Raw genomic sequence first — 224,678 nt, forward strand, 5'->3', positions numbered from 1 at the left:
AGGCGCAGAGGCGCAGAGGCGCAGAGGCGCAGAGGCGCAGAGGCGCAGAGGCGCAGAGGCGCAGAGGCGCAGAGGCGCAGAGGCGTGGTGGATCGCAGAGTTGGTGCTGTGAAAAGGGGTCGCGCCAAGACGCCAAGGCGCCAAGTCGCCAAGAGGGGGGGGTGTTGCGAGGTGGCTGTGTCTTACGCCCGGCCCGTTGAACGCGACGTGGCTGAGGAAGGCCGCTTCGCGGGATTGAACTGACATCTTCGCGTCTTCGCGTTAGAATATTTCACGCGGAGGCGCGGACGGCTGTCCGGGTTCAGTCCGTCGGAGTTTCCCAGACGAACACCTCCTCGAGCGGCTTGCCGAACACCTGGGCAATGCGGAAGGCGGTTTCGAGGCTCGGTGAATATTTGCCCTGCTCGATGGCGGCGATGGTCTGGCGGGTGACGCCGACGCGCTCGCCGAGATCGGCCTGGGTCATCTCTCCGGCCAAGAAGCGCAAGGTGCGGATGGTGTTGGTGAAGGGGAGGGCGGTCATCGCTCAGCCCCGCCGGTAGAGCCAGAGCTGGCTGCCGATGCGCACCAGTTCGGCCAGCACGACGACGGCCAGCAGGCTGTGGAGGATGGTCGCGGCGGAATAGCCGTAGAAGATCGCGCCGATGCACAGCCAGACGCCGATGACGATGGGGTAATAAGCGAGATGGGTGCCGCGCCAGTGGATGATGCGGTCGCGCTCGTCACCCTTCTGGTGCGCCTCGCGCGGGTTGATGATGGCGATGATGCCGATCAGTACCGACATGGCGAGGATGATGCCGATGGTCACGCCGGTCAGCAGCCCGCCGCTCGCCGCGATATTGCCCGGCCCGCGCGGCAGGGCGGTGTGCAGTTGGAGGAAGTACCAGCCGAAGGCGGCGAGGATGACGACGAGCGCCACCCAATGGGTCTTTTCGCGGAAGGACATTGCGGGCTCCATGTTTGCTTTATGCGACTCCATGTAAAAGATTCATAACACGAAGTCAATCGGTGTCGACACCGGCCGAGCTGGCGGTTGCTGCGGCGCGGAGATTGGCTACAAGCCCGGCATGTCCACCACCTTCACCATCGATACCTCCACCAGCCGGGCAAACCCGACGCCCGCCCCGATGAAGCGGCTGACCGTGCCGGCGATCCAGCGGCGCAAGGCGGATGGCGTTACCGCCGAGCCGCTGGTGATGCTGACCGCCTACACCGTGCGCATGGCGCAGCTGCTCGATCCGCAGTGCGACATGCTGCTGGTCGGCGATTCGCTGGGGCAGGTGATCTATGGCCTGCCGTCGACCGTGCCGGTCAGCCTGGAGATGATGTGCGCGCATGGCGCGGCGGTGGTGCGGGGGAGCTGGCACAGCGTCGTCATCGTCGACATGCCGTTCGGCAGCTATGAGGCGAGCCCGGAAAAGGCGTTCGAGAGCGCGGCGCGGATCCTGAAGGAGACGGGCTGCGCAGCGGTGAAGCTGGAGGGGGGCGAGGCGATGGCGCCGACCATCCGCTTCCTCACCCAGCGCGGCATCCCGGTGATGGCGCATATCGGCCTGACCCCGCAGGCGGTGAATGCACTGGGCGGCTATGGCGCGCGCGGGCGCAGCGCGGCGGAGGAAGCGAAGATACTGGCCGATGCGCGCGCAGTGGCGGATGCCGGGGCGTTCGCGATGGTGGCCGAAGGCGTGCTCGAGCCGATCGCGATTGCGATCACCGAGGCGGTGGCGTGCCCGGTGATCGGCATCGGCGCCTCTGCGCGGTGCGACGGGCAGGTGCTGGTGACCGAGGATATGCTGGGCCTGTTCGAGCGGGTGCCGCGCTTCGTGAAGCGCTATGCCGACATGGCCGGGTTCGTGACGGCGGCGGTGACCGACTATGCGGCGCAAGTCAGGGACCGTTCATTCCCGACCGGCGATCAGACCTATCAGCCGAAGGTTTAGGACGGAACGGAAGAACCGGGTTCGAGAGTTTGTCATTCCCGCGAAAGCGGGAATCCAGGGGCGGAACGTCGCGATGCTCTTTGCTGCTCCTGGATCCCCGCTTTCGCGGGGATGACAGGTGCATGGTAGGCAGAGCGAGTGGCACGGGCGAAATGCTTGGCCTTTGCAGGGCTTGCGGCTAAGGAACCGGCCTTGCCCGGCGCGCGGCCGGGTGCGGCAGAGAAAGAAGGACAGACTATGGCGTTGCCGCCCGGCAATCCCGATACATTCGTGCAGGAAGTCGATGACGCGGTTCGCGCCGACCGGCTGCAGGAATTTGGCCGCCGCTTCGGCACGCCGCTGATCGCACTGCTGGTCATCGGCCTGCTGACGTTCGCCGGCTGGCTGTACTGGAATACGCACCGCGATTCTTCCGCAGGCGCGCTGGGGACGACGCTGAACGGCGCAATCGACAGCCTGGCGCAGGGCCGGCCCAAGGCCGCAACCAGCGCCGCCGAGCCGCTCGCCAAGGGGGATAATGCCACCTATCGCGCGCTGGCGCTGATGGTGCAGGGCAATGCCGCGCTGTCGCAGGGCGATATGCAGGGCGCGTCGGCCAAGTTCGCGACCGTCGCCGCCGATGCCGCCATCGACCAGTCGCTGCGCGATGCGGCGCTGCTGCGCCAGATGCTCGCGGATTACGACCGGATCCAGCCGGCGACGCTGATCGCGCGGTTGCGGCACATCGTGGCGCAGCCCGACAGCCCCGCCTTTGCCAGCGCGGCCGAACTGACCGCGCTCGCCGAACTGAAGCGCGGCAATGACGCGGCGGCGGGTGCGCTGTTCAAGCGCATTGCCGACAGCGACAATGCGCCCGAAAGTCTGAAATCGCGCGCGGTGCAGATGGCGGGCATGCTCGGCGTCGATGCCGTGCCCGATGCCGATAACCGACCGGCCGCCCGTGCGCCGGCGAGAAACGAGGAGTGAGGATGCGGTCTTCAACCATGCGTGCCGCGCTGATGCTGGCAGGCGCCGCCGTCGCGCTTTCGGGCTGCAGCGTGCTGAGGGGCAATGGCCCGGCGACGACCCCGACGGTCGGCAATCGCACGCCGATCCTGGGCGCCGGGACCGCGCTTGAGGTCGATCCCGCGATTGCCGGGCTCGAAGTCATCCTGCCGCCGGCTGTCCCCAATGCCGACTGGAACCAGCCGGGCGGCAATGCCGCCAAGTCGCTGGGCCATGTCTCGCTGGGTGCGACGCTGACGCAGGCGTGGACCGCGCAGATCGACGGCGGCAGCAACCGGGCACGACTGGCGTCCGCGCCGGTGGTGGCATCGGGCACGCTCTATGCCATCGACGTCGAGGCGACGGTGCATGCCTTCGATGCCGCGACGGGGGCACGGCGCTGGTCGGTCAAGATCGGCGATACCGAGCGCGATGGCCAGAGCGCGCGCTTCGGTGGCGGCGTCAGCGCCGACGGGACGATGGTCTATGCCGCGTCCGGCCTTGGCGATGTCGCCGCGCTCGATGCCGCGACCGGCGCGGTGCGCTGGACCGCGCGCCCCTCCGGCCCGCTGCGCGGCGCGCCGACGCTCGCCTTCGGCAGCGTGTTCGTGATGGGCCAGGACAACCAGTTGTTCGCGCTGCGCGCCAGCGATGGCGTGGTGCAGTGGCAGGTCGCAGGATCGGTCGCCCCGGGCAGCGTGTTCGGCGTGGCCGCGCCCTCGGCGGGCCTCGGCACCATCGTCGCCGGCTATTCGAGCGGCGAGCTCAACGCCTATCGCTACGAGAATGGCCGCCCCTTGTGGGAAGACGCGCTGGCGCGCACCAGCATCACCATGTCGGTCTCCACCCTGTCCGACATCGACGCCGACCCGGTGATCGACCGGGGCCGCGTGTTCGCCATCGGCCAGGGCGGGCGCATGGCCGCCTATGAGCTGACCAGCGGCTCGCGCCTGTGGGAACTGAGCATGGCCGGCATCGCCACGCCGTGGGTGGCTGGCGAGTGGGTGTTCGTGGTTTCCGACGATGCCCGGCTGTTCTGCATCGCCCGCGCAACCGGCAAGATCCGCTGGATCGGCCAGTTGCCGCGCTGGCGCGACGAGGAGGACCGAAAGGGCGCGATCCGCTGGACCGGCCCGGTGCTGGCTGGCGGCCGGCTGATCCTGGTCAGCACCGACGGGCGGATGGCGGAAGTCGAGCCGGGCAGCGGCGCGGTGCGCTCGCTGTCGGCGCTCAACGCCGGAACCCGCCTGCCGCCGCTGGTCGCCAACGGCATGCTCTATGTGCTGGACGAAACCGGCCGCATCACGGCCTGGCGCTGAGCGGCATGGCGCGGTGCTGACATGAAACGACCCGGCCTCCCCACGGTGGTCATCGTCGGGCGGCCGAATGTCGGCAAATCGACGCTGTTCAACCGGCTGATCGGCAAGAAGCTGGCGCTGGTCGACGACACGCCCGGCGTGACGCGCGACCGCCGCGAGGGCGAGGCGCACCTGATCGGCATGGATTTCCGCGTGATCGACACCGCGGGGTTCGAGGAAGATGCGGCGGTGACGCTGCCCGGGCGGATGCGCGCGCAGACCGAAGCCGGGCTGGCCATGGCCGATGTCGCGCTGTTCCTGATCGACGCGCGGGCGGGCGTGACCCCGGTCGACGAGGAGATCGCCCGCTGGCTGCGCGACAGCGATACCCCGATCATCGTCGCCGCCAACAAGGCGGAGGGCAAGGTGGGCGCCGCGGGCGTTTCCGATGCCTATCGCCTGGGGTTGGGCGAACCCTTCGGCCTTTCCGCCGAGCATGGCGAAGGGATTGTCGACCTGTTCGACGCGCTGCGCCCCTATCTCGAGCCGGCCGGGGAAGATCCGGCGGATGCGGGCGCGGATGATGCAGACGAGGCCGAAGCGATCGCCGCGATCGAGGCCGATGCCGAGGGGCAGGCCGAACTCGACCCGGCGGCGCCGCTCAAGCTGGCCATCGTCGGCCGGCCGAATGCGGGCAAATCGACGCTGATCAACCGCATCCTCGACGAGGACCGGCTGATCACCGGCCCGGAAGCAGGGATCACGCGGGACTCGATCTCGATAGACTGGATGTGGACCGCGCCCGACGGCAGCCAGCGGCCGGTGCGGCTGATCGACACCGCGGGCCTGCGCAAGCGCGCCAAGATCCAGGACAAGCTGGAGAAACTCTCCGCCGCCGACACGCTGCACTCGATCGCCTTTGCCGAGGTGGTGGTGCTGCTGCTCGATGCCACGCTGGGGCTGGAGGCGCAGGATCTGCGCATCGCCGACCGGGTGGTCGACGAAGGGCGGGCGCTGATCATCGCGCTCAACAAATGGGATGTCGCAGAGCAGGGCAGCAGCCTGTACCAGGGCGTGCGCGCCGCGCTCGACGAAGGGCTGGCGCAGGTCAAGGGCGTGCCGCTGCTGACGGTGTCTGCAGAGACCGGGCGCGGCATCGACCAGCTGCTGGGCGTTGCCTTCGATCTGAGGGCGCAATGGTCCCGCCGGGTCGCGACGGGCGAACTCAACCGCTGGTTCGAGCGCGCCATCGAGGCCAACCCGCCGCCCGCGCACAAGGGGCAGCGGATCAAGCTGCGCTACATCACCCAGGCGCGGCTGCGCCCGCCGAGCTTTGTCGCCTTCGGCAGCCGGGTCGACATGCTGCCCGAAAGCTATCGCCGCTATCTGATCAACGGCCTGCGCCGCGAGCTGGGCTTTGGCGGGGTGCCGGTGCGCCTGACGCTGCGGGCGTCTAAAAATCCCTATGGCGAGGCCGCACGCAAATCGGCGCATACGCCGGAGCGGCGCGCCGTCTCGCGCGGGCCGGGTGGCGGCAAGCCTGGTGGCGCCAAGCCGGCCAGGCCCAAGCCTGCGGCCGTCAAGCCGGTCGGCGAGCGCGGGCGCAGGTCGGCCAAAAGCGCCAATCCGGCGCGAACCGGCCGGGCAAAGCCGCCACAACGGCCGCAACGATAACCTGCCCTTTACATTTGCGGGTTTAATCCAGCATCAGGAACACCGCTGGACCAGGCGGGCCATGTGTACGAGTGAGACCCATGCCCAACATGTCACTACCTTTGGTAGACTGGACCAGCTTCAGTCGCACGCGATCCCAGCTTGGCGGATCGTTCATCCGCATCCTCGGCTATTTCGTCGAGGATGGCATGAAATCGGTCGAGGCAATCGAAAATGCGATGCGGGCCAATGATGCCGCCCGCATGGTGCTGCCCGCGCACACGCTGAAAACCGAAGCACGCCAGTTCGGCGGCGAGCGGCTGGGCCAACTGGCCGAAGACATCGAAATGCACGCCCGCCACTGCGTCGAAACCCGCGAAACGCCGGATGATTATCTCGACCGCGTGGTCAAGCTGCGCCCGCTGTTCCAGGAAATGCTGGCAGCGATCGAAGCCGAGGCCAACCCGCTGGTGCAGCGCAAGCCGCAGGGGTTCGGGCGGCGGGTGGCGTAGCGGGGCGGGGGCCCTAAAGGTCGTCCTCATCACTTGCGCGTTCAACCGACGCCGCACCGCCGAGCCCGTCATATCGTCGCTGCGCCAACCACTGCAGCCGCTTTGCTTGGGTTAGCAATACGCGGCGCAAGCCACCCTGAACCTTTCGCTCTGCGATAACTTGGGCGAGACGTGAAATTATCAATGCTCGCCGTGCATTTCGGAAGTCAGGATGCGACCGGATTGCATAGACCTCTGGCGACACAATACTGCTCCGGATTGAAGGAGGTAGCACTTTAATTTCGCTGCCACTGGGTGGATCTTTTTCATTCAGCACAGCGCCAAACTGGCTTCTTGCGATAGCTCGATCGTGAACAGCTCGTTCCAGGGCATTCAAGTGATCGACTGCATCTTGCCAAGCTTTCCAGCGTTCGCCGACACGCTCGCGTGGCTTTGCAACGTCCTGCAACCCGGGCAAAGGCCAGACTTCAATTTCATATACTTCAAACGGATCAAGTACAGACATTGCAACCGCATCGGTGCGCTGATTTGTCAAATGTCGGCGTACCCGTGTACGGATCAATTCGTTGGTCTGTCCTACATATATTGGTTCGCCATCATAATCGAAAAAGGCATAAACGCCCCATTTGTAGTTCCCCAGCTTCCTTGGTTGGCCCTGCTTGTCAGGGAATTCGCTATCTAGAAACCGAGCGAGATTGCGCCGCAAATCCTCGGTTTCAAACGGCGGGACGTTGATGGAATCGGGTGTATTGTCGGCCATGGGCGATAAGTATCAGGCCCAGCTTTGCCCCGCTACATATCCTTCTGCGATCATATCCAAACCTAGCAATGGTTCCAGCAATTGAGATGCCAAGTGCCGTACCACGGGTACTGCCACTCCATCGCCAGTAAGGTGGTAGGCTTCATTATAGTTGCGCGGTAGCCGGTAATCGTCAGGCAAACCCATCAGCCGAGCGGTTTCCCGTGCAGATAGCAATCGTGAACGGACGACATCACCGTCTATTACCATGATTGTCTGACGGCTCGACCCACCTCCCGGTGTTCTAAGGCAACCGGCGATATCGTCGAACCGCACCTCTGCCCGCTGCATCTTTTGCCCGGTCGCATTTTGTCGAGTACGGCGGTACACACCGCCGACCATCCTGCGCTTTGCCCGCTTGGCTGATGCAACTTTAGCCAAGTTGAGAGGCGTCATCATGCTAAGCAGTCGAGAGGTTTCAACTGCAGTATGCCAGTTTAAGTCGCTCGGCTCGTCCTCGATGATGTCTGCAAAGGTGGAATTGCGGCGCGGAGGCGTCGGAAGATTCCACCAGAGCCAATTGTTACGTTTGTCGGCATCAAGACTCGCAACAGCGGAGCGCAAGCGGCGGGTGTGAAAGGGTTCGACTGGGCCAGGTGCCAAGAGATTTGAGTTGATCTTCGTATCGGAGCGAACGCCGATTATGAACAGGCGGGGCCGGGACTGCGGAACGAAAAGCGCAGCGTCTACAACTAGTGCGCCGATACGGTAACTTGAAGCAGTCAGCGCGTTACAGATAGCCTGAAAATCTCTGCCTCCGTGCGAGGTAAGCGTACCGCACACATTTTCCAAGGCTATCAGACGAGGTGCCCGATCTTCGGCAATCAAGCCTTCGATCACTCGCCAAAACGGGAAAAATGTTCCCGATCTGCTACCCTGTAGGCCAGCGCCGCTGCCCGCAAGTGACAAGTCTTGGCAAGGAAACGACCCCCAAACCAAATCGGCGCGACCGGGCAGATCAATGGATCGGACCAAATTGACGTCACCGATCTTGAGCTCTCCACCCGTTCCCCAATTCGCTTGGTAGGAAAGGCCCTTCTTCCCGTCAAAGTCGTTTGCAAAGAGACACTTCCAACCGTCACCCAAGCCTGCTCGCGCCATTCCTCCGCCCGCAAAAAATTCGTAGAAACTAGGCTGGCTTTGCATGATGTCATCCTTGGTTAGCTGACGCCTTACACGCGCAGTTGGGTTAAGTCCTCTATAGGCTTCCCTTAGCTGTTGTTCCCCATTAGTTCTAGCCAAATCCACGCCAGTCCGGACATATCTCCTCAGCCATTGCCCGTGCTGATAAATGTGCCCATCTTCTGCACCATGCCCGATACATCCACCATCGCCGCCATCTTGTGGGCCGTCATTCTTGGCGGGGCGGGGGGGGCTGTTGACGGAGATCGGGGCCTGGTATCGCGGGTTGAAGAAGCCGAGCTGGCAGCCGCCGGACTGGCTGTTCGGCCCCGCCTGGACGCTGATCCTGGGACTGGCGGCGTGGGCGGCGGTGCTGGCGTGGGACGGGGCGCAGGATGCGGCCGGGCGCTGGACGATCGTCATCCTGTATGCGGCGAACTTCCTGTTCCATTTCGCCTGGTCGCCCTTGTTCTTCAAGCTCAAGCGCCCCGACTGGGCGCTGATCGAGGTGCCGCTGCTGTGGGCGTCGGTGCTGGCGCTGTGCGTTGCCTTGCGCGAATATTCGGTGCTGGCGAGCTGGCTGATCGTGCCCTATCTGGCGTGGGTCAGCTTTGCGGCGGTGCTGAACTGGCAGATCGTTCGGTTGAACAGGCCGTTCGGGGCGAGGGCAGCGTAGATTGATGCGTCATTGCGAGCGAAGCGTGGCAATCCAGTGCAGCGCCGTGCCGCGCTGGATTGGTTGGCCTGACGGCCGCCTTCGGCACCGCTGCGCTCGCAATGACGGAATTTGAGCGTAGGTGGTGGCGTCGCCCATCGCCTTGCCGCGCCTGCCCCTCCACCATCCTTCGGATGGTCCCCCTCCCCGTGCCGGGGAGGACCTCTGTCAGCCTACTTCGGGCTTGGCGTTGGGGTCGCTCTGCGACTGGATGTAGTTCTGCAGGCCCATCAGCTTGATGAGATCCATCTGCCGTTCCAGCCAGTCGACATGCTCTTCCTCGCTTTCGAGGATGTCGGTGAACAGGCGGCGGCTGATGAAATCGGACACGGTCTCGCAATAGGCGATCGCCTCCTTGAGCATCGGCAGCGCGTCATGTTCGAGCGCAAGGTCGGCGGCGAGGATTTCCTCGACCGTCTCCCCCACGCGCAGGCGGCCGAGCATCTGGAAATTGGGGAGGCCGCCCAGGAACAGGATGCGGTCGGCGAGCCGGTCGGCATGCTTCATCTCGTCGATCGATTCATGCCGCTCATATTCGGCGAGCTTGCTGACGCCCCAGTTGGCCAGCATGCGATAGTGCAGCCAATATTGGTTGATCGCGGTCAGCTCGTTCTTCAGCGCTTCGTTGAGGAAATCGATGACCTTGGCGTCGCCCTGCATGATGATCGTCACTCCTTGCGCCCCTCTTCATTCCCGCGAAGTCGGGAATGACGCAGGGGAAACCCACGGGGGTTTTACGCAACGGCACATCGCAACACAACCGGAAAAGTCCAGCTTTTCTGCGGGTTACAGCGATTCTATTGCGTGGCGTTTGCAGGTCGGCAATTGCGAATGCGAGTCAGGCCGCCTGGCGTTCCTCGTTCACCAGGGTGCGGGCGGCGGGGACGCACTGGCCGCACTTGGGCTTGCGGCCCAGCGCCTTGTACGCCGAGAGCGGGCAGGTTGCGCCCTGACGCACCGCATTGCGGACATCGGCTTCTCTCAGGGCATTGCAGACGCACAGGATCATGGGTGCCACCTCTCGAGTCGAGAGATAGCGCGAGTGAGACTTGTTCGCAATAGCGATGTGCGCGCGGCGCGCTATTTGCGCATCGCTTGCAATTGCATGCGCGACAGGCTGCGCCACAACCATTCGAGCGGGCCATAGCGATAGCTGTCGAGCCAGGGCTTCGACCACAGCAGCATGATGATCCAGATGGCGACCACCGGGCCATAGACCTCGATTCGCGACCAGTAGCCGAACTGGCCGAGACCCCAGCCGTAGAAGAGCGCGGTCATCAGCAGCGAGGTGCCGAGATAGTTGGTGAAGGCGGCGCGGCCGACCGCGGCGACGCGGGCAATGAAGGCGGACGTGGCGAAACGCTGTGCCAGCCCCATGAACAGACAGGCGTAGCCGACGCTCATCGCGAAATCGAAGGGCACGGACAGCCAGAAGGTCGATTCCAGCAGCACCGCGGCATCGAGACCGGACCGGAACTGCCACCACAGCAGGGCCAGATTGGCGACGATGCCGAGGCCGAGGCACCAGTTGCGCCAGCGGTCGAGCCGGGCGAGTTCCCATGTGCCGCGCAGCAGGCCGGACTTGAACATGATCATGCCGATCAGCATCAGCGCGATGGTTTCCGGGCCGTAGAGCAGCACGCCGACGAACGGTTCGGCGCCATCCTCTGCGAACTTGCCGGCTACGATGGTATTGAAATCGCTGCGGTAGAGCTCAGCCTGTTCGACCGACTCAGGGCTTTGATATGCAAAGCTGGCGGTGAGCTTGGTCATCGGCTCGGCCAGCGCTTCCTTGAGCGGCGGAGGGGCCCAGTCCTGACGGGCGAGCGCCAGCACGCCGAATTGCGCGCTGCTGAGCAGCATGGCCAGAATGAAGAAGCCGACCGCCCAGCGGCGCAGCGCTTTGATCGACAGGTTGCGGAAGGCGTAGAGCAGCATTCCGCACATGGCGTAGAGGAACAGGATGTCGCCGAACCAGATCAGGTAGAAATGGAGGAGGCCGAAGATGGCGAGCACGATCATCCGGCCATAATGGCTCTGTGCCGGGCTGCGCCCCGTGGCTGCCGCCGACTGGATGACCAGCAGGGTCGAGGCGCCGAACATCATCGAGAACAGGCCGCGCATCTTCGAATCGAAGACGACATAGTTGAACGCCCAGATCAGCAGGTCGGCACCGGTATCGCCGCCCCAGGCACGCGGGGTGATATAGGCGTTTTCGGGCATGGCGAAGGCGACGATGTTCATCGCGAGGATGCCCATCACCGCAAATCCGCGGGTGACGTCGAGTCCGGCGATGCGCTCCGGCGCAGCGGGCGGTGGCGGTGCCACGTCGGCGTCGTGAAAACTGGTCACCGTAGCCATGCGCCGAATTCCCCCTCATGCGCTGTATTGGCGGGATAATGCACAGGTTGGCGGCGATGTCCAACGATGTTGTTGCAGCGCAACAGCTATGTCGGTGTCAGCCCGCCTTGGGCCGCAGCGCGACGACGAGGCCGATGATCGCCATCAGCGAGCCGGCGATGGCGAGCCCCGACCAGACATAGCCTTCGAACAGGGTGGACAGGGCCATGGCGATGACCGGGATCAGCACGCTCGACCAGGCGGCGGGGCCGGCCCCGACCTTGCGGATGATGCCGAAATAGAGCGGGAAGCACAGCACGCTGCCGAACAGGCCGAGGTAGAGCACGCCGAGCCAGTAGCCGGGGCGCCAGTCGAACACCGGCGCGCCGACGGTGGCCGCCGCAAAGATCGCATCGCCGATCGCACCCCACAGCATCGCCCAGGCGATCAGCACGAAAATCGACTGGCTTTTGGCCAGCGGCGTCGCCTGCATGACATTGGCAGCGGAGGCCGAAAGCACGCCCGCGAGGGTGAGGGCCGCGCCGACCGCGACCATCGAGATGTCGCCATGCACCGAGCGCGCCTCATGCCCCAGTAGCAGCAGCACGCCGATCATGGCGATGCTGCCGCCGGCGACGAAGCGCCGCTCGACCGGGGTCTTGAGGAAGATGCGCGACAGCAGCGTGTTGGGGACGATGAGCAGGGCGAAGATCACCGCGACCACGCCCGACGTGAGATAATGTTCGGCGCGGTAGACGAAGTTGAAGTTCATCATGAACTGCGCGACGCCGATGATCGCGGCGAAGAGTTGCGTCTTGCCATCGAGCCACAGGCGTTCCCGCCGCACGATGCACAGCAGGAACATGGCGATGGCGGCGACGGCAAAGCGGTAGGTGACCGACCAGCTCGGCGGCACGGTGCCGAGCTGATCGCGGATCACCAGCCAGGTTGAGCCCCAGATCAGCGTCACGATGACAAAGGGAATCAGCACCCGCGGGGTGAGCAGGGTCGGCGGGGCGTCGCTCATAGCGCGGCAATCGCCTCGGCGAGCGGGCGCACATCGTCTGCGCCATGGTGCCAGCTGGTGACGATGCGGGCCGCGCCGTCGCCCCAGTCGTAGAAATCGAAGCCTTTTGCCCTCAGCGCCGCGGCTTCCGCGGGCGACAGGCGCAGGAACAGCTCATTGGCTTCGACCGGGTACAGCAGCCGCTCGCCCGCGCCCGCCGCGATCAGCGCGGCTGCCGCATTGGCGGCGCGCGCATTGGCGAGCCACAGATCATCGGCCAGCATCGCGTGGAGCTGGGCGGCGAGATAGCGGCCCTTCGACTGGAGGTGACCGCTGCGCTTGCGCAATTGCTGCATGCCTTGCGGTAGCGCACCGAAGAACAGCAGGGCTTCCGCATTCATGCCGCCGTTCTTGATGCAGCCGAACGACAGCGCGTCGACCCCGGCGCGCCAGGTCACATCCGCCGGCGCGCAGCCGACATGCGCCACCGCATTGGCAAGGCGCGCGCCGTCCATGTGCAGCTTGAGGCCATGTCGGCGTGCCGCCTCTCCGACCACGCCGACCTCGTCCGGGCGCCAGGCAAGGCCATATTCGGAAGCGTTGGTGATGCTGATGGCGGCGGGCTGGACCTGATGCACATCCTTGCGGATGGTTGCCATCCGCGCGTCGATGGTCGCTGCATCGATCTTCGCGCCCGCGCCGGGCAGCAGGATCAGCTTGGCGCCGCCGGTGAACATGGCGGGCGCGCCGCATTCATCGACCTCGATATGCGCTTCCTCATGGCACAATATTGCCTGCCATGGCGCCACGAAGGCGGCGAGCGCGATGCTGTTGGCCGCGGTGCCGGTCGGCAGCCACAGCACCGAGCAGTGCGTTTCGAACAGGTCCGAAAAGGCGGCGTCGAGCGCCTGCGACAGCGCGTCGCCATCATAGGCGGTATCGACATGGTTGGCGGCAGCAATCGCCTCCATCACCGCAGGATGCACCGGGGCGGCATTGTCCGAGAAGAAGCGGGCGGTCGTCATGGCGGCGCCATGCGCCCGCGATGCCCGCTTGTCGAGACGGACGGGACGATTGCGTTTCATCGAATTTTGCAATCAGGCATGCCGGATAAATCGATTTGTGCAGCGCAGCATCCCTTCCTATCTGCATCCTGCAAGTTCCACATAATCCACCAAAAAAGGACTCTCCCATGGCAATCATCGGTAGCAAGCTGCAGCCGTTCAGCGTGCAGGCTTTCCACAATGGCACCTTCCTCGAGGTGACCGAGGCCGACGTGCTCGGCAAGTGGGCGATCTTCTTCTTCTATCCGGCCGACTTCACCTTCGTCTGCCCGACCGAGCTGGAAGACATGGCCAACCATTATGCCGAATTCCAGGCGCTGGGCGCCGAAGTGTTCGGCGTTTCGACCGACACCCACTTCAGCCACAAGGCCTGGCATTCGAGCTCGCCGGCGATCGGCAAGATCGCCTTCCCGCTGCTGGGCGACCCGGCCGGTGTCGTCACCAACAATTTCGGCGTGATGCGCGAAGGCGTCGGCCTGGCTGACCGCGCCACCTTCTTGGTCGATCCGGACGGCGTGGTGCAGTTCGTCGAAATCACCTGCGAAGGCGTCGGCCGCAACGCGGCCGAGCTGCTGCGCAAGGTGAAGGCGGCGAAATATGTTCGCGAAAACCCCGGCCAGGTCTGCCCGGCCAAGTGGGAAGAGGGCGCGGAAACGCTCGCCCCGTCGCTGGAACTGGTCGGCAAGATCTGACGATCGGCTGGCTCCCCCCCGCGCGATCCCCTGGATCGCGCGGGGACGTTTTTCCCATCGCGCACCGCCGCCGTCCTGCGCCTTGCGCAGCGTCTGAAGGCGCGCGTCTCCCTGCTTCAGGATGATCCCCATGCTCGACGCCACGCTCAAGCAGCAGCTTTCGACCTATCTCGGCCATGTCCGCCAGCCGGTGGAGTTGGTTCCGGCGCTCGATGGCGGCGCGAAATCGGCCGATCTGCTGGGCCTGCTCGAGGAAATCGCGACGCTGTCCGACAAGGTCAGCGTGGTGCGCGAAGAGGCGCCGGAAGGCACGCGCCGCCCCAGCTTCACCATCCGCCGTGCCGGCAGCGATGTCGCGGTCAGCTTTGCGGGCATCCCGCTCGGCCATGAGTTCACCTCGCTGGTGCTGGCGCTGCTGCAGGTCGGCGGGCATCCGCCCAAGGTCAGCGAGGAACTGCTCGATCAGGTGCGCGGGCTTGACGGCGATTTCGTCTTCGAAAGCTATTTCTCTCTGTCCTGCCAGAATTGCCCCGATGTGGTGCAGGCGCTCAACCTGATGAGCATCGTCAACCCGCGCATCCGCCACACCGCCATCGACGGCGCGCTGTTCCAAGCCGAGGTATCGGGCCGCGAGATCATGGCGGTGCCGTCGGTGTTCCTGAACGGCGAGCCGTTCGCGCAGGGGCGGATGGAGCTGGAGCAGATCATCGCCCGGCTCGATACCGGTGCCGAGGCGCGCGCCGCCGAGGCGATCAAGGCCAAGGCGCCGTTCGAGGTGCTGGTGGTTGGCGGCGGGCCCGCCGGGGCGGCAGCGGCCATCTATGCCGCGCGCAAGGGCATCCGCACCGGGCTCGCTGCCGAGCGGTTCGGCGGGCAGGTGCTCGACACGCTGGGCATCGAAAATTTCATCTCGGTCCAGCACACCGAGGGGCCGAAGCTGGTCACCCAGCTCGAAGCGCATGTGCGCGACTATGACGTCGACATCATGAACCTGCAGCGCGCCGAAAAGCTGATCCCGTCCGCGCGGCCCGGCGGCCTGCACGAGGTGGTGCTGGCCAATGGTGCAAGCCTGAAGGCGCGGACCATCATCCTTTCCACCGGCGCGCGCTGGCGGCAGATGGGCGTTCCGGGCGAGGAACAGTATCGCAACAAGGGCGTCGCCTATTGCCCGCACTGCGACGGGCCGCTGTTCAAGGGCAAGCGGGTCGCGGTGATCGGTGGCGGCAATTCGGGGGTCGAGGCGGCGATCGATCTGGCCGGTATCGTCGCGCATGTCACGCTGATCGAATATGACAGCCAGCTGCGCGCCGACGCGGTGCTGCAGCGCAAGCTGGCCAGCCTGCCCAATGTCGAGATCATCACCAGCGCGGCGACCACCGAGGTCAAGGGCGATGGCGCGCGGGTTACCGCACTGACCTATGAGGATCGCCGCACGGGCAAGCCGCGCGAGATCGCGCTCGAGGGCATTTTCGTGCAGATCGGCCTGGTGCCGAACAGCGAATGGCTGAAGGATGTCATCGCGCTTTCCCCGCGCGGCGAGATCGAGGTGGACGCCCGCGGCGCGACATCGCAGCCGGGCATCTTCGCCGCCGGGGACGTGACGACCACGCCCTACAAGCAGATCGTCATCGCCATGGGCGAAGGCTCCAAGGCGGCGCTATCGGCGTTCGACCATCTGATCCGGCTGGCGCCGGCGGAGGATGTGGCCGAGGCGGCTTAGTTGGCGGGCTTCGTCTGATCGTTTGTCGTCATTGCGAGCGTAGCGAAGCAATCCAGGGCCGGCGTTAACCGCACTGGATTGGTTGGCCTGCGGCCGCCTTCGGCCCCGCTGCGCTCGCAATGACGATATTCAGTCCGGTAGGCTGGGCCTAGCGATCCCGCTTGGCCAGCAGCCGCAACCGCAGCGCGTTCAGGCGGATGAAGCCGGCGGCGTCCTTCTGGTCATAGGCACCGGCATCGTCCTCGAACGTCACATGCCGTTCGGAATAGAGGCTGTTGGGCGACTTGCGGCCGACGACGCTGGCGAGACCCTTGTAGAGCTTGAGGCGGACGGTGCCGCTGACCTTGGCCTGGCTGTGGTCGATGGCGGCCTGCAGCATCTCGCGCTCGGGGCTGAACCAGAAGCCGTTGTAGATCAATTCGGCATATTTGGGCATCAGCTCGTCCTTGAGATGCGCCGCGCCGCGATCCAGCGTGATGCTCTCTATGCCGCGATGCGCGCGGGCATAGATTTCGCCGCCCGGCGTCTCGTACATGCCGCGCGACTTCATGCCGACGAAGCGGTTCTCGACCAGATCGAGCCGGCCGATGCCATGGGTGCGGCCAAGCTCGTTGAGTGCGGCGAGCAGCGTGGCCGGGGACATCGCCTCGCCGTTCAGCGCGACGCCATCGCCCTTTTCGAAATCGATGGTGATATATTCGGGGCTATCCGGCGCGTCCTCGGGATCGACGGTACGCGAATAGACATAGTCCGGGGTTTCGTCCCACGGATTTTCCAGCACCTTGCCTTCGGACGAGGTGTGGAGGAGGTTGGCGTCGGTGCTGAACGGGCTTTCGCCGCGCTTGTCCTTGGGGACCGGGATCTGGTGCGCTTCGGCCCAGGCGATCAGCGCGGTGCGGCTGGTCAGATCCCATTCGCGCCACGGCGCGATCACCTTGAGGTCGGGTGCCAGCGCGGCGACGCCGAGTTCGAAGCGGACCTGGTCATTGCCCTTGCCGGTCGCGCCATGCGCCACGGCATCGGCGCCGGTTTCGCGCGCGATTTCGACGAGACGCTTGGCGATCAGCGGGCGGGCGATGCTGGTGCCGAGCAGATAGTCGCCCTCGTAGCGGGCATTGGCGCGCATCATCGGGAAGACGAAGTCGCGCACGAACTCCTCGCGTAGATCGTCGATGAAGATATGCCGATCGGGGATGCCGATCATCCGCGCCTTGGCCCGCGCCGGTTCCAGCTCCTCGCCCTGGCCGAGATCGGCGGTGAAGGTGACGACCTCGCACGCATAGGTGGTCTGCAGCCACTTGAGGATGACGCTGGTGTCGAGCCCGCCCGAATAGGCGAGGACAACGCGCTTGATGGTATCGGACACCCGGGCTTCTCCTGATTGGCGGTCAGCGGGCGCTTTAGTCGGATGGACGGTTTGTGCAAGCGGTGCGCAACGATGTGCCCGCACAGGTGCCCGGATGGCTGCGCAACATCGGGCAAGACAGTCGTTGCGGCTCGGCCATAGGCTGGGTCGTTTCCTTCTTCCCCCCCCCCCCCCGAACGCATTGAGGTGCAGGCCATGACCGAGCTTATCGAGCCTTCGACCGACGCGGATGCCCACGACTTCGGCTGGCGGCCGTTGCGGATCGTGCGGATCGAGCATGAGAGCTGCGTCATCCGGTCCTTCCATCTCGAGCCGGTCGACGGCGGGGCCTTGGCGGTTGCGGATGCCGGGCAGCATCTGCCGATCAGGCTTTCCATTGCGGGTGAGGCCGCACCGGTGCTGCGCACCTATACGCTGTCGAATGCGCCCAATGACCGGGCATACCGGATCAGCGTGCGGCGGCTGGGGCTGGCGTCGAGCCATCTGCATGCGATCATGCGCGTTGGCGACGTGCTGTACGCCAAGCCGCCGGCCGGCAGTTTCGTGGTGGACGCAGCGGCGCGGCATCGCGCGGTGATGGTGGCCGCCGGGGTAGGGATCACGCCACTGCTGGCCATGCTTTCGCATCTCGTCGCCGGCGAGGAGGCTGGCCACGTGATGCGGCCAGTGACGTTCTTTTACGCCGCCCACTCGGTCGAGGAGCGCGCGTTCGATGCCGAACTGGCGGATCTTCAGGCCCGCGCCGGTGACAAGCTGACTTTGGTCCGGTTGCTCAGCCAGACCGGCGGCGCGGAGCTGGGCAAGGATTATGAGGAGGCCGGCTTCATGCAGGCGGCCGTGTTCCATCGCCATCTCGGCTTCGAGCGGCACGATTTCTATATGTGCGGGCCGCCGCCGTTCATGCAGGCGGTCTATTCGACATTGCGCGAGGCGGGCGTCGCCGACCAGCATATCCATGCCGAGGCATTCGGCCCCGCATCACTGGTGCGCACCGGCGATACGCCCGAATGCACCGGGCCGGCAAAATTTCCATCCTCCGCTTCGGAACGGGTCCGCTTCGCGCCGTCCGATATCGATGCCGTGTGGAATCCGGGCGACGGCAGCCTGCTCGAACTCGCCGAGGCAGCGGGGCTGACCCCCGAATATGGGTGCAGGGTCGGGGCTTGCGGCGCCTGCAAGTCGCGCCTGATCTCGGGCGAAGTGGCCTATATCCGTCAGACATCGGCGGCGCATGGCGAGAATGAGGTGCTGATCTGCAGCGCGGTACCTGCCGAGCGGGGCGGTGGCGGCGCACCGGTGGTCATCGCGCTCAACCAGCCGGGCTAGAGGCTGTTCCGGTGGTAGCACCCTAATCGTCGCCCCGCACGTGATGCGGGGCCGGGCTGTTTTGGCAACCGCGCCAGAGAAAGCCTTGCCCCGTGTCGAGCACGGGGCGACGAGGGATTGCGGCCTCACGCGCCAGCGCCTGTGCTGGCGCCGGCTCAGCTTTCGCCGCGCAACCGCGTTTCGTTGGCTGCCATATAGTCGCGCGTGATCGGCAAGGCGTCGCGCCGCCGGGTCATCTGGATCTGCACATTCATATGCCCGTCGTGGCGGAAGGCATTGGCGGCCGAGGCGAGGTAGAACATCCACATCCGCCAGAAGCGGGCATCGTACAGCGCCTCGATCTCGGCGCGCTTGGCAAGGCAGCGGTCGTACCAATGCTGCAGCGTGTGGGCATAGTGCAGCCGCAGCACCTCGATATCGGTGATCCACAGCCAGCTTTGCTCGATATGCGGCACGATTTCCGAGGTGGCCGGGGCATAACCGCCGGGGAAGATATATTTGGCGGTCCAGGGATCGGTAACGCCGGGCCCGTCGGCGCGGGCGATGGTGTGGAGCAGGGCGACGCCATCGGCTTGCAGCAGCGCATGCACCTGTTCGAAGAAGGCGCGATAGTGCGGCCGGCCGACATGTTCGAACATGCCGACCGAAACGATGCGATCGAAGCGGCCATCGGCCGGCGTGAGCGCGCGATAATCGATCAGCTCGAAGCGCACCTTGTCGGCCAGGCCTTCGCGGGCGGCGCGGGCGCGGGCGTAGGCGAGCTGTTCTTCCGACAGGGTGATGCCGGTGACGTCCGCGCCGCAATGCCGGGCAAGGTAGAGCGAGAGCCCGCCCCACCCGCAGCCGATGTCGAGCACGCGCATGCCCGGGGCGATGGCGAGCTTGGCGGCGATATGCGCCAGCTTGTCCAGTTGCGCCTGTTCGAGGCTGTTGGCGGGGTCGGTGAAATAGGCGCAGCTATATTGCCGCTCGGGATCGAGGAAGAGATCGTAGAGGCGGTCGTCGAGGTCGTAGTGGTGCGCCACATTCTTCTTCGAGCGCAGGCCGTCGTTGAGCTGCTGGAAGCGCGACACCAGCCGCTGCGCCTTCCACAGGGCGACGCGGGTGGGATTGTCACGGTCCCAGCGGGCATTGTGGGCGATGAGCGCGAGCAGCGCCATGATGTCGTCATTGGCGACGGTCAGGCTGCCATCCATGAACGCCTCTCCCGCGCCGAGCGCCGGATTGCGGCCGATGGCCCATGCCGCCCGGCGGCTGTGGATGGTGACGGCAAGAGGCGCCGAATGGGTGTCGCCATAGCGTCGCGCCTGGCCATCCGGCCCGGTGACCAGCAGCGCGCCATCCTTGATGAGTTTTGTCAGCAGGCGGGAGAGAAGGAGCATGGGCTGGGCGGACTTCCTTTTCGGGGCAATCGAATGGTAGGTTCTGGCGCAGATTGAGCGGGCTTGTCGCCATCGGGAGCGGTCCGGTGGAACGAAATCCGCAATCTTCTGCAAGGGGAGCAACAATGGCCCGGTCAGACAATAGCACAAAGCCCACGGAAGTTTCCGTCGACACGTTCCTGGCTGCAATTTCCGACGCACGGCGGCGCGAGGAGGCGGAACAGATCGACGCGATGTTGCGCCGGGTGACGGGCGAGGCGCCGCAGATGTGGGGGCCGAGCATCGTCGGCTACGGCAGCTACCATTATCGCTACGACAGCGGGCGCGAGGGCGACATGTGCCGCATCGGCTTCAGCCCGCGCAAGGCGCAGCATGTGCTCTATCTGCTGGGCAGTTTCGATGACCATCAGGCCGAAGCCGATGCACTGTTCGCCAGCCTGGGCAAATATTCGACCGGCAAGGCCTGTCTCTACGTCAAGAAGCTGGCCGACGTGGACATGGCCGTGCTGGAGCGGCTGGCGACGATCAATTGGGGTGTCATGAACGCACGCTATCCGGCATGATGCACCTGGCAATCAAGGGAATCGGACAATGAGCGAATTCGCAGGCAAGCGGGTTTTGGTTCTGGGCGGCAGCCGGGGCATCGGCGCGTCGATGGTCAGGCATTTTGCGTCGGCGGGCGCGACCGTGGCCTTTACCTATGCCGGATCGAAGGATGCGGCCGAGGCGCTGGCGGCCGAAACCGGGGCGTCGGCGCACAAGGCCGACAGCGCGGTGCGCGAGGAGACCGTGGCGGCGGTGCGCGATGCAGGCGCGCTCGACATCCTGATCGTCAACGCCGGGGTGGCGATCATGGGCGATCCGCTCAAGCTCGAGGCGGATGCGGTCGACCGGCTGATCGATATCAACGTGCGTTCGCCCTATCATGCCGCAGTCGAAGCCGGGCGGCAGATGAACGACAATGGCCGCATCGTCATCATCGGATCGGTCAACGGCGATCGGGTGCCGGGTCCGGGCTTTACCGCCTATGCGCTGTCGAAATCGGCGATGCAGGGTCTGGCGCGCGGGCTGGCGCGCGATTTCGGCGGGCGCGGCATCACCGTCAACACCATCCAGCCGGGGCCGGTCGATACCGACATGAACCCCGCCGATGGGCCTTTCTCCGGCATGCTGCTGTCGCTGATGGCGGTCAAACGCTATGCCCATGCTGACGAGATCGCCGCGCTGGCGCTGTTCCTGTGCGGCAAGGATGCGGCGCTGATCACCGGCACGACGCATACCATCGACGGCGGGCTGGGGATTTAAGGGGGGAGACGCAGGCACCTCTCCCGCTCGCGGGAGAGGATAGACTTGGCTTGGCGGCTTGCCGCCTGGCAAATCGCGGAAAGGGGGCGGGAAGAGGCTTTGCTCTGTGCCGCCCCCCTCTCCAAGGTCCGGTAGGCAGCAAGCTGCCAACCTCCCCTATCCTCTCCCTCAAGGGGAGAGGTTCCCGGCGGCCTTGCCTCGTTGCAATTGCAACGGCATGACGCGGCACGATAACTGCCACGGAGAGTCCCCCCATGAAATCGCTCGCCCCCCTGTACGCCGCCTCGGCGCTGACCATCACGCTGATGGGTGCGACTGCTGCATCTGCCGACGAAGGCATGTGGACCTTCGACAATTTCCCTGCCGAAGCGATGCGGAGCGCGCATGGCTGGGCGCCCGATCAGGCATGGCTCGACCATGTCCGCCAGTCGTCGGTGCGCATCAACGGCTGTTCGGCGAGCTTTGTTTCGGGCAACGGCCTGATCCTGACCAACCATCACTGCATCGACGCCTGCCTGCAGCAGCTTTCTACCGCCGACGACGATCTGGTCGCCAAGGGTTTTGTCGCCGACCGGCGCGAGGCCGAGCGGCAGTGCCCGGGGCAGCAGGCCGAGGTGGTCGAGAAGATCGAGGATGTGACCGCGCGCGTTGCCGGAGCGATCGGCTCCGCCACGGGCGAAGCGCTGGTGCGCGCCCGCGACGCGGAGATTGCCGCGATCGAGGCCGCCGGCTGCACCGACCCGGCCAAATATCGCTGCCAGGTGGTGACGCTTTATGGCGGCGGCCAGTACAAGCTCTACACCTATCGCCGCTACAGCGACGTGCGCATGGTGTGGGCGCCCGAGGCGCAGGCGGCGCAGTTCGGCGGCGATCCCGACAATTTCAACTTCCCGCGCTATTCGCTCGATGCCAGCTTCCTGCGCGCCTATGAGGATGGGCGGCCGGTGGAAACGCCGCATCATCTGCGCTGGAACCCGCGTGCGCCGGAGGCGGGTGAGATCGTGATGGTCTCCGGAAATCCGGGATCGACCGCGCGCGGGCTGACCGAGACGCAGCGCGCGTTCGTGCGCGAAGTGGCGCTGCCGACGACGCTGATCCTGGGCTCCGAGTTTCGCGGCCGGCTGATCGCGGCAATGGAGGCGGGCGACGCCGAGATCCGGCGGCAGGGAGAGGGCGCGCTGGGCGGCATCGAGAACAGCTTCAAGGCGCAATCGGGCCAGTTCCGTTCGTTGAACGACGCCGAGTTCCGGGCGATGCTGGCGCGGCAGGAGGCCGATCTGCGCAGCCGCAGCGCCGGCAATGCCGCGATCGGCGATCCGTGGGCAGAGATTGCCGCAGCGGATGCGGCCTATCGCCCGCTTTATCTCGACTACCGTTTCCTCGAAGCGCAGGCCGGGCAGGGCAGTCAGTTGTTCCGCTGGGCGCGGACGCTGGTGCGCGCCGCGGCCGAGCGCGACAAGCCGGCGGCGGAGCGGCTGCCGGGGTTCAGCGACGCCAATCTGGCGCGCACCGCGCAGAGCCTGTTCCAGCCGGTGCCGACCTACAACTGGCTGGAGGAACTGCGCCTGTCCTTCTGGCTGGAGAAGACCCGCGAATATCTGACCGTCGACAGCCCCGACGTGCGCGCGCTGCTGGGCCGCGAAGCACCCGAAGCGCTGGCGGCGCGGCTGGTGGAAGGCTCGCGGCTCGCCGATCCGGCGGTGCGCCGGGCGCTGTGGGAAGGCGGATCGGCGGCGATTGCCGCATCGGACGACCCGCTGATCATGTTCGTGCGCGAGACCGACGCGCGGGCGCGGGCGGTGCGGGCCCGGGTCGAGGCCGTGTATGAAGGCCCGGTGACGGCGGCGCAGACCCGGCTCGCGGCAGCGCGTTTCGCGGCCTATGGCGACAGCGCCTACCCCGACGCGACCTTCACGCTGCGCCTGTCCTACGGTACGGTGCAGGGGTGGAACGAGCGTGGCGCAGAAGTGCCCTATCGCACGCTGATCGGCGGCACCTTCGACCGCGCCACCGGGGCGCCACCGTTCCACCTTGCGCCCGCCTTTGCCGCCAACCGCGCGGCTATCGACGGGACGCTGACCTATGACTTTGTTTCGACCAACGACATCATCGGCGGCAATTCCGGCTCACCGGTCATCGCCCGCGACGGCAGCGTGCTGGGCGCGGCTTTCGACGGCAACATCCACAGCCTTGGCGGCAATTTCGGCTACGATGGGCGGATGAACCGGACGGTGACGGTGTCGACGCAGGCGATCCAGGAGGCGCTGACGGATATCTATCCGGCGCCGGCGCTGGTGGCGGAGTTGAATCGGGGGCGGTGAACATACCCTCTCCCGTAAACGGGAGAGGGAGAGACGCCGAAGGCGGCGAGGGTGAGGGCCTAGACGCCTTTACCCCACCGCCACGTGCCTCTTCCTCTCCCATCGACGAGTGAAAAGTCAGAATGGCTTTTTCACTTCTGCCAATATTGTCGCCAACACATCCTTCGTCCGCGCCAACACATCCGTGTTCCAGAAACGAATGACCCTATAGCCCGACTTTTCCAGAAAGGCGGTGCGGGTGGCATCGACCACTTCATCATGTTGGCTGCCGTCCACCTCAACGATCAGCCGCTGTTCCACACATAGAGAATCAACAACATATGGGCCGATGGGCACTTGGCGGCGGAACTTCAGATTGCTGAATCGTCTGCCCCTGACATGCGCCCACAGCCGGGCCTCGGCTTCGGTCATATTTTGGCGCAGCGCCGCGGTATGGGGCGATTTGGATCGGTTGATCGGGCCTCTGTGCTGATTGGTCATGCCTGGCCCTCACCCTGGTCGCTGCGCGACCTGTCCCTCTCCCGTTTACGGGAGAGGGTTATCCCCCCGCCTCATACCGCTCGCGATAGGCCTTCCTCAGGCCGACGCGGTCGAGCTTGCCGGTGCCGAGGACCGGCAGCGCGTCGGGCGCTTCCCAGATTTTTGCCGGCACCTTAAACGCCGCGAGCCGTTCGCCGAGGAAGGCGCGCAGCGTTTCTTCGCTCACCGCCTCGCCCGGCTTGTAGTGGACGACGGCGCCGACGATTTCGCCGAAGCGTTCGTCAGGCAGGCCGAACACCGAGCATTCGGCGACGGCGGTGTGGCCGTAGATGGCGCTTTCGACCTCCGGACAGCTGATATTCTCTCCGCCGCGGATGATGATGTCCTTCTTGCGATCGACGATGAACAGATAGCCGTCCTCGTCGAGATAGCCGAGATCGCCGGTGCGGAAGCGGCCGTCCTTGGTGAAGGCGGCCTCGGTCGCTTCGCGGTTGTGCCAATAGCCTTCGAAATTGGCGACGCTGCGGATCGAGACTTCGCCGATCTGCCCCTGCGGCAGCGGGTTGCCGGCATCGTCGATGATGGCGAGATCGACCAGCGGGGCGCTGGCCGGGCCGGTCGAATCGGGCTTGGCGAGATAATTGTCGTTGATGTTGCCGCAGCCGATGCCGTTGGTTTCCGTGAGGCCATAGCCGAGCAGCGGCTGGCCGCCGCCCATGCCCTTGGACAACCGGTCGACATGATCGCGCGGGCGCGGGGCGCCGCCGGCGGCGAAGCTCTTGCAGCTGGTCAGGTCATATTTGTCGCGGTTGGGGTGGATCAGCATCTCGTAGCTCATCAGCGGCACGCCGACGAAATAGGTGATCTTCTCCTTTTCGATGAGGCGCATCGCCTCCTCGGCATCCCACTTGGGCATCATCACCAGCTTGCGGCCGATGGCGAAGCTTTGCAGCATCACCGGCACTTCGCCGGTGACGTGGAACAGCGGCACGTTGAGCAGCGTCGACGCCTGGCCTTCGGGCGCGTTGCCGGCCTGGGTCAGCACATGCACGATGGTCGCGGTCTGCACGATATAGTTGAACGTGCCCTGGGTGACGGCGCGGTGGGTGGAATAGGCACCCTTCGACTGGCCGGTCGATCCGCTGGTGAACAGGATGGTGGCGACATCGTCCCCCACCACCATTGGTAGCTGGGTCGCGTCGCTGCCGCCCTTGTGGGTCAGCGGGGCGATGGCTTCGGCAATCGGCCGGGCGATGTCGAGGATGACGATTTCCGCGCCATGATCGATCCCGGTGGCTTCGAGCCGGCCGGCGCGCTGCGCATCGGCTAGGACGAAGCGGCAGCCGGCGTCCCTGATGCCGGCGGCAAGTTCCGGACCCTGCCACCAGCCGTTGAGCAGGGTGGCGACGCCGCCGGCCATCAGCACGCCCATGTAGGTGACGATCCATGCCGGCGCGTTGCGCATGGCGATGCCGACGCGATCGCCCTTGGCAAGGCCATAGCCATCGACCAGCGCGCGGGCGACATCGGTGGCACGTGCGTAGGTTTCCCTGAAGCTCAGCCGCTCATCGCCGTCGACGAGGAAATCGAGGTCACCGTGCAGGTTGCAGAAATAGGCGAAATAGAAGGGCAGGCTGGGCGGCGCGTTGGCGATGATCGGCAGGCTCTGGCCATATTTCTCGACGGTACCGAGCTGGAACATCTTGCCTTCGCCGATTACGGCGTCGAGGCCCTCGGCAATCAGCTGGTCCAGTGCAGATGGCATATCGAATCTCTCCCTTTTGCTTTCGCTCGCGCGTTGGCAACGATATGGGGAGAAAAATCCCGAGGGGAAAGACCTTGATCCTGTCCATGCTGGCCGAGGCCGCAACCTACACCAATTTCAACGATCTGGGGCTGGTCAACGCGGTGCATATCCCGCTGCCCTTCACCGACTGGCAGTTGCCGCTGCGTTTCTACAGCCTCGCCTACATCATCGGCATCTTTGCCGGCTACTGGCTGGTCAAGAAGATGCTGCGCCAGCCGGGCGCGCCGATGGCCGAGCGGCATGTCGACGATCTGCTGTTCTGGGCGATGCTGGGCGTCATCCTTGGCGGGCGGCTGGGCTATGTGCTGTTCTACAATCTGGAACAGTATGTGGCCGATCCGGTGGCGATCGTCCGGCTGTGGGACGGCGGCATGAGCTTCCATGGCGGCGTGATCGGCGTGACGCTGGCGATCTGGTACATCGCACGGCGCAACGGCCTGAGCTTCCTGCGTGTGTGCGACTATGTAGCCTGCGTGGTGCCGATCGGCATGCTGCTCGGGCGGCTTGCCAATTTCGTCAACGGCGAGCTGTGGGGCCGGGTGATCGCAAGCGATGTACCCTGGGCGATGATCTTTCCGGCGAGCGGGACGCTCGATCCGCGCCACCCGAGCCAGCTGTATCAGGCGGGGCTGGAGGGGCTGGCGATGCTGGTGCTGATGAGCTGGCTGTTCTGGCGCACCAAGGCGCGGTACAATCCGGGCATGCTGGTCGGCATCTTTGCGGCAGGCATGGGGCTGGCCCGCTTCATCAACGAGTTTTTCCGCGAGCCGGACTCGCAACTGCTGTGGCTCGCCGAGCAGACAGGATTGTCGATGGGCCAGTGGCTGACGATTCCGATGATCGTGCTCGGGCTGTGGCTGGCCTGGTCGGCGAAGGGCCGGCGCCAGCGGGTGGAGCCGATTGCGGGCGCGGACAGCGTGGCTTGAGCGGGGTCGGGTGACCTTTTCAATGCATTCATCTCACAAGGTCATTCCCGCGAAAGCGGGAATCCAGGAGCGACACAGCGCACTGCTCGATGACGCCACTGGATTCCCGCTTTCGCGGGAATGACATTCGGTGGTTGTGGTGACGAAGTCCGCAGCAGCCGAACGGCTGGAGAGACTGATCGCACAGGGCGGATCGGTGCCGGTCAGCCTGCTGATGGCCTATGCCAACCAGCATTATTACGCGACGCGCGACCCGCTCGGCACCGACGGCGATTTCACCACTGCGCCGGAAATCAGCCAGATGTTCGGCGAGATGATCGGCCTGTGGTGCGCGGACCTGTGGATGCGTGCCGGCCAGCCGACGGTGGCCTATGCCGAACTGGGGCCGGGGCGCGGATCGCTCGCCGCCGATGCGCTGCGCTCGATGGCGCAGTTCGGCCTCGTGCCCGCGGTCCATTTTGTCGAGACCAGCCCGGTCCTGCGCGACGTGCAGGCCGCCGCGGTGCCGGGCGCGACCTTTCATGCCGACGTCTCGACCCTGCCGGGCGATGTGCCGCTGCTGGTGATCGCCAATGAATTTTTCGACGCGCTGCCGATCCGCCAGTTGGTGAAGACGGCCGAGGGCTGGCGCGAACGGGTGGTGACCCTGGTCGACGGCATGTTCACGCCGGCCGCGGGCCGGGTGCCGATGGATGCGGCGGTGCCGCCCGACATGCGCTCTGCCGGGGTCGGCGCGATCGTCGAGGCCAGTCCGGCGAGCGTCGCCATCGCGCGCGATCTGGCACAGACGCTGGCACGGCAGGGCGGGGCGATGCTGGTGGTCGATTATGGCTATGCGGTGGCCGCACCCGGCGACACGCTGCAGGCGGTGGAGCGGCACCGTTTTGCCGATGCCTTCGATGGCGTGGGCGAGCGCGACATAACCGCGCATGTCGATTTCGGCGCGCTGGCGATAGTCGGGGAGAGCGAGGGGCTGATCGTATCGGGGCCGGTTGGCCAAGGCGACTTTTTGCAGCGACTGGGCATCACCGCGCGCGCGCAATCGCTGGCGGCGCGCAATCCGGCGCGCAGCGTCGACGTCCAGGAGGCGCTGCGACGGCTGACGCATCCGGACCAGATGGGCAAGCTGTTCAAGGTGCTGGCGATGCGGCATGACGCGTGGCCGCAAGGGGAGGGCTTCGGGTGAGGCAGTCGACGGGAGACATAATGCTTGAAACGCCGACGGTGGCCGACGCGGCTGCCCTGTCCGCCTGCGCGCAGCAGATTTTCTGCGATACCTTTGCCCATATGAATTACCCGCCCGACGATCTGGCGGCGTTTCTCGAGACGGCGATGGGGCCGGCGGCCTATGCGCGGCAGATTGCCGATGCCGCCTATGCGCTGCGGATCGTGCGCGATGCGGGCGGCGTGATACGGGGTTTCGTCAAGGGCGGCCCCAACGACTTGCCAGTGCCCGACGGCGACCCCGAGCCGGCGAAGACGTGGGAATTGCATCAGCTCTATCTGGACAAGGCGGTGCAAGGCAGCGGCGTTGCCGATGCCATGATGGATTTCGTCTTCGCCGAAGCGCGGGCGCGCGGGGCGGAGGCGCTCTATCTTTCGGTCTGGGTCGGCAATGAACGGGCCAAGCGCTTCTATGCGCGGCAAGGCTTTGTCGAGGTGGGGAAGAATCCGTTTCATGTGGGAACGGTGGTGGATGACGACCGGGTGTGGCGGAAATGGTTGTGATGGCTGATTTCAGCGCCGTCATTGCGAGCGAAGCGAAGCAATCCAGTGTCGGCGTTTACCGCCCTGGATTGCTTCGCTTCGCTCGCAATGACGAGGAGAGAGGCGAGAGGTGACTGAACCTCTCCCCCTCTGGCACAGCGGCTTGCTCGACGGCTCGCCGCATGGTTTCGCCGGGCGGCGGGGCGGCGTCTCTACCGGTGCCTTCGCCAGCCTCAACACCGGCCATGGTTCGGGCGAAGACGCGGATGTGATCGCCGCCAACCGGCGGCGTGCCGCCGATGCGGTGCTGCCGGGGGCCGGGCTGGCGAGTGTCTATCAAGTGCACGGCCGCACCTGCGTGACGGTGCGCGAGGTGGTGGCGTTCGAGGAGCGGCCGCAGGCGGATGCGATGGTGACCGACGTGCCCGGCCTGCTGCTGGGCATCCTCACCGCGGATTGCGTGCCGGTGCTGTTTGCCGATCGCGCGGCGGGCGTGGTCGGCGCGGCCCATGCCGGGTGGAAGGGCGCGCTGGCCGGGGTGACCGACGCGTGCGTGGAGGCGATGGTGGCGCTGGGCGCCGATGTCTCGCGCATCGCCGCCGCCGTCGGGCCGTGCATCGCCCGGGCGAGTTACGAGGTGGACGAGCGGCTGCTGCGCGCCTTTGTCGAGGCCGACGCCGAGAATGAGCGCTTCTTCATCGACGGCCGGCCGGGCCACTGGCAATTCGACCTGGAAGCCTATGTGGCGATGCGGCTGGCGTCAGCGGGGGTGGCGCGGGTCGAGCTGCTTGGGCTCGACACCTATGCCAACGAGGCCGATTTCTTCAGCTTCCGCCGCGCGACCCACCGGGGCGAGCCGAGCTACGGGCGGCAGATAAGTATGATCGGGGTGGCAGGATGACCGCGCAGGAGGTCCTCCCCGGAACGGGGAGGGGGACCAGCAAAGCTGGGGGAGGGGCGGTGGTCGCAAGGGGCGGCAGCCGGAAATGCTGCGGTTGCCCCTCCACCATCCTGCGGATGGTCCCCCTCCCCTTGCAGGGGAGGACCTTGGCATGACCGCCCAACGCATCGGCCTTGTCGCCGGCATCATTGTCTTCATCGGCATGCTGCTGCTGCCCGCGCCTGGCGGCATGGAAGCCGCCGCATGGCGGATGGCGGCGCTGACCGTGCTGATGGCGATATGGTGGATGACCGAAGCGCTGCCGCTGACCGTGACCGCGCTGCTGCCGTTTCTGGTGGTGCCGATGTTCGGGATCATGAGCGCTGCAAACATCGCCAAGGAATATTATTCGCCGATCCTGTTCCTGATATTGGGCGGTGCCTTCCTCGCGCTCGCCATCGAGCGGGTCGGGCTGCACCGGCGGCTGGCGCTGGCGCTGCTGGCGCGATCCGGCGACACCGCCTGGGGCCTGCTGTTCGCCTTCATGGCGTCGACGGCGATCCTGTCGATGTTCATTTCCAACACCTCCACCGCGCTGATCATGGTGCCGATCGCCATCGCGGTGCTGGCCGCGGTGCGTACGCCGGAGGGCGAGACCGGGGGAATGGCGGGGGCGCTGATGATGGGCATCGCCTTTGCCGCGTCGATCGGTGGCCTCGGCACCATCGTCGGATCGCCGACCAATGCCATCGCCGTCGGCCTGATCGAGAAGGCGGTCGATGTCGAAATCGGCTTTGCGCTGTGGGCGGCCTATGGCGTGCCGATGGTGGTGCTGGGCACCCTGCTGGCGTTCATCATCCTGATCCGCGTGCAGAAGCTGGCCAAGACCGGGTTCGATGTGCCGAGCGCGCGTGTCGCCTTCGGCGAGGCGGGGGCGTGGAGCACGGCGGAGAAGCGGGTGGTGCCGATCTTCGGCCTGGTGTTCCTGGCGTGGGTGGCGCAGCCCTGGCTCGAGCCGCTGTTTCCGGCCGGGGCGCTGACCGACGGCACCATCGCGGTGGCCGGATCGCTGCTGCTGTTCCTGGTGCCCGACGGCACCGGGCGGGTGCTGCTGACCTGGAAGGAGGCGGACCGGGCGCCGTGGGGCGTGATCATGATGTTCGGCGGCGGGCTGGCGCTGGCGGCGGGGATCACCGAGAGCGGGCTGGCGGCATGGCTGGGCGAGGCGCTGGAGCCGCTGCGCGGCGTGCACCCCATCCTCATCGCGCTGGCGCTGTGCGCGCTGGTGGTGCTGATCACCGAATTCGCCTCCAACGTCGCCACCGCGAGCGGGGTGATGCCGGTGGTCGCCGCATTGATCGCCGCGACCGGCGTCGATCCGCTGCTGCTCGCCATGCCCGCTGCGCTGGCGGCAAGCTGGGGCTTCATGCTGCCGTCGGGGACGGGGCCGAACGCGATTGCCTGGGCGAGCGGGCACATCGCGCTGCCGCGGATGCTGAAGGCGGGGCTTGCGCTGGACGTGATCGGCATACCGCTGATCGTGGGTGTGGCGTGGGCGGTTTCTCTGACGGCGTGAGACGGTTTCAATTGTAACCGGATTGGGCTAGGATTTTCCTATTCCGTCATTGCGAGCGAAGCGCGGCAATCCAGGACGGCGCTGCGCGACTCTGGATTGCTTCGCTTCGCTCGCAATGACGAGCAAAAACTGCGGAGAAAATCTTACATGACCGACGCCACGCTTCCCCCCGCCACCCCGCGCCGCAAGCCCAAGCCGTCGGTCGAAACGCTGGGCAACCGCAAGCTTTCGCCGTCGACGCTGATGATGGGCTTCGGCTTCGATCCGGTGCTGTCGGAAGGATCGCTGAAGCCGCCGATCTTCCTGACCTCCACCTTCGCCTTCGAAAGCGCCGAGGCGGGCAAGCGGCATTTCGAGGGGATTACCGGCAAGCGCCCGGGCGGGGCGGATGGCCTCGTCTATTCGCGCTTCAACGGGCCCAATCAGGAAATCCTCGAGGATCGCCTGGCGGTATGGGATGAGGCGGAGGATGCGCTGGTGTTTTCGAGCGGCATGTCCGCCATCGCCACGCTGTTCCTGGCGCATGTCGGCGCGGGCGACGTCATCGTCCATTCGGGGCCGCTTTATGCCGCTACCGAAACGATGATCGCGCGCATCTTCGCGCGCTTCGGCATCACCTATCTCGACTTCCCGGCAGAGGTATCGCGCGCCGAGATGGATGCGATCCTGGGTGCGGCCAAGGCGCAGGCGGCGGCGAGCGGCGGCCGGGTGGCGATGGTCTATCTGGAAAGCCCGGCCAACCCGACCAACGCGCTGGTCGATGTCGAGGCGATGCGCGCCGCGGTCGATGCGGCGTTCGAAGCGGACGCGCGCCCGCCGATCGCCATCGACAACACCTTCCTCGGCCCCTTGTGGTCCAAGCCGTTGCTGCATGGTGCGGACATGGCGGTCTACAGCCTGACCAAATATGTCGGCGGGCACAGCGATCTGGTGGCGGGCGGCGTGCTCGGCGCCAAGCGCTGGCTCGACCCGGTGCGCAGCATGCGCAACACCATCGGCACCATCTGCGACCCCAACACCGCCTGGATGCTGATGCGCAGCCTGGAGACGCTGGAACTGCGCATGGACCGCGCGGGGCAGAATGCGGCGGTGGTGTGCGATTTCCTGCGCAGCCACCCCAAGGTCGAAGGGCTCGGCTATCTCGGGTTCCTGCCGGAAGGGGCGCAGAAGGATATTTTCGAGCGGCACTGCAGCGGGGCGGGCTCCACCTTCTCGCTGTTCATCAAGGGCGGCGAGGCGGAGGCCTTCCGCTTCCTCGATGCCTTGCGCATCGCCAAGCTGGCGGTCAGCCTGGGCGGCACCGAGACGCTGGCGAGCGCGCCTGCCGCCATGACGCATCTTTCCGTGCCCGACGAGCGCAAGAAGGCGATGGGCATCACCCCCAATCTGGTGCGCATTTCGATCGGCATCGAACATCCCGACGATCTGATCGCCGATTTCGCGCAGGCGCTCGACGCGGTGTGAGGCGCAAGCCACGATAACCGCAGCTATCTGGCAAAACCGCTTGCGGCACGAAACTTTCCTGCCCACTGTTGCGTTCGATGGTTATGGCGGCGGAATATTCGTTCGAGGGGGATGGCGAGGCCGCCATTTTGATGCTGCGCGGGCGTTTTACGCTCGCGCGCATCGGTGCCGTGCATGACGAACTGCAGGCGGCGGTGGCGGAGCGGCAGCGGCTGTCCGCCATCGACCTGTCCAACATCGAACGCATCGATACGGTCGGCGCCTGGCTGGTCAGCCGCCTGGCCGCTGCAAGCGGTGCGCGGATCGACGGCGCCAGCCCGGAGGCGGTGACGCTGATGGAGGCGGTGCAGCGTGCCGACCAGCCGGTGCAGATGCGGCCCGACATATCCTCCCCGTTCGTGCGCTTTGCCGAGCAGGTCGGGGCGGCGGTCGGCATCATCGTGCGCGAGTTCCTGCAACTGGTCGCCTTCTTCGGAGAGGCGCTGATCTCTGCGGGGCGGCTGCTTGCCCATCCGCGCCGGATCCGCTGGCGCGCCATCGTCCGCGGGTTCGAGACGGTCGGCGTCAACGCGCTGGTGATCATCGGCCTGATGCTGTTCCTCGTCGGCATCGTCATTGCACAGCAGGGGGCGGTGCAGCTCGAGCAGTTCGGGCTGGAGGTGTTCACGATCAACCTGGTCGGGCGCGCCTCGGTCCGCGAACTGGGGCTGCTGATGGCGGCGATCATGGTCGCGGGCCGTTCGGGGTCGGCGTTCGCGGCACAGATCGGGACGATGAAGCTGACCGAAGAGGTCGACGCGATGCGCACCATCGGCGTTTCTCCGACCGACGCGCTGACCCTGCCGCGCGTGTTCGCCACGCTGCTGATGATGCCGCTGCTGGGCTTCTATGCCTCGATCTGGGCGATCATCGGCGGCGGTCTCTATTGCTGGGTGGGGCTGGGCATTCCGCCGCTGACCTATGTGCAGTTGCTGCAGACCATCATTCCGATGACCGATTTCTACGCGATGCTGATCAAGGCACCGGTGTTCGGCATCATCATCGCCATCACCGGCTGCTACCATGGCATGCAGGTCAAGGCGAATGCGGAGGAAGTGGGGCTGCGGACCACGGCGGCGGTGGTGCAGGGCATCTTCCTGGTGATCGTGCTCGACGCCTTCTTCGCGGTGTTCTTTTCCTCGCTGGGCTGGAACTGATGGCCGAATTTTCGATCCTGCCCGAGGCCGAACCCGAAGAGGTGGTGCCGCTCGACGAATGGGACGACGAGCTTGCCATCCGCGTGCGCGGGCTGACCAACCGCTTCGGCGAGCAGACGGTCCACGAGGGGCTCGACCTCGACGTGCGGCGCGGCGAGATACTGGGCGTGGTCGGCGGGTCGGGCACCGGCAAATCGGTGCTGATGCGCTCGATCATCGGCCTGCAGACGCCGAGCGAGGGCGAGATCTGGGTGTTCGGGCAGCCGGCGCTGGGCCTGACCGATGCCGGCGCGTTGCGTGATGTGCGTCGGCGCTGGGGCGTGCTGTTCCAGGGCGGCGCGCTGTTTTCGACACTGACCGTGGCCGAAAATGTGCAGGTGCCGATCAAGGAATATTACCCAGCCTATTCGCAGACGGTGCTGGACCAGATCGCCGCCTACAAGGTGGTGCTGGCGGGTCTGCCCGCCAATGCGGGGCCGAAATATCCGGCCGAGCTTTCCGGCGGGATGATCAAGCGTGCGGCCCTGGCGCGGGCGCTGGCGCTCGATCCGGCGCTGCTGTTCCTCGACGAGCCGACCGCCGGACTGGACCCGATCAGTGCGGCGGCATTCGACGCGCTGATCCGGGAACTTGCCGATACGCTGGGGCTGACCGTGCTGCTGATCACCCATGACCTCGATACGCTGCACAGCGTGTGCGACCGGGTGGCGGTGCTCGCCGACAAGAAGGTGATTGCCATCGGCACCATCGAGGAGCTGGTGGCGACCGATCATCCGTGGATCCACGAATATTTCAGCGGCCCGCGCGGGCGCACCGCCTCTGCCGCCAACATCAACACCGAGCGACCCAAATCCAGCCTGACCGCGGCCAGCGCCGCGCAGCGATCCGGAGACTGAAGCGATGGAGACCCGTTCCAATAACCTGCTGGTCGGCACCATCACCCTGCTGCTGATGTTCGCGCTGGCGGGCTTTACCGTCTGGCTGGCCGGTGCCGGCAGCCGTGACCGGGTGGAGTATGACATTTTCTTCAAACAGTCGGTGCAGGGGCTCGACCGTGGATCGACCGTGCAATTTTCCGGCGTGCCGGCCGGGCAGGTCAAGGAAATCGCGCTGTGGCAGCCCGATCCGCAGTTCGTGCGGGTGCGGATCGAGGTCGACCGGGACATCCCGATCCTGCAAGGGACGACCGCGTCGATCGGCGGGGTGGGCTTTACCGGCGTGTCGCAGATCAGCCTCGACGGGGCGATCAAGGGGCAGCCGCCGATCACCGATCTTGGACCGGCAGGCCGGCCGGTGATCCCCACCAAGCTGGCGGGCTTTGGCGAACTGCTCAACAATGCGCCGCAACTGCTCGAGCGGCTGTCGACGCTGACCGAGCGGCTGACCGAACTGGCCGATGACCGCAATCAGGAAAGCCTCGCCAACATCCTCGACAATGTCGAATCGCTGACGGGGACGCTTGCCCGCAACGGCCCGCAGATCGAGCAGGCGCTCGCCGAGGCGCGGGTCGCGGTGCAGCAGGCGGGCACGGCGGCGGAGGAAGTCGGCCGGCTGGCGGCGACCACCAACGGGTTGCTCGACGAGCAGGGCCGGCCGCTGATCGCCGACCTGCGCCGCGCGGTATCCTCGGCCGAGCGGTCGATCGTGACGCTGGAAGGCGCGATCAACGATGCGCGGCCAGGGCTGCAATCGTTCAGCAGCCGGACCATACCGGAAGCGAATGCGCTGATCCGCGATCTCAGGCGCAGCGCCACAACGCTGTCCAACGTGGCCGACCGGCTCGATACACAGGGCGCAGGGGCGGTGCTGGGCACCAGCCTGCCCGATTATGAAGAAAAGTGAGGAGGTGACGATGTCCCCCAGAAGCATGTTCGTCGCGCCGCTGGCAGCGCTGTTGCTCACCGGTTGCATCAGCTTTGGCGGCAAGGTACCGCCGTCGCTGCTCAACCTGACCGCCGAGACCGCCCCGGCCGCGAACAGCGCGCGCAGCGGCAGCGCGCAGACCGCGCTGACCATCGTCATCCCGTCGGTACCGCAGAAACTGCGCACGCCGCGGGTACCGGTCGAGACCGGCGGAACGCAGATCGCCTATCTCAAGGACGCGCAGTGGGTCGAGCCGCCGGCGCGCCTGTTCCAGCGGCTGCTGACCGAGACGCTGTCGGCGGGTGGCCAGCGGCTGGTTCTGACCGAGACCGAGCTGATCACCGGCCCGGGCGAGCTGTTGAGCGGCGACCTGCTCAATTTCGGCGTCAATGCGGACTCGGGCCAGGCGGTGGTCACCTATCAGGCGATCCGGCTGACCAACGATGGATCGACCATCTCCCAGCGCCGGTTCGAGGCGCGAGAGGCGGTGGGCGACCTGACCCCGGCCAACGCCGGTGCGGCGCTCAATCGCGCGGCCAACCGGGTGGCGGGCGAGGTTGCGCAGTGGATGGCGCCGTAATCGGAAAAATTGCCGTAGTCCTGAGCTTGTCGATGGGCGCCTCTCGCGTTCACGAAGCGCCCTTCGACAAGCTCAGGGCTACGGATAAGTCGGTTGTTGGGGAGAAGGACAATGACGCTCGAAGGCAAGATCGCGTGGATCACCGGCGCATCGTCGGGCATCGGGCGGGCCATTGCACTGGCGCTGGCCAAGCAGGGCGTGCGCCTGATCCTTTCCGGTCGTCGCCGCGAGGCGCTGGAGGAGACGGCAGCGGCGACGGGTGCGGTGTGCATGATCCTGCCGTTCGACACCACCGATCTGGCGGCGCTGCCCGATATCGTCGCGCAGGCGGCGGGTTGGCATGGGCGCATCGACATATTGGTCAACAACGCCGGGATCAGCCAGCGCAGTCTGGCGGTCGATACCGACACATCGGTCTATGACGCGGTGATCGGCGCCGATCTGCTCGCGCCGATCCACCTGACCCAGCACTGCCTGCCGCACCTGATTGCCCACAAGGAAGGCCAGATCGTCGCCATCTCGTCGGTGGCGGGCCGTGCCGGGGTGCCGCTGCGCACCGCCTATTGCGCGGCCAAGCATGGCCTGATCGGCTATATGGACGCGTTGCGCGCAGAGGCCGAGATTGCGCATGGGCTGAAGGTGCTGAACGTGCTGCCCGGCTCGGTCGCGACCGACGTGGCGCGCAACGCGCTGACCGCGCAGGGCGACAAGCAGGGGCACAGCGACCCGCAGATCGACAATGGCATCCCGCCGGAAGACTGCGCGGCAGAAATTGTCGCGGCCATGTTGGCGGGCACGCGCGAGCTGATCGTCGCGCGCGGGATGGAGATGGATCTGGCGCGGCTGCGTCAGTCGGACGGCGATGCGCTGTTCGCCATCACCGCCAAGCTGGGAGCACGGCTGGCGGGGGTGGAGGAATAGACATCGTCATTGCGAGCGCAGCGAAGCAATCCAGGGGCGCCGCTTCACCGCGCTGGATTGCTTCGCTGTGCTCGCAATGACGATCAGAGCTTAGCCTCCACCGCCGCGATCAACGCGGGCACGCCCATGTCGCTGCGCATCTCCTCAGGCCCCAGCAGCAGCGCCAGCTCGTCCTCGTCGCGTCGCAGGATCGCGGGCAGCGGCAGGTGCACCAGCGCCGGGAAGGCGCGGGCAAAATCCTGGCGGTGGTAGAATTCGGCGGCGAAGGGCTGCGCCTTCAGCCAGTCGCGCCACGCGCCGCGCATCGATACCGCGCCGTAGGTGATGGCGCACAGATCGCATGGATAGGTTGCGGGCCGGACCAGCTTGTGCACCGCATCCTTCAGCGCGGCAAACAGCCCCTCGTCGGCGTTATAGACGATGACCAGCGCGTCGGGCGGTGCCCTCATCTGCCGACGGCTGGCGCGGCACGTTCCAGCGCGCGGTGGATCGCCGCGGGCTTGCGGCTGGCGGCATTGCGCCAGCGCGGTGCATCCTCGAGATTGGTGGGCGTGCCGTCGGGGCGGAGTATGAGGACGGTGGGGGTGCCCTCGATATCGCCAAGCCCGAACCGGTGCGCGATCGCGATGGAACGCTCCGAGCGGCTGAAGGGAATGTCGACGAAGACGATCTCGTAACGACGGGCAAGCATCGTGGCAGTCCGCGGTCGCTCCATCGCCGCCACCAAAGCGTTGCTGTCATGACACCAGCTACCACCGAACACGATGAGCACATGCTTGCCGCTCTGCCGCGCGGCATCGAGTGCGGCTTCGACATCGGCGGTTGCGTCCCGCGTTGCATCGAACGGAGAAGGGGATTCTGTCTGAATCGTGATCGGCGGCGGCGAGACCACTGGCGTTATCACCACAGGTTGCCCCTGCATCATCAGCGCCAGCAGCGACAATCCGACCGTCATTTGCGCAATCCTCCGCCCGATCCATCCACCGCGATCGCCTGTCCCGAGACATAGGGATTGGCATCGCTGACCAGCCACGCCACTACCGCCGCGACATCGTCGGGCGTCGGCACCCGGCCGAAGGGGAAGCGGGCGTCGAGCTCGTGGATGTCGGCGACGCCGGTCACCGCGCGCGCCAGCCGCTCGCCCATGTCGCTGACCGTCAGGCTGGGCTTGACGATGTTGACGCGCACGCCGTTGGGCATCTCCTCCTTGGCCATGGTCAGCGCCAGCGCTTCGCTCGCTGCCTTGCCCATGGTGTAGGGCGCGCCATTGGCAGCGTGGCTGTCGGTCGCGACCGAGGAAATGACGACGATGTCCGACCGCGCGCGCCTGCGCAGGTGGGGCAGGGCATAATGGCTCATATAATGGGGGCCAAGCGCGTGGACCGCCAGCACCCGCTGCAGTTCGGCGGGGTCGGTGTCGGCGACGCTGCGGCCCGACGAGGCAATGCCGGCGTTGTTGACGAGGATGTCGAACCCGCCGAAATCGCGCGCCACCGCCGCCACCATCGCCTCGCACTGCTCGGCCTCCCCGATCGAGGCGGCGTAGATCTCTGCCCGCCGCCCGAGCGCGCGCACCGCCGCCGCCGTCTCCAGCGCGGCATCCTCGTCGCGGCGATAGTTGATGGCGATGTCGGCGCCGGCACGGGCCAAGGCCAGCGCAATGCCCCGCCCGATCCCGCGCGAGCCCCCGGTGACGAGCGCGATGCGCCCGGAAAGATCGATACTGCTCATGTCCCGGTTAGAGCGCGGGGGCACGCACCTGTCAAAGGCTATGGTGGGGCCACATGTCCGGTAGCCATTATTCCCGGGACGAGGCGGTTATCGTATCGTCGCGCAGGAACCAGCCCGTATAGACCCGGCGTGGCCCGCCTGTGGTCACGGCTGTCACGCGATGTTCGAGGTTCGGCCTGACCGCGAAAATCAGGGTCGAGCCGGGCAAGAGGTGATGACAAGTCAGAATTGGCTTGGTTGTGCCCTTGGGGCGCATTTCGAATACGCCGCCTTCATACGGATTTTCCGACAGATTGATGACAATGCCGAGGATGCGCCCTTTGTTGGTCAGATCGTCATGCCATTCCAGCCCGTCGTCCGTATCGGGGCTGGCCTGATTGATCGATCCGACGACACCGCGCAGCGGCGGGCAGCCGGTTGCCTGCTCAAGCCAGCGGCGGAGCATAGAGCGGTCGAGCATCAGCGCGAATGCGGCACCGATGCTGCCATCGTCAGCAAACTGGCGCAGACCGACATGGCCATTGTCCCTAAGGTCGAATCCGCTCGATGCAGCGCGCTTCATCAACTGTTCGAGCAGCAGGGGCGAGAGCACGCCCTCGAACAGCAGCGCAGGTATCGTGCGAAACGGCTCAACATAGGACGCCGCGTCCGCAACTATGTTGGTAGCGCTGATGTCGATGTAAAACGGTTTCGATGCTGTGAGGCGGGGCGGTGACGAAACTGACATACCCGAAGCTTTGCACAAATTCACTGCGAAAGCATCAGTCCAGGCATCTGCATTTTTCCGATTGCGTGCGATGTTCTTGCTATCGCTCCATGCAGAGGCTGGGGCAACCCCGCACAATGCCGTACGTGTCGCGCGGTCCAGCAGCGGCTTCAACTGTTCGATGAATGGCGCACCTAGGAGGAGAAAGTTCGAAACTCCTCTTCGATACGCTAGCGCAGTGGAACCACGCTTTAAGCCAAACATCAATCGCCGGAATCCTGCCAGCCGCCAATAGCAATCACGCTGTTGGCGATGATGATTCATCATCGAATGGCGGCACGGTTCCGCTCGATCCGAACGTGGTCGGAATCGATCTTTCGGCGCGGCGTCCACAGCGTCCAACATATCGCGGACCGAAGAAGCGTAATGCGGATGATGATGGAATGGAGGTCGGCCATGGGTAGCCGTCGTCCACCTCCCTTCTCGCTTCGTCTTACATTCGAAGAACGCGCGAAGATCGAAGCCGATGCCGCTGGCATGTCACTCGGCGGCTATATCCGCTCGTGCCTGCTTGATCCTGATTGGATCGCGCCGCGTCGTCGAGGCAAGTTTCCGGTGAAGGATCATCGCGCGCTTGCGCAGCTCTTGGCAATGCTCGGTCAATCGCGATTGGCGAACAATGTGAACCAACTCGCGAAGGCCGCAAACACGGGCAGCCTTCCGGTCACCCCAGAGACCGAGGAAGCGCTACTCACGGCTGTGCAGGAAGTCACGCGTATGCGGCAGCTTCTAATCGAAGCTCTCGATCTGGATGCACGCCTATGATCTTTAAAGCCTCCAAGCGCAGCGGTGGTCGTCAGCTTGGGAGTCATCTCCTCAAGACGGAAGAGAATGAGCATGTCGAGATTCATGAAGTGTCGGGGTTCATCTCCGACACGGTCATGGGCGCGATGAACGAAGCCTATGCGGCGGCGCGGGGCACGAAGTGCAAGCAGTATCTTTTCTCGATGTCACTCAGTCCGCCCGCGCACGAGTCCGTGCGCGTCGAAGTGTTCGAGAAAGTGATCGGCGATATCGAAGAGCGGCTCGGCCTCAAAGGTCAGCCGCGCGTCATCGTCTTTCACGAGAAAGAAGGTCGCAGACATTGTCATGCCGTCTGGTCGCGCATCGTTGCCTCGACCATGACGGCAATCGATCTTCCCTTCTTCAAGAACAAGCTCCAGGTGTTGGCGAAAGAGGTCTATCTCGAAAACGGGTGGAAGATGCCGCGCGGATTCGAGAATCCGCAGCTCCGCGATCATCGCAATTTCTCCTTGGACGAATGGCAGCAAGCCAAGCGTGCAAGCATCGATCCGCGCGAGCTGCGCGGTGCAGTCATCGACTGCTACCGGCAAGCGGACAACGCCAAGAGCTTCGCGGCTGCGCTCGAAGAGCGCGGCCTCTTTCTTGCGCGCGGTGACAGACGGGGCTTCGTCGCCGTCACCACTGACGGCGATGTCTATTCACTCTCGCGCATCATTCCCGACAAGAAAGCTGATATCGCTGCACGCCTCGGCGATTCATCAAAGCTCATGTCCGTTGCGGAAACACGCGAACGCATTGCGAGCGAGATCGCGCCTCGCCTCTCCACATACATTGCAGAGGCCAAACGCATTGCCCATCGCAACATGGAACCACTGATAGCCAAGCGCGAAGCGCTCAAGGTTCAGCATCAAGCTGAACGCCAAGCCTTCGATACCAAACTCGAAACCCGCTGGAACGAAGAGCAACGCATTCGCGCATCACGTCTGCGCAAAGGCATTGCCGGTGCATGGGACTTCCTGACGGGGAAATATTTCAAAGTGCGCAAGCAGAATGAGATGGAAGCCAAATTTGCGCGGGAGCGCGATAGCCATGAGCGGCACGCTCTGATCCATGCGCAGCACATGGATCGCCAAGCCCTTCAAGAGCTGATCAGAGAAGGCCGACGCAAGGAAGCTGAACGCATCCTCGGCCTCTATCGGGAGGCCGCCAAGTTTCGCCGGATGCGCGAGGGCCAAGTCGAGCGCGACAAAGATCGCGGGCGCGGCTCTGCAACGATGCGTCCGAAGCGGGATCGCGGCCTTGATCTCGGGTGAAAAGCAGAAGGCCCGCCAATCTTGTAGGGGTTGGCGGGCCTATTCCAGTTTAGGAATTCTGTCTTGTCGGGGTCTAGGTAGGGCAAGCACCGCCGAACGAAGGTGGTGGTGGTGGTGGTGGTGCCGTACATGTTGATGATGTTCCCCCGCCCGATCCGGTGCAACTCCAACTCCATGGTCCGGCCCCTGTTACAGCTGTTGCGGTTCCGGCTGCACACAAACCTGAAGCGGGCGCTGATGCCGTCGGGGTGTTGTTCGATGGGCCGCATATGCCTTGAATGATGGAGAGCGAGGCACATGATGCATTCGCGCCGCTGTTCAATCCATCGCAAGTCCACACATACGGGCCGGAGCCGGTCACTGCGGACGCGGTTCCAGCGTTGCAGAGGCCGGTCGAAGGTGTAGTTGTCTGGGCGGTATTATGTGATGGGCCGCATTCACCATTAACGGCCAAATTTGCTTGGCATGAATCATTTGTGCCGCCGTCTCGTCCGTTACAGTTCCATGTGAATGGTCCCGTTCCCGATACGGTTGTAGCATCGCCGGTCGCGCAAAGACCTGAGGTTGGGGCGGAGTAAAGACTTGCGCCATCGGCTGGTCCGCAGGCACCATTAACAACTTTGGGAGCTGTGCATGACGCATTGCTTCCGCCGCCTGTCCCTTCGCAATTCCAATTCCACGTGCTGACATTATCGGTGACGGCAGTCTGAGTGCCCGCTGAACAAAGATTGGCAGATGGGGCCGTCGATGAGCCCACGCCATTCGCCGTGCCGCAGACGCCATTGACGCCAATGATAGCTTTGGGGGCCGTGCAAGTTGTATCGATGCCGTAAGCTATTCCGCTGCAATTCCAGTTCCAAGCGCTGGCTGTGTTGACACCGTAGGCGAAGGTGCCAGCTGAACACAAGTTGGTGGCGGGAAAGGTTGATGAGCTCACGCCATTTGCGGTCCCGCAAACGCCGTCGGTATCTGTAACTTTGGGAGCTTGGCAGACGACATTGTTCATGCCGTAAGTTCCATTGCAAAACCAAACCCAAGTGGTGGTCCAACCGGTAAGGCCGATGGGGGTGCCCGCTGCGCACATCTGGGTGGGAGGGGTTGAGGAAGGAACATTATTTGACGCCCCACACGCACCACTCACAATGTCGCAAGAGGAAGTGAATGAACACGTACCTGAATTTGTGCCACCGAATAGGCCAGAACAGTTCCATTCTCGTGTGGTGCCGCAGTCATATTGACCGTTATCATTGATAGCGTAGCCAGCACTGCAACCGAGTGGTGTCGAGTTGTCACAAGAGCCATTGATCGGGCCAGTGCAGGTGGGGTTGGCGTAAGAGCAAGTGCCTGAGTCGGCGCCACCGTCTTGTCCAGCACATATCCATTGGCGTGTGGTCCCGCAGGCGGTTTCCCCGTTATCATTAATAGCGGAGCCGGCGTTGCAACCAAGTGGTGTTGAGTTGTTGCAAGAGCCGTCAGTCGGAACAGAAGGCGGTGGCGGATTAGAAACTGTCATCGAACACTGACCAGAGTCAGAACCCCCATTGGAGCTGTAACAACGCCACGATGCGGTTGATCCACTATACGATACGCTGCCAGGATCTCCGGAAAGGCACTCGCCCGGAACTGTATTGCCGCACGCGGCATTCACAGGGCATATCGGGTTTTCAAAGGAGCAAGCCTGATCAAACCCAGTATCTATGCCCTGACAAGTCCATGTCCGCGTTGTGCCGCATGCCGTTAGGCCATTGTCATCGACCACCGGGTGCGGATTGTCACAGGTACCTGGCGTATCTCCGCAGCCGGCGTCACGTGGACGAATTATAGTGGCAGAACAACTAGCGTCATTTGACCCGCATATTCCTGTGGTTGTTCTTCCATAGCAAGTCCAGCAATATGTCCTTTCATAAGTGCTGCCGCCACACTCTACAATGTTTGAAGTTTGGCCAACTGCACATGTATCTGGAATATTCGTAAATCTATCAATAGTCGTGGTGCCGTTACTACTACCACAGGCCGCGACGATATTTTCAGTATCAAATACGCAAGCTGCCGCTGGCCTTATCAATGAGGTTGCTGAGAAAATGACGATCAGGATAAGTAAGTATCGCTCTAGCCTCATGGACCCGCCTTCTTATGCTGCGCTGGTGCGAAACAATTGACCGGTGGGCTGTCATTTGAAGTCTTACACTGCCAATGCCATGATCCAACGCGCTTCACCTTGGTTGGATTTCCGCAGGTGCAGAGCCCCGATGTTGGCGCGGTTGCCGAAGCTTTGAGAGTGGCTGGCCCGCAAATTCCGTTGGTTCCATAGCCATCTTTGCAGCCCGAACATGTCGCAAATTTTGGGTTAGGCTTTGCCTTCCATTTTCCAGTTTTCGGATCACAAATCAGATCGCGGGCATCGATCCACCCCCTTGAGAAGGCAATCGTATCCTCAGCGTAAGCACCAGTTTTTGGTTTGGAGAGAGTGTCGGCGGCGCACGAGCACCCATCAACAGACCAATTGATTCCGTAGAGATCGTTTTGCTTGCAGGCAGCTGCATTTGCTGGCTGATGTGATGACACAATTATTAGCAGAAACGATAAAATTGAGAATGAAGTGAATATTCTTGATGGAATCATCTATCCCCCGATATATTATAAGGGTAGTCGAATTTTATTAACAATATACTAAGATAGTGTGATCACTAATCTATTATGATAGATTCCTATTATTCATATTATTTGCGTTAGCGATTGTTACCCATTCGGGCTGAGACTTTGGCTCAGGGGCATGGCCCTAGAGCGCGGGCCGGAGGCAACGGCCATTGCCAGGGAGTTGGGCTCTCTTGCTAGCGCATCAGCCAAAAATGGGACCGAGGCCTTGATCTCAGATAGGATGAATGAGATAGGCACTCTCGACCTCAATATGCCGTTATTCACCTTGAAAACATGAATTTTCCCTACATAATACGCCGATTGCCTGTTAGAAATATCTATGGTATTATCTAACAAGAAGGATGGGAAAAATGTCTGCTGTTGCCGATAGAATCATCAAGCGAGTGCGAGGGAAAGGGCGCGGCTGGGCCTTTACGCCCAAGGACTTTCTCGACCTCGGCACGCGTGCATCCGTGGACATGGCGCTCACCCGTCTCGTGCAGGCGGGGCACATCCGGCGCATCGGGCGCGGTCTCTATGATTATCCCAAGCTGCATGATCGCTTGGGCGCACTCACGCCTGACGCTGACACCATCGTCCAGGCAGTTGCAACGCAGAGCGGCGACAAGGTCGTCGTCTCCGGTGCTCAGTCGGCCAACCGCCTCGGCATCTCGACGCAGGTTCCGGCGAAATCGAGTTACGCAACCAGCGGGGCGACGCGCGTGAAGAAAGTGGCGGGTCGCACGATCGCGCTCAAGCGATCACGCGCGCCCATTCTCGACGATGGGTCGGACAACGCGAATGCGGTGCTCCAAATGCTCGCTCATGTCGGTAAGGCCAGTGTTGATGATGATCTCATTCGTCGCCTCGCCGCGCGGCTTGATGATCGTGATCTCAAGACACTCAAGAAAGCGCAGTCGCTCATGCCAGGATGGATGAGCGATGCCGTGCTCAAGATGGGCATGGTGCTCAATGGATGAGTTCGCACGTCGTGGTGATGATGATCGTCTGGCATTCATCAATGAAGCGGCGGCTCGCCGCGATGTGACGCCGATCATCATCGAAAAGATTTCTGGGTCTGCTGGACGCTGCGTCGTTTGATGTCTGTTCCTGTGCTTGCGGACAATCTAACCTTCAAAGGCGGCACGTCCCTCTCCAAAGCCTACGGGATCATCGAGCGCTTCTCGGAAGACATCGATCTCACCATCGGGCGCAACGCGCCGATGATCATCGATACCAAGCCGCCGATGGAAGATGACATCAGCGGCAAGGAGCGCGAGCGACGCACGAAAGCGCTTAAGGCTGCCGCGCAAAGATACGTGCAAGAGATTGCACTTCCCGCGCTCAGCAATGCGATTGCAGAGGCGCTTGGCACAAGCGGCGGTTGGTCGGTGCTGATCGATCCCGAGGATAACGACGCGCAAACGATCCTCTTCGAGTATCCGAAGTTGCTGAACTATGGCGGCGGCTATGGAGCCGGGGGATATGGCGTCGGCAAATTCGGTGAAGGCGAAGACGGCTATATCCGTCCGCGCATCAAACTCGAATTCGGCGCGCGCGGCGAAACCGAACCATCGGAATCTAAATCGATCATCTCCTATCTCGCTCAAGAGTTTCCGGACGAGTTACCTGACGCAACGGTCAACGTCGCGACCTTGTCGGTTGAGCGGACCTTCTGGGAGAAGGTCACGATCCTGCACGCGCTTCATCATGGCACGAAGCTGCTGCCGGAGATGTCGCGCCACTATTACGATACCGCGATGCTGGCTGAGAAAGGCATCGACGATGCCGCAATGAAGGCCCCTGACCTTCTCGCCAGGGTCGTGCTCAACAAGAGCCTGATGTTCGCCGAAAAGAAGGCATCATATGACACGGCGACACTTGGCTCGTTGCGACTGCTGCCGACCGAAGATCTGCGCGAACGCCTCCGCGCAGATTATGCAGCCATGGCCGAAATGTTCATGGTCGCGCCGCCCTCATTCGACGATCTGATGACGGCGATTGGCGCGCTCGAAGCAAAGCTGAACGGATAACTCGCGCTCAAAAGAGTGCGAGCTGACGCGATGCGGCGGCGGTTTCGCGCCATGCGTGGGTGCGTGACATCTCGTCTATCCACGCTTCGACGTAGGCCTCGGGGCCGCCCATGTGATCGACATTGGTGCGATTGATGAAGTGCGAGCGATATCCGGTTTCGGTGATCGGAAGCGGTGCGCGTGCTGGCTTCACGCTTTCGACCTCAAGATGTGCCATTGATTGCCCATCATCGAATGAGACGTAATCGGCGATCCAGCGAATTTCGATTTCGATGCCGTTCCAGTTTTTGTGAATGATTGCGTAGTCGGTTTTCATGTCTGCCTCCTTTGGCGTTTGGGTTCGTCCGGTGGACGGGCAGGCAAACGGCAGGGTTCGAAGGGGCAGCGTCACCGAAGGGAAACGGCCAACACGGGAGCGCAGCGAATGGATCGGGCAAGCCGTTGACGATGCACCGGCCCTGCCAACATTCCCGTCATCATCACCGGATGATCACAGACGCGGGGTAGACAATGAAAAGGGCCGACAGGCGGCCCCACGATAGAACGGTATTGAAATTGAAAGGCGGCTTACGCCGCCTCTCGTTGTTCGATCTGAGCAATGCTCTTGAGGTATTCGGCAGCCTTGTTCGCAGCACTCGCCGCCGTGAAGATTGCTTTGCGGTCGCCTTTCAGAATGCGCAGCCAATGGCCGATATAGTCAGCATGATCGGCGCGTGGTTCTGCGGTGATGCCAAGATCACCACAGAGAAATGCAGCGCCAAGTTCAGCAACCATTTCTTCCATGGCGTAAGCATCATCGCCAAAGCGTTCACCGAAGGTGCGCGCGCAACGTGTCTCTGCGCCTGACCAATGGGTCAGCTCGTGAAGCAACGTGGAATACCATCCTTCGGTCGCGGTGCTGGTCTTCGTGCCAACGAAGCGATGACGATCCGGCATCGTGATGCTGTCGGTTGTGCGATTGTAGAAAGCGCGTTCACCGGCAACGGTGATGTTTGCACCTGTGGATGCGATGAATGCTTCGGCAGCATCGCATGGATCGATACGATCAATCGACGGTTCGATTGCAGGTAATTCGAAGCCATCAACCTGTGCGACGTTGAACACGCGCGATGCGCGAGCGACGAAGAACCGATTGCCGCGACCATCATCATCGCCGGATGATTGTGTCTCACGCTCATGCGGCGCGAGGTCACGATAGAAAATGATGATGGAAGATTTCTCGCCTTTGCGGACTTGAGCGCCCTTCTCTTGCCATTGGCGATATGTGCCCCAGAGGCCATGATCGAATTGCTGGCAATATGCCGATGCCCAGAGGGCGACGGTGTTGACGCCGCGATAGGCGTTCTTGCTTTCGACATTGGTGGGACGTTCGATTGATCCGCCTGCACGATGCCAAGGCATTTGCGGATGCTCGGCTCCGGCTTCGATTGCGGCAATGATTTGATCGGTGATTGCTCCGTAAACGTCGAAGCGTTCTTTTGATGAAGTGGTCATGTCCTGATCTCCTTTCGCTGTATCCTGAGGACGCGAAGGGAACAGGCTGGGGGAAAGTCGGACTGTCAGCCGTAAGGCGAAACGGGCAACACGGGAGCGCAGCGAATGGATCGGGCCGCCCGTTGACGGGACGACGACCTCAGCCACATTCGCGGCTAAGTCTCAGGGGTCAGCGAAAGGGGCAGTTTTCAGGAGAACGTCAGCTATCGAGCTCGTCTAACGGGAATAGCCCAAACCGAGTGCCATCGCCTTCAATGCCGCTGAATAGCAGCGCTTGTTCGTTAGCGCGGATATCCGAGGGCGGATCGGTATTCTCAACGATGATGAATTGCCGCTCGGGATGCGCAGCTGCGAGATAGGCGTAAAAACGGCTATTGAGATCCGTTGAACGCAGGTCATCTGTTGGGCTGTCGGGCTCGCGATAAGAGAGAAGCGGAGAGTCCAAAACGACAAACCCGGCATGGGGGGTGCCGAAGCGCGCGCAATATTCCATCAATCCAATCGTGAATGCAGACTGCGTAATGGCGCGCAAACCTTTGCCGTATGAGGTGCGCGGCTTTCCGTTGATGATGAGGTCGCGGACTTTCATATCGAAATGTACGCGGTCAATGTCAGGGAATCCCCACTGCTTGAGTATTTCCAAGACGAGTTTGGAGAAGCGGTCTACGGTCGATGTCGAAAGGTCGATCTCTACCGCATTGGTCGGTCCAGCATCCAACAAGTAATCGCCTTCAATTTTGGCCTTGCGCTGTTCAAGGTCAACCAGTGCACGATGAATCGACAAGGCCTCGCGAACCTCACTGCTCTTGTCCGCGAGACTCCGATAGCTGGAACGCATTTGCTTGAGGTTAGGTGCAACAGTTTTGTCAATTGTGGCCGACAGTTCAGAAAGTCGCGCCTCAAGGGCAGGCAATCGCTTTTCGAATGACACAGCCTCGTCGCGCAACGTGGCAATTGTCTCCAAAAGTTCACCGAGCTTCACGTCGATCTTTGCCATTTCAACGCGAGCGGCGGCTACAACGCTGTCCGTGTTTCCATCACAATCCTGCGCGGGGTTATGGTGCTCGGACTCCGCGCCGCATACGGGGCAAGATGCTCCTGCGAGTGCGCCGAATAAACTGCCTGCTTCGGCAATGGCTTCAAGGCGCTCAAGGTCGGATTTGTAATGCAACTTCAAGAGGGTGAAGCGCTCAAGGAGCGCTGTGATTTCCGTCAGGCGGTTGCGCGCCTCTTCGATCCGGCGCGCAACATCGCGTCTGTCTGTCGTAGCCTGCTTGAATTGAGCTTCGGTGACTGACAGCAATCCCCCTTGCTCGGCCATCGTCAATTCAAGCCGCGCAAGCTGATCTTGCAGCTCCTTCGGCGGCCCCGCGAGCGCCTTGATTTGTTTTTTGTACTCACCGATGAGCTGATCAAGCATGGCAATCTGCCCATCGCGATTGTGATCTTCTGCGGCGCTGCGTTTGGCCGATATCGCTGAGGAATCGTCAACGCCAGTGAGCAGGAGTTTGAATACTGAAGTGTTGGCGGTGTCAGCGCTGTAGTTGCCATCGGAGAGCGGCGAGCGCTGTTGGATGATTTCCTCTTCATTCACGACAATGAGGCGCGCGAGATTCCGGAAGCTTAAGCTTTGCGTTTCGCCCTTCTTGTTCTTCCGGATTCGCTTCTGTGAGAGCCCAATTTTCTCGAGCAAAAAAGCTGACAAATTGTCGTCGCGGCGATCATTATGTTGCTCGGCAAGATTCACGCCCGCACCTTCGGGCAAGCTGTTATAAAGCAAGCCATCGTGAATGGCGAACGGCCCACCTTCGACTGCGCGCACGATAGTGAACGGCTCGCAGTCTGTCGCCTCAACGGCTAGCATGACGGTATTATAGCCTACGCGCTCAGGTATGTCGCGTAGCGGCCCCTTGCCGCCCAACATGAAATCAATCGTATCGACGATGAAGGACTTTCCGGTGTTGGAAGCACCGTAAATGACGTTCAAGCCAGGGCCCAACGGCACGATGGCAGGATCGCGATTGGGGCCATGGTATGAAAGATATCGCAGACGAAGGCGGCTGGTCATAGGGCCAAGCTCTGCTCTGCGTGTTGGAACTCGACGACCCACTGGTCGAAAAACCGACGCATGAGATCATCAAAGTCTTGATCATCATAATCGGCCAGGTGCTGTACAAGCCAATTCGCACGACGTTTCAGCTCGACGACGTAGGAAGATTGCAGTGCATCCAGAAAAGACGCTGCCATTTCTCCGGCGCAAAAACGAATGCCCTTGTCCGTGACGACGCGATCGACGAGGTCGCGGGTCATCATAAGGTGAAGGGCGTTCTGCACAACCTTACGTCGCACCTCGGTTGCGGGCGTCCGGATCGGCGCATCGGGGTGCAGATCGTCGGGGCCGTCCAGTTCAGAAGTGTGGACAAGCAAATAATCGAATGCGACCATTCTCTGCAAATCGAAGGTGCGCGGATATGCAGCGCCAAGGACAGCAACGGCTCGAACACCTGCTTCTAAAGGTCCATTGAACGTTAAGGCTGGCGCGCGCGTCACTTCTTCCATGTGAGGCGCTCCTCGTTAGCCAGCTGATGACAAATTCCGTGACGATCACGCATGAACGCGCTTGATCCCAACGGATGAGAATCGAGCGGCAAGTTCGACGCGCCTGCTAGCACGGCCTTCACCCGTTCAAAACCATCGGCATGAGCACTATCGCACGTGTCAACGACGCCGTGATACACTTCGTCCTGAAGGCTTTCAAAGCTACCTGGCTCCACCTTGTCGCGAACGAAAACGCGAAACGATTCCGCGTGGTAGAAGGCTTCCCGTTGCCGTCCGAAGTGCTCATGCAGGGTTTTCCATTTTTTCAGCCCTGCAATGTCGTTGACGGCCCCCTTTGTATGGTCTGCATACGCCTTTATCAAAGCTCCGACATAGACGCTTTCATCTGGGTGAATGTCCTCTGGAGGGGCTTCTGGCTTGGGGCGTGCGGGTAGTCCGCCGCCAAAGCGCGAAACGAAAAATGGTGTTTTGCGATGCTCGTCGATCAGTTCGCGAGGTGTGATCGCCCGAAAAATCGAGAAGTCGAATTTCTCAACATAGGCCGCAAATTCACCCTCGAGGTCGATCTTGGTTGATGTGATTTTGGATGAAACACTTTTGTCCCAAACTTTGATCAGTTCGGCCTTCAGCTTTGGCGTGTTGGCGAGCAGGAGATTGAGCTGCGTGCCCGCCCCCTTAGGTGCCACGAAGAAATAGCGGCGCGGTGACGCATAGTGCCCATTGAAAGAGTGCCACAGAATCTTGCCGATTTCCGGCCACGCAGCGGCAGGCGAGACCGTGTTCCCAAAGCGTTTACACTGGTAATTGTCCCACGCTCCGGCGAGTTGCTTGCCGTCAACGAAACCGGCGATATCAATCCCCCTATCGTTGGCTCCTGTGGTGCGCACGACAGAAGCATACTGGCTCTTACGGCATTCACTCACCCACTCGTAGATGAAACCCTCCCAATCCTCCGGTGAATAAAGCCAAAGCATTTTTATTGGTTCAACAAGCGGACCATTCTGGAATTGTCCTGCGGAAGGCAGGGTTGTGGGTCTTACTGGTGTCGGCAGTTCAACGAAGCTTACCATCAAGCAGCAGCCCTCCTGCGCACATCATTCAAAACCTTTACGATCAGCTGCACATCCGCCTGCGGGAACACACCACTGACTCCTTGATCATCAAAGTCGGTGAATGGGCTTTCGTAAAGGCGACGCGGGTCCATCGCCCCGCGCTCGGTAAGGTGGTCGATAATCAAATTGAGGAACTCAATTTGATTGCCGTTCAGATTCTTGCCCGCCATGAATTCCGCGAATGCATCTTTAGCTGCGTCGCGCTCAAGCCCCACCAGGGAGCGGACGAACAATCCAAGACCGCCCTCTTCGCGTGCTTCGGCTAAGTCGCCATCGGAAGCGCCAGCTTCTTCAACCATAATGCGTTCCAGCTCTGCCAAGTCCTGCGGCGTGAGCTGTTCGTTCCGGCGAAGCTTCTGAATCGTTATGTGATCAGCGTGCTGCTTCAAGAAGTGGCGTACCTTCATCTGAAAGCGCGCTTTGTCGGTGCCGACGCCAGCATCAGGCAATTCAATGGTTGTCCCCTGGCCGATTTCGTCGGTGAAGTCGGTGTAGACAATGATCCGTTCGTCGCCCTCGATCAGCTTGATGAGCGCACGGAGGCGGCGACGCATTTGCTCAAGTGACCATGCATCGATGTCTTGCCAGTACTCGTCGGTTTGAACCTCAAGGATGAGGGGCATCTCCGCTGCCACCATCGGGACATTGGCCAGCTCTTCGAGACGGGCAGCGATGGCAATGACCTTCTCCTTGCACCGGATGAAGATCGCTTGGTTTTGCAGCAAAGCAATTTGGCCAGATAGGACGATATAGTCGAACTGCTTTGCCGTGATGTCATTGTCTTCAAGCGCGGACGGTAGGCCCGCCACCTCGCGCATCAAGGTATCGCGATCCTCGCCCGACAGGCAATCCCACGCATCCGATTGCTGGAAATGCTCGACAGCTTTGCGCTTTGCACGGACGAGAAAGTTATCGAGCGTCATGGCGCTGACTTCATCGAACAGTTGGCCTCGAACGTCGCTCTCCAACCGCTCCAGTCCTTCAGCTCGCTCACCTTCCGGCAGGTCTTGAAGGAAACCGACCAACTCAACGCGCGCCGCGAACAGCCGTTGGCCAAGTGAAACACCTAGCGCACCGTCGGTCACTTTCGGGTTCTGATTGAAAAACTCGAAATTCTGGCAGAAGTCGAAAATCAGAAAGTTATCTTTGTGGCGCCCTGGACCAAACAGGTCGGGACGGAGGCGCGTGCCGCGCCCGATCATCTGCCAGAACTTGGTCTTGGATCGGACTATCTTGAAGAACACGAGGTTGACGACTTCGGGCACGTCGATGCCGGTGTCGAGCATATCTACTGAGATGGCGATATGCGGCGCTTTGTCTGCAATCGAGAAATCGTCGATCAGCGACTGTGCGTATTCAGTTTTGAAATCGACCACCCTTGCGAACTGACCAGCGAGGTGCGGATAGTTGGCATCAAACCGCTCCGCGATGAACATCGCGTGGTCGTGGTTCTTGGCGAAGATGATCGTCTTGCCCAGACGGTCGCCTTCAGCCACCTTCAAGCCGTGAGTCATGAGGTGCTCAAGCACCTTGTCCACGGTGTCGGTATTGAACAGCCACTTGTTGACCGCATTGGCTTCGACTGCGCCGGACGGGAGCTTATCCTCCCATTCCAGCATGTCCCACTTCTCCTTTTCCTCGTCAGGAAGGGCATCATATTTGATGCCTTCACGCACGAATTTCAGCGGAACTGAAACAGCGGTCGGCGGTACGAGGAAGCCGTCGGCCACGGCCTCATCAAGGTCATAAGCATCGGTGGGGACGCCGCGCTCAAGCTCGAAGAGCGAATAGGTGTCACGGTCGATCTCGTCACGCGGCGTCGCAGTGAGACCAACCAGCAAGCTGTCAAAGTAGTCAAAGATTGCACGGTATTTCCGATAGATCGACCGGTGCGCTTCATCGATCACGATGAGGTCAAAGTGCCCTGGTCCATATTTGCGCTGACCGTTCTGCATTTCGTCGATCAGCCCCATCATCGTCGGATAGGTGGCGACGCAGACGCGCGCGCCGTTGTGATCGTTTTTCTTTGGGTCGTGCTTTTCGATCAGGTTCGCACTCGGTGCGCTGGGCAAGTGCGCTTTGAAATTGTTGTGCGCCTGTTTCACAAGCGCGACGCGGTCTGCGAGGAACAGCACGCGCTTGCACCAATTAGCGCGCATCAACTGGTCGATCAGGGCAATGACTGTGCGCGTCTTGCCTGATCCCGTGGCCATGACGAGCAGAGCCTTGCGTTGATGATCCTTCTCGAACACTTCACCAACGCGTCGGATGGCACGGGTCTGATAGTAGCGCTCGACAATGTCGGCATCGATGCTTGTGGTGGTCAGAGAGCGGCGATTGGATTTCCGCTGGTGCCAAAGCTCCAGTTCGTCCTTCTTGTAGAATCCGTGCACGGCGCGCGGGGGATAGCGTTCATCATCCCACAACCAATGCTCGTATCCGTTGGTGTAGAAGATCAGCGGCCGGACGCCGAACTCAGCCTCCAGGCAATCGGCATAGAGCTTGGCCTGCTGCTGGCCTACGCGCGCATCGCGCTTGGTGCGCTTGGCCTCTATGACTGCGAGTGGCTTCCCGTCATCGCCCCACAGCACATAATCGACGAAGCCTTCCTCTGCGGAATTGGGCATGCCCCTGACCGGATACTCGCGGTCACGTGGCTGATCGAGCGGCCAGCCAGCCTCGGCCAATAACAGGTCAATGAAGGCATCGCGGGTTTCGGCTTCATTGTAATCGTGGGTGTCGGCGGTCTTTTCGTTCGTCGCCTTGACGGCGGCAATCTCGGCCTGAAGGCGCTTGACCTCGGCATCGAGCGCGGTGCGATCTTTCTCACTTTTGATCCGCGCGGCCTGCTCTTCAGCCAGCGTTTTTGCGGCGTCTTCGCGCTCCTTCGCAAGCGCCTGCAACTTGGCGAGAGTTGAGGCTTCCACTTGCACCGCACGGGGTAAGGCTTCGGGATTGAAGGCCAGCGCTGCATCGGGTTTAGGTCCGCGCGCATAAGTGCGGACAAGCCAATAGCTAAAGTGGAACAACTCGCGCACGCAGATGATGGCATTCTGCGGGGGAACCGGGCGGGTTTCGTGCACCGCCTTGTTGCCCAAATCTTTGATGATCCGTGCTTTGGTGACAAGCGAGTTGCCGACGAGCGCACGGAACGTGCCTTCATGGATCAAAGCTGACAGTGCAGTGTCATAAGGCGACCGCAAGCTGCGGTCGTTGTCGTACATCCACTTGACCGCACTTTCCAACGCAAGGCGGGCATAAAAACAAGCCCCACGCGGATCCGCTAGTGCCGCAACCTCTGCCTTGCGGGCGAGTTCGTAGACCGGTTCGAATTCAGCTTTGAGGAAGGCAAACTGTGTCATTGCCCAACCCCATAGATGTGGTCAGCATTGAGCCTATCCGTCAGATATGGAGCAAACCCCGTGAGGATCACCGAAACTGCTATCAGGTCACGCAGTTCGACTTCACGAAGCTGCGTGGCAGGAGTTCCAGCGTGGCGTATGCCTGGGTACTGATTGGAAAACTTGTAGATGCACTTCGCAGACTCTTTGAGCTTCTCGTGCGGCCAAGTGCCAACTTGGTCACAAATCGCGCCAAGAGTGTTTGTGGTCACGTTCGGAGCGATTTGGCCAATTGCTTCGAGCAAATTCGCCTGCCGTGAAATGCACGCCTTGATGCGTGCGGGAGTCGCGCCTCCTTTCAGATCGCGGAACGCTTCCTCGAAGTCACCCATGATCCCATTGAGATGAGCATCGCCCGCCGTCGCCGTTTTCAGCTGGCTGATCAGTTGCGTGAATACGCCTGAGATCGTTGGATGGAGTGAGAATGGGCGGCGTAAGTCGTAGCGCAGATTGTACTTTTCGATGAACGCTTCAACGAGATTCACATACCGGTTTGAAAGTGCGTCGCCGCCGATGTCATCGATCTTTGCGAATGCCCTCTCCAATGCAGATACAGCATCTACCTCTGTTTGGAGTGTCGCGTGCAGGCCTTCGCGCAGCCACCGGCGCACGTCCTCAGGCTCCGCTGTCAACGCTTGCTCATAGGCCAAGCGTTCTTTGTTATAGTTTTCCATCGCAGCCTGATATTCTGCCGCTGCTGCAATTTCGTCGGGATCAGACATGTTCCCATCGGGGTCAAAAGCGGTCGGCTCAGGCGGTGCGGTCGGCATGCGCGGCCTCGGCATCAGCGCGGCATAAAGCTCTGAAAATAGCTCCACTGGCGCGCCCCGAGTTTCATAGAGGCGAACCCAGATATCGTTCCAAACATAAGGCCAAGCTGATTTCAGGTCGCCACGCATCGCTACAGCTCCCCTTTGAAGGCGCGGTGCTGGAGGGACAGGAAAAGCCTTTCAGCAGATGCATGCGCGTCTCTGTGAGCTCGTATTAAATTAGTGACAAAAGCAATGCGATCTGAAAATTCAGACAGTCGTTCAGCCGGTGGCACATAAGCAGGATACTTCTCCAGCAATTCCAAGTTCACACCTGACTGCCCTGCTGTCCGTTCTGAGTTGGCAACAACATAAGAATGCAATCTCGGCTCTTGAAGAAGATAGAATACAAAATCCGATGTAAGATGTCGCTTCGGCTTGGCCTTCATCAGTGCAACATTGTACGTACCCGATAAGCCTCGGAATATTTGGAATACGGGAGGGCCGTATCGCCCGATCATCACATCGTCTTCTGTAAAGGGTCGCTTCGCCAATGATTTGGGGACCCAAGTTGGGTACTTATCCGTCCTAAAGTCGCGTATCTGAACGAACCGGACACGATCTGGACCATCCTCGTACAAGAAATGAGATTTTGCGGGTTGCGATCCGCCAATAAACTCGACCACGTCGCCTAACGGCAATGCCTCGAAGCCCTTCGGGTTGGTCGCTGGGTCACCAAATATCTCGTGAAAAATGGCTTGGCCGAGCTGGTTGAGGCGGTCGATGGCGCGCTGGCGCATACGGCGCAACTCGTCCGCCTGATCGAGGATCGCTGCAATCCGCTTCTGCTCTTCGAACGGAGGGATCGGAATTTCAAAATCTGCGAGAGCCTTGGGGCTTAATCTTGGCAGGTTCGCACCTGTAGTTCGCGAATTTGCGAACTCGATCATGGCTGGCTGACGGAGGAAATGCGTCAAGAATGACCGATCCAATTTTGGCCCGGGCTTGATTGGCACGATGTCTGTGCTGCAAATTCCGTCGAAGTCAGGCGTAGCAATCTTCGCCAGATAAGGACGCAGCTTCCCGTACAAGACGTGATGCTTGGTGAAGCGGAACTTGGTGCTTGCAAGGTCACCGGCTTCGACGGTTGCAGCGCCAAGAATCCTTCCACCAGATTCAATATGCTCCAGCCCCAGATAACTCGTGCCTGCGATGATGGCGTCGGAAGCTATGCCATCCCTTTCGATTGTTGCAACGTCGCTCAGTTTTGCCTGCCCCCAACTCATCCCAGCATTGCCTCCAGCTTGGTGAGGCCGTCGCTTATTTCCTGCTCTAGGGTGCGCAGTTCCTTGATGATGACGGTCGGCTTGTCGTGCGTCACTTCTTGGTGTTCGACTTGCTTGTAGCGATTCAGTGATAGATCATAAGTGCCAGTCGCGGCGATCTCCTCCTTCGAAACCGTGAAGCTCTGCGCGGTGCGCGGGTTCTCGCGCTCCGCGCCATCTCGCTTTGTCCATCTGGTGAGTGCGTCAGGCAGGTTGTTCTTCTCATGCTCTTCCGGCGTCAGCGGATAGGCAAACTGCACGCCGAGCTTTTCGTCAGGCAACAGCTCGTTGCGCTTATCGTCGAGAGAGTAGCCATCGGCCTGCATGTCATAGAACCAGACATCTTCGGTGCCGCCCACACCGGTCTTTGTGAAGAACAACACGGCGGTGGACACGCCCGCATAGGGCCGGAACACGCCGGAGGGCAGTTTCAAAACACCTTCGAGCTTGTGCTTTTCGACCAGTAGCTTGCGCAATTCCTGATGTGCGTTGGATGAACCGAAGAGAATGCCGTCGGGCACGACCACAGCCGCGCGTCCACCCGTTTTCAGCAAGCGCAGGAACAGAGCGAGGAACAGCAACTCGGTTTTTTTGGTCTTGACGATCTGCTGAAGGTCCTTGGCTGTCGCATCGTAATCAAGCGAACCGGCAAAGGGTGGGTTAGCGAGAATCAGGCTGTACTTGCCTGCGTCGCGATCATGCTCTTGTGCCAGGCTGTCTCGATAGCTGACATCAGGATTGTCTACGCCGTGCAGGGTCATGTTCATGCTGCCGATGCGGAGCATGGTGGGGTCGAAATCGAACCCGTGGAACATGCCGCTGTGGAAGTGCTTGCGAAGCTTCTCGTCACGGAAAAGCTGCGGATGATTGTCGCGCAGATACTCGCCCGCTGCCACGAGGAAGCCACACGTGCCAGCGGCAGGATCGCAGATCACGTCATCAGGTGTCGGCTGCGTCATTTCCACCATCAGCTGGATGATGTGGCGCGGCGTGCGAAACTGACCGTTGGTGCCCGCGCTCGCGATCTTGCCGAGCATGTATTCATAGAGATCGCCCTTGGTGTCGCGATCATCCATCGGAATTTTGTCGAGCATATCGACGGTCTTGGCGAGCAATGCGGCGTTGCTAAAACCGAGCCGCGCATCCTTCATGTGCTGGCCGTAGCTCGACCCCTCCTCGCCCATCTGGCGCAGGAAGGGGAAGACGCGTTCTGCAACGACATCCATCATTTCGCGTGCTTCGAAATTCTTGAAGCGCGACCAGCGAAGATCGGAATAAGGCCGTCCTAGCTCGTCGTTGCCATCAGGGAAAATCCGCCGCTCCATGGCGATGCCAAGGTTAGCGGCCTTGTTTTCCTCAAGCGTATGCAAGTCATCGAGCCGCTTGATGAAAAGAAGATAGGTGATCTGTTCGATAACAGACAGAGGATTAGACACGCCCCCTGACCAGAAAGCGTTCCAAATTTGATCAACCTGATTGCGGATTTCACCCGTTAGCATTGCGGCTCCATGTTCTTCTTAAGCCGCCACAAGTGACAGCCGGTAATGAAAGCATAATTCTGCTTTCTTGGGAAGGGGTTGGTTGCTCTAAACCACATCGCGGCGTGTCGATCAAACGGGCATGACGTTGGGCCATGGTTCGGTGCAGGTGGAGATGGCAATCTCCAAGTCATGCTCGTGGTTCAGGGCGCGAAAGCCCTGACGGCATCCAACCGGCGGACGGTTGGTCGATGGGGTCCAGGGGAGAGCGAAATCTCCCCGTGGTCATGGGGGTGTCGGGGGAGCAGGAACGCTCCGCCTGACTGGTGATGCAACGGCCATACGTTGCACCGGCTTCGACGATCTCCGCAAACGTTGCCCCTGCCTGCATCGCAGGCATCTGGGCAAGCGGATGGAGATTCGGAGAGGCCGGTTAGCCGGTGGGGATGCAACGGGGCACGCGCAGCGGGTGCCCCTTGCCAAGGTTGCGATGGTACTACCATCGACACCTTGCGGATCACGCTAACGCGTAATCTGGCTATTGCGGAGTCGGTAGAACCGACAAGCTGGATTTGTGCTCGGAGTGGTTTGCACTCCTCGCGGCTTGCGGCCTTCACCTGTGCTTGGCCGACTTTCCCCCACTAAGCAATTTGGTTGGTAGCAAATCGGTGGCGGAAAGGAGTCCGCTGCTATGGACAACGCAAAATCTCCGCCTGGATTGTTCGGTATCAACCTCACCCTTCACGGGATTTCTGCATCGCTTGGAGGCGTGTGGATCGCAGACCTCGTGTCATCATCCGGCGGAATGACGCCGCTCGCGTGGTTTGAAACCGGAGCATCGGTGCTCGCCATCGCGCTTGGCCTGAGCGGTTGCAGCTATATCGCGATGACGGACATTCCGGCGTTGCCGCAGCCGCAACGCGGCAAGGCGAAAGCTGCCTTTTTGGCAATGTATGGTGCAGTTGCACTTGTGCTCGGTGTTGCTGCTGCATCTGTGCTGGCCGCACCTGCCGGCGAGCGCGCGCATCAGGAACATGCGCTTCAAGAAATGAAAACTGAAACTGAATTGCATCGGCGTGCCGCCGCGCAAATTCAGAATCGCACGCCGTTGCTCAATGACTGCATAGCCAACGGCACGTCGATGGGCGGACAGGAAAGTGAAACCGGCGCGTTCTCCCGCGAAGGCGGCGATGTTGGCCGCGTGGCAATCACGCTCCAGAACATTGCGAGCGGATGTGAAATCGCGCGCGATTCCGTCTATGCAAATCGCGCATATTTGACGCGCCAATTCGCGCGCGCAGATCGAATCTTGATCGAGATGCGCCGCGCCATTGATTCCGATAAAGATCGGCGGACAAAAATGACCGACGTGCGCAAACACGCGGATGAATGGCAGCGCGTGCTGCGTGGCATCAAAGATGCGCTTGCCATCGAGACGATGCTCACCGCGTCGGAGGCGCTGAGCAAGGATTGGCACGCGGCTGGTCTGCCTGCGCCAGCTGCGAATGCGATTGCCCAGAATTTCGATGGCATCGCAGATGCACTCATCGAGGGTCTCGACGACATTGCAGCGCTCAAAGTGCAACCGCTTCCAGGTGTGCCGGTTGTCTCAAACGTCGCGCTGCTCGGGATGTATCCCGATGCGACGATGGGAGCGCTCGCCATCGGCGCGATCATCGAGCTGATCCCGCTTGGCGGGATCCTGCTCGGGTTCGCCATCATGGAACGCGGCAACGTCCCGCCGCGCGCACCGGCATCGCCCGCGAGGCCGGTCCGGATAGCCGCAAACGATGACGTGCCGCGCCCTAAGCGCCAATACAAGCGTCGCGCGCCGAAGGGCGGCGCGTAACCGTCCATGATTGGAAAAGAATGGCGCGAGGCGATGGGGACATCGCCTCGCGTTTTGGTGTCACCACCATGCGTAGTAGGCAATCGTGCGACCCTTCGCGAATTCCTCACGACATTTGCGGATGAATTCGAAATCGTCGTCGCGCTCCTCACCGGTCGTCGCGCCGAAGAAAAAGCCAGACGTATCAGGAAGGCGACTTTCGAGGATCGTGCGCTCAAGCTCATCGATATCCTCTGGCGTCAGCTCGACCGTGTTGACGTTGAAATCGTCATCGGTGCCGCCCTTCTCGTAATAGCGTCCAGCCATCCAGCCGTGTAGGTTTGGATGCTTGCGCCAGTAGTGAATGCGCGGTGTGCTATCGAGGTGCAAACCCTCGACGTCGAAATCGACGGGCGGACGATTACCGTCCTTTGGCATTGAGTGGGCATACATATCGAGTCCCATTTTCAGTCTCCTTTTGTGGAAGCCGCCCAACCATTTGAGCGGGTTCATGGAGACCTCGGTGCGCACGCCGGATCGCGCGCGCAGGCCCTAACACGGTCGGCGGTGTAGCCGCCGAGTGGTGCGGGCGGGGCTTGCGGGCACAAGCGAGACGGACGGGTGCAAGGTCGGAATAACCATCCCCGCGTGAATGTGTTGGATGCGGATTCGTTGGAGACGGATGGGTTTGACGATAGCTGACTGCCCCAGCGCGGCGGTGCTATCGGCTTGCCTCAGTTGATCATGCGCGAATGATGCGACGCTTCTCTGCGGTCACTGGCGCGCATTGGCCTTCACCGTTTTGGGCGACCTTCGAGATTTGGGCGTTCGCGATGATTGCGCAGCATGGCGGGTGATGAACCTGGCTATCCACTCCTCGGGATGCGCCACCACATAAGACCGGCGATTGTTCGAACCTGACCGATAGCGATGAAACAGGCGCAAGGCGTGCGACCGCGAGTCCGCACTAGCCTTCTCCACTTCGTTGCGATCACGGGTGATGCGTCGTCCATCCCTCTCGATCTCCAGCTCCTCCAACGCGGCCCATGGTGGGCGGCGCAAGAACCCAGAGGAGGTCGCCATGAACTTCAATTTCACCCGCAATGATCTTGCTGCAAAATCATCCCGCGAGCTTGTCCATTTGTTCAAGCTCGCGAGCCACGCGGTAGGCCAAGCGCCGCGCGCCGATGCACAGCATCAGGCTGCATCGGCGCTGATTGCGATGATCAAAGCTGAGCAAGCGAAACGCGGCCCTGCTCCATGATGGAGCGGGCCGCGTCTGGCGCAAACCCCGAAGGGGAGCGTTAGCTCCCCTTCTTCGCGTCCTTCTCTTCGTTGATGCGCATGACCACGCGACCGTTTACGGGGATGGCGTTGAGCACCAGGGTGAAGCCCTTGCCGTCCTTCGATGCCCATGCGACGCCGACATCGGTCCAGCGGGCATTGTCTCCGTCACCAGTGACATTGAAAAGACGGTGGCTCGGGCGGTTGGTGTTATTATCAGACATTGTAGGTCTCCTTGTTGTTCACGGGTCGGGACCATTCCCAACCGGCTTCATGGGGAGACTCGTGACCTGACGAGTGAGACGGCGATCAAAGGCCGAGCACGAATGAAATGATGGGCTCGCCTGCGGCGCGGAGCTGCACAAACGAAGTGCGGAAGCGAGCGGCCTTGATCGGCGGCGCGTCTGGTCAAAAACCCATGAATGATGACGGTGGGAATGGTTCATCTGCTCCCGCGTGAACCTAGCTGTGAGGAGACCTGTCTGATTGGTTTCAACCGCACTGGTCAACAATCTCTGGACAACAGTGATTGACTAGATTATTGACCGCGCCCGACGATGCAGGACCGGCTGGCATCGCGACGTAAATGATGGGGAGTCGGTTTTGAGCACGCGAACGATAGTGCTGACAGCGGTCGAGGACGACCAGATATTGCTCACGCATACGGTGCTTGAGTCAGACGGGCGGCGCTATCAGGTCGCCGAGATGGGTGATCCGCAAAAGATAGAGCGCAAGATCGACCCCACTTCCAAGGACATTGACGATCAGGGCGAACTCGACCTCCGTGCGCTCGGCGATGTGGTGGCGGACTATGTTGCTGCAACTAAGATCGCGCCGGATGCGGCGGCGGTAAGTTCATTCGGCAATGTCAGTTTGAAAACCCAGGTGATCACGCATGTGCCAAACGGGCGGCGGCGTGGACATGTGGTCACTTATGATTTTCCGGCCCTGATGCGTAGCGTCACGGGCAAGCGCGATCTGCCAGTGTATGTCGATAATGATGCGACTGCTGCGGCGCTTGGCGAGCAGGTGTGGGGAGTTGGAAAAGGTGTCGCGGATTTTGGCTATGTCTGGTTTGGGCGTGGTCTCAATGTCGGCCTAGTGCTGGCCAATGAAGCGTGGCGCGGTGAACAGCATCCCGAAGCGGGTCACGCTTACGGACGCATCCATGCTGATGATAGTCATCTCGGCAATTGCTCCATCCATCGCGACTGCTTCATAGGCCTCACATCGCATCGCTCAATTCTAGAGCGGCGTGAGACCGGTATCGACGATTTCAAAATCATGGAAATCATCAGTTTTTATCTCGCGCAAATCTGCGTGAATGTCGTTACCTCAGCGGCTCCGCAGAGGATTGCGATTGGCGGCTACGTTCTCCGGCAGAATGTCATTACGAACCTTGTGCCAGCGGTTCGCTCGAAGTTTCGCGATCTCTTGAAGCATTTCCCGCACTATGATGCGCTCGATTATCTGGAGAGCTTCATTCAGGAAGCGCAGACTGATCCGATGGCGAGCCTTCTCGGACTATTGGAGAATTCCAGACGGCGCATGTCGCTCGATCTGGCGCGGAGTTCATCATGAATATTCGCACTGAACTCCCTCAGCTAGCAGCCCTTCAACAATCGACGTCAATTGAAGCATATGAAAATCTTGCGTTTTATGATGATAATTGCTATAATTCTGACTTCCTTGAACATGAATATGGAGAGGTGGTTCGCAGTCTGATTTCAGGTTGCATTGAGAGAGGGCAATTGAATCGCAGGCAATTTCAAAATAGTTTTAGGCAGTTGATCGATAATTCTGACTTAGCGCCAGATGAGTGCATTGAGGTCGCGTTCGGTGTTTTGCGAGAACGGTTTTCCAATGCTGCCGTTGAAGCGCATAGCCTCGAAAGTGCTGTTGCGCCCCCTGATGTTGCTCCGGAGCTTTATGAGAATCGCAAGCGGCCTGAGTCGCCTATCGAATACTATGATCGCGTCTGGCGTAAGTATGCTGACGCGGGCGCGCTTTATCAGGATCAGCTTCGCAAGCTCGATCCCAAGCTGATTCCGGCCATTCACACCCACTGCTCGCGACACCAACTTGATCCGAAGGATCATTTGCCTCCGCCTCGTCACGAAAGAACCAAACGTCTTGCGGCGTCTGGCGACGTATCTGCAATTGCAAATCTCCATAACGCTGAGCGGCTTCGGGCCTGGCGGAGCAAGCATGGGGCCTCGCCTGTGTAGCTATTGATATTTCTTTTATTGACAAGTTAGCTCAGATCGATGATTTGTCGGTCCTGAGGTGGCCACCTCCTGTCGAGCCTCCCGCGTAGCGGGTGGCGCTAGTCGAGCCGCGAATGCGGCGGAAGGGAGGTGTGCGATGTCCGATTTCTTGAACATTGAAGAACTGCGGCAGCTGGCCGCTAACGATAACACACCAAGTCAAACGCTGGTGGTGCCTGACCTGCATCATTTCCATTCGGTATCGGTGATGTGGCGCATGGCGATGGTTTTGAGCGCGTTGCCCTATTCGCGCAGGGCGATGCCGGATTTCATGGCCGCCGTGCTCTATTCGGACGTGCGACTCGTCACCGAGAGCGGTAAGGTCTGGCGGGTGCCGGAAATCGACTGGCATCTGGCCAAGGGTGATGCGGGGTGCTGGTTCTCGGAGATGCGCAAGAAAGCGGCCAATCCGCCAAAGCAGCGGCCCCACGTCAATGTTTTGCCGAGGATGCGTCTCGTCTATCTTGCGATAGCTCACCGGCATCCTGCGCTCGCTGCAATGATTTTGAAGTAGCCGCTGACGCCGCAGACTTCCCACCACTATAATTGGCAAACTCAGTCACGCTCCGAGCATCAACACGATGATCGGAGCGTTGTCATGCATACAAACCTTATTCCCGTTGCAGCCAATGGATCGGACGGCTGCCTCAATCACCCTGCATGTCGTCATTGGATCTGGAATTACGGATGGCCGCGCTGTGAGGCGTGCCCTTCCGGCGCATCCAATGACAATGATTTGCGCTTCGATGATCGGCGCATCGATGTGCCGCCGCCAGCGTTCCTTGCCGAATGCCGGACGCGCTTTGCGATGTCACTCGCCTATGCAGCGCTGCATTCGCGGCCCGATGCGAAGCGCCTCGGAGACTTCGTCGGACGAGTGATCGATCAGAGCGATGCGGTCGTCATCGATCACGACGGCATCGCGTTCGATTTCTCGCGCATGGACATTGCTGAGATGTTCTCTGATGCGAACTGGAATGATCGCTTCATCCGAGCAAAGCTGATCTGCATGTGGCGAGATGAATCGCCGATCATCGCGGCACGCATCAAGCTTTTGTGGATCGCCCTTTCGCTTGTCGATCCTCCGGCCGCGATTGACGTGCTGAACTGAGACTTCCCCCCAATCGCAAGCGCGATTTGTGTTGCCTGTCCTCCATCGCAATCCCGCGATGGAGGACAATTCATGTCTGATGTTCAATACAAGCTCGACTATGACGATGGCGCTGCGCGCCAAGTCGGAACGGAAGTGGTTCATGCGGCTGCGCCGCGCGTTGAATCAAAACAGCGCAAGCGCAAATTTCGCATTCCGGCTGCGCTGAATACGGCGATCACAGTGATCGTCGTTGGCGGCCTTTTCTTCGCCGCCGTTCGCTTCGCGCCTGAAGGCTGGAGGCCGCAAGATTTTTCGGGCGAATACATCGGCGATGTTGCCGGTCAGGTAAAAGAGAATGAAGGCGCGGTTGATGCCGAAGTGCAGGCCTATGTGAATGGACTGCGCGCGGCTTATGAGCAGCGCAATGCGCAATATGGGCGCATCATTGAAGGCTATCTCGAAGCCTACAAGGCAGCGGTCGCTGTCAACCAGATGCAGCTCGATTCCGCAAACCGCCTTCGCGGTGCGTATGTCGAGCGGCAGATGGGACAATCAGCTCAGGCAAGCGGAACGAATGTCGGCATTGCCAACATGGCCGAGCTGGTTGGCAATGTGCAGAACTGGCTCGAACCTGGGTCGGGTGACACTGTTCTTGCGGAAGCGGAACGTCAGCGCGGCATTGCCAGCGGTCGCCTCGAAGATGCGGCACTCGCAAGCGCCAATGTCGATCTCACTGGCTATGTGAATGCACTGCCGAGTGAAGATGCATTGCGGCAGCGCATCGATGCTCTGCCGCCCATCGATCTGCCGCCCCCGCCGCGCTTCATGCGGGAGGAGCGATGATGCGACAGGGCGGAAGTTTTCTGAACTGGATGGAGCGCGGCTTCGCGCTCCATCGTGGTTGGAGCGAAGCAGACAACGCGCGTCGATCACGCGAGCGAGCTGAAGAGCTAGAAGATGCGATGGCAACTGCGGAGCCGTCCGGCGCATTTGGCGACGGACGGCTTGGCAATTTGGAGGACTGCAAAAAGGCAGGGCTGCTGAACAGCACCGGCCTCTTCCTCGGAGCCTTCGGCGCATTCGGTCACTTCATCTTTCACAATGGTGAGGAGTCACTCCTCACCTACAATCGCGCTGGTGGTGGCAAGGGGACAACTCTGATCCAGCCCAACCTCGCGCATTCGAATGATCGAACGCTGGTCGTAGTGGATGCTAAAGACGGTGAGCTAGCATTTTCCAGCGCAGCGCATCGTCGCGATACGCTCGGCACTGACGTCATCTACCTCAATCCCTATGGCCTTCATGGCTATCCCAACACGAATGTGAATCCGCTCTTTCGGCTGATCGAAATTGTCGAAGCTGATGGCTCGCCGGATGGCGAAGCCGAAGCGATCTTCGAGATCGTCATGCCTGCGCCCGTGCGTGATGGTGACAACGCGTGGGTGCGCAAAGGTGCAATCCAGCTCTGCTCGCTGCGTGCTGAATATCTCGCGCAAGAAAAGCGCGAGCAATGCACGCTGCCGGACGTGTGGAAATTCCTGCACGGCGATGACGAGCATTTCGCGATGGAGTTTTCGATGATGGCGACATCGCCAATCGAATCCATCGCACGCCGCGCACAAGCCTTCGCATCGATGCGCGTGAATGCGGAAAAGCAGTGGGAGGCCATTCGCAGCGAAGCTGCATCGGCTCTCTCGGCATTCGAGCTTGGAAAGTCGCTCGGCAATGCGTGCGCCTCACACGATATCGATCTGACACGCGCCAAGCGCGAGAAGATGACGATCTATATCATCCTTCCTGCCAATCGCATCGATGTCGCGAAAGCGTGGGTCTCGATGTTGATTGCGATGATGACGGAAGTGATCGCAGCGGCGCGCGGGCCGGTGCGCACAACATTCATTGTTGATGAGTTCGCAAACCTGCCGCGCGTGCCCAGCATCTTGCGCTCGCTGCGGCTCTATCGGGGCCTCGGCGTGAGCTACTGGTTCTTCGCACAAGGTCGGAACTCGCTCACGTCGCAATGGTCGAAGGAGCAAGTCAAAGACATCGAGGATCAGGTCGGCATCATCACCATGAAATCGGTGTGGGAGCCGGACCTCCTCAAAGACATCGAGCTATGGTCGGGTACGAAAACCATCTTGCAGGGTGGCGTCAGTCACAATGGCGGCGTGATCCAAACGGCGAATGCCAATCTCTCAGAGACGAAGCGGCCTGTCCTGCAAGCGGGCGATGTGATCGCACTTGGCCCCACGCGCCAGGTCATCCGTGTGGCATCCATGCCGCATCTGCTGATCAGCGATGCGGTTCCCTATTTCACCGTTGATCCGTGGCGAACACAAGTGCGCGACGTGCGCGAGCTGCACAAAGGAATTTCAGGATGAACGAGAACTCCACTCTCACATCGCGGTTCAACAACGAAGGCCAATTGAGCCTTCGGGAATGGCGTATCCATGGCCGCGTTGCTGAGGCCATCACTCGCTTAGATGCACGGTTCGTCCTTTGCGAACCTGCACTGACGCAAGCTCGCTATCGCGACCTGCTGACAAAGCAAGGGCACCCGCATGAACTGACTCCACCCTTTGCAAAGAACAATCCTGAACAGCGCATGCGAGCCGCAGCCAAGCAACTGGTGCGCTACGATCATCTCAAACGGGTCAACAAAATCCGCAAGGTTGGCGAGCGCATGATCGGCAAGGATCGCGGGCTGGAACGATAGAAACCGCAGAATTCTGCGGAAAAGCTTGTAATTTTTGTTCAATTCATGCTATGATTATATTATAATGTGGTCGCAAACTGAGCGTGTCCTACGCGAGTTTCCCCCACGTTGTTCTGACTAGAAAAGCAGAATTCCCATCAGGCCGCTCGCCATCGAGCGTGCGCGATGGTGATTGTGATGAACGAGATTGTCGGAATTACAACTGAGGAACTCGACCGGTATCGCGCGATTGTCGCGACTATCGAAGGAATGACGGACGCCGAGAAAGACGAGGCGATCCAAGTCGTTGACAGCATCATGGCAGCGTTTGCCGCTGCCGATTGGGGTCTCGATCCCACTGAGCTTGCTCTCGAAAAAGGAGCTTCGGACTCTTCACAAAATGGGCGTGAAGATGGTAAGATGAAAGCTCTTGGCAACGCCATGCTTGTTGACCTCAGTCATGAGGGCGCGATCACAAAACATAACAAACCGGAAATTGCGCCATGACAGACATGAATTCAAAGAAAGCCGTTATCTATTGCCGCGTATCATCTGCGCAGCAGACGATCAGGACTGACGGCCTATCCTCACAAGAACAGCGCTGCCGCAGCTATTGCGAGCACAAGGGCTATGAGGTCGTCGAAGTATTCAAAGACGATATGTCGGGAAGTTTGGTCAAGCGTCCAGGTATGGATGCGATGATCAAATTCTTGCGCTCCACGCGCAAGCATTCTCACGTCGTCGTGATCGACGATATCTCGCGCCTTGCGCGCGGCATCGAAGCGCATTTGCAGCTACGTGCAGATATCGGCGCAACTGGCGCATCGCTGGAATCTCCGTCAATCGAGTTTGGCGAAGATTCAGACAGCAAGCTGGTCGAGAACCTCCTCGCCTGTGTCAGTCAGCACGCGCGGCAGAAGAATGCAGAGCAAACGCTCAACCGCATGACAGCACGTGTCCAGCAAGGCTTCTGGGTGTTCCAGGCGGTTTGGGGCTACCGGTATGCGCGCCATTCCAGCGGCGGCAAAGTGCTCGTCCATAATGAACCGCTCGCCTCGGTGCTTCGTGAAGCACTCGAAGGATTTGCGAGTGGTCGGTTTGCATCGCAAGCAGAAGTGATGCGCTTCCTTGAAGCGCAGCCATCCGTTCCGAAAATGGCGAATGGCTCGGTATCGAATGAACGTGTGAAGCAGATTCTCACGAACCCGATCTATGCGGGGATCGTGCATGTTCCATCGTGGAATGTCGCACCGCGCCTCGGCAAACACGAGCCGCTGATCTCCATCGAGACGTTCAATGAGATTCAGGATCGTTTGAAGGGCAAGGCACGCGGTGCCGTCCGCGCCGATGTGAGCGCGGACTTTCCCCTTCGCGGTCATATCTGCTGCCCGTCATGCGGCCATCCTCTGACAGCGAATTACAGCAAGGGCAGACTGGGCGCGGCCTATCCCTATTACCTCTGCCGCCAGCGCGCCTGCGATCTTCGCGGCAAGTCGTATGCACGGGAGAAAGTGGAAGGCGCTTTCGAAGCGCTTCTTCGTTCCGTCACTCCAGCGAAAGAGCTGGTCGATCTGGCTGCTGCTGCGTTCCGGAATCACTGGAACAAGCAGGCGATGAATGCCGATCAATCGCGCAAGGCGATTGAGAAGGAACTCGCTGAAATCGAGCGCAAGGTGAAGCAGTTGCTTGATCGGATCGTCGAGGCCGAAAGCCCGACGGTGATCAGCGCATACGAGAATCGTATCGCTGAATTGGAAAGCACGAAGCTGCTTTTGAAGGACAAAATGGCTCGCGCGGCGCAGCCGAAGAGGGACTTTGACGAAAGCTTTCGAAACGCTCTGGCGTTCCTCGCAAGTCCTTGGAATCTTTGGAATAATGGGTCGCTTGCGGAGAAGAAGATGGCCCTCAGGCTCACCTTTCCGAAGCATTTGGTCTATGACCCAAAAGGAGTCGTTCGAAACACCGAATTATCCATTCCATTCAAGATGTTATTCGATCTGAACAACCCAAAAATGGAAATGGCGCACCCAAGAGGATTCGAACCTCTGGCCTTTGCCTTCGGAGGGCAACGCTCTATCCAGCTGAGCTATGGGTGCGTGGGCGTGGCCCTAGCAAAGCCCGGTGCCAGCGCAAAGCCCTTTTGCTGGCGCGCGGTCGCGGGGCGGCGATGCGGGCGTGACAATCGGGGCGCGATGTGGCAGCAACCGCGCTGTCTCGGGTGACAGTTGATCGTTGTGCAGCTTCATGCGGGGTATTTTCGTGGACCGGAAAAACCAGTTGCTTGTGGCGGGACTGCTGGCCGTGCTTGGCCTTGTCTTCCTGCTTGTCGGCCCGGGCAGGGCTTGGGGCGAACAGATGTTCGTGACGGCGCCGCCTTCAGCCGGGCCGGATGGCGTGGCGGCCGCCCGCGCCGAGCCGATGCCTCCGCCGCCAGCGCCGGAGGCTGCAGAGGGGCGCACTGCTGCAGAGGCCCCGGTCAGCGATCATGATCCGATGCTCGATGATCCCATTGCCGGCCCACCGCCGCCGCGCGACCTGGCGCGCGCCCGGCAGGCCGCTGCTGCTGCCGAGGAGCGCGCGCGGGCGCTTTCCAAATATGCGGATGCAGCGCCGGCAGAGCAGGGCGACGGAGGCTATTGACGCGCAGGCACTGGCGGAACGGGGGTAGCGGCGCTACATGCGCGGCATGAGCCGTACCGTCACCGTCGCCGCGCTGCAACTCGCCCTGGGCGGCAGCGAAACGGACAATATCGCCGCCGTCTCCGCCCTGGTGCGCGAGGCCGCCGGGCGTGGTGCCAGCGTCATCCTGCCGCCCGAATTGTTCGAAGGCCCCTATTTCTGCAAGCTGGAGCTGGAGGAGGAATTTGCCCGCGCGCGACCGCTGGCGAGCCACCCCAGCGTGGTTGCGATGCGGGCGCTGGCGGCCGAACTGGGCGTTGCCATCCCCACCAGCTTCTTCGAGCGGGAAGGGCCGCATCATTACAACAGCCTGGCGATGATCGGACCGGACGGGGCGGTGCAGGGGGTCTATCGCAAGAGCCACATCCCCGATGGCCCGGGCTATGAAGAGAAATATTATTTCCGCCCCGGCAACAGCGGGTTCCAGGTGTGGCCGCAGCCTGACGCGACGCTGGGCGTCGGCATCTGCTGGGACCAATGGTATCCCGAATGCGCGCGGGTGATGGCGCTGATGGGCGCGGAACTGCTGTTCTATCCCACCGCCATCGGCAGCGAGCCCGAGGAGCTGGCGCTCGACACGCGGCGGCTGTGGCGGCGCGCGATGATCGGCCATGCGGTGTGCAATGTCATGCCGGTGATCGCCGCCAACCGCATCGGCGACGAGGACGGGCAGCGCTTCTATGGCACCAGCTTCATCTGCGACGAATGGGGCGATGTGCTCGCCGAGCTCGGCGATGACGAGGAAGGGGTGATCGTCGCCACGCTCGATCTCGATCGCGCGCGCAAGAACCGGGCAGGCATGGGCTTTTTCCGCGATCGCCGGCCGGAACTATATGGCAGGATAGCGCAGGATATCTGACCGCTCCCGCGTCGGCCGGTCAGGCCGCGGGGAATGGCGGGCGCGTTACTGCTCGGGCGCACCCGCGAGGGCATGGGCGGTCTTGTCGGCGCGCTGGTTATTGCCGTCGGTCACCACCTTCAGCGCAGGCACCATGGCAATGGCGATGAGCGCGGCCATCAAGGCATATTCGATGGCGCTGGCGCCTTCGCGTGCCGTGAACAGCCGGGTCAGGATGGATTTGAGGTGCGGCATGATGTGGTCCGCACCCGCTCTGCCGGTCAAATATGACCAAAGTCTTTACGCAGGCGGCATGAGCGCGGTCGAACGAAATTTCCGATAAGTGGCGGGGCGGCGTGCGGCCTTGCACTTCGCCGCGACCGGCGCGATATGCCCCCCATGCTCGCTCCCCCCAAATCCGCTGTCGAGACCGGCGTTACCGGAGTCGGTAAGCCCCTGGCCCTTGCGCGCTGGCTGTTTGCCGTGGCGGCGCTGGTTGTGCTGATGGTCATCGTCGGCGGCATCACCCGTCTGACCGAATCGGGTCTGTCGATCACCGAATGGAAGCCGATCTCTGGCGCGCTGCCGCCGCTGACGGACGCGGACTGGGCACGCGAGTTCGATCTGTACCGGCGTACGACCGAATATCAGCTGGTCAATCGCGGCATGAGCATGGCCGATTTCCAGTTCATCTATTTCTGGGAATGGGCCCACCGTCTGCTGGGGCGGGTGATCGGTCTGGCGTTCGCCGTGCCGCTGCTGTGGTTCGCGGTGAAGCGCATGATTCCTGCTGGCTATATGCCGCGGCTGGTGACCCTGCTGGCGCTGGGCGGGCTGCAGGGGCTGATCGGGTGGTGGATGGTCAAGTCCGGCCTTTCCGGCCGTACCGACGTGTCGCATTACCGCCTTGCCGTGCACCTCAACATGGCGCTGCTGATTCTGGGCACGCTGGTGTGGACCGCGCGCGACATGATCACGCTGCATCGCGGCGCCGGGCTGCAGCCCGCACCGCTGCGGCGCGGCGTCTTTGTGGCGATGCTGCTGCTGGCCGTGCAGCTGATATGGGGCGCCTTCACCGCCGGTCTGGACGCGGGCTTCGCTTTCTCGAGCTGGCCGCTGATGGGCGATGAATTCTTCCCCGCCGCGACGCCGATGCTCGCGCCGTGGACGCTCAACCTGGTCGACAACCCGGTCGTGGTGCAATTCTTCCACCGCTGGTGGGCCTTTGTCGCGGCGGGTGCGATGCTGTGGCTGGGCATTCAGGCGATGCGCGCCGGGGCGAAGCGGGCGGGCATTGCCTTGCATCTGCTGGTGACGGTGCAGATCCTGCTCGGCATCTCGACCTTGCTGAGCGGTGTCGAGCTGTGGATCGCAGTTGCGCACCAAGGTGTCGGCGCGCTGCTGGTGGCGACCGCCGCATGGTGCGGCCATGCAGCGAGCAGCACCGCGCCGCGACCCGCCTGAGAGGATCGCCTCGCGGCTGCCTGCCCCGTTTTGCATTGGCCCGCAGTGCCGATCTTGTCCAAGCGCGGCCTGCCGTCAGGCGCCGTTGATGCTTTGCATCGCCATCGGCACCGGCGGGCGCGCGGGCTACCGAGCGGCTCGACTGTTTCCCGGTAAGGTGGACCAGGCCAGCCGCTACAGCGCTCCTTCGCTCGCCCGGGCGGCGACCGCCTCGTACAGCGTTCCGCCCCAGCCGGCGCTGTCGCCGCCGAACATCAGCTCGGGCGGCACGATTTCCGGACCCTCGCCGGGCGGCAGCGGCGGGGTGAAATAGCCGAGCGCATAACTGCCCATTGCATAGCCGAGCAGGCTGCGCAGCTCGGGGCTGAAGTCCCGCGCTATATCGGGCGGGCAGGACAGATACTGGTTTTCTTCCTGCCGCAGCCAGCCGAGGCAATAGGTGAGGTTGAGGCCCATGCGGTCCCCGCCCGACCGGTTGGCGCCGCCGGCGTGGATCACCGAACCCGAATAGACCAGCACCGATCCTGCCGCCATTTCGGCGTAGGCGATCTCATGCGGCGCGGCCTTGCGCTCCGGGTCCCAGCGGTGAGACCCCGGCACCACCTGCGTCGCGCCATTGGCCTCGACAAAGTCGGTGACCGCCCAGATGGTGTTGAGCTGCGGTTCGATGTCGTGGCGCAGGAAGCCGCCCCATGCCAGCCGGTCGCGGTGCAGCGGCTGCGCGCCCTGGCCGTCGCGGATGCGGATCAACTGCGTCAGGTGCAACTGATAGCGGTCGCAGAACGGCAGCAGAAAGCGGTCGCACGCGGCGAGCAGGCGCGGGTCCATGATCAGCTCGCGGCACGCGGCGGACCGCGCCGCCAGCGCGCCGGTGCGGGTGGTGCGCTGGCCGGTGAAATCGTCGAGGCCGTAGGGGGTGACCTCGACATAGGGCATGATCTCCCCGATCAGCCGGGCGCGCAGGCCCGGGGCCATGGCATCGTCGATGATCAGCGCGCCGTCTGCCTCCAGCGTGGCTATGATGGCGTCGGTCGAGGCGTCAGGCGGCAGATGGGTCAACTGGGGCATGGGGACTCTCTCCTTGCAGCGGTGCGGGGTGTAACAGCGGGGCGATCAGCCGCGTCAGCAGCGCGCGCTGCCGTTCGGGCGGCCACAGATGCGGTTCGAGGCTGACCCGGGCGCCGATGCCGTCGATCGCAGCGATGATCGCCGCCGCAGCCTCGCTGTCGCCGCCCAGACGCTCGGCCAATGCCGCCTCTATCTCGGCATAATAAGCCTGATGCACCCGGGCGAGCGCGGGCACGAACGCCGCGCGGCCCCAGAAGGCGAGCCACACCCGCCATTCCTTGGCCGATTGCGCGGTAGAGGGCAGGGCATCGGCGAGCTGCTCCAGCGGCGGACGCGCGTCGATATCGTCCAGCGCCTCCATCAGCCGGCGGCGCACTTCCTCGAGCGCGGCCAGCAGCACCTCGTCCTTGTCCTCGAAATAATGGGTCAGCGCACCGGTGGTGACGCCGGCGCGGCGGGCGATGCGCGCCAGCTTGGCACCCTCCAGCCCGTCCGCCGCGATCGATTCGATTGCGGCATCGGCAATGGTGCGGCGGCGCTCCTCTGGGTCGATTCGTTTTGGCATAACGGTGATTATATAAAAAACTTTCGCCGATGCAACAGGCTAGGGTGCGAGACGGGACCAAGCGGCGCAAAGGACTGCGCAGGTGGACTGCCGTTCGCCAGCCTCGCTTCGTCGCATGCGCATTGATAGGGTGTCATATAAGAATAATACGCACCGCCTACAGATGTAGTCGAATTGAGGGGATGGAGAGATGCAAATGGCCACGACACCGGCAGGCCGTGCGCTGCTGGCAGCAGCGGCATCGATTGCGATGGCGCCCGCCGTGCAGGCGCAGGATTCGGTTGCGCCAGCGCCCACGCCGGCGGCTTCGACCGAGGTGGGCACGGCCGCCGATGGGCGGCTGCTCTATCCGGCAGGCTATTTTGCGCAATATGCGCCGACCACCGCGCTCGACATCGTGCAGCGCATCCCCGGCTTCAGCCTCGATTCCGGTGACGCCGACGTGCGTGGCTTCGGTGGTGCGGCGGGCAATCTGGTGATCAACGGGGCACGGCCCAGCGCCAAGTCGGATTCGCTGCAGACCATCCTCAGCCGCATTCCGGCCAACCGGGTGCTTCGCGTCGAGGTTGGCTCGGGCGATCTGTTCGGTGCCGAATATACCGGACGCCCGCGAGTCGCCAACATTGTGCTTACCGATACCGGAGGGCTGTCCGGCACGGTCGAGGCGCGCCTTGCACGCGACTATACCGCCAGCCTGAGCCCGCAGGGCAGTGTATCGGCGCTGCTGCGACGCGGCCGATCAACCTTCAATGCGTCGATCGGTTATCAGAATGAGGATTTTCTGGAGGAAGGCACCGATACGTTGCGGGCGCTGCCATCGGCCGCGATCACCGAGCTGCGCATCAAGGAAAACGACATTCGCGACCAGGAATGGTTCGCCACGGCGAGCTGGGCGTTCGATGGCGGCGAGAACCGCAGTGCCAATTTCAACAGCCGAATCGAGCGCAACCGCTTTTCGTTGCGCCAGACCAACGACGTCCGCCCGGCGGCCGGGCCGCGCCGCGATGATCGTCTGTCCGAACGCTTTCGCAATCTGCAGTGGGAAGTGGGCGGCGATGTCACCCGCCCCTTCGCTGGCGGCGGAATCAAGCTGATCGGCCTGTATCGCACCGGCAGCGGCACCGAATATTCCGACCAGTATAATATCGTCGCCGATACCGTGCTCGGCGGCTTCATCCAGAGCGTCGATTCGCGCCGGGACGAGGCTGTGACCCGGCTGGTCTGGAGCCGGCCGACCCGCAGCGGGTGGACATTGGAAGCGGGGGTCGAGGGGGCCTTCAACCGGTTGGACAGCACGGTCGATCTGTTCAGCGTGACAGGCGACGGCACGACCGTGCCGATCGATCTGCCGGTCGATGAAGCGGTGGTCAGCGAATATCGCGCAGAGCCCTTTATCAACGCCGGGCGCAGTCTTGCGGCCAACCTGCGGATGGACCTGGGACTTACCTATGAATTGTCCCGCCTGACCGTGACCGGCGATGCCGATGCCGAGCGGACCTTGCGCTTCATCAAGCCCAAAGCGTCGTTCGACTGGCGCCCCGGTGGCGGCTGGCGGCTGCAGGCATCGCTGACCCGGACGGTGGCGCAGCTCGACTTCGGCGATTTCATCGGCGCGGCGGAACTGGCCAATGACCGGGTCGATGGTGGCAATCCCGATCTGCGTCCGCAGCGCGTATGGGAGTACCGCCTGACGATCGAACGATCGGTGCTGGGCGACGGGCGTATTCAGGCGCTGCTCGGCTATGATGAGGTGACCCAGTTGCAGGACCGCGTACCCGTGGAGGGTGGCGGCGACGCGCCCGGCAATCTCGGGACCGGACGGCGCTATTTCGTCAGCGGTACGCTCGATATTCCGCTTGGCGCGCTTGGCATTCGCGGCGGGCGGCTCACGGCTTCGGGAACATGGCGCGATACCTCGGTGCGTGATCCGTACACCGGGCAGGACAGATTCTTTTCCGGCACCTCACGCTGGTATGCCGAAGGCGGATTCCGCCAGGACCTGGGCAGCTTTGCCTGGGGCTTCAACCTCTATGGGCAGCCGCGCGCATCGGTTTTCCGCCGCAACGAGATCGACAGTTTCGATGGCGGCGATCCGTTCGTCACCGCCTTTGCCGAATATCGCGCCAGCCCCAAGACCACGGTGACGCTCACCGTCGAGAATCTGACCGATGTACGCGGAACCCGCCACCGCCTGTTCTTCGCCGGAGACCGGGGGGCAGGCGCGCCCGTCGCCGTCGAGGACCGCGAGCGCAACCGGCATGCCACCATCTACCTGTCGTTGCGCCACAGCTTCGGGTGATCCGGCCTTAGCCTCTTCGGACGACGCTTGGGCTGACAGGTATCATGATACCCGTCAAGCAACCCGCGCAGCGCTTGACTTTGCGCGCTGTCGCCGCCATTGGCCCCTGCATTCGCCGCCCCGCAGCCGCCGGGCGGCGCTGTTCGTTTACGGGGCTTTGCCCCACCACGCAAAGGAGCACGCCCCCATGAAGGCGCTCAGCAAGATGACCCAGTCGGCAACGCCGGCCACGGTCGAGAAGAAGTGGGTGTTGATCGACGCCGACGGCCTGGTCGTCGGGCGCGTCGCCACCATCGTCGCCAACATCCTGCGCGGCAAGCACAAGCCGAGCTTCACCCCGCACATCGACTGCGGCGACCATGTTGTCATCGTCAATGCGGAAAAGGTGCGGTTCACCGGCAACAAGCTGAAGAACAAGACCTATTACAAGCACACCGGCTATGCCGGCGGCATCAAGGAAGTGACCGCCGACAAGGTGCTGGGTGGCCGCTTCCCCGAGCGCGTGCTGGAAAAGGCCGTCGAGCGCATGATCCCGCGCGGCCCGCTCGGTCGCCAGCAGATGCGCAACCTGCGCATCTATGCCGGCGGTGAGCATCCGCATGGCGCGCAGAACCCTGAAACACTCGATGTCGCGGCGATGAACCGCAAGAACAAGGTGGGTGCCTGATGTCCGACACCGTCAACACGCTCGCCGACCTCGGCGAAATCACCAGCGGCGGCGATGCCGCGCCGGTCAACACCAATGCACCGGTGCCGCTGCGCGAGCAGCAGCTCGACAAGCATGGCCGCGCCTATGCGACCGGCCGTCGCAAGAACGCCATTGCCCGCGTCTGGCTGAAGCCCGGCACCGGCAAGATCACGGTCAACGGCCGCGATCAGGCAGTCTATTTCGCGCGCCCGACGCTGCGTCTGGTCATCAACCAGACCTTCGGCATCACCGCGCGCGACGGCCAGTATGACGTCGTTGCCACGGTCAAGGGCGGCGGTCTTTCGGGCCAGGCCGGTGCGGTCAAGCACGGCATCGCGCAGGCGCTGAGCCGCTATGAGCCGTCGCTGCGCAGCACGGTCAAGGCCGCCGGCTTCCTGACCCGTGACAGCCGCGTTGTCGAACGCAAGAAGTTCGGCAAGGCCAAGGCTCGCAAGAGCTTCCAGTTCTCGAAGCGCTAAGGCGCTCGATCCGCTACCACAGGCGGTACCAAGCGGCCCCGGAGCGATCCGGGGCCGCTGCTGTTTCGGGCGCGCGCCATGGCCCCTGCGGATAACCGAATGTTGACGCGCCCATGCTAGCCCCCGGCGCATGCATCGCTCTCCCCCCCACATGGCAGATGCTGGCACCCGATCGTGCGCTGCGTCGGTCGCGCCGACTGTCGGCGAAGCGGCGGACATGGCCAGCGGCTACGCGCCCGCGTCGGTCGTGCTGGGCTTCGATGTCGGCGCGCGCCGCCTTGGCAAGCTGGTGCTGCCGTTGCTGCGCCGCTCGGTCCCGCTTTCCGACGCGCTGAATGGCAGGCACAGTCCGCTGCCGCCCTTGCCTGCGGGCGTCGAGGGCTACCAGTTGCGCGCGTTGCCCGAGGGCGAAGCTGCGGTCTGGCAGGATCATGGCCGCCTCATCCCGTGGGTACGGCAGCGCTATGACCGCAGCTATACCGACCTGACCATCGGCTTCGATGCCTGGTTCGCCGGGCTGTCCTCCTCGACCCGGCAGGGGCTGCGGCGCAAGGCGCGGCGTTTTGCCGAGCAAGGCGGCGGCCAGCTCGATGTGCGTTGCTATCGGACTGCGCCGGAGATGGCCGAGTTCTTCGCCATCGCCCGCCAGATTTCGGCGCTCAGCTATCAGGAGCGGCTGCTCTCGGCCGGGTTGCCCGGCGATGCCCTGCCGCACATGCAGGCGCTGGCGGCGCGCGACAGCGTGCGCGGCTTCCTGCTGTTCCTCGCTGGTCGCCCTGCCGCCTATCTCTACACGCCCGCGCAAGGGGATGTGCTGCTCTACGCCTATCTGGGCTACGATCCCGCGCTCGCCGATCATTCGCCCGGCAGCGTGCTGCAGCTCGAGGCGTTTCGCCTGCTCATGGCCGAGCGGCGCTTTGCGTGGTTCGATTTCACCGAGGGCACCGGCCAGCACAAGCAGAGCTTTGCCAGCGGCGCGATTGCCAGCGTCGACATGCTGCTGCTGCGGCCGACGATCACCAACCGTGTGCGGCTCGGTGCACTGGGCGCCTTCGATGGCGCTGTCGCCATCGCCAAGCAGGCGGTCGAGCGGACGGGTATTGAGGGAGTGCGCAGGCGGTTGCGCGGATGACGCGATCCGCAATTTCGCTAATGACAACTATTCGCAAATAATCTACCCCGCAGCCGAATCGATATTTTTGGCTGTGGAGATCTCACTTGGCCCGACCTGCTACCCGCCTGTTCCTGACCAAGGCGCACCTCATCATCGCTGCTTTCGTGTTTCCGGCCATCGCCATGTTCCTGGCAACCGGCGCGCTCTACACCTGGGGCAATACCGGCGAGGTGATCGAGACCGAGCATGTCATCCAGCTCGACGCCCCGCTGGCCAAGGATGAGGATGCAATGCTCGCGCTGGCCACGCGCGAGCTCGCGCGGCTCGATCTTTCCCCGCCCAGCGGCAAGGACCGGATCCGCTCGATGGGCGACAGCTGGACCTTCGAATGGAGCGGTGCGCAGCGGGACATCACCATCGCGCCGGGGGAGAGCGCGAACCAGGCGGTGCTGACGGTCAAGGAGGCGAGCCTGCACCGGCTGTTCGTGCAACTGCACAAGGCGAAGGGCTCCACCCTGTTCAAGGTCTATGCCAGCGTGCTGGCCGCTGCGCTGTTGCTGCTGGTCGCCTCCGGCCTTGCCATCGGGATCATGGTTCCGGCCTTCCGCGGCCTGACCATGTGGACCAGTGGTGCCGGCCTGCTCGCTTTCGTCGGCGCGGTGGCGCTGGGCTAGAGCAAGTCGAGGCTGCCGAGCGCCAGCGCCTGACGGGCCGGGCGCTCGGCCATCACCGCGAACATCTCGTCGCCGCGTTCGGTGCGTTCGACGGACATGGAGGCGAAGACCGCCATGAAATAGCCGCTGAGCGCGCCGACGCGGTAGTCGTCCCACAGCGCGTCCGCGTCCGGCGCCACGCCGGCCGCACGCAGGCCTGCGAGCCAGCGCTCGAAGCAGCCGCGTTCCTCGCGTGCCCGCTCGGCGGGGTCGGCAAAGCTGGTGCCGACCAGATAGGCAAGGTCTGTCGCGCCATTGCCTGCGCCGACGGTCTGCCAATCGACAATCCAGCATTCCGACCCGTCTGGCGAAAACAGGATATTGTCGATGCGCAGGTCGGCATGGGTCAGCGACCGGGCGCTGGGCGTGCGGTCGAGATAGGCGTCCAGCCGCTCGACGATGCCCGCGCCAAGCGCAAGACAGTCGGCGTCGAGCCGGCGTGCATAGCGCTCGCGAAACGCTTCGAACATGCCGGGGAACAGCGCGCGGATGATCGGGCGGTTGTCCTTCTGCAGCCAGGCGATCCGGTCGAGTTCGGGGCTGTTCCACAGTGGCGCGTGCAGCGCCGCGGCGGCGTCGATGGCGACCGCCAGCGTGGCGGCATCGGCCCCCTTGAGCTGGTCGCCCTGCCGCGCCGGCGCGCAATCGGCGAGCAGCAGCAGGAAGTCGATGCCATTGTCCTCGATCGCGGCGAAATGGCAGTGGGGGCGCGGCACCGGCACCCGGTCCGCCAGCTCGCGGTACCAGCTCACCTCCAGCACATAATTGCCGAGCCGCTGCGCGACATCGCGGCTGGCGGGGTCCAGGCTCGGGCATTTGGCGATGACGGTGGCGGGCGCGTCCCCCCGCTCCGCCCAGTCGAGCGTCAGCCGGTAGCTGTCGCACATCTGCCCGGTGCCGACCGGCGCAACGGTGAAACCGCGCAGCGCCGCAGCGGGGCGGCCCAGCACGTCGGCCAGCCAGGCGGGTGCAATGGCATCGGGATGGGTCGGGATCATGCCGGTACGGCCGGGTCGAACAGGCCGGTCAGCCCGGCACCGGCGTGCGGCCCGATGAACAATTGTTCGACCACGCCGCGCCCATGGTGCACCGCGCCGTCATGCTCGAGCACCGCTTCGGCGATGGCCTGGATGTGCATATTGCCCATGTCGTTGTCGGCGGCGGACGCCAGATCGATGGTGTCATAGGCGAGCTCGAACGCGCCATGATCTTGGCCATGGCCCCACAGCGGGTGGGTGTAGCCGAGCCCATTCATGTAGAAATGCCCGCGCCCGTTGCTGCCCTCCGGCGAGACCGGAGTCAGCGTCAGCCGCGTCGCGGGGCCGAGCTGGCATATCGCTCGCCTGATGCGGCGGGTGCCTGGTTCCCAGTCGTAGGCGATGTCGGGCGCCTCGAAATCCTGTTCCTCGCCCCGCTGACCGCCATCCGTCCACAGCACGCTGCGCCGGTTCCACGGCAGACCGGCGGCATCGTCATTGGTGTGGAGGTAGACCGAGTGGCCGGGGAAGTTGCACGGTGTCCACAGCCAGAAGAATTGCGGCATCGCGCCGGAGACGCTCTGCGGCGCCGGTTGCGGATCGGGCTTGCCGACCGGGCGGATACCCCAGCTGCGGTCGCGCGTGCCGGTGACGTCCGTGCCGATGGCGTGGCGGGCGCCGGAAACATCGATCCAGCCCGACCAGCGGCCATTCTGGGTCATGCGGGTATAGTCCATCCACAGCCGCACGCCGACTCGGCGGGTGAAGCGCGGTTCCTCGATCGGGAAGTGGCGCCCGGTGAAGTGCAGTTCGGCGGCGAGCGGCGAGGCGTCGTTGGGCGCCACCCGCAGCGTCACGGCGTTGAGCGGAACGTCGATCGAAACCGAGATCGGGCCGACCTGCATCGCCATCCGTTCCCCGTTCAGCCGGGCGGAGACGCGCAGATTGTGCTGCACCCCGTCGAGCATCACGCAAAAGGCGCCGTCGATCACGTCGAGTGCGGGGTAGACACCCATCGCGGCGGCGAAGAACAGCCGGCCGTCGGGCGAATAGCCATTGTAGAAGAAGCGGTCGTAGAAATTGCGATCTGTAACCAGCGCCACTGGCTCAGGCGTCTGGTGCAGCGGATATTCGTCGCCAGCCGTCAGCATCGCGGCTCTCCCTCCATCCCCGCCCGGCTGTTGTCGCCAGTGCGTTGACGCTTACGGTAACGGAAAGGCGGGGCAGTGCAATGGGGCTCAGCGGCGCGCCGCGCGAAGCCGGGCGACCATCTCGGTCACCTCATCCTCGCCATAGGGCTTGGCGAGGCGCGGCGCGGCGTTGAGCTCGGAAGGCAGGCTGGTTGCCCGGTCATAGCCGGTGCAGATGGCGAAGGGCACGCCATCCGCCTGCAGTTGCGCGGCCAGTGGCAGCGATGTCTCCCCCTTCAGATTGAAATCGAGCAGGGCGATGTCGGGCTTTATCGAGCCGAGCAGCGCCAGCCCTTCGCGGACGGTGGAGGCGCTGCCGATCACCTGGCAGCCGGCGCCGGTCAGGATATCCTCGAGATCGAGCGCGATCAGCGGTTCGTCCTCGGCAATAAAGATGGTGGTCCCGGCGATGAGATTGCGGCCCGCTTCGGCTGGCGCGGGCGTATCGGGCTCGGCGGGACGGACGGTGCCGGCGGCCGGGGCGGTGGCGAGCGGCGCTGCCACCGCCGACTGGATGCTCGACAGCGGCACCGCCATCCTGACCTGCAGCCCGCCCGGCTGCCAGTCGAGGTCGAGCGTACCAGCGAAACTCTTGACGATCGTGGCGTGGATCACCGTCGAGCCGAAGCCGCGGCCACGGGGGGCGTTGACGGGTGGCCCGCCACTTTCCTGCCAATCGAGGTCGAGCCGGTCTTCGACCAACCGCCAGTCGATGCTGACATGGCCGCCATGGCAGCTGAGTGCGCCATATTTGGCGGCGTTGGTGGCGAGTTCGTGCAGCACCATTGCCAGCGACTGGGCGGCCGCCGGGCGAAGGTCGAGCCGTGGCCCGCCGAAGCTGCAGCGCGTCGCATCGGCGCCGCAATAGGGGGCGAGCTCATCCTCGACCAATGTGCGCAGGTCGACACCGCTCCAGCGATTGCTGGCGAGCAGCGCGTGGGCGCGCGCCAGGGCGGCGATGCGGGCGGTAACCGCAGTGCGATAGGCATCGACTGTCGAGGCGCGGGTCATGTTGGCGACCGACTGGACCACCATCAGCAGATTCTTGGCGCGGTGGTCCACCTCGCGCGCCAGCAACAGCTCGCGCTCCTCGGCGCGCTTGCGCTCGCTGATGTCGATGATGCTGCCGACGAAGCCCGAGACGTGGCGTTGGCCGTCGACGATCGGGCTGTAGGACACCAGCGCCGATCCGCGCAGCCCCGTCTGCAGGTTCTCGCCCGCAATCTCGATCGCCTCGCACGGCTGGCCGGCGAGCAGCGCGGGCTGCATCGCGCGCAGCGCGGCGACCGTCTCATCGGGCAGCATATCTTCGATCATCCGCCCTTCATGCGCCTCGACCGGCAGCGCGTTCATGTCGGCGAGGTGGCGGTTGACGCGCTTGAAGCGGAAATCGGTGTCGAACAGCGCGATGCCGATCGGCACCGCATCGACCATCGCATCGGCCTCCGCCGCGCGGGCCAGCGCCAGCGTGCGGTCGTCACCGAGCAGGGCGGCGACCGAGGACGGGCGCACCTCATGCACCGTGCCGCGCAGTACCACCGGCTTACCATCCGCGAACTCGACGATGCCATTGGCCTCGATCAGCCGTTCGACCCCGCTGACGGCGTTGATTACCCGGTAACAGGCGGCGTAGCGACCGTCGCCATCTGGATCGAGCGCCATGCGCACCGACGCCTCGGCCATGGCGCGGTCATCGGGGTGGAGCGAGGCGGCCCACAGATCGTAGGTGACCGGAACCGCAGGATCGATGCCCCAATAGTCATAGAGCTGCGCGTCCCAGACGACTTCGCCGGTGCGGACATCGTAGCTGTGAAAACCGAACCCCAGCCGCGCCAGCGTCTCCTGCTGCTGCTGGACTGTCATCGGCGTCGGATTCGGCTGGCCCTGTTCCAGTCGTGGTGCGCCGTCGCCCAAGCCCATCGGTCATCTACCCCCTTGCAGCACCCGCATGGCGGTAAGGAGTCCGCTGCAACAATCACCGCATACGCTTTGCGGCGGCGTTGGTTCCATCGACCTGCCGGCGAGATGGCACGTTCCGCGCCGCCCGGGTTCGGGCGCGCCCGCTCAGGCGCTGGCGTCGGGCTTGGCCTTGGTCAGCGCTGGGGGAGTTGGCGGGGCGGACGGCTGGGCAGGGGGCGGGGTCGACCCGGTCGCTGCGGCACCCGACACCAGGTTGTCGAGTGTCGATCCGTCGAAGCCCAGTTCCTTCATCAGCCCGTCGATCACCGGCGCCTGCGCGCGATAGCGCAGCGCGGCAGCGACGGCCGAATTGGCCAGATTGCCGTCACCCGGGCCTGCGCCATTGCCGACATTGGCCATTGCACCGCCGCCGCTGATGCCATCGACCTGGACGATGCGGATCGAATCGATAGCCTCCATCGGCTTGGCGGCTTCGCGAACCAGATCGGGCATGACTTTCAGCAGGGCGAGCTTGGTCTGCAGGGAGACCTGATCGGACGACAGCAAGTTGGCCGCCTCGTTGATCGCCCGCTGACCGGCCGCCTCGACCTCGAAGCGCACGCGTGCGGCTTCCGCGCGCAGCTTTTCCGCTTCGGCCTCGCCTTCGGCTACCGCGCGCATGGCTTCGGCGCGGTCGGCCGCGGCCTGCTTTTCCGCTTCGGCCTGCACCTTGACGCTGATCGCTGCCCGTTCCGCCTCGCGTGCGGCGTCGATCAGCTCGATGCGCTTCTCACGCTCTGCCACCTCGGTCTCGCGCGCGGTGGCGACGCGTTCCTCGGCAGCCACCGCCTCGGCGCGGGCCTGATCGGCCTCGGCTCTCGCCTGGCTTTCCTCGCGGCTCTTGTTCTGCACCGCAATCTGCTGTTCCTGCCGGGCGATTTCGACTGCCTGCTCCTGGGCAATGCGGGCCTGCTGGATCGCCCGGTCCGCCTCGATCTGCGCGGAATCGGTCTGCTGCTTGGCGATGATGCGGGCCTGATCGGCCTCGCGCTGCCGCTCGGCCTGTTGCTGGGCGACTTCAGCCGCCTGCGCGGCCCTGCGCACTTCCAGCTCGCGCTCCTGTTCCAGCCGGGCGAATTCGGTATCGCGACCGATCAGGAAGGTCTGCCGCGCCGCCTCCAGATTCTTCGCCTCGATCTGCACCCGCGTATCCTGCTCGATGTCGTTGCGCGCCTTGCGGCGCAGCTCGATCTGCTCGGTCAGTTTGGTGAGACCCTCGGCATCGAAGGCGTTGTTGGCGTTGAAATGCTCGATGCTGGTCTGGTCGAGACCGGTCAGCGAGACCGATTCAAGCTCCAGTCCGTTCATTGCGAGATCGGCGGAAGACACCTGCTGCACCTTCTGCACGAAATCACTGCGCTGTTCGTGCAGCTGGTTCATGGTCATGCCGGCCGCGACCGAGCGCAGCGCATCGACGAACTTGCCCTCGACCAGCTCCTTCAGCGCTTCTGGGTTCATCGTGCGCAAGCCCAGCGTTTGCGCGGCGGTGGCCAGCGCCTCACGGTCGGGACGGACGCGCACGTAGAATTCCGCTTTCACGTCGATGCGCAGCCGGTCCAGCGTGATCAATGCGTCGCCATTGCGCCGTTCCACCGCCAGCCGTACCGTGTTCATGTTGACCGGCATCGTTTCATGGAAGACCGGCAGCACCAGCGCGCCGCCGTTCATCACCACCTTCTCCCCGCCGAATCCGGTGCGCACGAACGCGACTTCCTTCGACGCCCGCTTGTAGAGGCGGGCGATGATGATGCCGATCACCAGCAGCGCGATGAAAGGCATGCCGATGGTGACCAGCAGGGTACCGCCGGTTTCGATCAGTTCGTTCATGGAAGACTCCATTCGGGGGGATGATAGGCAACGACGCGAAAAATCTCGCCCTGCCGCTGGACCAGGATCACTTCCTGCCCCTCGGCATAGCCAAGCGCGGGATCGACCGGCTCCACGAGCACATTGTGGCGCTGGCCATGCGGATCGCGGACGGATGCGCGCGCGGGCGATCCGGCACGTGCCTCGCCCACCGAAATGGTGCCGACGAGGCCGGTCAATCCGTCGAGCGAATAGGCCGTCGTCTCATCCTGCGGCAGGATGCGCGCCAGCCCGCGTGCGACGATGCCGGTGGCAGGGAGTGCAGCCACCAAGGCGGCTGGCACGGCGATCAACGGCAGCAGCGCGTCGCCCAGCAGCGCATCGGCCAATTGCTGGCCGACAAGCCCGATTACCCCGAAACAGGCGAGAAAGGCGACGATCACAACCAGCAGCGGCACCCGGCCAACGCCAAGCCAGTCGAGCCACTGCACACCGCCGGTGTCGGCACCGATGTCGATGTCGATCATGCTCGCGCCAAGTCCGATGGCTTCGGCCAGACCGACCAGCAGCATCAGTCCGAGCGCTGACGTAAAAAATACCGACTCGGGAGCCAGTAATTGGGCGACCATGCGATTCTCCTTCAGCAGAATCTAAATGGCGCCCGGGCCGCGTCAATCGAAACCGGACGGGCTTCTAGACATACACCGCAACACCCTGTCCGCCGACACTGACGAGCTGCCGGTCGCTGTTCCAGATCATCATGTCCTGCGCGGAAAAACCGCGTTGCACCTGGCGCGTTTCACTCAGCAGCAGCCACCAGCCGTCTTCCGTTTCTGGATGGTCGGTCAGGAAATGCTGGATCCATGTGCTGCTGGATACCGGGCCGAATTGGGTGAACAGCGGCATCGCCGCGGGCGGCAGGGCGTCGGCGAGCGCGAGCAGGGCGATGTGCGCGGCGCATTGCGGCGGGTCTATCCAGCGCACCCAGGTGAGAATGCGGCCCTCGCTGCGGCCATGGCCGAAGCCGCGCCCGGCATGCGGCCGCATCTCGAACTTCATTGTGAAGGGCGGTCGCGCCGGATGTTCGGGCACCACCTCCAACGCGTCCGGCTCGCGGATGTCGGGCACCGGCACGACGGCATGATCGACGTGGCTGTCGCGCGGCGACAGAAAGGAGAAGACCGCGCTGGTGCCATGGCCGCCCGACGATTCCAGATCGGTGGCGATGAAGCGGCTCGAGCGGGTCTCCCGCAAGCCGCGCGCGCGCACCGCCACCTCCCCGCCCGCCGGCCCGACGAAGCTGACCTGCGCGGTGCGCAGCGGTGCATCGCCGGGATGGGCGCGCAGCGCGGCATCGAGGCTGATCGCGGAGGTGATGCCGCCGAAGGCGGTGCGTCCCTGCATCCAGTCCGGCCCGATGGCATAGGCGCGCGCGCCATCGGCATCGGTGCCGGTCGCAAGCAGTTGATCGAGGGTGGTCGGGGCGGGAGAGTGGGTCATGGTCTTCCTTTTCCCCGCCTGTTCAAGGGGGGCAGGGTTGGGGCGAGTGCAAGCGAGCAGTTGTCACGGCGCTACCCGCCCCGTTGCGACCAGGGTCAGGACCCTAGGCGGCGGGCTGCCAAGTCTCACTGCCCCTCCCGCAGGCGGGAGGGGTGGGGGCGCTACCCCTCTACCGTGAACGTCAGCCCGGCATGCTCTTCCAGCCGCTCGACCAGCTTGCGGCCGAGCAGGGCGCCCGGAGTGGTGACGCCGCCGGGGGCCTGGCAATCGATCAGCGCGATGCCGGTTTCGGCGAGCATCTTGGAGGTCGAGCCGTAACCCGGGTCCTTGTCGCCCTTGACCGACAGCCGCGCGGTGCGTCCGTCCGGATATTCGGCGATGAACAGGACATCGTAGAAGCCGGCGTCGCGCTCTTCCTTGGTCGGGCCTTCGCCCGGCTTGGGATCATCGGGCGTGCCGATCATCGGGGTGGAGGCGACATGCTTGGCGGTCGCCTCGCCGGCTTCGCCCGGGCCGGTCAGCATCATCTCGTCATAGACGAAGTCGGTGCCGTAGAGATGGCCGAGCAGCGCGTTGGTGCGGTGGACATTCTTGGTGTTGATCACCGCCATGATGAAGCTGGTCGCCCAACTGCCCAGCGCCTCGTCATATTCGGGCTCGTTGCCGGGCGGTTGCGGCGCGCCGACGAAGCCGGGCGTCAGGCCGAAGGGGCTGGCCAGCGTCTGGATGATCGACGGGTCGGTACGTGCGGCGGCCATGGTCGCCTTCAGGCTGGCCGCGGTGCCGCCCGAGAATTTGCCCTGCATCGACCGAACCCGGCCCTTGATGCGCGGCGCGGGACCGCCGAAACGCTCGATGCATTCGAGTTGCAGCATCAGCACGCCCAGATCGAACGGGATCGAATCGAAGCCGCAGCTGAAGGTGATGTGCGCGCCGCTGGCCTTGGCCGCGGCATGATGCGCGTCGATCTTCTGGCGCATCCAGCCGGGCTCGCCGCACAGATCGGCATAGCCGGTGCCGTTCTTGACGCAGGAGGCGACCAGTTCGTTGCCATAGAGCTGATAGGGGCCGACGGTGGTGACGACGACCTTGGTCGCCGCCGTCATCGCGTCGAGCGAGGCGGGGTCGCTGGCGTCGGCGACGACCAGCGGCGTATCGGTGGGCGCGCCGATGAGATCGCGTACCTCGGCCAGCTTGTCTGCGCTGCGGCCGGCCATCGCCCAGCGCGGCGCATCGTCACGCCCGGCATAATGCTGGTGCAGATATTCGGCGACAAGCCGGCCGGTATAGCCGGTCGCGCCATAAACGATGATGTCGAATTCACGTGGGTCGGCCATCAGCCTGCTCCTGCTGCGGGGTGGTCGGTGGCCTGGCGCGCCGCTTCGGCCTTGCGGCGTTCGCGATAGGCGTCGAAGCTGAACCGCTTCTGGTCATAAGCGAAGAGGCAGAAGAATCCGCCGGCAATCGCGACATTCTTCATCGCCATGATCGCCTGCATCGGATCGGCGAAATCGCGGTGGAACATCAGTGCGGTCAGCAGGCAGAAGCCGGCGAGGAGGAAGGCCCACAGCCTGGTGAACAGGCCGAGCGCGATGCACAGCCCGCCGATCAGCTCGAACAGCCCCGCAGGGATCGCCAGCGACGGCGGCAGTCCGGCGGATGCCATATAATTGCCGACGCCGATCGGATCGGCCAGCTTTTCGGCGCCGCCCAGAATGAAGATGAGCGCCAGCAGAACACGCCCGACGACGGCAAACAATCCCGACAGCATGATGTTTCTCCCCTCTTTCGCCCCCGCGATGCCCGCCATCTTGCGTTACAACCGTGGCAGAGTCACCCCGCGCTGGCCCATATATTTGCCTGCCCGATCGGCATAGCTGGTCTCGCACGGCGCTTCGCCCTTCAGGAACAGGAACTGGCAGGCGCCTTCATTGGCATAGATTTTGGCGGGCAGCGGGGTGGTGTTGCTGAATTCCAGCGTCACATGCCCCTCCCATTCGGGCTCCAGCGGCGTCACGTTGACGATGATGCCGCAGCGGGCATAGGTCGACTTGCCAAGGCAGATCACCAGCACGTCGCGCGGAACGCGGAAATATTCGACCGTGCGCGCCAGGGCAAAGCTGTTGGGCGGGATGATGCAGCAGTCGGTCTCGATATCGACGAAGCTCTGCGGATCGAACGCCTTGGGGTCGACCACCGTCGAGTGGACGTTGGTGAAAATCTTGAACTCGCGCGCTACCCGCGCGTCATAGCCATAGGAGCTGAGGCCATAGCTGATGCAGCCTTCGCGCCGCTGCGCCTCGACGAAGGGCTCGATCATGCCCTGCGTCGTCGCGGCTTCGCGTATCCATGCGTCCGATAGGATAGCCACCTTTTCTCCCTCTCCCCTTCACGGAAGAGGTCCGGGGAGAGGGGCCGTCGAACCGGCGCCGCGCTCTCCCTGCCCCTCTCCCGACCCTCTTCCCTGCGGGGCAGAGGGCTTTACCGTCACTCGATTCCAAGATCCCCCGGCCCGAAGGCGCGCGGCAGCAGCTCCGACATGCGGAAGCTTTCCACCGCCGATCCGTCGCCCGAGCTGCAATGCACCACTATGTCGCGCTTTGCCAGACTGGCGGGCTCGTTCAGCATCTGCCGGCAGCGGCCGCAGGGCGTGCAGATAGCCGCGCCCGAAAGCGAGCCGTCCGGGCCCAGCACCCCGCCGATCACGGCGACTTCCACCACCCGGCGCAGGTCGCCGGTGCAGTTGGCGCGGGCCAGCGCGGCCGTCTCTGCGCACAGCGACAGGCCGTAGCTGGCATTTTCCAGGTTGCAGCCGGTGATCACCCGACCGTCATCGAGCAGCAGCGCCGCGCCCACGCCATAGCCCGAATAGGGTGCATGCGCCTGCACGGCGGCAGCGCGCGCGGCGGCGATCAGTGCGTCACGGGTCATCGATTATCCTCATTGGCCACGATCCAGCGCACCGCGCCGTTGGCTCCTTCGATCCTGAGCGCATCATTGGCCTGCCACAATGCCCATTCGCCATCCTCCGGCAGTGGCTCGGCGCGATTGCGGATGATCATCACCGGCCGGTCGATGCTGGCCCGCAGGTCATATTCGGCATCGAAATCGGCGTCGGTGGCGATGATCGCCGCCTTGCCCAGATGCGTCTCGATCTGGTTGAGGAAGGTGGTGAGTTCGGACGTCACCGCCGCCTTGGTCGGCCATCTGTCGCAGCCTTCCTGCCGGTCGAGCCGGATCAGCGGTGGCAGGTCCGCCGGGTTGCGCGCGACCTGGGTGACGAACTCTGCGGTCTGGTCCCAGCTCGGGCATAGCGAGAAGCGGTAGCTGGTGCCGACCGGCAGGCCGGCGGCATGCGCGGCAGCGACAGCGCGGACATAGCTGTGCTTGGTCCCCGCCCCGTCGAGCAGTTCGACATAGGCGAAGCGCGCGCCACCCCGCGCCAGCGCGGTCCAGTCGAGCGGTTCGTTGGCGCTGCTCACCGCCACCCCTTGCACCGGATAGCGCGCGGCATCGGGCCGCCAGTCATGCGCATACCGGCTCCATGCGAACCAGCCGGCCGCGGCCCCGGCCAGCAGCAGCAGCGCGACGAGCAGCAGCGCGCCGCGCCCTTTCGGCGCGGTCGTCGGGGCATTGCGGTCAGCCACGGATGTGCAGCACGCAGATCAGGGTGAACAGGCGCCGGGCGGTATCGAAATCCAGCTCGACCTTGCCGGCCAGCCGCTCGATCAGCAAGTCGGCGGCCTCATTGTGAATGGCACGACGCGCCATGTCGACGGTCTCGATCTGGTCGGCGGTGGCGGCGCGGATCGCCTGATAATAGCTGTCGCAGATGGCGAAATAATCGCGGATCGGACGGCGGAAGCGGCCGAGGCTGAGGATCAGCGTTTCGAACGGGCTGTCGTCCGCGCGCAGGATGGCCAGCACCAGCCGCCCTTCCTGCACCGACAGGTTGAGCTTGTACGGCCCCGCATAGCCATCGCCATGATCGCGCAACGGCCTGAAGCTGTTGTTCTCCAGCAGGTCAAACATCGCAATGCGCCGCTCCTGCTCGATATCGGCATTGCGCCACAATATCGTCGCGTCGTCGAGCGTGATGGCAATGATGCGATGGTCGGACATGGTCCCCCCTCCTTTGCCGTCCGCAGGGAAGGGGTGCAAGGGGGCGGGGTGTGCGGAGTGGCGAAGGTGTGCGTAAACCGCGTTTCGCGCAGAGGCGCAGAGGAAGCAGAGACCGCAGAGAAGAAACTTCTCCCGCGAAGCGGCTCTATCTCGTTCTCGCGATTGACGCAGCGGGCGCGACGTAAAGCGGCTTCGCCGCATAGCGCCGCATCTCTGCGGTCTCTGCTTCCTCTGCGCCTCTGCGCGAAACGAATTCAGCACGGCAGTCGCAGGCGCGCGCGCCCCGCTCGCCCCGCCATCCCCCGCAAAATGCCGCCTGTGGATAACTCCTGCTTGAGCTGAGCGGCCGGCTCGGCGAAGGATGCGCGCATGGCCACCATCATCGATTTCGATACGACTCAGCCCACCAGCGGCAAGCGCGCTTTGCCGTCCAACATCGAGGCGGAGGCGGCGTTTCTGGGCGCGTGCCTGATCGACAATCGCGTGCTCGAAGACCTGCCGGTACCGCTGACGCCCGACCATTTCTTCGAGCCGCTGCACGGCCGCATCTTCGCCAAGCTGAGCGAGGTGGCGGGCAATAATCTGCTGGCCAATCCGGTGACGCTGAAGCCCTATTTCGAGGGTGACGAGGCGATGAAGGCGATCGGCGGGGTGGGCTATCTCGCGCTGCTGACCGGTTCCGGCGCCAGCCTGATCGGCGCGCGCGATTTTGCCCGGCAGATCCACGATCTCGCCATGCTGCGCGCGCTCGTCGATGTCGGTCGGACGCTGGTCGAGACCGCGACCGACACCAGCCAGTCGATCGAACCCAAGAAGCAGATCGAGGAAGCCGAGACCGCGCTCTACAAGGTGGCGGGCGGCGATGCCGAGCTGGGGCAGGCGCGCAGCTTCGGCGCGGCGGCCAAGGTGGCGATCAAGAATGTCGAAAAAGCGCTGAATTCCGGCGGTAGCCTGTCCGGCGTCACCACCGGGCTGACCTCGGTCAACGCCAAGATTGGCGGCTTGCACAAGTCCGACCTTCTGATCCTCGCCGGACGCCCCGGCATGGGCAAGACCTCGCTCGCCACCAACATCGCCTTTGCCGCCGCCGACCGCTGGAAGCGGGACAAGGATGCGGGCATTCCCGATGACAAGAATATGGGCGCGCCCGCCGCCTTCTTCAGCCTGGAAATGTCGGCGGACCAGCTCGCCACGCGTATCCTTGCCGAACAGTCGGGCATCAGCTCGGAATCCCTGCGCATGGGCCGCATCAGCCATGCCGATTTCGACAATCTCTCCGCAGCGGCTGCGCGGCTGAACGAGCTGCCGCTCTATATCGACGACACGCCGGCGCTGACCATCGCGGGCCTGCGCACCCGCGCGCGGCGGCTCAAGCGCCGCTATGACATCGGCTTGATCGTCGTCGACTATCTGCAACTGCTGCAGGGTTCGTCCAAATCGGGCGACAACCGCGTGCAGGAAATCTCGGAAATCTCGCGCGGACTGAAGACGCTGGCCAAGGAGCTCGACCTGCCGGTTATGGCGCTCTCCCAGCTCTCCCGTGCGGTCGAAAGCCGCGACGACAAGCGCCCGCAACTCTCCGACCTGCGCGAATCCGGATCGATCGAACAGGACGCCGACATGGTGCTGTTCGTGTTCCGCGAGGATTATTATCTGCAGGCCAAGGAACCCAAGCGCCCGGTCGAAGGCGACGACGTGAAGGTGTTCGACGATCACGCCAAATGGCTGATGGACTATGAGCGGGTGCAGGGGATTTCAGAACTGATCGTCGCCAAACAGCGCCATGGCGCGACGGGCAAGGTGCGCCTGCACTTCGAGGCGCGGACGACGAAGTTCAGCGATCTGGCGGATGATCGCTGGGCGGCTTATGAGGATGATTGATGCTTGAGGCTGCAAGACCCTAGCCGTCATTGCGAGCGCAGCGAAGCAATCCAGTGTTGTGTAGCGCCGCACTGGGTTGCTTCGCTGCGCTCGCAATGACGGATATGGGGACGTGTAGATGAAGCAGCCGTTTGTCTACATCGTTGTGAATCGTCGAAACGGGACGCTTTACGTTGGCGTAACGTCCAATCTCATTCAGCGTATTTGCCAACATCGCGAGGGCACGTTCGACGGCTTCGCCAAGCGTTATGACTGCAAGATGCTTGTCTGGTATGAACCCGCCTCGACCATGGAACATGCCATTGCGCGGGAGAAACAGATCAAGGCAGGATCGCGGGCGAAGAAGCTGGCGTTGATCGAGGCGATGAATCCGCAGTGGCGGGATTTGTTCGGGGATATCGTCGGGTAAGTTCCCAAGTTCGTCATTGCGAGCGGAGCGAAGCAATCCAGAGTTGGCGTTAACCGCCCTGGATTGCTTCGCTACGCTCGCAATGACGAAGTGGTGGACGGTACCCGGAGCACCTCACCCCCGCCGCAACCGCGCCATGAAGAACCCGTCTGCCCCGCCAGCCTCGGCGAGCATCGGCGGGGTCACCCGGAGCCAGCCTCCGTCGGCCACGTGCATCCCGGACGGCACTTCGGCCGGCTGGATCGCATCCACCCGCCACCACGGCTGGCGCTCGAGGAAGGCCGCGACCTGCGCCTCGCCCTCATCCGGCTCGAGGCTGCACACCGAATAGACCAGCGTGCCGCCCTCCGCGACCGCGCCTGCCGCCGCGTCGAGCATCAGCGCCTGATATTGGGTGCGGTTGGCGATGTCGCCTGCGTCGATGCGGTGGAGGACATCGGGGTGGCGGCGGAAGATGCCGGTGGCGCTGCAGGGGGCGTCGAGCAGCACCGCGTCCCACTCGCGCTCCGGCGGCAGCGCGCGGCCGTCCCCGTGCAGCGTTTCTGCCGAGAGGCCGACGCGGGCGAAATTCTTGTCGAGCCGCTCCAGCCGCCGCGCCGAGGCGTCGAGCGCGGTGACCCGCCAGCCTGCCGCCGCCAACTGCATGGTCTTGCCGCCGGGCGCGGCGCAGACGTCCAGCACCGTCCGTCCCTCTCCGGCGCCGAGCAACCGTGCGGGCAGGGCGGCGCTGATGTCCTGCACCCACCAGGTGCCTTCGGCGAAGCCGGGCAGCTTGGCGACATCGCCGCCGCGCGGCAGGCGGACATGGCCGGGCATCAGCGATTGGCCGCCCAGTCTCTCCGCCCATTCCGCCGTGGCCGCCACATCCTTGATGGTCAGATCGAGCGGTGGCGCGGCGGCGAGCGCGGCGCTGGCGCCAGCCAGCATCTCCGCGCCCCAGGCCGCGCCCCAGCGTTCCGCCACGGCGGCGGGCAGGGTGGGCGTGGCGGGCAGTTTCGCGCCGTCACGCATCAGCGTGCCGAACACGCCATGCACCAGCCGGCGCGGGCCGCCATCGACCAGCGGCAGGCAGGTGTTGATCGCCGCATGCGGCGGCGTGCCCAGCACTAGCGCCTGCACCAGCGCGATACGCAGCACCGTCCGCGCCTTCACGTCGGGGGCGAGCAGCTGTTCGGTGGCGCTGTCGATCAGCACGTCGAGATCGACCAGATGGCGGCAGACTTCGGCGGCGATGGCGATGGTCAGCGCCCGGTCCGACGGGGGCAGGGCGCGGGTGACATTGGGCGCGGCGGCATCCATCGGCTCTCCGCGCCGCAGCACGGCATCGAGCAATTTCAGCGCAGCCAGCCGCGCGGGCAGGCCGGGGGTGTTGGCAGGGGTGGGCATGGGGGCGGCGGTAGAGGGAAATGCGCGGGGCGGCAATGTTGCCCGCTCCCGCAGGCGGGCGGCGTTGAACCTCTCCCCCTGCGGGAGAGGATAGACTTGGCTTGGCAGCTTGCTGCCTAGCAAGTCTTGGTGAGGGGGGCGGTTTACGCCGGCGTCAGTGTAAACCGCCCCCCTCTCCAAGTTTCGGTAGCCAGCAAGCTGGCAACCTCCACTATCCTCTCCCTCAAGGGGAGAGGTGCTTTGGGTGCCTACCCCAACGGATCGAGGGCGCTGCGCCGCCGCGCTTCGCCTTGGACCGGGGCACCCATCTCCCCCGCCAGATCCTGCAGCGCGGCGATCCGCTTCTCGGTCGCGGGGTGGGTGGAGAATATTTCCGACACGCCCACCGGCACGATGTAAAGCTGCGCCGTCGACGGGTTGGCGAGCGCGGCGTGCGGGGGCATGGCCTTGGCCGGGCCGGCGATCTTGGCGAGCGCGCTGGCCAGCGCCAGCGGGTTGCCGCTGATCTCTGCGCCGAGCGCGTCCGCACCATATTCGCGGGTGCGACTGATCGCCATCTGCACGATCATCGCCGCGAAGGGAGCAATGAACACGGCGAGCAAGCCGGCGATCGCGCCCGAGCGGCTGTCCCCGCGGAACAGCAGGCCGAAGTTGGCGAGCATCGAGATGGCACCGGCAATGGTCGCGACCATCGTCATCACCAGCGTGTCGCGGTTCTTCACATGGGCGAGTTCATGCGCCATCACCGCCGCCAGCTCGTCGCGGGTCAGCATGCGCATCAGACCTGTGGTGGCGGCGACGGCAGCATTTTCAGGATTGCGGCCGGTGGCGAAAGCGTTGGGCGCGTTATCCTCGACCACATAGACCTTTGGCATGGGCAGGCCGGCGCGCTGTGCCAGCCGCTCGACCATCGTGTAGAATTCGGGCGCGCTCGCCGCATCGACCTGCCGCGCATTGTGCATGCGCAGCACGATCTTGTCGGCATTCCAATAGGTGAAGAGATTCATCGCCACCGCAATGGCGAAGGCCAGCAGCATGCCGCGCGGGCCGCCCAGCGTGAAGCCGAGCGCCATGAACAGCGCGGTCAGCGCGGCCAGCAGCATCGTCGTCTTGAAACCGTTCATCAAACCGCTCCAAAACCCCTCCGCCCACCGATATGGCGATGACGTCTGCCCCCTTCAATATCCAGCACTGGCCGCCTATCTTCGCAGCCATGAGCAGCACCCTTCCGGACTCGGCCGACAGCATCGGCGGCACCCCGCGGGCCCGCACCCGCCCGGCGCATGTCCGCGCGCCTGCCGGCTGGGTCAGCGATGGCGGCCCGCCCGAGCCACAGGCGGTTCCGTTCGAGGGGCAGGAGATCAAGGGTCGGCCCGATCCGGTCCGCTACGGCGACTGGGAGCTCAAGGGCATCGCCATCGATTTTTGACGGCACCGGCGCTGCATTTTCTCTGCGCCCGAATTTTGCCGAATATTGCTATTTTCCCGCGCAAACCGCTGGCTGCACTGCACCATGCCCCCTCCGCTCTGATAGGAAGCGGTCAGGAGAATGCGCATGACCAGTACCGTAGAACCCGTCCCCGAGTCTGCCGCGTCGGCGCCGCAGGCCGGAGTGGCCGCGATGGAATCGACGACCGCAGCCGAGCCGTTGCCCGAGCGGGTCTATCGCCACCGCCTGCCGGTGCGCCTGTGGCACTGGGTCAATGCGGTCGCGATCATCACCCTGTTCATGAGCGGGCTGATGATCTTCAACGCGCATCCGCGCGCCTATTGGGGGCATTATGGGGCCAACGCCGCCGGCGCGCCCGACCCGGCCTGGATAGAGATCGGCCCCAACGCCGCAGGCAGCGGCGAGATCCGCTTCCCCGGTCTTGGCATCACCATCCCCACCGACGGCGTGTTCGGGCGTGCGGAGGATGGCGATGGCGTCTCGCGCAACCGTGCCTTCCCTTACTGGATGACCTTGCCGCAGACCTATGAGCTGGCGGCTGCGCGCGGGCTGCACTTCTTCGCGGCATGGTTCTTCGCCTTCGGCTTCCTGTTCTTCTTCCTCTGGGCGATCTTCTCCCGCCATGCCAGCCGGGACCTGACGCCTGCACTCAAGGAATTGTCGCCCAAGCATCTGCTGCACGAGGTGGTCGAGCATGCGCAGCTCAAATTCCCCACCGGGCTGGCGGCGGCGCGCTTCAACACCTTGCAGCGGATCAGCTATTTCGTCGTCATCCTTGTGTTCGTGCCGACCATGATCCTGACCGGCCTGTGCATGTCCCCCGGCATGAACAGCGCCGCGCCGTGGCTGATCGATCTGTTCGGCGGCAGGCAGTCGGCGCGCTCGATCCATTTCATCATCTGCTGGTCGCTGTTCGGCTTCGTCATCGTCCACCTCGTCATGGTGGTGCTGGCCGGGCCGGTGAACGAGATCCGCTCGATGATCACCGGCTGGTTCAAGCTGCCGCCCGAGCGCAAGCCCGCCGCCGACGTCGAACCCGTTACCGAAGGAGCCGCCGCATGAGCATCATCACTACGCGACGTGCGCTGGTCGGCGGCATGGCGGTCGGTTCCGGGATGTTGCTCTCGGGCTGCGACGGCAACAGCGATTTCATCCGCGGTGTCGATCCGCTCAACATGCGGCTGCATCGCCTGATCGCGGGCGACAACGGCCTGGCGCGCGAGTTCGCCTATTCGGAGCGCTCGCCGGTGTTCAAGATGAACGGCAACACCATGCCGGCCTCGCCCGCCTATCAGGCGCATCTGGCCAACAACTTTGCCGACTGGCGGCTGGTGGTCGACGGGCTGGTCAGCCGCCCGCTCGCCCTGTCGCTCGCCGATCTCGCCCGCATGCCATCGCGCACGCAGGTGACCCGGCATGATTGTGTCGAAGGTTGGAGCGCGATCGGCGAGTGGACCGGCACGCCGCTCGGCAGCATCCTGCGCATGGCGGGCTGGAAGCCGGAGGCGCGCTATGCAGTGTTCCACTGTGCCGACGATTTCGATGGCAATCCCTATTATGAATCGATCGACATGGTCGATGCCTTCCACCCGCAGACCATTCTGGCCTGGGGCATGAACCGCGGCCGATTGCCGGTAGGCCACGGCGCTCCTCTGCGGCTGCGCGTCGAACGGCAGCTGGGCTACAAGCAGGCCAAATATGTCATGCGCGTCGAACTGCGCGACCGCCTCGACGATCTCTATCTCGGCAAGGGCGGCTATTGGGAGGATCACCACGCCTACCAATGGTATGCGGGGATCTGACCACGGCCGTCAGCCGACTCGCGTCACGCGAACGCCGAGAGGCAATCCGGAGCAATTGACGCCGACTTGGGATTGATTGGCCTGCGACCACCTTCGGCCCCGCTGCGACCGCAATGACGTGCGACGGCGATGGCGACACCGGATCGCGTCTGGAGCGATGCGAAAAAAAGAAAGGCCCGGATGCGCGTAGCATCCGGGCCTTTGCTGTTCCGGTTCGGGGGGCGGCCCGAGACCTCCGCCCCCCTGTCCGCAATCAGAAGTTGAAGCCGACCGCGATGCCGTAGCGGCGCGGGTCCAGCGTGAAGATGTTGGTGAACAGGCCCGAGGACTGGTCGGTGACATACAGACCGGTCGTCGAATCCGAGTCGAAGATGTTCTGGATGAACGCACGGGCGAACCAGCGGCGATCCGGGCCGTTCAGCTGGATCTGGGCATTGGCCTGCGCGTAGCCGTTGATGCGGTTGACGCGGCCGTTGAAGATGTTGCCGTAGCTGTCGCCCGTGTAGGTCAGGTCGAAGCGCGGGGTCAGCGTCATGCCGTTGTTGAATTCGGCTTCATACTGGATACCGATCGACGCCTTGACGTTCGGGGCCTGCGGCAACTGGTTGCCACGGATGTTCACCGCGACACCGGCGTTTTCGACGGTGAAGGGCAGGGCACCGGTAGGCACACCGAACAGCGCGCGCAGCGCATTCGGCGGGGTGGCAGCGGTCGATGCGAGCGCCGAGCAGATGCCGAAGGCGCCCGTCGATGCAATGCCGCTACCGTCGCCGAAGCCGGTCGGCCCGCGCAGGCCGAGGCCGCTGTTGACGGCGGTGACATAGGCCTGCGTGCCTGCGGCGTTGCCGGCAACCGTCGGTATCACGGCGCAGTTCGAGCCGTTGGTGATATCCTTGATGATCACCACGTCCGAACGGCCACCGCCCGGGTCACGCGGATTGGACAGGAACTTGTCCGACGACACTTCTGTGTGCAGGTAGCTGAAGCCGAAGTTGACGGTCAGCTCCCGGCTCGGCCGGATGATGCCTTCCACTTCGACGCCGTAGATCTCGGCATCGACATTGTCGTTGACCGAGGTGCGGGCGACGATGCGGCTGAGCTGCAGGCTGTCATACTGGTAGTAGAAGCCGGTCAGGTTCAGGGTCAGCGCGCCGAACTGGTTCTTCGATCCGATTTCGAAGGCGTTGACGAACTCCGGCGTGAACTGCTCTTCCACCGCGAAGATCGGCTGCAGCGGCGGGTTGATACCGCCCGACTTGTAACCGCGCGAGTAGGAGAAATAGAGCAGATTGTCCGGCGTGATCTGCCAGTCGAGCACGGCACGACCGGTGAACTCGCTGAAGTTGACGTCACGCACCTGGAACAGCTGGTTGCCGGTCCGGCCCGGGTCGGCATCGAAGCTGCCGACGAACGGCGAGTTGAAGACATTGCCGGTCTGGCTGAACGGCACCAGGAAGCTGGCCAAGGTCGACCGCGCGGCAATCGACTTTTCGTCGTTGTTGTAGCGCAGGCCGAGGGTCAGCTTCACCTCGTCGTTGAACTGGAAGTAGGTTTCACCGAAGATGCCGTAGCTGGTGACGTCGAGCTGGTCGGTATTGTTCCGGAAGAACGGCGTGCCGAGGTAGGACGGCGGCAGCGGGCCGCCGGCCGACGCCGGGTTGCCGAGCGCGGTGAAGGTGCCGAGGACACCGGTCAGATAGTCGATGCCGAAGCTGTTGACGAAGTAGCTGTTCTCGCTGAGCGAGAAGTCCGAATAGATGCCGCCCAGCAAGAAGTTGAACATGCCGTCCCAGTCGGACGAGACGATGATTTCCCCGGTATAGGCATGCTGCTTCTGGTTCGACCGGTCATAGTCGGTCGGCGTCGCCGAACAGTTGCGGAAGCCACCATAGGCACCCAGGCCGCTGAATTCGGTGGCCGAGGTGCACAGGTTGCCGTTCACGCCATTGGGGATGATCGCGGCTGCGATCGGCGCGAAATAGGAGGCGGGCAGGCCGGGAATCTGGCCTGCGGCCGCTGCCGCCAAGGCGTTGAGCCCGGTTCCGAACGGTGCGGTCGCGCTCGGCGCGCTGGAGAAGGTCGCGCGGTTCTGCACGGACAGGTTGTAGTCCTGGGCGCTATCGACTGCGACTTCCTGATAGGTACCGGACAGCGAGACGCTGATGCCGCCGTCGAACTCATGCTCCAGATGCGCCTGGCCGATGATTTCCTCGGCGAAGTAGGACGACGGGCTGTCCGTGTTGACCGTGCGTACATCCTGCGGGCTGACCGCGCCGGCCAACGAATCGGTACCGTAAAGGCTGCCCAGACCGAAGAAGGACGGGATGCCACGGATGGCCAGAAACTCGCGGCTGGTCAGCACCCCGACAAAGGTCGAGTTGGCATTGGTGACGCCTGCATCGCGGCGGTTGTTGAGGCAGCCCAGCACGCCGGTCGTGTCGCGCTGGCAGCGCTGCTTCTGGATGCGCAGGCGGTTGTCGTTTTCGCGGAAATAATAGCCCATCAGGTCAAGCGTGGTGCGGTCGCTCGGCTCCCAGCGGAGCGATCCGCGGATGCCGTAGAGATCGCGGCCGTCGAGCTGGCCGCCGTTGAACAGGTTGTCGGTGAAGCCGTCGCGGTTCAGATAGACACCGGCAACGCGGACACCCAGCGTCTCGCCGATGGGCAGGTTGACCATGCCCCGGACCTTGATGCTGTTGTAATTGCCATATTCGAACTCGCCCGAGGCGCCGAAGCCCGAAAGATCGGGACGCGCGGTGCGGAAGTTGATGACGCCCGAGGTGGCGTTGCGGCCGTAGAGCGTGCCCTGCGGACCGCGCAGCACTTCCACCTGCTGCAGGTCGAAGAATTCGGTTTCGAAGATGCGCGTGCCGTAGAGTGGCTGATCGTTGATGTGGATGGCGGTGGCGCTGTCGCACGACACGCCGACGCACAGGTCACCGATGCCGCGGATGGTGAAGCTGGCGCCGGTGAAGTTGCCCTTCGAGAACACCACGTTCGGCAGCGTCAGCTGCAGGTCGGACGTGTTTTCGATCTGCTGGGCTTCCAGGCTTTCGGCCGAGAAGGCGCTGACCGCGATCGGCACGTCCTGCAGGCGCTGTGAGCTGCGCTGCGCGGTGACGACGATGTCGGTGCCGGTATCGGTATCTTCCGCCTGAGGCGCGGTATCCTGCGCCCATACCGGCGTCGCGGTAGTGGCTATTGCCAGCGCCGAAGCACCGAGCAGATGGCGAATTCGCATGTGTCCAACCTCCCTCTCAAATCCAACGATCTGCCCGGGCAAGGCCCGCGCACATCATGTGACTGCCGCCGTGAACGGCGGCTCCCGTCAGGGAGAGTGGTCGGCTATTCCATCGTCCGCCCTTTTTGGGGTCGTTACGACAGCGCACCGCGCGGTCTGACGCCGCGCCGGACGCAAAATGTGCGATGAAGCGGGGCGCGGGTCAACAGGAAAACTGCGGTTTCGCGACATCTGTCGAAAGCAGGGTATGGTGGCGTAGTGCCATAATTGCGCCGACGGCACCTTTACCCTGCGTAAAGCTGCCTTGCGGCCGAAGCGACTGTCCGCGCAAGGCTGTGCCGGTCGCTTCCGACCGAGGCCGTTTCGCCGCCGATCTGTGGCGCAAATGCCACGATTCTTGCCCTTTTGTAACTGTGCAGGTGCAGCAAGCATTGACCCGCCGGCGTCGGACAGGGCAGGGCGGGCGACAAGGCGCGCCTCTCCCCCGGCGTCCGGACGCAGAGCCTGAGCGGGGGGCAGGAAGACAGCCGATCCCCTCTCAGGAGAATGTCATGAAAGCCCCGATTTCACTCTTGCTCGGCGCGAGCATTTTCGCCGCCGTTCCCGCCGCTGCCCTTGCGCAGGATGTCGATCCTGCGACCGCCGATACCGAAACCACCGGCGACGACACCTCTGCTGTCGATGGCGACATCATCGTCACCGCCTCCAAGCGCGAGCAGACGCTGCAGGATACGCCGATCGCCGTTTCGGTGACCACCGCCGAGACCATCGAGCAGGCGCAGGTCCGCGACCTGCTCGACGTCCAGACGCTGATCCCGTCTCTGCGCGTCAGCCAGCTGCAGAGCTCGGCCAATACCAATTTCATCATCCGCGGCTTCGGCAACGGTGCCAACAACGCCGGGATCGAGCCGTCGGTCGGCGTGTTCATCGACGGCGTCTATCGCTCGCGCTCGGCCGCCCAGATTGGCGATCTGCCCAACCTGCGCCGCATCGAAGTGCTGCGCGGCCCGCAGTCGACCCTGTTCGGCAAGAACGCCTCGGCCGGCATCATCTCGGTGGTCACCGCGCCGCCGTCCTATGAGTTCGGCGGCTCGGTTGAAGCGAGCTACGGCAACTACAATGCCGTGGTGCTCAAGGGCGACATCACCGGCCCGATCAGCGAGACCATCGCCTTCAGCCTGGCGGGCAACTACAACCGTCGCGACGGTTATGCCGACGACCTGTTCCTCGGTGAAGAAGTCAACGACCGCAACCGCTATGGCGTGCGCGGCCAGCTCCTGTTCGAACCCAACGACAGCCTGACCATCCGCCTGATCGGCGATTATGACAGCATCGACGAGAATTGCTGCATCGCCGGCAACATCATCAACGGCCCGACCGGCGGCATTGTCCAGGTTCTGGCCGGTGGCCGCGGCCTCGCCGCGCAGGACCTCTTCTCCTACGACGTCTACAACAATTTCCTCTCGACCAACGAAATCGAGAATTACGGCGGTTCGGGCCAGATCGATTATGAAATCGGTTCGTTCACGCTGACCTCGATCACCGCCTATCGCGAGGTGCGCGCCGATACCAACCAGGATTCGGACTTCACCGGCGCCGACCTGATCGGCCAGAACAGCCAGAATCTGGGCATCGACACCTTCACCCAGGAACTGCGCATCGCGTCCGACTTCGATGGTCCGTTCAACTTCCTGCTCGGCGGCTATTATTTCAACGAGTCGATCGACCAGCGGAACGCTATTCTGTTCGGTACCCAGTTCCGCCCCTATGCCGGCGCGCTGATTAATCCGGCGGCCTTTGCCGGCCCCAATGCGATCGCCAACGCCAATGCGGTGGTCGCGGGTCTCGAGCAGCAGATCGGCGGCATTCTCGGCAATCCGGCCCAATTCTCCGGCCAGTTCTTCCGCGCCGGCACCGGGCTCAACGAAGCCTATACGCTCGATGACGAGGCCTGGTCGATCTTCGGCACCGTCGATCTCGAGGTGACCGACCGCCTGACCCTGTCGGGTGGCTTCAACTACACGCAGGATCGCAAGAATTTCACCACCAACGTCGTCAGCAGCGACGTCTTCTCCAGCCTCGATCTGGTCGCCGTCGGCCGCACCGCGATAACCCAGCAGGGCATCGCCACCACGGTCGGTCAGGCGCTCGGCCTCGGCCGCCTCGCGACCGCCGCCGAAATCGGTGCTTTCGCCCAGGCCAATGCTGCGGCGTTCGGCCAGATCCAGGCGGGCGCGGCGGCTTTTGCCACCGCCAACCAGAACAACCCGGCAGTCAACCCGCTGCTCGGCCTGCGTCCGCTGCAGTTCCTCCCGCCCTTCCTCAACGTGCCGAACGCGGTGGAAGACGGCCGGACCAGCGACAATGACCTGTCCTACAGCATCCGTGCCTCGTACGAGCTGACCGACACGGTCAACATCTACGCAACCTATGCCACCGGCTTCAAGGCGAGCTCGGTCAACCTGTCGCGCGACAGCCGTCCGACCGGGGTCGATCTTGTGGCGATCCGCGCTGCCAACCTCGCGACGCCAAACCTGATCTCCGGTTCGCGCTTTGCCGGTCCGGAAGAATCGGAAGTCTATGAATTCGGCATCAAGGCGCAGTGGGACCGCGTCGGCGCCAATTTTGCCATCTTCAAGCAGACGGTGGATGGCTTCCAGTCGAACGTCTTCACCGGCACCGGTTTCGCGCTGGCCAACGCCGGCCAGCAGTCGGTGTTCGGCTTCGAATTCGACGGTTCGGTCACGCCGGTCGATCCGCTGACGATCAACCTCGCCGTCACCTACCTCGATTCGAAGTATGACAGCTTCGTCAACACCGGCATCTTCATCAACGGCCAGCAGGTCGATCTGTCGGGTGAAACGCCCGCCGGCATCCCCGAGCTGTCGTTCAACATCGGCGGCGTCTACACGCATGAATTCGGCGACGACAACACCCTCGCCCTGCGTGTCGACTATAACTACCAGAGCCCGGTGCTGATCGCCGACAACATCCCCAACATCCGTCGCGAGCAGCAGCAGCTCAACAGCTCGCTGACCCTGGGCCTGTCGAACGGCATCGAAGTCAGCGTGTGGGGCCGCAACATCCTCAACAACCGCTACATCACCACGGTCTTCCCGTCGGTGGCGCAGGCGGGCAGCGTGTCGGGCTATCCCAGCCAGCCGCGCACCTATGGCATCACCGGACGCTTCCGCTTCTGATCGGTCTGCCCGTTCCGCTTCGCGGAGCGGGCAGAAGCACCAGCGCGTCTTGAAAGGGGCAGGCGCCGGCCCGGTGGCAACACCGGATCGGCACCTGCCCCTTTTTCCCTAGAAGTCCGTATTGCCTGATCGTGCGACCGCGTGTCTCAGCGGCGGCTTCCCCGCAGCGCAAGCGCTTGCAACCCCGCGCCCGCATCGCCAGATGCTGTCGCACAAGGAGACAATCATGGCCGACCGGGACCAGCAGGCAGATTTCACCCTAGGCGCGGACGGCAAGATCATCGTGCCCGATCATGTCGCCGATGCCATCCGCACGCTCATCGAATGGGCCGGCGATGATCCCACGCGCGAGGGCCTGCTCGACACGCCCAAGCGCGTCGCCCGCGCGTGGAAGGAATATTGTTCGGGTTATGCCGAGGATCCTGCAGTCCACCTGTCGCGCACCTTCGAAGAGGTTGGCGGCTATGACGAGCTGGTGCTGCTCAAGGACATTCCCTTCCAGTCGCATTGCGAACATCATATGGCGCCCATTACCGGCAAGGCATCCATCGCCTACATGCCGCGTGACCGGGTCGTCGGCATCTCCAAGCTGGCCCGCGTGCTCAACGGCTATGCCCGCCGCCTGCAGGTGCAGGAGCGGCTGACAGCAGAGGTCGCCAAATGCATCTGGGACAATCTCCACCCCCATGGCGTCGCGGTGGTGATCGAGGCGCAGCATGGCTGCATGACCGGGCGCGGCGTGCGGACACCGGGTGTCGGCATGGTCACCAGCCGCCTGCTCGGCTGCTTTCTGGACGACGACCGCAGCCGCAAGGAAGTGATGAGCCTGATGGGCTATTGAGCCCTCAGGCCATTTTTGCTGCCAATATCCACGCCCAGACCAGCAGCGTCATCGTGCCGCCGATGAAGCAGGCCTGCACCGCGCGCCGCAGCAGGCGGCTTTGCGTGTCGATCGACCGCACAAAGGCCGCGAACAGTCGCTGACGCAGCGCGGCATCGCCCTCCAGCCCGTCGCTGTCGAATTCCTCGCCCAGCAACAGGGCGCGCAGGCACAGCACGGCCGAGACGATGAACGGCACGAAGCCGATGATGCTGGCGGTCACCAGCATCGGTTGCGTCGGCGCATCGAGGCTGAGCGGCGCGCCGGGGCTGGCCGAGATGGGGTGGGTCCCGATCGTGACCAGCAAGGCATCGAATGCCAGCATCCCGCCCAGCCGCACCGACAGGTCGAGATCGCGGTTCTCCAGAAATTCGAGGTCGGCAATGAAGCCCGGATCGGGCGGATCGCACCGCATCGTCTGAAAGGCGCGCAAGCGGGTGCGGAAGGAAGGGACGGCCATCGGCCTGTGCTAGCGCGGAATCGCGGCCAGCGGCAAGATTGCTCCGCGTCGCGCCCGTTGACTGGATGACACGCCCTGGCTTGCCGCTTCGATCCCTACGAAAAAGGCAGGCGGATCGCTCCGCCTGCCTTCCGTTTCTCTTCTATGGCTATGCCTCAGTAGCCGCCCAGCCGCGCGAAGCGGTCGCGCAGATAGCTGCTGCTGCCCCATGCCTGTTCGAGCGGGCGGGCGCGCTTGAGGTAGAAGCCGACATCATATTCGTCGGTCATGCCGATACCGCCGTGCAGCTGGATCGCCTCGCGGCTCATGACATGCAGCGTGTCGTTGGCGCGGGTCTTGGCGAGCGCTGCCGCCTGGCCGACGTCCATGCCCTGATCGAGCTGGGTCAGCGCGGTCTCGATCGCCGAGCGCGTCAGCTCGATCTCGCCGAACAGGCCGGCCATGCGATGCTGCAGTGCCTGGAACGTCGCCAATATCTGGCCGAACTGCACGCGCTGCTTGAGATAATCGAGCGTGGTGTCGAACGCCTGCAGCGTCATGCCGAACATTTCGCATGCCGTGATGATCCGCGCCCGGTCGAGCACCTCGTCGAGCAGCACGTCGCCGCCATCGGCCAGCTTGTCGGCTGCGGCGCCGGTAAAGGTCACTTCGGCATGGCTACGGAAATCGACCATGTGGCGGCGCGCGCGGGAGACCCCGGCATCGCTGCCATCGACCAGATACAGCCCATCCTTGGCCGCCACGACGAACAGTTGCGCGCTGTCGCCCTCGGCGACGAAAGCCTTGGTGCCGCTCAGCTTGTCGCCCTCGACCTTGGTCGCGATCTGCGCCGGGTCATGGCGCGGGCCTTCGTCCACCGCCAGCGTCGCGACGATGCTGCCGTCGGCGATGCCGGGCAGATATTTCGCCTTCTGCGCCTCGCTGCCGCCCAGCGCGATCGCGCTTGCGGCAATCGCGGTGCTGACCAGCGGACTCGCCGTCAGCGTGCGCGCGCTTTCCTCGACCACCAGGCCCAGGCTCATCCAGCCGAAATCGGAGCCGCCATAGGCTTCGGGAATGATGATCCCGCTCCAGCCCATCTGCACCATCTCGTTGTAGACCGCCGGGTCATAGCCTTCGGCGCTGGCGGCATCGCGCACCGCGCGCCACTTGGTCACTGGGCTCTCGTTGCGGACCCAGGTCTGCGCCATGTCGCGCAGCATCACCTGTTCTTCGCTCAATTTTGCCATCTTCAACTTCCGTTTCTGTGCCCGTCATTGCGAGCGTAGCGAAGCAATCCAGTGCGGCTCGGCGCGGCTTTGAATTGCCGCGCTTCGCTCGCAATGACGATGCGATTTACTGGTGGTCCAGCATGCCCAGGATGCGCTTGGCGACGATGTTGGTCTGGATCTCGGTCGATCCGCCGTAGATCGTCGTCGCCTTGCCGAACAGCCAGGCGCGGGTCGCCTCGATCTGCTCGTGGGTAAAGCCTTCGCCTTCCCAGCCGAGGCCCTGCATGCCGAGGATCTCGATCAGCAGTTCGCTCTTTTCCTGCATCAGCTTGGTGCCGCTGGTCTTGAGGATCGAGGAGGCGACCGAAACGCCGCCTTCGGCCTGCACCCGCATCGCGGTGGCAAAGAAGGCGCGCTGGTCCATCTCGAAGCGGGTGACGCGCAGCCTGAGCTCGGCATCGGCGATCCGCCCCTCGGCATCGGTGCCGCGGGTGGCCTTGGCGAGATCGGACAGCGAAACGCCGCCCGCCATCATCCGCCCGCCGCCGGCGATGTTGGTGCGCTCATGCTGCAGCAGGCGCTTGCCGATGGTCCAGCCTTGGCCTTCCTGGCCGACGAGGTTCTTCTTGGGCACCTTCACATTGGTGAAGAAGGTTTCACAGAAGGGGGACATGCCGCTGATCATCTTGATCGGCTTCACCTCGACGCCGGGAGACGTCATGTCGATCAGCAGGAAGGAGATGCCGTTGTGCTTGTCGGACTTGTCGGTCCGCACCAGCGCGAAGCATTTGTCCGCCCACTGGCCGCCGCTAGTCCACGTCTTCTGGCCGTTGACGACATAATGGTCGCCCATGTCCTCGGCAAACATCTGCAGATTGGCGAGATCGGAGCCGGCATTGGGTTCCGAATAGCCCTGGCACCAGCGCACCTCTGCCTTGCAGATGGCGGGGATATGCTCGTGCTTCTGCTCCTCGTTGCCATATTCGAGCAGCGTCGGCCCGAACATCATCACGCCCATACCGCCGATGGGATTGGAGGCGCCGGCGCGCGCGAATTCCTGCGTGACGATCTTGGCTTCTTCCTTGGAGAGGCCGCCGCCGCCATATTCCTTGGGCCAGGTTGGGGTGCCCCAGCCCTTGTTGCCCACGGCGATGCGCCAGGCTTCCTTGTCCGCCGACTTGTCGGACGGGCCTTCGAGTGCCGAAAGCGACAGATCGACGCCCTTCAGCGATGCGGGGAAATTTTCGGCAACCCAGGCCCGCACTTCCTCACGGAAGGCGTCGAGCTCGTGCGTGGCGGGGCGATCTTCGGCAAGCGTGGCCATGTCTCTCTCCTGATGGATGGACATGCCATAACGGTTTTTCGAAAACGCTCAAGCGCTGGTTGACGTGAACGTCAACTTGGCGCCGATTTGTGCGGCACCGAAAAAGGCGCGCCGGGCCTGGCCCGACGCGCCTTGCGTGCTGTCGCCGAGGGGGAGGACGACAGCATCGGGTAAAGACTGTCCCGATCAGTTCTTTTCGGTCGGCAGTTCGCTCGGAGCGATCTCGCCGTTGTCGTCCATCTTGTTGGCCGCTTCCTCGCCGGCGTCACGCACGGCGTCGGCCTTGTTTTCCATGGCGTCCTCACCGGCTTCCGTCGGCATCTGGTCGGCCTGGTCTTCGATCACATCGGCCTGGGCTTCGGCGTTGTCCTCGACCGCGTCGGCCTCCGGGCTCTGGCAGGCGGCCAGCGACAGGGTGGCTGCCGCGATGGTCGAGATAAGAATGGATTTGCGCATTAGTGTTGCTCCCTTAGAAACCTGTCGAGGTTCATGGGCCATAACCAAGCGCGGCATGACTGGTTCCATGGCTGCAACATTTTAGTCAGAATGTCCGAAGGCGCGCACGCCCCGGCTCAGTTCCCTATCAGCGGCAGCCGCGTCTGCCGGCCATCGATCCAGCGTAACTGGGTGCCGTCGAAGAATCCGTTGACCTCGAGCCTGAATGGCACGCGCTGGCCGTCCCATTCGGGCACCGCCAGCCGGTTGGCGAGCTCGATCGACCAGGCGGTGTCGACGCGGACCGGCCCGGCGCCGCGCTCGCTCGGCCCCTGGTCGTCCCAGAAGCCGATCGCCGGGCCAGCGCCATGGCCATGTGTGCCGATGGGGTGCGAATAGATGACAGGGTCCAGCCCCTCGCTGATCGCGGTCTCGCGCGCCTGTGCCAGCACCTCGTTGCCCGTGGCACCGGTGCGGAGCGCGCCGATCAAAATATCCTGCACCCGGTTGGCAGCGGCAACCCCGGCGCGCAGCCCCGCCGGCGCTTCGCTCTCGCCCGGCTTCAGCACATAGGCCAGTTGCTGCGTGTCGGTGGCGAGGCCCATGTAGAGGATGCCGAAGTCGGACCAGATCAGGTCCCCCGGCTGGATCACCGTGTCGCCATCCAGTTCCCCCGTCTCGCCCTTGCGGAACACCGCGATCGACGGGTGAAACCAGACGCCAAGGCCAAGGCCCGCCACCCGCTGGCGCAGCCACCATTCGACGTCGGCGGTGGTCGTCCGCCCCGGCACGATCACGCGCGATGACAGCCCCTCTGCCAGCACCGCATGGGCGGTGCGCATCACCTGCGGATAGATGGCCATCTCGCGCGGCGTGCGCGTCTGCAGCCAGTCGACCGACAGGGTTTCGCCCGAGACCACCCGGTCGCGCAACTGCGCCGGGATGGCGGCCAGCGTCTCGTCATACTGGCTCGCCGTCATGCCGTCGCCGAACGCGGTCAGTGACGAGCGGTTGAGCGCGATGCGACGCGGCTCACGCTCGGCGATGATCGCCGCCAGCGCCGCCCATTGGTCGGGCTGTTCCTCCGGGTTCCACGCCGGCGCGAACAACCCGCCCAACCCGTAGCGGCTCACCGTCAGCCGCTCGACCGGCCGGCCCTCGCCCGGATCGTAGAACACCAGGATGGTCCGCCGCCGCGCATGGAAACTGGTCGCGTCGAGCATCGTCGCGACGACCGGGTCTTCCAGATATTCGCGCGCCACCAGCACCCACATGTCGATGCCCTGTTCGCGCATCAGGCGCGGCACCAGCGTGTCGAGCCGCTCACGCAGGATGGCGTTGCGCGTCTCCGCCTGCGCGCGCAGCGTCGGCACCGGCGGAACCGCAGGCGGCACGGCCTGCGCGGCCGCGCCTGAGGCGGCGAGCATCAGCGCGAGGCAGGGCAATAGCGTGCGCAGCGGCGCGCGGCGGCGGGGCAGGGTGGGTGCGATGGTCATGCCCGGTGATTGCCCGCTCTGACTGCCGACGACAAGGCTTGCCATGTCGCCGGGCGCCCGCCACAGTCGGTTGCAAACAGAAACGGGAGTGGGCGGTGACGGTCAGGATCGGGCGGATATGAGCGACACCATGCGCGCGGTCGTGGTCGATGCCCTCGCCCCCGCCCATGACGGCACGTCCTTGCGCACCATTGCGGTGCCCGCGCCCGTGCGCGGCGAAGCTCTGGTCCGCATCCGTGCCGCGGCGATCAACTTCCCGGACCTGTTGATGACCCGCGGGGAGTATCAGTTCAAACCCGATTTGCCCTTTGTGTCCGGCATGGAGTTTTCCGGCGAGGTGGTTGCCGTCGGGGAGGGCGTGGACCCCGCGATGGTCGGCAGCGCGGTCATCGGCGGCAACAAGACCGGCGGCTTTGCCGATTATGCGGTGGTCCCCGCTGCTGTTCTGCGCGCCAAGCCGGCCCGCCTCGACTGGGCACAGGCCGCTGCCTATTCCGCCACCTATCTCACCGCCTGGGTGACGCTGGTGCGCAAGGCCAATGTCCAGCCCGGCGACTGGGTGATGGTGCATGGGGCCTCGGGCGGCGTAGGCCTCGCCTGCGTCGATCTGGCCAAGCATCTGGGCGCGCGGGTCATCGCCACCGGCGGTTCCGACGCCAAGCTTGCCACCGTCGCCGCGCTGCACGCGCCGGACGCGACGCTCAATGTCACCGGCGGTTTCCGCGACGCGGTGAAAGCGCTGACCGGCGGGCGCGGCGCGGACGTCATCGTCGATCCGGTCGGCGGCGATGTCTTCGATGAATCGACCCGCTGCATCGCCTTCGACGGGCGGCTGATGGTGGTCGGCTTCGCCAGCGGCCGCATCCCCACCGTCAGCGTCAACATGCCGCTGATCAAGGGCTATTCAGTGATCGGCGTGCGCGCCGGCGAATATGGCCGCCGCTTCCCCGATCGCGGTGCGGAAAACATCGCCGCGATCGACCGGCTCGCGGCCGAAGGTGCCATCACCCCCCACATCCACGCCCAGCTTTCGCTTGAGCAGTGGCGGGAGGGCTTCGAGATGCTCTCCGGCCGCAGTGTCGTCGGCAAGGTGGTGCTGACCCCATGACCGGCCCTGAGCGCGACACGCTCAGGGTTACGAAATCACCATAACTGAAGAGAGAGAAACGCCCATGAAAGCGATCCAGTCCCGTCACCCCGCCACGCTCGACAGCCTGACGCTGGTCGATCTGCCTGATGCACACGCCCCCGGCCCCGGTGAAATCACCGTCCGCATCCGCGCCAGCTCGCTCAACTATCACGACTATGCCGTGGTCAAGGGCATGATCCCCGCCGCCGACGGGCGCATTCCCATGTCCGATGGCGCCGGCGATGTCGTGGCGGTGGGCGAGGGCGTCAGCGACTATGCCGTCGGCGATCCGGTCGTTTCGACCTTCTTTCCCTATTGGCTGGATGGCACCCCGCCGCTCACCGCTTTCCGTCAGGTGCCGGGCGACGGCATCGACGGCTATGCCCGGGAGGTCGTTACCGCGCCGACCACCTGGTTCACCAGGCCGCCCAAGGGTTACAGCCATGCCGAAGCGGCAACGCTGACCTGCGCCGGGCTCACCGCCTGGCGCGCGCTCGTGGTCGACGGCCAGCTCAAGGCAGGGTCGACCGTGCTGGTGCAGGGCACCGGCGGCGTCTCCATCTTCGCGCTGCAAATGGCGAAAGTGATGGGCGCCACGGTCATCGCCACCTCCTCGTCGGACGCCAAGCTCGAACGGCTGAAGGCGATGGGTGCGGACCATCTCATCAACTATCGCGAAGTGCCCGCCTGGGGCATGAAAGTGCAGGAGATCACCGGCGGTGTCGGTGTCGATCATGTCATCGAAATCGGCGGTGCCGGCACGCTCGACCAGTCGATCCTTGCCGCGCGGATCGGCGGCCATGTCGCGCTGATCGGTGTGCTCGCCGGTTTCGCCGGCCCGGTGATGACCGCGATGCTGATGGCCCGCCAGATCCGCGTGCAGGGCCTGACCGTTGGCAGCCGCCAGCAGCAGCTCGACATGATCGCCGCCATCGACGCCACCGGCATCAAGCCGGTCATCGACCGCGCCTTCCCCCTCGCCGACCTTGCCGGTGCCTTCCGCCATCAGGAAAGCGGCACCCATTTCGGCAAGATCGTCGTGGATATCTGAGGCGGGTACCGGACGTCCCCGGTTCCGTCATTGCGAGCGGAGCGAAGCAATCCAGAGCCGGCGTCAACCGCCCTGGATTGCTTCGCTCCGCTCGCAATGACAGGATGGAGTTATCGGCGGATTGGGAGCGTCACACCCGCACCATGCGCAGGAACCCTCTCGTCCCGCGCGCCACCTTTTCGGCGATTCGCGCGGAGTCGAGGCCGTTGATCAGACCGAAGTCCATGTGGACATCGTCGAACCCCTTCCACAGCGACATCAGATCCTCCGCCGCCGCCACGCTGTCATCGCAGACGATCTCGCCGCGGGCCTGCGCTTCGGCCAGCACCGTGGCGACGAGCGCGCGACAGCTTCCTGGCCCGGCATCGAAGAATCGCTGCGCGAAGTCCGGCATGTCGCGCAGCAGCAGCATCATCGCCCGCTTGAAATCGACATGCGCGGGGTCGAACAGGAAGGACAGCAGCGCTTCGCCAAAGGCGTTGAGCCGCTGCTCCAGCGTGCCGCCGCGTACATCCTCCGCATCGAAGGAGGAGGCCATCGCCGCCATCTGCGCGCGCACGAAGCCTTCGAACAGCGCATGCTTGTCGGGGAAGCGGCTGTAGACCGTCACCTTGGAAACCCCTGCGCGCGCGGCGATTTCCTCCATGGTCGCGGCCGCAAAGCCCTTCTCGAAGAAGCAGTCGCGCGCTGCCTGGACGATGGCGGCATCCTTGGCCGGATCGCGGCTGCGGCCGCCGCTGCCACCGGCTGATTTCTTCGTTACGACAGCCAAAATCGATTCCACCTCAAAATGAACGTTGACGTTCATGAACGCCACTGTACATTAACAGCATCTGAAACGCGAATCGCTTCTCCCCTCCCGATTCGCCAGCCGATGGACCTGACACGGATATGAGCTGGATAGCCATCCGCATGCTGACGGGCGACCGTGTCAAGTTCATCGGCCTCGTCTTCGGTGTCGCTTTCTCGGCGCTGCTCATCACCCAGCAGCTGACCATTTTCGTCAACCTGCTGCTGCGCGGCGCCGTCGCGGTGCAGCAGGTCGATACCGCCAATATCTGGGTCATGGATCCTTCGGGTCGCACCGTGGATGCCACCTTGCCGATGCCGCCGACCGCGCTCGATCGCGTGCGCGGCGTTTCTGGAGTCGCCTGGGCGGTGCCGATGATCCGCTCCGGCGCCATCGTCCGATCGGCGAGCGGTGAGCTTGAGCCCGTCAATGTCATCGGCGTCGACGATGCGACGCTGATCGGCCTGCCGCGCCGCATGGTGCAGGGCGACAAGGCATCGCTGGCCGCGCCCGATGCGGTGTTCATCGACGATGTCGGCTCGCGCCGCCTGTTCCCGGATGGCGATGCCATGGGCACCCGGCTCGAACTCAACGATCAGCGCGCGATCATCAGCGGGATTGTCGATGCCGATCCCACCTTCACCTCCACGGTCATCCTCTACACCCGCTATTCCAACGCGCTGAACTATCTCCCCGGCACCCGCAACCGCCTGTCCTTCGTCATCGCCCGCGCGGCCGATGGCGAAACGCCGGAAGCCGTCGCCGCGCGCATCTCCGCGCAGACCGGCCTCAAGGCCCTGACCTCGGAGGAGTTCGCGCAGCAGGGCGTCGATTTCATCATCGAGAATACCGGCATCCCAATCAATTTCGGCATTACCGTCGCGCTTGGTGTGGTCGTCGGCATCGCCATCGTCGGGCTGACCTTCAGCCTGTTCATCCGCGACAACATCAAGCAGTTCGGCGCGCTGAAGGCGATCGGTGTCACCAACGCCACCATCCGGGGCATGGTCGCGGTGCAGGCGGGCCTCGTCGGGCTGATCGGCTATGGCATCGGCCTGTTTCTTGCGACCATGTTCATCATCTCGGGCGCCGAGAACAATGACGCGTTCAAGGGTTTCTACATCCCCTGGCAGATTCCGGTGATCACGGCGGTCGCGGTGATCATCATGATCCTGCTGACCGGCGCCATCGCGCTGCGCTCGGTGCTCAAGACCGAACCGGCCGAGGTGTTCCGGTGAGCCTGCCGCGCGCCATCAAGGTATCGGGCGTATCCAAGGACTTTCCCGTCGGTGACGGCAAGATCCGCGTGCTGCACGGTATCGACGCCTCGATCTGCTCGGGCGAGCTGACCTATCTGGTCGGGGAATCCGGATCGGGCAAGACGACGCTGATCTCCATCATCGCCGGCATCCTCTATCCCACCGAAGGCACGGTCGAGGTGTTCGGCAGCGACATCTATCGCCTGTCGGATACCGAGCTGGTCAAGTTCCGTCTGAGCACCATCGGCTTCATCTTCCAGCAATATAATCTGCTCCCCACGCTCACCGCGGCGGAAAATGCCGCGGTGCCGCTGGTCGCGGCCGGCATGAAACGGGCCGAGGCGGTCGAGCGGGCGCAGGTGCTGCTCGAAAAGCTCAATATCGCCGATCATGCGAACAAGCTGCCGCGCGCGCTCTCCGGCGGCCAGCAGCAGCGTGTCGCCATCGCCCGGGCCCTCGTCCACAATCCGCGACTGATCGTCTGCGACGAGCCCACCGCCGCGCTCGATGCCCGCTCGGGCCGCCGCGTCATGGATCTGCTGCGCGAGGTGGCGCTGGCGGAGGAACGCGCCGTCATCATCGTCACCCACGACAACCGTATCTTCGATCTCGCCGACCGCATTCTCCAGATGGAGGACGGCCGCATCACCCATGACGGCACGACCATGCCGGACGATCATTGAGGCAAGCCATGCTCAAGCGTCTCAACTTCTCCCGCCAGATTCTACCCGGCCTCGCGGTCGTCGGCATCATCGTCGCGGCGCTGCTGATTTGGAACAGCCAGCCCGAGCGCGTGCTCGCCGCACCTGACCAGACCCCGCCGACCGCGCCAGCCGGTGGCGCTGATACCGTGGCTGGGTCGGGCGTGGTCGAGCCCTTGTCCGAGCTGGTCGAAATCGGCGCCTTCATCCCCGGCGTGGTCGACCGCGTCTATGTCGAGCCCGGACAGCAGGTCAGCCAGGGCCAGCCGCTCTTCTCCATCGACAGCCGCGATGCTCGCGCCGCCCTGGCCGAAGCACAGGCGCAGGTTGCCAGCTTCCGCGCGCAGCTGGCGCAGGCCGAGGCCAATCTCGCCACCGCCCGCAATCAGGCCGCGCTCTATGCCGATGTCGCCGACCCGCGCGCCGTTTCGCGCGCCGAGGTCATCGATCGGCAAGGCGCGGTGCGGCAGGCGCAGGCCGCGGTGCAGGTTGCCCGCGCCGGTATCGCCTCGGCCCAGGCCAGCGTCGAGGCGGCGGAGGTCCGGCTCGCCCGCCACACCGTCCGCGCGCCGCGCGCTGGCACCATCCTGCAGGTCGAAACCCGCGCCGGGGAATATGCCACCGCCGGACCGGCGCCGGGCAACAGCAGTCGACCGCTGATGACGATGGGCGACGTCAGCGTCCTCCATGTCCGCATCGACATCGATGAGAGCGAGATCGAGCGGGTCGCGCTCAACCGGCCTGCGGTGATCAAGCCGCGTGGCGGGGCCGATCTCAGCGCTACCGCCAGCTTCGTCCGCGCCGAGCCGCTGGTTGTGCCCAAGCGGTCGCTGACCAACAGCGCCACCGAGCGGGTCGATGTCCGCGTGCTGCAGGTCATCTATGCGCTTCCCGCCAATGCGCAGGGCTTCTTTGTCGGGCAGCAGGTCGATGCTTTTGTCCCCGCCCAGGCCGGTCGCGCCCGCCGCACGGCCCCGGCGCAGACGGCGCGCTGATCATGGCACCCCGCCTGATCCCTTTGGCTGCGCTGCTGCTTGCCGGTTGCGCCAGCGTCGCGCCTGCGCCGTCGCCATCGTCGGTGGCGCTGCCGCCCGCCTACACGCTCGCGGCTGATGAGTCCGCCGCGGCCGCAAATCTCGCCGATCTTCTGCCGCGCCGGGATAGCGCCTATGCCACGCTCGAGCAGGCCGCGCTTGCCGATGCGCCGACGCTGGCTGCCGCGCTCGCCCGCATCGATGCCGCCCGCGCTGCCGCGCGCGGGGCAGGGGCAGCGCGCCTGCCTGCCATCGATGGTAACGCCTCGGTCACCCGCCAGGAGAATAACACGGCCCGCTTCGGCGGCGCGCCGATCGACAGCGACAATACCAGCTATCAGCTCGGCCTCAGCGCCTCGTGGGACCTTGACCTGTTCGGTCGCCTGCGTGCCTCGCAACGCGCCGCCACCGCCCGCCTCGATGCCGCCGATGCCGATGCGGCCGGTGTCCGTCTTGCGCTCGCCTCGGACATTGCGGTGGCGGTGCGCGACTGGCGGGAACTCGATGCACGCGAAGCGGTGATCCGTGACGATCTGGCGCGCGCACTGCAGTTGGTCGAGCTCACCGGCGTGCGCAGCCGCGCCGGTCTCAACCCGGGCTTCGATCTGGTCCGCGCCCAATCGCTTGCTGCCGACGCGCAAGCGCGGCTCGATCCCGTTGCCGCCGACCGCGCATCGGTCATAGGGCGGCTGGTGCGGCTCACCGCGCGCGATGCCGGCTTCGTCCGCACCGCGCTGATGCAGGGCAGCGATGCGCCGCTGGCCCCGATCCCGGACGTTGGCCTGCCCTCAGGGCTGCTGCGCTCGCGCCCCGATGTCGCCGCCGCTGCCGCCCGCCTCGCTGCGTCGGACGCGGAGATCGCCGCTGCCGCCGCCGACCGCTTCCCGCGCCTTTCGATCAGCGGAACGCTCGGCCTGCTGTCGCTCAGCCTCGGCAATCTGTTCGAGGAAGACGCATTGGTGGGCACGCTCGGTGCGTCGCTGGCCGGGCCGCTGGTGGACTTTGGCCGGGTCGGGGCGCGCATCGATCAGCGGCAGGCAGACGCGCAGGAGTCATTCGCCACCTATCGCGGCGTGGTGTTTCAGGCGATCGGGGAAACCGAGGCGGCGCTGGGCAGCATCGCCGCGCTGGACCGGCGCGTAGCGACGCTACAACGCCAGATCGCCATCGATACCGATGCGGTCGCCTTGTCGCGCGAACGCTACCGGCTCGGCCTCGACAGCCTGCTGCCCGTGATCGATGCCGAACGCACGCTCAACGCCTCGCGCAGTGCGCTAACCGCCGCGCGCGGCAACGCCTCCCGCGCCCGCATCGCGCTTTATCGTGCGGTCGGGTCGGGACAATCGATTGCCGATTGATGTTGCGCCGGAACGACATGTCAGCCATTATCGCGCCATAAGGAAGACATCGGGGACGGGCGCACAGCGGTGGACGGGGTAACCGACATCAGACGGGATAGCGGGCTGCTGCCTGTCGACCAGTGGCGCGACTGGCGCACGCCGGAGACGCGCGAAGCACCTGGCCCCTGCTATCTCGACCGCGCCTTCGTCCAGCAATGGGAAGGCAGCGCCGCGGAAATGGTGCACCCTCCGCTCGATCACCATGTCATGGTCATGCACGAAGGCGGCCCCAAGCTGGTAACCCGCAGCGGCGGCATCACCCCGATGAGCGTTGTGGTCCGGCCGGGGAGCTGCACCACGATACCGTCGGGCAGCAGCTATCGCTGGATGACCGAAGGGCCGATCGCCTTCACCCATGTCTATGTCCGGCCCGACCGCTTCGGCGAGCTGGTTGGCGATGCGTACAGCCGCAATCCCGACAGCGTCCGGCTGGCCGAGCGGATCGGCCAGTTCGATCCGCTGGTCACGCGCCTGATCGAGGCGCTGCAGCCGCGCGCGGCCGATCCGGATATCGACGCGGCCAGCGAATATCTGCTCGACTCGCTGATCGTCCGCATCGCGTCCCTGTCCAATCGCGGCGCCAGCTTCAGCTCCGCCCGCCTGACGCTGACCGCGCATACCGTCCGGCGGGTGTGCGATTATGTCGAGGCCAATTATGCCGAGCGCATCACGCTCGACGATATGGCGCGCATCGCGGGCTACAGCCGCTACCATTTCGTGCGCGCTTTCCGGGAGGCGATGGGTACGCCGCCCTATGCCTATCTGATCGGCGTCAGGGTGCAGAATGCGGCGCGGCGCTTGCTCGACACGAGCCTCAGCATCGCCGATGTCGCGCGCCTCACCGGTTTTTCCACCCACGCGCAGTTTTCGTCGCGCTTTCGCGAACAGGTCGGCGTGACGCCGGCGGAATATCGCCGGCGTCACGGACAAGACTGAGTTTCCCGCTTAGAAGCCCTGCACCAGCTGGAAGGTGAAGCGCTCGCGGAAGGTGCTGCTGCTGTTGGTGATCGGAATTTCGATCCCCGCCAGCGCGAACAGATTGCCGCCCAGATGGGTGCGCACGCCGGGGGTCACGCTCAGGAAGGTCCCGCCACCGCCGGAGAATTCGCGCCAGTTGCCAGCCACATAATATGTGAAATCGCCGAAGGGCGCCTTGTCATGGTCGGTCACCGTCTGCCCGATCGCGACATTCATGCCGAAGCTTTCCGGCACACCTGAATCGGGAAAACTGTAGGATACCCGGCCGCGGATCGAAATGCCGTGGCCGACGTCACTGAACAAGTTGAGCTGCGGCTCGGCCGCGAACACGCCGCCGCCGATATCCGATTCGCCCACCGGCAGGCGCCAGCCCACCCCTGCGTTGATGGAGAGGTTGCGCGTTTCGGCCAGCATCAGCTGGGTGGTCAGCGTCACGTCGCCGAACCCGCTTGCATCATTGCCGGCGAGCGGGCCACTTCCGCTCAGATCGCGGTAGAAGGGCACTTCCAACCCGGCCCACAGTCGCCGCGTGAACGGGTAGTGGAAACGCGCCAGCACCTCATGTGCTTCACCGAAGCTCGCGTCGGTGTAGCTGTAGGCCAGGTGCGCTTCCCGCGTGAAGAAGCCGTCGGCGGTAGCCAGCCAGCCCTGGCGCGGTGCGCCGCTCTCGCCATTGGGCACCGGGATCCAGGCGGCACCCAGCTCTTTGCCGAAGCCATCGCCGGTCAGCGGGGTCCATTCGCCGACCGCTTCGCTGTCCTCGCTATTGTCCTGTGCGAGGGCTTGGCCGGGCTGCATCGCTGCCGCCAGTGCAGTGGCGGCAAGCAGCAATCGATATATCTTTTTCATGAGCATAACCTCCTTGGAAGGGGAGGCCATGGTCGGCCAACTGTGCGGTCCGGTCTTTCATGCAGCGCCCTGACTTACAGATTGCTGCGGTCACCGAACCGCGCAGCGTCAGGTATGGGCCGTACGGCGGAACCGACCGGGTGAAACGCCCATCGCGCGGGTGAAGGCCGACGTGAAATGCGACTGGCTGGAAAAGCCGCAGGCCAGCGCCAGTTCGGCGAGCGGCATGCTGCCCTGGCTGAGCAGCATCGCGGCGCGCGACAGCCGGGCGGTCGAGACATATTGGTAGGGTGTGACGCCGGTCTCAAGCTTGAACACGCGGGCGAAGTGGAAGGCCGACAGCCCGGCGCATTCGGCCAGATCGCCCAGCGTGATGTGATCGGCGAGGTGGGTGTCTATATAGTCCTTCACCCGCCGCAACCGCGCGGGAGAAAGCCTGATCGGCTGGCTTGCCTCTGCGCCGTCCGCATCGCCTTCATGATCGCACAGCAAGGCGGCGATGGCGCGCACCAGGCCGTCGCCCAGCAGATCCGCAGCAGGGCCCGGCATACGGGTTTCGTCGGCCAGCAGGCGCACCAATTGCGTCAGGCGCGGGTCGGCCACATCATGGAGCGGCTCCATAAGCTGTCCACCATCGTCACGGTTCAAGGAAGTGGCGAGCATGCCGGCTGGCAGCGACAGCGCGAGCGCAGCCGAGTGCTGCGGAAATACGCAATTGCAGTCGACGCCTGCCGGCGTGTAGCGCACCGCGCCCCGCCGAAGCGGGAAGACGAGCTGTCGCCCTCCGCCGGACCAGCTATACTGGCCCCCACCGGAAAGATTCATGATCACCGTATCGCGGTCGGCTATGCAGCGGTGCGAGCGCACCACATCCGCGCCCACCACTGGTAACAGCCGGAAGGCCGCGATCGGCGAATTCTCTGCAGACAATGTCTCGACAACGGGCAGCACGCTGAATTCGACGCTGTCGATGCAGGGACGCCCGGTGTGGACATGATAGGGCAGTGGCGGCGGTATGGGACCGGACATGGCGGCCTTTCAGCGGGCGCCCGGCTTTACCCGCATCGGAAGGTGCCGAATGGGGGAGTAAGGCGCTACGTGACACACTATAGTGTCAGGCCCCTTTGCATCCTATGGTGGAAGCGCCCGCGCCGCGTGGTTTCCGCAATAACTGATAGGCTACGTCCACGCGGCAGGGCGCCGCCCTGCCTTTTACTGCATCGTATGCACGTGCTGCTGGACCGACAAACTAAGCGGAATCGCGCTGTCCGTCGTGAATGTGGCAAGCCCCGCAACGACATAGGGAAGCTTCTCGACCAGAGGGCTGATGATTTCCGGGGGCTGGGAAGACACCAGCCACAGCCGCAATTGTGCGAAATTTGCTAAAGCTAGCAAGATCTTGCCGTTCTGCCCCAGCGCCCGCAGCGCCTGTGCCTCGGATTCGCCATAGAAGGCGAGCTCATCGACCGCCGTGCTGTGCAGCACGTCGATGGTGACCAGCGACATCGCAATCCCGCCATTTGTGGCAGGCTCGTCGACAAAAAGCGAAAGGCTATTCCACGGCATGTCAGCCACCTCTGATTGTGACGCTACAGCCGCAGGGGGTGCACGACTTTCGATATGTTGCTGTGCGGTGTCGCGCAGTTAATTAATCAAATGCCTGAGGGGACAATTATGTCCATCCAGGCGCGCCATGGCCACCGCCAAGGCAAGAACATGCAATTCCCTAGCCAAATCGGAAGCCGCAGCTTGCGGCATCGGAAATGATGGCTGCGTGACGGGAAGGGCCCGTCGCCATCACCGAATCCAGCAGGGAGCTCCCCATGTCGCGCAATATCAGAAAATCACCGGTCACGGCGCTCGCCGTCATCGCCACGCTCATCGCCGGTTCTGTCATGCCTGCTTCTGCCGAGGTGGTGGTACGTGGGCAGGAAGGGCGGCCGCTCGACGAAATCCGCCGCGCACCTGCATCGATCTACCCGGACCTGCACACCATCGTCGCCCAGCCGTCGCCCTCGGAAATCCAGCCGGAGTTCCTTGGTCCGCACCTGTTCATGAAGTCGGGACATGTCGATCTGGAGCGCGGCACCGTCACCCTGCCGCTCCGCCGCGGTCAGCTCCAGAACGGTACGCCGCAATGGTTCATCATCACCGATACCAGCGACGAGAATCTGTCCGACCTGCACGGCGTCAACTATTCGCCGAAAATGGCCTACGGCCTGACGGGCAATGCATCGCGTGATGCGACTATCCAGCCGAACGGCAGCTTCACCTTCGCGCGTGGCTCGGTCGATTTCCGTCCGGCGCAGGCACTCACACCAGGCGCCCAGCCCAACCCCTTCCCGCCCGCCTCGTTCCAGCCCGGCTCGGTCGGCGATGCCTTCTACACCCCGCTGATTTCGATCACCAACGCGGGCAAGGCGGTCGTGATGAACGCACCGGTGCTGTCGCAGGCCAGCGAGGCCGAGCTTAACGCCATGTGCGGCGGTCAGGTCGATCACAGCAAGGTGCATGACAAGGTCGTCGCGATCTGCCCGCGCGACGAAACCGTGACGCTCAGCCTTACCCTTGGCTTCACCTTCGACAAGCCGATCCAGTATCTGTCGACCGAAGCCAACAACCCGCTGGTCGCCACGCTCGAAGGCGCGACCTTCACTCCGGCGATGAGCGATCTGCCTTTTGCACTGGAAGATGCCTCGCCCGGTGAAGCCGCCGAGCGTATCGTCGTCGTCGTCAACGGGCCGACCGGGATCAACAACCCGCATCGGCAGGGGCTGAACAGCGCGCTGACCGACGGACGCGGCCCGCTCAACGTGCTCGGCGGCGTGCCGACCATCAACCTCGACTATTCGCCGATGTGGCGCATCTTCCCGGCGGTGTGGACCGAAGACGCCATCCGTCAGGGCGTGCGCTATCGCATGACCAGCGCGCTGCAGGCGGCGGAAATGGCCAACCGCGGCTTCCTGCGCAGTCTGGATGGCGGCGAGTTCCGTGCGGTCGGCTTCGTCGTCAACTGTCCGGTCGTCTACCGCATCAACTGATCACTCTCCGCTGGCCTGCACGAGACCCCCAATCCCCCCAATGCAGGTAGCGCAACTGGGCGGTGTCCGGATCTTTCCGGCACCGCCCATATTTTTTGAAAGGCTGCTCTCCCATGGCCAACAGCATATCCGCACGCGCGAGCTCCCGGTTGCTTGGTGCCGCAGGATGGCCGCTGCTGCTCGCCCTCTGCCCGGCACCGGCTTCGGCCCAGGAGGCCTCCGATCCGCCCGCCGATGCCCCGCCGATGATGGATCCCGACGGCGTGCCCTTGTCCGACGAGGTGATGGCCGAACTGCCGCCGCTGCCCGATGCGATGGCGATGGACGGGCCCGGTGCGGCGATGGCGACCGACATCATCGTCATCGGTTCACGGCAGCGATCGCGCTTTGTCGCGCCGTCCTCGGGCGCGACGCTGGCTGGCGATGCGCTGCGTCTGCAGGCGCGTGCCACGTTGGGCGATACGCTGGCGCATCTCCCCGGCGTATCCTCGACCAGCTTCGGGCCGGGTGTCTCGCGTCCGGTGCTGCGCGGCTATCAGGGGGAGCGGACGCGGCTGCTGGTCGATGGCATCCAGAGCCTCGACGTTTCCAACACCAGCCCCGACCATGCCGTGGCGATCAACCCGCTGATTGCCGACCGGATCGAGGTGCTGCGCGGGCCTCAGGCGCTGCTCTATGCCTCGGGCACCGTTGGCGGCGTGGTCAATACCGAGATCGGCCGTCTCCCGCGCCGCGCCCCGCGCGATGGCTGGGATGGCGCGCTGTCGGCAGGGTTCGGCAGCGCCGCCTCCGAGCGTACTGGCGGTGCCCGGGTCGATGTCGCAGCCGGGCCGATCATCTTTCACGCCGACGGGCATTTCCTGCGCAGCGACGATCTGCGCATCGGCGGGCCGGTGCTGACCCGCGCCCTGCGCACGCAGGCACTGGCCTCTGCCGATGCCGGCGTCCGCGCCCTGGCAGGCCTTGCCGATCGCCTTCCCAACAGCGCCGCGCGCAGTTGGGACATCGGTGGCGGCGTGACGCTGTTAGAGGGCGGCTCCTCGCTCGGCCTGTCGCTGGCCTATGCCGACAGCTTTTACGGGTTGCCGACCCGCTACTCGCTCGATCCCGCTGCCCCGGTGGACGATACGCTGATCGACCTAGGCCAATTGCGGCTCGACGGGCGCGGCCAGCTCGCCATCGACAGCAAATGGGTGGAAACGCTGCGCGTCCGCTTCGGCTGGGCCGATTACAGCCATGACGAGCAGCAGCCGGACGGGACCGTGCTGTCGACCTTCAGCAACGAAGCGATCGAGGCGCGTGTCGAGGTCGTCTCGGCCCGGCGCGGCATCTGGCGCGTCACCAGCGGTGTCCAATATGGCTGGCGCGACTTTCGCGTGATTGGCGACGCACCGCTGCTGCCGGCCAGCGAGACCGAACAGTTCGCCACTTTCTCCAACCACGAATTCGACTTGCGGCCGCTGCGGATCGAAGTGGGCACCCGCACCGAATATACCGACATCCAGAGCCGCACCGACCGCGCGCTCGGCAATGTGCCGATCCACCGCAGCTTCACCAGCTATTCGGTCGCGGTCGGCGCCAGCTACGTCGTCGCCCCGGCCTGGACGGTGGCGCTCAACGGCCAATATTCGGAGCGCGCGCCGGTCGTCGAGGAATTGCTGACCCAGGGCACGGATCCGGGCACGCAGGGCGTGTTGCTGGGCAACGAGGCGCTCGGCGAGGAGCGGTCCTGGGGTGTCGAAGGCGTCGTTCGCGGTTTCGGTCCGCGCTGGAGCGTGGAGGGCGCGGTCCACTACACCCGCTTTCCCGATTACATCTATGCCGCGCAGACCGGCGCAATCGTCGATGGGCTGCCCGTGTTCCAGTTCACCGCGGCCTCCGCGCGCTACTTCGGGTTCGAACTGAACGCCAAGGCGGATGTCGCGCAGCTTGGCGGGATGACCGTCGGCATTGACGGGCTGATCGATTACAACCGCGCCACGCTCGGCAAAGGCGGCGGTGCGGTGCCGCGCATCCCGCCCTTGCGGCTGCTCGGCGGCATCGGCGCGCGCAACGACCGGTTCGATGCCCGTGCCGAGCTGGAATGGTCGGCGCGACAGGGCCGGGTCGGCGCGTTCGAAACGCCGACCAGCGGCTTTGTCGTCAGCAACGCCTCGCTGAGCTGGCGGCCCTGGGGAGACGAGCGCGACGTTGCCCTGACCGTTTCCGCCAACAATATCTTCGATGTCGTCGCCCGCCGCCACGCCAGCTTCCTCAAGGATTTCGCACCGCTTGCCGGCCGCGACGTACGCATCGCCCTGCGCTGGGCCTGGTAGGGGCTTGCCGAAAGCGTTCCGGGTCGCCAGCCTGCGTGCCGACAGACAGGGGGCGAGCGAATGCATCCATTTTCACTCAACGGCCGCACGGCGCTGATTACCGGCGCGTCCTCGGGGCTCGGTGCCCATTTCGCCCGCTTGTTCGCCAGCGCGGGCGCCCGCGTCGTGATCGGTGCGCGACGGGTCGAGCGGGTTGCCGCGCTTGCCGATGCCCTTGCCGCCGCTGGCCATCAGGCGCTCGCCGTCCCGCTCGATGTCACCGACGAGGCATCGATCGTCGCGGCCTATGATGCGGCCGAGGCGGCCTTCGGCACCGTCGACACGATTGTCGCGAATGCCGGCGCTTCGGCGGCCGGTCGTGCCACCGATGTGCGGGTACCCGAGCTGTCGGCAATGGTCGCCGCCAATTTCACGGGGGCCTATCTGACTGCGCGCGAAGGCGCGAAGCGGCTGATCTCGGCGGGCAGCCGTGACAGCGGCCAGGGCCGCGTCATCCTGATCGGTTCGATCACCGCTGTTCTGACCGGGCAGGGCGATAGTGCCTATGCCGCCACCAAGGCCGGGATCGCGCATCTGGGGCGCAATCTGGCGCGGGAATGGGTGCGCTCAGGCATCAACGTCAACACCATCCAGCCCGGCTACATCCCGACCGAGATTGCCGGCGACTGGTTCGAAACCGCCGGCGGCAAGGCGCAGATTGCCGCCTTCCATCGCCGCCGCATGCAGGACATCGCCAGCCTCGATGCGATGATGCTCTATTTCGCCAGCGACGCCAGCGCGATGACCACCGGCGCGACGATCACGGTCGACGACGGACAGTCGCTTTAGACGCTGTCCCGGTGGGTTGAATCGGGACCGTCGTGCCGAGCTGGTCGAAGGGCGCTTATCGGCGAGGCGTGCTTCGGCAAGCTCAGCACTGCGGTCCATTTAGGCATGGCAGAAATTGGAGCGATGCAGGCTATTCGCGGTCGGTGTTCGCCGGTCCGTCGCTCGGGGCCGCTCCGCCGCGCGCCTGTGCCTTGCGCTTGCGCAGGTTGGCGCGCAGTTGCTCGGCCAGTCGTGCCGCACGATCCGCGTCGTTTCCACCCTGTTTCTTGATGCTCATTGCCGGCAATTAGCGCGCCGGGCATTGTGCGCGCAACCCGCGCTTGACAGGGCAGGGCGCGCCAGCCATAGGCCGCGCCTGCCTGCCGGAGCATAGGCCCGCAGGCCCCGGTTGCTGCTGTAGCTCAGTGGTAGAGCGCGTCATTGGTAATGACGAGGTCGGGAGTTCAATCCTCCCCAGCAGCACCATTTTCCTGGCTTCGATGTCCCCCGTCGCAAGCGCGCGATCAGGCCAGCCATTGCCCGGCAAGCAGCATGGTGACCTTGACGTCGATGGCGCAGCCCTCGGCGCGCCTCGCGGCGATGAAATCGGCGATTCCGTCGATCGGCACCCGGTGCGTCACGATATCCTCGCCGTCCACCCCGCCGCCCGGTCCAACCCGCGTCAATCCGCGCGCGATCATCAGCGTGAAGCTTTCACCCACCATGCCGGGGGAGGAGAAAAACGCGCCTGCATTGCGCCAGTCCGCCGCCGCATAGCCGGTCTCTTCCTCCAGCTCGCGGGCAGCCGCCGGGGCGGCTTCCTCGCCAATGCTATCGTCGCCGACCAGCCCGGCCGGCAGCTCGATGCAGCGGGCATGGATGGGTATGCGATATTGCTCGACCAGCAGCACATGCCGACCGTCCGGCGCATCGTCGATCGCCAGGATGACCGCCGCATGGATGCCGCGCGCGCGATTGACATATTCCCACCGGCCTTCGCGGATGGTGGTGATGAACTTGCCCTGCCAGACGATTTCCGGCTGTTCGCCCTCGGCGCTCACAGCTCGATCAGCCTGTCCGGCATTTCGTTCTGGTCGTCGTGGCTGCGCGGGAAATGCCTTGCGAGCAGCGCACCGGTCAACTCCACCGCCTGGACGATGCCGTCGCCTGCCCGGTCTGCCTTCACCTCGCCGATCAGCACCGTCATCGTCTCCAGCCAGTCTTCCGACGATACCTTGGCGTTGATCGCCGCATCGCCCACGATCTCGGCCCGATGCTCGGCGAGGCTGAGGTAAATGAGCACCCCCGTCGCAGCGCGCGTGCGCGATTCGATGCCGATGCGGAAAGCCTTCAGCGCCGCCTCATGAACCCGCTGCCGCTTGAGCAGACCGGGCGTCAGCGCCAGCCGCAGCGGCATCCACAGCAGTGCCAGCCATACCAGCAGGAACATGGCGATCTGCAGGCCGACGGTCGCCGCCGCCAATACGCCATAGCCATAATCGGCATGCCAGGCACCGCTGGCCGCGATCAGCAACTCGTCAAACCGCGCGCTGTCGAGCGCTACCAGCGCGGGGACCAGAAAGGCGGCTATCGTTGCCAACAGGACCGCCCATTCGGCGTAGCTATCCGACTGGCGGGCGACCATCGTCGAGATTTCGCCGTCGCTCTTGGCTTCCGCTGCCGCCACGGCGGCGCTGATGCGCGCATGGTCTTCTGCTGAAATCAGGATCGTGCGTGCCATCACCAGCCTCCGCTCGCACCGCCGCCGCCGAAGCTGCCGCCGCCGCCTGAGAAGCCGCCGCCTCCCCAGCTCGACCCGCCGCCGCCCCAGCTGGAGCTGCTGCCCCAGTCGGAATCGCCGCCGCCCCAGATGATGACCGGGCCGTGGCGCCCGCGCCGGCGGCGTCCGCCGCCGCGATTGCCGATCACCACCAGAAAGATGAACAGCCCGACGAACACCCAGAAGATGATCATCCCCACCGCCCCGTCACTTACCTCTTCGACGGCCGCCTCGCCAGCGATGCGCTCTGCCTCTTCGGGTGGCAGGGTCAGTTGCTCGGCGATGGCATCGACTCCCGCAGTCACGCCGGCGTCGAAATTGCCGTCCCGGAAATGGGGCGTGATGGTGTTGCGGATGATCTGCGCCGACAGGGCGTCGGTCAGCACCGGCTCCAGCCCGTAGCCGACCGCGATATGCATCCGCCGGTCATTGGGCGCGATCAGCAGCAGCACCCCGTCGTTGCGTTCCTTGTCGCCGATGCCCCATTCGCGCCCCAGCCTGTAGCCATAGTCGGCGACGTCATACCCCTCGAGATCGGGCACGGTCGCCACCACCAATTGCCGTTGGCTCTGCGTTTCCAGCGCCTCCAGCCGCGCGGTAAGCTGCACTTCGGTTTCGGGCGACAGGATGTTCGCCGCGTCGACAACCCGGCCGGACAGGGCAGGGAATGTCTGCGCGACAGCGGGGGCGGTGGCCAGCGTTGCGAGCGCGAACGCCAGCAGCAACCGGCGCAAGGGGAACCACAGCGCAACCATGGCGCCGCTCCTTCCTGTTCGAGTGGCTTATTGCTGACCGAAATTGACTGTCGGCGCGACCTCGGCTCCGGGCGTTACTGCCTGATAGGGCACGAGTGGTTCCGCTCCATGGATCAGGTTGGCACCGATCGAATCCGGGAAAGTGCGGATGGTGGTGTTATAGACGCGTACGGCTTCGTTATAGTCGCGGATAGCGATGCGGACGCGGTTTTCGCTGCCCTCAAGCTGGCTTTGCAGGTCGAGGAATCCCTCCTGGCTGCGCAGCGTGGGGTAGGCCTCCTGCAGACGCTGCAAAGACACCGCCACCGATAGCTGGTTCTGTGCCTCCTGGAACCGCGCCATTGCCTGTGGATCGGTCAACTGATCCTCGCTCAGCGTGATGCGTGTAGCATTTGCACGCGCCTGAGTGATTTCGGTGAGCGTGCCTCGCTCGGCCTGCGCGGCAGCGCCAACTGTCGCCACCAGATTGGGGATCAGATTGGCGCGGCTCTGAAACGCGGCCTGCACGTCGGCCCATTTGGCCTTCGCGGCCTCTTCGGCAGTCGGAACGCTGTTGATGCCGCATCCCGCCAGCGAAACGGCGGCGAGCGGGGTCATCAGGGCAAAGGCAAGGCGGCGGTCGATCACGATTAGGTCCTCCACAAATCCGGCTTCCCGATACGGGCTCAGCCAGAGCGCATTACGCATGTAGGACACCCAAAGGCGCGCTGCAATTGGACATCTGATGCAATCGATGGCAGGACTTTGTGGTTAACCGTTGAGGGGGGATAAAAATGCTTTCTGAATTCAAGGCGTTCATAGCGCGCGGCAATGTGCTCGATCTCGCCGTCGGCGTGATCATCGGCGCGGCCTTCGGCACCATCGTCAAGTCGTTGACCGACGATCTCATAATGCCGGTGGTCGGTGCGCTTTTCGGCGGCGTGGATTTTTCGAACTTCTTCATGCCGCTGGCGGATGTCCCCGCCGGCACTGCAATGACGCTGGAAGCCGTGCGTGCGGCGGGTGTGCCGGTGTTTGCCTATGGCGCGTTCGTTACCACGGTGATCAACTTCCTGATCCTCGCCTTCATCATTTTCCTGATCGTGCGGTACGCCAACAAGGTGTTGAAGAAGCCCGAAGAACCCGCGGCACCTGCCGGCCCGAGCGAGGTCGATCTGCTTACCGAAATCCGCGATGCGCTGAAGTCACGCTGAGCGACTGTCATCGTGGCAGAAGGGCGGTCCACCGGGCCGCCCTTTTCAATGGCGCAACCCACGCCTATATCCATCGGTGCCGGGCAACCGGCTATGACGATAAATCGTGGCGTCCAATAGGCACAGCGGACCCGGGGGCGGTACCCGGCGGCTCCACCATCGCTCCTGATCCATCAGGAATGTTGACGGGGCCGAACTAGGATCGACGTGTGTTGAAAAACGCTTGCTTTCGTCCGGGCTGAGTAACCCGTAAAAGGCTCAAAACCACAAGTGCTAACGATAACGAAGCACTCGCTCTCGCAGCGTAATTCATGGGCCTCGCGGCCCTGAATTAAACTAAGAGAACGCGGTTCGGACCGAACCGGGCAACAGAATCGGAAACCAGCGGTACGGGGAGCACCGGGCAACAGAAGCTCCCCACCTTTCCATTGCCTGCTTCGTCGCCCCGGACTTGACCCCGGGTCGCCTGCGGTCGCGAATGGGCAAGATGGTGCGCGTCAAGGCGCAAAGAGGCCAAGAGGTTTGGCGCATCGGCGAAACCGCTCTTTCATTCCAAGGCGCAAGGCTCCGGCGCGCTTGGAGAAACTGCTTCGCGGCCAAGGGCTGCCCACTTGGCTCCTTGGCGTCTTGGCGGGATCCCTCTTTCAACGGTTGCGCCACCACGACAACTATGGTCCCCTGCTTTCAAGAAACAGGGAGAGAGCCATGACCGAGCAGCTGATGACTGCCCTCGAAACCGCGCGCGCGATTGCTGAAGGGCGCACCACCGCCGTTGCCGAATGCGAAGCGGCCATCGCCCGTATCGAGGCGCGCAATCCCGCGCTCAACGCAGTCATCGTCAAGACCTACGAACGCGCCCGCGCGGATGCCGCCGCTGCGGATGCCCGCATTGCTGCCGGGGAGCAGGCCCCGCTGCTCGGGGTGCCGATGACCATCAAGGAAAGCTTCGAGCTTGCCGAAACGCCAGCCACATGGGGTTTCGTCCAGCATGCCGGCAATGTCGCCAAGGTCGACGGGTCGACCGTGCGTCGTCTGCGTGCCGCCGGCGCGGTCATCCTAGGCAAGACCAATGTTCCGGTGGCGCTTGCAGACCTGCAATCGGTCAATCCGGTCTATGGCCGCACGGTCAATCCGCATGATCCGGCCCGCACCTGCGGCGGTTCGTCCGGCGGGTCGGCGACGGCGCTCGCCAGCGGCATGGTGCCGCTCGAAATCGGCACCGACATCGGCGGATCGATCCGCACGCCCGCGCACTTCTGCGGCGTGTTCGGTCACAAGAGCAGCTACGGAGTGATCCCGCTCGACGGCCATCGTTTCCCCGGCACCGATGGCGCGGACCGGCCGCTCTCGGTCGCCGGGCCGCTTGCCCGCAGCGCGGCGGACCTCGCTGCTGCGCTCGACGTCGTCGCGGCTGAATCTTTGCCCAGGGCCAGCTTCGCCAGCCTTGACGGTGTGCGTCTGCTGGTTATCACATCACACCCGCGCGCCGAGGTGATGGCAGAGATTGCGGCCGGTATCGATGCGCTGGCGGCCAAGGCCGAAGCTGCCGGCGCCCACGTCTCGCGCAGCTCTGATCTGTTGCCCGATCTTGGCGAGCTTACGGATCATTACATGCGCATGCTCAACATGATCGTCACCAACGGCGCGCCGGCACCCGACGGGCGCGTGCCCACCGTGGTCGACTGGTTTGCCGAATGCGACGCGCAGGCGCGCGTCCAGCGCCAGATGGCCCGCCTTTTCGAGCAGTTCGATGCGATCATCATGCCGGTGCATGGCACCACCGCCTTCCCGCACGACGACACGCCCGATCTGCGGGCGCGCAGCCTGACCATCGATGGCAAGCAGACTCGCTACGCAGCGCAATTCGCTTGGATCGGTCTTGCCACCTTCGCCGGCTTGCCCTCGACTTCGACGCCGCTCGGCAGGGCGTCGGACGGCCTGCCCTACAATTGTCAGGTCATCGCCGCCAATCGCCGTGACCATGACGCGATTGCGCTGTCCGGCCTGCTGGCGGCGCTGGCAAGGGATTAGCGGGCCACGATCAACCGATAGCCCAGATCGCACGCGTCGACGCGTCGCAACGCGCCGTAGCGCTGTTCCCACGCCCCGCTCGCGAGATCGTCCTCCAGCCTGGCGAGCGATGCGGAGACGTCCCCCAGTGCGTGGAACGAGGACATGGCAGCACGGACCCGGGCATCGAGATAGGCCGCCGGCCGCCGCCAATAGGCGCAGAGGAAGCCGTCGGTGCAATCGTGCGGAATGGGCACGGGGATGATGTCCACAGGCCCCAACGCTTCCGAATAGGCGGTCATCGGCGGCATCTGCGCCTCATCAAGCGCAATGAGTTGGGGAAGATAGTCGGCCAACCAGAACCCGCGAAACGATGCATCATAGGTCAGGATGACCACTCGCCCCCGCGACACCCTGCGCAGCTCGGCCAGCCCGCGCGGCTGATCGGTCCAATGGTGCACGGTCAGAACAGCCATCGCCGCGTCGAAACTGGCATCGGCAAACGGCAGATCTTCGGCACAACCCTGCACGACCGGAGCGGACCTCGGCGGGCGCTGCGCGATCATCGCCGTCGACGGCTCAAGCGCGGTCAATTGTCGCCCGACCGGTTCATAGGAACCGGCCCCAGCGCCCACGTTGAGCACCGTCACCGCATCGCCCAGCGCTGCATCGATCATGGCGGCAATGCGGGCGTCGGGCCGGCGCAGCGTCGCATAATCGATGCCGATGCTGTCATATTTCGCCTGCATCCTGCCGCTCCTTCCTGTTTCGGTTGTTTGCGCTTGTCCTGGCCGGTCAACGCAGTGCCAGCAACCGGTGCTTGTCGAACGGTCGTGCTTGCGCCATGCCGCAGTCGAGGCAAAGCGGGGGCAGGTCAATGCTACAACAGGTCCGGCATGGCCGTGTCGATCGGGACGGGAGACCGGGCGGGAAGCTGGATGCCGAGCGCTTGCTTCCCCTGGCCTTGCTGGTGGTTGCCTGGGCCTATTTTGCATGGCGCATTCATGCTAGCATTGCCGCCGGTATCGTCGATAACTCCGTTCTCGGCGCGGATGCGGCGGAGATATTGCGCGCGCTGCAGGCCGGTCGCTACCACGGGCTCAGCCTGACCAAGCATCCTCTCGCCGTCGTCTGGGCGGCATTCACCATCGCGCCGATGCGTCTGGCCGGGGTCGACACGTCGCTCGCGGCCAGCCTGTCCTTCGGCCTCGCGGGAGCGATGGTGCCGACCTTGACCTTCCTGCTCGCCCGGCTGTGGCACGCGCCGCGCGTGGCTTCGCTGGCGGCGGCACTGTTGGCGACGACCACATTTTCAGCGCTGACGGTGCTCTCCATCGTCGAAAGTTACGCCGTCACATTGTCGGCTATGCCCGCAGCGCTGATCGCGATGACATGGATTGCGCGCCATCTGCCGGATGGCTGGTTCGCAGGCATCGCCGCCGGTGTGTGCGCGGCGATCGCAGCCTGGGCCAATCTGCCGCTGGCTGCGCTGGTCCTCGCTTATCCGGCGCTGCGTCTGGTGGAGGGCAGGGGTATTGCCAGCCTGATGCGCAGCGGCATGGTGCCGTTCGCGGTCGCCGGTGCAGGCGCGATTGCCCCTACCATTGCGCTCGGGCTGCTCATTGGCTTCGGTCAGCAGCAATCGACGATCAGCCAGTGGACCAGCCTCTCTCACTTTACCGATGCCACCATCCTGGCGGACTATGCAGTGAGTGTCTTCGCCCTCGGTGCCGTGGCGCCGGACATGGCAGTGCAATGCCGCTATCCGGCGGAGGCGCTCGCCGCGCTGCTCGCCGATCCGCTGCGACTGGCGGCGTTTGCCGGGATATGGATGCTGGTCGCGGGCGGCGTGATCGGCGCGGTGCGTAGTCCCTCGGCGCGCCCGCTGGCGATCGGCCTGATCGCCATTGTCGCCACGATGCTGCTGTTTTTCCTGTGGTTCGCGCCATTCGCCGCCCTGTTGTTCGCCGGGCAATGGTGGTTTTTGCTGGTACTGCTGGCGCTGCCGCTACTGGCGGCATCCCGGATTGCGGCGGCCGCCGGTCTGGTGGTCGCGGCGCTGTGCCTCACCGTCAACGCGCCGGTGCTTGCCAACAGCCCGATCGATGATTTTGCTGCCTCCTGCCCGCAAGAGATGCAGGTCAACGGCGGCATCTAGAGGCGCCTGGGATTTAGCTGTCGAAGCCTATGGTCTCGCGCTCCACGACCATGGCCCCGCCACGCAGGTTGCGGTGGATGGCGGTGACATATTCGCCGAGCACCCCCAGGAAGATCAATTGCAGGCCCGACAGGAAGAATAGCGATACGATCAGCGTCAGCGTGCCGCGCGGAGCGCCGGAGAAGCCGAATGCCCATGCGCCGATCACGCCCAGCGCGTAGACGATGCACAGGGCGGCCATGACAATGCCGACAATCGAGCAGAAACGCATCGGTGCGGTAGTGAAGCTGAAAATGCCGTTGACCGCCTGATCGACCAGCATGAACAGGTTGAGGCGCGACTTGCCCCGCTCGCGCTTCGCCCAATTATAGTCAACGATGACGCGGCGGAACCCGACCGAGGCGATCATGCCGCGCAGGAACGGGTAGTTGTCGCGATACTGCAGCACGGCGTCGGCGACCTTGCGGTCGATAAGCTGGAATTCGCCGACCTTCTCTGGGATCTCGAAGTCCGCCAGCCGGTTGGCGATGCGGTAGAACAGCGATCGCGTCTTGGCCATCAGCCACGCTTCCTCGCGTGTCTTGCGTGCGCCGGCGACAATCTCGTATCCGCTTTCCCACAGCCGGACGAATTCGGGCACCAGGCTCGGCGGGTCCTGCAGATCGCAGGGCAGGAAGGTGATCACTGCATCGCCGCTCGACCGGCGCAGTGCGTTGAACATCGACCGGAAGGGGCCGAAATTGCGGGCGTTGAGGATGACCTTGACGCGCGGGTCGCTGGCGGCGAGGTCACGCAGCATTTGCGGCGTGGTGTCGCTCGATCCATTGTCGGCGAAGATGTGCTCATACTCGTAGCCGGGCAGTTCGGCTGCAAACATGTCGCGCACCGCGGCATGGCAATGCAGCAGGTTCGCTTCCTCGTTGAGGACCGGCGTGACGATGGAGATGGTCTTGGTCATGCCTCGCCCTTATCGCGAAAAACGAACCAGCGCAGCAGCGCGAATGACAGAATTACCGTTGGCGGCAGGCACAGCGCCTGGGCGACGAGCGTATCGACGCCCCATTGCTCGAGCCCCTTGAGCATGGCCAGATTGGCCCCATAGCTCAGGCAGTAGGCGAGGATGAAGCGAGGCAGCAAGGCCGCGCCCTGATTGGCGAACACCAGCTTGCCGGTGGTGAAATAGTTGAAGATCACGCCGGCCACCGTCGCCAGGGCCAGCGCCGCGGCACTGTCCAGCCGGGCGAGCACCAGCGCGGCGAACACGCCATATCCAAACAGCGTGTTGATCACCCCGACGACCAAGAAGCGCGCGAAACGCCGCAGCTCCGGGTGACGCAACAGCTCAACCATGCGCCACAGCCTCCAGCGCGGCCCAGTGCCGGGTCACCGCCGCATGAAAGGCGGGGGGCTGGAACGCCGGATCCTCTGCCACCCGCTGATGGAATGCCGCGAGCATCGGCAAACGCGGATCGGGTGACCCCGCGGCTGGTATCGGGCCGAAGGGGGTTGCCATATCGGTCACCGCAATGGTGTCGATCCGGACGCCGAATTGCGCTTCAGCGCCAAGCGAAAAGCGCATGCGCAACTTGGGGCTCTGTTCGCTTGCAGCAACGCTCAGGGCGCAGACTGCAACAGCGCCGCTGGCATCGTGCGCCACCTCCAATGTCGGCTGGTGCCCAGGCATCAGCGCCTCTGCAAGTGCCAGGCAATGAATGTAGTAGAAGGCGATGGCACCACCACCCGCGTCCGCCTCCCGCTTCCAGCCGCGCACCATAGGCGATTGGCGGTGCGCCCAGTCTATGTCGACCGACTTGCTCTGCGCGAGTGCCCCGGCCGCGTCGTTCGCCCAATCGCATTCTGCGAACAGATAGGGCACCGCCCAGCGGCGGCCTGCGGCAGCCAGCTCAGCTTCGAGCGCCGCAGCGGCGGCCGGGGATTCGGCGACCGGCTTTTCGATGATCAGCGTGCCGCCAACGCCCTCTGCGGCCAGTTGCCGCGCCAACGCAGCATTTTGTGCTGGTGTTTGCGCCAAGACCACGGCCTCTGCATCGCGTGCCGCCGTCATGACGTCATCGACCCAGCGTATGCGGGGCGTTAGGTCCGCAAGTTCGGGACGCGCCTCGGCTTGCGCGCGATAGCGGCCGAGCGTCGCCACATCCCTCCCGCTTCCCGCCAGCGCGGCGACATGGCCGTAGAGGCCGAACCCGCCGCCGACGACCAGGATCATGCGTCTTTGGGCACTTCGAACAATGGCACGATCTGGCCCGTATAGCCCTTGCCGCGCATGTAGCGCTCGATTTCGGCCTGGATATGCCAGGCGAAGTTGACCAGCACCGGCGCGTCCATCCGGTTTTCGAAAAATTCCGCTTCGTCGCGGATTTCGATGCGGGTGCCCGGCACATAATGGCCGATCTTCGGGGAAGCGGAACGCTCATAGGCGGCGTCGATGAGCGTCTCGTCGATGCCGAAGCAGTGAATCAGGATCGCGGTGCGCCCGGGGAAGGCCTTGGCGGGCAGGCGGCCGTGCTCGGCGACCAGCGCCGTCAACCTGGCCTTGATCGCGGCGCTCTCGCGCTCGATCATCGGGGCCATTGCCGCGATCGCATCCAGAAATCCGCTTTCGTCACGCTCTATGCCGCTAGTTGCGGCGCCATTGCCGATCACCACGCGGATATTGCCGTTGTAGCGCGGCGGGAACTCGACGCTCTCGATATGGCGGCCGAGCTTCTTGGCAATGTATTCGAACGAGCGGAAGGAATAGGTCCGCGGATGCTCGTGGTAGAAAGTGTCGAACTGGGCCCGGTCGACCACCGCGCCGAGATAATGGTTCTCGATCACCAGCCGGGTCTCGGGACCGAGCAGGCGCTTCAGTTGTGCGATGAGGCCGTTCAGATCCTCGATATGCGCGAAAACGTTGGTGAAGGTGACGACATCGGGCTGCGCATGGCTGGCCAGATAGGCGTCGACCGCTGCTGCATCGAAGAAGCCGTGGTGCACCCAATCCAGCTTGGGCCGCGCATCCTCGACCGCACCGGTCGGCTCGATGCCCGCGGTCCTGGCGCCGTGGCGCTTGAAGGTGGCGAGCAGGCTGCCGTCGTTGCAGCCGATGTCGAGCACCTGCTTGCCGGCAAGGCCGCCGACGAGGCCGTCGACCATCTCCACCAGCTCGGCCATGCCGTCGAGCACGTCCTGCGTCATCGCCGCGCGATAATGGTAGGTCTGCGGGAACAGCACCGCCTTTTCGACCTGCACCGCCTGATGCACGGTGATGCAGTGCGGGCAGCCGACGAGGCGCAGCGGATAGTTGGCCGGATAGGCCGGGTTGCCGACGGGCACCAGATCGTCGCACATCGGCTGGTCGCCCAGATCGAGCAGCGGCACCAGATCGGTGGAATCGCACACTTCGCACGTCGTGATGGTGCGAATATCGATGGTCATGCGGGAGATGCTCCATAGGGGTCGGCCGATTGGAAGGCGGCGATTTGCTGACGGGTGAGGGCGATCGGGTCGGTGCCGGCGGCGTGCTGTGCATACCAGGCGGCGGTGTGGGCGATGGCGTCGGTGAAGCCCCAGCGCGGCTTCCAGCCCAGGCTGGCCATGGCGCGCGAGCAGTCAAGCTTGAGATAATGGGCTTCGTGCGGGCGGTCGGCGGGGGCGTCGATGACGATCCGGCCGCGGCCGAAGGCGGCGATCATGGCCTGTGCGACGTCGATGACGGGGCGGGCGTCGTCGCCGACGGGGCCGAAGTTGAAGGCGGCATCCTGAAGCTCCTGACCTATGTCGAGCCTCTGGGCGAGGGCGAGGTAGGCGGCGACGGGTTCGAGGACGTGCTGCCAGGGGCGGATGGCGCCGGGGTTGCGCAACGTTACGGCTCCGTCACGACCGGCCACCGCGCGGGCGATGTCGGGGACGAGGCGGTCGGCCGACCAGTCGCCGCCGCCGATGACATTGCCGGCGCGGACGCTGGCGATGCGTGCGGGGTGGCCGCCGGGCCTGGCGGGGGCGAAATAGCTGCGGCGCATCGAGGCGACGACCAGTTCCGCCGCGCCCTTGGAGGCGCTGTAGGGATCATGCCCGCCCATCGGGTCACTTTCCCGATAGCCCCATTCCCATTCGCGATTTTCGTAGCATTTGTCGCTGGTTACGGCGACAACCGCACGTACGCTGTCAACCCGCCGCACCGCGTCGAGCAGCGCCGCCGTGCCGGTGACATTGGTGGCAAAGGTACCGACCGGATCGTCGAACGAGGCACGCACGATGGCCTGCGCGGCGAGGTGGAACACCACCTCCGGCTGCGCGGCCTCGACCGCCGCCGCCAGCGCTGCTGCATCGCGGATGTCGGCAAAATGACCGCGGGCCAGACCGAGCAGGTCGAACAGGGCCGGTTCGCCCTGCGGCGGCAGCGCATAGCCGGTGACTTCGGCGCCCATTTCGGCGAGCCAGAAGGCCAGCCACGCACCCTTGAAGCCGGTATGCCCGGTCAGGAACACGCGGCGGCCGCGCCAATAATCGGAATCGACCCTCAGCATCGGCGGCCTACCAGACCTTCCACGGCGCGGTGCCCGCGTCCCAATGGCTTTCGAGCAACTGGCGGTCGCGCAGCGTATCCATCGGCTGCCAGAAGCCTTCGTGGCGGAAGGCATGCAGTTCGCCATCGCGGGCGAGCCCTTCGAGCGGCTCGCGCTCCCAGATGCAGTCGTCGCCGCCGAGATAATCGAGCGCCTTGGGTTCGAGCACGAAGAAGCCGCCGTTGATCAGCCCCTGCTCCTCTGCCGGTTTTTCGGCAAAGCTGGTGACGGCAGTGCCGTCCATCTCCAGCACGCCAAACCGGCTGGGCGGACGCACTGCGGTGACGGTCGCGGTCTTGCCATGCTGGCGGTGGAAGGCGAGCAGCGCGCCGATGTCGATATCGGCAACGCCATCGCCATAGGTGAAGCAGAAGGTCTCGTCGCGCACAAGATCGGCGACGCGGCCCAGCCGCCCGCCGGTCATCGTGCTTTCCCCGGTATCGGCCAGCGTGATGCGCCAATCCTCCGCCTTGTTCATGCCGAAGACGATCTGGTCCTGGCGCATGTCCACCGTCACGTCCGACATGTGGAGGCGATAGTTGGCGAAATATTCCTTGATGACATAGCCCTTGTAGCCGCAGCACACCACGAAATCGCGGATGCCATGGGCCAGGTAGATTTTCATGATATGCCACAGGATCGGCCGCCCGCCGATCTCGACCATCGGCTTGGGCTTGAGAGACGTCTCTTCGGACAGCCGGGTTCCCAGCCCTCCCGCCAGCAGCACCGCTTTCACGTCGTTCCCCCGTCGTTGCCCCAGCGCGGAACAGCCTGTGGTGCCGGCTACAGGATTCGAACCCGTGGCCCCCTGATTACAAATCAGGTGCTCTACCAACTGAGCTAAGCCGGCATCATGCTGTCGCGCGGCGCATTAGCGTCAAATGACGCCGAACGTCCAGCCCTCGGTCAGGGCAATTTCGGCGTCGAGCGGGGCAGGGTTCCAGAAGTCCGGGCGATGCGCGGTTGCCCGCAGCCAGGCGGCGGTCAGCAGCGCGTCGCTGGCATGATCGCTGATCGGGCCATCATGCCCGGTCGGGCGCGAACCCAATGCGCGCAACGCCGCATCGAGCGCCGCGCCGTTGCGCATCTTGGAACGGTTGGCCGGAAGGCCCGCGGCGCGCGCGGCCATGCTGGTATAGATTTCGACCAGCAGAGGGCCCGAGGACGGCACCGGATCGTGCGGCCACAGCGGCAGGCGCCCATCCAGCCGGTGCAGCAGGCGCATGCCGGTCAGGGAGCTTTTGCCGACCTGGCCGGCACCGACCAGATTGAAGCAGCTCCAGCTGTTCGCCTGCCGGGTCGCGCGCTGGTGGCGCTCGACCGCGCGCAGCCGCCCGAGTCCGCCGCCGAACAGATCGCCGACATGGGTAGCCGAATGGCGGAAATGCCGCTGGCCCTGCGGATGGGTGAGGAAGGCGTTGGCGCCGAGATGCGGTTCGCGCGCGCACAGTTGCTCGACCAGCGCCCACAGGCCGGTCAGCGAGGCGGGGCTGGCGTCCCATTCGGGGAAATAGGCTCGCGCGTCGATGAACGGAAAGCTGGGCGAAAGGTCGAACCCGATCAGCATGGCATCGCCCGCCTGCGCCCGCGCCTCCAGCCAGCCGAGCACCGCGATGCGCGACCACGCCCGCTCGCCGCCGGGTGGCGCGACCAGTCCCGGCGCGTCGTCCCCCTCCGCCACCGCGACGGCAATGCCGGGCAGCAAGGCCCCGCGCGCGCCCGACCAGTCGATGCAGGCAAAGGAGGAGAAGCTGCGCATCGCCGGACCATTGCAGCGGGGCGGGCGCGCTGCAATGGGCGGGTGCGGCGATCGTATCAATTGCAAGCACGGCGGCAGCCGGGCGTAGCGGGTGGTTCAGTCCAGTGTCTTGTGCATGAAATAGCGCGGATAATAAGGGGCGGGTCCATCGATCTGGCCGAAGACTGTAAAGCCATGCCGTTCGTAGAAGGGTCTGGCCTGAAACGCCTGGGTATCGAGCAGCATGTGATGACAGCCGCGCGCTCGCGCTTCTTCCTCTGCCATTTTCAGCAGTGTGGAACCGTAGCCCCGCCCCCGAAGCGAGGCGGGCAGCGCCACCATGTCGATTTGAAATCCGCCCCACCGGGATGACGCGACCAGGCCACCGACGACCTCGCCCTTTTCGTCCTTGAGAAGAATGGCGAAATCCTGATTATCGAGTACCTGCACCGCCTCACGCGTGAATTGACGTAGGATGGCAAGAACGGCGGAGCGATCGCTTTCGCTGGGTTGGTCGGTCCGATGGCAGGTGAAGTCAGGCATGGGAAAGGATCATGTCCGTGACCCGCGCGGGCGCAAGGGGTTTTGGGGGCGGTTAGCCATCTGGCGGGTCGAGGAATGGCAGGCCTTTCGGCTCAGGGATGGTTGGCGGACGGGTCGGTTTTGGTTCGGCACCGATCCTTGTCGATGGCTGGAATGAGGTGTTTAGGCGCCGTGGGCCGGTTGGGTTGATCAGTCCCGTTCAGCCAAGTCAGGAAACTCACGACCGATGGGATTGATGAAGCCTTCATTTAACTGGCGAAAAATCTCGCCAAGCCTCAGTGCAAGAGCCCTTCGTTCGGCTTCATCAGAAACCTGAGAGATGGCTACATCGATCTCCCCAAGTAAGGGGTCAAGCGCCATGACCGCGCCAATAAGGCGTTTTGCTATCTGCTTTTCCATTTGAGCAGATTTAGCGAAATTAACTTATGGCCACAATCGGGTCGTTAGCCGCCGGTCCGGTTTTGGCGTCAGGCCGAAACCCCGCCGACGGCTGGAATGGGCTCGAAAGCAAACACCCTTACTCTGACGCGATGCGCGCAGTAAGGCGGCCAAGAATTACCTCAATTGCCTCGTCCGATATCTGGCATCGGATATCGTCTGCAATGCACTCGAAAGAGCTATCATGAAACAGAATCAGGAAATGCCGCTTTTTCCGCATCGCGAAATTGGGGAAACGATGGCGATTGAGCGCGACAATCTCCTCATCCCATTCTGAGTCTGCGACCTCGCACACATCGTAAGAAAGCCCACGCGTCCTCGGGATCGCTGACCACGCCTCGTCATTGGGGTAACCGAACTTGGTGATCCGACATCCTGGGAACTCTAAAATCGCGAGGCCCGCATCCACGTAGCTATCCACGTCGAAGTGACGCTTCATGGCGTTGAAGATCAGAAACGTGGACTGGTCGCTTTGAAGCAAGACGGGTCCCGAGATAGCGGCTTCAGGAACAACGCCGATGTCGATTGGAATCACGCGCTCTGGCATTTCGAATCCTTTGTTGCTGGCTCGCACGGACTTGCAATGTCGGCAATGGGGTCGTTAGCCGCCAGTCCGCTTTCGAAAATAAGTTCAGTTCCATGGCGGCCCGCGACCTTGCTTGCGGGGAGAATTGCCGCATCTCATCGTCGCCCCGTGCTCGACACGGGGCTCGGGCTTCCCTTTCGTGCGCTGGCTAAGGCGGTAGCCAAGCCCCGGATCAAGTCCGGGGCGACGGTGGGCGGAGAGGTGCGGCATGGGACTGGCAGCGGGCAGGCTGGTTTGGGTTTTGGAACGATCCCCGTCGATGGCTGGAAATGGGTGGGAAGCGGACGTTATCGGCTTGTGCGTTCGGGCACAGCCCACGCGGCAGGAACGTTAGGAAAATGCCCCCAGTGCAGCCATTCCGCGTCTCGCATTTTCCGCACTCTGGAAACTAAACCCCACTCAGGAGGATCTGGGAATCCAAACCAAGTGTTCTGGATAAGGAGCAATTCCTCAACATCGGTGGAGGCGACGAAAGCTATATCCGCTGATTCGAACCAAGCTCTGTCGTGACCAAATATCCCTTCTGTCGGGAAATTCTTCCAAGGAACGGGTATCCATTGCAGAGGCTGGATAGAACGCTCATGAAATCCCCGTTCCTGTTCATCAACCGCATCACCGCTTAAATGCCAAGGTGACGGCTCCCATTCTGGCGAGAATCCGTTGCGTCGATAGATACCCATGTCCTGATCCTACCGGAGCGTGCAATGCCAGCAAAGGGGTCGTGAGCCGCCGGTCCGCTTTCGGCATTGGCTCTAGGTTAGCCCGACGGCCGGAAAAGGGTGGAAAGCGGACACCCGGCTAATCGCGTGACAAGCGCCTTAAAATGAATTCTTCGAACTCATGGGAAGGGCGAACATTATGATCAGCGATGTAGTGGCGATAGCCCTCCGGCCATATCCACTTTCCAGCCTTAAAGTCTGAAGATCCGTTAATTTTCCCGCAGATTCGACATTTCGAGAAACCCATAAAGTCCATGTAACCGCTGTTGGATTCTATTTTTATAAGCTCAGCAATAAACACGCTTCGATGTTCCCACGTCAGATCTTGCACTGGCCATGGGAGATGAGAGACTTCATATTCACTCTGGCGCCAATAGCCTTCGTATTCAAAATCGTCGCTCATGAGCTGACGGTGCCATGAAACTTAATAGCTCGCAATGGGATCGTTAGTCGACCGGCAGCTTTCGGGCCGGACCCCAGTCCCCATTGCCGCCGGTGGCTGAATTGCGGTGGACCGTTGCTGCAAATCATCGTCGCCCCATGCTTGACACCGAGTTTGGCTTTTCCGCTTGCTGCTTGGCAAACAGGGCAGCCTAGCCCCGGATCGTGTCCGGGGCGACGGTGGGGTGAGAAGTTGGCAAATGGGTCGTGCGCCAGCATGCGACGCGAGGCGCGGACGCTCCAACAGCCGCCTTGCAAATCGCCGCCGCCACCGCCATATGCCCGCCCGGGAGTCGGGCGGACGCAGTCTTCGCCAACCCGGTCAGGTCCGGAAGGAAGCAGCCGCAACGAATTCGCTGCGGGTCGTTCCGGCTCCCACCACCCTCAGATACACGCACGACCCGCGCTTGCCGGGTCGCAGGCCAGACTGCCGACAGGCTCAGCATGAGCGGCATTGGCGCGCGCAACGACTCCTTCGACAACGCTGCGTCACCGTCCTATGGCATTGCCGGTGAGCACTGAATCCGATTCTGGCCATGACGAACCGCTGATGCCCGGCATGGATCTGCCGGTGGTGGCCCCGCCTGCGGCGGCGGCGACGGGCGGTGCCTATCGCGTGCTCGCGCGGAAATACCGGCCGCAGACCTTTGCCGAGCTGATCGGCCAGGATGCGATGGTGCAGACGCTGGCCAATGCCATCCGCCGCGACCGGCTGGCGCATGCCTTCCTGATGACCGGGGTGCGCGGGGTCGGCAAGACGTCGACGGCGCGGCTGATCGCCAAGGGGCTCAACTGCATCGGCACCGACGGGCAGGGCGGGCCGACCATCTCCCCCTGCGGTCAGTGCGAGCCGTGCGTGGCGATTGCCGAGGGGCGGCACATCGATGTCATCGAGATGGACGCGGCGAGCCATACCGGCGTCGACGACGTGCGCGAGATCATCGAGGCGGTGCGCTATGCGGCGGTGAGCGCGCGCTACAAGATCTACATCATCGACGAAGTGCACATGCTCTCCAAAAACGCCTTCAACGCGCTGTTGAAGACGCTGGAGGAGCCGCCGGCGCATGTGAAATTCCTGTTCGCCACCACCGAGGTCAACAAGGTGCCGGTGACGGTCCTGTCCCGCTGCCAGCGGTTCGACCTGCGGCGGATCACCCCCGATCTGCTGTTCGCCCATTTCGCGCGGATTTGCGGGCTGGAGCAGGTCGAGGCCGAGGAGGAGGCGCTGCGGATGATCGCGGCGGCGGCGGAAGGATCGGTACGCGACGGTCTCTCCATCCTCGACCAGGCGATTGCCCATGCCGACAGCGAGGGCGGGGAGTCCGACGTGCCGCGGGTCACCGCTTCGCAGGTGCAGGACATGCTGGGCCTATCCGACGGCGGGGCGACGCGCGGCCTGTTCGGCGCATTGCTGGGCGGCGAGCCGGCGGCGGCGATCGAGCGGCTGCGCGGGCAATATGCGCTGGGCGTCGAGCCGCTGTCGATCGTGCGCGGGCTGATGCATCTGGCGCATGGCGTCGCGCTGCACAAGGCGAGCCGGGTCGACGATCCGGCGCTGATTGCCGAGGAGCGCGCGGCGATTGCCGAATGGTCCGCGCAGATGGGCATGGCGCGCATCCAGCGGCTGTGGCAGCTGCTGCTGAAGGCCCATGAGGAAGTCGCGCAGGCGGCATCCCCGCTCGAGGCACTGGAGATGGCGGTGCTGCGCATCGTCCACGCCGGCACCATGCCCGATCCCGACGAGCTGGCGCGGCTGCTGAGCGAGCGGCTGGCGGCGGCGCCCCATGCCGCAGAGGCGGGGGCGATGGCACCGGCGCCTGCGGAACGGGCGGGGCCGGTCGCGGTGGCAGCGGCGGCGCCGGCGATAACCGAGGCGCAGGAGGCCGGGCCCAATGCGGCACCGGGTCCGGCGTCAGACCCTGCCCCGGGCCTTGGCCCTGACCCTGCCCGGCCGACGCTGGAGAGCATCGCTGCAACCCTCTCGGGCAGCGGCGAGTTGATGCTGGGGTCGCTGTTGCGGCGCGAGGGGCGGCTGGTCTCGGCATCGCCCGACCGGCTGGTGCTGCAACGCTGCCCGGCGATCGGCGAGGCGGAGGCCGCGGATATCGCGGGAGCCTGGCTGCGGGCGACGCAATCGCCGATGACGGTCGAGCTGGCCGACAGCGGCGGTGCGCCGACGCTGGCGGAAGCGGCGGCGGCAGAGGCGGCGGCGGCCGATGCGCTGCTGCGCCAGCATCCGCTGGTCAAGGCGGCCTTTGCGGTGTTCCCCGATGCCGAACTGATACGCCAGCCGCGCGCGGCGGGCCGATGATCAAGACAGGAGCGTGACATGAAATCGATGGAAGAAATGCTGGCAGCGGCGCAGCAGGCGGCGAGCACCATCCAGCAGCAGATGAGCGATGCGCAGGCCAAGCTCGACACGATCGAGGTCGAGGGCGTGGCGGGTGGCGGGCTGGTCAAGGTGCATGCCACCGCCAAGGGCCGCATCCGCCGGGTCGAGATCGACGAAAGCCTGCTGGCGCCCAGCGAAAAGCAGATGGTCGAGGATCTGGTCGCTGCCGCGTTCAACGACGCGCGGACCAAGGCCGATCAGGCGAGCAACGCCGAGATGGCGAAGATGACGCAGGGCCTGCCGCTGCCGCCGGGGTTCAAGCTGCCGTTCGGCTGAGGGATTGAAGGGCGTGAGGCGGCGCGCCATATGAAACCTCACTAACTTTTCCATGCCGTAGCCCTGAGCTTGTCGAAGGGCGCTTTACCGATAAGCGCCCTTCGACAAGCTCAGGGCTACGGTTCAGGCAAATGCGGGCTTGTTAGCCCCGGAGACCCGATGACCATTTCCTACCCCCTGCTGCCGCTGCGTGACATCGTCGTTTTTCCGCAGATGGTGGTCCCCCTGTTCGTCGGCCGCGACAAGTCGGTCGCGGCGCTCGAACGGGCGATGGCTGGCGACAAGGATATTTTCCTGGTCGCGCAGCTCGACCCCGCCGAGGACGATCCGCAGGCGGACGATCTTTACGATCTCGGCGTCATCGCCAGCGTGCTGCAGCTTCTGAAGCTGCCCGACGGCACGGTGCGCGTGCTGGTCGAAGGGCGGCAGCGCGCGAAGCTGACCGGGCTGACCGCGCATGACGGCTGGGTCGAGGCGCGTGTCGATGCGGGCGAGGACGATGCGCCGGACAGCGCCGAGCTGCAGGCGCTGATGCGCACGACGATCGACCAGTTCGGCGAATATGCGAAGCTCAACAAGCGGCTGCCCGCCGAGACGGTGACCCAGGTCGAGCAGCTCGACCGCGCCGCGCAGGTGGCGGACGCCATTGCCGCCAATCTCAACGTCAAGGTAGCCGACAAGCAGGCCATCCTGGCCGAGGGCGACATCGCCCGCCGGCTGGAGATGGTGCTGGCCTTCATGGAGGGCGAGCTCGGCGCGCTGCAGGTGGAAAAGAAGATCCGTGGCCGGGTGAAGCGGCAGATGGAGAAGACCCAGCGCGAATATTATCTCAACGAGCAGTTGAAGGCGATCCAGCGCGAATTGGGCGGCGAAGGCGGCGAGGAAGGCGGCGAGGGCGAGATTGCCGAGCTGCAGGCCAAGATCGCCAAGGCCAAGATGCCCAAGGAAGTGCACAGCCGGGCGCTGGCCGAGCTCAAGAAGCTGAAGGCGATGGCGCCGATGTCCGCCGAGGCGACGGTGGTGCGCAACTATCTGGACGTGCTGCTGGGCGTGCCGTGGGGCAAGACCAGCAAGATCAAGAAGGATATCGCGGCGGCGCAGGCGGTGCTCGACGAGGACCATTTCGCGCTCGAGAAGGTCAAGGACCGCATCGTCGAATATCTTGCGGTGCAGGCGCGCACCAACAAGCTGAAGGGGCCGATCCTGTGCCTGGTCGGTCCGCCAGGCGTGGGCAAGACCTCGCTCGGCCGCTCGATCGCCAAGGCGACCGGGCGCAAGTTCATCCGCCAGTCGCTGGGCGGGGTGCGTGACGAGGCCGAGATCCGCGGCCATCGCCGCACCTATATCGGCTCGATGCCGGGCAAGATCGTCGCCAACCTGAAGAAGGCGGAGACGATGAACCCGCTGTTCCTGCTCGACGAAATCGACAAGCTCGGCCAGGATTTCCGCGGCGATCCGGCCTCCGCGCTGCTCGAGGTGCTGGATCCGGAACAGAACAGCAAGTTCCAGGACCATTATCTGGAGCTGGACGTCGACCTGTCCAACGTCATGTTCGTGACCACCGCCAACAGCCTCAACCTGCCGCAGCCGCTGCTCGACCGGATGGAGATCATCCGCCTCGAAGGCTATACCGAGGATGAGAAGGTGGAGATCGCCAAGCGCCACCTGCTGCCCAAGCAGATCGAGGCGCACGGGCTGAAGGACGGCGAGTTCGCACTGGAAGACGCGGCGCTGCGCGACCTGATCCGCTACTATACCCGCGAAGCCGGGGTGCGCACGCTGGAGCGCGAGATTGCCAAGCTGGCGCGCAAGTCGCTGCGCCGCATCCTCGAAGGCAAGGCGACGAGCGTGACGGTGACCAGCGAGACGCTGGGCGAATTCGCCGGCGTGCGCCGCCATCGCTTCGGCGTGGGCGAGGAAGAGGATCAGGTCGGTGCGGTCACCGGCCTCGCTTGGACCGAGGTGGGCGGCGAATTGCTGACCATCGAGGCGGTGACGGTGCCCGGCAAGGGCCTTGCCAAGGCCACCGGCAAGCTGGGCGATGTGATGACCGAATCGATCCAGGCGGCGATGAGCTTCGTCAAGGCGCGGGCCCCGGCCTATGGCATCAAGCCGAGCCTGTTCCAGCGCAAGGACATCCATATCCACCTGCCCGAAGGCGCGGTGCCCAAGGATGGCCCGTCGGCGGGGATCGGCATGGTCACGGCGATGGTTTCGACGCTGACCGGGGTGCCGGTGCGCAAGGATGTGGCGATGACCGGCGAGGTGACGCTGCGCGGCCGCGTGCTGCCGATCGGCGGCCTCAAGGAAAAGCTGCTCGCGGCGCAGCGTGGCAACATCCGTACCGTGCTGATTCCCGAAGAGAATCAGAAGGATCTGGCGGAAATCCCGGCGACCGTCACCGGCAGCCTGACGATCGTGCCGGTGCGCCATGTCGATGAGGTGCTGGAACTGGCGCTGGCCAGCCCGCTGACCGCCATCGACTGGACCGAGGCCGAGGATCTGGCGGCGATGCCCAGCGTGGCCGGAAGCGGGGAGGGCGAGTCGCTGCGCCACTGAACCAGCGGGCGGCGGCAAGGCCGGCGCACTGGCTCGTGCGTCGAAACCATTACGCCGGCGTTGCATTTTTTTGTCTTTGACAAGTGGCGGAAATCCGTCCTTACTGGAGATCGGCTCAGCCGTGATTCAACAGAAAACAGCCAACTCGAAGGGGAATCCGATAATATGAACAAGCAGGAACTGGTAGGCGCGGTCGCAGAACATACCGGTCTCGCCAAGAACGACGCCGCCAAGGCTGTCGACGCTGTCTTTGACGCGATCACTGGCGAACTGAAGTCCGGCGGCGACGTGCGCCTGGTCGGGTTCGGCACTTTCTCGGTTTCGAAGCGCAAGGCCTCGACCGGCCGCAACCCGCGCACCGGCGAAACCATGACCATCAAGGAATCGACCCAGCCGAAGTTCAAGGCCGGCAAGGGCCTGAAGGACGCGGTCAACTGATATCGCTGCGCCGGGGCAGGGCCATGCGCCGCGCCCCGGCCAACCTTTGCCCGGCAACGGGCAGCAAGCAGGGCGCGCGGGCATCGGTCCGGGCGCCTTTCTTGTGGGCGCGCCATGGCGGGCCTGCTGCGGCAGGGGCTTATCCTTGGGGAGATGACCGTTGTGCCGAGCGTGTCGAAGCGCGCTTGCCCGCTCGGCGCCGTTGATGCTTCGCGTCGCCTTCGGCACCGACAAGCTCGCGGCCTACGGTTTCGGTTCGGCCCGATCAGGACAGGCGACAACAGTGAGGGAAACAGGCGGACGTGGATAATCTGACGCACAGCCTGGTTGGCGCGTTGATCGGCCAGACCGGCCTCAAGAAGCTGTCGGGCCTCGGCATGCCGACGCTGATCATCGCCGCTAACATTCCCGATGTGGATGCGAGCTGCTTTCTTTGGCTGGAGGGTACCGAACATCTCGGCTTCCGCCGCGGCATCACCCACGGGCCGTTGGCGATGCTGATCCTGCCCTTGCTGCTCACAGCCGCGATGGTCGGGTTCGACCGGTGGCAGGCGCGGCGCGGCAAACGCCCGGCGGCGCGCGCGCCGGTGCGGTTCGGGCCGCTGCTTCTGCTCGCGCTGATCGGCACGCTCAGCCATCCGGCGTTCGATTGGCTCAACAATTATGGCGTGCGGCTGCTCGAGCCCTTTTCAAGCCGCTGGTTCTATGGCGACAGTATCTTCATTATCGATGTGTGGATGTGGGCTATCCTGATCGGCGGGCTGGCGTGGTCCCGGCTTGTCGAAAGGCGGGATGGGCGTTGGCGTCGGGTTGCGTCCATCGCTGTCGGGCTTTTGGTCGGATACATCGGGCTGAATGTCCACATTTCCCGAGCCGCTACCGCCTCAGCCGCAGCCGTCACCTGCACGGAGGCTGACCGTCGGGAATCCTGCGGAATAACAACAACGGTAGCCAGTGCTCCCCCCCTCGGATTGGCTTTCACATATCGCGATGTTTATTGGCGCACAGCCGACAAGGTGGGCTGGATGCAATATGCGTGGCCATACGGCGTTCAGGACATACGGGAGTGGGGAGCAATCGGCATGGACGACCCCCGTATCGCCGCCGCTGCGCGCACGGATCCACAGGTGCGCGCCTTCCTGTTCTGGTCGCGGATGCCCTTTGCCGAGCATGCGGCCGACGGCAGCATCACGATCAAGGACCAGCGCTTCACCAATCCGCTGACCGGCGACCGGTTCAAAGTCCGTATTGCGCCGGAGAACGGCCCTGCGCCATCCGCCGAGGGAACGCGTTGAGCGTGTCCGGAGGTCTGGCGCAGCGTGGACATCGGTCAAGGTGGTACGGGCGAATGGATGATGACGGCAGGGGCTAGAATGTTCTGCAGTATGGCGGCTGCGGCGCTGATCGGCGCTTCGGCCAGCGCAACTGCACGCGAGGCCTTCACGATCGGCACGCCGGACACGCCGGGGTGGGGGCCGATCGTCCTCGCCGTCGTCGATCATGACCGTGCCCGTCCGACCGGCGGCTATTATTGCCCGCCGCTCGGACCGGATGAGCGCGAGGAAGATGCCATCTGCGTCGGCGCCAGCCTGGTTGAAGGGCCCGCAAACATCATTCGCTATCTCTCCCCCCGTCCCGAAGGCTGGCGAGACCCCGGTCCACGCCCGCGCATTCGCTTCATCGGCGCGCATGCTGTGCGCTGGGTCGATTCAGGGCGGCAGATCGCCATCCTCGAGCAGACTGACAATGGGTATTTGTGGCGGGTCTGGTCGACCAGTGTCGATCGCGGCTGGGCTTGTTTCCCCGACCAGATCGTCAGCAGTTTCCGCCTGACATCACGCCTTCCGTTGAGGCCAAGAGGCGGTCACGATAATTGCGTCAATCTGGCGCGGCTCGGATGACCGCTCCCTCCATCCTCTGGTTCCGCCGCGACCTCAGGCTTGTCGATCAGGCGGCGCTGATTGCGGCGGCGGAGGCCGGGCCGGTTATTCCGGTCTATGTGCTCGACGACGAGACGCCGAAGCATCGCCGCATGGGCGGGGCGTCGCGCTGGTGGCTGCACCACAGCCTTGCGTCGCTGGCGAGCGCGCTGGAGGCGCGCGGCGCGCGGCTGATCCTGCGGCGGGGCAACGCCGCCGACGTGCTCGCGGAATTGGCGGCGGAGACCGGCGCGCGGGCGATCCATGCGCTGCGCCACTATGAGCCCTGGTGGCGCAATGCCGAAAAAGCGCTGGCCAAGGCGTTGCCCGAGGGCGTCCGCTTCATCTGCCATGACGGCAATTATCTGATGCCGCCGGGCAGCGTGGTGACCGGTTCGGGCACGCCGTTCAAGATTTACACGCCCTTCTGGCGTGCGCTGTCGGCGCATATGCCGCCGCCTCGGCCCCGCGCGGCGCCTGAGCGGGTTTCCGGCCCCGCGACATGGCCGGACAGCGATGCACTCGCCGACTGGCAGTTGCTGCCGACGCGACCCAATTGGGCGACCGGCTTCGAGGCCGAATGGCGCCCGGGCGAGGCGGGTGCGGCCGAGCGGCTGGAGGCTTTCGCCGGGCGTGTCGCGCGCTATGATTCGCGCCGCAATCTGCCGGCGGTCGAGGGCACATCGCGGCTGAGCCCGCATCTCCACTTCGGTGAGCTGTCGCCGGCACAGGCCTGGCACGCGACGATGGGCGCGGGCGGCGAGGTCGAGACCTTCCTCAAGGAGCTGGTGTGGCGCGATTATGCGCAGAATCTGGTCTTTGCCTTCCCCGATTATGGCAAGGCCAATGGCCGGGCCCAGTTCGACGCCCTGCCATGGCGCGACCCGGCGGACCCTGCGGTGGCGGTGGATATCGCGGCGTGGCAGAAGGGGCGCACCGGCTATCCGATCGTCGACGCGGGCATGCGCCAGCTATGGGCGACGGGATGGATGCACAACCGGGTGCGGATGATCGCGGCGTCCTTTCTGATCAAGCATCTGCTGGTCGACTGGCGGGTGGGTGAGGCGTGGTTCTGGGACACGCTGGTCGATGCCGACTATGCATCGAATGCCGCCAACTGGCAGTGGGTGGCAGGCACGGGGGTGGATGCCAACATGTTCGTGCGGATCATGGCGCCGCTCTCCCAATCCGAGAAGTTCGACGCGGGCGCCTATGTGCGCCAGTGGGTGCCCGAACTGGCCGACGTGCCCGACCCGTGGGTGCATGACCCGCATGGGCAGGGCAAGTTCGTGCGTGGTTACCCCAAGCCGGTGATCGGCCACCGCGAGGCGCGGGAGCGGGCGCTGGCGGCCTTTGCCGCGATCAAGGCGGCATGAGCGATGCGCTGCTGCCCGGAACCGTCCATGCCATCGCCGATGACGTGCGCGCGGCGTTGCGCGCCGATGCCGGGCTGGTGGCGCGATGGCAATCGCTCACACCGCTGGGGCGCAACGAATATCTGTGCTGGCTGGAGGATGCGAAGCAGCCGGCCACCCGCGCGCGGCGGATCGTGCGGATGGGCGAGGAGCTGCGCGAAGGCAAGCGCCGGCCCTGCTGCTGGGCGGGCTGCATCCACCGCGACGACAAGGCGCCCGGTGCATGGCAGCAGGCGGTGCTGGTCGGGGGGCGGCGCGCCCGGCGCGGCGCGGGGGATTCATAAGCCGCACCGCACGATCCATGAAGATCAGATAAGCAAAGTCCGGTTTCAATCGGCAACCTTTCGTGCGACATCCGTAGCGAACAGGGCGGGAATCGCATGATGAAGCGGGTTGTTACGGCTGTGTTGGGGCTGGGGTTGCTGGCTGGCTGCGGCAGCGCCGCCGCGCCCGAAGCCGCCGATCCGCTGATCGAGGTGCGCGTGGCCAGTGTCGGCAGCAGCAGTGCGGCGGACGAGGTGACCGCCGCCGGCACCGTCGCGCTGCGGCGGGAGACATCGCTTGCCTTCACCAGCGATGGCCGCATCGCACGGCTGGCGGTGAACGAGGGCGAGAGGGTGCGGGTCGGCCAGCTGCTCGCCGTGCTCGACCCCACCACCACCGCCGCCAGCCTGTCCAGCGCCGAGGCCGAGCGCGAGCGTGCGGCGCGCGAATATGAACGCTCACGCGCGCTGCTGGCGCAGGGCTGGGTGCCCAAGGCGCGGGTCGATGCGGCAGAGGCCGCGCTGCGGGCGGCCGAGGCGCAGGTACGCAGCGCCGGATTCCAGACCGGCAACAGCCGCATTGTCGCGCCCGGATCGGGCATCGTGCTGGCCCGGCTGGCCGAGCCGGGGCAGGTGGTCGCCGCCGGCACCCCGGTGCTGGTGCTGGGCGAGGAATCGAGCGGGCTGGTGCTGCGTCTGGCAGTGCCGGACCGCGATGCCGCGCGGCTGCGCGTGGGCACGCCGGCGTCAATTGCCATTGGTGCTTTGCCCGGCGAGGCGCTGACCGGACGGATCATCGAGATCGCCGGGCGGGCGGATCGCGCGACCGGCACTTTCCTGGTCGAAGTCGGCCTGCCAGCCGATCCACGGCTGCGGTCCGGGCAGGTCGGCACCGCGCGACTGATCGCCGAGGGGCAGGGCGAAGCCACGCTCGCCGTGCCGCCGCAGGCGCTGTTCGCGGTCCGGGCCGGGCAGGGATTCGTCTATGTCATCGACGGCGACCGGGTGCGGGCGCGGCGGATCGAGCTGGGTGAGACCGGCGACGCCACGACGCGGGTCCGCGCCGGGCTCAGCGCCGGAGAGCGGGTGGCAGTGAGCGGCATCGACCGGTTGAGCGACGGTCAGCGCGTACGCGTGATCGAGCGCGCGCGATGAACCTGACCGCGCTGGCTGTCCGCAACTGGCAGATCACGCTGGTCGCCTTTCTCCTCGTCGCGGTGCTGGGAGTCAGCGCCTTCCTGTCGATCCCGCGCTCGGTCGATCCGCATTTCCCGACGCCGATCAGCATCGTCACGGTCATCCTGCCCGGCGCGGATGCGGCGGAGATGGAGGAGACCGTCGCCAAGCCGATCGAAGATGTGCTGCAGGGCCTCGACTATGTGCGCGAGATCCGATCGACATCGAGCGACGGCGCGGCGGTGATCTCGGTCGAGTTCGAACATGGCACCGACGCCGAGCAGTCGCTCGACCGGACGGTGCGCGAGGTCAACACCATCCGCGACCGGCTGCCGCAGGGCATTGCGCGCATCGCCTTTCGCCGTCCGCGCACCACCGAGGCGGCGGTGCTGCAACTGGCGCTGGTCAGCGAGGGCGCCAACTGGCGGCGGATGATCAAATATGCCGAGGATCTGCGCGATCGGGTGAATGTGCTGCCGGGTGTGCGGCAGAGCGCGATCGACGGCGCGGCGCGGCCGGAGGTGCGTGTCGCCATCGATGCCGAGCGGCTGGCGCAGGCGGGGATCGCCCCGGCGGCGGTCGCCAATGCGGTGCAGGCGGGCGGGCGCGACCTGCCGGCGGGCGCGGTCGAGGCCGGGGGGCGGCGGCTCAATATCGATGCCGGCGGCGCCTATCGCTCGATCGAAGCGGTGCGTGCGGTGCCGGTACGCGCCGGCGACGGGCGGCTGCTGACGGTGGGCGATGTCGCCGAGGTCGGCTGGGCCGAGGCCGAGCAGCTCCACATCGCCCGTTTCAACGGCAAGCGCGCGCTGTTCGTGACGGTGCGCCAGAAGGATGGCGTCGACGCCGGGACACTGCGCGACGAGCTGGTGACGGCGGTCGAGGCCTATCGGTCGACGCTGCCGCCCGACATCAGGCTGGAGATCGGCTTCGACCAGAGCAACGACATCGCCAAGAAACTGGGGCTGCTCGCGCGCGATTTCGCCATTGCGCTGGCCCTGGTGCTGATCACGCTCGCGCCGCTGGGGTTGCGCCCATCGCTGATCGTGATGGTCTCCATCCCCTTGTCGCTGGCGATGGGGGTGCTGCTGCTCAGCCTGTTCGGCTTTACCCTGAACCAGATCAGCATCTCCGGCTTCATCCTCTCGCTCGGCCTGCTGGTCGACGATTCGATCGTGGTAACCGAGAATATCGAGCGGCACATGCGCGAAGGCGATGCGCCCGAGGTGGCGGCCATCGGCGGCGCGCGGGAGATTACCGCAGCGGTGCTGGGATCGACCGGGGTGCTGCTGTTCGCCTTCCTGCCGCTGACCCAATTGCCCGAAGGCGCCGGGGATTTCGTGCGCGGTCTACCGGTCGCGGTGATCGTGACCGTCGCCAGTTCGCTGCTGGTTTCGCTGACCGTCATCCCCTTCCTCGCCGCCCGCTTCCTCAAGCCCGAGGGGCATGGCGGCAACCGGCTGCTGCAGGCGCTGACCCGCGGCATCGAGCGACTCTATGCGCCGCTGTTGCACCGCGCGCTCGATGCGCCGCGCCGCTGGTTCTGGGGGGCGATGATCCTGTGCTTCGGCGCGTTCGGGCTGGTGCCGGTGCTGGGCTTCAGCCTGTTTCCACCGGCCGAGACGCCCTATTTCCTGGTCCGCGTGGAAACACCGGAGGGCAGCAGCATCGCCGCCACCGACCGTGCAGTCGCGGCGGTTTCCGCGATCATCGCCGAGGAGCCGGCGGTGGTCGACCGCATGGAGAATGCCGGGCGCGGCAATCCGCAGATCTTCTACAACATCATCCCGCGCGAGGAGCGTGCGCGCTACGGCGATGTCTTCGTCACGCTCAAGGAATGGGATGTGCGCGAAGGGCCGGCGATGCTGGCGCGCCTGAGGCAGAAGTTCGCGAGTTTCCCCGATGCGCGGGTGACGGTGGTGGCGTTCGAGAATGGCCCGCCGGTGGAGGCGCCGGTCGCGATCCGCATTTCCGGGCCCGACCTGTCGGTTTTGCAGCGCCTGTCGCGCGAGGTGGCGGCGATGATGGCGCGCCGGCCGGGCTTGCGCGATATCGACAATCCGCTGGCGTTCGACCGGGTCGATCTCGACATCGGCATCGACGAGGCCAAGGCCGGCCTGCTCGGCGTGGCGCCCGGCGAGGCCCGCCGCGCGCTGCGGCTGGCGATATCCGGCGAGCAGGCCAGCCAGTTGCGCGACAATGAGGGCGACAGCTGGCCGGTGACGGTGCGCCTGCCGATGCAGGGCAGCGTGCCGGTGTCCGCGCTCGACGACATCTATGTGCCGACGGTTAGCGGCGGTGCGGTGCCGCTGATGCAGATCGCCACCCCGCAGATGGTCAGCGTGCCCCCGCTGATCACCCGGCTGAAGCTGCAGCGCACCGTGACCATCACCGCCTATGTCGACGACGGGGTGCTGTCGAGCCGGGCCAATGCGGATGTCGTGGCGCAGCTGGATCGCATTGCGCTGCCGGTGGGCTACAGTTTTTCCGTCGGCGGATCGGCGGAAGCATCGGCGCGCAACAACGCCGGGCTGGGGCCGGTCATCTTCCTGGCGCTGTTTGGCATATTCGGCGTGCTGGTGCTTGAATTCGGGCGATTCCGTGAGACGATCGTGGTTGCCGGGGTGATCCCGCTCGGCACCTTCGGCGGGTTCGTCGCGCTGTTCCTGACCGGCAATTCGCTGAGCTTTCTTGCCATCATCGGCTTCGTCGCGCTGATCGGAATCGAGATCAAGAACTCGATCCTGCTGGTCGACTTCACCACGCAATTGCGCGCGCGCGGACTGGGGCTGAGGGAAGCGATCGAAAAGGCAGGGTCGATCCGCTTCCTGCCGGTGCTGCTGACGTCGGTCACCGCCATCGGCGGACTGTTGCCGCTGGCGCTGTCGGGCTCCGGCCTCTACGCGCCGCTCGCCTGGGTGATCATCGGCGGGCTGATCAGCTCGACCGTGCTCAGCCGGGTGATCACCCCGGTGATGTACCTGCTGGCGGTGCGCGGGACCGAGGGTCAAAAGCCTGGTTCCCCGGAAATGGAATTCGCGTCACTACCACCGTCGTCCCGCACATGATGCGGGGCTTTGCTGCTTCGACAATCGCGCCGAAGTAAGCCTTGCCCCGTGTCGAGCACGGGGCGACGATAGGGGCTGGGGGTGATACAGCGATCTTCGCTTTGGGATCGGCAGGGCCGCCACCCCGCCTGCCTTGCACGAGGGAACATAATCTGCGAACGAGCGCTGACTTACCGGCGTAACACTGTCGTCACGCCCTCGTATCGCAAGGCGCCCGCATGAGTATTCCCAAAGCCGTAGCTCGCAAATCCGGCCGCTTGGTCGACCGGGTGGTGCGGGCGCTGGGGCCGTGGGGCATGTTTCTCAAGGGATTCGCCAAGCATCCGGTGATGGTCGGCTCGGTGATTCCATCGACCGACACGCTGATCGACCATATGCTGTCCAAGGTCGACTGGGCGAATGTCGACCTGTTCGTCGAATATGGACCCGGCGTCGGCACGTTCTGCCGCCCGATCCTGGAGCGGATGAAGGGCAGCGCGACGCTGATCGCCATCGACACCAACCCCGATTTCGTCGCCTATCTGGGGCGGGATATCGCAGACAGCCGTTTCCATGTGGTCCACGGCTCGGCTGCCGATGTCGAGGCGATCGTCGCGGCGCATGGCTTCGAATCGGCGGACATCGTGCTGTCCGGCCTGCCGTTCTCCACATTGCCCGAGGGCGTCGGCCCGGCGATAGCGGCGGCCACCCATCGCGTGCTGCGCACCGGCGGCAGCTTTCTGGTCTACCAGTATCGCAAGCGCGTGCGCGATTATCTGGTGCCGCACTTCAGCCAGATCGACGCCGATTATGAGTGGATCAACGTGCCGCCGTGCCATCTGTTCTGGGCGACGAAATAGCCTCGCCGACCATCGCCCGGATCAGCGCTTGCCCAGGCCGAAGTTGAGGCGGCGGGTGACGCTGTAGTCGATCACCGACACCACCAGCCAGGAGGCGAACCAGCGCAGGCGGTTGAGCCAGCCGGCGCGCTGGCGGTGCAGTTGCCGGGTGATCGGTTCCGACGCCTGCTCCATCGCCAGCATCAGCGCGCGGCATTGCCGGGCAAAGCCGGCGTCGCGGATGCGCAGCATCAGTTCCATGTTCACATACAGGCTGCGCATGTCGCAGTTGGCGCTGCCGATCAGCACGACATCGTCGAGGATGATCAGCTTGCTGTGGAGGCGTTGTGGCAGATATTCGCCGATCGCGACGCCGCGCTTGAGCAGGAAGCCGTAGAGCAGCCGCGCCGCGCCGACGGTGGCGGCATTGTCGCTGCGCGACGGCAGCAGCAGCCGCATGTGACCGCCGCCCTGCGCGATGCGTGCCATGCGCCTGAGCAGCCCGGCATTGGGCGCGAAATAGGCCATGACGATGGCGGCATTGCCCGCGCGCGACAGATCGTGCCGGAAACTGCGCGCCCAGGGCGAGAGGCGCACGGTCGGGCCGCCGACCAGCCAGCGCACGCGCCCGCCATGGTCGCGCCATTCGCGCACCATCTGCCGCAAGGCACGGAAGCGCGGACGTGGCTGCGCCATCCAGCCGGCGAGTCCGTCGAACCAGCGCACCGCCGCCGCCACCGCCGGGCCGGTGAGGGTAAAGCCGAGATCGGCCCAGCCATCGCTGACGTCGGCAGGGGTGAAATAGCTGTCCTCGACGTTGAAACCGCCCGACATCAGCCGCTTGCCATCGGCAACGACCAGTTTCTGGTGGTTGCGGATCAGATAGCGCGGCGTCCAGCGGGTGCCGAACCAGCGCACCGTGCCGCCCGCGGCGCGGATGGGATCGAAGAAGCTGTCGGGCGTGGCGCCCGAGCCGAAGCTGTCGGCGAGCAGGGTGACCGAGACCCCGCGCCGCGCCGCGCGCGCCAGCGCATCGCGCACGGCGCTGCCGCTGGCATCGGCCGCAAAAATGTAGAAAAGCAGCCGCAGCGAGCGCTCGGCCCCGTCGATCATCGCCAGCAGGGTGCGCAGCCGCTCGGGCCCGCCGACGATCAGCGCGATATGGCTGTCACCGATGGTCGCCTCAGGGCAGGGGAGGACGGCGGCGGGTGGCATGGCGCAGGGTGCTTACCCGCCCCTGCCGGCCGCGGCCAGTGGGGCATTTCATTGACTCGCAGCCGCTCCCGCCCTATGGGACCGGCTTTCCCGCACTGCCGGAAGCCATTTTCTCCAAGGAGCCTGCCGCATGGCGCGCGTCACCGTCGAAGATTGCGTCGACAAGATTTCCAACCGCTTCGATCTGGTCCTGCTCTCGGCGCAGCGTGCGCGCGAGATTTCGGGCGGCGCCGAGCTGACCGTCGATCGCGACCGCGACAAGAACCCGGTCGTGGCGCTGCGCGAGATCGCCGAGGAGACCATCCGTCCGGCCGACCTCGAAGCCGCGCTGATCGGCGGGCATCAGAAGGTGCTGGTCGACGACGACGATACGCCCGATGAAATCGGCAACCTGTCGCGCTCGGCCGAGGCACTGCGCCTCACCGCCGCCGCCCCGCCGCGCCCGACCGCCGGCATGGGCGATTACGAGTAAGGCAAAGTGCCGGAGCAGTGCGCTCCGGTTTGCCGGTGCTGACCGTCCGGTCGCCTGGCAGAACGCATCGAAATTGCCGAAGGGCGCTTTCCGGTAGCGGAGGGCGCCCTTTTTTCGTGCTTGTCGTTTCGACTGGCGCCCTTGCGTGCGCAGCGAAGCAATCGGGAGCCGGCGTTTACCGCTCTGGATTGCTTCGCTGCGCTCGCAATGACGTGCATTCGGGGAGGGCCGGGCAAGACCCCCGCACCGCTCACATCTGCGGTGCGGCGTCGCCGAAGGGGCGGGGCTTGCGGCGGACCTTGGGGATCGAGCCGGCGTGGCCGTCGACCGGGCGGACGTCGCTGGGGGTGCCATCGATGTCGCGGCCGATGCCCTCGCCATTGGCGGCGCGGCGCACTTCGTCGCCATTCAGCGTCTCATATTCGAGCAGCGCCTGGGCGATGTTGTGGAGCTGGTCGACATGGTCGGTGAGCACGGCCTTGGCCCGGTCATAGCCGGTTTCGACGATGCGGCGGATTTCCTTGTCGATGCGCTTGGCCGTTTCGTCCGACATGTGGACGCGCTGCGACTGGGAGTAGCCGAGGAAGGTTTCCCCCTGCGCTTCCTCATATTGCAGCGGGCCGAGTTCGTCGGACATGCCCCATTGGGTCACCATGTCGCGGGCGAGCTTGGTGGCATATTGGATGTCGCCGCTCGCGCCCGACGAGACCTTGTCATAGCCGAAGATCACTTCCTCGGCGACGCGACCGCCCATGCTGACCGCCAGATTGGCGTGCATCTTGTCGCGGTGGTAGCTGTAGCTGTCGCGCTCGGGCAGGCGCATGACCATGCCCAGCGCGCGGCCGCGCGGGATGATGGTTGCCTTGTGGATGGGGTCCGACGCAGGCTCGTGCAGCGCGACGAGGGCGTGGCCGGCCTCATGATAGGCGGTCATCTTCTTCTCGTCCTCGGTCATGACCATCGAGCGACGCTCGGTGCCCATCATCACCTTGTCCTTGGCATCCTCGAACTCGGCCATGGCGACCAGTCGCTTGCCGCGACGCGCGGCGAGCAGGGCGGCCTCGTTGCACAGGTTGGCCAGATCGGCGCCGGAGAAGCCGGGGGTGCCGCGGGCGACGACGCGCAGGTCGACATCGGGCGCGAGCGGCTTGTTGCGGGTGTGCACGCCGAGGATCTTGATGCGGCCCTCGATGTCCGGGCGCGGCACCACCACCTGCCGGTCGAAGCGGCCGGGGCGCAGCAGCGCGGGGTCGAGCACGTCGGGGCGGTTGGTCGCGGCGATGATGATGATGCCTTCGTTCGCCTCGAACCCGTCCATTTCGACGAGCAGCTGGTTGAGCGTCTGTTCGCGCTCATCATTGCCGTTGCCGAGCCCGGCGCCACGATGGCGACCGACCGCATCGATTTCGTCGATGAAGACGATGCAGGGCGCGTTCTTCTTGGCCTGTTCGAACATGTCGCGGACGCGGCTGGCGCCGACACCGACGAACATTTCGACGAAGTCCGAGCCGGAGATGGTGAAGAAGGGCACGCCGGCCTCACCCGCGATGGCGCGGGCGAGCAGCGTCTTGCCGGTGCCGGGCGAGCCGACCAGCAGCGCGCCCTTGGGGATGGCGCCGCCCAGACGGCTGAACTTGGTCGGGTCCTTCAGGAACTCGACGATCTCCTGCAGCTCCTCGCGCGCTTCCTCGATACCGGCGACGTCGTCGAAGGTGACCCGCCCCGCGCGCTCGGTAAGCAGCTTGGCCTTGGATTTGCCGAAGCCCATCGCGCCGCCGCCGTTGTTCTTCTGCACCTGGCGGAAGATGAAGAAGCCGAGGCCGAGCAGCAGCACGAAGGGCAGGATGTTGACGAGGATCGCCAGCCACAGATTGCCCTGATCGACCGGACGACCGTCGAACGCGACACCGTTGTCGGAGAGCAGCTTGGTCAGCTCTGGGTCAGGGATCGGGTTGGTCTGGAAGGTATCGCCATTGTCGAGCTGGCCGGTGATGCGGTCGCGACCGATCTCGACCGACTTCACGTTGCCGGCCACGACCTGTGCGCGGAAATCCGAATAGTTCATCGCCTTGCCGGCCGCCGCCGAGCCGCCGCCGACCAGCGATGCGACCATCAGCATGGCGAGGATGATCGCCGTCCAGATCAGGAGGCTCTTCATCCAGGGGTTGCCACCCCCGCCACCATTGTTCTGAGGCTGCTTGTCGTCATCCACTGCACGTCACTCCGGACCGAACCATTCTGGGGCTGAATGTAGGAAGCAACTGGGCCGCCAGCAAGGTGATTACACCGATCAGTCTGAACGGGGCGTCGCGGCGCGGCGCGGCGGGGCAGGGCGGATGGTCCAGAGGTCTGAATCGGCAGTCAGAAGCCGGTTGCCGATCATCGCCTGCTCACCGCGCGAGACGGCCGCCATGGCGCTCTCGACCGCCTCGCCGCGCGGCGCGGGCTCTCCTGCATTGGCGAGCGCGGCAATGAGCAGGCGGCGGCGTAGCGCGGGCGGCAAGTGCGCCATGTCGACACGGCAGGTAGTGCCATCGCTGGAGATGCGGGAGGCGGCAAGCTCGGCAGTAACCCACGCCAGCGCCGCTTCCTCCTGCGCCAGATGCGCGGCGCTGGCGGCGGCGGCCGAGGCATCGAGCAGATCGGATGCGGCGAGTGCAGCGCGGATGCGGGCGCGATCGAAGCGGGGATCGCGATTGCTCGGATCATCGATAACGGCGATGCCGCGTGCGGCCACCAGCGCGTCGAGATCGGCCCGGCGGACGGCAAGCAGCGGGCGCAGCGCCCGGCCCTGGCGCGCACGGATGCCCGAAAGGCCAGCGAGCCCGCTGGCGCGGTTGAGGCGCATCACCAGCGTTTCGAGCTGGTCGTCGGCATGATGCGCGGTCAGCAGCCAGTCGATGCGCTGGTCCGCCCGCCATTGCTCCAGCGCGGCGTAGCGCGCAGCGCGCGCGGCGGCCTGCAGCGATCCGGCGATGGGTGCTGCGGGGTGGAGGATGCGATGCGGGACGGAGAGGGTGCGGCAGGCATCGGCGACCAGCGCGGCTTCGCTCGCGCTTTCGGTGCGCAGACCGTGATCGACGGTCGCGGCCTCGACGCGGCCCGGAAAAGCGTCCAGCGCCAGCAGCAGCAGCGCCATGCTGTCGGGCCCGCCCGAAACCGCGACGCCGAACCGGTCGGCCTGCGCGGGCTGCGCGCCAATCAGGCGCGCCACCGCATCGTGCAGCGTTGCAGGGGTCAGGCCGGTGTCAGCAGCCGGCCTGGCCACGCCCGGCCCTGACCTGCGCCTTCAGCGCCTCGCTCGCGCTCGCACCATAGGCGCGGTCGAACTCGTCGAAGGTGCGGCAGGCGTCGGCATCGCGATCGAGCCGGATCAGCGCCATGCCCATGTAATAGACGCTCTCCGCCGCGCGCTCGCCGCGCGGGCGGTTGCGGTAATTGTCGTAGAAGGCGCGCACAGCAAGGCTGGGCTGGTTATTGTCGAGCAGCGCCCGGCCCATCAGGTTGCCGGCATAGCTGGCGCGGCGATGGTTGGGGTGATCGTCGATGACCTTCTGCAGTTGCAGCACGGCTTCCGGGTAGAGGCGCGCTTCCCACAGGCGGAAACCATAGATGTAGGCATCTTCGGGCGCATCGCCGGTCGAGGGCACGGCAACCGCTGCGACCCGGCGCCGCCGTTCGGCAAGCGCAGCCTGGTCGGTCGGCGTGGTGCTGGCGGCGGGGGCCGGGGCCGGGGTCGGCCGCGGCGCCGGAGTCACCGTCGGCGCGGGCGTCGGCCGCGGGGCGGTGCCGCCGGTGGCTGGGGCCGGTGCCGGTGTCGGACGCGGCGTCACGGCGGCCGGAGCGGGGGTTGGCGCGGCAGCGGGTGCCGGTGTGCCGGTCGCGCCGGTGTCGGCGGCGGCAGGCGCCGCAGCGGACAGGCGCGCCTCCATCTCGGCGCGCAGCCGGGCGATTTCGGCGGCCATTTCGCGCTGGCGGAAGCCGGTCTGCTCTACTTCGCCGGTCAGGCGCGCGACCTGAGCCTCGATGGCGTCGAGCCGTGCCGACAGGTCGATGCCGGGTGTCGCCACCGGGGCGGTGGGCGCCGGCGTCGGCGTGCCGCTGTCGACTTCAGGCTGGAACAGGCCGTTTTCCGAACCCGGGAAGACGCGGCGCTGCACCGCGCGCAGCTCGCGTTCGATCCGCTCGATCCGGCGTGTCTGGTCGGCGGTGGTCGCGGTCTGCGCCAGGGCCGGCGGGGTCAATGTCGCCGCCAGCATTGCGCTGCCGGCCAGGTACAAAGTTCGTCGTGCCATCATGCCTGTCTGATCCCGCCTGTTGGAAAACCGTGCCTGCCGGTTCCGCCCTTGCTGTGTGCTGAATATTCCCGGCTTACTCAAGGCCGCTGGGTCGTGGCGGTCGGCACGCCTGCTGTCGGGGCCGCTGCCGGAGCCGGTGCCGGAGCCGCTGCCGGCGGCGTCCACTGGCCGCTGGCGATGCGCGACAGGCTGGCCGCATCAAGGCCGACGCCGCTCAGCGGGGTGCCGGGGGTGCCAATCTGCGGCAGCGGGTTGCCGCCGACCACCAGCTTCATCGCCTCGGGCGTTGCGGTGCGCACGAACAGGCCGCGCTGGCCCGGCTTCACCGTATAATATTCGCCGGCATTCAGCGTCAGATCGAACCGGTTGCGGCCATTGGCGTCTTCCAGCACGAAATAGAGCTGCTGGCTGGCGCTGATCAGCACCGGCGCATCGGCGGGAATCGTGACGGTCGGCGCAGGCGGCGGTGCCGGGGTGGCATTGGCCGTGGGCGTGGGCGCAGCCGTGTCGTCCGCCTCCGCCGTGGTGGCGGGGGCAGCCGGGCCGGACGAGAGGATGTCGCTGCGCCAGACGCCGTAGGCGGCGGCGACCAGTGCGCAAATGGCGAGCGAGATCCAGACCACTCTCAGCGGCGGCACCCGCGCCGGATCGGCGGGTTCATATTGCGACAGCGCGGAGACGAGGCCGATGCTGTTGGCATGCAGCGCCTGGCGCATGTCGTTCGCGATGGCTTCGGCATTGAGGCCGAGCGCGCGCGCATAGCTGCGGGCAAAGCCGATGGCATAGGGGCCATGCGGCAAGGCGGCGAGGTCCATGCGCTCGATAGCTTCGAGCATGCGCACGGGAACCTTGGTGGCGGCGGAAATGTCGGCAAGGCTGCGGCCCTGCCCTTCACGTGCAGCGCGCAGCCGTTCCCCCAGCGTGGCATTGGCGTCGGGGGCTGCTTCTGCGGTGGCGCCGGATTGCGGAAGGCTCGTTTCGTCCTGATTCATCATTTTGTCCAATTGCTCGACCCTTGGCGCCTAACGCCTGATTCCGCTGCAGCCTGCAAGCCCAAATCGGGCAAGCGGTCGCAGCCATGCGTCAAAGACCCAGATCGACCCCCGCCGCGGTGCCCCAATCGGTCAGGCGGGCGCGGATATCCTGCGCGCCTTGCGCGGTGAGCTGCCTGACGACCGGCGCCACCGCCGAGGCATCGAGACTGCGGATCATCGCCTTGACCGGGCCGATCCCTGCCGGGGTGATCGACAGCCGGCGCAGGCCGAGGCCGATCAGCGCCATCGCCTCGAGCGGGCGCCCACCCATCTCGCCGCAGACGCCGACCGCCACCTTGGCCTCGTCCGCAGTGGCGATGACGCGCGACAGGAAGCGCAGCACCGCCGGCGACAGCCAGTCGTAGCGTTCGGCGAGGCGCGGATCGGCGCGGTCGGCAGCGAACAGGAACTGGGTGAGATCGTTGGTGCCGATCGACAGGAAATCGAGGTGCGGGAACAGCAGATCGAGCATTTCCGCCAGCGCCGGCACTTCCAGCATCACGCCGTAGCGGACTGCCGTCGGCATGCGCTTGCCGCGCTCGGCGAGCCACTGGCGCTGCTCGACGAAGATGGTGCGCGCGGCCTCGAACTCCCACGGTTCGCTGACCAGCGGGAACATGACGTTGAGCGTGCGGCCCGCCGCCGCCTCCAGCAGCGCGCGCGCCTGCGCCTTCATCAGCCCGTCGCGGCCGAGCGCGAGGCGCAGCGCACGCCAGCCCATCGCCGGATTTTCCTCATGATCATTGTCCTGCCGCATGTAGGGCAGCGCCTTGTCCCCGCCGATGTCGACCGTGCGGAAGATGACCGGGCGGTTGCCGGCGGCATCGAGCACGTCGCGATAGAGGCGCTGCTGGCGCTCGCGCTGGGGCAGGGTGGCGGACACGAGGAACTGGAATTCGGTGCGGAACAGGCCGATGCCGTCGGCGCCGGTCAGGTCGAGCGCGGTGACATCCTCGCGCAGGCCGGCGTTGATCATCAGCTCGATGCGCACGCCGTCCCTGGTCACAGCCTGCTCGTCGCGCAGCGCGGCAAAGCGTTCGCGCCGTTTCTGGCTGATCACCAGCTGGGTATCGAACGCCTCCTGCTGCGCGGCGGTGGGCCGGACGTGGACGGTGGCGCGCGCGCCATCGAGCAGCAGCATGTCGCCTTCGCTGGTGCGGTGGCGGATGTCCTTGACCCGGCCGATCACCGGAACGCCCATCGCGCGCGCGACGATGATGACGTGGGCGGTGAGCGAGCCTTCCTCCAGGATCACGCCCTTCAGCCGCCGCCGGTCATATTCGAGCAGCTCGGCGGGGCCGAGGTTGCGGGCGATGAGGATCGAATCCTGCCGCAGCCCGGTCTGCGCGGCGGTGCCCATCTGCCCGGCGACGATGCGGATCAGCCGGTTGGAGAGGTCCTCCAGATCGTGCATCCGGTCCCTCAGCAGCGGATCGTCGATCTGGCGCATGCGCATGCGGGTGCGCTGCTGGACGCGCTCGATCGCGGCCTCGGCGGTCAGACCGCTGTCGATCGCTTCGTTGATGCGGCGCGACCAGCCCTCGTCGTAGGCGAACATGCGGTACATCGCGAGCACCTCGTCATGCTCGCCGCCGCCGCCGAACTCGGCCTGGTTGGCCATGCGGTCGATCTGTTCGCGCATCTTGACGAAGGCGTTGTAGACGCGCGCCCGCTCGGTCTCGACATCCTCCGCCACCGTGTGGGCGATGACGATGCGCGGCTGGTGGAACACCGCGACGCCGCGCGCCATGCCGTCGACCAGCTTGAGGCCGGTCAGGCTCTGCGCGGAGACATCGGCAGGGCCGGAGGCGGCATCGAATTCGTCGATCAGGCTGGCGTTGGCGATCAGCTCTGACAGCACCAGCGCCACCGTCTGCAGCGCCTCGATCTCGATATCGTCATAGCGGCGGCTGGCGGCATGCTGCACGCAGAGAACGCCCACCGCCCGCTCGCGGCGGATGATCGGCACGCCGGCAAAGCTGTGGAACTGCTCCTCGCCGGTTTCCGGCTTGTAGGCATAGTCAGGATGGGCGGAGGCTTCGTCGAGGTTGAGCGTCTCGATGTCGCGGGCGATGGTGCCGACGAGGCCCTCACCCAGCGCCAGCTTGGTGACGTGCACCGCGCTCTGGTTGAGGCCGCGCGTTGCGAACAGCTCGAGCACGCCTTCGCGCAGCAGGTAGATCGAGCAGACCTCGCTGTTGAGCGCCTCCCCGATAAGCTGGACGGTGCGGTTGAGCTTGCCTTGCGCGCCGGTGTCCGCCGCCATCACGGCGTTGAGGTTGCGCAGAATCTCGCGCGCGGCCTGCGCGGCACTGGATGGAGGTGGCGGCGGTGCGGTCATCGTCCCGACCTGCTAGCAGAAGGGCAGGGGAGTGGCGAGGAGGCAAATCGGGCCGGGCTGTGCCGGCGCGGGCGGTCTTCATGCGCTGCAGTGCCTGCGGCCCAGCGAGGCCGCAGGCTGCGGACGATGGGCGGCCCGCCTAATTGCCGCCAGTCATCGGCGTCATCGTCGTCGCCGGCTGGGCCACGCCCGAGGGCGCGACCGGCACCGGGGTGACCGCAGGCGGCTGCAGCGACTGCCAAGTGATCATGTCCGCCTGATAGCGGGCATAGGCGTTGAAGAAATCGACGAACGGCTGGTCGAGCTCGGCCATGCGCGCCTGGGCGAAGGGCAGGATGGTGGCGGTCGGCTCGGCCGCGGCGAGCGCGGCGAGGTTGAAGGCGGTCGGGCAGAATTGCGCCCGCACCGGCGGCAGCGCGAAATAATTGTAGAGCCGGGTCGACAGGCTGTCGCGCGCGGCGATGCCGTTGGTGCCGGTCTGCCGCCCCATCTGCGAGATCACCGCGCGTTCGGCAGCGGCGATGGCGCGGCGGTTGTTGGTCAGGAAGCGGCTATAATTGTCGATGAGGATCTGGTTATCCGGCCCGCGGCAGTTGAGCGCGGCGACGTTGAGGCCGATGCGCAATTGCCACAGCGCCTGCTCCGGCGTCAGATCGACATTGGGGGTCATGCGCCGGCCGGCAAGGTCGGTGACCGGGATGATCATGTCGGGCGGCGACTGGTTGGGCGGCACCGGGCGCGGCATCGGCGGGGGCGGTGGCGGCAGCACGATCACCGGCGGCGGCGGCGCGGGTGGCGGCGGGGGCGGCGGCTTGGCGGCGCAGGCGGCAAGCACCAGCGCCATCGCCACTGCTGCCGATCGGGCGTACCACGCTCTCATCACTCTCAACTCCCCACTGGCCCGATGGCGCAAACGCAGCGTCATGCGCTGCCCGCCGACGCGTCGCGAAGACCGCCGGCACTGTCGGGGGCTGACTTGAATCGCCGGAGTCGGCTTGTCAATCTTTGGTTAACGCTGTTTCGGCGGCGCTTGCCAGTTCTGCGACAATTTCGGCGGCGCTCTGTTCGCTGGTGACCATGCCGACCGACTGGCCGGCCATCAGCGAGCCATTGTCGATATCGCCGTCGATCACCGCGCGGCGCAGCGCACCGGCCCAGTAATGCTCGATCTCGAGCTGGGCTGCGGCCATGTCGATGCGGCCTTCATCCAGCAATTGCGCGACTTCGCGCTGCTTGGCGGTGAAGGCTTCGGTACCGGCATTCCTGAGGGCGCGTACCGGAATGACCGGCAGGCGCGGGTCGATCTGCACGCTGGCCACCGCTTCGCGCGCGGAGGCGCGCAGGAAGGCCTTCTTGAACGCCGGATGGGCGATGCTCTCGGTCGCGCAGACGAAGCGCGTGCCAAGCTGCACGCCGGCGGCGCCCATCTCCAGATAGGCCGCGATCATCGCGCCATTGCCGATGCCGCCGGCGACGAACACCGGCACCTGATCGGCGAGGTGCGGCAGGATTTCCTGCGCGAGCACACTGGTCGCGACCGGGCCGATATGGCCGCCTGCCTCGCTGCCTTCGATGATCAGGCCGTCGACCCCATGGCGGATCAGCCGCTTGCCCATCACCAGCGTCGGCGCGAAGCACAGCAGTCTGGCGCCGGTCGCCTTGATCGTCTCGACGCTGCCGGTCGGCGGCAGCCCGCCGGCCAGCACGATGTGGCTGACCGCGTGGCGACCGCAGACCGCGATCAAATCGTTGAGCGCAGGGTGCATGGTGATCAGATTGACCCCGAACGGCCGGTCGGTCAGCGCCCTGGTGCCGGCAATTTCCGCATCGAGTAGCTCGGGCGTCATCGCGCCGCAGGCGATGACGCCGAAGCCGCCGGCATTGCTGATGGCGGCAACGAGGTTACGTTCGCTCACCCACGACATCGCGCCGCACATGATGGCGAGGTCCGACCCGAGCAGCGCGGTGCCGCGCGCCATGTGGGCAGAAAGGCGGGGATAGTCTGTCATGCGCTGTTCCCTCTCCCGCGCGCGCTCGCGGGGCAGCGGTTATGCCGCCTCCGCGTCCAGCCCATAGGCCGTGTGCAATACGCGCACGGCGAGCTCGGTATAATCTTCCTCGATCAGCACGCTGACCTTGATCTCGCTGGTCGAGATCGCCTGGATGTTGATGCCGCGCGCGGCCAGCGCGTCGAACATCGTCGCCGCGACGCCGGCATGGCTCTTCATCCCGACGCCGACGACGCTGATCTTGGCGATGCCGGTTTCGTGGATGATGCGGTTGTAGCCGATCGCTTCCTTGGCGCCTTCCAGAATCTCGATGGCGCGCGCAAGGTCCGCCTTGGGCAGGGTGAAGGTGACGTCGGTCTCGCCCTTCTCGCGCCCGACATTCTGGATGATCATGTCGACGTTGATGGCGGCATCGGCGAGCGGCTTGAAGATCGTCGCCACCGCGCCGGGCCGGTCTGGCACGCGGGTGATGATGATCTTGGCCTCATTCTTGTCATAGGCGATGCCGGTGATCAGCTGCCGTTCCATCTGATGTTCCTCGATTTCCTCGTCGCTGACGATCAAAGTGCCGGGCTTGGGTGCGCCGCCCGGTTCGACAAAGCTCGACAATACCTGCACCCGCACGCCCAGCTTCATGGCGAGGCCGACCGAGCGGGTCTGCAGCACCTTGGCACCGACCGAGGCGAGCTCGAGCATTTCCTCGTAGGTGACATAGTCGAGCTTGCGCGCGCGCGAAACGATGCGCGGATCGGTGGTATAGACCCCGTCGACGTCGGTGTAGATGTCGCAGCGGTCCGCCTTGACCGCCGCCGCCACCGCCACCGCGCTGGTGTCCGAGCCGCCGCGGCCCAGCGTCGAGACGCGGCCATCGGCCATCATACCCTGGAATCCGGGGATGACCGCGACCTGGCCTGCCGCCATCGCTGCGAGCAGCGCGTCGGTCTCGATTTCCGAAATGCGCGCCTTGGCGTGGGTTTCGATGGTGCGGATCGGCAATTGCCAGCCCAGCCAGCTGCGCGCCGGCACGCCGATCGCCTGCAGCGTCAGCGCCAGCAGGCCGGAGGTGACCTGCTCGCCCGCCGCGACGACGACGTCATATTCCGCCTCGTCATAGAGCGGGTTGGCTTCGCGGCAGAATTGCACGAGCCGGTCGGTCTCGCCCGCCATCGCGGAGACGACCACCGCCACCTCGTTGCCGGCATCGACCTCTCGCTTGACGAGCGCCGCGACGGTGCGGATCCGCTCCGTCCCGGCCATCGATGTGCCGCCGAATTTCATCACGATACGGGCCATGGCTGGTCCGGCTTTCCCTTGGTTTCAATCGCAACAAACCGCGCAATTCCGCTCGGTTCGCGTCGCGCGGCTGTTAGGGAAGGGGGCGGCCGATGGCAAGCGCCGTGCCACTCAGCGCAGCAACACCGATTTACGCTTTGCTAACCATCCCCCCTTAACGCCGCCGTCATGGGATCAGGTTGGACCAGACTGGCCCGGAAACTGTTGGCGCTGGCGGGATTGGTGGTGGCCATGGCTGCTGCTTCGCCTGCCAGCGCTCAAAGCTGTTCACCGGCGACGACGCAGGGCACCGCGCCTGCGGGATGGCAGAGCTATTGCTGGCTCGATTTTGCCACCTACAATGATACAACCGCGCGCTCCGCCGGCGGACAGAATTTCTCCTACACGCTGACCGACGGGTCGACATTGACCTTCAACCTGCGGGTCACGCCTGGCACCGGCACCGCGTTCAACGCCGTTGCAGCGCCGTCCTGGACCGGGGCTGCGGTCGGCAACACCGCCTTCCTTGGCATCCCCGGTCGCCCGATCCTCTACACCGCCGCGGCGGGCACAAGGCTGATCACGATCAGCTCGATCCTGATCACCCCGCCTGCCGGTGCGACCGCGGTCACCGCCTACAGCTTCGTCATCGCCGATGCGGAATCGAGCAATGAGAATGAAACCTTGCAGTACACCACCAATGGCAGCAGCTGGACCCTGCTTGACGATGTTCCGCCGATCAGCGGAAACACTTACCCCACACAGAGCGGACTCGGCACCAGCACCTATACGGTGACCGGCGTTCCCGGCACGGTCGGCGGCTATATCGTCGGGTCGAACAGCCCGACCACCGTCACGGCGCAGCTGCAGGCAGGCGGTCTGCAGGGCATCATGTTCGCGGTCCGCTTCGCCTCGTTGCGGCTCAACAAGCAGATCGGCGGCGTGCGGATCAACGCGGCCGACCAGTTCACCTTTCGCGTCACCGCCACCGGCCCCGGCACGGTGCTGGCGACGGGCACGACCAGCGGGACCGGCACCGGACCCTTTGCCGCTGCCCCGGTCAACCTGGCCTCCGGCATTCCGCTGACGCTCAGCGAGCAAATGGCGGCGGGCAGCGTCAGTACGCTTTCGCAGTATCGCTCGACGCTGACCTGCACCAACAGCACGGCAGGATCGTCCACGGTGCTGCCGGTCAATGCCGTCACCACCAGTTACAGTCTCGGGACGCTGCAGTTCGGCGATTCGCTGACCTGCACCTTCACCAACATCGCCCACCCGCATGTGCGCCTGCTCAAGGCGCTGGGCACCGGCGGGCGCCGGTTCAACACCGACCAGTTCACCGTGCGCATCATGCAGGGGACGACGACGGTGGCTTCCGCGACGACCAGCGGCACCACGACGACAGTGACCGGTGGCGATACCGGCTTCGTCCAGCTGGTTTCGGGCACGAACTACAGCCTCGACGAGATCGGCGCGGGCGCGACCAACCTCGGCCTCTATACCAGCGCCATGGCCTGCACCAATGCCAACAGCGGGTCGAGCACGGTTCGGCCGACCACGGTGCCGGGCCCGATCACGCCGGTGCTGGGCGATGTCATCACCTGCACGCTGACCAACACGCGCCGGTCGACCGCGCTGCTGACTATCGACAAGCAGTCGAGCGTGATTTCCGACCCGGTCAACGGCACCGTCAACCCCAAGCAGATCCCGGGCGCGATCGTCGAATATGCGATCGTCGTCACCAATGTCGGCAATCTCGCGGTCGACGCGAGCAGCATCGTGCTGACCGATCCGCTGCCCGCCAATTTCACTTTCGACAGCTCGACTCCGGTGACCTTCACCAACGGCACAACGGCGAGCGGGCTCAATGCCTTCAACGCTGCGACGATGGTTACCTATTCCAACCAGAGCGGCGGCGGCGCGCCCTACAGCTACACGCCGGTCGCCGGTTATGACCCCGCGGTGCGCGGCATCCGCATCGCGCCGACCGGCACCATGGCGGCCGCCACCGCGACGACCCAGCCCAGCTTCACCATCCGCTTCCGCGGCCGGATCAACTGAACCGCGCGCATCGTCGGGCAGACGCCCGGTTGGCCAAGGGTCGCGCCACCACCGGCCGCTTCCCCGCCGGCTTCAGAGCAGGAAGTCTCCGGCGTTGAAGTTGAAATTCCCGTCCACGCGGATGACGAAATCGGCAATGCCATCGCCATTGGTGTCGCCTTCGATCACCGTCGAGGTGTTGGAACTGTCGAACGAGGCATAGCGCAATTGCCCCGCGATGCCGCTGAACGCGGCAACCCCGATGAAGCTGAAGGCATCGTCAGCGCCGCCGGCGATCGCGTCGATACCGCTCAAGTCGATGCGGTCGCCCTGGGCGCGGGACCAGTCGAGGATGCGGTCTGCCGACGCCCTGCTCGAACCGACGTCGCCATCGGCGAAGATGAAATCATCCGCACCATTGCCGCCGATCAGCATGTCGAGGCCCGCGCCGCCGGTCAGATCGTCCGACCCGTCGCCGCCGTAGAGCGTGTCGTTGCCGCTGCCGCCGAGCAGCACATCGTCATCCTCCGCACCGTAGAGGAAATCGACGCCGTCGCCGCCCTCCAGCCGGTCGTTGCCGCTTTCGCCGAACAGATAATCGGTGCCTGCCTCGCCGCGCAGCACATCGTTGCCACTGCGGCCGTAAACGGTGTCCTGCCCGTCACCGGCATTCACCGTATCGACGCCCGCGCTGCCGCCATAGGTGTTGGCAAGGCCGTTGAGCGTGACCGTGAGGTCGCCGCCCGAATGGTTGGAGATAATCTCGACGTCGCCGGTGATGAGGTAGCTGAGCCCGGCGGTCACGATCTGCACCGTGTCGACGCCGTCGCCGCCATTGGCGATATCGCCGGCATCGTCGACCACCATCCGGTCGTTGCCGGCCTCGCCGTTCATCGTGTCGGCGCCAGTGCCGCCGAACAGCCGGTCGCTGCCATTGCCGCCATTGAGCGTGTCATTGCCGGCTTCGCCGCCCAGCGTATCGTCGCCATCGTCGCCGGACAGGCTGTCGGCCTGCAGTCCGCCGATCATGTGGTTGGCCAGGCCGTTGCCCGCCCCGGCAAAGCTGCCGTTGCCGGTATATTCCAGATTTTCGACATTGGCGGCGAGCGTATAGGCGGCGAGCACCGTCTCGACCCGGTCGATGCCTTCGCCCGCTGCTTCGATTGCCTGATCGCCGGCGTCGTCGATCACATAGACATCGCTGCCGACCCCGCCGACCAGACGGTCGCTGCCCAGTCGCCCGTCGAGCACATCGTCGCCACCATTGCCGCGCAGCGTGTCGGGCCCGTCGCTGCCCTGCAAGGTGTCGCTGTCGCCCGTTCCCTGCATCGCGCCGAAATCGCGATTGCCGAAAATGACATAGACCTGCCCGGCGTTATGCCCGCCCAGCTTGCCATTGGGCGCGCCGACCAGCAGATCGTCTATGCCATCGGCGTTGACGTCCCCCGCCGCCGAAACCGCAAGGCCCAGCGTGTCGAAGGCGACATCTCCGCGGATGATCACCCCGTCTGTATCGGCCAAGGTCGACAGATCGATGGCGCCACGCGTCTGGCCCACGCGACCGAAGATGACATAGGCGGCGCCCGCGGCATTGCCGCCGACATCATTGTCGCCCGCTCCGACGATCAGATCGCCGATGCCGTCACCGTTGATATCGCCTGCCGCAGAGACGCTGCGCGCCAGCAGATCGCCCGCCGCGTCGCCGACGATCTTGAAGCCGAATTGTGGAGTCAGGTTGGTCAGGTCGATATCGTCGCGGTCGCCGCCATTGCGGCCATAGATGACATAGGCCTCGCCCGCGTTGAAGCCGCCGTCGTCGCCCGAATCCGCGCCGACGATCAGGTCGCCGATGCCATCGCCGTTGATGTCGCCCGCAAACGCCACGCTATAGCCCGCCCGGTCGCCCGCCGCGTCGCCGCGGATGAAGAAGCCGTCACCGACATCGAGCGTACCGAGATCGACAGCACCTATGCCCTGGATGCGGTAACTGACATAGGCTGCGCCGGCATCGGCCCCGTCGTTGGAGCCGCCACTTGTATCGACTCTCGGCGCGCCGACGATGACGTCGGCGGCGCCATCGCCGTTGACATCGCCCAGCGCGACGCGTCGCCCGGCTTCGTCAACCGGCTGATCGCCTTGGATCAGATAGCCCTGCTCGGCTGTCAGATCGGTTATATCGATATTGTCGCGTGTCGCGCCCGCTGCACCGAAGATGACATAGGCCTCGCCCGCATTCGGCCCGCCGCCATCACCGCCCCAGGCACCGACCAAGATGTCGTCGAAACCGTCCCCGTTGACGTCCGCGCCGCCCGCGACACTGCGCCCGAAAAAGTCATAGTCGGCATCGCCGGTGATACGGAACCCGTCGGTCGCGGCCAGTGTGCCAAGATTGATGTTGGCCCGCGTCGCGCCCGCTTGGCCGAAGATCACATAGACCTCTCCGGTGTCGACGCCGCCGTTGTTCTCGCCTTTATACGCGCCGATCACCAGATCATCGAGGCCGTCGCCATTGATGTCGCCCGCACCGGCAATGGCGAAACCTGCAGAATCGCCTGAGTCGGAACCCAAAATGACGAAGCCGTCGCTGGGGGACAGTGCCTCCAGGTCGATGGTCGGTCGCGTCGCCCCTGCCTTCCCGAAGATGACATAGGTCGCGCCCGACAGCGGATTGAACGATCCGGCGCGCGCCGCGCCGATGGCGAAATCGTCGATACCGTCGCCGTTGATGTCGCCCAGATTGGTGACGCTGCGCCCCGCCACATTAGAGTCGGTCGCGCCGAGAATCAGATAGCCCTGGCTCGGAGTCAGGTTGGTCGTATCGATCACTTGTGCAGGCATGTCCGGTCCCCCTCCTCGCGGCGGGGGTCAGTGGCTTGGCCTGACCGTGCCCGACGCCTGCGGGGAACTAGCCCAGAGCGGCGGCGGCTTTATTGGAGAAACGCGACAAGCCGTTGGCCGGGCGCGCTTTCCATCGCCTAAAGTACGAAATCCGCTGCGGTGAGGGGGTAGCCGCCGTCGATGCGGATCATGAAATCGGCGACGCCATCGCCGTTGATGTCGCCGCTGACGACGGTTTCACCGGCGATCAATTCGGCGCGGAGCTGCCCGGCGACGCCGGTGAAGGCGGCGGTGCCAATGAAGCTGAAGGCCTCGTCGGTGCCGCCGGCCATCGCATCGATGGCGCTGAGGTCGATACGGTCGCCCTGGGCCTGGTTGAAGTCACGGATGAAGTCCGAGGTGGCGCGCGTGGTGCCGCTGTCGGTCAGCGCGGCATAATGGAAGAGGTCCGCCCCCGCGCCGCCGTGCAGCAGGTCGGCGCCGCTCGATCCGAACAGCACATCGTCGCCGGCCTCGCCGTAGATCTCGTCATTGCCCGCGCCGCCGGCCAGATTGTCGTTCTCGGTGCCGCCGTTGAGCAGGTCGACACCGTCGCCGCCAGCCAGCGTATCTGCTCCGTCACCGCCGAACAGATAGTCGTTGCCGCCTTCGCCGTTGAGCTGGTCATTGCCGCCCCGGCCATAGAGTGTGTCCTGCCCGTCGCCGGCAAAGACCGTGTCGGCCCCGGTCAGACTGCCGGCGAAGCTGTTGTGCAGCCCGTTGAGCGTCAAGGTCAGATCGCCGCTGCTGACATTGCGGACGATCTCGATGTCCCCGGCGATGGCATAGGTGAGGCCGCCGACGCTGATATCGACGGTGTCGATGCCGTCGCCGCCGTTGGCGACATCCCCGGCATTGTCGATGATCATGCGGTCATTGCCTGCGCCACCGTTCATGGTGTCGGCGCCGGTGCCGCCGATCAGCCGGTCAGAGCCGTTGCCGCCGTTGATCGTGTCGTTGCCGGCCTCGCCGCCAAGCGTGTCGTCGCCGTCATTGCCGTTGATCGTATCGCCCAGTCCGCCACCGACGATGATGTTGCCAAGGGTGTTGCCGTTGCCGGTAAAGGCGCCGGCGCCGGTATATTCCAGATCCTCGACATTGTCGGGCAGCGTGTAGCTGGCAAGATCGGTCTCGACCCGGTCATTGCCCTCGTTCGCCGCTTCGGTGACGACATCGCCGGCATTGTCGACGACATAGATGTCGTTGTCCGCGCCGCCGGCCATGGTGTCGGCACCGGTACCGCCATCGAGCACATCGTTGCCGGCAAAGCCGTTGAGCCGGTCTGCCGCCGCCGTCCCGGTCAGCGTTTCACCCGATGCGGTCCCGTTAATCGCGCCGAACAGGCGGCTGCCATAGATGACGGTGATCTCGCCGGCATTGGTGCCGCCATCGTCGCCGTCTATCGCACTGACGATGATGTCATCGATGCCGTCGTTGTTGACGTCGCCGAAGGTCGCGTCCCGGCCCGCCTGATCGCCACCGCTGGCCGCGCGGATGGCGAGGCCGTCGCTCTGCGACAGGTTGGTCACGTCGATGGCGCTGCGCGTGCCGGCGCGGCCGAAGATGACGTAGGCCTCACCGGTCGACGGGCCCAGATCGGCGGCGCGGTTGGCACCGATGATCAGATCGCGGATGCCGTCGCCATTGATGTCGCCGCCGCCCTGAACGCTGATGCCGAACTGGTCGCCTGCCTGATCGCCGAAGATGGCGAAGCCGTCACTGGGGTCGAGGGTCGACACGTTGATGGTCCCGCGCGTCCCCCCGACCTTGCCGAAGATGACATAGGCCGCGCCGCCGCCTGAGGTGCGGTAGGCGCCCACCAATATATCGTCGAGCCCGTCGCCATTGATGTCCCCCAGGCTGGCGAGGCTGGTGCCGACGATCTGGATGCCCGACCCCTCGATCGTGAAGCCGTCGGTGGCGGCCAGAGATGTAACATCGATATTGGCCCGCGTCGCTCCGGCGCGGCCGAAAATGACATAGGCCTCTCCGGCGAGATTGCCGCCATTGTCGCCATAGGGTGCGCCGACCACTATGTCGTCGATGCCGTCGCCATTGATGTCACCGGCGGCCGATACCGCACGGCCCAGCCGGTCGTCGGCAACATCGCCGGTGATCGAAAAGCCGTCGGCAGCCGCGAAGGACGCCAGATCGATATTGCTGCGCGACGCCCCGCTGCGGCCGAACACGACATAGGCGCGGCCCGCCGAGCTGCCGCCGGCATCATTGCCCGACGCACCGACCACCAGATCGTCGATGCCGTCATTATTGACATCGCCGGCCCGCGACACCGCGGTCAGCAGATCGAGATCGGCGTCGCCGATGATGGTAAAGCCGTCGGAGCCGGACAGGCTGGAGACGTTGATGGTTCCCCGGCTGGTACCGGCCTGGCCGAAGATGACGAAGGCCGCGCCGGCGAGGTTGCCGCCGAGATCCGATCCGATCGCGCCGGCCACGAAATCGCCGATGCCGTCATTGTTGATGTCACCGGCATAGGAGACGCTGCGCCCCAGCTCGTCGCCAGCCACACCACGCACCACGAAACCGTCTGCTGCCGACAGGTTGGCCAGATCGATCGTGCCGCTTCGCCCGCCAGTGCGGCCATAGATGACATAGACCGCGCCCGACGAATCGCCGTTGGCGTCGTTGGATGGCGCGCCGATGATCAGATCGTCGATGCCGTCACCATTGACGTCGCCCAGCGCCGACACCGAGGTACCCGCGCGGTCATAATTGGCATCGCCGATGATCCGGAAGCCGTCTCCGGCAGGAATATTGCCGAGATCGATCACTTGTGCTGGCATGTGCTGGTCCCCGAACGGTGCGACGGCCCGGCTTGCCCGGTCCCGTCAGGAAAGAAGCGACACCTGAAATTCGGACATGGGTGATAATCGAAACGATTTGGCGCGCAAGCCCATGGTTAGGCCTGCGTTAAACTTCTGTCCCAAATCGCATATTGCCTGCACGGTGCTGGATCACCATCCCGCCGCCACGGCGATGGACCGGCTGTGCTACAGCACGAAATCGCCTGCTGTCAGGCTTTGCACGCCATCGATGCGGATCAGGAAATCGGCCACGCTATCGCCATTGGTGTCGCCGGCGCCAGAGACACTGAAGCCGGCATTGTCGCCCGCCGCAGCGCTTACCACCCCAGCCAGCGCGCGATCATCCCCTTTTCTTCCGCCGTCGCGCCCTTCGGGGCCAGCCAGTCGCGGCATTCCAGGCAGCTCGCCTGCGCGCCGCTGGCGCCCATCAGGCGGCGGACGTCGCCGAGGGCCTGGGCGAGGCGGGCTTCGCGCAGCCAGGCGGCCTGGGCGAACCAGCCCGACGGCGGGGCGGCTTCCTCGTCCTCGCCGGGCTTGCTCATGTTGGCGAAGAACTGGCTGAAAGCATCGGGCTCGGTCTCGAAGACATGGCCGTGTACCTTGGCGGGATCGAGACGGGCGAGCTTGGCGGCTTCCCCGATCGCGTCCTCCAGCCCGCCGAACTGGTCGACCAGGCCGAGCTGACGGGCAGTGGCACCGGCCCAGACACGGCCTTCGGCGATCTCGTTGACGCGCGCGATCGGCAGGCGGCGCGATTGCGCGACGAGGCCGGTGAAGCGGCCGTAGATGTCCTCGACGCTCGCCTGTGCCAGCGCGTCGAACTGTTCGTTGACCCCGCCGAACAAGTCGGGCTGGCCCGACAGCGGGGTGGTGGCGATGCCGTCGGCGCCGACGCCGATGTTGGCCAGCGCATTCTCGAAGCTGGGCAGCACCGCGAACACGCCGATCGATCCGGTGATGGTGTCGGGCTCGGCGAGGATCTTGTCGGCCGGGGTCGAGACCCAGTAGCCGCCCGACGCCGCGACATTGGCCATCGAGACGACGATCGGCAGCCGCCGCTGGCTCTTGGCCTGCAGCAGCGCGGAACGGATGCGTTCGGACGCCAGCACCGATCCGCCGGGGGAATCGACGCGCAGCACGATCGCCTTGACGCTGTCGTCGGCAATCGCATCGAAGATGTGGCGGGCGATGGTTTCGCCGCCGGCGGTGCCGTTGTCGGTCACCCCGTCGACGATTTCGCCGACCACCGGGATGACCGCTATGCGGTCGCCATTCTCCTCGCGCGGATTGGCCGCGACCCAGTCGTCGAGCTTGATCCGGTCGTATTTCCAGGGCCGTGCATCGTCGGAGGCGCCGGCAACTGCCGCCACCCGCGTTTCGAACGCCATGCGGCTGCCGACGCGGTCGACGAGCCCGGCGGCCTTGGCGGCGTTGGCGAGATCATTGCCATTGGCGCGCATTGCTGCGGCCGGATCGGCGATGAACGCGGCGAGCTGCGCGCGCGGACGGGCGCGGCGCACCTGCTCCTGCCACCGTTCCCACAGCACGCTGGCGTAGGCGAGATTGGCCTCCTCGGCCTCGGGCGACTGGTCGGAACGGGTGAAGGGTTCGATCGCGCTCTTGAAGGTGCCGACCTTGTAGACGTTGGCGGTCACGCCCAGCCGGTCCATCAGCCCCTTGTAATAGAGCCGCGATCCGCCCGGGCCGGCGATCAGCACGCCGCCGCCCTGTTCGGTCCAGATTTCCGAGGCATGCGCGGCGAGCTGATAGGCATCGTCGCTATAGGCGGTGGCAAAGGCCAGCACCGGCTTGTTGGCCGCGCGCACCTTGTCGAGCGCCTCGCCGATGTCGCCCAGCGCCACCTGGCCGCCGCCCATGAAGCGATCGAGATCGAGCACCACCGCCTTCACCCGGTCGTCCGTGGCGGCGACTTCGAGCGCGTGCACCACGTCGGCACGGCGGAACTCGCGCACCGGCGCGCCGCCGCTCAGGGCGGCAAAGGGATCGACCGGCGCCGGCTGCTCGCTGACCGTGCCGTCCAGCTTCAGCACCAACGCGCCGGTGCCGAACACGCCGGCGGGATTGGGCCGGCCGGACAGGATGCCGGCGAGGAAGACGAAGAACAGCAGCAGGAACAGGAGCGCCAGCATGTCCTTGATGCCGACCAGCACGCGCCAGAAGCCGCCGATCACCTGCCGCGTCGTATAGCGCTTGATCGGGCGCGGCGCAGCGGCCGCGACAGATGCAGCGGGGCCATCGGTGGCGGGCAGGGCGGACGGGGGGAGCGCGGCGTCGGTCATGCTGTGTTGCTAGTCCATAACAGTGGCGCTGTAAATGTGGCGTTCAGGTGGCGGAACGGCAAGGGGCACGCTGCCTCGTGCAGGGAATGACAGCAGGCATCGGCAACAAAATCTTGGCCCGCGTCGCCGCCCCCCTTGACCTTCCGGAACAAAGCGCCAAATGCGCCCCTGTTGGCACTCCCCCGCGGTGAGTGCCAAGACTCATCGAAACCAGGAAGGGAAATCCGCATGAAGTTTCGTCCCCTGCACGATCGCGTGCTCGTTCGCCGCGTCGAGGCCGAAGAAAAGACGGCCGGCGGCATCATCATTCCTGACACCGCCAAGGAAAAGCCGCAGGAAGGCGAAGTCGTCGCCGCCGGCAGCGGCGCCAAGGCCGAAGACGGCAAGGTCACGCCGCTCGACGTCAAGGCCGGCGACCGCATCCTGTTCGGCAAGTGGTCGGGCACCGAGGTCAAGGTCAACGGCGAAGACCTGCTGATCATGAAGGAAAGCGACATCCTCGGGATCGTCGGCTGATCCTTCCCAACCAACCATCGTCATCCCCGCTAAGGCGGGGATCCAGCCGATGTCAGTGCATTGCGCATAATCCGGTGATGGGTTCCCGCCTTCGCGGGAATGGCGAATTCAGACAGTCGAAAGGAATTTCACATGGCAGCCAAGGACGTAAAATTCAGCCGTGACGCCCGCGAACGCATTCTGCGCGGCGTCGACATCCTCGCCGACGCGGTCAAGGTGACGCTGGGGCCGAAGGGCCGCAACGTCGTGATCGACAAGAGCTTCGGCGCTCCGCGCATCACCAAGGACGGCGTCACCGTCGCCAAGGAAATCGAACTCAAGGACAAGTTCGAGAACATGGGCGCGCAGATGGTGCGCGAAGTCGCATCGAAGACCAACGACGTCGCCGGTGACGGCACCACCACCGCCACCGTGCTGGCGCAGGCCATCGTGCGCGAAGGCATGAAGTCGGTCGCGGCCGGCATGAACCCGATGGACCTGAAGCGCGGCATCGATCTCGCCGTCGCCAAGGTCGTCGAGGACATCAAGTCGCGTTCGAAGCCGGTTTCGGGCTCGAGCGAGATCGCCCAGGTCGGCATCATCTCCGCCAACGGCGACCGTGAAGTCGGCGAAAAGATTGCCGAAGCCATGGAAAAGGTCGGCAAGGAAGGCGTCATCACCGTCGAGGAAGCCAAGGGCCTCGATTTCGAGCTGGATGTCGTCGAAGGCATGCAGTTCGACCGCGGCTACCTGTCGCCCTATTTCATCACCAACCCCGAAAAGATGACGGTCGAACTCGCCGATCCGTACATCCTCATCCATGAAAAGAAGCTGTCGAACCTGCAGTCGATGCTGCCGATCCTCGAAGCGGTGGTGCAGTCGGGCCGTCCGCTGCTGATCATCGCCGAGGACATCGAAGGCGAAGCGCTGGCGACCCTGGTCGTCAACCGTCTGCGCGGCGGCCTGAAGGTTGCTGCCGTCAAGGCTCCGGGCTTCGGCGATCGCCGCAAGGCGATGCTGCAGGACATCGCGATCCTGACCAAGGGCGAGATGATCTCCGAAGACCTCGGCATCAAGCTGGAGTCGGTGACCCTGGGCATGCTCGGCCAGGCCAAGCGCGTCACCATCGACAAGGACAACACCACCATCGTCGACGGTGCTGGCGATGCGGACACCATCAAGGGCCGCGTCGAGCAGATCCGTGCGCAGATCGAAACCACCACCAGCGATTATGACCGTGAGAAGCTGCAGGAGCGCCTCGCCAAGCTCGCTGGCGGCGTGGCCGTGATCAAGGTCGGCGGTGCGTCCGAAGTCGAGGTCAAGGAGCGCAAGGACCGCGTCGATGACGCCCTGCACGCCACCCGCGCCGCAGTAGAAGAAGGCATCGTCCCCGGCGGCGGTACCGCGCTGCTCTATGCCACCAAGGCGATCGAAGGCCTGACCGGCGTCAACGAAGACCAGACCCGCGGTGTCGACATCGTCCGCAAGTCGCTGACCGCGCTGGTCCGCCAGATCGCGACCAACGCCGGCCATGACGGTGCAGTCGTCTCGGGCAAGCTGCTCGACCAGACCGACACCAGCTTCGGCTTCAACGCCTCGACCGACGTGTATGAGAATCTCGTCGCCGCCGGCGTCATCGATCCGACCAAGGTCGTCCGCACCGCGCTGCAGAATGCCGCGTCGGTCGCCGGCCTGCTGATCACCACCGAAGCCACCATTGCCGAGCTGCCCGAAGACAAGGCAGCCCCGGCGATGCCGGGCGGCGGCATGGGCGGCATGGGTGGCATGGACTTCTGATGACCCCATAAGGTCGTCACCCCGGACCTGATCTGGGGGTCCAAAGTCACTCGACCTTCCGGTCGAAGCACAGACAGAAGGGCCGGCGGGAGCAATCCCGCCGGCCTTTTTGCATGGTGCTTGTCTTGTGCGATACTCGACTTTGCAGTTTGTGCACTGTCGATTGCACGCAACGATATTGCAGCGCAAAATGGCAGGCGTATGGGCGCGGCCCCATCCATGAGGAGGCGGCCATGCAGCCTGTCGGTTCGAACGTAGCAGAGGATCCATTCCAGCGCGCCGGTTACGGCGAAGTAGAGGGCCATGCGCCCGGCCAGCGGCATCGCCCAGCGGCCGTCGCCGCGCTCACCGTCGGCGCCATCGGGGTCGTCTTCGGCGATATCGGCACCAGCCCGCTCTATGCCTTCCGCGAGGCGCTGCACCAGGCCAGCCCGACAGGCATCGGCGAGGCCGAAATCCTGGGTGTGCTCAGCATGGCGCTGTGGTCGTTGATCCTGGTCGTCACTGTCAAATATGTGCTGTTCCTGATGCGCGCCGACAATCAGGGGGAAGGCGGGGTGCTGGCGCTGCTGGCGCTCGCCGGCCGCGCGACCGGGGGCCGCACCGGCGTGGTGCTCGCGCTCGGTGCCGCCGGCGCGGCGCTGTTCTACGGCGACGCCATCCTTACTCCGGCGCTGTCGGTGCTGTCTGCTGTCGAGGGGCTCAAGTCGGTCCCCGGCGTCGGCGGGTCGATCGACCAGCGCACGATCCTCGGCATTACCACTGCCATCCTGATCGCGCTGTTCGCCATCCAGTCGCGCGGCACCGAAGCGGTCTCCCGCCTGTTCGGGCCGATCTGCGTGGTCTGGTTTCTCGCCATGGCGGCGCTCGGCCTCTACCATATCGGCGACGAACCGGCGATTTTGCAGGCGATTTCCCCGCACCATGCCGTCAGTTTTCTGCTGACCCACGGCATGATCGGCCTGCTCGTGCTCGGCGCAGTGTTCCTGACCGTTACCGGTGCCGAGGCGCTGACCGCGGACATGGGCCATTTCGGTCGCTTCCCGATCCGGCTCGGCTGGTTCCTGCTGGTGTTCCCGGCGCTGACGCTCAACTATTTCGGGCAGGGTGCCTTCGCGCTCGCCGCGCTCGAGCAAGCGCAGGCCGCCGGCGCGACTTTCCAGAACCAGGACTGGTTCTTCCTGATGGCACCGGAATCGCTGCGCGTGCCGCTGGTCATCCTCGCCACGCTCGCCACCATTATCGCCAGCCAGGCGGTGATCACTGGCGCTTATTCGCTCACCCAGCAGGCGATCCAGCTCGGCCTGCTGCCGCGCATGCGCATCGCCCAGACCTCGGCGGGCCATGCCGGACAGATCTATCTGCCGGTGATCAACTGGCTGCTGCTGGTCGGCGTGCTGGCGCTGGTCTTTGCCTTTCAGACCTCGTCCTCGCTGGCGGTGGCCTATGGCATCGCAGTTACCGGTACGATGGTCGTCACCACCTGCCTCGCCTTCGTCGTCATCACCCGCCTGTGGCACTGGAGCCTGCCCAAGGCGCTGCTGCTGATCGCCCCGCTGCTGCTGCTCGATCTCATCTTCTTCGGCGCCAACGCGCTGCGCGTGGTCGAAGGCGGCTGGGTGCCGCTGCTGGTCGGCGCGATGATCGGGCTCACCATCTATGTCTGGGTGCGCGGCAAGCGGCTGATCGCGGCTTATGAGGCGGAGCATTCGGTGCCGATGGGCAACATGGCCACCATCCTGTCGGCGCATCCGCCGAGCCGTGTGAAGGGCACCGCCGTCTACCTTACGGCCAACCCCGACGTGGTGCCGAGCGCGCTGCTGCACAATCTCAAGCACAATCAGGTGCTGCACGAGCGCAACCTGGTCGCGACGGTCAAGACCGCGAGCGTGCCGCATGTGCCGCCGGAGGAGCGGGTGGCGAGCGAACGCATCGACGACAATTTCACCCGCGTCGTGCTGCGCTTCGGCTTCATGGACACCCCCGACGTGCCCGCCGCGCTGGGCCTTGCGGAAGGGCAGGCTTCCCCCTTCGGCACGCCGATGAAGACCAGCTATTACATCGGCCGCAACAGCCTGCGCGCCTCACGCGACGAAGGGCTGCCCTATTGGCAGGACCAGATACTGATCTTCCTGCAGAGAAACGCCGCCGACCCCACGGACTTCTTCCAGATCCCGGCGGGACGGGTGGTCGAGCTGGGCGTGCAGGTGGTGGTGTAGGGGGGAGGGGCCGGAGACGCTTCTGCCTCTCCCGCCTCCTAGCTCGTCACCCCCGCCACCGCATTGCCACATCGCAGCGCGCATATTCCGCGCCATAGTCCGCCATGATCTGCGCATCATGGACAAAGCCGTGGCGTTCATAGAGGCGAATGGCCGTCGCGCTTTTGGTATTGGTCAGCAGGAACAATGTCTCGGCCCCCAGCGTCTGTGCCCGGGCGATCGCCGCGGTGAGCAGCCTGTCGCCCGCACCGAACCCGCGCGCTTCCGGCGTAACGCCCATCTTGATCAGCTCATATATCCCAGGCGCGACCTTCAGCAACGCGCAGGTGCCGATGATACCCAGCGCCGGATGCTCGACGAACAATATGTCCCCGCCCGGAGCGACAATCCGTTCGCGCGGGCGTGTCAGTTGATCGACGTCGGGCGGCTCCAGCTCATACATCGCCTCGATCCATTGACGGTTGATCCGCTCGAAATCGGCGGTCAGACTGTCGTCAAAGCGACGAATTGTCAGCTTGGCGGCCTTGCCCCCTGCAGAAGCCCCGCCATCGGCATGGCCCACGTCAGCACCCATGCAACATCCCCTCCAGCCAGTCGTTGACCTGCACATCGATCACCAGATGCACCCGGTCGCTCGCGCCATCGTTGCGGACGCTGTGGGGGTCGGCGAGGCGCAGGTACCAGGTTTCGCCGGGGTGCATGGGCACCGCAGTGCCGTTGAGCAGGAAGCTGACGCCGGGATTGCTGGTGACCGGCACATGGATGCGCGCGCGGCCTTCCGCGGCGTCGAGATCATGGTCGCGGTGCTGGTGGATGACGCTGCCCGGGGTCAGCCGCATCAGCCGCACCGCCTCGACCGGGCAGGCGAAGGCGGCAATCGCGGCGGCAAAGGCGGGGGCGTGGGCGAGCATCGGCGTATCGACCCATGCGCTTGCGGTGGGGTTGGAATAGATCATCATCACCGGATGCGTCGCGCCCGCCTGCGCGCGCAATGGCAGCACATCCCATTGCCCGCTGTAGTTGGCGGTGACGAAATGGGCGGTCCAGTCCTGCCGCTCCAGCGCCGCCAGATCGGCTTGCATCGCCGCGACATCGAAGCCGAGCGGCAGCCGCACCCGGTCGGGGACAGGCCGCCCTGTGTGCACGTCGCTGTTGTCTTGCGCTTGTCGAGGCATAGGCTTTGCTTTCTAACCGTAGTGCAACGGAGGGCAATCCCGGGGGCAGGGCGCGCGTTGCAAGGGGATGAGCAGGGTGGAGCAGGGATGGCGGAGCTAATCGACGACCGGCCGGCAGCGCTGGCCCGCCTGCGCGCGCTGCTGTTCGCCAATGAGGACGCCGCGCTGGCGCTCGCTCCGATGATCGAACCGGACCGCTTTGCTGCGGCTGCGGCTGCCTTCGCCGCCCGGCACGGGCTGGCGATCGACGTGGCGGCCCTCGACCGTGCGGTGGTGCCCGACCGGCTCGGCCTCGGCCGGTTCGCCGCGCCGGCGGTGCCCGATGAGGCGGTTCCGCCGCGCCACTGGCTGCCGGTTGCCGTGACCGGAACGGCCGATGCGCCATATGTCGAATGGCTGCATTTCGCCGGAGAGGCGCTCGACCGGCCGTTCTACGAGGATTCGGTCCGCCGCGCCCGGGCGCTGCCGTTCAACCGGCTGATGCGCTGCGTCACGCCGTTGGCGGCGCTTGCCGCCTTTGACGCCGCGCCGCTGCCCGATGGGCTGATCTTCCATATGTCACGGTGCGGCTCGACGCTGGTCGCGCAGATGCTGGTCAGCCTGCCGGGCAGCATCGTGGTCTCCGAGCCGCCCCCGCTCGATAATGTCATCCAACTGGCGGCACGCGGCGACGTGCCGCCCGCTGCCATCCGCCACATGGCCGCAGCGCTGACGCGGGATCGCGGCGGCAGCGGCGCCCGGCATCGCTTTATCAAGCTCGATAGCTGGCACGCGCTGGCGCTGCCGATGCTGCGCGGGCTGTTCGTGGACACGCCCTGGGTGTTCCTGCACCGTGACCCGGTGGAGGTGCTGGTGTCCCAGCAGCGCATGCCCGGCTTTCATGCGGTGCCGGGCCTGATACCGCTCGACGCCTTCGGCATCGCCGCGCCGCCCGGCATCGGCCATGATGCGCATCTCGGCTGGCTGCTGGGGCAGATCTGCGATGCGGCAGCGGACGGGTTGGCGAACGGCGGGGGCATCGCCATCGAATACCGGACCTTGCCGGACGCGGTGGCGCAGCGTCTGCTGCCGCATTTCGGGGTGAAACCGGACGCGGCGGCGCAGGCGGCGCTGGCAGCGGCCGGGCAGCGCAATGCCAAGGTGCCAGACGCGCACTTCGCGCCGGATACCGCTGCCAAGCAGCAGCAGGCATCGCCCGAACTGCGCGCTCTGGCGGCGCAGCATATCGCGTCGGCTTGCGCGCGCCTGCAGCAGCGCCAAGGTTCCTGAACCTAGGCGATCGGCTTGCGCGCGAGGAAGACGCCGACGGCCATCAATGCGATGCCGAGCATGCGCGTGCCGCCGATGCTGGCCTGGTCTGCGCCGAACAGGCCGAAATGGTCGATCGCTGCTGCGCTGGCGATCTGCCCCAGCAGCACGAAGAACACTGCGTTGCCGACGCCGAACTTCGGCGCGATGAAAGTGATCGACAACAGATAGAAGGCCATGAACAGCCCGCCGAGGTAGAAATGCGGGGCAATGCCGCTCCACGCCACGCCGCGCGGCACCATGCCGGTGGCGAGCGTGGTCACCAGAGCGGTGGTCATCGCGACGGCGAGGGCGATGACCGACGCCGCCGGGGCACTGCCAATGCGCACGCCGAGCCCGGCATTGAGCCCCGCCAATATCGGTATGCCGATGCCGGCGAGCAGCATGATCGCCGCGTAGGCGGGCCAGCCCGAGCTGCTCATTGCGGCTTCGCTGCTGCGGCACGGCGGCGGATGGCGGTCACCGCTTCGCCGCCGACACCCCAATTATCCGTCTCGACCTCGTCGATGATGACGAAGGTGGTGGCGCGGTTCTTGCCCAGCACGTCGACGAGGAGATCGGTGACGCCTTCGATCAGGCGCGCCTTCTGCTCCGGTGTCGCGCCTTCGCGCGTGATGCGTATGTTGACAAAGGGCATAGTGGCGATCCTTCCTGGTCAGAGCGGCAAATCGAGCGCGGCGGCCATGCGCGCGGCGGCGGCATCATAGAAGCGGCTGCGCAGGGCGGAGACGGTGTCCGCCGGGCTGGTCTCCGGCGTGCCGCCGGCAAAAGGCGGGGCGGGATCATATTCGAGCGCGAGCTGGACGGTGCGCGCGACCTCTTCGCCAGCGACGGCGGCGATGACGGTGAGCGCGAAATCGATCCCGGATGTGACGCCGCCGGCGGTGATGGTCGTCCCGTCGGTCACGACACGACCGGGTGCATGCCGTGCGCCTACCCGATCGAGCAATTGCGTATAGCCCCAGTGGGTGGTGGCCTGCCTGCCCTGCAGCAAGCCGGCCCGGCCGAGAATGAAGGCGCCGGTGCAGACGCTGGTCACCCACTGTGCCGACCGGCCCTGCGCTGCCACGAAGTTAATGAGCGGCGACTGGCCCAGGGCAGCGGCAACGCCTGCACCGCCCGGCACGCATAGCAGATCGGCCTGCGGGCAATCCGCGAAGCTGACGGTCGGCACAATCGCAAAGCCGCAGTCGGTCATGACCGGCGCCAGCGTGGCAGACGCAACATGCAGCCGCGCGCCGGGCAGACGGGAGAGGAACTGGGCCGGCCCGGTGAAGTCGAGCTGGGTTACCTGATCGAAAAGCACGAAAACGATGGTGAAGGGCGCTGCGGTCATGGCGGACTCCTCGCTTTAGCAATGGATGCCCAGGCGCGCGGCAGTGATCGCGTCCGCTCCCCGGTGGTAGGCCACCTCTTGCGCCAGTTGCGGACAGGGCCTTGCCTAGCGCTTGCTTCGCCCAAAGCAAAGGGGGGCGCGCCTCGCGGCACGCCCCCCTTTCAACCTTTCGAAGCCTGTGCGGGCTTACTTCTTCATGTCTTCGCCAGCGCTCTTCAGCGCGTCGCCGGCGTCGGAAGCGGCTTCACCGGCAGCGTCCTTTACGTCGGCAGCGGCGCCTTCGACCGCAGCACCGGCCTGATCGGCAGCGGCATCGGCGTTTTCGGCAGCCTTGTCGAGCGCAGCGTCGGCAGCTTCGGCGGTGTTCTCGGCGTCGGCGGCAGCCGAATCGGCGGTTGCTTCAGCGGCGTCCTGGGTCTGCTGCGAGCAGGCGGTCAGCGCCAGGGCGGCAGCGGCGATGGTCATCGCAAAAGTGGTCTTCATGGCTTTCCTCCTGTAGCGCGATGATCCCGGCGGGCGATCGCCCGGCGAGCGGATGTCATCGTCCGGGCCGCGTTTAAGCAGCACCGCAAGATCGTGCAAGACGGGACGTGCGGGTTATCGGTTGCGGCTGTCGGCCCGCTGCGCTTCCAGTTCGGCGCGCGACTGCGCCTCTATCGCCGCCGCATCTGCCGCTGCCGGTGAGGGCGCGCGCGCATCGACGCGATCGGCCGCGGATTCGAGCTGCTCCAGCTCGCCGCTGGTCAGCCCGCCGACTTGCGCATCGTCAGGGGATTGCGCGCTGCATGCAGCCAGTGTGGCCATTGCCGGAATGAACATCATTGTCAGTCGCACATCCGACCTCCCGCAGTCCCGCTAGCCTATCCAAGCGCGGTTCCGCCAGAACGAAAAAGGCCGCCACCCTTGCAGGTGACGGCCCTTATCGGTTTCGCTGAACGCGAAAAAAAGAAGCTTACTTCTTTTCTTCGGTCATCGCGCCTTCGGCCGGAGCGGCCTTTTCTTCGGTCATCGCGCCTTCAGCAGCCGGAGCAGCTTCGGTCATCGCGCCTTCAGCCGGAGCGGCTTCGGTCATCGCGCCTTCAGCCGGAGCGGCTTCGGTGGTTGCTGCTTCTTCGGTGGCAGGAGCTTCTTCAGCCGGCTGCGAGCAAGCGGCGAGGCCGAGACCGGTGGCGAGAACGAGCGACAGAGCAATCTTCTTCATGGTGTGAACACCCCTCTAGAGCAAATCTTTGGCTGGACACTGCACGTGCGCTTACGCGCCGGGCCCGCAACCAACAGGCGGCGATTTATCGGGTCGTTTTGGGCCGTGCAACGGATTTTATTGCGCCGTCGCGCAAAAAGGATGAGCCGAGTGCAACGGCGCACCTGAATCTGCAATTTATCAAGCTTTTTAGTAGGATTTGATGGCGCTGCTGCGTCATTGACCCATATAAAGAAAAGTTTATATGAGGATGCATGACCGTCGTCGAGCCCCTACAGACCGTGCCTGCCGGCCCCGTTGCGGCGCCGGGCGACTCCGGCTGGGCGCTGCTCGACCTGTTTCAGGCGCTGTCCGATTCATCGCGCTTGCGCATCCTGTCGCTGCTGCGGGTGCATGAGCTGGCGGTGGGCGAGATCGCCCAGCTGCTCGACCAGAGCCAGCCGCGCGTTTCCCGCCACATCCGAATCCTGGAAGAAGCGGGCATTGCCGAGCGCCGCCGGGAGGGGAGCTGGGTGTTCGTGCGTCTGGCGCGGACGGCGGTGGTCAACAGCCTGCTCGAGTTCATCGATTCCGCGCCGCAGTCCGAAGATGAAGCGCGCCAGATCGGTGCCGACCGCAGCCGTCTCGCCGAAGTGCAGGCGGAACGGGAAGCGGCGGCTGCCCGCTATTTCGCGCTGCATGCGGACGAATGGGATGCCATCCGTTCGCTGCATGTCGCGGAGGAGGAGGTGGAGCGCGCCATTCTGGCGCTGATGAAAAACCGGCGCGTCGGGCATCTGCTCGACATCGGCACCGGCACCGGGCGCATGGCACAGATTTTCAGCACGGCCGCCACGCGCGTCACCGCGCTCGACCGCAGCCCGGAAATGCTGCGTGTGGCGCGCACGCGGCTGGCCGGCGCGGCCTTGCCGGTCGAGCTGGTGCAGGGCGATTTCACGGCGCTGCCGATGCCCGCTGCCAGCGTCGATTCGGTGGTGATGCACCAGGTGCTGCACTTCGCGACCTCGCCCGATCTGGTGATCGCCGAGGCGGCGCGGGTGCTGCGCGGCAGCGGCCATCTGCTGATTGCCGATTTTGCACCGCACGAGCGGGAGGAACTGCGCCGTGATGCGGCACATGCCCGGCTCGGCTTCTCCGATGCCCAGATCAGGGGCTGGTTTGCCTCTGCCGGGCTGCTGCTCGAAACCACCGATTCGCTGACTGGCGGCGCGCTGACCGTCAAGATCTGGCTGGGCCGGCGCCGCAGCGATGCCTCCACCGAACCGACGCTCAGAAGGGCCGCCGCATGACCGATCCCGTCGTCTCCCCCATTTCCGAAGCCAGACGCGCCGCGGCCAGCCCGATGTTTGCCGACCTGTCGGGCGACATTGGCGTCAGCTTCGAATTCTTCCCGCCCAAGACCGAGAAGATGAACGAGACGCTGTGGGCGTCGATCGAGACGCTGGCACCGCTGGGCCCTCGCTTCGTTTCGGTCACCTACGGCGCGGGCGGCTCGACGCGCGAACGCACCCACGCCACGGTCGCACGCATCGCCCGGGAGACCGCCATTCCTGCGGCGGCGCATCTGACCTGCGTCGAAGCCAGCAAGGCCGAGATTGCAGAGGTTGCCGACGCCTATTGGCAGGCGGGCGTGCGCCACATCGTCGCGCTGCGCGGCGATCCGCCGGTGGCCGGTGCGAAGTTCATGCCACACCCGGAAGGGTACAGCGGCGCGGCCGACCTGGTGGCGGGCCTGCGCGCGATGCACCCGTTCGAAATCTCGGTCGCCGCTTATCCCGAAACCCACCCGGATGCGGATTGCGCCCAGTCCGACCTCGACAATCTCAAGCGCAAGCTCGACGCCGGGGCGACGCGCGCAATCACCCAATTCTTCCACGAGCCCGATACCTTCTTCCGCTTCCGCGATGCGGCAGCCGCAGCGGGCATCGGTGCGGAAATCGTGCCGGGGATCATGCCGGTCACCAACTTCGCCAGCGTCGCGCGCATGTCCGCGATGTGCGGCACCGCAGTCCCGCCCTGGCTGGCGCGGCTGTTCGACGGCCTCGACGATCTGCCCGCCGCGCGCCAGCTCGTGGCGGCAACGGTCGCTGCCGAACTGTGCCGCCGCCTCTATGCGGGCGGCGTGCGCAATTTCCATTTCTACACGCTCAACCGCGCCGAACTCGCCTACGCCATCTGCCACATGCTGGGGATGCGCGCCGCCCCGGCCATCAAGGACGAAGCCGCATGACCGCCCGCGACCGCCTGCTCGCCGCCGCGCGCGAGCGCATCCTCCTCACCGATGGCGCATTCGGCACCGAGATCCAGAACTGGAAGCTGACCGAGGCGCAATATGCCGGGTCGCTCGGGCTATCGCACGACCAGAAGGGCAATAACGACATTCTCGCGCTGACGCTGCCCGAGGTGCCGAACACGATCACGCGTGCCTATCTGAGCGCAGGGTCGGACATTGTCTCGACCAATACCTTTTCCGCCAACAGCATCAGCCAGGCCGATTATGGCGCGGAAGCCCTGGTGCGGGACATCAATGTCGCATCGGCCGCCATCGCGCGCAAGGCGGCGGACGATTTCGCGGCGCAGGACGGCCGCCCCCGCTTCGTCGCCGGCGCCATCGGCCCGACCAACAAGACCCTGTCGCTCTCCCCGGACGTCAATGACCCCGGCTATCGCGAAATCGACTTCGATTATCTGAAATCGGTCTACCGCGAACAGATCGACGCGCTGCTCGATGGCGGCGTCGATTTCATCCTGATCGAAACCGTGTTTGATACGCTCAACGCCAAGGCGGGGATCATGGCCGCCTATGAGGCCGGCGTGGCGCGTGGTGAAGATGTGCCGGTGATGCTGTCGATGACGCTGACCGATCTTTCCGGCCGCAACCTCTCCGGCCACACGGTCGAAGCCTTCTGGCACGCGGTCCGCCACGCGCGGCCGGTCACCATCGGCCTCAACTGCTCCTTCGGCGCGCAGCAACTGCGCCCGCATGTCCGCACGCTCGCAGGGCTCTGCGACACGCTGATCATGGTCTATCCCAACGCCGGCCTGCCCAACGAACTCGGCGCCTATGACGAGTTGCCCGAACAGACCGCCGCGCTGGTCAGGGAATGGGCCGAGGCCGGACAGGTCAACATCCTCGGCGGCTGCTGCGGTTCGACGCCCGCACATATCGCCGCGATGGCCAAGGCGGTGGCGGGTTTGCCTGCACGATCGCTGCCGCAGGTGGATGTGCGCACGCGGTTGGCGGGGCTCGAACCCTTCACGATGGCGGCCTAGTTCCCTCTCCCCTTTAAGGGAGAGGGGCAGTCTCCCGCAATGCAACAGATGGCCGGACGGGACTGCCCCTCTCCCCGGCCCTCTCCCCTGAAGGGGAGAGGGAGAATATAATGACCAACCTCTCCTCCACCTTCGTCAACATCGGCGAGCGCACCAACGTTACCGGCTCGGCGGCGTTCAAGAAGCTGATCATGGCCGGCGACTATGCCCGCGCGGTCGAGGTTGCGCGCCAGCAGGTCGAGAACGGCGCGCAGATCATCGACGTCAACATGGACGAGGGCCTGCTCGACGCGCATCATGCGATGACGACCTTCCTGAAGCTGATCGCTGCCGAGCCGGACATCGCGCGGGTGCCGGTGATGATCGACAGCTCGAAATGGAGCGTGATCGAAGCGGGGCTGAAGTGCGTGCCCGGCAAGCCGATCGTCAACTCGATTTCGATGAAGGAAGGCGAGGAGCCATTCCTTGCGCAGGCGCGCCTGTGCATGGCCTATGGCGCGGCTGTCGTCGTCATGGCCTTCGACGAAGTGGGGCAGGCGGATACCAAGGCGCGCAAGGTCGAGATCTGCTCGCGCGCCTACAACCTCCTCACCGGTATCGGCTTCCCGCCCGAAGACATCATCTTCGATCCCAACATCTTTGCCGTCGCCACCGGCATCGAGGAGCACAACAACTACGCCGTCGATTTCATCGAGGCCGCGCGGGAGATCCGCAGCCTTTGCCCGCACGTCCATATCTCCGGCGGCCTCTCCAACCTCAGCTTCTCCTTCCGCGGCAACGAGCCTGTGCGGCGCGCCATGCACTCGGTGTTCCTCTATCACGCCATTCCCGCCGGGCTGGATATGGCCATCGTCAATGCCGGGCAGCTCGATGTCTATGACACCATCGATCCCGAATTGCGCACCGCCTGCGAGGATGTGATCCTCAACCGCGACGAAGGCGCGACCGACCGGCTGATCGCGCTCGCCGAGCGGTTCAAGGGCAGCAGCCCCGAACAGGAGAAGGCCGCCGAGGAATGGCGCGGCTGGGACGTGACCAAGCGGCTCGAACATGCGCTGGTCAAGGGCATCGACGCCTGGGTCGTCGAGGACACCGAGGAGGCCCGCCTCGCCGCCAGCGAGCGCGGTGGTCGCCCCATCGAGGTGATCGAGGGCCCGCTGATGGACGGCATGAACGTCGTCGGCGACCTGTTCGGCTCGGGCAAGATGTTCCTGCCGCAGGTGGTCAAGTCCGCGCGCGTGATGAAGAAGGCCGTCGCCCATCTCATCCCGTTCATCGAGGCGGAAAAGGAAGAGGGTGCGCGTGCCAAGGGCCGCATCGTCATGGCCACGGTCAAGGGCGATGTGCACGATATCGGCAAGAATATCGTCGGCGTTGTCCTCCAGTGCAACGGCTATGAGGTGATCGACCTTGGCGTGATGGTGCCATGGCCGAAGATCCTGGAGGCCGCGAACGAGAATGATGCCGACATCATCGGCCTGTCCGGCCTGATCACGCCCAGCCTCGACGAGATGGTCACGGTTGCCGAGGAAATGCAGCGGGCGGGCATGACCATCCCCTTGCTGATCGGCGGCGCGACGACTTCCAAGGTGCATACCGCGCTGCGCATCGACCCGGCCTATGCGGGGCCGGTGATCCACGTCCTCGACGCCAGCCGCGCTGTCGGCGTCGCCACCGCGCTGGTCAGCGACACCGGGGTCGAGGACTATGTCGGTGCCATTTCGGCCGATTATCAGCACGTCCGTGACGTCCGCGAAGGCAAGGGGCAGAGCATCCTTGCCAGCCTGGCGGATGCCCGCGCCAATGCGTTTGTCGCCGACATGCACATCAAGCCGCCGCCGCCCGAGCAGCCCGGTGTCCATGTCTTCTCCGACTGGGACCTTGCCGATCTCGCCGAGGTCATCGACTGGACGCCATTCTTCCGCGCCTGGGAATTGCACGGCAATTTCCCCGCGATCCTCGACGACGAGGTGGTGGGCGAAAGTGCGCGTGCGCTCTGGGCGGATGCGCAGGCGATGCTGGCAAAAATCATCGACGAACAATGGCTGACCGCGCGTGGCGTCGCAGGCCTGTGGCCCTGCCGTCGCGATGGCGACGATGTCATCCTCCATGACATCGACGCCGAAGCGCATGTCCGCCTGCCCTTCCTGCGCCAGCAGATCGCCAAGCGCGAGGGGCGCGCCAACATGTGCCTTGCCGACTTCATCGACCATGACGGCGACTGGATCGGCGGCTTCGCGGTCGGTATCCACGGCATCGAGCCGCATCTCGAGAGGTTCCGCGCCGCCCATGACGATTATTCGGACATCCTGCTCAAGGCGCTGGCGGACCGGTTCGCCGAGGCGTTCGCCGAACGCCTCCACCAGCATGTGCGAACAACATTATGGGGTTATGCGCCGGGTGAGCAGCTGACCAATGAGGCGCTGATCCGGGAGGAATATCGCGGTATTCGCCCGGCGCCGGGCTATCCCGCCTGTCCCGACCACAGTCTCAAGCCGATCCTGTTCGACCTGCTCGACGCGCCCGCCAATGCCGGGCTGACGCTGACGGAGAGCTTCGCCATGTGGCCGACCGCCGCCGTTTCCGGCTTCTACTTCGGCCACCCCGAAGCCGCCTATTTCGGTGTCGCCCGCATCGGCGAGGAGCAGGCGGCGGACTATGCCGTGCGCCGGGGGGCGGACATCGAGACCGTGCGCCGCTGGCTCAGGCCGAATCTCGATTGAGACACGGCGGCGGACAGCAATATTTCGCAAGGCTGTAACCACGCCGGACGAGCCGGCGAAACGGTTTCACGCGCAACAAAAACGAAGATTGCTCCCCCCGATGTTTACCTCCATTTTCGCCTGGTTTTCCAGGCGCCTGTCCTTGGCGTCGCCGCATGGCGCGATGACGCTTGTCTCGCTGACATTGAAGGATCATGTCCAGGACGAAGAACTGAGCTTTCACGAGGACGCCGAAGGCGAGGCGCTGGCCGGCTGGATCCGCTCGCACGCCATATTGTCGGCGCTGGTGACCGACGATCAGACCGAATTGCACATGCTGGTCGCCGGCGATCCGGCACAAGTGACAGGCCCGCTGCACCGGCTGCCATCGGTGGTGGGCGAGATGGTGGATATCGACGTGCGCAGGGTGCATCTGCTGCCGGTCGAGCGCATGGCATCCTTCAGCCAGCACTGAGTCCGCAGCCAGGGTTGCACCGCCTATCCCGCGCACGGTAGCGAGGCGGGCATGGACAGCAGCGACCTGCATCATCTGCCCGGACTGCGTGCCTATTGGTCGCGGTTGGTCGATGGCGGAAGCGTCGGTCCGGCCAACGCCATCGCCGACCGGCTGCTGTTCGACACGCTCGGCCTCGGCAACCGGCAGGTGCTGCGCTTCCTGCTCGAAACGCGGCCCGACTTCGCTCGATTCTGCCGCTGGATTATCGACACCGCCGGGCCGTCGGACGGGCTGCTGCTGGACCGTTATTGCGCCTTTCACGAAGGGCGCCCGCCCTGTGACCGAGCGCGCGCGATGCTGGCCGCTATCGACGCGATGCCGCCGGTGTTCGACGCCGACGATCTCGCCCGCTGGGACGAGCGTGGTATCATCGTGCTGCGCCACGCGATCCCGCCCGACATGGTGGCCGCAGCGGCCGCAGTCGTCTGGGATGCGGCCGGAGCCCGTCCGGACGACCCCGCGAGTTGGGTGGCCGACGCGGCCGATGGCATCATGATCCCGTTCTACCGTCATCCCGCGCTCGATGCCGTGCGCGCCCATACGCGGATACACAAGGCGTTCGCCCAGCTATGGGGCAACGCGGACCTGTGGATGGCGATCGATCTGGTCGGCTTCAACGCGCCGGTGACCGCGTCGTGCGGTTTTCGCGGCGCGCCGTTGCACTGGGACGTCAGCCTCGTCCGGCCGATCCCCTTCGCCACGCAGGCACTGCTCTATCTCAGCGATACCGCCGCCGATCAGGGCGCCTTCCGCGCCGTTCCGGGGTTCCACCATCGCATCGACGGCTGGCTGGATGGCCTCGATGGTGCCGATCCCCGCGGTATCGACCTGTCGGCCGAGGCGGAGTGCATCCCCGGCAGGGCAGGCGATCTGGTGATCTGGCGGCAGGATCTGCCGCACGGGGCCAGCCCCAACCTTGGGCCGAGGCCCCGTCTGGTCCAGTATCTCACCATGTACCCGCCAGATCTTGCTGCGCAGGCCGAATGGTTATGACCTACGATGGCTAACGCCCCATCCCGCCTTGGGACGGGCAGCGGGTTTGCCCGTGGAGCCGCACTGGCCCACACGCTAAGGCGGCGAGCATGACCTTCTTCCGCCTCCTGCTCGTCATCGCCATCGCGCTCACCTCCACGCTCGCCACGGCGCAACCGGTTTCGGTGCCCGAGTTGCGGCGCGACTTCCGCAGTGTGCAGGCTGCGGTCGATGCCATCGGCGACGGGGAAGGCACCGTGCTGCTTGCGCCCGGAACCTATCGCGAATGCGCGGTGCAGACGGCGGGTGTCGTCACCTTCCGCGCGGCGCAGGCCGGAACCGCGATCTTCGACGGGGTGGAATGCGAGGGCAAGGCAGCGCTGGTTCTGCGGGGCGAGGGCGCAACCGTCGACGGCATCATCTTCCAGAACATGCGCGTGCCCGATCTCAACGGCGCGGGCATCCGGCTCGAACAGGGCGATCTTACCGTGCTCAACGCCCTGTTCCGCAACAGCGAGCAGGGCATCCTGACCGCGGCCGACCCCGGCGCGCAGATCCGCATCGACCAGTCGACCTTCAGCCGGCTCGGCCGCTGCGGCGATCACCCGTGCGCCCATTCGATCTACATCGGCGATTATGGCAGCCTGACGGTGACCCGCAGCCGCTTCGAACGCGGCAGCGGCGGCCATTACATCAAGAGCCGCGCCGTCCGCGCCACCATCGTCGACAACAGCTTCGACGATACGCAGGGCACGGCGACCAATTACATGATCGACCTGCCTGCCGGCGCGACCGGCCGCATCGCCGACAATCTGTTCATCCAGGGCGAGGACAAGGAAAATTACTCGGCCTTCATCGCCGTCGCTGCCGAAGGCCGTGACCACCCGTCGGCGGGCCTCGCGATCGAGAACAACACCGCGCGCATCGTCGACGGCGTGTCGCGGCGCACCTTCTTCGTCGCCGATTGGTCGGGCGAGCGGCTGGCGCTGGGCGCCAACACGCTGGGCGCGGGCGTGGCGCGCTACGAGCGGCGCGAGTAGCTCACAGCCAGCTCGAAATCTGCTCCAGCGGCTTCTTGCGGGTCGCATATTCGGGTACGGTCGCATCCGCTGCAGGCAGGCCGGTGACGATCAGCATCAGCGGCTTTTCATCGGCTGGTCGCCCGCAGATGCGGCGCAGGAAACCCATCGGCGATGGCGTGTGCGTCAGCGTCGCCAGCCCGGCGCTGTGCAGCGCGGTCAGCAGCAGCCCGCAGGCAATGCCGACGCTTTCGGTGACATAGTAATTCTGGCGCGCCTCGCCCGGCGCAATGCCGCCGCGCCGCTGGCCGAACACCGCGATCAACCATGGGGCGACCTCGAGGAAACCCTTGTCGTCGTCGGTGCCGAGCGGGGCCAGTGCCTCCAGCCATTCCTGCCCGGCCTTGCCGGCATAGAAGGCGCGCTCCTCTTCCTCGGCAGCGGCGCGGATCGCCGCTTTCTTGTCAGGCGATCCGATCACGGCGAAATGCCAGGGTTGGTGATTGGCTCCGCTTGGCGCGGTTCCAGCTGCCAGAATGGCCGCCTCGATTACCGCGCGCGGGACCGGCGCCGGGCTGAACATCCGGCAGGTCCGTCGGGTCATGACATGCGCGCGGAACGCCTCTGCCGCGGCGATGCGCGCCGCATCGTCCATCTCCGGCAGCGCGCGATAGGGCAGGGTAGGGTGGTCGATCATGGGCCTCTCCGGTCTTTCGTGTCATCTTGCCCATTCGGTGCAGCGGCGCCATCGGTTTCATTATTGACATTAGTGTCAGTTTAACTATCTCTGGCGCATCGACACCGGATGCGCCGCGAATCGCGGCCGTCCACAGCCGAGTGAGCCGACCCATGACCGCAGCTGCCGTCCCGTCCGTCTTTGCCGATCCACGCCGCGTCCCGCTCAAATTCCGCCCGCTCAAGGCGCTGAGCCACTTCCGCAAGCTGATCGCAGACAAGGAAGATACCGAGCAGGTCTTTCACATCTTCGAAAGCCTGCCACGCAAGGCCTTCCTGCCCGAGGCGCAGGCGTTCTGCGCAAGCGAGGCGGGCCAGCGGCTGATGCGTGAAGAGCCGTGGCTGCCCGAGGTGCTCGACGATCATGCCACGCTGCGCCGCACCCCGCTCGGCAGCGTCGCTCATGCCTATTGCGATTTCATGGAAAGCGAAGGGCTGTCCGCCGCCGGTCTGGTCGCCGAGGCCGCGAAAATGGGCCGGCCGCGCTATGACGATCAACTGCAATGGTATGCCGACCGCCTGCGCGACACGCATGACATGCTGCATGTCCTCACCGGCTATGGCCGCGATGCGCTGGGCGAGCAGTGCGTGCTGGCCTTCACCTATGGCCAGAACCGCAATCTCGGCAATTTCTTCATCGCCTATCTCGGCGGGCTGGAGCTGAAGAAGTCGGTCAAGGCCGGCGCGCCGGTGTTCGGCGCGCTGCGCCAGGGCCAGCGCCACGGCACCGCCGCACCGCCCATCCATTGCGAAAGCATATTGTCGCTGCTGAACGAGCCGCTCGCCGATGCGCGCCGCCGCCTCAACATCGGCGAGCCCACGCTCTACCGCGAATGCCACGCCGCCTATCGCGGCCGCGGCATCGATCCCTACAACTTCCTGGCGGCCCAGCCGGCTTGAGGCGGTCTGCCTGAGGGAACTGCCCCGGCGCGTTTGCAAGCAACCGGGCCGGGGCGTCTTTCTACCGCAATTCCTTGCGGATCATCAGTTTGAGGCCGGACCAGACAGCGTCGACCGCGCACACCTTCACATCCACCCAGCCCATCGGCAGGCAGACGGCGCGGATGCTGTCTTCGGTGATGTCGGTCGGAACCTTCGATGCCTTCTTCGGCCAGCTCACCCAGACAAAGCCTGCCGGTGCGATTTTATGGCGCAACTCGGTGAGCAGCCGTTCCATCTCGGCGCGCTCGGTCGTGAAGATGTGTGCGGCGTCGAGGCCCGGAGTGATATCGCCCAGCTCGTGCAGAGCCACGACGCCAATCTCCGCCCGGACGCTGTCGGGCATGGCGTGGAACCAGACGCTCATGCCGTCCTTCAACGACAGCTTTTTGGCGAGGGGGGTGCCGGAGTAGCCTGTTAACATAGCCCAGTTCCCATCGTCATTGCGAGCGGAGCGAAGCAATCCAGGGCGCCACTGCAAGACTCTGGATAGCTTCGCTCCGCTCGCAATGACGATAAATCACGCCAGCGCCGCATCCGCCCCCATCAGCGCGGGGAAAAAGCCTTCATGCGCGGCGCGGAGGTCGGCGAGGGGGATCGTCGTTTCCGGCTCACCATTCTCGTCGTACAGAACGATCGCATCGCCGCCCACTTGGCCGAGCGCCAGCGCCGGCACGCCATCGACGGTCGATGCGCGAAGGAAGGCATTCCATGTCTCCTGCCCACGCGGCACGGTGACGAGATACGTCGCCTGCATTTCGCCGAACAGTATCGCCGGCGTCGGGCTGAGATAGTCGCCGCCGATCACGCCCATGTTCCCCGCCAGCGCCATTTCGGCCAGCGCCACGAGCAGGCCGCCGTCGGAGACGTCATGCACGGCATCGACGAGGCCGCGGTCGACCAGCGCGCGGACTGTATGGGCGGCCTCGCGCTCAAGGGCGAGATCGACTTGTGGGGGATCGCCCGCTTCCTGTCCGGCGATTTCACGCAGCCATAGCGACTGGCCAAGACTCGGCTTCGGACGGCCGACAAGATAGACAAAGTCGCCTTCGTTCCTAAACCCAATCCCCACCGCCTTGCGCCAGTCCTGGATCAGCCCGACCGCCCCGATCGCCGGCGTCGGCAGGATCGCGCTGCCCCCGCCCGTCGCCTTGCTCTCGTTATAAAGTGACACATTCCCCGACACGATCGGGAAGTCGAGCGCGCGGCAGGCGTCGCTCATCCCTTCCAGGCAGCCGACGATCTGCGCCATGATCTCGGGCCGCTGCGGGTTGGCGAAGTTGAGGCAGTTGGTCACCGCCAGCGGTGTTGCGCCTGTCGCGCTGATGTTGCGATAGGCTTCGGCAATCGCCTGCTTGCCGCCCTCATAGGGGTCGGCATAGCAATAGCGCGGGTTGCAGTCGGTGGTGATCGCCAGCGCCTTGTCGGTGCCATGCACGCGCACCAGCGCCGCATCGCCGCCCGGCGGCTGGATGGTGTCGCCGCCGACCTTGTGGTCATATTGCTCCCAGATCCAGCGGCGGCTGGCGATGTCGGGACTGGCCATCAGCTTGAGCAGGTCCGCCGCGATATCGGTGCTTTCGGGTATGTCGCCCAGCGGCTTGACCTGCGCCCAGGCTTTATACTCGTCTTTCGACGCGGCAGGCCGGTCGTACAGCGGCGCATCGTCGGCCAGCGGGGCGAGGGGGATGTCGCAGACGATCTCGCCATGATGCTCCAGCACCATCCGTCCGGTATCGGTGACATGGCCGATTACCGCGAAATCCAGCTCCCATTTGCGGAAGATCGCTTCGGCGAAATCCTCGCGCCCGGGCTTCAGGACCATCAGCATGCGCTCCTGGCTCTCCGACAGCATCATCTCATAGGCGGTCATGCCGGTTTCGCGCTGCGGCACATCGTCCATCTTGAGGTGGATGCCGACGCCGCCCTTGGACGCCATCTCGACGCTGGAGGAGGTGAGCCCGGCCGCGCCCATGTCCTGGATTGCGACGATCGCGTCCGATGCCATCAGCTCCAGACAGGCCTCGATCAGCAGCTTCTCGGTGAAGGGATCGCCGACCTGCACGGTCGGGCGCTTGTCGTCGTCACCTTCCTCGAAATCGGCGCTGGCCATGGTCGCGCCGTGGATGCCGTCGCGCCCGGTCTTGGAGCCGACATAGACGATGCTGTTGCCCACCCCGGACGCGGCGGAGTAGAAAATCTTGTCCTGATCGGCGACGCCGACGGTCATCGCGTTGACCAGGATATTGCCGTTGTACGCGGGGTGGAAATTGACCTCGCCGCCCACCGTCGGCACGCCGACGCAATTGCCATAGCCGCCGATGCCATGGACGACGCCGGAAATCAGATGGCGCATCTTGGGGTGGTTGGGGTCGCCGAAGCGCAGCGCGTTCATGTTGGCGACGGGGCGCGCGCCCATGGTGAAGACGTCGCGCAGGATGCCGCCGACGCCGGTCGCCGCGCCCTGATAGGGCTCGATGTAGCTCGGGTGGTTGTGGCTCTCCATCTTGAAGATCGCCGCCTGCCCGTCACCGATGTCGATGACCCCGGCATTCTCGCCCGGCCCGCAGATCACCCACGGCGCCTCTGTCGGCAGCTTTTTCAGGTGGATACGCGAAGATTTGTAGGAGCAATGTTCGCTCCACATCACCGAGAATATGCCCAGCTCGACGAGGTTCGGCTCGCGCCCCAGCGCGGCCAGCACCCGCTCATATTCTTCCGGGGACAGGCCGTGGTCGGCGACGATCTGTGGGGTGATTCCGCTCATGGCCGCGCCTTAGCCGCGCGCGCTGCTTCCGCCTAGTCCCGCGCCTCCGTGCCGCGCGTCGAGCGGGTCGTGGCTACCCATGCCGCGACCAGCGCCAGCACCGTGTAGGCCGCGAGCGCGGTCAGCGGTATCTCTGCCGATATTGCGGCAGGCGGGGGACCGAACCAGTTGATCGCCTGCACGATGAGCAGCAGCAGCGCGAGCAGGGCCATCGCCCAGGTCGCTGCGCGCTTGGTCGGGCGCGTGCGCCGGGCGTACAGCAGGAACGCGCCAAAGGTCAGCCCCAGCTCCAGCGGCATGGCGAGGGCAGGGTGGTTCCACAAGCCCAGCCCCAGCCTGGGCGGGGTGCCCCACAAGGTCAGATCGGGCACATGTACCAAAAGGTCGAGAAACCAGTGCGACAGCACGACCGCCCCGGCGATCGCCGCGCCGGTGCGGTTGCGGGTCAACGCATATATGACCGCCGCAAACCCTGCCGCCCACAGCGCGCTGCCCAGCAGGCTGTGGGTCCAGGGCATGTGATAGAGGTCCATCGGGTTCATCGCCGATATACCGGGCACCACCCGCATGCGTTCGACGCCCAGCAGCATCAGGCTGAAGAAGCCATAGTCGACCAGCTGCCCGGCAACGAACAGCGTGCCGAGCTTCGGTGCCTTGGGGTGCGTCGCAGCGATGAGGGCAGGGGCCCAGTGACCGACGAACATTGTGCTTCCCCCATTCCGCAGCCCTGAGCCTGTCGAAGGGCGCTTCTCAAAACCGCGCATCGCCCTTCGACAGGCTAAGCGCCACGGATCCGGTCAACTCGCAGGAAAGAAGCGCAGCGTCACCCACGCCGCGATTGCCGATGCGGTGCCGGTGGCAAAGGTGCCCCAGATGATGTCGAGGATGGTCACTTTCAGGCTCCACACCCTCATCGTCGCATGGTTGGTCAGGTCATAGGTGGCGTAGCAGAAGAAACCGAGCAGCGCCCCGTAGAGCAGCGCGGTGGTCCACTGGCCCGATTTCAGCGCCGGCGCGACGGCGAAAATCTGCATGCCGACGAGGTAGAGGAAGTAGAAGACCAGCGCCGGCGCCCAGCGCAGATCGCCGAGCAGCGCGCCGATCTCAGGCTTGTAGAGGCGGGTGAACATGGTATTGAGCCACACGGCGTCCATCGCACCGAAGACGAGGGCGGTGACCAGATAGGCTGTCAGATACTGCATGTCGTGGGTCCCTGTTCTGACCGCGCCCGGCCAGCATAGGCCAGCCGCTCGACAGCGCAACCATGCTTGACCCTTGCCTGTGCCATCGCCACAAGGTCGCGCCATGAACGACACCCCAGTTGGCGCACCGGTCGCAGACATCGCCCATCTCAGCTTCGAGGATGCCCTCGAGCAGCTCGGCGGCATCGTGCGGCAGCTCGAGGCCGGGCAGGTCCCGCTCGACCAGGCAATTTCCTTGTACGAACGGGCTACGGCGCTGAAGGCGCATTGCGATGCACGGCTCAAGGATGCGGAGGCGCGTATCGAGCGCATCCGTATCGCCAGCGATGGCAGCGTCTCCGGCCTCGCTCCGTTCGATGCGGCCGGCGCATGACCGTGGCCGAGATTGCCCCCTCCATGCTCGATACCGAAATCGCGGACGTCTCTGCCGATGTCGACGCATTGTTCGACGCGCTGCTGGTCGTGCCGCAGGATGCGCGCGCGCCACTGTTCGAAGCGATGCGCCATGCTGCCATCGGCGGCGGCAAGCGGCTGCGCCCGCTGCTCGTCAAGGCCAGCGCGCGCCTGTTCGCGGTCGATCCTGAATGCGTGCTGCGCGCGGGCGCGGCGGTGGAGGCCATCCACGTCTATTCGCTGATCCACGATGATCTGCCGGCGATGGACGATGACGATCTGCGCCGCGGCAAGCCGACCGTGCACATCGCCTTCGACGAGGCCACCGCCATTCTTGCCGGAGACGCGCTGCATGCGATGGCGTTCGAGATTCTGGCGAGCAGCGACACGCACAGCGATGCCTTCGTTCGCAACGAGTTGATCGCCGAGCTCGCCAGGGCAGCAGGACCGTCGGGCATGGCCGGCGGCCAGATGATGGATCTGGCCGCCGAGCATCAGAGCTTCGATCTGCCCACCGTCACCCGCCTGCAGCACATGAAGACCGGGGCACTGATCTGCTGGTGCGTCGAAGCCGGGGCCATTCTCGGCCGCATCCCGCAGGAAGGGCGCGCAGGCTTGCGCGCCTATGCGCGCGACATCGGCCTTGCCTTCCAGATCGTCGACGACCTGATCGATGTCGAAGGCGATGCCGCCGTCGCCGGCAAGGCGGTCGGCAAGGATGCCGAAGCCGGCAAGGAAACCTTCGTTTCCCTGATGGGGGTAGAGCGCGCCCGCGAACAGGCGCGGCTGCTGACCGAACAGGCGATCGGCGCGCTGGCCGGCTATGGATCCGAGGCCGATCTGCTTCGTGCCATCGCGCGCTACATCTTGGAACGCAATCATTGAGCGAGGCTGCAATGCGCCGCATCGGCATTTATCCCGGCACCTTCGATCCGATCACGCTCGGCCATATGGATATCATTCGGCGCGGGGCGAAGCTGGTCGACCGGCTGGTCATCGGCGTATCGACCAATCCGTCGAAGTCCCCGATGTTCAGCCTCGACGAGCGGATGGAGATGGTCCGCCGCGAAGTCGCCGGGATCGATGGCGAAATCCATGTGGTCAGCTTCAATTCGCTGCTGATGGACTTTGCCGATCGCGAAGGGGCGAGCGTGATCGTGCGGGGCTTACGCGCGGTCGCCGACTTCGAATATGAATATCAGATGGCGGGGATGAACCAGCAGCTCAACGACCATGTCGAGACCGTCTTCCTGATGGCCGACGTCTGCCTGCAGCCCATTGCGTCGCGTCTGGTCAAGGAGATTGCGTTGTTCGGCGGCGATATCCACAAGTTCGTTTCGCCCGCTGTTGCGGCGGATGTGGTCGGTCGCGTGGAAACCATTGGACGTCTGGGGTCATGAGCGGTTAATCCGCGCGACATTAGGCGCTCGCCCTGACGGCCCGACCGGGCGCCGGACAGGGCTCCCGATCAGGCCGACGTGCCTACGCAAAGGATATCTGTGTTTATGACGATGCCCCGTTCGCTGACTGGTCTGCTGCTCGCCGTTTGCGCCTCCATCGGTTTCGCTGGCGCTGCACTGGCGCAGGATGCAGCTGCGCCGGCTGTCGACCCTGCCGCCGCGGCGCGCTTCAATCCGCCGGCCATTGCGCCCGAGGGAATCCGTAACAATCCTGAGGATCTGCTCGCGCTCGACCTTTCGACCGGCGGCCGGGTGATCATCCAGCTGCGCCCCGATGTCGCGCCGAATCATGTCGAGCGCATCAAGACGCTTGCGCGCCAGGGATTCTACAACGGACTGACCTTCCACCGCGTCATCGACGGTTTCATGGCGCAAGGGGGCGATCCGGCAGGCAACGGCACCGGCGGCAGCGCGATGCCCAATTTGCAGCAGGAATTCAACGGCCTGCCGCACGTGCGCGGCGCGCTGGCGATGGCGCGGCCGGAAGACCGCAACGGCGCCAACAGCCAGTTCTTCATCATGCTGCTGCCGCGCCTCAGCCTCGATCGCAATTACACCGTATTCGGCCGGGTGATCAGCGGCATGGAATATGTCGATCGCATCCAGCGCGGCGAGCCGCCGGCCAATCCGTCGCGGATCGTCCAGGCATCGGTCGTGGCGGACAATGTGCCGGTCCCGCCCGCCAGCGCGCTGACGGAAACGCCGCCCGCAGCCGCCGCGCCAGTAACGGTAGACCAGCTCAACGCGCCGATCGGGGGCTAATCGGCCAACCGAAACCCCGGCCACCCTGAGCCTGTCGAAGGGCGGTCCTTTGCTACGCGACGCCAGCAAATAAGCGACAATGCTTCGACAAGCTCACCACAGACGGCATTCGGTATTGCGGGGGATTGAGTGCGCGTAGATCTGTTCGACTTCGACCTGCCGCCCGAGCGGATCGCGCTGCGGCCGGTCAGCCCGCGCGATTCGGCACGGATGCTGCTCGTGGCTGGCGATGCGCTGGTCGATCATACCGTGCTCGATCTGCCCGCGATTCTGCGCCCCGGCGATTGCCTCGTCTTCAACGACACCCGCGTGATTCCTGCCCAGCTCGAGGGCCAGCGCGGCGATGCGCGTGTCGGTGTCACGCTGCACAAGCGCATCGACCTGCGGCGCTGGCAGGCATTTGTGCGCAACGCCAAGCGGCTGCGGATCGGCGACCGGGTCGACTTCGGTGCGGACGTCGCAGCCATGGTGGAGGCGCGGGGCGACGATGGCAGTCTGGTGTTCGCCTTTCTCGGCGACGAGCCGGTCGAAGTGTTGCTCGGCCGGGCCGGGACGATGCCGCTGCCACCCTATATCGCCAGCAAGCGCGCCATCGATGAGCGCGACGCCAGCGATTATCAGACGATGTTTGCCGAAAAGGACGGCGCGGTGGCCGCGCCGACCGCCTCGCTGCATTTTACCCCCCGCTTGATGCAGGCCATCGCCGATGCGGGTATCCTTACCGAGACGCTGACGCTGCATGTCGGCGCCGGCACCTTCCTGCCGGTCAAGGCAGAGGACACCGATGCGCATGTGATGCACGCCGAATGGGGCGAGATCAGCGCGGCGGCTGCCGAGCGGATCAATGCCGTCAAGGCTGCAGGTGGCCGCGTCATCGCCGTCGGCACCACGGTGCTGCGTCTGCTCGAAAGCGCGGTCGACGAGCAGGGCCGGCTTCATGCCTTTGCCGACGAAACCCGCATCTTCATCACCCCCGGCTACCGCTTCCGCTGCATCGACGGGCTGATGACCAACTTCCATCTCCCCAAGTCGACGCTTTTCATGCTGGTCAGCGCACTGATGGGCCTGGACGTGATGCAGCGCGCCTATGCCCATGCCATCGGGCAGGGCTATCGCTTCTACAGCTACGGCGACTCCAGCCTGCTGCTGCCGTCAGGCTGAGCGCGCGCCCCACTCGGCTTCGATGGTGCCGGCAATGCGGTCCATGTTTGCGGCCAGTCGTGCGTGCATGGCGGCATCGTCCATGCCGTCGAATGCGGTGACCTGCGGCATGGAAATGCCGACACGCAGCGTCGCGCCCCAACGGCCATCGGGCAGCTTGACGCATTTGACCGGCTGCCCCAGCCGGACGTCGCGCGTCACCAGCGCCTTGTGCAGCGCCACCGCAGCGTCGAAGTCGGGTGCCTGCGGCAGCGGGGTCAGATCAATGGTGCTGAGCGTGCGCATCTCTACCGGGTGCGCGTCGCCCTCCGCGCGCTCGCCGGGCGCATAGGGCGCGAGTCGCCGCCCGCCCAGCCGGTCGACGAAGGCGCTGCGCACCGCCGCATGGAAGGCGAGGACGACGCGCTCGACCCGTTCGATGGGGATCGCCTGGAACCGTTCGAGTTCGAACAGCGACGCCTCCAGTCGCATCAGCAGGCCGAGGTTCGATTCTTCCGGCAGGATGGCGACACCGCGCCACTGCGACGGCCATTCGGCGCGGCGGAAAATGCTGGCAAAGCCGCGCGGAAGGTCGGCTGCGGCATCGATGACCGGCTGGGGAACGATCGCAAAACCGCTGAACGGCGGCCCGCCCATGAACTTCGACCCGGTCAGCATGACGATGCAGCCCCGCTCGATATAGCTGGCGATGGCGGAACTGGTGATGCGCGCCTGGCAAGCGTCGACGATGAAACTGACACGGGCACCGTGTCGCGCCGTCAGCCGGTCGATGTGGACGAGGCTGGGTACGACGAGGCCGGTCTTCGAGCCGTGGATGACGTGAACCAGGCTGTGGCGGCCAGCGGCGCCTGCTTCTGCGACGGCGGCATCGATGGCGTCAGCCATTTCCGCTGCGCTGAACGCGCGGCCCGCGGGATCGCGCACCGGGATATTGTAAAGCTCGACACTGTCGGGAAGCGTGCCGCCGATCGGCTCGCCCTTGCTGACCGGAACGCCGCGCGCGGTTTCCGCCGCAAAAAACTGGCCGCGTGCCGAGAAAATGCAGCCGCTGCCGACCTCGTCCGCCCCCAACAGGATGTTGCGGATGCCGCTGGCCCCGCGCCCCTTGGCCATGGCAAGGCCGAGATATTCGAGATCGGTGCCCGATGCCGCGAACAGCACTGATGCCGGCTGTGCCAGCCCATAGGCCCGCAGGATGCGCTCGCGCAGCCCGGCCAGCGCCTCGGCATAGCCAGCCGCGCTCAGCACGCCCTCCGGCGCAATCTCGGCAAGGCGGCGCAGGCAATGAGCAAAGGCGTCGGTCGAGATGTCGTTCGCCGTCGAAGAGGCATAGGCCACGGTGTCGACCGGCCATGGCGAGCTCATATACTGGTTACGGTGGGTCCGGGGATCGATGGCGATGCGCGCGTCGCCGCCCGAGCCCAGCAGGCGACCCAACTGCTCGTGCTGGGTGGCGCGGGTGTCGGCAAGCGGTGCGTCGGTGTCGGTCATGCACCGCTTAATGGCTGGTTTGTGCGGCAAAATGGTGGCGGCTGTTTCTCGCCACATTTGCTGACTATAGGCCCGCGCAACTCCATTCCAGCAGCGGAAAACTCACTGCCGTGACGCCAAGCATCACCCCGACCTATATTCCCGAAGAGGCGCGCCAGCGCCTGACCATGCTGTTCATCGCCAAGCATGCGCTGGGCGACGGATCGCTGCACGCGGAAGACGGCAACCACGCGGTCTACCATCATGAAGTACGCACCATCCTGGAAGGGCTTGGCATCGGCCTCAAGGTCGCCAACAGCTATGACGCGCTGTTTACCCGTCCAGAGGGCGTGGACTTCGTCTTCCCGCTGCTCAATCGCGGCGGCTTCCTCAATTCGGAAATGATGCTGCCGCTGCTCTGCACCCGGGCCAGGCTGCCCTATGTCGGCGCGACGCCGATCCTGCGCGGGCTGTCCGACGACAAGCATCTTTCCAAGCTGGAAGCGAGCACGCGCGGGGTGCCGACGGCGCCGTGGGCGATCTTCCGCCGCGGCGCCCCGGTCGATGCGGCGATCGCGCCGCCGGCAGAGCGCTGGGTGATCAAGCCCAACGCCTCCTCCGCGAGCTGGGGTGTGCAGGACGCGACCGACGCTGCGGGCCTTGTCCAGGCGATCGCGGCGATCCACGACGATGGCCATGACGCCATTGTCGAACCCTTCCTCGACGGCAGCGATGTCGAAGTGCCGGTGATCACCAAGAATGGCCGTCCGGTGATCATGCCGATGATGCAGTTCCTGCAGGCGGACCCGGCGCACCTGCGCACCTATTACGAGAAGCGCGACCTCGTCGACCGGTCGAACAAATACAGCCTGGTCGCCTATGACCGGCCGGACATGGTGGCCCGCATCGCCCGCATGACCGAGGCATTGATGGCCGTGTTCGATCCGTTCGATTATGGCCGGTTCGAATTCCGCGTCAACGACGCGACCGGCGACATCCAGTTCCTGGAGGTCAACCTCAACTGCAATCTGTGGTCCGAGAAAGTGTTCGGCCGCTCCGCAATCCTCGCCGGCATGACCCAGGAACAGCTGATCGAAACCATCGTCGCGGAAAGCATGCAGCGGCAGGGGCTGTTCGCCTGATGGACGGCACGACCACCGCAACCGCGCTGGTGCTGGCCGGTCGGCGCGACGGCAGCATCGATCCGCTGGCCGCCGAGCATGGCGTGGCCGACAAGTGCCTGGTGCCCGTGCATGGCGTGCCGTGCATCGAACATGTGCTGACCGCGCTCGACGCTTCGCCGGTTGTCGGTCGCATCATCGTTTCGATCAACGACCCTGCCATTCTCACCGGCCTGCCGACGGCCGACCGGCTGGCCGCTGCCGGCCGGCTGGTTGCGATCCGCGCCGAGATCAACCTGGCCGAAAGCGTCATCGCCGCTGCCGGTCAGGCCGACTATCCATTGTTCATCACCACGGCCGACAATGTCCTCATCACGCCGGAATCGATCCGCTGGCTGGCCGACGGTGCGCGTGCCGGGCAGGCCGATGCCGCCGCCGCCTTCGCGCGCAAGGAAGACATTCTTGCCGCGCACCCGGAAGGGCAGCGGCGTTTTTACGAATTTGCCGACGGCGGCTATTCCAACTGCAACAGCTACTGGATCGCCTCTCCCGGCGTGCTGCGCGCGGTCGAAATCTTCCGTGAAGGCGGGCAGTTCGCCAAGAACCCGGCGCGCGTCATCCGCGCCTTCGGCCTGATCAACACGCTGATGTTCCGCCAGGGCTGGCTCAGCCTCGAGTCCGCCATGCGCCGCGTGTCACGACGGATGAAGCTGACGCTGACCCCGGTGGTGTTCGCCGACGGCAGCTATGCCATCGATGTCGACAATGCGCGCACCCATGCCTGCGCCAGCGAAATCATGGGGCGACGCCGCGGTCTGTGAGGTGCTCGTTGCGCCGCAATCGCACACCACAGTGTCCAAATTGTCCAATAAAGTTCACGGCTTACCGTTAGCTTCTGTCGGCGCTGACCAATCGACAGGGCGATTCGCGGAAGGGCCTTACGCATGCTGGAGCGACTGCTATTCTGTTCGCGGGGCAAACACAGCCGCATGCGGCGCTTTGCGCGGCGCAGGGGTGAGGACTATGTCTCGCGCTGCCGCTGGTGCGACACAGCCCTGATCCGCGACGACGACGGCAAATGGATTGCCATGACGCAGGGCGAAACGCACCAGCCGGCAGCCGACAAGCCCGCCTGACGCCGATCAGCGACCCGACCGCCGCACCGGAACCGGGATGTTGCAGATATCCGCCCCGCCGGCCGGCACGTTGAAGAAGGGATCGCGCCGGTTTGCCCGCGCATCGGCATAGCGCGCAAAACTCTCGCTGTCGGTCGAAAGATAGTCGAAACGCGGCTGTTCGGCCGTCGGTAATTCCGTTGCCAGCCGCACGGAGACGATCGGCACGCGCTCTTCGGCAGTCTCATAGAATCCCAGCGGCCCGGTGCCGCGCGGCAGGCTGGAAAGATGCTCGATCCCCTCGATCACCCGGCCGACGAGGGCGATATTGCGGTCGAGATGGCGCGGGGCATGGCCGATGACCGTGTAAAGCTCCGCACCGCTGCCGGTATCGGGCGAGAGATTGCGGCCGACACCGACCATGCCGTAGCAGTGGACGGGCCAGACCCCGCGAAAGTTAGACCGCGCAGGCACGCCATAACCGACTGCAAATGGCCATCCCCGCCAAAATCCGGCTGCATCGGCATAGGGGTCCGCCACCGTTAGCGGAGCAAAGCGACGTCGACCTCCGGCAGCATTTTCACGGCTGATGAAGTTCATCGCGTCGGCGACAACATACTCGCTCTCCGGCACCACACGCAGACCCGCCGGCAACACACGCGCCTTCGCCGCATCCTCAGCCTCAGCATCGCCCCACTGCACGACATAATTGTCCTGCACGCGGTTGATGCTCAGCCCATCCCACCAGTGTGCGGCGGCAAGAGTGCGGATATTGCCGATCCACCCCTGGCCGAAGGGCGCGGGCATCAGCTGGATGACCACGCGGCGCGCCCTTCCTCGCGCATCGGGGGCCAGTGTCATCACCAGCAGATCGGCGGGGTCGATGGCCACCCAGTCGCTCGCCGGCGCGGCAGAGACGATATCCGAGGGGGCAGGGTAGGGTGTCTGCGTCGGCGTCTGTGCCGCCAGGGGCGCCGCGAGCGCCACCAGCGCAGCCATCATTGGACCATAAGGCTTCATCGCTCTCTCCCCAACCGCATCTTACGACGAGCATAAGCAGTCTCCTTGCGCTTGTCGAAGGGTCCGGCGGCGACCGGAGATGTCGGGGCTTGGCCATGTCCAGCCGAAGCGAGGAGACGTAGAGCGTTGCCGCACCGCCGAGCACTGTTCTACCCGCTTGCCAGCCAGCCGCCCCGCCGCTAGGGCCGCGCGTCTATCCAGTGCATGCGGAGCGGTGGCCGAGTGGTCGAAGGCGCTCGCCTGGAAAGTGAGTATGGGTCAAAAGCCCATCGAGGGTTCGAATCCCTCCCGCTCCGCCAACGGCTTGCTGCCGCAACTCCAGCCCGTGTCGATGCCATCCGGCCCATATCCGGTGTCGACCGGCAGCGCACAGGCGTGGAGACAGCGCCGCCATCGGGCGATATGGCCCTGGGATGGCCCGGCTGCTTCTGTTCAACAAGCCTTTCGGCGTGCTGTCGCAATTCACCGACCGCGGGTCGCCGACTGTGCGCGCGACACTTTCCGACTATATTGCCGTCGAGGGCGTCTATCCGGCGGGGCGGCTCGACCGGGACAGTGAGGGGCTGTTGTTGCTCACCGATGACGGGCGGCTGCAGGCGCGCATAGCCGATCCGCGCTACAAGCTGCCCAAGACCTATCTGGTGCAGGTCGAGGGCGAGGCCGAGGAACCGGCGCTCGCGCGGCTGCGGCAGGGCCTCCGGCTCACCGACGGCATGACCCTGCCTACGACTGTTGCGCGCATCGATCCGCCGGCGCTGTGGCCGCGCGACCCGCCGATACGCCAGCGCAAGACCATCCCCGACTGCTGGCTGCAAATCACCATCCGCGAAGGGCGCAACCGGCAGGTGCGCCGGATGACGGCGGCGGTCGGCTTGCCGACCTTGAGGCTGGTGCGCTGGTCGATCGGTGACTGGAGCGTTGCCGGGCTCGCGCCGGGCGCGTTGTCCGAGATACTGGTCAGTACCGGCGCAGCGTTGCGCACACGGGCACATGGCGGGGCACAGGGGCCAAGATGAACTATCGCCATTCCTTCCACGCCGGCAACAGTGCCGATGTCGTCAAGCACAGCCTTTTGATCGCGCTGGTGCGCGCCTTGCAGCTCAAGGAGGGCGCGCTGACGCTGATCGACACCCATGCTGGCGCCGGGCTCTACGACCTCGGCGGTGAGGAGGCCCAGCGCACCGGAGAGGCGTCGCAGGGCGTGTTGCGTGCCTTTGCGGATCATAATGCCCTGCTCGACGACTATCGGGCCGCGGTGCGCGCGGAGAATGCAAGCAGCGGCCTGCAGCTCTACCCGGGGTCGCCGCGCATTCTGGCGCAGCTGTTGCGGCCGCAGGACGCCCTCATCCTCAACGAAAAGCATCCGGTGGACGCCCGCACCCTGCGCGGCGCCATGCGCGGCACGGCGGCGGCGGTGCATGAGCGGGATGCCTATGAGCTGTGGCTCGCCTTGCTGCCCACGCGAACCGCGCGCGGGGTGGTGGTGGTCGACCCGCCCTATGAACAGACGGACGAGCGCGATCGCATCACCGCCACGCTCGGCGCGGCGATGCGCAAATGGGCGCATGGCGTGACGGTGATCTGGTATCCGCTGAAGGACCGGCCCGTGCATGTGCGGTGGAAGCAGCAGCTGCGCCGACTTGGCATCGGAAAGCTGCTGAGCATCGAGCATTGGCTGTACGATGCCGATCGGCCGGGCATCTACAACGGTGCGGGTTTGTTCATCGTCAACCCGCCCTATGCCTTCACTCAGGCGCTGCCGCCGCTTTTGGACGCGCTGCGCGCCGCGCTGGCGCCTGAAGGCCATCGGGGCGAGCTGACGGCCGATTGGCTGCCTTCGTCCATCACGGTGTGACCAGAGCGGTTGTGCCGACGGTGGCGCTAGCCAAGGACGATGCCGCCAATACCAATCGCTACCACGGCAAACATCATTGGCGGAACGAACAACACCTCCTGCCGCTTGAAGACAAGGCTGTACAACGAGGTCAGCCCCATGCCGCACGTGATCAGCAGCAGATAGGTGTGAAGATCGTACCAGGGGAACAAGGCGATCAGGAATTTGGCCAGGCCGGGCGGCGCCCAACCGCTCACCGCCATCCAAAGCAGTAGCACCGCCCCTGGCAGCCACCAGAACAGGCTGGACACTTCGAACGCCGCCAGCCCGACGTGGGAGCCGGACAGGGCCACGACCAACCCGACGGCAAGCAGCAGCGCATTGAGTGCATTGGGTACGGTTCCCTCCTTCAGGTTGAAGACCAGCAACGGCAACATGGTACCGACAAGCAGTGCAAGCCTGAATAGTTCAATGATCATGGGTGTAGATCGCTCCGAACATGCGAATCGACCGAATAAAGCAAAAGCCCTACGTAATATTTCCGGTGTCCGCTGAATGCGCAGGACTTGGGTGGTGAAAATCGGCCGATGCTATGGGGCGGGGTCAGCTCGCCAGCATTGCCTGTTCGAAGTTGAGCGTGACGAACTCGGCGGGATGGACGAGTTGCAGGGATACCGAGACGATCATTGTTCCGTTGAGCAGATCCAGCTCGCTCATGGTAGCGCCCAGCCCGCAGCTGACGGTGAATGCCTCTTCGGCCTTGGACCCCATCAGCCCGCCCTGCATCCACAGCTCTGTCAGAAACGACGATATCATCGCGGTTGCCGCAGCCCAGCTGTGGGCGTCATTGGGGGCAAAGGCGAATGACTGCAGGGCCGACTTGATCGATTGTTCGACGTAGATCAGCGCCCGGCGGACCTGGATGTAGCGTAGATCGTCACTATTGCCGTCGAGCGTGCGTGCACCCCACACAACGGTGCCGCGGTCCGTGAAATCGCGCAGGATGTTGATGGCATTGCCATTGGCCGGGACGTTGAACCCGCTCTGCTGGTCGTCGCTCAGCGTAATGACGGGCCGGATGGCCGACGCAACCGCCATATTCGCCGGCGCACTCCATACGCCGATCCGGTTGTCCGACTGCGCGTAGATACCTGCGACGGCGCCGCTCGGCGGGGCGACATTGAGCTGACTGGCGAGAATCTGCTTGATGGTGCCAAGCAAAGGCAGCGCGCTCGTCAGGAAATTGTCGAGCGCGACCGTCGCGGCATCGGTGGCCGGGAGGGGGACAAGCGGAGGTGCCGATGTTGGCGTCATCGACACCAGCAAGTGAGGCGCTCGCTTGGTCACCCCCGTTGTCCCCGCCGGTGTGTCAGCGGTGGCAATGATGTCTTCGGGTGGAACCGGGAAGGCGGCGGCGATATGCGCGGCGACATTGACGAAAGTGCTGCCGTAAACCGCTCCAGGCTGCCTCGCGATCTGTGGCCACAGCGCAAGCGCCTGTGTCGTCAGCAGATTGTTCATCAGCATTATGGTCTGTGCCGAGCCCTTGAGACTGGCATAGGTCAGGCTTTCTCTGTCGAGCAGCGAGGTCGCTAACGCCGGCGCGTAGCAGGCGGCATAGCTGAATCCCGCAGCGGCAGGCGCGACAGCGGCGTAGAAGGCATTTGCGGTTTCCTGCAGGGTATCGACGGTGCAGTTGTCGGGAATAAGCGCGCCGGGCAGATCGAGAGTCGCCATGCGATCCTGCAGGGTGCCGGCCTGTTCGATCATCTCGACGATGACCGCGGCATAATCGTCATAGCTGTAGCTGGTCACACCGTCCGATGTCGTGCTGTCGAGCAGCAGGCAGGCTTCCGGAACCACCAGCATCGTGCCGCCGCGCGTGTCGCGCGCGACAGCCAGTCCGGCGAGCAGATCGCTTCTGGATACCGCGGCTGGCGCGGCCCCCGTTGCCGGCTGGCCAGTATCCTGAGTGCCCTGATAGTTGGCGACCGAGATCACCAGACAGTCGCCGCCGCCGTTGGCGTAGAACAATTGCAGCGCCTGATAGAGGTTGAACTGCGGAACAAAGCTGAGTGCGCCGCCGGCCGATTGAGCGGTGCCGACGACAAAGCGCCCGATCCGTGCATCCGTGCCGTCGCTCGACCCGGCTTGGAAATCGCTGCCACGGGCCGGCGCTGCTGGCGCCGCCCCGCCCGATGCATCGAGAAGCCACGGCTCCACGACACCCTGTGCGGCGAAGCCACCACCGAAGCAGCGGCGAAACTCGGCCATCGAACCGATGGGTGTCGCGCGCAGATAGAGGGATTGGCCCGTCTCGGGATCCTGCGCGGTTTCGGTGTAGCCAATGAAAATCGGTACCGCGGTCGGGACGCCCACGACCGATGGCGGAAAAGCCGATGCTTCGGTGACATACACCCCGGGCATCTTTCGGCTGCTGGTCTGCTCCGTTGCCATGCTTTTGTCCCCATTGTCCGACGTGATGCGATCACAGGCAAGGCGCAGACATGATATCTTGGCTCTACTGTGGCGCCAATCCCAGCTCGCGGCGGATCAGTCGGACGGTCTCCGCCCACGCCTGCGAGCCCGGGGCAATCAGCTCGACATGGCCTTCGCGCGCCACCGTAACGCGCTCGACCGTCTCGCCGGCTGCAGTCGCGCGCGCCGCGTAACTTTCTGCCAGCGATGGTGGCGCGATGCGATCCTGTGCGCCGCTGACGAAAATCTGGCGCACATGCAGTGGCAGCAAGCGGGGGATGCTGGTGTCGGCAAAGACATCGGCGCGACCCGGCGCAGCGGTGCCGGTCAGCGCGGGCATCGCGCTCTGGGTGCAGCCATTGTTTTCGAGCGCGAGTGCTGCCTCGATATCGGGAAGCGCACCGGTCGCGATGACAGCGGCGATCGGCAGAGGGTCGCCACCCGCCAGCGCGCTACCCCGCGGCAGACGAGCGCGTGCAGCAGCCCAGAGCGCCAGATGCCCACCCGCCGAATGGCCCAGCGCGACAATCCGGTCGGTTGCGAGCCCGTGCGCCGGGCCGATGGTGCGCAGATGGTCCACCGCCGCTGCAACATCGGCGAACGTGCCCGGGTAGCCGCCACCGGGGCGGTCGACGCCGCGATAGTCGATATTCCACACGGCGATACCCTGCGCGGCGAGGTCGGCCGCGATCCAGTCCATGATGCTTCGGTCGGCAATGTCGGTCTGCCAGCAGCCACCATGCACCATCAGCACCACCGGGACAGGGTGGCGCGCCGGGGTGGCAGGCAGCCACAGATCGCCGACCTGCAGGGGGTCGCTGCCATAAGCGATTGTGATGCCACCGGTGGGGCGCGGTCGATCGAGCAGATCGGGCCAGCGCATCGGTGAGCCAGTCGTTCCGGCGGTTGCGGAAACCGGGGCTGGCGCGGGCGTGGGGCTGTTGGCGGGCGGAGACGCACAAGCGGACAGGCCCAATGAGAGTGCCAGCGCAATGATGCGGGAGCGATGACGCATGACCTGTTACTTCCTTCCTTGCCCGCCGACCCGCGCCGGGCGAACGCCCGCTGCCCAAGCCGCAGCGGCTGTGTTAGGGCGCGCCGCATGACAAGTCCAAGCTTCGATCACGCGCTTGCCCTCGACGCCGCCGATCCCTTGCGTGATTTTCGCGCTTCCTTCGCCTTGCCCGAAGGCATGGCCTATCTCGACGGCAATTCGCTGGGCGCTCTGCCGGTCGACACGCCCGCCGCCATGGCGCGGGTCTTGCGCGACCAGTGGGGCACCGACCTGATCGCAAGCTGGAACAGCCATGACTGGATCGGGTTGCCGCAACGGCTCGGCAACCGGATCGCGCCTCTGATTGGTGCACGCGACGGCGAGGTGGTGGTGTGCGATTCGACCTCGGTCAATCTGTACAAGCTGATTGTCGCTGCGTTGAAGGCTAGGCCGGGGCGCAAGACGATCGTGACCGAAGCGGGCAATTTCCCGACCGACATCTATGTGGCGCAAGGCGCGCTGGCGACGATGGACGCCGGACACCGCATCGATGCCGTTGCGCCAGACCAGGTCGCAGGTGCACTCGATGGTGACACTGCGCTGCTGCTGCTCACTCACGTCCATTATACCAGCGGCCGAGTCCATGACATGGCGGCGCTGACCCGGGCGGCGCATGCGGCCGGGGCGCTGGTATTGTGGGACCTCAGCCACAGCGCCGGTGCCGTCCCGGTCGATCTGAACGGCTGCGATGCCGACATGGCGGTGGGTTGCGGCTATAAATATCTCAACGGCGGACCGGGGGCTCCGGCGTTTTTGTACGTTGCCGAGCGGTTGCAGGCCGAGCTGGCCTCGCCCTTGTCGGGCTGGATGGGCCATGCCGCGCCTTTTGCGTTCGAACCGGGCTACCGGCCGGCTCACGGCATAGACCGCTTCCTGTGCGGGACGCCATCGGTGCTGGCGATGGCGGCGCTGGAAAGGGGCATCGCCCTGTTCGAGGCGGTGGAGCATGGCGCGGTGTTCGCCAAGGGGCGGGCGCTGGGCGACTACTACATCGCGCTGATGGATGTGCGCTGCGCCGATGCCGGCTTTACGCTGGCCTCGCCGCGCGATGCCATGCAGCGCGGTAGCCACGTCTCCTACACGCACGCCCGGGCTTGGCCGATCTGCCGGGCGCTGGCAGCGCGCAAGGTGGTCGGAGATTTTCGTGCCCCCGACGCGCTGCGCATGGGTTTCGCACCGTTATACACCAGCTTTGCGCATGTGTGGCGCGCCGTCGACTCGCTGGCAGCAATCATGGCCAGCGGCGAATGGGACGATGCACGCTTTCATGCGCGAGCTGCGGTAACCTGACAGCCCACGACCTTGGAACGGACAGCCGGATACGCACCAGAACGACGGCTCAACCCGGCGATGCCTGGCGCTCCTCGCCGGTCAGGAACCATCCGGCAAAAACCCGGCGCGGTCCGCCCGACGTCAGAGGCGTGACCCGGTGCTCGAGATCCGGCCTTACTGCGAAGATCAAGACGGTGCCCGGCTTGTTGTGATGATGCGCCAGCAGCGGCTGCGCGCCGACAACCTCCGCATGATGGCGCACGACGCTGGCAGGCGCTGCACGGCCAATGCGCCAGGCATCTGCCTGTTGCGCACTTCACGGCCTCACACAGCGCTTTTGAGATAGTCGACCAGAACCCTGACCTTGCGCGACACGTATGTGCTCGACGGAAACAGGATCCACGCAGCGGTATCGAAGCCCGCGGCGCTGGCCTCCCATTCCGGCAGCAGATCGACCAGTGCGCCACGCGCGATGGCGTCGTCGACCATCCAGTCCGCCAGCAGAGCCGGGCCCATGCCGTCGAGTGCGGCGTGGCGGATCGCGGTGGGGCTGGAGAGGGCGAGGCGACCCTGGACCGCGACCTGCTCGATGGTCCCTTGGCGCCTGAAGGACCATGTCGAGCGATAGCCAGGCAGCGTCAGCAGCAGGCACTGCCGTCCGGCAAGATCGCCGGGGCCGGCGAGCGGGCCGGCACGGTCGCGCCAGTCGGGACTCGCCACCACCCGGTAGCGCGTCTCCATCAGCCGCGTTGCCACCAGCTCTCCGCTCGGCCGGACGGCGAGGCGCAGCGCCAGATCGATGCGTTCGGCGGCGATGTCGACCACCGCATCGGTCAATAGCGCCTCGATGGCGATGTCGGGATAAAGGGACAGGAAGCGATTGAGCCGCGGAGTCAGCCAATGCACCCCGAAGGCGGTCGACGCGGTCAGCCGGATCAGCCCGCTCGGTAGGGTCAGCGCATCGCTGGCCTCCTGCCGTGCGGCATCGAGTTCCGCCACCAGCGTACGCGTGCGCTGCAGGTAGATCGCTCCCGCCTCGGTCAGGTTCAGGCGCCGCGTGGTGCGGTCGAACAGGCGGAAGCCCAGTTCCTGCTCAAGCCCGGCGATGGTGCGAGAGACGATCGAGGGATCGACCTGCCGCCTGCGCGCAACCGCCGCGAACGCGCCTTCTGCCGCAACGTCGGCGAAGCATTTAAGCGCGGCAAGCGAGATATCGCCCGGGTCCATTCGTGCAATTCTTGCATGAAAGATGGGCGTTTAGCAAGGTTTCCGGCGGCATATGGTGTGGATAGACGGTAACTCCATCAGCGGAGGGCTCGCTGCGAGACTTCTCTGTGCATTGATCCGGCACGGCTTCCTGCCTGTTCGGTGCCATCGCTGCCGACCGCGCCATCGCCCTTGAAAGGAGAATATCATGCTGAACCCCCACATCGACCTGTCCGGCCAGACCGCTCTCGTCACTGGTGCCAGTCGCGGCATCGGCGAGGCAACGGCGCGCCGCCTTGTCCTCGCCGGTGCCAATGTCGTGCTGTTGGCGCGCACGGCTGGGGATATCGAGCGCATCGCTGGGGAGATCGGTCCGCGCGCGCTGCCGTTGGTGGCCGACGTGGCGGACTGGCCACCGGTCGAGTCTGCCGTCACCCGCGCCGTCGAACGGTTCGGCGGGATCGATATCCTCGTCAACAATGCCGGAGTAATCGACCCGATCGCGCGCATCGCGGATGCCGATCCCGCCGGCTGGAGCGATGTTGTCGACATCAATCTCAAAGGCGTGTTCCATTGCATCCGCGCCGCGTTGCCGCCGATGAAGGCGCGCGGAAGCGGCACCATCGTCACCATCTCGTCGGGCGCGGCCACCAGCGCGCTGGAGGGCTGGTCGCACTATTGCGCGACCAAGGCGGCGGTATTGATGCTGACGCGGTGCGTGCACAAGGAGGAGGCCGGAAACGGCATCCATTGCGTCGGCCTGTCGCCGGGTACGGTCGCCACCCGGATGCAGCGGGAGATTGCAGCGGCCGGCATCAATCCGGTCTCGAAGCTGGCATGGTCGGATCATATTCCGGCCGAATGGGCGGCCGAGGCGGTAGTGTGGCTGACCAGCGATGCCGCGCGCCCGCACGACGGTGGCGATTTTTCGCTGAAGACCGACGCCGGGCGCGCGGCGGTGGGCTTGCCGCCGGTTTGAGGGCAATATGCCCGGTCAGTCGATGGATCGGATCAGCGCGGAGAGGACCGCGGCGGCGGCGGCGGCGATGGCGGCGCCGAACAGGATGAACCGCGTCGCCAGCGCGGCGTCGGTCGCCGCGGTCAGCGCCAGCGCGGGCACGATGATCGCCGACAGGGTGTTGGTGAGGTTGAGAAAGCCGAGCGCCGCCGCACGCCTTGGCGAGGGGCGCACCAGCTGCGCGATCAACGCGCCGTCGAGCGTCAGGAAGCCGGCCAGCCCGATGGCGAACAGCGCATAGCTGGCCAACAGTGCCGGTCCGTCCGATACGGCGACGAGCGCGCAACCGGCGGCCACCATCAGCGCGGTCACCCACAGGAAGGGCCGTCGCCGCTGCTGCCGGTCGGACGCCCAGCCGAGTGTCCAGCCGGTGACCATGCCGACCAGGCCGCCGATCAGCGACAGCGTGCCGAACATCTGCTCCTCCGTGCCGAGAGTCGGATCGACACGGGCAAGCGCGGCAAGGTGCAGGAACAGATAGCTGCCCATCGCTGTCGCGGCGCATTGCACCAGCAGCCGCGCCGACCAGGCCAGCATGAAATCGCGCGACAGCCCGATGCCGCGCGCGGCGGCGCGCTCCTGCAGGGGAGTCTCGGCCGGAGCAGGCGCATGCATCGCCGGAGCCCGATCCAGCGCCTCGATGGCGCTCCGCCCGGCCAGCAGCAGCGGGCCGAGGCAGAGCGCAGCGAGCAGGCCGATCAACGCCAGTTGCGTCCCCATCGAGGGCAGATCGACCCAAACGATGACGAAGGTCGAGGCCTGGGCGAGCGGCAGGCCGAGCCCGAGCAGGCCGAACAGTCGGCCCTTCTGCGAATCCGCCAGATGGTCGGTGGCGAGCGCCAGCAGCGGCGAAAACAGCATGTTGAAGACGAGCTGGAACAGCAGGAAACTGGCGATCAGCGCGACGGCCGTGGTGGACAGGGCCAGCGCGGCATAGCTGGCCATGGTCAGGGCGAAACCGGCCGCGACCATCGGCAGGCGCGATCCCTGCCGCGCCAGCAGCCGATCGCTAATCGCGCCTGCGGCGATGTTGGCGACGCTGGCCATCACCGCACCCAGCAGCAGCGCCCAGCTCAGCAATCGCCCGCCATCGGCAGGGTCGAACGTACTGAGGCGCTGTGGCAGCAGCAGCCCGATCAGCGGTACGAAGCACAGGAAGGCGCCGACATTGCCGAGCGCGTAGATCAGCGAAAAGCGCGCGACCGGCGCCATCAGGTCCGCGGCGCGGCGGTGGTGCTGCGGATCACAAGCTCGAACGGCAGGCGGTGGTTGCCGGTCGTGTCCGCGCCATTGGCGGCATCGATCAACAGTCCGCACAGGCTCGCCGCCATGTCGGCAATCGGCTGGCGGATGGCGGTCAGCGGCGGCACGCTGAAGCGCACACCCGGCGTATCGTCGAAGCTGATCACCGAAAGGTCGTCGGGCACCGCAAGGCCCTGCGCGCTCGCGACATGCAGCGCGGCGAAGGCCATCTCGTCGTTGCTGGCGATAACGGCGGTCGGCGGCCGCTCGAGCCCAAGCAGTCGCTCCATCGCCGCCACGCCCGACGAGAAGCTGAAGTCGCCATGATCGACATAGGCCGGGCAGGGCGGCAGTCCGGCCTTGTCGAGCGTGCTGCGGTAGCCGTTGAGCCGTGCATCCGATGCGGCATAGTCGGCGCTGCCGGAGATGAAGGCGATCTGCCGGTGGCCGAGCTCGAGCAGATGCGCGGTGGCGAGCGCGGCGGCTTCGGCATCGTCCATGAACAGGTTGATGCCGTCCGCTGAAGCTTCGGCACCGATCCGGCCATAAGGAATACCGCGATCGCCGAGCAGGCGGGCGAGAGCGGGATTTTCGGTGTGCGGTGGGGTCAGCATCACGCCATCCGGGCGCAGCGCCGCCAGCGCGCGCTCGAGCTGGCGCAGCGCCTTGTCATGCTCTGTATCCATCAGCTCGAACAGCATATGATAGCCACGCTGCTCGCAGGTCAGCATGCCGCCGCACAGCATCTGGTCGACCCAGTCGTTGCCCAAGCCGGACTGCCAGTTGTGGATGGTGCGCTGCCGGTCATTGATCGCCAGGATCAGATAGGACCGCGCGCCGCCCATGCGCCGGGCGGCGAGGTTGGGCACATAGCCCAGCTTCTCGATGGCCGCGAGGATGCGGTCGCGCACCGCCGGCTTGACGTTGGGGCCATCGTTGATGACGCGCGACACCGTCTGCCGAGAGACGCCTGCCGCGCTCGCCACATGCTCGATGGTCACGGTTGCCCGCTTGCTCGCCATGCAATCCCCATTTTGTCAGCGACGGTACCCGGCCGGGCACGTCGCAAGTTACCGCACGGATCTCCTGATGCCCTAGAAACGCGCGTTTGTGAACGTTCATATTTTTGTTGTGAACGTTCACATGACGGGCTATGTCACCCTCAAGGCCGACTCAATCAACGGCCATCAGGGGAGAGAGACTATGAAAAGCCTTCGGCTGCTGTGCCTGCTGGGCGTTGCCGTGTCCGCCTTGTCCACGCCGGTACTGGCGCAGGATGCGCCGCCGACACCCGCTGCCGAGGAAGAGCAGCCACGCGAGGGCGATATCGTCGTCACGGCCGATCGCCGCGAGCAGCGGCTTCAGGATTTCGCCGGCACGGCGGCCACGTTCAGCGGCGATGACCTGCAGCAGCGCGGCATTCAGGATCTTTCCGATTTCAACGACGTGCTGCCGGGCCTTACCGTTGCCAACAATGGCGGCAACATCGAGGTGTGGATCCGCGGCGTCGGCTCCAGCAATAACACCGAGCTTGGCGATCCGGCGGCGGCTACCCACTGGGAAGGCGTCTATCTGCCGCGTCCGGCCGGCATCGGCTCGGCCTTCTTCGATATCGAGCGTGTCGAGGTCAACATCGGCCCGCAGGGTACGCTGCGCGGGCGCAATGCCACCGCCGGCTCGGTCAATGTCATCGCGTGGAAGCCGGGGCTTGGCATCTGGGATGCCGAACTCGAAGGCGAATATGGCAATTACAACCAGGCCTCGCTGCGTGGCATGATCAACGTGCCGATCGGCGATCGCGCCGCGGTGCGTTTCTCCGGGCTCGTGCTCAGCCATGACAGCTATTACGACAATGTCGGCCCGGTCACCGGCATCGACGTTGCCGAGGCCGAGGATAACTACGCCGGTCGCCTGCAGTTCCTGTTCGAGCCGACCGACCGGCTGCGCATCCTGCTGGCCGGAGACTATATCCACGAAACCGGCACCGGCTATACCGGCACCAACTATGCCAACCCGCTCGGCAACGGCATCGATCCCGACGATATCCGCAATCCGCGCGATGTCGTCGCGCGCGCGTTCACGCCCGATCTCGACACCAAGCATTGGGGCCTGCGCGGCGTCGTCACCTATGATCTGACCGACGATGTTACGGTCGAATATACCGGCAGCTACCGCGATCTCGTCTATGATTATGACGCGGTCACCCCGATTGCGCCCTTCTACCCCGGGCTGATCGACGGTCTTGCCACCCTGCCGGGCACACTCGAAGAGGAGCTCGACAACTTCTCGCGCTTCCGCTCGATCACCGACTCCGAATCGCACTATCACGAGCTGCGGCTGTTCGACACGACCGGCCCACTGATCTGGAGCGTCGGCGGCAACTATTTCAAGGAAGACCAGTTCGCCTTCCTGGGCTCGGCTGCCGACCGCAACCTGTTCTTCTCCGGTGCAGAGTTCAACACCCGTGTCGATGCCGAAGCATGGGCGATTTATGGCGATGCCACCTATGAGGTGAACGATCGCCTTCGGCTGACTGCTGGCCTCAGGTACACCGACGAGCGCAAGGAGCGCACCGGCGTGGCCGCGCGCTACGGCTTTGCGCTGGGCGACGGCAATTTCAACTGCTGCGGCGGCGTGCGCGTCGGCACCGAAGGGTTCGAATTCGCGGCGCGCGGTCGTACCATCTTCAATCCGGATACGGATGGCAACGGCACCATCACCGACGAAGAAACGCTGGCCTTCTATTTCAACGGCATCGCCAATTTCGGCGTGCGCGACAATGTCGACAATATCTTCGCCAACGGGCCCTTTCCGGGGCACTTCGGCTTCGTGCCCGGCCTGCCCAACTGCGAAGACACCATCACCGGCGATTTCTTCACCTGCCAGGGTTTCGAGCCGAGCGGCCAGTTCACCTACGGCCTGCCGTTCCCGGGCCAGATTTTCCGCCAGCAGGGTCGTCGTTCCGACAATTTCGTCGATTGGCGTCTGCGCGCCGAATTCGACATCACCGAAGACAATCTGATCTATGCGCTGGT

General features: G+C 64.9%; 214 protein-coding genes, 4 tRNA genes, 2 other RNA genes, 1 pseudogene and 1 riboswitch (1 of these 222 running past the window's edge). Of the genes and pseudogenes, 109 read left to right on the forward strand and 112 right to left on the reverse strand.

What is annotated here, in order from left to right:
* Positions 1 to 301: 301 nt before the first annotated feature.
* A complete protein-coding gene (locus AC0QC4_RS05125) occupies positions 302 to 523 on the reverse strand; it encodes a helix-turn-helix transcriptional regulator (RefSeq protein WP_483658661.1) in 222 nt (73 codons plus the stop codon).
* A gap of 3 nt (positions 524 to 526) precedes the next feature.
* Positions 527 to 946: a hypothetical protein gene (locus AC0QC4_RS05130; protein WP_483658662.1), complete on the reverse strand. Its 420-nt coding sequence runs from the start codon at positions 944 to 946 to the stop codon at positions 527 to 529.
* 121 nt (positions 947 to 1,067) lie between these two features.
* Between AC0QC4_RS05130 and panB the strand changes: the two genes are divergently transcribed.
* From panB to AC0QC4_RS05155, 5 genes are all read left to right on the forward strand, one after another.
* Entirely contained in the window at positions 1,068 to 1,940 is an 873-nt protein-coding gene (gene panB / locus AC0QC4_RS05135; protein ID WP_483658663.1) for a 3-methyl-2-oxobutanoate hydroxymethyltransferase, read from the forward strand.
* Positions 1,941 to 2,177: 237 nt separating this feature from the next.
* The gene (locus AC0QC4_RS05140) at positions 2,178 to 2,906 is read left to right on the forward strand and encodes a tetratricopeptide repeat protein (protein WP_483658664.1); all 729 of its coding nucleotides are present in this window, start codon (positions 2,178 to 2,180) and stop codon (positions 2,904 to 2,906) included.
* Between the two features lie 2 nt (positions 2,907 to 2,908).
* Positions 2,909 to 4,243 (forward strand): outer membrane protein assembly factor BamB family protein, encoded by a 1,335-nt coding sequence (locus AC0QC4_RS05145; RefSeq protein WP_483658665.1) that lies wholly within the window; start codon positions 2,909 to 2,911, stop codon positions 4,241 to 4,243.
* A gap of 21 nt (positions 4,244 to 4,264) precedes the next feature.
* The gene (gene der, locus AC0QC4_RS05150) at positions 4,265 to 5,896 is read left to right on the forward strand and encodes a ribosome biogenesis GTPase Der (protein WP_483658666.1); all 1,632 of its coding nucleotides are present in this window, start codon (positions 4,265 to 4,267) and stop codon (positions 5,894 to 5,896) included.
* An 80-nt stretch (positions 5,897 to 5,976) separates the two neighbouring features.
* Positions 5,977 to 6,387, forward strand: a complete 411-nt coding sequence (locus AC0QC4_RS05155; RefSeq protein WP_483658667.1) for an Hpt domain-containing protein — start codon at positions 5,977 to 5,979, stop codon at positions 6,385 to 6,387.
* Between the two features lie 13 nt (positions 6,388 to 6,400).
* Here AC0QC4_RS05155 and AC0QC4_RS05160 read toward each other — a convergent pair whose 3' ends face one another.
* Together AC0QC4_RS05160 and AC0QC4_RS05165 are read right to left on the reverse strand one after the other, a co-directional pair.
* Positions 6,401 to 7,147 carry a GIY-YIG nuclease family protein gene (locus tag AC0QC4_RS05160; protein WP_483658668.1) on the reverse strand — a complete coding sequence of 249 codons (747 nt, stop codon included), beginning with the start codon at positions 7,145 to 7,147 and terminating at the stop codon, positions 6,401 to 6,403.
* A 12-nt stretch (positions 7,148 to 7,159) separates the two neighbouring features.
* Positions 7,160 to 8,332, reverse strand: a complete 1,173-nt coding sequence (locus tag AC0QC4_RS05165; protein WP_483658669.1) for a DNA cytosine methyltransferase — start codon at positions 8,330 to 8,332, stop codon at positions 7,160 to 7,162.
* A 232-nt stretch (positions 8,333 to 8,564) separates the two neighbouring features.
* Here AC0QC4_RS05165 and AC0QC4_RS05170 point away from each other — a divergent pair, with 232 nt between their 5' ends.
* Positions 8,565 to 8,984 (forward strand): TspO/MBR family protein, encoded by a 420-nt coding sequence (locus AC0QC4_RS05170; protein WP_483658670.1) that lies wholly within the window; start codon positions 8,565 to 8,567, stop codon positions 8,982 to 8,984.
* Between the two features lie 207 nt (positions 8,985 to 9,191).
* On the opposite strand, the gene bfr is transcribed toward AC0QC4_RS05170, so the two are convergent.
* The 5 genes from bfr to AC0QC4_RS05195 form a co-directional block, all read right to left on the reverse strand.
* On the reverse strand, positions 9,192 to 9,683 hold the full coding sequence (gene bfr / locus AC0QC4_RS05175) for a bacterioferritin (RefSeq protein ID WP_483659326.1): 492 nt from the start codon (positions 9,681 to 9,683) through the stop codon (positions 9,192 to 9,194).
* 178 nt (positions 9,684 to 9,861) lie between these two features.
* Positions 9,862 to 10,032: a (2Fe-2S)-binding protein gene (locus AC0QC4_RS05180; RefSeq protein WP_483658671.1), complete on the reverse strand. Its 171-nt coding sequence runs from the start codon at positions 10,030 to 10,032 to the stop codon at positions 9,862 to 9,864.
* 71 nt (positions 10,033 to 10,103) lie between these two features.
* A complete protein-coding gene (locus tag AC0QC4_RS05185; protein WP_483658672.1) occupies positions 10,104 to 11,384 on the reverse strand; it encodes a DUF418 domain-containing protein in 1,281 nt (426 codons plus the stop codon).
* 97 nt (positions 11,385 to 11,481) lie between these two features.
* Positions 11,482 to 12,390, reverse strand: a complete 909-nt coding sequence (locus AC0QC4_RS05190; protein ID WP_483658673.1) for a DMT family transporter — start codon at positions 12,388 to 12,390, stop codon at positions 11,482 to 11,484.
* Complete coding sequence (locus AC0QC4_RS05195; protein ID WP_483659328.1) at positions 12,387 to 13,394, reverse strand: threonine aldolase family protein; 1,008 nt, start codon at positions 13,392 to 13,394, stop codon at positions 12,387 to 12,389. The genes AC0QC4_RS05190 and AC0QC4_RS05195 overlap by 4 nt, the downstream gene beginning before the upstream one ends.
* 167 nt (positions 13,395 to 13,561) lie before the next feature.
* Here AC0QC4_RS05195 and ahpC point away from each other — a divergent pair, with 167 nt between their 5' ends.
* Complete coding sequence (ahpC, locus tag AC0QC4_RS05200) at positions 13,562 to 14,125, forward strand: alkyl hydroperoxide reductase subunit C (RefSeq protein WP_483658674.1); 564 nt, start codon at positions 13,562 to 13,564, stop codon at positions 14,123 to 14,125.
* A gap of 130 nt (positions 14,126 to 14,255) precedes the next feature.
* Positions 14,256 to 15,845: an alkyl hydroperoxide reductase subunit F gene (gene ahpF, locus AC0QC4_RS05205; protein ID WP_483658675.1), complete on the forward strand. Its 1,590-nt coding sequence runs from the start codon at positions 14,256 to 14,258 to the stop codon at positions 15,843 to 15,845.
* A 148-nt stretch (positions 15,846 to 15,993) separates the two neighbouring features.
* On the opposite strand, the gene AC0QC4_RS05210 is transcribed toward ahpF, so the two are convergent.
* Complete coding sequence (locus AC0QC4_RS05210) at positions 15,994 to 17,211, reverse strand: argininosuccinate synthase (RefSeq protein WP_483658676.1); 1,218 nt, start codon at positions 17,209 to 17,211, stop codon at positions 15,994 to 15,996.
* A 195-nt stretch (positions 17,212 to 17,406) separates the two neighbouring features.
* Here AC0QC4_RS05210 and AC0QC4_RS05215 point away from each other — a divergent pair, with 195 nt between their 5' ends.
* Positions 17,407 to 18,537, forward strand: a complete 1,131-nt coding sequence (locus tag AC0QC4_RS05215; protein ID WP_483658677.1) for a 2Fe-2S iron-sulfur cluster-binding protein — start codon at positions 17,407 to 17,409, stop codon at positions 18,535 to 18,537.
* A gap of 155 nt (positions 18,538 to 18,692) precedes the next feature.
* On the opposite strand, the gene AC0QC4_RS05220 is transcribed toward AC0QC4_RS05215, so the two are convergent.
* On the reverse strand, positions 18,693 to 19,919 hold the full coding sequence (locus AC0QC4_RS05220; RefSeq protein ID WP_483658678.1) for a class I SAM-dependent methyltransferase: 1,227 nt from the start codon (positions 19,917 to 19,919) through the stop codon (positions 18,693 to 18,695).
* Between the two features lie 125 nt (positions 19,920 to 20,044).
* Between AC0QC4_RS05220 and AC0QC4_RS05225 the strand changes: the two genes are divergently transcribed.
* From AC0QC4_RS05225 to AC0QC4_RS05235, 3 genes are all read left to right on the forward strand, one after another.
* Positions 20,045 to 20,482 carry a DUF1801 domain-containing protein gene (locus AC0QC4_RS05225; RefSeq protein ID WP_483658679.1) on the forward strand — a complete coding sequence of 146 codons (438 nt, stop codon included), beginning with the start codon at positions 20,045 to 20,047 and terminating at the stop codon, positions 20,480 to 20,482.
* 28 nt (positions 20,483 to 20,510) lie between these two features.
* On the forward strand, positions 20,511 to 21,224 hold the full coding sequence (gene bdcA / locus AC0QC4_RS05230; RefSeq protein WP_483658680.1) for an SDR family oxidoreductase: 714 nt from the start codon (positions 20,511 to 20,513) through the stop codon (positions 21,222 to 21,224).
* Between the two features lie 254 nt (positions 21,225 to 21,478).
* Complete coding sequence (locus AC0QC4_RS05235) at positions 21,479 to 23,545, forward strand: S46 family peptidase (RefSeq protein ID WP_483658681.1); 2,067 nt, start codon at positions 21,479 to 21,481, stop codon at positions 23,543 to 23,545.
* Positions 23,546 to 23,662: 117 nt separating this feature from the next.
* Here AC0QC4_RS05235 and AC0QC4_RS05240 read toward each other — a convergent pair whose 3' ends face one another.
* Together AC0QC4_RS05240 and AC0QC4_RS05245 are read right to left on the reverse strand one after the other, a co-directional pair.
* Complete coding sequence (locus AC0QC4_RS05240) at positions 23,663 to 24,025, reverse strand: endonuclease domain-containing protein (protein ID WP_483658682.1); 363 nt, start codon at positions 24,023 to 24,025, stop codon at positions 23,663 to 23,665.
* A 58-nt stretch (positions 24,026 to 24,083) separates the two neighbouring features.
* The gene (locus AC0QC4_RS05245; protein ID WP_483658683.1) at positions 24,084 to 25,790 is read right to left on the reverse strand and encodes a class I adenylate-forming enzyme family protein; all 1,707 of its coding nucleotides are present in this window, start codon (positions 25,788 to 25,790) and stop codon (positions 24,084 to 24,086) included.
* Positions 25,791 to 25,864: 74 nt separating this feature from the next.
* Between AC0QC4_RS05245 and lgt the strand changes: the two genes are divergently transcribed.
* From lgt to AC0QC4_RS05300, 11 genes are all read left to right on the forward strand, one after another.
* Entirely contained in the window at positions 25,865 to 26,758 is an 894-nt protein-coding gene (gene lgt / locus AC0QC4_RS05250) for a prolipoprotein diacylglyceryl transferase (protein ID WP_483658684.1), read from the forward strand.
* A 139-nt stretch (positions 26,759 to 26,897) separates the two neighbouring features.
* Positions 26,898 to 27,944, forward strand: a complete 1,047-nt coding sequence (locus tag AC0QC4_RS05255; RefSeq protein WP_483658685.1) for a class I SAM-dependent methyltransferase — start codon at positions 26,898 to 26,900, stop codon at positions 27,942 to 27,944.
* A 20-nt stretch (positions 27,945 to 27,964) separates the two neighbouring features.
* Entirely contained in the window at positions 27,965 to 28,486 is a 522-nt protein-coding gene (locus AC0QC4_RS05260) for a GNAT family N-acetyltransferase (protein ID WP_483658686.1), read from the forward strand.
* Between the two features lie 109 nt (positions 28,487 to 28,595).
* Complete coding sequence (pgeF, locus tag AC0QC4_RS05265; protein WP_483658687.1) at positions 28,596 to 29,366, forward strand: peptidoglycan editing factor PgeF; 771 nt, start codon at positions 28,596 to 28,598, stop codon at positions 29,364 to 29,366.
* Positions 29,367 to 29,517: 151 nt separating this feature from the next.
* Entirely contained in the window at positions 29,518 to 30,921 is a 1,404-nt protein-coding gene (locus tag AC0QC4_RS05270; protein ID WP_483658688.1) for an SLC13 family permease, read from the forward strand.
* 147 nt (positions 30,922 to 31,068) lie between these two features.
* Positions 31,069 to 32,385 (forward strand): cystathionine gamma-synthase family protein, encoded by a 1,317-nt coding sequence (locus AC0QC4_RS05275; RefSeq protein WP_483658689.1) that lies wholly within the window; start codon positions 31,069 to 31,071, stop codon positions 32,383 to 32,385.
* A 77-nt stretch (positions 32,386 to 32,462) separates the two neighbouring features.
* Entirely contained in the window at positions 32,463 to 33,581 is a 1,119-nt protein-coding gene (locus tag AC0QC4_RS05280; RefSeq protein WP_483658690.1) for an ABC transporter permease, read from the forward strand.
* Positions 33,581 to 34,477, forward strand: a complete 897-nt coding sequence (locus AC0QC4_RS05285; protein WP_483658691.1) for an ABC transporter ATP-binding protein — start codon at positions 33,581 to 33,583, stop codon at positions 34,475 to 34,477. Before AC0QC4_RS05280 ends, AC0QC4_RS05285 begins: the two co-directional genes overlap by 1 nt.
* 4 nt (positions 34,478 to 34,481) lie before the next feature.
* Complete coding sequence (locus tag AC0QC4_RS05290) at positions 34,482 to 35,423, forward strand: MlaD family protein (protein WP_483658692.1); 942 nt, start codon at positions 34,482 to 34,484, stop codon at positions 35,421 to 35,423.
* 10 nt (positions 35,424 to 35,433) lie between these two features.
* Positions 35,434 to 36,024 (forward strand): ABC-type transport auxiliary lipoprotein family protein, encoded by a 591-nt coding sequence (locus AC0QC4_RS05295; protein WP_483658693.1) that lies wholly within the window; start codon positions 35,434 to 35,436, stop codon positions 36,022 to 36,024.
* Positions 36,025 to 36,135: 111 nt separating this feature from the next.
* Positions 36,136 to 36,945, forward strand: a complete 810-nt coding sequence (locus AC0QC4_RS05300) for an SDR family NAD(P)-dependent oxidoreductase (protein ID WP_483658694.1) — start codon at positions 36,136 to 36,138, stop codon at positions 36,943 to 36,945.
* Positions 36,946 to 37,028: 83 nt separating this feature from the next.
* Here AC0QC4_RS05300 and AC0QC4_RS05305 read toward each other — a convergent pair whose 3' ends face one another.
* From AC0QC4_RS05305 to AC0QC4_RS05320, 4 genes are all read right to left on the reverse strand, one after another.
* The gene (locus AC0QC4_RS05305) at positions 37,029 to 37,394 is read right to left on the reverse strand and encodes a hypothetical protein (protein ID WP_483658695.1); all 366 of its coding nucleotides are present in this window, start codon (positions 37,392 to 37,394) and stop codon (positions 37,029 to 37,031) included.
* Positions 37,391 to 37,900, reverse strand: a complete 510-nt coding sequence (locus AC0QC4_RS05310) for a thioredoxin family protein (protein ID WP_483658696.1) — start codon at positions 37,898 to 37,900, stop codon at positions 37,391 to 37,393. Before AC0QC4_RS05310 ends, AC0QC4_RS05305 begins: the two co-directional genes overlap by 4 nt.
* Positions 37,897 to 38,676 (reverse strand): SDR family NAD(P)-dependent oxidoreductase, encoded by a 780-nt coding sequence (locus AC0QC4_RS05315; protein ID WP_483658697.1) that lies wholly within the window; start codon positions 38,674 to 38,676, stop codon positions 37,897 to 37,899. The genes AC0QC4_RS05310 and AC0QC4_RS05315 overlap by 4 nt, the downstream gene beginning before the upstream one ends.
* A 67-nt stretch (positions 38,677 to 38,743) precedes the next feature.
* Positions 38,744 to 39,556, reverse strand: a complete 813-nt coding sequence (locus tag AC0QC4_RS05320) for a 2OG-Fe(II) oxygenase (RefSeq protein ID WP_483658698.1) — start codon at positions 39,554 to 39,556, stop codon at positions 38,744 to 38,746.
* A gap of 282 nt (positions 39,557 to 39,838) precedes the next feature.
* Here AC0QC4_RS05320 and AC0QC4_RS05325 point away from each other — a divergent pair, with 282 nt between their 5' ends.
* The 5 genes from AC0QC4_RS05325 to AC0QC4_RS05345 all read left to right on the forward strand — a co-directional run bounded on the left by AC0QC4_RS05325 (position 39,839) and on the right by AC0QC4_RS05345 (position 46,169).
* Entirely contained in the window at positions 39,839 to 40,207 is a 369-nt protein-coding gene (locus tag AC0QC4_RS05325; protein WP_483658699.1) for a plasmid mobilization protein, read from the forward strand.
* Positions 40,204 to 41,499, forward strand: coding sequence for a relaxase/mobilization nuclease domain-containing protein (locus AC0QC4_RS05330; RefSeq protein ID WP_483658700.1), 1,296 nt, complete (start codon positions 40,204 to 40,206; stop codon positions 41,497 to 41,499). The genes AC0QC4_RS05325 and AC0QC4_RS05330 overlap by 4 nt, the downstream gene beginning before the upstream one ends.
* A 3,008-nt stretch (positions 41,500 to 44,507) precedes the next feature.
* Positions 44,508 to 45,116: a DUF6088 family protein gene (locus AC0QC4_RS05335; protein WP_483658701.1), complete on the forward strand. Its 609-nt coding sequence runs from the start codon at positions 44,508 to 44,510 to the stop codon at positions 45,114 to 45,116.
* The gene (locus tag AC0QC4_RS05340; RefSeq protein ID WP_483658702.1) at positions 45,109 to 45,237 is read left to right on the forward strand and encodes a hypothetical protein; all 129 of its coding nucleotides are present in this window, start codon (positions 45,109 to 45,111) and stop codon (positions 45,235 to 45,237) included. Before AC0QC4_RS05335 ends, AC0QC4_RS05340 begins: the two co-directional genes overlap by 8 nt.
* On the forward strand, positions 45,237 to 46,169 hold the full coding sequence (locus AC0QC4_RS05345) for a nucleotidyl transferase AbiEii/AbiGii toxin family protein (protein WP_483658703.1): 933 nt from the start codon (positions 45,237 to 45,239) through the stop codon (positions 46,167 to 46,169). The genes AC0QC4_RS05340 and AC0QC4_RS05345 overlap by 1 nt, the downstream gene beginning before the upstream one ends.
* Before the next feature lie 7 nt (positions 46,170 to 46,176).
* Here the strand turns inward: AC0QC4_RS05345 and AC0QC4_RS05350 are convergent, their stop codons facing one another.
* The 9 genes from AC0QC4_RS05350 to AC0QC4_RS05390 form a co-directional block, all read right to left on the reverse strand.
* A complete protein-coding gene (locus AC0QC4_RS05350) occupies positions 46,177 to 46,485 on the reverse strand; it encodes a hypothetical protein (protein WP_483658704.1) in 309 nt (102 codons plus the stop codon).
* Positions 46,486 to 46,736: 251 nt separating this feature from the next.
* Positions 46,737 to 47,663, reverse strand: coding sequence for an ArdC family protein (locus AC0QC4_RS05355; RefSeq protein WP_483658705.1), 927 nt, complete (start codon positions 47,661 to 47,663; stop codon positions 46,737 to 46,739).
* A gap of 199 nt (positions 47,664 to 47,862) precedes the next feature.
* Positions 47,863 to 49,731, reverse strand: coding sequence for an AAA family ATPase (locus tag AC0QC4_RS05360; RefSeq protein ID WP_483658706.1), 1,869 nt, complete (start codon positions 49,729 to 49,731; stop codon positions 47,863 to 47,865).
* Positions 49,728 to 50,222 carry an ABC-three component system middle component 2 gene (locus AC0QC4_RS05365; RefSeq protein WP_483658707.1) on the reverse strand — a complete coding sequence of 165 codons (495 nt, stop codon included), beginning with the start codon at positions 50,220 to 50,222 and terminating at the stop codon, positions 49,728 to 49,730. Before AC0QC4_RS05365 ends, AC0QC4_RS05360 begins: the two co-directional genes overlap by 4 nt.
* Positions 50,210 to 51,292: an ABC-three component system protein gene (locus AC0QC4_RS05370; protein ID WP_483658708.1), complete on the reverse strand. Its 1,083-nt coding sequence runs from the start codon at positions 51,290 to 51,292 to the stop codon at positions 50,210 to 50,212. Before AC0QC4_RS05370 ends, AC0QC4_RS05365 begins: the two co-directional genes overlap by 13 nt.
* Positions 51,292 to 54,696 carry a DEAD/DEAH box helicase family protein gene (locus AC0QC4_RS05375; protein ID WP_483658709.1) on the reverse strand — a complete coding sequence of 1,135 codons (3,405 nt, stop codon included), beginning with the start codon at positions 54,694 to 54,696 and terminating at the stop codon, positions 51,292 to 51,294. The genes AC0QC4_RS05370 and AC0QC4_RS05375 overlap by 1 nt, the downstream gene beginning before the upstream one ends.
* Entirely contained in the window at positions 54,693 to 55,634 is a 942-nt protein-coding gene (locus AC0QC4_RS05380; RefSeq protein ID WP_483658710.1) for a hypothetical protein, read from the reverse strand. The genes AC0QC4_RS05375 and AC0QC4_RS05380 overlap by 4 nt, the downstream gene beginning before the upstream one ends.
* 2 nt (positions 55,635 to 55,636) lie before the next feature.
* The gene (locus AC0QC4_RS05385; protein ID WP_483658711.1) at positions 55,637 to 56,770 is read right to left on the reverse strand and encodes a restriction endonuclease subunit S; all 1,134 of its coding nucleotides are present in this window, start codon (positions 56,768 to 56,770) and stop codon (positions 55,637 to 55,639) included.
* Entirely contained in the window at positions 56,767 to 58,308 is a 1,542-nt protein-coding gene (locus AC0QC4_RS05390; protein WP_483658712.1) for a type I restriction-modification system subunit M, read from the reverse strand. The genes AC0QC4_RS05385 and AC0QC4_RS05390 overlap by 4 nt, the downstream gene beginning before the upstream one ends.
* 670 nt (positions 58,309 to 58,978) lie before the next feature.
* Here AC0QC4_RS05390 and AC0QC4_RS05395 point away from each other — a divergent pair.
* A complete protein-coding gene (locus AC0QC4_RS05395) occupies positions 58,979 to 60,136 on the forward strand; it encodes a hypothetical protein (protein ID WP_483658713.1) in 1,158 nt (385 codons plus the stop codon).
* A 60-nt stretch (positions 60,137 to 60,196) separates the two neighbouring features.
* On the opposite strand, the gene AC0QC4_RS05400 is transcribed toward AC0QC4_RS05395, so the two are convergent.
* Both AC0QC4_RS05400 and AC0QC4_RS05405 read right to left on the reverse strand, forming a co-directional pair.
* Entirely contained in the window at positions 60,197 to 60,580 is a 384-nt protein-coding gene (locus AC0QC4_RS05400) for a hypothetical protein (RefSeq protein ID WP_483658714.1), read from the reverse strand.
* Positions 60,581 to 60,889: 309 nt separating this feature from the next.
* The gene (locus AC0QC4_RS05405; RefSeq protein ID WP_483658715.1) at positions 60,890 to 61,198 is read right to left on the reverse strand and encodes a hypothetical protein; all 309 of its coding nucleotides are present in this window, start codon (positions 61,196 to 61,198) and stop codon (positions 60,890 to 60,892) included.
* Here AC0QC4_RS05405 and AC0QC4_RS05410 point away from each other — a divergent pair.
* A complete protein-coding gene (locus AC0QC4_RS05410; protein ID WP_483658716.1) occupies positions 61,197 to 61,379 on the forward strand; it encodes a hypothetical protein in 183 nt (60 codons plus the stop codon). The genes AC0QC4_RS05405 and AC0QC4_RS05410 overlap by 2 nt on opposite strands.
* 40 nt (positions 61,380 to 61,419) lie before the next feature.
* On the opposite strand, the gene AC0QC4_RS05415 is transcribed toward AC0QC4_RS05410, so the two are convergent.
* Positions 61,420 to 61,623, reverse strand: coding sequence for a hypothetical protein (locus AC0QC4_RS05415; protein ID WP_483658717.1), 204 nt, complete (start codon positions 61,621 to 61,623; stop codon positions 61,420 to 61,422).
* A gap of 397 nt (positions 61,624 to 62,020) precedes the next feature.
* Between AC0QC4_RS05415 and AC0QC4_RS05420 the strand changes: the two genes are divergently transcribed.
* From AC0QC4_RS05420 to AC0QC4_RS05460, 9 genes and pseudogenes are all read left to right on the forward strand, one after another.
* Positions 62,021 to 62,980 carry an ROK family protein gene (locus AC0QC4_RS05420; protein ID WP_483658718.1) on the forward strand — a complete coding sequence of 320 codons (960 nt, stop codon included), beginning with the start codon at positions 62,021 to 62,023 and terminating at the stop codon, positions 62,978 to 62,980.
* Entirely contained in the window at positions 62,977 to 63,627 is a 651-nt protein-coding gene (locus AC0QC4_RS05425) for a hypothetical protein (protein WP_483658719.1), read from the forward strand. Before AC0QC4_RS05420 ends, AC0QC4_RS05425 begins: the two co-directional genes overlap by 4 nt.
* A gap of 136 nt (positions 63,628 to 63,763) precedes the next feature.
* The gene (locus tag AC0QC4_RS05430) at positions 63,764 to 64,180 is read left to right on the forward strand and encodes a hypothetical protein (protein ID WP_483658720.1); all 417 of its coding nucleotides are present in this window, start codon (positions 63,764 to 63,766) and stop codon (positions 64,178 to 64,180) included.
* An 84-nt stretch (positions 64,181 to 64,264) separates the two neighbouring features.
* A complete protein-coding gene (locus AC0QC4_RS05435; RefSeq protein ID WP_483658721.1) occupies positions 64,265 to 64,777 on the forward strand; it encodes a hypothetical protein in 513 nt (170 codons plus the stop codon).
* Positions 64,778 to 64,849: 72 nt separating this feature from the next.
* Positions 64,850 to 65,602 carry a hypothetical protein gene (locus AC0QC4_RS05440; RefSeq protein ID WP_483658722.1) on the forward strand — a complete coding sequence of 251 codons (753 nt, stop codon included), beginning with the start codon at positions 64,850 to 64,852 and terminating at the stop codon, positions 65,600 to 65,602.
* Positions 65,599 to 67,140: a type IV secretory system conjugative DNA transfer family protein gene (locus AC0QC4_RS05445; RefSeq protein ID WP_483658723.1), complete on the forward strand. Its 1,542-nt coding sequence runs from the start codon at positions 65,599 to 65,601 to the stop codon at positions 67,138 to 67,140. Before AC0QC4_RS05440 ends, AC0QC4_RS05445 begins: the two co-directional genes overlap by 4 nt.
* On the forward strand, positions 67,137 to 67,475 hold the full coding sequence (locus tag AC0QC4_RS05450; RefSeq protein ID WP_483658724.1) for a hypothetical protein: 339 nt from the start codon (positions 67,137 to 67,139) through the stop codon (positions 67,473 to 67,475). Before AC0QC4_RS05445 ends, AC0QC4_RS05450 begins: the two co-directional genes overlap by 4 nt.
* Before the next feature lie 177 nt (positions 67,476 to 67,652).
* Positions 67,653 to 67,961 (forward strand): hypothetical protein, encoded by a 309-nt coding sequence (locus AC0QC4_RS05455; RefSeq protein WP_483658725.1) that lies wholly within the window; start codon positions 67,653 to 67,655, stop codon positions 67,959 to 67,961.
* Positions 67,962 to 67,966: 5 nt separating this feature from the next.
* A pseudogene (locus tag AC0QC4_RS05460) lies at positions 67,967 to 68,932 on the forward strand (recombinase family protein); the annotation flags it as partial.
* Here the strand turns inward: AC0QC4_RS05460 and AC0QC4_RS05465 are convergent.
* Positions 68,846 to 69,382: a hypothetical protein gene (locus AC0QC4_RS05465; RefSeq protein ID WP_483658726.1), complete on the reverse strand. Its 537-nt coding sequence runs from the start codon at positions 69,380 to 69,382 to the stop codon at positions 68,846 to 68,848. The pseudogene AC0QC4_RS05460 and the gene AC0QC4_RS05465 sit on opposite strands and share 87 nt — an antisense overlap.
* Positions 69,383 to 69,473: 91 nt before the next feature.
* Positions 69,474 to 69,550 (reverse strand) — tRNA-Arg (locus tag AC0QC4_RS05470).
* Between the two features lie 163 nt (positions 69,551 to 69,713).
* Between AC0QC4_RS05470 and AC0QC4_RS05475 the strand changes: the two genes are divergently transcribed.
* Both AC0QC4_RS05475 and aguB read left to right on the forward strand, forming a co-directional pair.
* On the forward strand, positions 69,714 to 70,094 hold the full coding sequence (locus AC0QC4_RS05475) for a hypothetical protein (protein ID WP_483658727.1): 381 nt from the start codon (positions 69,714 to 69,716) through the stop codon (positions 70,092 to 70,094).
* 46 nt (positions 70,095 to 70,140) lie between these two features.
* The gene (gene aguB, locus AC0QC4_RS05480; protein ID WP_483658728.1) at positions 70,141 to 70,992 is read left to right on the forward strand and encodes an N-carbamoylputrescine amidase; all 852 of its coding nucleotides are present in this window, start codon (positions 70,141 to 70,143) and stop codon (positions 70,990 to 70,992) included.
* A gap of 45 nt (positions 70,993 to 71,037) precedes the next feature.
* On the opposite strand, the gene AC0QC4_RS05485 is transcribed toward aguB, so the two are convergent.
* A complete protein-coding gene (locus AC0QC4_RS05485; RefSeq protein ID WP_483658729.1) occupies positions 71,038 to 71,226 on the reverse strand; it encodes a Flp family type IVb pilin in 189 nt (62 codons plus the stop codon).
* A gap of 144 nt (positions 71,227 to 71,370) precedes the next feature.
* On the opposite strand from AC0QC4_RS05485, the gene AC0QC4_RS05490 reads away from it, so the two are divergent.
* Positions 71,371 to 72,435, forward strand: coding sequence for a COX15/CtaA family protein (locus tag AC0QC4_RS05490; RefSeq protein ID WP_483658730.1), 1,065 nt, complete (start codon positions 71,371 to 71,373; stop codon positions 72,433 to 72,435).
* A 174-nt stretch (positions 72,436 to 72,609) separates the two neighbouring features.
* On the opposite strand, the gene AC0QC4_RS05495 is transcribed toward AC0QC4_RS05490, so the two are convergent.
* Both AC0QC4_RS05495 and AC0QC4_RS05500 read right to left on the reverse strand, forming a co-directional pair.
* Entirely contained in the window at positions 72,610 to 73,503 is an 894-nt protein-coding gene (locus tag AC0QC4_RS05495) for a phytanoyl-CoA dioxygenase family protein (RefSeq protein ID WP_483658731.1), read from the reverse strand.
* Positions 73,475 to 74,068 carry a TetR/AcrR family transcriptional regulator gene (locus AC0QC4_RS05500; RefSeq protein ID WP_483658732.1) on the reverse strand — a complete coding sequence of 198 codons (594 nt, stop codon included), beginning with the start codon at positions 74,066 to 74,068 and terminating at the stop codon, positions 73,475 to 73,477. The genes AC0QC4_RS05495 and AC0QC4_RS05500 overlap by 29 nt, the downstream gene beginning before the upstream one ends.
* Before the next feature lie 196 nt (positions 74,069 to 74,264).
* Between AC0QC4_RS05500 and AC0QC4_RS05505 the strand changes: the two genes are divergently transcribed.
* From AC0QC4_RS05505 to AC0QC4_RS05525, 5 genes are all read left to right on the forward strand, one after another.
* The gene (locus AC0QC4_RS05505; RefSeq protein ID WP_483658733.1) at positions 74,265 to 76,367 is read left to right on the forward strand and encodes a TonB-dependent receptor domain-containing protein; all 2,103 of its coding nucleotides are present in this window, start codon (positions 74,265 to 74,267) and stop codon (positions 76,365 to 76,367) included.
* 187 nt (positions 76,368 to 76,554) lie between these two features.
* Entirely contained in the window at positions 76,555 to 77,034 is a 480-nt protein-coding gene (rplM, locus tag AC0QC4_RS05510; RefSeq protein ID WP_483658734.1) for a 50S ribosomal protein L13, read from the forward strand.
* The gene (gene rpsI, locus AC0QC4_RS05515) at positions 77,034 to 77,534 is read left to right on the forward strand and encodes a 30S ribosomal protein S9 (protein WP_483658735.1); all 501 of its coding nucleotides are present in this window, start codon (positions 77,034 to 77,036) and stop codon (positions 77,532 to 77,534) included. The genes rplM and rpsI overlap by 1 nt, the downstream gene beginning before the upstream one ends.
* Positions 77,535 to 77,685: 151 nt before the next feature.
* Positions 77,686 to 78,666 carry a GNAT family N-acetyltransferase gene (locus AC0QC4_RS05520; RefSeq protein ID WP_483658736.1) on the forward strand — a complete coding sequence of 327 codons (981 nt, stop codon included), beginning with the start codon at positions 77,686 to 77,688 and terminating at the stop codon, positions 78,664 to 78,666.
* A gap of 86 nt (positions 78,667 to 78,752) precedes the next feature.
* Complete coding sequence (locus tag AC0QC4_RS05525) at positions 78,753 to 79,322, forward strand: hypothetical protein (RefSeq protein ID WP_483658737.1); 570 nt, start codon at positions 78,753 to 78,755, stop codon at positions 79,320 to 79,322.
* On the opposite strand, the gene AC0QC4_RS05530 is transcribed toward AC0QC4_RS05525, so the two are convergent.
* The 12 genes from AC0QC4_RS05530 to AC0QC4_RS05585 all read right to left on the reverse strand — a co-directional run bounded on the left by AC0QC4_RS05530 (position 79,319) and on the right by AC0QC4_RS05585 (position 90,915).
* Positions 79,319 to 80,359 carry an aminoglycoside phosphotransferase family protein gene (locus AC0QC4_RS05530; RefSeq protein ID WP_483658738.1) on the reverse strand — a complete coding sequence of 347 codons (1,041 nt, stop codon included), beginning with the start codon at positions 80,357 to 80,359 and terminating at the stop codon, positions 79,319 to 79,321. The two genes, AC0QC4_RS05525 and AC0QC4_RS05530, sit on opposite strands and share 4 nt — an antisense overlap.
* Positions 80,356 to 81,489, reverse strand: a complete 1,134-nt coding sequence (locus AC0QC4_RS05535) for an Rv3169 family protein (protein WP_483658739.1) — start codon at positions 81,487 to 81,489, stop codon at positions 80,356 to 80,358. The genes AC0QC4_RS05530 and AC0QC4_RS05535 overlap by 4 nt, the downstream gene beginning before the upstream one ends.
* An 87-nt stretch (positions 81,490 to 81,576) precedes the next feature.
* Positions 81,577 to 83,448, reverse strand: coding sequence for an HWE histidine kinase domain-containing protein (locus tag AC0QC4_RS05540; protein ID WP_483658740.1), 1,872 nt, complete (start codon positions 83,446 to 83,448; stop codon positions 81,577 to 81,579).
* Positions 83,449 to 83,592: 144 nt separating this feature from the next.
* Entirely contained in the window at positions 83,593 to 85,266 is a 1,674-nt protein-coding gene (locus AC0QC4_RS05545; protein WP_483659330.1) for a flotillin family protein, read from the reverse strand.
* Between the two features lie 44 nt (positions 85,267 to 85,310).
* A complete protein-coding gene (locus AC0QC4_RS05550; protein WP_483658741.1) occupies positions 85,311 to 85,922 on the reverse strand; it encodes an OB-fold-containig protein in 612 nt (203 codons plus the stop codon).
* A gap of 64 nt (positions 85,923 to 85,986) precedes the next feature.
* Positions 85,987 to 86,793, reverse strand: a complete 807-nt coding sequence (locus AC0QC4_RS05555; protein WP_483658742.1) for a thioesterase family protein — start codon at positions 86,791 to 86,793, stop codon at positions 85,987 to 85,989.
* A gap of 161 nt (positions 86,794 to 86,954) precedes the next feature.
* A complete protein-coding gene (locus AC0QC4_RS05560; RefSeq protein WP_483658743.1) occupies positions 86,955 to 88,130 on the reverse strand; it encodes a saccharopine dehydrogenase family protein in 1,176 nt (391 codons plus the stop codon).
* Entirely contained in the window at positions 88,130 to 88,564 is a 435-nt protein-coding gene (locus tag AC0QC4_RS05565) for a DoxX family protein (protein WP_483658744.1), read from the reverse strand. Before AC0QC4_RS05565 ends, AC0QC4_RS05560 begins: the two co-directional genes overlap by 1 nt.
* A gap of 45 nt (positions 88,565 to 88,609) precedes the next feature.
* Complete coding sequence (gene dcd, locus AC0QC4_RS05570; protein ID WP_483658745.1) at positions 88,610 to 89,164, reverse strand: dCTP deaminase; 555 nt, start codon at positions 89,162 to 89,164, stop codon at positions 88,610 to 88,612.
* Between the two features lie 116 nt (positions 89,165 to 89,280).
* Entirely contained in the window at positions 89,281 to 89,724 is a 444-nt protein-coding gene (locus AC0QC4_RS05575; protein WP_483658746.1) for a cytidine deaminase, read from the reverse strand.
* Complete coding sequence (locus AC0QC4_RS05580) at positions 89,721 to 90,440, reverse strand: glycoside hydrolase family 25 protein (RefSeq protein ID WP_483658747.1); 720 nt, start codon at positions 90,438 to 90,440, stop codon at positions 89,721 to 89,723. Before AC0QC4_RS05580 ends, AC0QC4_RS05575 begins: the two co-directional genes overlap by 4 nt.
* The gene (locus tag AC0QC4_RS05585; RefSeq protein WP_483658748.1) at positions 90,433 to 90,915 is read right to left on the reverse strand and encodes a UPF0262 family protein; all 483 of its coding nucleotides are present in this window, start codon (positions 90,913 to 90,915) and stop codon (positions 90,433 to 90,435) included. Before AC0QC4_RS05585 ends, AC0QC4_RS05580 begins: the two co-directional genes overlap by 8 nt.
* Before the next feature lie 369 nt (positions 90,916 to 91,284).
* On the opposite strand from AC0QC4_RS05585, the gene AC0QC4_RS05590 reads away from it, so the two are divergent.
* Both AC0QC4_RS05590 and AC0QC4_RS05595 read left to right on the forward strand, forming a co-directional pair.
* Complete coding sequence (locus AC0QC4_RS05590; protein WP_483658749.1) at positions 91,285 to 92,796, forward strand: replicative DNA helicase; 1,512 nt, start codon at positions 91,285 to 91,287, stop codon at positions 92,794 to 92,796.
* Between the two features lie 118 nt (positions 92,797 to 92,914).
* Complete coding sequence (locus AC0QC4_RS05595; protein WP_483658750.1) at positions 92,915 to 93,205, forward strand: GIY-YIG nuclease family protein; 291 nt, start codon at positions 92,915 to 92,917, stop codon at positions 93,203 to 93,205.
* A gap of 114 nt (positions 93,206 to 93,319) precedes the next feature.
* Here the strand turns inward: AC0QC4_RS05595 and AC0QC4_RS05600 are convergent, their stop codons facing one another.
* Together AC0QC4_RS05600 and AC0QC4_RS05605 are read right to left on the reverse strand one after the other, a co-directional pair.
* Positions 93,320 to 94,591: an RsmB/NOP family class I SAM-dependent RNA methyltransferase gene (locus tag AC0QC4_RS05600; RefSeq protein WP_483658751.1), complete on the reverse strand. Its 1,272-nt coding sequence runs from the start codon at positions 94,589 to 94,591 to the stop codon at positions 93,320 to 93,322.
* Positions 94,592 to 94,839: 248 nt separating this feature from the next.
* The gene (locus AC0QC4_RS05605; protein ID WP_483658752.1) at positions 94,840 to 95,715 is read right to left on the reverse strand and encodes a M48 family metalloprotease; all 876 of its coding nucleotides are present in this window, start codon (positions 95,713 to 95,715) and stop codon (positions 94,840 to 94,842) included.
* Between the two features lie 89 nt (positions 95,716 to 95,804).
* Between AC0QC4_RS05605 and AC0QC4_RS05610 the strand changes: the two genes are divergently transcribed.
* The 3 genes from AC0QC4_RS05610 to AC0QC4_RS05620 all read left to right on the forward strand — a co-directional run bounded on the left by AC0QC4_RS05610 (position 95,805) and on the right by AC0QC4_RS05620 (position 97,843).
* Positions 95,805 to 96,020, forward strand: coding sequence for a DUF1674 domain-containing protein (locus tag AC0QC4_RS05610; RefSeq protein ID WP_483658753.1), 216 nt, complete (start codon positions 95,805 to 95,807; stop codon positions 96,018 to 96,020).
* A gap of 126 nt (positions 96,021 to 96,146) precedes the next feature.
* The gene (locus AC0QC4_RS05615; protein WP_483658754.1) at positions 96,147 to 97,103 is read left to right on the forward strand and encodes a cytochrome b/b6 domain-containing protein; all 957 of its coding nucleotides are present in this window, start codon (positions 96,147 to 96,149) and stop codon (positions 97,101 to 97,103) included.
* The gene (locus AC0QC4_RS05620; protein WP_483658755.1) at positions 97,100 to 97,843 is read left to right on the forward strand and encodes a molybdopterin-binding protein; all 744 of its coding nucleotides are present in this window, start codon (positions 97,100 to 97,102) and stop codon (positions 97,841 to 97,843) included. The genes AC0QC4_RS05615 and AC0QC4_RS05620 overlap by 4 nt, the downstream gene beginning before the upstream one ends.
* A gap of 253 nt (positions 97,844 to 98,096) precedes the next feature.
* Here the strand turns inward: AC0QC4_RS05620 and AC0QC4_RS05625 are convergent, their stop codons facing one another.
* Entirely contained in the window at positions 98,097 to 101,084 is a 2,988-nt protein-coding gene (locus AC0QC4_RS05625; protein WP_483658756.1) for a TonB-dependent receptor domain-containing protein, read from the reverse strand.
* A 551-nt stretch (positions 101,085 to 101,635) separates the two neighbouring features.
* Here AC0QC4_RS05625 and AC0QC4_RS05630 point away from each other — a divergent pair.
* Complete coding sequence (locus AC0QC4_RS05630) at positions 101,636 to 104,284, forward strand: TonB-dependent receptor (protein ID WP_483658757.1); 2,649 nt, start codon at positions 101,636 to 101,638, stop codon at positions 104,282 to 104,284.
* A 226-nt stretch (positions 104,285 to 104,510) separates the two neighbouring features.
* Positions 104,511 to 105,125: a GTP cyclohydrolase I FolE gene (gene folE, locus AC0QC4_RS05635; RefSeq protein ID WP_483658758.1), complete on the forward strand. Its 615-nt coding sequence runs from the start codon at positions 104,511 to 104,513 to the stop codon at positions 105,123 to 105,125.
* 4 nt (positions 105,126 to 105,129) lie between these two features.
* On the opposite strand, the gene AC0QC4_RS05640 is transcribed toward folE, so the two are convergent.
* The 5 genes from AC0QC4_RS05640 to AC0QC4_RS05660 all read right to left on the reverse strand — a co-directional run bounded on the left by AC0QC4_RS05640 (position 105,130) and on the right by AC0QC4_RS05660 (position 110,090).
* Positions 105,130 to 105,624: a hypothetical protein gene (locus AC0QC4_RS05640; RefSeq protein ID WP_483658759.1), complete on the reverse strand. Its 495-nt coding sequence runs from the start codon at positions 105,622 to 105,624 to the stop codon at positions 105,130 to 105,132.
* A gap of 155 nt (positions 105,625 to 105,779) precedes the next feature.
* The gene (locus AC0QC4_RS05645) at positions 105,780 to 106,853 is read right to left on the reverse strand and encodes an acyl-CoA dehydrogenase family protein (protein WP_483658760.1); all 1,074 of its coding nucleotides are present in this window, start codon (positions 106,851 to 106,853) and stop codon (positions 105,780 to 105,782) included.
* Between the two features lie 106 nt (positions 106,854 to 106,959).
* Positions 106,960 to 108,159 carry an acyl-CoA dehydrogenase family protein gene (locus tag AC0QC4_RS05650; protein ID WP_483658761.1) on the reverse strand — a complete coding sequence of 400 codons (1,200 nt, stop codon included), beginning with the start codon at positions 108,157 to 108,159 and terminating at the stop codon, positions 106,960 to 106,962.
* Positions 108,160 to 108,345: 186 nt separating this feature from the next.
* A complete protein-coding gene (locus AC0QC4_RS05655) occupies positions 108,346 to 108,615 on the reverse strand; it encodes a hypothetical protein (RefSeq protein ID WP_483658762.1) in 270 nt (89 codons plus the stop codon).
* A gap of 116 nt (positions 108,616 to 108,731) precedes the next feature.
* Entirely contained in the window at positions 108,732 to 110,090 is a 1,359-nt protein-coding gene (locus AC0QC4_RS05660; RefSeq protein WP_483658763.1) for a M24 family metallopeptidase, read from the reverse strand.
* Positions 110,091 to 110,208: 118 nt separating this feature from the next.
* Between AC0QC4_RS05660 and AC0QC4_RS05665 the strand changes: the two genes are divergently transcribed.
* Together AC0QC4_RS05665 and AC0QC4_RS05670 are read left to right on the forward strand one after the other, a co-directional pair.
* A complete protein-coding gene (locus tag AC0QC4_RS05665) occupies positions 110,209 to 111,198 on the forward strand; it encodes an NADPH:quinone oxidoreductase family protein (RefSeq protein ID WP_483658764.1) in 990 nt (329 codons plus the stop codon).
* Between the two features lie 64 nt (positions 111,199 to 111,262).
* Positions 111,263 to 112,270, forward strand: coding sequence for a zinc-dependent alcohol dehydrogenase family protein (locus tag AC0QC4_RS05670; RefSeq protein WP_483658765.1), 1,008 nt, complete (start codon positions 111,263 to 111,265; stop codon positions 112,268 to 112,270).
* 130 nt (positions 112,271 to 112,400) lie between these two features.
* Here the strand turns inward: AC0QC4_RS05670 and AC0QC4_RS05675 are convergent, their stop codons facing one another.
* Positions 112,401 to 113,078, reverse strand: a complete 678-nt coding sequence (locus AC0QC4_RS05675) for a TetR/AcrR family transcriptional regulator (protein ID WP_483658766.1) — start codon at positions 113,076 to 113,078, stop codon at positions 112,401 to 112,403.
* An 83-nt stretch (positions 113,079 to 113,161) separates the two neighbouring features.
* Between AC0QC4_RS05675 and AC0QC4_RS05680 the strand changes: the two genes are divergently transcribed.
* From AC0QC4_RS05680 to AC0QC4_RS05700, 5 genes are all read left to right on the forward strand, one after another.
* Positions 113,162 to 114,298: an ABC transporter permease gene (locus AC0QC4_RS05680; RefSeq protein ID WP_483658767.1), complete on the forward strand. Its 1,137-nt coding sequence runs from the start codon at positions 113,162 to 113,164 to the stop codon at positions 114,296 to 114,298.
* Complete coding sequence (locus AC0QC4_RS05685; protein ID WP_483658768.1) at positions 114,295 to 115,002, forward strand: ABC transporter ATP-binding protein; 708 nt, start codon at positions 114,295 to 114,297, stop codon at positions 115,000 to 115,002. Before AC0QC4_RS05680 ends, AC0QC4_RS05685 begins: the two co-directional genes overlap by 4 nt.
* Before the next feature lie 8 nt (positions 115,003 to 115,010).
* A complete protein-coding gene (locus AC0QC4_RS05690) occupies positions 115,011 to 116,015 on the forward strand; it encodes an efflux RND transporter periplasmic adaptor subunit (RefSeq protein ID WP_483658769.1) in 1,005 nt (334 codons plus the stop codon).
* Between the two features lie 2 nt (positions 116,016 to 116,017).
* The gene (locus tag AC0QC4_RS05695; protein WP_483658770.1) at positions 116,018 to 117,412 is read left to right on the forward strand and encodes an efflux transporter outer membrane subunit; all 1,395 of its coding nucleotides are present in this window, start codon (positions 116,018 to 116,020) and stop codon (positions 117,410 to 117,412) included.
* A gap of 69 nt (positions 117,413 to 117,481) precedes the next feature.
* Positions 117,482 to 118,390, forward strand: coding sequence for an AraC family transcriptional regulator (locus AC0QC4_RS05700; protein WP_483658771.1), 909 nt, complete (start codon positions 117,482 to 117,484; stop codon positions 118,388 to 118,390).
* A 9-nt stretch (positions 118,391 to 118,399) separates the two neighbouring features.
* On the opposite strand, the gene AC0QC4_RS05705 is transcribed toward AC0QC4_RS05700, so the two are convergent.
* From AC0QC4_RS05705 to AC0QC4_RS05715, 3 genes are all read right to left on the reverse strand, one after another.
* The gene (locus tag AC0QC4_RS05705) at positions 118,400 to 119,281 is read right to left on the reverse strand and encodes a hypothetical protein (RefSeq protein ID WP_483658772.1); all 882 of its coding nucleotides are present in this window, start codon (positions 119,279 to 119,281) and stop codon (positions 118,400 to 118,402) included.
* Between the two features lie 108 nt (positions 119,282 to 119,389).
* Positions 119,390 to 120,310 carry a helix-turn-helix domain-containing protein gene (locus AC0QC4_RS05710; protein WP_483658773.1) on the reverse strand — a complete coding sequence of 307 codons (921 nt, stop codon included), beginning with the start codon at positions 120,308 to 120,310 and terminating at the stop codon, positions 119,390 to 119,392.
* A 183-nt stretch (positions 120,311 to 120,493) separates the two neighbouring features.
* The gene (locus tag AC0QC4_RS05715) at positions 120,494 to 120,856 is read right to left on the reverse strand and encodes a hypothetical protein (protein WP_483658774.1); all 363 of its coding nucleotides are present in this window, start codon (positions 120,854 to 120,856) and stop codon (positions 120,494 to 120,496) included.
* Positions 120,857 to 121,104: 248 nt separating this feature from the next.
* On the opposite strand from AC0QC4_RS05715, the gene AC0QC4_RS05720 reads away from it, so the two are divergent.
* The 3 genes from AC0QC4_RS05720 (at position 121,105) to AC0QC4_RS05730 (ending at position 125,465) form a co-directional block, all read left to right on the forward strand.
* Entirely contained in the window at positions 121,105 to 122,322 is a 1,218-nt protein-coding gene (locus AC0QC4_RS05720; RefSeq protein ID WP_483658775.1) for a hypothetical protein, read from the forward strand.
* A gap of 113 nt (positions 122,323 to 122,435) precedes the next feature.
* Positions 122,436 to 124,637, forward strand: coding sequence for a TonB-dependent receptor (locus AC0QC4_RS05725; RefSeq protein ID WP_483658776.1), 2,202 nt, complete (start codon positions 122,436 to 122,438; stop codon positions 124,635 to 124,637).
* A 60-nt stretch (positions 124,638 to 124,697) separates the two neighbouring features.
* The gene (locus AC0QC4_RS05730) at positions 124,698 to 125,465 is read left to right on the forward strand and encodes an SDR family NAD(P)-dependent oxidoreductase (RefSeq protein ID WP_483658777.1); all 768 of its coding nucleotides are present in this window, start codon (positions 124,698 to 124,700) and stop codon (positions 125,463 to 125,465) included.
* 130 nt (positions 125,466 to 125,595) lie between these two features.
* Here AC0QC4_RS05730 and AC0QC4_RS05735 read toward each other — a convergent pair whose 3' ends face one another.
* Positions 125,596 to 125,742, reverse strand: a complete 147-nt coding sequence (locus AC0QC4_RS05735; protein WP_483658778.1) for a hypothetical protein — start codon at positions 125,740 to 125,742, stop codon at positions 125,596 to 125,598.
* Between the two features lie 113 nt (positions 125,743 to 125,855).
* On the opposite strand from AC0QC4_RS05735, the gene AC0QC4_RS05740 reads away from it, so the two are divergent.
* Positions 125,856 to 125,930 (forward strand) — tRNA-Thr (locus AC0QC4_RS05740).
* Positions 125,931 to 125,968: 38 nt separating this feature from the next.
* Here AC0QC4_RS05740 and AC0QC4_RS05745 read toward each other — a convergent pair.
* From AC0QC4_RS05745 to AC0QC4_RS05760, 4 genes are read right to left on the reverse strand one after another with little or no spacing between them, the layout of a single operon-like run.
* Entirely contained in the window at positions 125,969 to 126,505 is a 537-nt protein-coding gene (locus tag AC0QC4_RS05745) for an NUDIX hydrolase (protein WP_483658779.1), read from the reverse strand.
* Positions 126,502 to 127,185 (reverse strand): TPM domain-containing protein, encoded by a 684-nt coding sequence (locus AC0QC4_RS05750; protein ID WP_483658780.1) that lies wholly within the window; start codon positions 127,183 to 127,185, stop codon positions 126,502 to 126,504. The genes AC0QC4_RS05745 and AC0QC4_RS05750 overlap by 4 nt, the downstream gene beginning before the upstream one ends.
* Complete coding sequence (locus tag AC0QC4_RS05755) at positions 127,185 to 127,979, reverse strand: TPM domain-containing protein (RefSeq protein WP_483658781.1); 795 nt, start codon at positions 127,977 to 127,979, stop codon at positions 127,185 to 127,187. The genes AC0QC4_RS05750 and AC0QC4_RS05755 overlap by 1 nt, the downstream gene beginning before the upstream one ends.
* A 27-nt stretch (positions 127,980 to 128,006) precedes the next feature.
* Entirely contained in the window at positions 128,007 to 128,609 is a 603-nt protein-coding gene (locus AC0QC4_RS05760; RefSeq protein ID WP_483659332.1) for a LemA family protein, read from the reverse strand.
* Positions 128,610 to 128,752: 143 nt separating this feature from the next.
* Here AC0QC4_RS05760 and mscL point away from each other — a divergent pair, with 143 nt between their 5' ends.
* The 3 genes from mscL (at position 128,753) to AC0QC4_RS05775 (ending at position 131,203) form a co-directional block, all read left to right on the forward strand.
* Positions 128,753 to 129,172: a large conductance mechanosensitive channel protein MscL gene (mscL, locus tag AC0QC4_RS05765; protein WP_483658782.1), complete on the forward strand. Its 420-nt coding sequence runs from the start codon at positions 128,753 to 128,755 to the stop codon at positions 129,170 to 129,172.
* Positions 129,173 to 129,210: 38 nt separating this feature from the next.
* Positions 129,211 to 129,555: a transfer-messenger RNA gene (gene ssrA, locus AC0QC4_RS05770) on the forward strand.
* Between the two features lie 322 nt (positions 129,556 to 129,877).
* Positions 129,878 to 131,203: an amidase family protein gene (locus AC0QC4_RS05775; RefSeq protein ID WP_483658783.1), complete on the forward strand. Its 1,326-nt coding sequence runs from the start codon at positions 129,878 to 129,880 to the stop codon at positions 131,201 to 131,203.
* On the opposite strand, the gene AC0QC4_RS05780 is transcribed toward AC0QC4_RS05775, so the two are convergent.
* Positions 131,200 to 131,931, reverse strand: a complete 732-nt coding sequence (locus AC0QC4_RS05780; RefSeq protein WP_483658784.1) for a class I SAM-dependent methyltransferase — start codon at positions 131,929 to 131,931, stop codon at positions 131,200 to 131,202. The two genes, AC0QC4_RS05775 and AC0QC4_RS05780, sit on opposite strands and share 4 nt — an antisense overlap.
* A 128-nt stretch (positions 131,932 to 132,059) precedes the next feature.
* Here AC0QC4_RS05780 and AC0QC4_RS05785 point away from each other — a divergent pair, with 128 nt between their 5' ends.
* Positions 132,060 to 133,340 carry a hypothetical protein gene (locus AC0QC4_RS05785; RefSeq protein ID WP_483658785.1) on the forward strand — a complete coding sequence of 427 codons (1,281 nt, stop codon included), beginning with the start codon at positions 132,060 to 132,062 and terminating at the stop codon, positions 133,338 to 133,340.
* 13 nt (positions 133,341 to 133,353) lie between these two features.
* On the opposite strand, the gene AC0QC4_RS05790 is transcribed toward AC0QC4_RS05785, so the two are convergent.
* From AC0QC4_RS05790 to AC0QC4_RS05850, 13 genes are all read right to left on the reverse strand, one after another.
* On the reverse strand, positions 133,354 to 134,298 hold the full coding sequence (locus AC0QC4_RS05790; RefSeq protein ID WP_483658786.1) for a glycosyltransferase family 2 protein: 945 nt from the start codon (positions 134,296 to 134,298) through the stop codon (positions 133,354 to 133,356).
* A complete protein-coding gene (locus AC0QC4_RS05795; protein ID WP_483658787.1) occupies positions 134,295 to 134,690 on the reverse strand; it encodes a GtrA family protein in 396 nt (131 codons plus the stop codon). Before AC0QC4_RS05795 ends, AC0QC4_RS05790 begins: the two co-directional genes overlap by 4 nt.
* On the reverse strand, positions 134,683 to 135,567 hold the full coding sequence (locus tag AC0QC4_RS05800; protein WP_483658788.1) for a Gfo/Idh/MocA family oxidoreductase: 885 nt from the start codon (positions 135,565 to 135,567) through the stop codon (positions 134,683 to 134,685). Before AC0QC4_RS05800 ends, AC0QC4_RS05795 begins: the two co-directional genes overlap by 8 nt.
* Entirely contained in the window at positions 135,564 to 136,778 is a 1,215-nt protein-coding gene (locus AC0QC4_RS05805) for a methyltransferase domain-containing protein (protein ID WP_483658789.1), read from the reverse strand. Before AC0QC4_RS05805 ends, AC0QC4_RS05800 begins: the two co-directional genes overlap by 4 nt.
* A complete protein-coding gene (rfbG, locus tag AC0QC4_RS05810) occupies positions 136,775 to 137,869 on the reverse strand; it encodes a CDP-glucose 4,6-dehydratase (RefSeq protein ID WP_483658790.1) in 1,095 nt (364 codons plus the stop codon). The genes AC0QC4_RS05805 and rfbG overlap by 4 nt, the downstream gene beginning before the upstream one ends.
* A gap of 7 nt (positions 137,870 to 137,876) precedes the next feature.
* Positions 137,877 to 138,644, reverse strand: a complete 768-nt coding sequence (gene rfbF, locus AC0QC4_RS05815; protein WP_483658791.1) for a glucose-1-phosphate cytidylyltransferase — start codon at positions 138,642 to 138,644, stop codon at positions 137,877 to 137,879.
* A gap of 38 nt (positions 138,645 to 138,682) precedes the next feature.
* Positions 138,683 to 138,758: transfer RNA gene (locus AC0QC4_RS05820), tRNA-Thr, on the reverse strand.
* 27 nt (positions 138,759 to 138,785) lie between these two features.
* Positions 138,786 to 139,667, reverse strand: a complete 882-nt coding sequence (locus tag AC0QC4_RS05825; protein WP_483658792.1) for a hypothetical protein — start codon at positions 139,665 to 139,667, stop codon at positions 138,786 to 138,788.
* 96 nt (positions 139,668 to 139,763) lie between these two features.
* A complete protein-coding gene (locus tag AC0QC4_RS05830) occupies positions 139,764 to 140,189 on the reverse strand; it encodes a GNAT family N-acetyltransferase (protein ID WP_483658793.1) in 426 nt (141 codons plus the stop codon).
* Positions 140,190 to 140,378: 189 nt separating this feature from the next.
* On the reverse strand, positions 140,379 to 140,588 hold the full coding sequence (locus AC0QC4_RS05835; RefSeq protein WP_483658794.1) for a hypothetical protein: 210 nt from the start codon (positions 140,586 to 140,588) through the stop codon (positions 140,379 to 140,381).
* Between the two features lie 118 nt (positions 140,589 to 140,706).
* The gene (locus AC0QC4_RS05840; protein WP_483658795.1) at positions 140,707 to 141,174 is read right to left on the reverse strand and encodes a hypothetical protein; all 468 of its coding nucleotides are present in this window, start codon (positions 141,172 to 141,174) and stop codon (positions 140,707 to 140,709) included.
* A 326-nt stretch (positions 141,175 to 141,500) separates the two neighbouring features.
* Entirely contained in the window at positions 141,501 to 141,893 is a 393-nt protein-coding gene (locus AC0QC4_RS05845) for a hypothetical protein (protein ID WP_483658796.1), read from the reverse strand.
* Between the two features lie 118 nt (positions 141,894 to 142,011).
* Positions 142,012 to 142,335 (reverse strand): hypothetical protein, encoded by a 324-nt coding sequence (locus tag AC0QC4_RS05850; RefSeq protein ID WP_483658797.1) that lies wholly within the window; start codon positions 142,333 to 142,335, stop codon positions 142,012 to 142,014.
* Positions 142,336 to 142,658: 323 nt separating this feature from the next.
* Between AC0QC4_RS05850 and ffs the strand changes: the two genes are divergently transcribed.
* The 12 genes from ffs to AC0QC4_RS05910 all read left to right on the forward strand — a co-directional run bounded on the left by ffs (position 142,659) and on the right by AC0QC4_RS05910 (position 156,718).
* Positions 142,659 to 142,756, forward strand: an RNA gene (gene ffs, locus AC0QC4_RS05855) — signal recognition particle sRNA small type.
* Between the two features lie 167 nt (positions 142,757 to 142,923).
* Positions 142,924 to 144,684, forward strand: a complete 1,761-nt coding sequence (locus AC0QC4_RS05860; RefSeq protein ID WP_483659333.1) for a DNA polymerase III subunit gamma/tau — start codon at positions 142,924 to 142,926, stop codon at positions 144,682 to 144,684.
* 18 nt (positions 144,685 to 144,702) lie between these two features.
* Entirely contained in the window at positions 144,703 to 145,041 is a 339-nt protein-coding gene (locus AC0QC4_RS05865; RefSeq protein ID WP_483658798.1) for a YbaB/EbfC family nucleoid-associated protein, read from the forward strand.
* Positions 145,042 to 145,200: 159 nt separating this feature from the next.
* Positions 145,201 to 147,600: an endopeptidase La gene (gene lon / locus AC0QC4_RS05870; protein ID WP_483658799.1), complete on the forward strand. Its 2,400-nt coding sequence runs from the start codon at positions 145,201 to 145,203 to the stop codon at positions 147,598 to 147,600.
* 165 nt (positions 147,601 to 147,765) lie between these two features.
* A complete protein-coding gene (locus AC0QC4_RS05875) occupies positions 147,766 to 148,038 on the forward strand; it encodes an HU family DNA-binding protein (RefSeq protein WP_483658800.1) in 273 nt (90 codons plus the stop codon).
* 302 nt (positions 148,039 to 148,340) lie between these two features.
* Complete coding sequence (locus AC0QC4_RS05880) at positions 148,341 to 149,333, forward strand: metal-dependent hydrolase (RefSeq protein ID WP_483658801.1); 993 nt, start codon at positions 148,341 to 148,343, stop codon at positions 149,331 to 149,333.
* Positions 149,334 to 149,411: 78 nt separating this feature from the next.
* On the forward strand, positions 149,412 to 149,939 hold the full coding sequence (locus tag AC0QC4_RS05885; protein ID WP_483658802.1) for a hypothetical protein: 528 nt from the start codon (positions 149,412 to 149,414) through the stop codon (positions 149,937 to 149,939).
* Entirely contained in the window at positions 149,936 to 151,333 is a 1,398-nt protein-coding gene (locus AC0QC4_RS05890; RefSeq protein ID WP_483658803.1) for a cryptochrome/photolyase family protein, read from the forward strand. Before AC0QC4_RS05885 ends, AC0QC4_RS05890 begins: the two co-directional genes overlap by 4 nt.
* Entirely contained in the window at positions 151,330 to 151,656 is a 327-nt protein-coding gene (locus AC0QC4_RS05895; protein ID WP_483658804.1) for a YdeI/OmpD-associated family protein, read from the forward strand. The genes AC0QC4_RS05890 and AC0QC4_RS05895 overlap by 4 nt, the downstream gene beginning before the upstream one ends.
* 96 nt (positions 151,657 to 151,752) lie before the next feature.
* Positions 151,753 to 152,790, forward strand: a complete 1,038-nt coding sequence (locus AC0QC4_RS05900) for an efflux RND transporter periplasmic adaptor subunit (protein ID WP_483658805.1) — start codon at positions 151,753 to 151,755, stop codon at positions 152,788 to 152,790.
* Entirely contained in the window at positions 152,787 to 155,879 is a 3,093-nt protein-coding gene (locus AC0QC4_RS05905; protein WP_483658806.1) for an efflux RND transporter permease subunit, read from the forward strand. The genes AC0QC4_RS05900 and AC0QC4_RS05905 overlap by 4 nt, the downstream gene beginning before the upstream one ends.
* A gap of 218 nt (positions 155,880 to 156,097) precedes the next feature.
* On the forward strand, positions 156,098 to 156,718 hold the full coding sequence (locus AC0QC4_RS05910; protein ID WP_483658807.1) for a class I SAM-dependent methyltransferase: 621 nt from the start codon (positions 156,098 to 156,100) through the stop codon (positions 156,716 to 156,718).
* 21 nt (positions 156,719 to 156,739) lie between these two features.
* Here AC0QC4_RS05910 and AC0QC4_RS05915 read toward each other — a convergent pair whose 3' ends face one another.
* The gene (locus AC0QC4_RS05915; RefSeq protein ID WP_483658808.1) at positions 156,740 to 157,912 is read right to left on the reverse strand and encodes a phospholipase D-like domain-containing protein; all 1,173 of its coding nucleotides are present in this window, start codon (positions 157,910 to 157,912) and stop codon (positions 156,740 to 156,742) included.
* A 130-nt stretch (positions 157,913 to 158,042) separates the two neighbouring features.
* Here AC0QC4_RS05915 and rpoZ point away from each other — a divergent pair, with 130 nt between their 5' ends.
* Positions 158,043 to 158,384 carry a DNA-directed RNA polymerase subunit omega gene (gene rpoZ, locus AC0QC4_RS05920; RefSeq protein ID WP_483658809.1) on the forward strand — a complete coding sequence of 114 codons (342 nt, stop codon included), beginning with the start codon at positions 158,043 to 158,045 and terminating at the stop codon, positions 158,382 to 158,384.
* 250 nt (positions 158,385 to 158,634) lie between these two features.
* On the opposite strand, the gene ftsH is transcribed toward rpoZ, so the two are convergent.
* The 8 genes from ftsH to AC0QC4_RS05960 all read right to left on the reverse strand — a co-directional run bounded on the left by ftsH (position 158,635) and on the right by AC0QC4_RS05960 (position 169,359).
* On the reverse strand, positions 158,635 to 160,596 hold the full coding sequence (gene ftsH, locus AC0QC4_RS05925; protein WP_483658810.1) for an ATP-dependent zinc metalloprotease FtsH: 1,962 nt from the start codon (positions 160,594 to 160,596) through the stop codon (positions 158,635 to 158,637).
* A gap of 78 nt (positions 160,597 to 160,674) precedes the next feature.
* A complete protein-coding gene (tilS, locus tag AC0QC4_RS05930; protein WP_483658811.1) occupies positions 160,675 to 161,652 on the reverse strand; it encodes a tRNA lysidine(34) synthetase TilS in 978 nt (325 codons plus the stop codon).
* Positions 161,633 to 162,682: a tetratricopeptide repeat protein gene (locus tag AC0QC4_RS05935; protein WP_483658812.1), complete on the reverse strand. Its 1,050-nt coding sequence runs from the start codon at positions 162,680 to 162,682 to the stop codon at positions 161,633 to 161,635. Before AC0QC4_RS05935 ends, tilS begins: the two co-directional genes overlap by 20 nt.
* A 77-nt stretch (positions 162,683 to 162,759) precedes the next feature.
* Positions 162,760 to 163,677, reverse strand: a complete 918-nt coding sequence (locus tag AC0QC4_RS05940; RefSeq protein ID WP_483659335.1) for a RodZ domain-containing protein — start codon at positions 163,675 to 163,677, stop codon at positions 162,760 to 162,762.
* A gap of 88 nt (positions 163,678 to 163,765) precedes the next feature.
* Positions 163,766 to 166,057, reverse strand: a complete 2,292-nt coding sequence (ptsP, locus tag AC0QC4_RS05945) for a phosphoenolpyruvate--protein phosphotransferase (protein ID WP_483658813.1) — start codon at positions 166,055 to 166,057, stop codon at positions 163,766 to 163,768.
* Positions 166,058 to 166,196: 139 nt separating this feature from the next.
* Positions 166,197 to 166,937: a hypothetical protein gene (locus AC0QC4_RS05950; protein WP_483658814.1), complete on the reverse strand. Its 741-nt coding sequence runs from the start codon at positions 166,935 to 166,937 to the stop codon at positions 166,197 to 166,199.
* 118 nt (positions 166,938 to 167,055) lie between these two features.
* Entirely contained in the window at positions 167,056 to 168,066 is a 1,011-nt protein-coding gene (locus AC0QC4_RS05955) for an NAD(P)H-dependent flavin oxidoreductase (protein WP_483658815.1), read from the reverse strand.
* Between the two features lie 39 nt (positions 168,067 to 168,105).
* Positions 168,106 to 169,359 carry an aspartate kinase gene (locus AC0QC4_RS05960; RefSeq protein ID WP_483658816.1) on the reverse strand — a complete coding sequence of 418 codons (1,254 nt, stop codon included), beginning with the start codon at positions 169,357 to 169,359 and terminating at the stop codon, positions 168,106 to 168,108.
* 231 nt (positions 169,360 to 169,590) lie between these two features.
* Here AC0QC4_RS05960 and AC0QC4_RS05965 point away from each other — a divergent pair, with 231 nt between their 5' ends.
* On the forward strand, positions 169,591 to 171,399 hold the full coding sequence (locus tag AC0QC4_RS05965) for a CshA/CshB family fibrillar adhesin-related protein (RefSeq protein WP_483658817.1): 1,809 nt from the start codon (positions 169,591 to 169,593) through the stop codon (positions 171,397 to 171,399).
* A 72-nt stretch (positions 171,400 to 171,471) separates the two neighbouring features.
* Here AC0QC4_RS05965 and AC0QC4_RS05970 read toward each other — a convergent pair whose 3' ends face one another.
* The 4 genes from AC0QC4_RS05970 to sppA all read right to left on the reverse strand — a co-directional run bounded on the left by AC0QC4_RS05970 (position 171,472) and on the right by sppA (position 179,380).
* On the reverse strand, positions 171,472 to 174,216 hold the full coding sequence (locus AC0QC4_RS05970; RefSeq protein ID WP_483658818.1) for a hypothetical protein: 2,745 nt from the start codon (positions 174,214 to 174,216) through the stop codon (positions 171,472 to 171,474).
* Between the two features lie 137 nt (positions 174,217 to 174,353).
* Positions 174,354 to 177,059, reverse strand: coding sequence for a beta strand repeat-containing protein (locus tag AC0QC4_RS05975; RefSeq protein ID WP_483658819.1), 2,706 nt, complete (start codon positions 177,057 to 177,059; stop codon positions 174,354 to 174,356).
* Between the two features lie 207 nt (positions 177,060 to 177,266).
* On the reverse strand, positions 177,267 to 177,404 hold the full coding sequence (locus tag AC0QC4_RS05980) for a hypothetical protein (RefSeq protein ID WP_483658820.1): 138 nt from the start codon (positions 177,402 to 177,404) through the stop codon (positions 177,267 to 177,269).
* The gene (gene sppA, locus AC0QC4_RS05985; protein ID WP_483658821.1) at positions 177,398 to 179,380 is read right to left on the reverse strand and encodes a signal peptide peptidase SppA; all 1,983 of its coding nucleotides are present in this window, start codon (positions 179,378 to 179,380) and stop codon (positions 177,398 to 177,400) included. Before sppA ends, AC0QC4_RS05980 begins: the two co-directional genes overlap by 7 nt.
* A gap of 228 nt (positions 179,381 to 179,608) precedes the next feature.
* Between sppA and groES the strand changes: the two genes are divergently transcribed.
* From groES to AC0QC4_RS06000, 3 genes are all read left to right on the forward strand, one after another.
* Positions 179,609 to 179,896: a co-chaperone GroES gene (gene groES / locus AC0QC4_RS05990; RefSeq protein ID WP_483658822.1), complete on the forward strand. Its 288-nt coding sequence runs from the start codon at positions 179,609 to 179,611 to the stop codon at positions 179,894 to 179,896.
* Between the two features lie 132 nt (positions 179,897 to 180,028).
* Positions 180,029 to 181,672, forward strand: coding sequence for a chaperonin GroEL (gene groL, locus AC0QC4_RS05995; RefSeq protein ID WP_483658823.1), 1,644 nt, complete (start codon positions 180,029 to 180,031; stop codon positions 181,670 to 181,672).
* A gap of 233 nt (positions 181,673 to 181,905) precedes the next feature.
* Positions 181,906 to 183,891, forward strand: a complete 1,986-nt coding sequence (locus AC0QC4_RS06000) for a potassium transporter Kup (RefSeq protein ID WP_483658824.1) — start codon at positions 181,906 to 181,908, stop codon at positions 183,889 to 183,891.
* Between the two features lie 46 nt (positions 183,892 to 183,937).
* On the opposite strand, the gene AC0QC4_RS06005 is transcribed toward AC0QC4_RS06000, so the two are convergent.
* Positions 183,938 to 184,465, reverse strand: a complete 528-nt coding sequence (locus AC0QC4_RS06005; RefSeq protein WP_483658825.1) for a GNAT family N-acetyltransferase — start codon at positions 184,463 to 184,465, stop codon at positions 183,938 to 183,940.
* On the reverse strand, positions 184,455 to 185,066 hold the full coding sequence (locus tag AC0QC4_RS06010; RefSeq protein WP_483658826.1) for an aspartyl/asparaginyl beta-hydroxylase domain-containing protein: 612 nt from the start codon (positions 185,064 to 185,066) through the stop codon (positions 184,455 to 184,457). Before AC0QC4_RS06010 ends, AC0QC4_RS06005 begins: the two co-directional genes overlap by 11 nt.
* Positions 185,067 to 185,153: 87 nt before the next feature.
* On the opposite strand from AC0QC4_RS06010, the gene AC0QC4_RS06015 reads away from it, so the two are divergent.
* Entirely contained in the window at positions 185,154 to 186,335 is a 1,182-nt protein-coding gene (locus tag AC0QC4_RS06015) for a hypothetical protein (RefSeq protein ID WP_483658827.1), read from the forward strand.
* 2 nt (positions 186,336 to 186,337) lie between these two features.
* On the opposite strand, the gene AC0QC4_RS06020 is transcribed toward AC0QC4_RS06015, so the two are convergent.
* From AC0QC4_RS06020 to AC0QC4_RS06045, 6 genes are all read right to left on the reverse strand, one after another.
* A complete protein-coding gene (locus tag AC0QC4_RS06020) occupies positions 186,338 to 186,796 on the reverse strand; it encodes a DMT family transporter (RefSeq protein WP_483658828.1) in 459 nt (152 codons plus the stop codon).
* The gene (locus AC0QC4_RS06025) at positions 186,793 to 187,011 is read right to left on the reverse strand and encodes a tautomerase family protein (RefSeq protein WP_483658829.1); all 219 of its coding nucleotides are present in this window, start codon (positions 187,009 to 187,011) and stop codon (positions 186,793 to 186,795) included. Before AC0QC4_RS06025 ends, AC0QC4_RS06020 begins: the two co-directional genes overlap by 4 nt.
* Positions 187,012 to 187,029: 18 nt before the next feature.
* Positions 187,030 to 187,710: a DJ-1/PfpI family protein gene (locus tag AC0QC4_RS06030; protein ID WP_483658830.1), complete on the reverse strand. Its 681-nt coding sequence runs from the start codon at positions 187,708 to 187,710 to the stop codon at positions 187,030 to 187,032.
* 20 nt (positions 187,711 to 187,730) lie between these two features.
* Positions 187,731 to 187,811: riboswitch (ZMP/ZTP riboswitch) on the reverse strand.
* 85 nt (positions 187,812 to 187,896) lie between these two features.
* A complete protein-coding gene (locus AC0QC4_RS06035; RefSeq protein WP_483658831.1) occupies positions 187,897 to 188,193 on the reverse strand; it encodes a hypothetical protein in 297 nt (98 codons plus the stop codon).
* Positions 188,194 to 188,307: 114 nt separating this feature from the next.
* Positions 188,308 to 188,544, reverse strand: coding sequence for a hypothetical protein (locus AC0QC4_RS06040; protein WP_483658832.1), 237 nt, complete (start codon positions 188,542 to 188,544; stop codon positions 188,308 to 188,310).
* A gap of 118 nt (positions 188,545 to 188,662) precedes the next feature.
* Positions 188,663 to 188,911 (reverse strand): hypothetical protein, encoded by a 249-nt coding sequence (locus tag AC0QC4_RS06045; protein WP_483658833.1) that lies wholly within the window; start codon positions 188,909 to 188,911, stop codon positions 188,663 to 188,665.
* 254 nt (positions 188,912 to 189,165) lie between these two features.
* On the opposite strand from AC0QC4_RS06045, the gene AC0QC4_RS06050 reads away from it, so the two are divergent.
* From AC0QC4_RS06050 to AC0QC4_RS06080, 7 genes are all read left to right on the forward strand, one after another.
* Positions 189,166 to 190,200 carry an ArsR/SmtB family transcription factor gene (locus AC0QC4_RS06050; protein WP_483658834.1) on the forward strand — a complete coding sequence of 345 codons (1,035 nt, stop codon included), beginning with the start codon at positions 189,166 to 189,168 and terminating at the stop codon, positions 190,198 to 190,200.
* The gene (gene metF / locus AC0QC4_RS06055) at positions 190,197 to 191,141 is read left to right on the forward strand and encodes a methylenetetrahydrofolate reductase [NAD(P)H] (protein ID WP_483658835.1); all 945 of its coding nucleotides are present in this window, start codon (positions 190,197 to 190,199) and stop codon (positions 191,139 to 191,141) included. Before AC0QC4_RS06050 ends, metF begins: the two co-directional genes overlap by 4 nt.
* Positions 191,138 to 192,184 carry a homocysteine S-methyltransferase family protein gene (locus tag AC0QC4_RS06060; RefSeq protein WP_483658836.1) on the forward strand — a complete coding sequence of 349 codons (1,047 nt, stop codon included), beginning with the start codon at positions 191,138 to 191,140 and terminating at the stop codon, positions 192,182 to 192,184. Before metF ends, AC0QC4_RS06060 begins: the two co-directional genes overlap by 4 nt.
* Positions 192,185 to 192,294: 110 nt before the next feature.
* Positions 192,295 to 194,907, forward strand: a complete 2,613-nt coding sequence (gene metH / locus AC0QC4_RS06065; RefSeq protein ID WP_483658837.1) for a methionine synthase — start codon at positions 192,295 to 192,297, stop codon at positions 194,905 to 194,907.
* Positions 194,908 to 195,007: 100 nt separating this feature from the next.
* Positions 195,008 to 195,361 (forward strand): hypothetical protein, encoded by a 354-nt coding sequence (locus tag AC0QC4_RS06070; protein WP_483658838.1) that lies wholly within the window; start codon positions 195,008 to 195,010, stop codon positions 195,359 to 195,361.
* 51 nt (positions 195,362 to 195,412) lie between these two features.
* Complete coding sequence (locus AC0QC4_RS06075) at positions 195,413 to 196,396, forward strand: phytanoyl-CoA dioxygenase family protein (protein WP_483658839.1); 984 nt, start codon at positions 195,413 to 195,415, stop codon at positions 196,394 to 196,396.
* A gap of 89 nt (positions 196,397 to 196,485) precedes the next feature.
* Positions 196,486 to 197,415, forward strand: coding sequence for a right-handed parallel beta-helix repeat-containing protein (locus tag AC0QC4_RS06080; RefSeq protein WP_483658840.1), 930 nt, complete (start codon positions 196,486 to 196,488; stop codon positions 197,413 to 197,415).
* Position 197,416: 1 nt separating this feature from the next.
* On the opposite strand, the gene AC0QC4_RS06085 is transcribed toward AC0QC4_RS06080, so the two are convergent.
* Complete coding sequence (locus AC0QC4_RS06085) at positions 197,417 to 198,091, reverse strand: nitroreductase family protein (RefSeq protein WP_483658841.1); 675 nt, start codon at positions 198,089 to 198,091, stop codon at positions 197,417 to 197,419.
* A 152-nt stretch (positions 198,092 to 198,243) separates the two neighbouring features.
* On the opposite strand from AC0QC4_RS06085, the gene AC0QC4_RS06090 reads away from it, so the two are divergent.
* Positions 198,244 to 199,029: a Coq4 family protein gene (locus tag AC0QC4_RS06090; RefSeq protein WP_483658842.1), complete on the forward strand. Its 786-nt coding sequence runs from the start codon at positions 198,244 to 198,246 to the stop codon at positions 199,027 to 199,029.
* A gap of 61 nt (positions 199,030 to 199,090) precedes the next feature.
* Here AC0QC4_RS06090 and AC0QC4_RS06095 read toward each other — a convergent pair whose 3' ends face one another.
* The 4 genes from AC0QC4_RS06095 to AC0QC4_RS06110 form a co-directional block, all read right to left on the reverse strand.
* Positions 199,091 to 199,435: a hypothetical protein gene (locus tag AC0QC4_RS06095; RefSeq protein ID WP_483658843.1), complete on the reverse strand. Its 345-nt coding sequence runs from the start codon at positions 199,433 to 199,435 to the stop codon at positions 199,091 to 199,093.
* A gap of 153 nt (positions 199,436 to 199,588) precedes the next feature.
* On the reverse strand, positions 199,589 to 201,835 hold the full coding sequence (gene purL / locus AC0QC4_RS06100; protein WP_483658844.1) for a phosphoribosylformylglycinamidine synthase subunit PurL: 2,247 nt from the start codon (positions 201,833 to 201,835) through the stop codon (positions 199,589 to 199,591).
* Positions 201,836 to 201,867: 32 nt separating this feature from the next.
* Positions 201,868 to 202,539 (reverse strand): hypothetical protein, encoded by a 672-nt coding sequence (locus tag AC0QC4_RS06105; RefSeq protein WP_483658845.1) that lies wholly within the window; start codon positions 202,537 to 202,539, stop codon positions 201,868 to 201,870.
* 93 nt (positions 202,540 to 202,632) lie between these two features.
* Positions 202,633 to 203,037 (reverse strand): DUF2177 family protein, encoded by a 405-nt coding sequence (locus AC0QC4_RS06110; protein ID WP_483658846.1) that lies wholly within the window; start codon positions 203,035 to 203,037, stop codon positions 202,633 to 202,635.
* A gap of 103 nt (positions 203,038 to 203,140) precedes the next feature.
* Here AC0QC4_RS06110 and AC0QC4_RS06115 point away from each other — a divergent pair, with 103 nt between their 5' ends.
* The 5 genes from AC0QC4_RS06115 (at position 203,141) to queA (ending at position 206,813) form a co-directional block, all read left to right on the forward strand.
* On the forward strand, positions 203,141 to 203,410 hold the full coding sequence (locus AC0QC4_RS06115; protein WP_483658847.1) for an exodeoxyribonuclease VII small subunit: 270 nt from the start codon (positions 203,141 to 203,143) through the stop codon (positions 203,408 to 203,410).
* A 23-nt stretch (positions 203,411 to 203,433) separates the two neighbouring features.
* Positions 203,434 to 204,315: a polyprenyl synthetase family protein gene (locus tag AC0QC4_RS06120; protein ID WP_483658848.1), complete on the forward strand. Its 882-nt coding sequence runs from the start codon at positions 203,434 to 203,436 to the stop codon at positions 204,313 to 204,315.
* A gap of 11 nt (positions 204,316 to 204,326) precedes the next feature.
* Positions 204,327 to 204,830 carry a pantetheine-phosphate adenylyltransferase gene (gene coaD, locus AC0QC4_RS06125; RefSeq protein ID WP_483659337.1) on the forward strand — a complete coding sequence of 168 codons (504 nt, stop codon included), beginning with the start codon at positions 204,327 to 204,329 and terminating at the stop codon, positions 204,828 to 204,830.
* A gap of 111 nt (positions 204,831 to 204,941) precedes the next feature.
* Positions 204,942 to 205,652 carry a peptidylprolyl isomerase gene (locus tag AC0QC4_RS06130; RefSeq protein ID WP_483659338.1) on the forward strand — a complete coding sequence of 237 codons (711 nt, stop codon included), beginning with the start codon at positions 204,942 to 204,944 and terminating at the stop codon, positions 205,650 to 205,652.
* 129 nt (positions 205,653 to 205,781) lie between these two features.
* Positions 205,782 to 206,813: a tRNA preQ1(34) S-adenosylmethionine ribosyltransferase-isomerase QueA gene (queA, locus tag AC0QC4_RS06135; RefSeq protein WP_483658849.1), complete on the forward strand. Its 1,032-nt coding sequence runs from the start codon at positions 205,782 to 205,784 to the stop codon at positions 206,811 to 206,813.
* On the opposite strand, the gene AC0QC4_RS06140 is transcribed toward queA, so the two are convergent.
* Positions 206,805 to 208,304, reverse strand: coding sequence for a hypothetical protein (locus tag AC0QC4_RS06140; RefSeq protein WP_483658850.1), 1,500 nt, complete (start codon positions 208,302 to 208,304; stop codon positions 206,805 to 206,807). The two genes, queA and AC0QC4_RS06140, sit on opposite strands and share 9 nt — an antisense overlap.
* A gap of 110 nt (positions 208,305 to 208,414) precedes the next feature.
* Here AC0QC4_RS06140 and AC0QC4_RS06145 point away from each other — a divergent pair, with 110 nt between their 5' ends.
* From AC0QC4_RS06145 to AC0QC4_RS06155, 3 genes are all read left to right on the forward strand, one after another.
* Positions 208,415 to 209,425, forward strand: coding sequence for a D-alanine--D-alanine ligase family protein (locus AC0QC4_RS06145; protein ID WP_483658851.1), 1,011 nt, complete (start codon positions 208,415 to 208,417; stop codon positions 209,423 to 209,425).
* Positions 209,425 to 210,225, forward strand: coding sequence for a nucleotidyltransferase family protein (locus tag AC0QC4_RS06150; protein WP_483658852.1), 801 nt, complete (start codon positions 209,425 to 209,427; stop codon positions 210,223 to 210,225). Before AC0QC4_RS06145 ends, AC0QC4_RS06150 begins: the two co-directional genes overlap by 1 nt.
* A gap of 168 nt (positions 210,226 to 210,393) precedes the next feature.
* Complete coding sequence (locus AC0QC4_RS06155; RefSeq protein WP_483658853.1) at positions 210,394 to 210,540, forward strand: hypothetical protein; 147 nt, start codon at positions 210,394 to 210,396, stop codon at positions 210,538 to 210,540.
* 6 nt (positions 210,541 to 210,546) lie between these two features.
* On the opposite strand, the gene AC0QC4_RS06160 is transcribed toward AC0QC4_RS06155, so the two are convergent.
* Positions 210,547 to 211,539, reverse strand: coding sequence for a peptidylprolyl isomerase (locus AC0QC4_RS06160; protein WP_483658854.1), 993 nt, complete (start codon positions 211,537 to 211,539; stop codon positions 210,547 to 210,549).
* Positions 211,540 to 211,747: 208 nt separating this feature from the next.
* Between AC0QC4_RS06160 and AC0QC4_RS06165 the strand changes: the two genes are divergently transcribed.
* The 3 genes from AC0QC4_RS06165 (at position 211,748) to AC0QC4_RS06175 (ending at position 213,394) form a co-directional block, all read left to right on the forward strand.
* A tRNA-Ser gene (locus tag AC0QC4_RS06165) sits at positions 211,748 to 211,838 on the forward strand.
* A 114-nt stretch (positions 211,839 to 211,952) separates the two neighbouring features.
* A complete protein-coding gene (locus AC0QC4_RS06170; RefSeq protein ID WP_483658855.1) occupies positions 211,953 to 212,555 on the forward strand; it encodes a pseudouridine synthase in 603 nt (200 codons plus the stop codon).
* Positions 212,552 to 213,394: a 23S rRNA (adenine(2030)-N(6))-methyltransferase RlmJ gene (locus AC0QC4_RS06175; RefSeq protein ID WP_483658856.1), complete on the forward strand. Its 843-nt coding sequence runs from the start codon at positions 212,552 to 212,554 to the stop codon at positions 213,392 to 213,394. Before AC0QC4_RS06170 ends, AC0QC4_RS06175 begins: the two co-directional genes overlap by 4 nt.
* 26 nt (positions 213,395 to 213,420) lie before the next feature.
* Here AC0QC4_RS06175 and AC0QC4_RS06180 read toward each other — a convergent pair whose 3' ends face one another.
* The 3 genes from AC0QC4_RS06180 to AC0QC4_RS06190 all read right to left on the reverse strand — a co-directional run bounded on the left by AC0QC4_RS06180 (position 213,421) and on the right by AC0QC4_RS06190 (position 216,866).
* Positions 213,421 to 213,852, reverse strand: coding sequence for a hypothetical protein (locus AC0QC4_RS06180; protein ID WP_483658857.1), 432 nt, complete (start codon positions 213,850 to 213,852; stop codon positions 213,421 to 213,423).
* A gap of 124 nt (positions 213,853 to 213,976) precedes the next feature.
* On the reverse strand, positions 213,977 to 215,800 hold the full coding sequence (locus AC0QC4_RS06185) for a phage tail sheath family protein (RefSeq protein ID WP_483658858.1): 1,824 nt from the start codon (positions 215,798 to 215,800) through the stop codon (positions 213,977 to 213,979).
* Between the two features lie 94 nt (positions 215,801 to 215,894).
* Complete coding sequence (locus AC0QC4_RS06190) at positions 215,895 to 216,866, reverse strand: alpha/beta hydrolase (RefSeq protein ID WP_483658859.1); 972 nt, start codon at positions 216,864 to 216,866, stop codon at positions 215,895 to 215,897.
* Between the two features lie 87 nt (positions 216,867 to 216,953).
* Between AC0QC4_RS06190 and kynU the strand changes: the two genes are divergently transcribed.
* Positions 216,954 to 218,195 (forward strand): kynureninase, encoded by a 1,242-nt coding sequence (gene kynU, locus AC0QC4_RS06195; protein WP_483658860.1) that lies wholly within the window; start codon positions 216,954 to 216,956, stop codon positions 218,193 to 218,195.
* Between the two features lie 49 nt (positions 218,196 to 218,244).
* Here the strand turns inward: kynU and AC0QC4_RS06200 are convergent, their stop codons facing one another.
* Together AC0QC4_RS06200 and AC0QC4_RS06205 are read right to left on the reverse strand one after the other, a co-directional pair.
* A complete protein-coding gene (locus tag AC0QC4_RS06200; protein WP_483658861.1) occupies positions 218,245 to 218,439 on the reverse strand; it encodes a hypothetical protein in 195 nt (64 codons plus the stop codon).
* Between the two features lie 62 nt (positions 218,440 to 218,501).
* Positions 218,502 to 219,404, reverse strand: a complete 903-nt coding sequence (locus tag AC0QC4_RS06205) for a LysR family transcriptional regulator (RefSeq protein ID WP_483658862.1) — start codon at positions 219,402 to 219,404, stop codon at positions 218,502 to 218,504.
* Between the two features lie 187 nt (positions 219,405 to 219,591).
* On the opposite strand from AC0QC4_RS06205, the gene AC0QC4_RS06210 reads away from it, so the two are divergent.
* Positions 219,592 to 220,362: an SDR family oxidoreductase gene (locus AC0QC4_RS06210; protein WP_483658863.1), complete on the forward strand. Its 771-nt coding sequence runs from the start codon at positions 219,592 to 219,594 to the stop codon at positions 220,360 to 220,362.
* Between the two features lie 15 nt (positions 220,363 to 220,377).
* Here AC0QC4_RS06210 and AC0QC4_RS06215 read toward each other — a convergent pair whose 3' ends face one another.
* Positions 220,378 to 221,613: an MFS transporter gene (locus tag AC0QC4_RS06215; RefSeq protein ID WP_483658864.1), complete on the reverse strand. Its 1,236-nt coding sequence runs from the start codon at positions 221,611 to 221,613 to the stop codon at positions 220,378 to 220,380.
* Positions 221,613 to 222,665: a LacI family DNA-binding transcriptional regulator gene (locus AC0QC4_RS06220; RefSeq protein ID WP_483658865.1), complete on the reverse strand. Its 1,053-nt coding sequence runs from the start codon at positions 222,663 to 222,665 to the stop codon at positions 221,613 to 221,615. The genes AC0QC4_RS06215 and AC0QC4_RS06220 overlap by 1 nt, the downstream gene beginning before the upstream one ends.
* Positions 222,666 to 222,786: 121 nt before the next feature.
* On the opposite strand from AC0QC4_RS06220, the gene AC0QC4_RS06225 reads away from it, so the two are divergent.
* Positions 222,787 to 224,678: the 5' portion of a TonB-dependent receptor gene (locus tag AC0QC4_RS06225; RefSeq protein WP_483658866.1), read on the forward strand. It continues 856 nt past the right edge of the window; 1,892 of the gene's 2,748 nt are visible here — the first part of the coding sequence; it begins with the start codon at positions 222,787 to 222,789; its stop codon lies off the right edge, out of view.

The organism is Sphingomonas sp. jy18, from assembly GCF_056931895.1.

Coding starts and splice junctions, on each gene's coding strand:
- AC0QC4_RS05125 (WP_483658661.1), bottom strand. CDS start 523: ATGACCGCCCTCCCCTTCACCAACACCATCCGCACCTTGCGCTTCTTG.
- AC0QC4_RS05130 (WP_483658662.1), bottom strand. CDS start 946: ATGTCCTTCCGCGAAAAGACCCATTGGGTGGCGCTCGTCGTCATCCTC.
- panB (WP_483658663.1), top strand. CDS start 1,068: ATGTCCACCACCTTCACCATCGATACCTCCACCAGCCGGGCAAACCCG.
- AC0QC4_RS05140 (WP_483658664.1), top strand. CDS start 2,178: ATGGCGTTGCCGCCCGGCAATCCCGATACATTCGTGCAGGAAGTCGAT.
- AC0QC4_RS05145 (WP_483658665.1), top strand. CDS start 2,909: ATGCGGTCTTCAACCATGCGTGCCGCGCTGATGCTGGCAGGCGCCGCC.
- der (WP_483658666.1), top strand. CDS start 4,265: ATGAAACGACCCGGCCTCCCCACGGTGGTCATCGTCGGGCGGCCGAAT.
- AC0QC4_RS05155 (WP_483658667.1), top strand. CDS start 5,977: ATGCCCAACATGTCACTACCTTTGGTAGACTGGACCAGCTTCAGTCGC.
- AC0QC4_RS05160 (WP_483658668.1), bottom strand. CDS start 7,147: ATGGCCGACAATACACCCGATTCCATCAACGTCCCGCCGTTTGAAACC.
- AC0QC4_RS05165 (WP_483658669.1), bottom strand. CDS start 8,332: ATGCAAAGCCAGCCTAGTTTCTACGAATTTTTTGCGGGCGGAGGAATG.
- bfr (WP_483659326.1), bottom strand. CDS start 9,683: ATGCAGGGCGACGCCAAGGTCATCGATTTCCTCAACGAAGCGCTGAAG.
- AC0QC4_RS05180 (WP_483658671.1), bottom strand. CDS start 10,032: ATGATCCTGTGCGTCTGCAATGCCCTGAGAGAAGCCGATGTCCGCAAT.
- AC0QC4_RS05185 (WP_483658672.1), bottom strand. CDS start 11,384: ATGGCTACGGTGACCAGTTTTCACGACGCCGACGTGGCACCGCCACCG.
- AC0QC4_RS05190 (WP_483658673.1), bottom strand. CDS start 12,390: ATGAGCGACGCCCCGCCGACCCTGCTCACCCCGCGGGTGCTGATTCCC.
- AC0QC4_RS05195 (WP_483659328.1), bottom strand. CDS start 13,394: ATGACGACCGCCCGCTTCTTCTCGGACAATGCCGCCCCGGTGCATCCT.
- ahpC (WP_483658674.1), top strand. CDS start 13,562: ATGGCAATCATCGGTAGCAAGCTGCAGCCGTTCAGCGTGCAGGCTTTC.
- ahpF (WP_483658675.1), top strand. CDS start 14,256: ATGCTCGACGCCACGCTCAAGCAGCAGCTTTCGACCTATCTCGGCCAT.
- AC0QC4_RS05215 (WP_483658677.1), top strand. CDS start 17,407: ATGACCGAGCTTATCGAGCCTTCGACCGACGCGGATGCCCACGACTTC.
- AC0QC4_RS05220 (WP_483658678.1), bottom strand. CDS start 19,919: ATGCTCCTTCTCTCCCGCCTGCTGACAAAACTCATCAAGGATGGCGCG.
- AC0QC4_RS05225 (WP_483658679.1), top strand. CDS start 20,045: ATGGCCCGGTCAGACAATAGCACAAAGCCCACGGAAGTTTCCGTCGAC.
- bdcA (WP_483658680.1), top strand. CDS start 20,511: ATGAGCGAATTCGCAGGCAAGCGGGTTTTGGTTCTGGGCGGCAGCCGG.
- AC0QC4_RS05235 (WP_483658681.1), top strand. CDS start 21,479: ATGAAATCGCTCGCCCCCCTGTACGCCGCCTCGGCGCTGACCATCACG.
- AC0QC4_RS05240 (WP_483658682.1), bottom strand. CDS start 24,025: ATGACCAATCAGCACAGAGGCCCGATCAACCGATCCAAATCGCCCCAT.
- AC0QC4_RS05245 (WP_483658683.1), bottom strand. CDS start 25,790: ATGCCATCTGCACTGGACCAGCTGATTGCCGAGGGCCTCGACGCCGTA.
- AC0QC4_RS05260 (WP_483658686.1), top strand. CDS start 27,965: ATGCTTGAAACGCCGACGGTGGCCGACGCGGCTGCCCTGTCCGCCTGC.
- AC0QC4_RS05270 (WP_483658688.1), top strand. CDS start 29,518: ATGACCGCCCAACGCATCGGCCTTGTCGCCGGCATCATTGTCTTCATC.
- AC0QC4_RS05275 (WP_483658689.1), top strand. CDS start 31,069: ATGACCGACGCCACGCTTCCCCCCGCCACCCCGCGCCGCAAGCCCAAG.
- AC0QC4_RS05280 (WP_483658690.1), top strand. CDS start 32,463: ATGGTTATGGCGGCGGAATATTCGTTCGAGGGGGATGGCGAGGCCGCC.
- AC0QC4_RS05285 (WP_483658691.1), top strand. CDS start 33,581: ATGGCCGAATTTTCGATCCTGCCCGAGGCCGAACCCGAAGAGGTGGTG.
- AC0QC4_RS05290 (WP_483658692.1), top strand. CDS start 34,482: ATGGAGACCCGTTCCAATAACCTGCTGGTCGGCACCATCACCCTGCTG.
- AC0QC4_RS05295 (WP_483658693.1), top strand. CDS start 35,434: ATGTCCCCCAGAAGCATGTTCGTCGCGCCGCTGGCAGCGCTGTTGCTC.
- AC0QC4_RS05300 (WP_483658694.1), top strand. CDS start 36,136: ATGACGCTCGAAGGCAAGATCGCGTGGATCACCGGCGCATCGTCGGGC.
- AC0QC4_RS05305 (WP_483658695.1), bottom strand. CDS start 37,394: ATGAGGGCACCGCCCGACGCGCTGGTCATCGTCTATAACGCCGACGAG.
- AC0QC4_RS05310 (WP_483658696.1), bottom strand. CDS start 37,900: ATGACGGTCGGATTGTCGCTGCTGGCGCTGATGATGCAGGGGCAACCT.
- AC0QC4_RS05315 (WP_483658697.1), bottom strand. CDS start 38,676: ATGAGCAGTATCGATCTTTCCGGGCGCATCGCGCTCGTCACCGGGGGC.
- AC0QC4_RS05325 (WP_483658699.1), top strand. CDS start 39,839: ATGGGTAGCCGTCGTCCACCTCCCTTCTCGCTTCGTCTTACATTCGAA.
- AC0QC4_RS05330 (WP_483658700.1), top strand. CDS start 40,204: ATGATCTTTAAAGCCTCCAAGCGCAGCGGTGGTCGTCAGCTTGGGAGT.
- AC0QC4_RS05335 (WP_483658701.1), top strand. CDS start 44,508: ATGTCTGCTGTTGCCGATAGAATCATCAAGCGAGTGCGAGGGAAAGGG.
- AC0QC4_RS05340 (WP_483658702.1), top strand. CDS start 45,109: ATGGATGAGTTCGCACGTCGTGGTGATGATGATCGTCTGGCATTCATC.
- AC0QC4_RS05345 (WP_483658703.1), top strand. CDS start 45,237: ATGTCTGTTCCTGTGCTTGCGGACAATCTAACCTTCAAAGGCGGCACG.
- AC0QC4_RS05350 (WP_483658704.1), bottom strand. CDS start 46,485: ATGAAAACCGACTACGCAATCATTCACAAAAACTGGAACGGCATCGAA.
- AC0QC4_RS05355 (WP_483658705.1), bottom strand. CDS start 47,663: ATGACCACTTCATCAAAAGAACGCTTCGACGTTTACGGAGCAATCACC.
- AC0QC4_RS05360 (WP_483658706.1), bottom strand. CDS start 49,731: ATGACCAGCCGCCTTCGTCTGCGATATCTTTCATACCATGGCCCCAAT.
- AC0QC4_RS05365 (WP_483658707.1), bottom strand. CDS start 50,222: ATGGAAGAAGTGACGCGCGCGCCAGCCTTAACGTTCAATGGACCTTTA.
- AC0QC4_RS05370 (WP_483658708.1), bottom strand. CDS start 51,292: ATGGTAAGCTTCGTTGAACTGCCGACACCAGTAAGACCCACAACCCTG.
- AC0QC4_RS05375 (WP_483658709.1), bottom strand. CDS start 54,696: ATGACACAGTTTGCCTTCCTCAAAGCTGAATTCGAACCGGTCTACGAA.
- AC0QC4_RS05380 (WP_483658710.1), bottom strand. CDS start 55,634: ATGCGTGGCGACCTGAAATCAGCTTGGCCTTATGTTTGGAACGATATC.
- AC0QC4_RS05385 (WP_483658711.1), bottom strand. CDS start 56,770: ATGAGTTGGGGGCAGGCAAAACTGAGCGACGTTGCAACAATCGAAAGG.
- AC0QC4_RS05390 (WP_483658712.1), bottom strand. CDS start 58,308: ATGCTAACGGGTGAAATCCGCAATCAGGTTGATCAAATTTGGAACGCT.
- AC0QC4_RS05395 (WP_483658713.1), top strand. CDS start 58,979: ATGGACAACGCAAAATCTCCGCCTGGATTGTTCGGTATCAACCTCACC.
- AC0QC4_RS05400 (WP_483658714.1), bottom strand. CDS start 60,580: ATGGGACTCGATATGTATGCCCACTCAATGCCAAAGGACGGTAATCGT.
- AC0QC4_RS05410 (WP_483658716.1), top strand. CDS start 61,197: ATGAACTTCAATTTCACCCGCAATGATCTTGCTGCAAAATCATCCCGC.
- AC0QC4_RS05405 (WP_483658715.1), bottom strand. CDS start 61,198: ATGGCGACCTCCTCTGGGTTCTTGCGCCGCCCACCATGGGCCGCGTTG.
- AC0QC4_RS05415 (WP_483658717.1), bottom strand. CDS start 61,623: ATGTCTGATAATAACACCAACCGCCCGAGCCACCGTCTTTTCAATGTC.
- AC0QC4_RS05425 (WP_483658719.1), top strand. CDS start 62,977: ATGAATATTCGCACTGAACTCCCTCAGCTAGCAGCCCTTCAACAATCG.
- AC0QC4_RS05430 (WP_483658720.1), top strand. CDS start 63,764: ATGTCCGATTTCTTGAACATTGAAGAACTGCGGCAGCTGGCCGCTAAC.
- AC0QC4_RS05435 (WP_483658721.1), top strand. CDS start 64,265: ATGCATACAAACCTTATTCCCGTTGCAGCCAATGGATCGGACGGCTGC.
- AC0QC4_RS05440 (WP_483658722.1), top strand. CDS start 64,850: ATGTCTGATGTTCAATACAAGCTCGACTATGACGATGGCGCTGCGCGC.
- AC0QC4_RS05445 (WP_483658723.1), top strand. CDS start 65,599: ATGATGCGACAGGGCGGAAGTTTTCTGAACTGGATGGAGCGCGGCTTC.
- AC0QC4_RS05450 (WP_483658724.1), top strand. CDS start 67,137: ATGAACGAGAACTCCACTCTCACATCGCGGTTCAACAACGAAGGCCAA.
- AC0QC4_RS05455 (WP_483658725.1), top strand. CDS start 67,653: ATGAACGAGATTGTCGGAATTACAACTGAGGAACTCGACCGGTATCGC.
- AC0QC4_RS05465 (WP_483658726.1), bottom strand. CDS start 69,382: ATGCTTCGGAAAGGTGAGCCTGAGGGCCATCTTCTTCTCCGCAAGCGA.
- aguB (WP_483658728.1), top strand. CDS start 70,141: ATGAGCCGTACCGTCACCGTCGCCGCGCTGCAACTCGCCCTGGGCGGC.
- AC0QC4_RS05485 (WP_483658729.1), bottom strand. CDS start 71,226: ATGCCGCACCTCAAATCCATCCTGACCCGGCTGTTCACGGCACGCGAA.
- AC0QC4_RS05490 (WP_483658730.1), top strand. CDS start 71,371: ATGCTCGCTCCCCCCAAATCCGCTGTCGAGACCGGCGTTACCGGAGTC.
- AC0QC4_RS05495 (WP_483658731.1), bottom strand. CDS start 73,503: ATGCCCCAGTTGACCCATCTGCCGCCTGACGCCTCGACCGACGCCATC.
- AC0QC4_RS05500 (WP_483658732.1), bottom strand. CDS start 74,068: ATGCCAAAACGAATCGACCCAGAGGAGCGCCGCCGCACCATTGCCGAT.
- AC0QC4_RS05505 (WP_483658733.1), top strand. CDS start 74,265: ATGGCCACGACACCGGCAGGCCGTGCGCTGCTGGCAGCAGCGGCATCG.
- rplM (WP_483658734.1), top strand. CDS start 76,555: ATGAAGGCGCTCAGCAAGATGACCCAGTCGGCAACGCCGGCCACGGTC.
- rpsI (WP_483658735.1), top strand. CDS start 77,034: ATGTCCGACACCGTCAACACGCTCGCCGACCTCGGCGAAATCACCAGC.
- AC0QC4_RS05520 (WP_483658736.1), top strand. CDS start 77,686: ATGGCAGATGCTGGCACCCGATCGTGCGCTGCGTCGGTCGCGCCGACT.
- AC0QC4_RS05530 (WP_483658738.1), bottom strand. CDS start 80,359: ATGATCCCGACCCATCCCGATGCCATTGCACCCGCCTGGCTGGCCGAC.
- AC0QC4_RS05535 (WP_483658739.1), bottom strand. CDS start 81,489: ATGCTGACGGCTGGCGACGAATATCCGCTGCACCAGACGCCTGAGCCA.
- AC0QC4_RS05540 (WP_483658740.1), bottom strand. CDS start 83,448: ATGGGCTTGGGCGACGGCGCACCACGACTGGAACAGGGCCAGCCGAAT.
- AC0QC4_RS05545 (WP_483659330.1), bottom strand. CDS start 85,266: ATGCCTTTCATCGCGCTGCTGGTGATCGGCATCATCATCGCCCGCCTC.
- AC0QC4_RS05550 (WP_483658741.1), bottom strand. CDS start 85,922: ATGGTCGCCCAATTACTGGCTCCCGAGTCGGTATTTTTTACGTCAGCG.
- AC0QC4_RS05555 (WP_483658742.1), bottom strand. CDS start 86,793: ATGACCCACTCTCCCGCCCCGACCACCCTCGATCAACTGCTTGCGACC.
- AC0QC4_RS05560 (WP_483658743.1), bottom strand. CDS start 88,130: ATGGCCGACCCACGTGAATTCGACATCATCGTTTATGGCGCGACCGGC.
- AC0QC4_RS05565 (WP_483658744.1), bottom strand. CDS start 88,564: ATGCTGTCGGGATTGTTTGCCGTCGTCGGGCGTGTTCTGCTGGCGCTC.
- AC0QC4_RS05575 (WP_483658746.1), bottom strand. CDS start 89,724: ATGACCCGTGACGCACTGATCGCCGCCGCGCGCGCTGCCGCCGTGCAG.
- AC0QC4_RS05585 (WP_483658748.1), bottom strand. CDS start 90,915: ATGTCCGACCATCGCATCATTGCCATCACGCTCGACGACGCGACGATA.
- AC0QC4_RS05590 (WP_483658749.1), top strand. CDS start 91,285: ATGGCCACCATCATCGATTTCGATACGACTCAGCCCACCAGCGGCAAG.
- AC0QC4_RS05595 (WP_483658750.1), top strand. CDS start 92,915: ATGAAGCAGCCGTTTGTCTACATCGTTGTGAATCGTCGAAACGGGACG.
- AC0QC4_RS05600 (WP_483658751.1), bottom strand. CDS start 94,591: ATGCCCACCCCTGCCAACACCCCCGGCCTGCCCGCGCGGCTGGCTGCG.
- AC0QC4_RS05605 (WP_483658752.1), bottom strand. CDS start 95,715: ATGAACGGTTTCAAGACGACGATGCTGCTGGCCGCGCTGACCGCGCTG.
- AC0QC4_RS05610 (WP_483658753.1), top strand. CDS start 95,805: ATGAGCAGCACCCTTCCGGACTCGGCCGACAGCATCGGCGGCACCCCG.
- AC0QC4_RS05615 (WP_483658754.1), top strand. CDS start 96,147: ATGACCAGTACCGTAGAACCCGTCCCCGAGTCTGCCGCGTCGGCGCCG.
- AC0QC4_RS05620 (WP_483658755.1), top strand. CDS start 97,100: ATGAGCATCATCACTACGCGACGTGCGCTGGTCGGCGGCATGGCGGTC.
- AC0QC4_RS05625 (WP_483658756.1), bottom strand. CDS start 101,084: ATGCGAATTCGCCATCTGCTCGGTGCTTCGGCGCTGGCAATAGCCACT.
- AC0QC4_RS05630 (WP_483658757.1), top strand. CDS start 101,636: ATGAAAGCCCCGATTTCACTCTTGCTCGGCGCGAGCATTTTCGCCGCC.
- folE (WP_483658758.1), top strand. CDS start 104,511: ATGGCCGACCGGGACCAGCAGGCAGATTTCACCCTAGGCGCGGACGGC.
- AC0QC4_RS05640 (WP_483658759.1), bottom strand. CDS start 105,624: ATGGCCGTCCCTTCCTTCCGCACCCGCTTGCGCGCCTTTCAGACGATG.
- AC0QC4_RS05645 (WP_483658760.1), bottom strand. CDS start 106,853: ATGGCAAAATTGAGCGAAGAACAGGTGATGCTGCGCGACATGGCGCAG.
- AC0QC4_RS05650 (WP_483658761.1), bottom strand. CDS start 108,159: ATGGCCACGCTTGCCGAAGATCGCCCCGCCACGCACGAGCTCGACGCC.
- AC0QC4_RS05655 (WP_483658762.1), bottom strand. CDS start 108,615: ATGCGCAAATCCATTCTTATCTCGACCATCGCGGCAGCCACCCTGTCG.
- AC0QC4_RS05660 (WP_483658763.1), bottom strand. CDS start 110,090: ATGACCATCGCACCCACCCTGCCCCGCCGCCGCGCGCCGCTGCGCACG.
- AC0QC4_RS05665 (WP_483658764.1), top strand. CDS start 110,209: ATGAGCGACACCATGCGCGCGGTCGTGGTCGATGCCCTCGCCCCCGCC.
- AC0QC4_RS05670 (WP_483658765.1), top strand. CDS start 111,263: ATGAAAGCGATCCAGTCCCGTCACCCCGCCACGCTCGACAGCCTGACG.
- AC0QC4_RS05675 (WP_483658766.1), bottom strand. CDS start 113,078: ATGAACGTCAACGTTCATTTTGAGGTGGAATCGATTTTGGCTGTCGTA.
- AC0QC4_RS05680 (WP_483658767.1), top strand. CDS start 113,162: ATGAGCTGGATAGCCATCCGCATGCTGACGGGCGACCGTGTCAAGTTC.
- AC0QC4_RS05690 (WP_483658769.1), top strand. CDS start 115,011: ATGCTCAAGCGTCTCAACTTCTCCCGCCAGATTCTACCCGGCCTCGCG.
- AC0QC4_RS05695 (WP_483658770.1), top strand. CDS start 116,018: ATGGCACCCCGCCTGATCCCTTTGGCTGCGCTGCTGCTTGCCGGTTGC.
- AC0QC4_RS05705 (WP_483658772.1), bottom strand. CDS start 119,281: ATGAAAAAGATATATCGATTGCTGCTTGCCGCCACTGCACTGGCGGCA.
- AC0QC4_RS05710 (WP_483658773.1), bottom strand. CDS start 120,310: ATGTCCGGTCCCATACCGCCGCCACTGCCCTATCATGTCCACACCGGG.
- AC0QC4_RS05720 (WP_483658775.1), top strand. CDS start 121,105: ATGTCGCGCAATATCAGAAAATCACCGGTCACGGCGCTCGCCGTCATC.
- AC0QC4_RS05725 (WP_483658776.1), top strand. CDS start 122,436: ATGGCCAACAGCATATCCGCACGCGCGAGCTCCCGGTTGCTTGGTGCC.
- AC0QC4_RS05730 (WP_483658777.1), top strand. CDS start 124,698: ATGCATCCATTTTCACTCAACGGCCGCACGGCGCTGATTACCGGCGCG.
- AC0QC4_RS05735 (WP_483658778.1), bottom strand. CDS start 125,742: ATGAGCATCAAGAAACAGGGTGGAAACGACGCGGATCGTGCGGCACGA.
- AC0QC4_RS05750 (WP_483658780.1), bottom strand. CDS start 127,185: ATGGCACGCACGATCCTGATTTCAGCAGAAGACCATGCGCGCATCAGC.
- AC0QC4_RS05755 (WP_483658781.1), bottom strand. CDS start 127,979: ATGGTTGCGCTGTGGTTCCCCTTGCGCCGGTTGCTGCTGGCGTTCGCG.
- mscL (WP_483658782.1), top strand. CDS start 128,753: ATGCTTTCTGAATTCAAGGCGTTCATAGCGCGCGGCAATGTGCTCGAT.
- AC0QC4_RS05775 (WP_483658783.1), top strand. CDS start 129,878: ATGACCGAGCAGCTGATGACTGCCCTCGAAACCGCGCGCGCGATTGCT.
- AC0QC4_RS05780 (WP_483658784.1), bottom strand. CDS start 131,931: ATGCAGGCGAAATATGACAGCATCGGCATCGATTATGCGACGCTGCGC.
- AC0QC4_RS05785 (WP_483658785.1), top strand. CDS start 132,060: ATGCTACAACAGGTCCGGCATGGCCGTGTCGATCGGGACGGGAGACCG.
- AC0QC4_RS05790 (WP_483658786.1), bottom strand. CDS start 134,298: ATGACCAAGACCATCTCCATCGTCACGCCGGTCCTCAACGAGGAAGCG.
- AC0QC4_RS05795 (WP_483658787.1), bottom strand. CDS start 134,690: ATGGTTGAGCTGTTGCGTCACCCGGAGCTGCGGCGTTTCGCGCGCTTC.
- AC0QC4_RS05800 (WP_483658788.1), bottom strand. CDS start 135,567: ATGATCCTGGTCGTCGGCGGCGGGTTCGGCCTCTACGGCCATGTCGCC.
- AC0QC4_RS05805 (WP_483658789.1), bottom strand. CDS start 136,778: ATGACCATCGATATTCGCACCATCACGACGTGCGAAGTGTGCGATTCC.
- rfbG (WP_483658790.1), bottom strand. CDS start 137,869: ATGCTGAGGGTCGATTCCGATTATTGGCGCGGCCGCCGCGTGTTCCTG.
- AC0QC4_RS05825 (WP_483658792.1), bottom strand. CDS start 139,667: ATGCGCAGCTTCTCCTCCTTTGCCTGCATCGACTGGTCGGGCGCGCGC.
- AC0QC4_RS05830 (WP_483658793.1), bottom strand. CDS start 140,189: ATGCCTGACTTCACCTGCCATCGGACCGACCAACCCAGCGAAAGCGAT.
- AC0QC4_RS05835 (WP_483658794.1), bottom strand. CDS start 140,588: ATGGAAAAGCAGATAGCAAAACGCCTTATTGGCGCGGTCATGGCGCTT.
- AC0QC4_RS05840 (WP_483658795.1), bottom strand. CDS start 141,174: ATGCCAGAGCGCGTGATTCCAATCGACATCGGCGTTGTTCCTGAAGCC.
- AC0QC4_RS05845 (WP_483658796.1), bottom strand. CDS start 141,893: ATGGGTATCTATCGACGCAACGGATTCTCGCCAGAATGGGAGCCGTCA.
- AC0QC4_RS05850 (WP_483658797.1), bottom strand. CDS start 142,335: ATGAGCGACGATTTTGAATACGAAGGCTATTGGCGCCAGAGTGAATAT.
- AC0QC4_RS05860 (WP_483659333.1), top strand. CDS start 142,924: ATGCCCGGCATGGATCTGCCGGTGGTGGCCCCGCCTGCGGCGGCGGCG.
- AC0QC4_RS05865 (WP_483658798.1), top strand. CDS start 144,703: ATGAAATCGATGGAAGAAATGCTGGCAGCGGCGCAGCAGGCGGCGAGC.
- lon (WP_483658799.1), top strand. CDS start 145,201: ATGACCATTTCCTACCCCCTGCTGCCGCTGCGTGACATCGTCGTTTTT.
- AC0QC4_RS05875 (WP_483658800.1), top strand. CDS start 147,766: ATGAACAAGCAGGAACTGGTAGGCGCGGTCGCAGAACATACCGGTCTC.
- AC0QC4_RS05885 (WP_483658802.1), top strand. CDS start 149,412: ATGTTCTGCAGTATGGCGGCTGCGGCGCTGATCGGCGCTTCGGCCAGC.
- AC0QC4_RS05890 (WP_483658803.1), top strand. CDS start 149,936: ATGACCGCTCCCTCCATCCTCTGGTTCCGCCGCGACCTCAGGCTTGTC.
- AC0QC4_RS05895 (WP_483658804.1), top strand. CDS start 151,330: ATGAGCGATGCGCTGCTGCCCGGAACCGTCCATGCCATCGCCGATGAC.
- AC0QC4_RS05900 (WP_483658805.1), top strand. CDS start 151,753: ATGATGAAGCGGGTTGTTACGGCTGTGTTGGGGCTGGGGTTGCTGGCT.
- AC0QC4_RS05905 (WP_483658806.1), top strand. CDS start 152,787: ATGAACCTGACCGCGCTGGCTGTCCGCAACTGGCAGATCACGCTGGTC.
- AC0QC4_RS05910 (WP_483658807.1), top strand. CDS start 156,098: ATGAGTATTCCCAAAGCCGTAGCTCGCAAATCCGGCCGCTTGGTCGAC.
- AC0QC4_RS05915 (WP_483658808.1), bottom strand. CDS start 157,912: ATGCCACCCGCCGCCGTCCTCCCCTGCCCTGAGGCGACCATCGGTGAC.
- rpoZ (WP_483658809.1), top strand. CDS start 158,043: ATGGCGCGCGTCACCGTCGAAGATTGCGTCGACAAGATTTCCAACCGC.
- AC0QC4_RS05935 (WP_483658812.1), bottom strand. CDS start 162,682: ATGATGGCACGACGAACTTTGTACCTGGCCGGCAGCGCAATGCTGGCG.
- AC0QC4_RS05940 (WP_483659335.1), bottom strand. CDS start 163,677: ATGATGAATCAGGACGAAACGAGCCTTCCGCAATCCGGCGCCACCGCA.
- ptsP (WP_483658813.1), bottom strand. CDS start 166,057: ATGACCGCACCGCCGCCACCTCCATCCAGTGCCGCGCAGGCCGCGCGC.
- AC0QC4_RS05950 (WP_483658814.1), bottom strand. CDS start 166,937: ATGAGAGCGTGGTACGCCCGATCGGCAGCAGTGGCGATGGCGCTGGTG.
- AC0QC4_RS05955 (WP_483658815.1), bottom strand. CDS start 168,066: ATGACAGACTATCCCCGCCTTTCTGCCCACATGGCGCGCGGCACCGCG.
- AC0QC4_RS05960 (WP_483658816.1), bottom strand. CDS start 169,359: ATGGCCCGTATCGTGATGAAATTCGGCGGCACATCGATGGCCGGGACG.
- AC0QC4_RS05965 (WP_483658817.1), top strand. CDS start 169,591: ATGGCTGCTGCTTCGCCTGCCAGCGCTCAAAGCTGTTCACCGGCGACG.
- AC0QC4_RS05970 (WP_483658818.1), bottom strand. CDS start 174,216: ATGCCTGCACAAGTGATCGATACGACCAACCTGACTCCGAGCCAGGGC.
- AC0QC4_RS05975 (WP_483658819.1), bottom strand. CDS start 177,059: ATGCCAGCACAAGTGATCGATCTCGGCAATATTCCTGCCGGAGACGGC.
- sppA (WP_483658821.1), bottom strand. CDS start 179,380: ATGACCGACGCCGCGCTCCCCCCGTCCGCCCTGCCCGCCACCGATGGC.
- groES (WP_483658822.1), top strand. CDS start 179,609: ATGAAGTTTCGTCCCCTGCACGATCGCGTGCTCGTTCGCCGCGTCGAG.
- groL (WP_483658823.1), top strand. CDS start 180,029: ATGGCAGCCAAGGACGTAAAATTCAGCCGTGACGCCCGCGAACGCATT.
- AC0QC4_RS06000 (WP_483658824.1), top strand. CDS start 181,906: ATGCAGCCTGTCGGTTCGAACGTAGCAGAGGATCCATTCCAGCGCGCC.
- AC0QC4_RS06005 (WP_483658825.1), bottom strand. CDS start 184,465: ATGGGTGCTGACGTGGGCCATGCCGATGGCGGGGCTTCTGCAGGGGGC.
- AC0QC4_RS06010 (WP_483658826.1), bottom strand. CDS start 185,066: ATGCCTCGACAAGCGCAAGACAACAGCGACGTGCACACAGGGCGGCCT.
- AC0QC4_RS06015 (WP_483658827.1), top strand. CDS start 185,154: ATGGCGGAGCTAATCGACGACCGGCCGGCAGCGCTGGCCCGCCTGCGC.
- AC0QC4_RS06020 (WP_483658828.1), bottom strand. CDS start 186,796: ATGAGCAGCTCGGGCTGGCCCGCCTACGCGGCGATCATGCTGCTCGCC.
- AC0QC4_RS06025 (WP_483658829.1), bottom strand. CDS start 187,011: ATGCCCTTTGTCAACATACGCATCACGCGCGAAGGCGCGACACCGGAG.
- AC0QC4_RS06030 (WP_483658830.1), bottom strand. CDS start 187,710: ATGACCGCAGCGCCCTTCACCATCGTTTTCGTGCTTTTCGATCAGGTA.
- AC0QC4_RS06035 (WP_483658831.1), bottom strand. CDS start 188,193: ATGAAGACCACTTTTGCGATGACCATCGCCGCTGCCGCCCTGGCGCTG.
- AC0QC4_RS06045 (WP_483658833.1), bottom strand. CDS start 188,911: ATGAAGAAGATTGCTCTGTCGCTCGTTCTCGCCACCGGTCTCGGCCTC.
- AC0QC4_RS06050 (WP_483658834.1), top strand. CDS start 189,166: ATGACCGTCGTCGAGCCCCTACAGACCGTGCCTGCCGGCCCCGTTGCG.
- metF (WP_483658835.1), top strand. CDS start 190,197: ATGACCGATCCCGTCGTCTCCCCCATTTCCGAAGCCAGACGCGCCGCG.
- AC0QC4_RS06060 (WP_483658836.1), top strand. CDS start 191,138: ATGACCGCCCGCGACCGCCTGCTCGCCGCCGCGCGCGAGCGCATCCTC.
- metH (WP_483658837.1), top strand. CDS start 192,295: ATGACCAACCTCTCCTCCACCTTCGTCAACATCGGCGAGCGCACCAAC.
- AC0QC4_RS06070 (WP_483658838.1), top strand. CDS start 195,008: ATGTTTACCTCCATTTTCGCCTGGTTTTCCAGGCGCCTGTCCTTGGCG.
- AC0QC4_RS06075 (WP_483658839.1), top strand. CDS start 195,413: ATGGACAGCAGCGACCTGCATCATCTGCCCGGACTGCGTGCCTATTGG.
- AC0QC4_RS06080 (WP_483658840.1), top strand. CDS start 196,486: ATGACCTTCTTCCGCCTCCTGCTCGTCATCGCCATCGCGCTCACCTCC.
- AC0QC4_RS06085 (WP_483658841.1), bottom strand. CDS start 198,091: ATGATCGACCACCCTACCCTGCCCTATCGCGCGCTGCCGGAGATGGAC.
- AC0QC4_RS06090 (WP_483658842.1), top strand. CDS start 198,244: ATGACCGCAGCTGCCGTCCCGTCCGTCTTTGCCGATCCACGCCGCGTC.
- AC0QC4_RS06095 (WP_483658843.1), bottom strand. CDS start 199,435: ATGAGCGTCTGGTTCCACGCCATGCCCGACAGCGTCCGGGCGGAGATT.
- purL (WP_483658844.1), bottom strand. CDS start 201,835: ATGAGCGGAATCACCCCACAGATCGTCGCCGACCACGGCCTGTCCCCG.
- AC0QC4_RS06105 (WP_483658845.1), bottom strand. CDS start 202,539: ATGTTCGTCGGTCACTGGGCCCCTGCCCTCATCGCTGCGACGCACCCC.
- AC0QC4_RS06110 (WP_483658846.1), bottom strand. CDS start 203,037: ATGCAGTATCTGACAGCCTATCTGGTCACCGCCCTCGTCTTCGGTGCG.
- AC0QC4_RS06115 (WP_483658847.1), top strand. CDS start 203,141: ATGAACGACACCCCAGTTGGCGCACCGGTCGCAGACATCGCCCATCTC.
- AC0QC4_RS06120 (WP_483658848.1), top strand. CDS start 203,434: ATGCTCGATACCGAAATCGCGGACGTCTCTGCCGATGTCGACGCATTG.
- coaD (WP_483659337.1), top strand. CDS start 204,327: ATGCGCCGCATCGGCATTTATCCCGGCACCTTCGATCCGATCACGCTC.
- AC0QC4_RS06130 (WP_483659338.1), top strand. CDS start 204,942: ATGCCCCGTTCGCTGACTGGTCTGCTGCTCGCCGTTTGCGCCTCCATC.
- AC0QC4_RS06140 (WP_483658850.1), bottom strand. CDS start 208,304: ATGACCGACACCGACGCACCGCTTGCCGACACCCGCGCCACCCAGCAC.
- AC0QC4_RS06150 (WP_483658852.1), top strand. CDS start 209,425: ATGGACGGCACGACCACCGCAACCGCGCTGGTGCTGGCCGGTCGGCGC.
- AC0QC4_RS06155 (WP_483658853.1), top strand. CDS start 210,394: ATGCGGCGCTTTGCGCGGCGCAGGGGTGAGGACTATGTCTCGCGCTGC.
- AC0QC4_RS06160 (WP_483658854.1), bottom strand. CDS start 211,539: ATGAAGCCTTATGGTCCAATGATGGCTGCGCTGGTGGCGCTCGCGGCG.
- AC0QC4_RS06170 (WP_483658855.1), top strand. CDS start 211,953: ATGGCCCGGCTGCTTCTGTTCAACAAGCCTTTCGGCGTGCTGTCGCAA.
- AC0QC4_RS06175 (WP_483658856.1), top strand. CDS start 212,552: ATGAACTATCGCCATTCCTTCCACGCCGGCAACAGTGCCGATGTCGTC.
- AC0QC4_RS06180 (WP_483658857.1), bottom strand. CDS start 213,852: ATGATCATTGAACTATTCAGGCTTGCACTGCTTGTCGGTACCATGTTG.
- AC0QC4_RS06185 (WP_483658858.1), bottom strand. CDS start 215,800: ATGCCCGGGGTGTATGTCACCGAAGCATCGGCTTTTCCGCCATCGGTC.
- AC0QC4_RS06190 (WP_483658859.1), bottom strand. CDS start 216,866: ATGCGTCATCGCTCCCGCATCATTGCGCTGGCACTCTCATTGGGCCTG.
- kynU (WP_483658860.1), top strand. CDS start 216,954: ATGACAAGTCCAAGCTTCGATCACGCGCTTGCCCTCGACGCCGCCGAT.
- AC0QC4_RS06205 (WP_483658862.1), bottom strand. CDS start 219,404: ATGGACCCGGGCGATATCTCGCTTGCCGCGCTTAAATGCTTCGCCGAC.
- AC0QC4_RS06210 (WP_483658863.1), top strand. CDS start 219,592: ATGCTGAACCCCCACATCGACCTGTCCGGCCAGACCGCTCTCGTCACT.
- AC0QC4_RS06215 (WP_483658864.1), bottom strand. CDS start 221,613: ATGGCGCCGGTCGCGCGCTTTTCGCTGATCTACGCGCTCGGCAATGTC.
- AC0QC4_RS06220 (WP_483658865.1), bottom strand. CDS start 222,665: ATGGCGAGCAAGCGGGCAACCGTGACCATCGAGCATGTGGCGAGCGCG.